The organism is Caballeronia arvi, from assembly GCF_001544695.2.
GTDB classification, from domain to species: Bacteria; Pseudomonadota; Gammaproteobacteria; order Burkholderiales; family Burkholderiaceae; genus Caballeronia; species Caballeronia arvi.
Window position 1 is genome coordinate 115,343 of the sequence record NZ_FCOM02000005.1, and the last position, 174,168, is coordinate 289,510.

Here is a 174,168-nt window from a genome sequence, read left to right on the forward strand (position 1 = left end):
CGGTGTCGGGCATTCAGGTCGCGGTCGGCGCGCGCAATCTGCAAGTGCCGCTCACGCGCGTTTTTCTGGTCGGAGAGTGACGATGCGAAAGCTCAGCCGGAACCGGAAGGAACGCGGCGTCGCGATCATCAGCGCGTTGCTGGTCGTGTCGCTCGCGGCGATTCTCGTGTCGGGCATGTTGTGGCGTCAGCAGGTGCAGATTCGCCGCATCGAGAATCAGCGGCTGCTCGCGCAGGCGCAGTGGATTTCGCGCAGCGCGCTCGACTGGACCCGTCTCATCCTGCGCTCGGAAGCCGACACATCGCCGACGGTCACCTATCTCGGCGGCGTGTGGGGCGTGCCGATCGCGAAGACGAAGCTCTCGGATTTTCTCGGGCAGATCGGTGAAGTGCGCGCGCAGCAGGGCGCATCGACGTATTTGTCCGGCTCGATCGAAGACGCGCAGGCGAAGTTCAACCTGCGCAATCTCGTATCGACGCCGACGCCCGGCGTGCTGACCATCAATGTCGGGCAGATTCAGGCGTTTCAGCGGCTGCTCGCGATGCTCGGCCTCAACGGCTCGCTCGCGAAAACGGTGGCGCTGCAGATGCGCGCGGGCCTCGCGCGCTCCGCGACGCGCTTCCAGATGCAGACCGGCACCGGCGGCACCACGGGCGCGACGGGCGCGGCCGGACAGCAGAGCTACGAAGCGACGATCGCGGCGCTCGCGCAGGGCGGCGCGGCGGGCGGCGGAAACTTCACGGACGATCCCGGCATGAAGGACACCGACAGCAACGCGCCCGTTGCGCCCTTGCAGATGATCAGCGTCGATTCGCTGCTCGACGTGCCGGGCTTTTCGGCGGAAGCGGTCGCGAAGCTCCGGCCGTTCGTCACCGTGCTGCCGACTTCGACCGCCGTGAACATGAACACCGCGCCCGCCGAAGTGATCGCGGCCGTGGTGGCGGGCATGAATCTGTCGCAGGCGCAGGCGTTCGTCGCGCGCCGCGAGACGGTGTTTTTTCACGACATCGGCAACGTGCAGCTCGCGCTGACCGGCGCGGGCGTCAAGACGATGTCGATGGACCCGAACGACATGGACGTCACGACGAGGTATTTCGTGATCCGCGGACGCGTCGAGCACGAACGCGCGCAACTGGAGCGCACGACGCTCGTGTATCGCGATCCGACGACGCATACGACGCGCATCGTCTACACGCGCGATAGCCTGTAAAGACGTGCCGCTGTCATTGATGAGAGGAAGTGGCCTTTGAGCACACTGATCGTTTTACTGCCGCCGCGCGATCCTGCGGTGCGCTCGGAAGAGTGGCATCTGCCGGATCTGCCGTTCCTGCTGCTCGACAAGCGCGGCGAGCCGCAACGCGCCGGCCGCGCGGCGCTCGGCCTTTTGCCGCGCGCGTCATCGACGGTGCTGATCGTCGCCGCACGCGACACGCTGCTGCTCGCCGCTTCCGTGCCGCCGTTGAAAGGGCCGCGCCTGCGGCAGGCGCTGCCGAACGTCGTCGAAGATCAGTTGATTCAGGACCCGCAGACGTGCCATATCGCCGTCGATCCGGTCGATCTCGCGGACGGCAAGCGCGTGGTCGCGGTCATCGATCGCGGCTGGTTCCGCTTCGTGCTCGGCGCGTTTTCGGGCGCGGGGCATCGCAACGTGAAGGCCGTGCCCGCGATGCGCTGCCTGCCCGTGCCGGTGTCCGCGGCGCCCGTCGAAGCGGACGACGAAGAAGAAAAAACAGCGCCGCCGACGCCGTTCATCGCGGGCCTGTTCGGTCAGGTCGTGTCGACCGCGCCCGCGCTGATCGGTGAGTTGGCTGCGCCCGCTGCCGCCGCGTCCGGCGCGCCGCGCATCGAGATCGCGATTGCGCGCGGCGAACGCGCGGCGCTCGGCGAAGGTCTCGCGCTGCCCGCCGATTCGATCGAAGCGACGCTCGCTGCGCTTGCGGGCGATCATCCCGTGACGCTGTATTCCCTCGTCGATCTGCCCGGCGATGAGCCGCGTCTTTCCGGCTCGCGCCATGCGGCGGCCGCCATCGCTGGCGCGCAACCGATCGCCTTCGAAGCGCTCGCGCGCAACGCAGTCGCGAGCCGCTTCGATCTGTGCCAGTTCGAATTCGCCGCGCAGCCGTGGCGCCTCGACCGCGCGACGGTGCGCCGCCTGCGCGTGCCGATCGCGCTCGTGGCGGCGTCGGTCATCGTGTCGGTCATCGGCATCAACGTGCAATGGCTTCAGCTCGCGCGTCAGCGCGACGCCATCAACGCGCAGATGACCGAGCTGCTGCTCAACGCATTTCCGAAGACGACCGTCGTGCTCGATGCGCCCGATCAGATGTCGCGCAATCTCGATCGCCTGCGCGTGGCGTCGGGCCAGTTGTCGCCGTCGGATTTCCTGTCGCTCGCGGACGGACTCGCGCGCTCGCTCGGTCCCGTGCCGGTGAACGGCGTCGCCGGGCTCGACTATCGTGACCGCCATCTGGAAGTGACCTTCAAGCCGGAAACGAAGGTCGATCCCGATCTCTCGAAGCGTCTCGCGGCCAATGGCCTGAACGGTTCGATCGATAGCAACACCGGCAAATGGACGATCAGGAGCGGCCAATGAAAGCGGAAATCGGACGTTCACTGTCGGAATTCTGGGAAGTGCGCACGCCGCGCGAGAAGACGCTTTTGATGTGGGGCGGCATCGTGCTCGGCATTGCGCTCGTGTATCTCGTGCTGTGGGCGCCGGCGTACGAAGGCCGCGCGCGGCTGCGTCAAACGTTGCCGGCGATGCAGCGCCAGCTCGCGACGATGAACGCGCAAGCGAATGAAGCGCGCTCGCTCGAGCCCGCCGCCGAGGGCGTGATGCCGACCGGCGGCGCGCTGCGCGACGCGCTCGCGAAGTCGCTCGCCGACAACGGCATGCAGCCGACGCAGATCCAGGTGATCGGCGCTGCGGTGCAGATCCAGTTGAAGAACGCGTCGTTCCCGAACTGGACGATGTGGCTCGACGACGCGCGCAAGCAGTTCAAGGTGCAGGTGTCGGAGGCGCGCGTCACGGCGCTCAAGCAGGACGGCCAGGTGGACCTGACGGCATCGCTGCAACCGGCCGGCACGAAATGAGTTACTGGACGCGACGTTTCCGGCTCGCATTGCCGGCGATCTTCGTGATGGTGATATCGATTGCCGGCACGCTGCTCGTGATGATGCCCGCCGCGTGGATCGTGCCGCAGTTTTCGAAGGCGACCGGCGGCCACGTGAATCTCGTCGATCCGTCCGGATCGCTCTGGCGCGGCTCGGCCACGCTGATGCTCGCCGCGGGCAGCGACGGCGCGGGCGCGACGCTCTTGCCGGGGCGCATCGAGTGGACGACGTCTTTTCTGCCGCTCTTCACCGGCCGCATCCACATGACGATGCTTCAGACGGACGCGATGCCCGATGCCGTGATCCTCGACGCCAGCACGCGCGGCGCGACGCTAACGGGCGGACAGATCGCGGTGCCCGCGACGCTGCTCGCGGGTCTGGGTGCGCCGTTCAACACGCTCGATTTCGATGGCGCCGTTCGGCTCTCGTGGACCGAATTCCGTTTGCTCAACCGCAACGCTTACGGACAAGTGGTCGTCACGCTCGACGACATGGCTTCGCGCGTCTCGCGCGTGAAACCGCTCGGCTCGTACCGTGTCGCGTTGCAGGCGCAGGGCGCATCCGCGACGATCGATCTGTCGACGAGCAAAGGCCCGCTGATGCTTACCGGCAACGGCTCGATCGCACCGGGATCGACATCCTTCCAGGGCACCGCGACCGCTGCGCCCGAGCAGCGCGAAAACCTCGCGGGCCTGTTGAACCTGCTCGGCCGTCACACCGACCCGGATACGGTCGCGCTGAGCTTCATGCGCTAACGGCTGGCACTCTGCGCCGCGCTCGCCGGGAGCGCAGGCGCCGGCGCTTCCACGCCGCCCGTCTCGCGATCCATCTGCGCGACGTCCCAGCCACCGCCGAGCGCCTTCACCAGTCCCACTGACGACACCATCCGCTGCCCCGCGATATTCGCGAGCTTCTGTTGCGCGGTGAATGCCGTGGTCTGCGCGGTCAGCACGCTGATGAAAGCGACCGTTCCCGCCTTGTACTGATTGTTGATGATCGCGAGCGCCTGCTGCGCGGATTCGACGGCTTGCTGCTGCACGACGATTTCCTTCTCCAGGATGCGCAGCGACGCGAGATTGTCTTCGACGTCCTGGAACGCGGTGAGCACCGTCTGCCGGTACGTCGCGACGTTCTGATCGTAGGCGGCGCGCGCGGCCTCGGTGCGTGCGGCGCGCAGGCCGCCGTCGAAGATGGTCGCGGCGATGTCCGGCCCGAGCGTCCAGAAGCGCGACGGCGCGCGCAGCAATTGCGACAGCACCGAGCTTTCGAAGCCGCCTTGCGCGGAGAGCGTGAGCGTCGGGAAATACGCGGCCATTTCGATGCCGATCTGCTCGTTCGCCGCCGCCGCCTTGCGCTCCGCCGACGCGATGTCGGGACGGCGCTCGAGAATCGCCGACGGCATTTGCACGGGCACGGTGGGCGGCGTGGCGTCGAGCGGAATCGGCGGAAGGGAGAACGTGGACGCCGGTTCGCCGACGAGCACCGCGATCGCGTGCTCGAACTGCGCGCGCGCGACGCCGTTTTCGATGGCCGACGCCTGCGCCGATTGCAGCTGCGTCTGTGCCTGAATCACGTCCGACCGCGCGACGATGCCCTGCGCATATTGATTCTGCGTGAGCTTGAGCGATTGCTGGTACGCCGCGACGGTCTCGTCGAGCAGCTTTTGCTGTGCATCGAGCGAGCGCAACTGGAAGTACGTTTGCGCGAGCGTGGCCTGCGCGGACAGGCGCGCGTTGGCGAGATCGGCGGCCGCGCCTTGCTGGCCTGCCTTCTGCCCGGCGACGGTGCGCGAGACGCTGCCCCACAGGTCCGGCTCCCAGCTCGCGTCGAGCGCGAGGCTGAACTGGTTGTTGACCGAACCTTGCTGGCCGAGGCTGGAACTGCTCGTCGACCGGTTGCCCGCGCCCGTTCCCGAACGCGATGCCGTTGCCGACGCGCCGATCGTCGGGAAATACGCAGCGCGCGCTTCACCGACGAGCGCGCGCGCCTGCCGATACGCGGCCGCGAATTGCGCGATGCTCTGGTTCGATTGATTCAGTTGCGCTTCGAGATCGTCGAGGCGCGTGTCGTTGTAGATGGTCCACCAGGCGCCGCGGTCGGTCTGATCGGCCGGCTGCGCGACCTTCCAGCCATCGGGCGCTTCCTTGTAGCTGGCCGGGACCGTCGTCGTGGGGCGCTGATAGTCGGGCCCGACGGCGCAACCCGCGATGAACATCGCGAGCGCGGCGGCGCTCAGGCAGCGCATGGCGGAGGGAAGGGCGAAGGCGGGGCGATACGGCATCTGCTTGTCGGAATTCCTGTCGGCGCCGATCCGTTCGATGCGACGGACGGCGAAGCCGAGATGGTAACGGAACGCGACGCGCGCCTGCTTCGAGGCCGCGCGTCAGGCAGACGTTAGGGTAACGGGTTCGCCGTAAGGCGGGTGTTACGCGACAGGCCGTATCGGTTACGCCGCGTTACGGCGCGCCGTCCGAGCATGGCGCGGAGAGCAGCGGCCGCGCGGATGCCTGCTTGGGCGCAGGCGTGGGGGCCGGTTTGCGCCGATACCGGTTCTCGAACCATCCCATGCCCAGCACCGCGAACGATCCGCCCGGCAGCAGGAACACGATCACATACAACGCGAGTTTCCACGAACTCAGCTTCGCCGGAACGAAGTGACGGGAAGTGTTGGCGATCGTGCTGCTGAGGGGGCCGAAGCGTCGGCGGGCGGTGCGGGCGAAGCGGGTCATTGGTTGGTCCTTCGGGTGTCGCGAACGACGCGGCAGGAGATCAGAACATGGTTGCGGGCGGCGCAATTGCGCGTGACTCGTTGTATGAAATAATATTGACTGAGCAACTATTTTTCAAGATACTGCTGATTGCTTTTCGGCGACTGTTGCCTTTCCGAAACGCGACGCAGTGTCGCAACCGCGCATCATCCGTTTGACCGAAGTCGCATGAACAGCGAACCGCTTTACGATCCCGCCACGATTCAACTCGAAACGAGCCTCGGCTACTATCTCGCCAAGGCGCGCAACGTGCTCGTCATGCGAACCGATCAGGCGCTCAAGCCGCTCGATCTGACGTCACAGCAAATCGGCGTGCTTTTGATGCTCGCGTCGGGAAGAGCGCGCACGCCGCTGGAGTTGTCGCGTGAAATGTCCTACGACAGCGGATCGATGACGCGTATGCTCGACAGGCTCGAAAGGAAGGGCTTCGTGAGCCGCGCGCGCAGCGACGTGGACCGCAGAATCGTCGAGCTCAGTCTGACGGAGCGCGGGCGCGATGCGGCCGGACGCCTGCCCGCGATCGGCGCCGCGATGCTCAACGAGCAACTGGACGGTTTCAGCCGCGCGGAACTGGACCTGCTGATCGCGATGCTCGCGCGCATCATCGGCAACACGCCGATGACCGATTGCGCGCCGTGCGGAGTCGGCGAAGAACCATCTGATTAATCCGTAGAACCGAGCAGTTCTTTGCGTCAGTTTCGCTGCCTGAGCAGAGAATGCCCCGACAAGAAAAAGCTTGCGCGTGATGCACGCTTCGAGCACCGGAGAAACGAAACATGTCCGCATCCACGACGAGCGCGCCGGCCTCGCCACCCGCGCCGATGCCGCTCAAAGGCGGCATCCTTGCCCTGCTGACGATGGGCCTCGCGCTCGGCACCTTCATGGAAGTGCTCGACACGTCCATCGCGAACGTCGCCGTGCCGACCATCTCCGGCAGCCTCGGCGTCGCGACGAGCGAAGGCACGTGGGTGATTTCGTCGTATTCGGTCGCGTCCGCGATCGCGGTGCCGCTGACCGGCTGGCTCGCGCGGCGCGTCGGCGAGGTGAAACTGTTCACGATCTCCGTGCTGCTGTTCTCGATCGCCTCCGCCTTGTGCGGGCTCGCGCACAACTTCGAATCGCTGATCGCGTTCCGCCTGCTGCAAGGTCTCGTCTCCGGCCCGATGGTCCCGCTGTCGCAGACCATCCTCATGCGCAGCTATCCGCCGGAGAAACGCGGGCTCGCGCTCGGCCTCTGGGCGATGACCGTGATCGTCGCGCCGATCTTCGGCCCGGTGATGGGCGGCTATATCACCGATAACTTCACCTGGCCGTGGATCTTCTACATCAACGTGCCGATCGGCGTGTTTTCGGCGGCGATCGCGTATTTTCTGCTGCGCGGCCATGAGACGAAAACGACGCAGCAGCGCATCGACGGCGTCGGTCTTGCGCTGCTCGTGATCGGCGTCGCGAGCCTGCAGATGATGCTCGACCTCGGCAAGGATCACGACTGGTTCAGCTCGAAGCTCATCGTGACGCTGGCGATCGTGTCGGCGGTATCGCTCGCGTTCATGTTCGCGTGGGAACTGACCGAAAAGGAACCGGTGATCGACCTGTCGCTCTTCCGCGACCGCAATTTCGCGATGGGCGTGCTCATCACGTCGCTCGGCTTTCTCGCGTTCTTCGGCTCGGTCGTGGTGCTGCCCTTGTGGCTGCAAACCGTGCTCGGTTACACACCCTGGCTCGCGGGCCTCGCGACCGCGCCGGTCGGTTTCCTCGCGCTGGTCCTGTCGCCGCTCATCGGGCAGAACATGCATCGCCTGAACCTGCGCGTGGTCGCGAGCTTCGCGTTCCTCACATTCGCGTTCGTGTCGCACTGGAACTCGACTTTCACGCTCGACACGCCGTTCCACGAGATCATCTATCCGCGGCTGATCCAGGGCATCGGCGTCGCATGCTTCTTCGTGCCGATGACGACGATCACGCTGTCCAGCGTCTCCGACGAGCGGCTCGCGGGCGCGGCGGGCTTGTCGAACTTTCTGCGGACCCTGTCGGGCGCAATCGGCACGGCGGTCAGCACGACCTTCTGGGAAAACGGCATGATCCGCCATCACGCGCGGCTCACCGAATCGGTCACGCCGTACTCGGCCGGGACGTCGGCTTATTCGGATCTGCTTTCGGGGCTCGGTTTGTCGGGACAGGCGCTGACGGCGCAGCTTGATCGCGTCGTATCGGCACAGGCGTACATGATGTCGACCAACGACTTCTTCCGCATCTCCTTCTATGCGTTTCTCGTGCTGGCCGTGATGGTCTGGCTGACGCGGCCGAAGAAGGGCGCGTCAGCCACGATGGGACATTGAAGCCGCGCTATTGCGGCGTGAGCGGCGTCGCCGATTGACCCGGCTGGCTTTCCAGATTGAGAGGCGCGGGTTGATCGAGCGGGCTGACCTGCACGCCGCCCGGTGCTGGCGCGGCTTGCGGCGTCGCCGTTTTGCGAAGACCCGGACCGTTGCGCACGAACTGCTTGAAGTCCGCGCCCGCCTGCCACGGATTCGGCTCGCAGCCGAGCGGGTTGTCGCAGTGCGCCGCGAAGCCGACGGTCGCCGTGCCTTCGTTGGTCGGCGTCTTCGTGATCTGATACGCGAGCGCGCGCTTGCCGCTCGACGGCCCCGCCGTCTGGATGATCGAATCCGTGATGGTCTGCAGCTTGTACTCCGAGTGGTTCGTCACCCAGACCTGAGCGCGCGCCCACCATGCGTCGCATTCCGCCTTGCTCATGCAGGTAAGCGGCGCAGTGGCCTGCTCCATCACGGTGCTGCTGACCTGGTCCTGCGCCGCGCAGCCAGCCAATAGTGCGAGCGACGCGGCCCCCAGCGCGGCCGCGCCGAAGAACTTCTTTTCCATTGCACCCCCGATCGTCGAAAACTCGCGACATTTTGACCTGTATGGCCGGGCGATGTTGCCGTGCGTTTCCCTCTGTTGCACAACCGGAAAACCTTGCCGCGCGCGATGACGCCGGCAAGGAAAAATCTGCTTCAGGCGCTCGCGGCGTTCAGCTTGAACACCTGATAGGCGGCAACGAACGCATCGAACGTTTCGGTGTCGCTGCTTTCGACCACCGTTTGCTCGACGATGGACTTCGCCGCCAGCTCGTTCATCGCGCGTTCTTCGTCGACGGAAAGCGGGCGCGCGCGGAAGTTTTCAGCATGGCGCGTGCTGAGTTCGAGCGCGAAGTCATCGAAAGACTGATGTTTGTCCTGCATGATCTGCAGCACGCGGGCCGACGGCGTGAGCGACGCATCCGCGATGCGCGGCCGCAGCGCTGCGAGCGTGCGCGTGTGGTCGTCGTTGCCGTTGAGCGCATCGAGCGTCTTCGCGACGGGCGCGATCGCATCGAAGAGTTCTTCGGCCCATTGCTGCATCGGCACGCTCGCGCCGTCGCGTTGCAGCGCGAGACCCGGCTTGCGGCCTTCCTTCGCCACCGCGCTGAAATTGCCGTTCGCTTCGATGCTCGCGTCGCGCGGCAAAAGCGGGCTGTCTTCGAGCGCGCAATACAGCAGATACGCATCAAGAAAGCGCGCCGTTTCGAGCGAGATGCCGGTCGGCTCGAACGGATCGATGTCGAGGCAACGTACCTCGATGTACTGCACGCCGCGCTCGGCCAGCGCGTGCAGCGGACGTTCGCCCGACTGCGTAATGCGCTTCGGGCGGATCGTCGAGTAGAACTCGTTTTCGATCTGCAGGACGTTGGTGTTGATCTGCACCCATTCGCCGTCGCGCTGTGTGCCGATCGCTTCGTAGGGCGCGTACGGCTGGCTCACCGCTTTGGCGAGCACGTCGACATAGGCGTCGAGATTGTCGTAGCTCGGCAGCAAGTCGGCTTGCGCGGGATTGTTCGTGTAGCCGAGATCGCTCATGCGCAGGCTCGTCGCGTGCGGCAGATAGAACGTGTCGGCATCGAACGATTCCAGATGATGCGACTTGCCGACGACAAAGCGCTTGTTCAGTGCCGGCGACGCCCCGAACAGATACATCAGCAGCCAGCTCGTGCGGCGGAAATTGCGGATGAGCGCGAAGTAACGTTCGGACTGGAAATCCTGAGCGGACAGCGTGCTCGTCTTGTCGAGCGCCTGCCACGCGCGCCATACCGCTTCGTTCAGCGAATAGTTGTAGTGGATGCCGGCGATGCACTGCATCGTGCGGCCATAACGCAGAGCCAGCCCGCGCCGGTAGACCGTCTTCAGCGTGCCGATGTTCGACGTGCCGTAATAACCGAACGGGATCTCGTTCTCGGGCGGCAGCGAATTGGGCATCGAGTTATTCCACAGCAACTCGTCGCCCATAATTGCGTAGGCGAAGCGATGCAGCATGTCGAGCGATTCGAGCGTGAGCGCGACATCCGGTTCGGCGGGCGTGATGAGCTCGACGAGCGCTTCGGAGTAATCGGTCGTGATGAGCGGATGCGTCAGCGCCGATCCGAACGCGCGCGGATGCGGCGTCATCGCCAGCGAGCCTCGCGGCGTCACGCGCAAGCTTTCTTTTTCGATGCCGCGCAAGCCTTGGCGCAACGCGCCGGCGTGCGGGCCGGACGCGAGCGCGGCAAGCCTGCGCTCGAAAGCGCCGGCCTTGGGGTGAGCGGGATTTTTGTTTGACATTGAAGCGTTCTGCGAGGAGCGCGAGCGGTGTGCGCGCGGCCGTATTTTTAGGGTAGCGGGCACTTTAACATTTCGGTGTCAGGTGCGCTTGAGCCCAGAATCCGCAAGGCTTTGCGGGTTTTTCGGAGGTCTTTACGGAGCCGAGGTGAACGGCTCGCGAGGTATTCGATGCGCCCGCGCGTCACGGGGACGGCGAGCGCTCAGGCGTTACGCAACCTTGTCGGATTCGCGATGCGCGCGCTCCGTTTCGAGCAGGACTTCCTTGCGCGGTGCGCCCCAGCGATAGCCCGCGATCGCACCGTCCTTGCCGATCACGCGATGACACGGAATCGCGAGCGCCACCGGATTCGATGCGCACGCATTCGCGACCGCCCGCACCGCGCGCGGCGAGCCGAGGGCTTCGGCGATCTCCGTATAACTGCGCGTCTGACCGTATGGGATACGCCGCAACGCGTCCCATACACGCCGCTGAAACGCGGTCGCGCCGATGTCGAGCGGCAAGTCGACGCGCTCGCGCGTGCCTTGCAGATACGCGCGAACCTGCGCGATGAACGGCTCCATCTTCGCGGCATCGTCGACGCGCTTCGCTTGGGCAAAATCGGCGGCGAGCTGTTCGACGAGCGCGCTGGCGTCATCGCCGAAGGCGATCTTGCACACGCCTTTGTCCGTTGCCGCGACGAGTACGGCGCCGAGCGGCGTATCGGCGGTGGCGTAGCGCACCGTCAGGCCCGCGCCCTGGCGTTTGTACTCGGAGGGCGTCATGCCGAGCTCGGCGGGCACGGCCTCGTACATGCGCGACGGCGAGCCGAAACCCGCGTCGTGCGTCGCGCGCGTGACATCGCGGCCGCGCTGCAACGCGTCGCGCAACACGCCCGCGCGCTGCGCCGCCTGATACTGCCGCGGCGAAATGCCGACGATCCGCGAGAACAGTCGCTGCAGATGAAACGGACTCACATGGACGGCTTCGCTCAGTTGCGCGAGCGTCAGGCGTTGCTGCGGATCGGCGTCGAGCACCTTGCATGCGCGCTCGACGATCGCCAGTTCGCGCGGCAGGCTCGTCGGCTGGCAGCGCTTGCACGGGCGGTATCCGGCTTGTTCGGCGGCGTCGGTCGTCGGAAAGAATTCGACGTTTTCCCGACGCGGCGCCCGCGACGCGCATGACGGCCGGCAGAACACGCCGGTCGTGCGCACGGCGAAGAAGAAGGCGCCGTCGGCGCGCTGATCGCGGTCGCAGACGGCCTGCCAGCGGTTCTCATCCGAAGAAAAAACAGGGTTCGATACGGTTTTCATGACGACCTCGATGGCTCTTGGGTACGGGACCACTGTAGAGCCGTGCAGACGAGGTTACGCGCCGATTCTTGCGGTGTCATCGGTAGGTCGAATCCGAAAACTGACGCGCAGATACCACAACTCGACGCTATAGGGGTTTTTACTAAAATTTCTATTGCGTCGCATCAAGTGCCTGTGTATAGTTGGAACTGTCTCCTCCATGTCTCCTCCTGATATGGATTCAGCCCGCCCCACAAGGCGGGCTTTTTTTCGTCTGTACGTTCTTACGCGCAAACAAAAAACCGGGCAACGCGGCCCGGTTTTTCTGTAAGCGACGCGCAGCCGTTACAGCACGTAGCGCGACAAATCCTCGTCCTGCGCGACTTCGCCGAGCGCGCGATCCACATATGCTGCATCGATCCGAACCGGCTGGCCCGCGTGATTGCCCGCCGCGAACGACACTTCCTCCAGCAGCTTCTCGATCACCGTATACAAGCGCCGCGCGCCGATGTTCTCGGTCTTCTCGTTCACCGAAAACGCAATTTCAGCCAGACGCCGGATGCCTTCTTGCGTGAAATCCAGCTCGACGTCTTCCGTCGCGAGCAGCGCCTTGTACTGCTTGACCAGGCTCGCGTCGGTCGCATTCAGGATCGCCTCGAAATCTTCGACGGACAGCGAATCCAGCTCCACGCGAATCGGGAAGCGCCCTTGCAACTCGGGAATCAGATCGCTCGGCTTGGCGAGATGAAACGCGCCGCTCGCGATGAACAGGATGTGATCGGTCTTGATCATCCCGTACTTCGTGTTGATGGTGGTACCTTCGACGAGCGGAAGCAGGTCGCGCTGCACGCCCGCGCGCGACACCTCGGCGCCGCCGGTTTCGCTGCGCGACGCGATCTTGTCGATCTCGTCGAGGAACACGATGCCGTTCTGCTCGACGTTCTGCACCGCGCGGCTCTTGACCTCTTCGTCGTTGAGCATCTTGCCGGCTTCTTCGTCGGTGAGCAGCTTGAGCGCTTCCTTGACCTTCACCTTGCGGCGCGTCTTCTTGCCGCCGCCGATGTTCGCGAACATCGAGCGAATCTGCTCGGTCATGTCTTCCATGCCCGGCGGCCCCATGATGTCCATGCCGGCTTGCGGCATTTCCACGTCGAGCTCGATTTCCTTGTCGTCGAGCGCGCCTTCGCGCAGACGCTTGCGGAAGGTTTGACGCGTCGCGTTGTCGCCTTCCGCCGCGCCTTCGGAAGAAGCGCCGAAGCCGACCGGCCGCGCCGTCGGCAGCAGAATATCGAGAATGCGGTCTTCGGCGCGATCTTCCGCCTTCGTGCGCACTTTCTTCATCTCGGATTCGCGCGTCTGCTTGACGGAAATCTCGATCAGATCGCGCACGATGCTGTCGACATCGCGGCCCACGTAGCCGACTTCCGTGAACTTCGTCGCTTCGATCTTGATGAACGGCGCATCCGCGAGCTTCGCGAGACGGCGCGCGATCTCGGTCTTGCCGACGCCCGTCGGCCCGATCATCAGAATGTTTTTCGGCGTGATTTCCTGGCGCAGCGGCTCCGCGACCTGCTGACGGCGCCAGCGGTTGCGCAGCGCGACGGCCACGGCCTTTTTGGCGCGGCCCTGGCCGATGATGTGCTTGTCCAGTTCGGAGACGATTTCGGAGGGAGTCATGGTGGTCATCGCTTGGGTCCTTTACTCGATCGTCTCGATGACGCGATTGTGGTTCGTGTAGATGCACATGTCGCCGGCGATGGTGAGCGCCTTTTCGACGATTTCGCGCGGGGAGAGATCCGTGTTCTCGATGAGCGCCTGCGCGGCGGCCTGCGCATACGCGCCGCCCGAGCCGATCGCGGCGATGCCGTGTTCGGGATCGAGCACGTCGCCGTTGCCGGTGATGACGAGCGTCGTGTCCTTGTCGGCGGTGATCAGCATGGCTTCGAGCCGGCGCAGCATGCGGTCGGTGCGCCAGTCTTTCGCCAGTTCGACCGCGGCGCGCGTCAGATTGCCCTGATGTTTCTCGAGCTTCGCTTCGAAGCGATCGAGCAGCGAGAACGCGTCGGCGGTGCCGCCCGCGAACCCGACCAGCACCTTGCCTCCATAGATGCGGCGCACTTTCTTCGCGCCCCCTTTCATGACGATGTTGCCGAGCGTCACCTGACCATCGCCGCCCAGCGCGACCTTGCCGTCGCGGCGCACGGAGACGATGGTCGTGCCGTGAAATTGTTCCATGTGCGTTCCTTGGATAAACAGACGAAGCGTGGCGATGAAAATCCGCCGCGCAGTCGAGAATTCGATGGAGTGCACGGCGCGGGGTTCCGCCCGCGCCTCAGGCCTCGGGCGGACGGCGCCGCGCTCGCGCCAGCCGCCATGATGCTTTTGCGGGGCGCGTCCGGTTCATTTTAGGGCGACGGAAGATTTATCAAGGCATACGGCGCCGATGCGCCGCTTCCGTCACGGAAAAAAACGCGGCCAAAAAGCAAAAGGCACCCGCTGATGGGTGCCTTTTCCTCGATGCGACTGCGTGTGCGCAACTTTTCAGCGGCGGCGTCTTCCCCGTGGCGGGCGAATCCCGCAACGACGCCTGCCCGCAGCGAGATCAGTCGCCGAAGAGTTTCTGACGCAGTTCGCGGCGTTCCTGAGCTTCGAGCGAGAGCGTGGCCGTCGGACGCGCGAGCAAACGCGGAATGCCGATGGGTTCGCCCGTTTCCTCGCACCAGCCGTAATCGCCCGATTCGATGCGCGCGAGAGACTGCTGCACCTTCTTCAGAAGCTTGCGCTCGCGGTCGCGCGTGCGCAGCTCCAGTGCATGCTCTTCCTCGATGGTCGCGCGATCCGCCGGGTCCGGCACGATCACCGTTTCCCGCAGATTTTCGGTCGTCTGGCCGGCATTCTTCAGAATGTCCGCTTGCAACTGCTCGAGCCGGTTCTTGAAGAAGGCGAGTTGAACCTCGTTCATGTAGTCCTTCTCGCTCATCTTCAGGATTTCGGCTTCGGTCAAGAGTTTCGTTGTCATCTGCTTGCTTCTTCAATGTAAGGCGATGTCTTCGCAACGCCCGCACTTGCGTTGCCCGCATGCAGCGCATCGGTACGCCTGGATTGCGCAATACGCCGATGCGGGGCCGAACTCCTCTGGAAACCGATATTGGATGATGCTCCGGAAAGGCCCAGGCGCATTTGCAATTTGCATGGTCCGAAAACTCCGGCCCCGGTGCTTTGTCTTGATTTGCCTTCCCCCGGCAAATCGAGGCATCGTCCCGACGGGACATCCCTTTACTGACGTCCGCTGGCCGGCGTTTGAACGCGCGCCCGGCGGAACTGCCCTTCTCCAGTGGGGCTGTATTGTAACTGAACCGCAATTTCCGACGAAACCCACGGAAAACCCTGTCAATTCGCGCCGGAATTTCAAAAATATAACGCCTGAACGTGCAAAAAGCGATGTCGGTTGGTGGTCACGGCTACATACCCGCATCGAAAGTCCGTTCGTGAAAAACGCCGCGCGCGAGCCTTTCGCGGCGGCGTTTTCTGCAAATGCACGACTTCACTCCGCGCGGGTCGTACATTCCAAGCGAGATGCGTGCCGGATTACTTCACGAGGCAGGCGTCGAGCCCGTCGGTGATCAGATCCTTCGGCAGCTCGATGCCGATGAACACCATCTTGCTGTTCTTCTTCTCGATCGGCATCCACTTGCCGGCGAGATCGCTGCCCATCATCTGATGCACGCCCTGGAACACGACCTTGCGATCGACGCCCTTCATATAGAGCACGCCCTTGTAGCGCAGCAGGCGCTCGCCATAGATCTGCAGAATGCCGCCGAGAAAGTCTTCGAGGCGGTTCGGATCGAACGGCTTGTCGCTGCGGTACACGAACGACTTGATCTTGTCGTCGTGATGCGCGTGATGGTGGTGATGATGGCCGTGCTCGTGATCGTGGCTATGATCGTGGCCGCAGGTCGAATGATCGTGGTCGTCATCGTGCGCATGGTCGTGATCGTCTTCCGCGAGGAAATCCGGATCGATTTCGAGCTTCGAGTTCAGATTGAAGCCGCGCAGATCGAAGATTTCCTTGATGTCCGCATCGCCGAAATTCACGACCTTGATCGCCGCGCGCGGGTTCATGTGCAGCAGGCGATGCTTGAGCGATTCGAGTTCGTCGGCGGAAACGAGATCCGATTTCGTGACAAACAGGCGGTCCGCGAAGCCGACCTGGCGCTGCACCACCTCATGCTGGTCGAGCTGCGAATTGGCGTGTTTCGCGTCGACGAGCGTGATGATCGCGTCGAGCAGGAATTCGTCGGCGACGGTGTTGTCCATGAAGAACGTCTGCGCGACCGGGCCCGGATTCGCGAGGCCGGTCGTTTCGATCACGACGCGGTCGAACGCGAGCGTGCCCGCCTTCTTGCGATTCGCGAGGTCTTCGAGCGCGCGCGCCAGATCGCCGCGGATCGTGCAGCAGATGCAGCCGTTGCTCATCTGGATGATCTGCTCGTTCGTTTCCTGCACGAGGATTTCGTTGTCGATGTTCTCTTCGCCGAACTCGTTCTCGATCACGGCGATCTTCATGCCGTGCGGCTCGTTCAGGATGCGCTTGAGCAGCGTGGTTTTGCCGCTGCCCAGAAAGCCGGTCAGGATGGTTACGGGAATCATGGTTCGCCTGTGTCCTTGTCTATGCGCTGAATCAATTATTGAAACATATTTGTCAAGCCGACGCTTCTGCGGCCCAAACCGCTGCGGATCGCGCGTAGATTGGGGCGCTCACGCGATTTGCAACAGCAGCCCTTTCAGGTATTCGCCTTCCGGAAACGCCGTCAGCAGCGGATGATCGACGCCCGCGCCCAGGCGCTTGAGGATGCGCGCATCGACGCGCGCGTCCGACGCCGCGCCCGCGACGATCTTCTGGAACAGCTCGGAATCGATCGCGCCCGAGCACGAATACGTGAAGAGCAGGCCGCCCGGACGCAGCAGTTTGAAACCGCTCAGGTTGATGTCCTTGTACGCGCGCGCGGCGCGATCGACGGTTTCCTTCGACGGCGCGAACTTCGGCGGATCGAGCACGATCAGGTCGAAGCGCTGGCCTTCGTCGTAGAGACGGCGCAGCGTCTTGAAGGCATCGGCGTCGAGCCATTCGGCTTTTTGCGCGTCGAAACCGTTCGCCGTCACGTTCGCGCGTGCGAGTGCGAGCGCTTCGCCGGACGAATCCACGGACACGACGCGCGTCGCACCGCCTTTCAGCGCGGCGAGCGAAAAACCGCCCGTATAGCAGAAGCAGTTGAGTACGTCGCGGCCGTGCGCGTTCTGCGCGACGAGCACGCGGTTATCGCGTTGATCGACGTAAAAACCCGTCTTGTGGCCGTTTCTGACATCGACGTGATAGCGCACGCCGCATTCATCGACGATCAACGTCTCGGGCGGCGCGTCGCCCGCGAGCACGCCGGTCGTCTGTTCGAGCCCTTCCTTCTGGCGGATCGATACGTCCGAGCGCTCGTAGACGTTCGGGCAGCCGGTAGCAGCAGACAACGCCTGCACGATGGCCTCTTTCCACGCTTCGACGCCCGTCGCCATGAACTGGCAGACGAGCTGCGCGTGCTTGCCGTCATCCGCGACGTAGTAATCGACGATCAGCCCCGGCAAGCCGTCCGCTTCGCCGAAGACGAGACGCGTGGCGCCGGTGTCCTTCACCATCGTCTGCCGATGCGCGACCGCGCGCTGCACGCGCCGCTTGAAGAACGCGTGATCGATGGGCTCGGCTTCGTCGAAAGTCCATACGCGCGCGCGAATCTGCGATTGCGGGCTGTACGACGCGCGCGCGAGAAAACGTCCGTCCGCCGCGCGCGCGATGACGGTCGCGCCCGGCGCGGGATCGCCGTCGATGCGCGCGATGGCGTTCGCGTAAATCCACGGATGGCGGCGAACGAGCGATCTGTCCTTCGACGGCTTGAGCGTGATGGTGTTCATTGCAATCCGGAGGCGGCGCCGATGGAGCGAGGCGCTCGCGGCGTTAATCGCGCTTCTTCGCGCGCGGGTGCGCCGCATCGTAGACGCGGGCGAGATGTTGAAAATCGAGTGACGTGTAAACCTGCGTGGCCGTGATGCTCGCGTGGCCGAGCAGCTCCTGCACCGCGCGCAGGTCGCCGCTCGATTGCAGGACGTGCGTCGCGAACGAATGGCGCAGCACGTGCGGATGCACGTTCGACGGAATGCCCGCCTGCAGCGCGAGCCGCTTCACGCGCTCGCGCACCACGCCGGGCGACATGCGGTTGCCGCGCACGGAGAGAAAAAGCGCGTGCGGATCGAGCTTCACGAACTCGTCGCGTACGCCGATCCATGCGCGCAATGCGTGGATCGCCTTGCTGCCGACCGGCACCTTGCGCTCGCGCTTTCCTTTGCCGCGGACGTGAACCTCGGCGCTGTCGAGATCGAGCCAGCTGACGGACGATTCGACGTGGCGAACGTCGAGGCTCACCAGTTCGGCGAGCCGCAAGCCCGACGAGTAGAAGAGCTCGAGCATCGCCTGATCGCGCAGCGCTTCGGTCGTATCGGCGTGCGGCGCGTCCATCAGTTGTTGCGCGTGATCGACGGAAAGCGCCTTCGGCAAGGTCTTTTCGCGTTTTGGCGCGCGCACCGTCGCAACAGGATTCGCGGACATTTCGATGCGCTCGGCGAGCCATCGATAAAACGCGCGCCACGCCGACAGGCGATGCGCGATCGAACGCGACGACAATCCCGCTGCGTGCGCGCGCACGACCGCGCCGCGAATATCGGCGGCGGTCAGCGATTCGAGCGGGCGGTCCTTCGCGAGCGCGCGCAGTTCGGAAAGCTCGTGCGTGTAGCCGCGCAGCGTGTGTTCGGAGAGATGCCGCTGATGCTCCAGCATCGCGAGATAGTCGGCGATCACATCCGCGGCGGCGTTCATGTTCAGTGTGGCAGCAAGCGAGAAAGCGCCGCGCTCGCCAGTGCGCCGATCTGCGTGAGGAAGTCGGTCGCCATGCCGTCGTGGAAGCGGCGTGGATCGGGCGAGCCCATCACGAGCAGTCCGAAGCTCGGCGCATCCGGGCCGGCTTGCGGATCGCGCAGCGCGATCAGCGAAACGGATTCGATCTTGCGGTCGATGTCGGACGGGCCGTCGCTCGGCGCGACCGTCGCCGATGCCGAGTTGGCGGCGCGGAGCCACTGCGCGGCCGCAAAGCCCGTGTCGACGCCGCAGTACGGCGTCGCGAGGCCGCTCGTGAAGAGGCGCACTTCCTCGCCGACCTGACGCGCGAAATCCGCCTGCCGATACGCTTCGTCGATATCCCACACCCGCAGCGCGGCATGCGGCACATCGAAAACTTCGCACAGGCCTTTGCTGATCGTCGCGGGGAGCGCGTACGGATCGCGCTGCGAAATCACGCGCACGGTCCAGCGGTTGAACTTGGTCGAGATGCTGTCGTTTTCGTGGCCGTAGCGCAGCAGTTCGGCGAGACGGCGTTCGAGCTGCTTGTTCTTGTCGCGCAGCATTTCCATCTGGCGCTCCTGCAGCGACACGGCGGCCTTGCCGTGCGGATTCGAGAGCCGGATGGTGCCGAGCAGTTCCGCGTGCTCGACGAAGAAATCGGGGTTGTCGAGCAGGTAGTCGGCGACTTCGCGTGGATTCATGATGACGTGGTTGCGTTTAGACGATGCGATCGAGCTCGATTTCGCCTTCGAAGACGGTCGCGGCGGGCCCTGCCATGAACAGCGCGGCGGATTCGTTATGCGCGCCGTCCCAGGTGATCGTGAGCGTGCCGCCGTGCGTGTCGACGCGCACGGGCGAATCGAGCAGACCGCGGCGGATGCCTGCCGCCACCGCCGCGCATGCGCCGGTGCCGCACGCGAGCGTTTCGCCCGCGCCGCGCTCGTAGACGCGCAGTTTCACCGAATGACGATCGACGATCTGCATGAAGCCCGCATTGACGCGCTTCGGAAAGCGCGCGTGCCGCTCGATCAGCGGGCCTTCGGTCAGGACCGGATAGGTTTCGACGTCGTCGACGGTTTGCACGGCGTGCGGATTGCCCATCGATACGGTCGAGATCCAGCGTGTTTCACCGTTCACGTCGAGCGGCCAGAGCGTGTCCTTGCCTTGCCGCATGCCTTGCAGCGTGTGGGCATCGAAGGGCACGAGAGGCGGATCGAACACCGGCGTGCTCATGTCGACGAGGACTTCGCCGTTGTCCTGCATCGTCAGCGTGATGACGCCGTTTTGCACCTGCACGCGCACGCGCGATGCGTCCGTCAGGCCGCGATCGCGCACGAACTTCACGAAGCAGCGCGCGCCGTTGCCGCAGTGCTCGACTTCGCCGCCATCGCAATTGAAGATGCGGTATTTGAAATCGACGCCTTCGATCGTCGGCTTTTCCACGAGGAGCAACTGATCCGCGCCCACGCCGAAATGACGGTTCGCGAGCGCGCGCACCTGGCTCGCGCTCAGATCGAGCGTTTGCGTGTAGCCGTCGAGCACGACGAAATCGTTGCCCGCGCCTTGCATCTTTGTAAATTTGAGTCTCATGGCCGCTATTGTATGTGAGCCGAAGCGCAGGGTTTCACGCCGATCGCGCGTGAATTCGACCTCAATAAAATCCCGGCTCGCCCGGCGGCCGCGTCTTGAAGCGCTTGTGAACCCAATAATATTGCTCCGGCATGTGCGGAATCTGCTCTTCGAGGAACGCGTTCATGCGGCGCGCGTCGGCTTCGTCGTCGCCGGTGGGGTAGTTGTCCCACGGCTTGAAAATCTTCAGCCGATAACCCTTGTAGTCCGGCAGCACCTCGCCGATGAACGGCACGACCTGCGCCTTGCCCGTCTTCGCGAGCCGGCCGACGGCCGTCAGCGTGCAGGTGGGAATGCCGAAGAACGGCACGAACGTGGAGTTGCGCATGCCGTAATCCATGTCCGCGCCGAGCATCACGGGCTTGCGGTCGCGCAGCCAGCGCAGCACGATGCGGGCGCTGTCGGCGCGGCTCGCCATGTCGGCGCCGAAGCGGGCGCGCTGGGTCTTCGCGAGTTCTTCGATCTGCGGATTCGAGAACGGCTGATACAGCGACCCGCATTGCCGATGCAGCGAATAATTGAGGAAGATCGAGCCCGCCTCGATGCCGACGAAATGCAGCCCGAGAAAGAGCGTGGGCGGCAGATCCGGATCGGTGAGATCGACGGCGCTGTCCAGTTCGATCAGCTTTTCCAGCTTCTTCGCCGAGCCGAACCATTGCACGCTGCGCTCCACGTAGCTGCGGATCGCGTGACGAAAGTGCTTCTGCGCGATGTCCTCGCGCTTTTCGTCGCTCCATTCGGGAAAGCACAGCTTCAGATTCGTGTGAACGATGCGTCTGCGGCGGCTCGGAATCTGATAGAGCAGCCAGCCGAGGGCATCGCCGAAACGGGCGGTGATGCCATAGGGAATGAGCGCCAGGAACTTGAGAAAGCCGATGGCGAGCGCCACACCGATGCGCCCTAGCATGAGGGGCTCCAGCGTGCGGATGAACGATGCGGGACCAAGGAAGCCAAAGGGGTCAATTCTGTGAAATTCAGGGAAGCCGGTATAATAGAACCTTCGCCGAGTTAATGGACAACTTGCGGGGCGAAGCCGGAACGCAGCGAACGCTGCTTTCCGGAGAAATGATCCGCTAAAGCGTCGCCGCTTCAGACTCCAAACGAAGTCGGCTACGTGAATAAAAACCGTAACCAACTTGGAGTCTGAAGCGTGAAAAACGACTACCTCTTTACTTCCGAATCTGTTTCCGAAGGCCACCCGGACAAGGTCGCCGATCAAATCTCCGACGCCATCCTCGACGCCATTTTGTCGCAGGACAAATATTCGCGCGTCGCGGCGGAAACGCTCTGCAACACCGGTCTCGTCGTCCTCGCGGGCGAAATCACGACCACAGCCAACGTCGACTACATCCAGATCGCGCGCGACACCATCAAGCGCATCGGTTACGACAACACCGATTTCGGCATCGACTACCGCGGCTGTGCTGTGCTCGTCGCTTACGACAAGCAATCGCCGGATATCGCGCAAGGCGTGAACAAGGCGCATGACGACAATCTCGATCAGGGCGCCGGCGACCAGGGCCTGATGTTCGGCTACGCGTGCGACGAAACGCCCGAACTCATGCCGCTGCCGATCCACCTGTCGCACCGCCTCGTCGAGCGTCAGGCGAACCTGCGCCGCGACGGCCGTTTGCCCTGGCTGCGCCCGGACGCGAAGTCGCAGGTCACCGTGCGTTACGTCGATGGCAAGGCGCACTCGATCGACACCGTCGTGCTGTCCACGCAGCATTCGCCGGACATCGATCTGCCGCAACTGCGCGAGGCGGTCATCGAAGAAGTCATCAAGCCGACGCTGCCGAAGGATCTCATCAAGGGCGACATCAAGTTCCTGGTGAACCCGACGGGCCGTTTCGTCATCGGCGGTCCGCAAGGCGACTGCGGTCTGACGGGCCGCAAGATCATCGTCGATACGTACGGCGGCGCGGCTCCGCACGGCGGCGGCGCATTCTCGGGCAAGGATCCGTCGAAGGTCGACCGCTCGGCCGCCTACGCGGGCCGTTATGTCGCGAAGAACATCGTCGCGGCGGGGCTTGCATCGCGCGCGCTGATTCAGGTTTCGTACGCCATCGGCGTGGCGCGCCCGACTTCCGTGATGGTCAACACGTTCGGCACGGGCCGCGTGTCGGATGCCGAGATCACGAAGCTCGTGCTCGAGCATTTTGATCTGCGTCCGAAGGGCATCATCCAGATGCTCGACCTGCTGCGTCCGATCTACGAAAAGACGGCGGCGTACGGCCACTTCGGCCGCGAAGAGCCGGAATTCTCGTGGGAAGCCACCGACAAGGCGCTCGTGCTGGCCGAAGCGGCGGGCACCGAACCGGTCGCGAGCGTCGCGTAAGCACGGCGTTCATCGCATATGAAAAACGGCAAGCCGCGCGCTTGCCGTTTTTTTTTGCGCTTTTCTTGCGGAAGCGCCCGCCGGCATAACCGACGTTCGATGAAACGAAACGCGACTAGCGCGCGGCGAAGGCGTACCAGCCGGCGCTGCTCGTCGACAGGCGGCGCGGACGGCGGCTCGTCAGCGCGGCGGCCTTGGGCTTGGGCGCGGGCGCGCGCAACTGCATCGGACGGCGCAGCAGCGCGCGCAGCGACACGCGGCGCGAGGCCGTGCGCACGCGCAGATTGAAAAAGAAACCGCGGAACCACGACCGGATGCCGTCGACCGGATGCACGTTCTTCAATTGCTCGGTGAGCGCCTGTGTGCGGGCGGAGTGATGGCGCAAAGCGCGGATCACGCCGCGCCGGGCAGGACGCGCCGCGTGCGAAGCAACGCGGGTAAGGCCGATAGCGATTCGGTGGTTCATGTCAGCGGGAGGTCGATTGCGTGGAAGCAAACTCGACGATAGTCGTCTCAAAAATAGCGATCAAGGTATTCGATTCGAAGTGATTCAGCAGGTTGCACCGAACCTTCGCGGCCAATTTACAGGACGCTCATTACCGGGGTAAGTCCGCGTTTTCCCTGCGATTTAATGTAGCGATTGCTGATAAATAACCGGCAAAGCGTTGCGGCGCGGGCCTTTGCGCCGCATCGGATTTACAATTCATGTATTCGCCCCAATTCCGGATATAGCGTCGTCGGCATGGGTTATTCGAAAGCTGCTGACGAGGAACTGAAATGTCAGATCAAAATCCGCTTCAATCGAAAAAAGATCAGGTGCGCGAGCTGCGCCAAAACGGCTACGTGATCGTGAAAGGGCTGATCCCGAAAGAACGGCGCGACGCGATGCGCGAAGTCGCGCGCCAGCAGCTCGCAGTGGCCGCCGCGCCGGTCGAGTTCGAAGCCGATCTGAAATATCCCGGCGCGCCGGATTCGAAGGATGCGCCCGGCGGTCACACGGTTCGCCGTCTGCTCGACGCGTATGCGCGGCATCCGCTTTTCGCCGAGTTCGCGGCCTCGCCCGAAGTGCGCGGCTGGATGGAGCTGTATTTCGGCGAAGCGCCGTATCTGTCGCGCGCGCATCACAACTGCATGATGACGAAGCACCCGGCGTACGGCAGCCTGACCGGATGGCATCGCGACGTGCGCTACTGGGCATTCGAGCGCGACGATCTTGTCTCCGCGTGGCTCGCACTCGGCGACGAAACGGTGAACAACGGCGCACTGTGGTTCGTACCGGCATCGCACAAGCTGCCGTTTACGTCTGATCGTTTCGACGACGCCAGATTCTTCCGCTCCGATCTGCCCGAGAACGCCGCGCTGATCCGCACGGCGGTATCGCCCGAACTGGAGGCGGGCGATGTCGTGTTCTTCCATTGCAATACGCTGCACTCCGCCGGCAAGAACCTCACCGATCAGGTGAAGTTCTCGCTCGTCTTCACGTATCGCGGCGCGAGCAACGCGGCGCTGCCGGGCACGCGCTCGGCGTCGAAGCCGGAAGTGCCGCTCGTCTGAACCTTCAGCGTTTCGATGGAATCGCGAGGCCGATCAGCCCCGCGAGCGTCGCGACGATGCCGCCCGCGATCAGCCAGATGGTCTTGTTCGTGGGCGAGCCGGTGAAGAAGCGCGCGACGTCGTTGGAGAGCGAATGAAACGACTGGCCGCCGAAATACAGCAGCACGACGCCGCCGACAAGCAGCGCAAGTGAAATCGCTCGGGTCATAACGTGTTCTCGTCGAAAAAGGGGCGTCAGATTATTCGGTCTGCGCCCGCGCGTCCAGTTACGCCGCTTTTGCCTGCTCGCGCGTGTACGGCTGAATCTTGCGCAGCAGATCGGCCATCACGTACTGATGATCGCTCCGGTTGGTCCACGCACCGAGGTTGTACTTGACGCCGGTGTCGGTGTAATCGGTGACCGCGACCCACGGTGCCGACGGCCCTTCCTGCACGATCCGCGCATCTTCGCTCATCAGCCTGCGCAATTCCCCGAGCACGTTTTCGACGCCCAGGCCATGCTGCGCCTGAAAATTGATGACGACGCGCCGGCGGTCGTTCGCACTGTAATTGGTGATCGCGTTCGCCCAGATGAGGCTGTTCGGCACGTACATGATGATGCCGTCGGCTTTCGTGAGACGCGTCGTGAAAAGGCCGATCTCGTTGACCGTGCCCGCCGTCGTGCCGACGCCTTCGATGTAATCGCCGACGCGAAACGGCCGCAGCAGCAGCAGCATCAGACCGGCGGCGATATTCTGCAGCGTGCCTTGCAGCGCGAGGCCGATGGCGAGACCGGCGGCGCCCAGCACGGTCAGGATGCTGGCCGCGGCGATGCCGAATTTGCCGAGCGCTGCGACGATCGCGACGACGCGGATCGCCCACAGCGCGAGACTGGCGAGCACCGGCGTGAGCGTCGCGTCGACGTTCGTGCGGGCGAGCGTGCGGCGCAGCGCGTTCGCGACGGCGTTCGAAATCCACCAGCCGACCGCGAGGATCAGTAACGCCAGCAAAATGTCGATGCCGTAGGTCACGGCGATCGCGGCAAAGGAATCGTAGGCGGGGCGCAGTCTGTCGATCGGGTCCATCGGTCAAGCTCCTTCAAGCGAAATCTGCATTGGTCCGAGTTTGGGCGCGATCGTTCCCTTGCTGGCCGATCGGCCGGTGCCGAATAGCGGGACGCCGCTGCGCGCCGTGCGCGCTCAGCCCCGATTGGCTTACCATTGACGCCCCCGGGCAGGGACGGGCGGCGCGTGTCCCAAGTCCGATCAGCACGTCCGATCAATTCGCAATCCGCAGAGGAAATACGTCATGGCCTACGAAGCAGCGTCCGAGCGTTACACGCAGATGCAATACCGCACATGCGGCAGGAGCGGGTTGAAGCTGCCCGCGTTGTCGCTGGGTTTGTGGCACAACTTCGGCGATACGACGCCGATCTCCACGCAACGCGACATTCTGCGCACCGCGTTCGATCTCGGCGTCACGCATTTCGATCTCGCGAACAACTACGGCCCGCCGTACGGCAGCGCCGAGACGAATTTCGGCCGCATCTTCAAAGACGATTTCCGTCCGTATCGCGATGAATTGCTGATCTCGTCGAAAGCCGGCTGGGACATGTGGCCCGGTCCCTACGGCCAGGGCGGCGGCTCGCGCAAATATGTGCTCGCGAGCCTCGATCAGAGCCTGAAGCGCATGGGTCTCGATTACGTCGACATTTTCTACTCGCATCGCTTCGATGCCGATACGCCGCTCGAGGAAACCGCCGGCGCGCTCGCGACTGCCGTGCATTCGGGCAAAGCGCTCTACGTGGGCATCTCGTCGTATTCAGCGGCGAAGACGCGCGAAATGGCGAAGCTGCTCGCTGAGCATAAGGTGCCGCTGCTGATCCATCAGCCGTCGTACAACATGCTGAACCGATGGATCGAGAGCGAGCTACTCGACACGCTCGACGATATCGGCGCGGGCAGCATCGCGTTCACGCCGCTCGCGCAAGGCCTGTTGACCAGCAAATACCTGAAAGGCGTGCCGCAGGACGCGCGCGTGAACAAGCCGGGCGGCGGTTCGCTCAAACAGGAGCACTTGAGCGACGCGAACCTCGCGCACGTGCGCAAACTCGACGAACTCGCGCAGAAGCGCGGTCAGAGCCTTGCGCAGATGGCGCTCGCGTGGGCCCTGCGCGGCGGCCGCGTGACTTCGGTGCTGATCGGCGCGAGCCGGGCGGAGCAGGTCGCGGAAAATGTTGCCGCGCTGAAGAACCTCGAATTCACACAGGAAGAACTCGCGGAAATCGACCAGCACGCGCAGGAAGGCGGCATCAACCTGTGGGAAAAGCCGTCAACGGATCAGCGGATCTGACGCACGCCGTCCTTGCGCCGGCAAGGGTATTTCGGGATGAGCGGCGCATCCATTGCTATCATGCGAATTCGGCAGCTTATCGGCAGCGGACGTGTCCGTGCCGATCCGGCTGCCGGCCTTTGCTGACAGCCTGAAACGCACTTCTTCAGCACGCGCGTTCGCCCACGAGGCTCACGTGCGCGCGTTTGCCGCCGTATCGACGTTCGGACCGCGAAAGGACTATCGGGTTAAAATAGCCGATTGCACCAGCCGGGCTGTCTCGTTTTCTACACGAGGCTCACGCGAGGCGCGATCTTCGCATCGAACGCGCGGTCATCATCAGTCGATCGTCCTCTTCGCGCAGTGCGGCGCTCCCAGAGCGCACGTTTCGGCGCTGGCCCTGCGTGGCGTTGGCCGCAAATCGGCCGCGAGCGTCGGAGCGTCACCGCTTTTGCACAGTTAAAGCACAGTTCAAGAAGCCATGAGCAACCTTAATTCTCAAACCGTTCTGAGCGTCCACCACTGGACCGACACGCTTTTCAGTTTCACCTGCACCCGCGACTCCGCGTTCCGCTTCGAGAACGGCCAGTTCACGATGGTGGGCCTGGAAGTCGATGGCAAGCCGCTCCTGCGCGCGTACAGCCTCGCGAGCGCGAACTACGAAGAGCATCTCGAATTTCTGAGCATCAAGGTTCCCGACGGCCCGCTGACCTCGCGCCTGCAACACCTGAAGGTGGGTGATTCCGTGCTGATCGGCAAGAAGCCGACGGGCACGCTCGTCGCCGACAACCTGCTGCCCGGCAAGACGCTGTGGCTCCTCTCGACCGGCACGGGCCTGGCTCCCTTCATGTCGATCATCAAGGACCCGGACGTTTACGACCGCTACGAAAAGATCGTGCTCACGCACACCTGCCGCTTCGTCGACGAACTCGCGTACAAGGACTTCATCACCGAGCACTTGCCGGCGCATGAGCACATTGGTGAAATCGTCTCCGAGAAGCTCGTGTATTACCCGACCGTCACGCGCGAGGAATTCGCGAACCGCGGCCGCATCACGGATCTCATCGAGACGAAGAAGCTGTTCGCGGATCTCGCCGTCGAGCCGTTCTCGGTCGAGAACGATCGCGTGATGCTTTGCGGCAGCCCGCACATGCTGCGCGACACGCGCGAACTGCTCGACTCGATGGGCTTCAAGGAAGGCAGCAACAACCATCCTGGCCATTACGTCGTGGAGAAAGCGTTCGTCGGCTGATCGGTTCGACGCCGCGTTCGCAAAAACCGGAGCTTCGTGCTCCGGTTTTTTTTCGCCTTGCGCAACTCAGGTGAGCAGTCCGCTGTTACAAATCAGGCGCCGTCGGTAGGTGTTTTTCCTACGCAATGTGTGCATCGAACTTGGCAAACGACATGAAGTTCGTCCGTTTCGCCCTTGCCGGACATGGATTCAACATATTTTTGAGATATGATTCATCCACGCTGAGACGGCGTAAACGCGACCGCGTGATCCGTCTTCGATGTTACAGAGTGTAAATTCAGTTACGCCGCTCGTGAGACGCCCGAGGACGTAGCTCCAGTTGCGCTCAAAGCGAGGAGTGTGAATGAATCCGTCGGCCACCATCGCGCTCGATGAGAGCACGCATCACAGCCTGAACCGCCGCGCGTCGCTGCGCGGGGTTCCATCACCGTCGCCGGACCATGCCGGCGCGTCGTTCGTCTCACCCTATTCCGCATTGATCGACGCCAAGCTCAAAGGCGATCGTCAGATTCAGCGACTTGCCGCGCGCGTACAGGAACTCGCCGCGCTGCTCGCCGCGACGGAAGAGCGCGCGCGCCAGTCGCTCGCGCAGGATCTCCACGACAACACCGGCACTGCGCTTACCGTTGCCAATCTCGCGCTCGCGCGCGCCGAACACTGGCTGCCGGCCGATGCCCCCGCCGCCATAGGCGATGCGCTGCATCAGGCGCGCGCGGCGCTCGCGGATGTCTGCGAGACGAGTCATCGCATCGTCGAAGGGCTGCAAACGCCGGCATTCGATGCGAACTTCGCCGCGACGCTCGCCGACTGGATCGCGAGTTTCGGCGCCCGCACGGCGATTGCCGTCGATTTTTCCTGCCCGCACGACGCGCGCCTCGATCGCCTGTCGCACGATATGTCGCTTGCGCTTTTTCGCGTGATGCAGGAAGCGCTCGGCAACGTCGCGCGCCACGCGCAGGCCGCGCGCGCGAGCGTGGCCGTGTCGGTCGACGCTCAAGCCGTGACGCTCATCGTCGAGGACGACGGCGTCGGCATCAGCGCGGCGGCGCGTCGCAAAAGCGGGCGCTTCGGCCTGGCCGGGATGCGCGCGCGCTGCGAGGCGCTCGGCGGCAACTTGCGCGTCGCCGGGGCGAAACCCGCTGGAACCGCCGTGCGCGCGCGTCTGCCGTGGACGGCGGCGCGTCCCGGCCTGTTCGCGTTCAGCGTCGTCAACGCCTGAGACCGCCCGCGATGCTCAAGGTCCTGCTCGCCGACGATCACGCCATCGTGCGCCGCGGTGTCGCGCAATTGCTGCTGGAACGCGGCGTCGCGTCGGCAGTGTCGGAAGCGGAAAACGGCGTGCAGGCCATCGCGCTGGCCGCGCGCCATTCGCACGACGTCGCGATGCTCGATATCTCGCTGCCGGACGTCAACGGCATCGATCTGCTGAAGCGCATCAAGCGCGAGACGCCGCGCCTGCCTGTTTTGATGTTCTCGATGTATCGCGAGGATCAATACGCCGTGCGTGCGCTGAAGGCAGGCGCGTCCGGATATCTGTCGAAGACGGCGGACCCGGCGCTGATGATCGGCGCGATTCAGCAAGTCGCGGCGGGTCGCAAATACGTGAGCCCGGAAATGGCCGAAGCGCTCGCGACCTACGTGTCGCTTGACAGCGACCGCATGCCGCACGAGAAGCTTTCGGACCGCGAATATCAGACCCTTTGCATGCTCGCTTCGGGAAAGCGGCTGACGGATATCGCGCTGGCTTTATCTCTTTCGGTTAAAACGGTGAGCGTTTATCGCGCGCGGTTGCTGGAGAAGATGAAGCTCGCCAACAACGCCGAGCTTACTTTCTACGTGATGAGCAACCGTCTCGTCGATATGAACCCCGCCATCGCCGGCTAAATTTTATCTTATGCAAGATAAAATCGGGTGGTTTGTCAAAAAACATCGCAAATCTGCGTTGCAAGTTCTGATCTTAGGCACTCTCTGAGTCTCCGATAAAATATCGGGTTTTCCCGCATCAAGGGGCGCCCGCGCGCGCCAGAAGGAGACTCATCGCAATGTCGTTGTTCCGCAAGAAAAACATCGAGCAGATGCTGGCCGGCGCGCACAGCACGTCGCTCAAAAAGACGCTCGGCGCCCTCGATCTCACGTTCCTCGGCATCGGCGCCATCATCGGCACGGGCATTTTCGTGCTGACTGGAACCGGCGCCGTGCAGGCCGGCCCGGCGCTCATGATTTCGTTCATCGTCGCGGCGATCGCGTGCTGCTTCGCCGCGCTCGCCTACGCCGAGTTTTCATCGACGATTCCCGTCGCCGGCTCTATCTACACCTATTCGTATGCGACGCTCGGCGAGCTCGCCGCGTGGATCATCGGCTGGGATTTGATGCTCGAATACGGGCTTGCGACCTCCGCCGTGTCGGTCGGCTGGTCGGGCTATCTGCAATCGCTGCTGGCCGGCTTCGGCATTTCGCTGCCGACCGCGCTCACCGCCGCGCCCGGCGCGCTGCCCGGCCACGTCACGTTTTTCAACCTGCCGGCCTTCCTCGTGATGATGGCGGTCACGTCGCTGCTCTCGGTCGGCGTGAAGGAATCGACGCGCGTGAACAATGTCATGGTTGCGATCAAGGTGACCGTCGTGGTGCTCGTGATCGCGGTGGGCGTATTCCACGTCCAGCCGGCCAATTGGCACCCGTTCATGCCGAATGGCTGGTCAGGCGTGTTCGGCGCGGCGGCGGTGATGTTCTTCGCGTTCATCGGCTTCGATTCGGTTTCGTCGGCGGCCGAAGAAGTGAAGAATCCGAAGCGCGATCTGCCCATCGGCATCATCTCGTCGCTCGCGGTGTGCGCGGTGCTGTACGTGGCAGTGGCGGCGGTCGTGACGGGCATCGTGCCGTCGGCGCAGTTCGCGAACAATCCGCATCCGGTGTCGTTCGCGCTGCAAGTTGCGGGACAGAACTGGGTCGCGGGCTTCATCGATCTCGGCGCGGTGCTCGGTATGCTCACCGTGATCCTCGTGATGAGCTACGGCCAGACGCGCATCATCTACGCGATGTCGCGTGACGGCCTCTTGCCCGCGCGGCTTTCGAAGGTGCATCCGCGCTTCTCGACGCCGTTCCTCACGACATGGCTCGTCGGCATTTTCTTCGGACTGATCGGCGCGCTCGTGCCGCTCAACGTGCTCGCCGAGCTGATCAACATCGGCACGCTCGCCGCGTTCTCGATGGTCTCCATCGCCGTGCTGATCCTGCGCCGCACGCATCCCGACCTGCCGCGCGCGTTCCGCTGCCCCGGCGTGCCCGTCGTGCCGATCCTGGCGGTGGCGTCGTGCCTGTTCCTGATGATCAATCTCCAGCCGATGACGTGGATCGCGTTCGCAGTGTGGCTCGTGATCGGCCTCGCAATCTACTTCATGTATTCGCGCCGCAACTCGGTGCTGGGGCGCGCGCCGCTCGAAGCGCCTCGCGCCGTCGCGAAGAAGCGTGAAACCGTGACGCACTGAGCGCCTTCGTCCTCACGCGATTCATGCGAAAGCGCCGCCCGGGAGGCGGCGCCTTGCTTTCCGGGGCGCGTCGCGCGACGCGGACGGCGTGAATTTGGGACGGGCGTTCGACGGATAGCGAGGCCTTCCGATTTGTGTTTTACTCGATGTCACAAACACATAACACCCAACCCAGCTGAACGCTCGCGCGGCAGTAAGGCAGGTGCATCGGCGTGAAGCTGGTTCGTCCTCACCAGGAGACAGTGAAATGGCGCTCAGCATCAGCCTGACGGTCAATGGGAAACCTGTGACCGCCACCGTCGAACCGCATCTACTGCTCGTCCAGTTTCTCCGGGATCAACTCAGGCTCACCGGCACGCATATCGGCTGCGACACCGCGCAGTGCGGCGCGTGCACCGTTCATCTGGAAGGCCGCGCGATCAAAGCGTGCAACATGCTCGCCGCGCAAGCCGACGGCATGCACGTGACGACCATCGAAGGCATGGCGAAGGACGGCCAGCTTCATCCGATGCAGGCGGCTTTCAAGGAATGTCACGGCCTGCAATGCGGCTTCTGCACACCGGGCATGGTGATGAGCGCAAGCGCGCTGGCCGCGCAATCGCCCGATCTCACTGAAGAAGAAGTGCGCGAGCAGCTCGACGGCAATCTGTGCCGCTGCACCGGCTATCACAACATCGTGAAAGCGGTCCTCCAGGGCGCGCAGGCCATGAAGGCTGGCGCCTGACACGACACCAAATTCCTTTCGAATCGAAAAGTCGCGCCTAAATGGGAGACCGCGATGAATGCCCCTGAGCAACAGAAATTGATCGGCGCCGGCGTCAAGCGCAAGGAAGACTATCGCTTCCTGACGGGCGCGGGCCAGTACACCGACGACGTCGTCCTGCCACAGCAAAGCTACGGCGTATTCCTGCGTTCGCCGCACGCGCACGCGAAGATCAAACGCATCGATACCGAAGCGGCGATGAAGTCGCCCGGCGTGATCGGCATCTTCACCGGCAAGGATCTCGCGGGCGAGAACGTCGGCGGCCTGCCGTGCGGCTGGCTGATCCACAGCATCGACGGCTCGCCGATGCACGAGCCGCCGCATCCCGTCATCGCGCACGACAAGGTGCTGCATGTGGGCGATCAGGTGGCGCTGGTCGTCGCCGAATCGGTGAAGGAAGCGAAAGACGCGGTCGAACTGATCGAGATCGATTACGACGAGCTGCCCGCAACGGTCGATACCGGCACCGCGTCGGACGCCGGCCGGCCGCTCGTGCACGACAGCGTGCCGAACAATGTCTGCTTCAACTGGGGCCACGGCGACAAGGCTGCGACCGACACCGCGTTCGCGCAGGCCGCACACGTGACGACGCTCGATATCGTCAATCAGCGCATGGTGCCGAACGCGATCGAGCCGCGCGCGGTGAATGCGAGCTTTTCGAAGCACGACGACAGCTACACGGTCTACGTGTCGAACCAGAACCCGCACGTCGAGCGCCTGCTGATGGCGGCGTTCGTGCTGTCGCTGCCGGAATCGAAGCTGCGCGTGATCGCGCCGGACGTGGGCGGCGGCTTCGGCTCGAAGATCTTTCTGTATGCCGAAGATGTCGCGCTGACATGGGCGTCGAAGAAAGTCGGGCGGCCGATCAAGTGGACGGCCGAGCGCTCCGAGGCGTTTCTCTCCGACGCGCACGGCCGCGATCACGTCACGAAAGCGGAACTCGCGCTCGACAAGGACGGCAAGTTCATCGGCATGCGCGTGCACACGACGGCCAACATGGGCGCGTATCTGTCGACGTTCGCATCGTCGATTCCGACCGTGCTCTACGCGACGCTGCTCGCGGGCCAGTACGCGACGCCCGCGATCTACGCCGAGGTAAAAGCCGTGTTCACGAACACGGTGCCCGTCGATGCCTATCGCGGCGCGGGACGGCCGGAAGCGACGTACGTGGTCGAACGTCTCGTGGAAACGGCGGCGCGCGAGATGAACATCGATCCGGTCGAGCTGAGGCGGCGCAACTTCATCCGCCAGTTTCCGTATGCCACGCCGGTCGGTCTCACCTACGACACCGGCGATTACGACACGATCCTGAATCGCGCTCTGGAGCTGGCTGACGTCGCGGGTTTCAAGCAGCGACGCGAAGAATCGAAGCAAAAAGGCAAGCTGCGCGGAATCGGCTATTCGTGCTACATCGAGGCGTGCGGGCTTGCGCCGTCGAATGTGGCGGGCGCGCTGGGCGCGCGTGCGGGCCTTTTCGAAGCGGGCGAAGTGCGCGTGCATCCGACCGGCTCCGTCACCGTGTTCACCGGCTCGCACAGCCACGGGCAAGGCCACGAGACGACGTTCGCGCAGGTGGTCGCGGACCGGCTGGGCGTTTCGATCGATAACGTCGAAATCATTCACGGCGATACCGGACGCATTCCGTTCGGCATGGGCACGTATGGATCGCGGTCGATATCGGTCGGCGGTTCCGCGATCATGAAGGCGCTCGACAAGGTCGAAGCGAAGGCGAAGAAAATCGCCGCGCATTTGCTCGAAGCGTCGGCGGAAGATATCGAGTTCACCAACGGCGTGTTTCGCGTGAAGGGCACGGACCGCACGAAGACTTTCGTCGATGTCTCGCTCGCCGCCTACGTGCCGCACAACTTCCCGCTGGATCAGATGGAGCCGGGCCTCAACGAAAACGCGTTCTACGATCCGGCCAACTTCACGTATCCATCGGGCGCGTATGTGTGCGAAGTCGAAGTCGATCAGGACACGGGCGAAACGCGCATCCAGAAGTTCACGGCGGTCGATGACTTCGGCAACGTGATCAATCCGATGATCGTCGAAGGGCAAGTGCACGGCGGCCTCGGGCAGGGCATCGGCCAGGCGATGCTCGAACGCTGCGTCTACGACGACAGCACCGGCCAGTTGCTCTCCGGCTCGTTCATGGATTACGCGATGCCGCATGCGATCGATCTGCCGAGCTTCACCGTGGAGACCGCGAAGGGCACGCCGTGTACGCACAATCCGCTCGGCGTGAAGGGCTGCGGCGAAGCGGGCGCGATCGGTTCGCCGCCCGCGGTCATCAACGCAATTCTCGACGCGCTGAGTCCTCTCGGCGTGAAGGACTTGCAGATGCCCGCGACGCCGCATCGCGTGTGGACCGCGATGCATAACGCCCAGCACGCCTGAGGAGACAACGCCATGTATTCATTCGATTTTCAGAAGGCCGACGAAGCGAAAGCGGCCGTCGCGGCGTTGAGCGCGAACGGCGACGCCAAATTCCTCGCCGGCGGCCAGAGCCTCTTGCCGACGATGCGTCTGCGCCTTGCGCAACCATCGGCGCTGATCGACGTGACGCGCATCGCCTCGATGAAAGGCATCGCGCTCGATGGGGGCAAGCTCACGATCGGCGGCGCGATGTGTCACGCGGAAGTCGCAGCGAACGCCGACGTGAAGAAAGCGCTGCCGGGCCTCGCGGACCTCGCGAGCCGCATCGGCGACCGGCAGGTGCGCGAGCGCGGCACGATCGGCGGTTCGCTCGCCAACGACGATCCCGCGGCGTGCTATCCCTCCGCCGTGCTCGCGCTGAACGCGACGGTCGTGACGGACCGAAGGCGCATCGCCGCGGACGATTTTTTCATCGACATGTATCAGACCGCGCTCGAGCCCGATGAGCTGATCACCGCCGTCGAGTTTCCGCTCGCCGAGCGCGCGGGCTACGAGAAGTTTCGCAATCCCGCGTCGCACTTCGCGCTGGTTGGCGTATTCGTCGCGAAGTTCAAGGACGGCGTGCGCGTCGCGGTGACGGGCGCGGCGTCGTCGGTGTTCCGTCCGGCGGAGCTGGAGGCGGCGTTGTCGAAGGACTTTTCGGTCGCATCGGCGCGCAGCGTGACGATCAAACCCGACGAGCTCAACGAGGACATGCACGCGAGCGCCGTGTATCGCGCGCATCTGATTCCGGTGCTCGCGGGCCGCGCGATCGAGCGCGCGATGTCGTTTCCGGCGTGATGCAGGGCGAGCCCGCTTCCATCGACGAGACGCTCGCGCGCTTGCGCGAGCATCAGTACTTCGCGAACCGCGAGCTCGCGACGGCGCTCTTTCTCGCGCTGAAGATGCAGCGGCCGCTCTTTCTCGAAGGCGAGCCGGGCGTCGGCAAGACCGAGCTCGCGAAGGCGGCGGCGGGCTTGTGCGGCACGACGCTCTTGCGCCTGCAATGCTACGAAGGGCTCGATACCGCGAGCGCGCTGTACGAGTGGGATTACCCGCGCCAGATCATGGCGCTGCGGCTTGCGGAAGCATCGGGCGAAACGCCGTCGAACGATTCGCTGTATCGCGGCGAGTTTCTCCTGAAGCGTCCGCTGCTTCAGGCGCTGCTGCCCGATCCCGCGAATCCCGATGCGCGCCGCGTCCTGCTGATCGACGAAATCGACCGCGCCGACGAGCCGTTCGAAGCGTTCCTGCTCGAACTGCTGTCCGACTTTCAGGTGTCGATTCCTGAGTACGGCACGGTGCGCGCGAAAACGCCGCCGCTCGTCGTGATGACGTCGAACCGCACGCGCGAAGTCCACGATGCGTTGAAGCGGCGGTGTCTCTATCAGTGGATCGGCTATCCGGAACGCGATGTCGAGCTGGCGATCGTCGCGGCGCGCGCGCCGGAAGCGGGCAGCGCGTTGCAGGCGAGGGCGGTCGCGTTCGTGCATCAACTGCGCACGCTGGATCTGTTCAAGGCGCCGGGCGTCGCGGAGACGATCGACTGGTGCCGCGCGCTCGCGGCGTTGTCGGTGTCGGAGCTCGATCCGCAATCGGTGCAGAACACGCTCGGCGTGCTTCTGAAGTATCAGGACGATCTCGCGCGCATGGACGCCGACACGCTCGCGCGATGCCTGTCAGCCACTTCATGACGATGGAACCGTTCGCCCGCAACGTCGTGCATTTCGTGAGGCTGCTGCGCGGCGCGGGGCTCGGCATGTCGCCGGCGCATGCGGTCGATGCGCTCGACGCGCTGCGTCACGTCGATCTGAATCGCCGCGACGATGTCCGCGCGACGCTCGCCTGTCTGCTCGTGCACGCCAGCGACGAGCGCGATATCTTCGACGCGGCCTTCGATCTTTTCTGGCGCGATCCCGACTGGGAAGGCAAGCTGCGCGCGCTGCTCCTGCCGAAGGTGACGAGCGGCATGCCGCCGCCAAAGCGCAACAACCGTCTAGCCGATGCGCTCGCCGCGCGTGCGGCGCAAGCGCAGACGTCGGCGCCCGAATCGAAGCCCGAAGAGGCCCACGCGCGCATCACGTTCAGCGCGCAGGAACGCTTGAGCCATCGCGACTTCGACACGCTTAGCGCCGACGAATGGCGCACGTTGCGGCATCAGATTCGCGCCCATCGGCTGCCGCTCGCCACCGAGCCGACGCGCAGGCTGAAGGCCGCATCGCGCGGCACGCACGCCGATCTCAAGGCGAGCGCCCGCCACGCGGTGCGCTCGGGCGGCGACTGGACCGTGTGGAAATATCGCGCGGCGGTCGAGCGCAGGCCGCCGCTCGTTCTGCTGCTCGACATTTCCGGATCGATGAGCGCGTACTCGCGCGCCGTTCTGTATTTCTGCCACGCGCTGTTGCAGTCGCGCGAACGCCTGCAGGTTTTCCTGTTCGGCACGCGCCTGACCAACGCGACGCGCGCGTTGCGCGAACGCGATCCCGATGTCGCGATCGCCACGCTCGGGCAAAACGTCGCCGACTGGTCGGGCGGCACGCGCATCGGTGCGGCGCTAGCGGAGTTCAATCGACGCTGGGCGCGCCGCGTGCTCGCTGGCCGGGCGACGGTGCTGCTCGTCACCGATGGTCTGGATCACGAAGCCATCGACGTGCTCGATGCCGAGATGCAACGGCTCAGGCGCTTCGCGCATCGGCTCGTGTGGCTCAATCCGCTGCTGCGCTTCGCCGATTTCACGCCGCGCGCGCGAGGCGTGCGTGCGATCCTGCCGCACGTCGATGCGATGCTCGCGGCGCATAACCTCGACAGCCTTTGCGCCGTCGGACCGGAACTGGCCGCGCTGTCACGGCACACTGGAGACACGAGATGGAACTGACCGAAACGCACACTTTGCCGGTGCCGCAGGCGCGCGCGTGGGAAGCGCTCAACGACACGTCGATCCTGAAGATCTGCATACCCGGCTGCGACAGCATCGACGCGGACGGCGAGAACGCGTACAACGTCGCGATGACGGCGGCGGTCGGACCGGTGAAGGCGCGCTTCAAGGGAAGAATGGAGCTCACGAACATCGACGCTCCGCATACTTATACGATCGTGTTTGAAGGGCAGGGCGGCGCGGCAGGTTTCAGCAAGGGCAGCGCAACCGTGAACCTCGAACCGGGCGACGACGCCGACACCACGACGCTCAGCTACACCGCGAACGCGCAGGTAGGCGGCAAGCTCGCGCAGATCGGTTCGCGGCTCGTCGACGGCGCAGCGCGTAAGATTGCGGGAGAGTTTTTCAAGCGGTTCAGCGCGCAGTTGCAAGGCGGTGAGGCCGCGCCGGAATCGCAGGACTCGTCCGCCGAAGGGGAAAACGGCGGCGAGAAAGAAGAGAAAGGAAAGAAATCATGGACAGCGTGGATCTCGAAGTCCTGAAGAACAGCGCGCGATGGCTCGATGAAGGGCATCGCGTTTTGCTCGTCACGGTGGTGAAGACGTGGGGTTCGTCGCCGAGGCCGGAGGGCGCGATGCTCGCCGTGCGCGGCGATGGGCATGTGGTCGGCTCGGTGTCGGGCGGTTGCATCGAAGACGATCTGATCGATCGCGTGCGGCAGCGGGGCATCGAGCAGACGAAGCCCGAGGCGGTGAAATACGGCATCAGCGCGGAAGAGGCGCATCGCTTCGGCTTGCCGTGCGGCGGCACGATTCAGCTCGTGCTGGAGCCGTTGACGCTTTCCAGCGGGATCGCCGATCTGTGCGCGGCGGTCGAAAGCGGCAGGCTCGTCGCGCGCACGCTCGACATGGCGACAGGCGCGGTGCGCCTCGAACCCGCGCAGGCCACCGACGGCGTGCTCTTCGACGACGACCGGCTTCTGACGATCCACGGCCCGCGCTATCGCATGCTGGTGATCGGCGCGGGGCAGTTGTCGCGCTATCTGTGCAGCATCGCGGTCGGGCTCGATTATCAGGTGACCGTCTGCGATCCGCGCGAGGAATACACGGACGAGTGGAACGTGCCGGGTACGACTATCGTTCGCACCATGCCCGACGACACCGTCATGGACATGAAGCTCGACGAGCGCTGTGCGGTGATCGCGCTCACGCACGACCCGAAGCTCGACGATCTCGCGTTGATGGAAGCGCTGAAGACGCCTGCGTTCTACGTCGGCGCGCTCGGTTCGCGGCGCAATAACGCGGCGCGCCGCGAGCGTCTGAAGGAGTTCGATCTCAACGAGGCGGAGCTCGCGCGGCTGCATGGACCGGTGGGGATTTATATCGGCAGCAGGACGCCGCCGGAAATCGCCGTGTCGATTCTGGCGGAAGTGACGGCGGCGAAGAACGGCGTGTCGCTGCCCGAACTGTTGCAAGTGGAGGGCGCGAAGGCGGCGCGCGAGATCGCGGGCAAGGGCGAGGTGTGCGGCGTTTGAGTGGAGGCTAAATATTACAAAAGCCTGACTAAACGCCGTCTGCACGCGACGGGCGACTATATAATAATCGTTCTCATTTGCGCAGCCGACGGTGGCTGATGCGAAGCCCGTTCCTTCTGCTCAACTCAACATCGAATGTCCGGCAAGTTTCTGACCGGCGATGGCCGGCGCGCCGCAACACGCGCCGATGCCTCGTCCGCCGCGCCGCGCGCCACGTGCGATCGCAACGAAAAGCGCCACATGAGCCAGCGCGCGCTGCGCGTGTGGGCGATCGTGCATCGCTGGACGAGTCTCGTCTGCACGGCTTTCATGCTGCTGCTTTGTCTGACTGGCCTGCCGCTGGTGTTCGGCCACGAACTCGACATCCTGACCGGCGATGCGATTGAAGCGCCCGCGCTGCCCGCATCGCAGGCCGATGCGCGCGCGAGCTACGACGCCGTGCTGCGGTCCGCGTTGAAGGAACATCCCGGCCATGTTCCGCAATACATGATCTGGGAGCCGGACGAGCCGCTTCTGCCGATCGTCGTGACCGCGGCACGCGCCGATACGCCGCCCGACGACACACTCAGCACCACCGTCGACGCCCGCACTGCGCAGCCGCTCGGCATGCCGCCGGGCAAGGGCTCACTCAAGTTCGTGCTGCTGAAACTGCACGTCGACATGTTCGCCGGGCTTTTCGGCAAGCTCTTTCTCGGCGCGATGGGCGTCGTGTTTCTCGCGGCGATCGTGTCGGGCATCGTCGTGTATTTGCCGTTCTGGCGCAAAGTCGGGCTCGGGCGCGTGCGGCTGAAGAAGAAGCGGCGCATCGTCTGGCTCGACTGGCATAACGCGATCGGCATGCTGACGCTCGCGTGGGCGCTGCTCGTCGGCGCGACGGGGTCGATCAACACGCTCGCGGATCTGATGCTCGAGGCCTGGCGCAACGATCAGCTCGCGCAGATGGTCGCGCCGTATCGCGGCCAGCCGCCGGTGACGGTGCGCGCATCCGTCGACGATGCCGTGAAGACGGCGCAAGACGTCGCGCCGGGCATGATTCCGTCGTTCGTCGCGTTTCCGGGGACGCGCTTCGCGAGTCCGCATCACTATGCCGTCTGGATGCGCGGCGACGGCATCCTCACGACGCGCATCATGCGTCCCGTCCTCGTCGATGCATCGACGGGTGCGCTGACGGACTCGCGCGAATTGCCGTGGTATCTGAAAGTGCTGCTCGGTTCGCAGCCGTTGCATTTCGGCGATTTCGGCGGGATGCCGCTCAAGATCTTCTGGGCGGCGTTCGATGTGCTGACGATCGTGGTGCTGGGAAGCGGGCTTTATCTTTGGCTCACGCGGCATAACCCGCGGAAGGGGATTCGTCAGTAGGCCATTCGGACGAGATGTCCGTGCTCTTGCAGGTCGATAGATTGATCAATCCGAAGAGCGCGCCAATGAGGCGCGTTCTGGATTTCAGTCACGTCAATGCAAGAGGCACAGATGTCGAACAATCTTTCCAGCAATGAATCGCATCACCTGACATTCGAAAGCATCAAGCAAAGCAGCGACGAAGGCGACTTCTGGCTTGCTCGCGACCTTGCGCCAGTGCTTTCGTATCAAGACTGGCGTAATTTTCTGCAGGTGATCGAAAAGGCCAGGATCGCCTGTGAGCGCTCTGGGTACGCGGCTGGTGACCATTTCGGTGAAGTCACCAAAATGGTCACGCTAGGTTCCGGCGCGAACCGCACGGTCACGGACTACCAGCTTTCCCGCTACGCCTGCTATCTGATCGTCCAGAACGGCGACCCGTCAAAGCCGGTGATCGCCAACGGGCAAACGTATTTCGCGATTCAGACGCGCCGTCAGGAACTACACGACAACCGAGCGTTCGGCGGCCTGTCCGAGGATCGGCAACGCCTGATGCTCCGTGGCGAACTCATGCGCCACAACAAGGCGCTCAGCGCGGCCGCACGCGTCGCGGGAGTGACGACCACCGTCGATTACGCGGTGTTCCAGGATCACGGTTACAAGGGGCTCTATGGAGGCTTGGGCAATCGCGACATCCACGCCAGAAAACGCTTGAAGAAGAGCCAAAAAATTCTCGATCACATGGGAAGCACTGAACTTGCCGCCAACCTGTTCCGCGCGACTCAGACGGAAGACAAGCTTCGGCGCGACGGCGTCAGCGGAAAGCAGATGGCCAACCAAACTCACTTCGATGTGGGAAGAAAGGTCCGCGACACCATCTGCGAACTTGGAGGCACGATGCCAGAAGCGCTGCCCACGCCGACGACGAGCATTCAGCAGATCGAGCGGGCTCAGAAGAAGTTGGCAAAGAAGGGGAACGCGAACGAAAACGCTGGTTAACGACGCGAGGACCATTTTGATGAAGCCATCAAAATGGTCACCCGCACGTCAGATCAACCCGCAAACAATCGCCGCAATCAACGACGCCGCCACGATCACCACGCCCGCCGTGCGCCGCTTGTTCAGCTCGGTCCACAGCAGCACGCCCGTCAGCGACAGCAGGATGATGCTGCCCGCGAAAGTATCGATGAGCAGCACCCAGCCCACGCTCAGGCCCACGCCCTTGTGCAGGTTGGTCATCATCGCGAGGAAGGTGTTTTCGGTGCGCTTCACCGAGACGAAATTGTTGCCGACCCAGTACTCAGCCTGCACGCTGCCGCCCGGCGATGCCACCATCACCGACCATTGCTCCGGCTGCATCGTGCTCTTGTCGCCCCAGCCAACCGGATGTGCCGGCTCGCGCCGCGTCCGGCCGAGATTGCCGTCGAGCTTGAGTTCTTTCTTGAGCCAGTTGCCCATGTCGCGCGGCGTCTTGAAGCCTTCGGCGGGCAGCGGCATCTGCAATTGCGCAACCTGCGGCTCGCCTGTCGAAATGCGCAGCGGCGGCGCGCGGTGATTCAGCAGAAAGCCCGTCGTGCCGAACAGCAGCCCAAGCAGCGCGCCCCACAAGCCGATCCAGCCGTGCACCTTGCGCAGCCACTTCAGGAAAGTCGAGCGGCGCGAGCGATTCTTGCGGACGTATTGTTCGGCATCCTCGACCAGACGGTGCGGACGGTAGCTTGTCGGGCCGCTCGCGACGGGCGGCTGCGGATTGAGGGTGTCAGGCGCGTTCACGCGTCTCTCCGAATTCGGGCGTTGGCAGGCAAAGCCGCGCCGCGATCGGCACAACGCGATTCAGACGCGGCGATCGACAATAGGCGGGCAAATGAGAATCGTTATCATTGCATGGCCCGACACGCTTTTCAACGTTTTGCGATTGCCTGACAGTCTGCGAATGTCACGAAAAATTTCAGACAGCCTTCAGACAGCCCACAGCGGACCTTCCTGCATCGCGCCGACTTGCTCGCGCAATTCGAGGATGCGGTCTTCCCAGTAGCGCTGCGTGTTGAACCACGGAAAAGCCGCGGGAAACGCGGGATCGTTCCAGCGGCGCGCAAGCCACGCCGAGTAGTGAATCAGGCGCAGCGTGCGCAACGCTTCGGTCAGATGCAGCTCGCGCGGATCGAATTCGCAGAAGTCTTCGTAACCGGCGAGCAAATCCGCCAGCGCGCGCGATGCGTCCGCGCGTCCGGCCGGCAGCAGCAGCCATAGATCCTGAATCGCCGGGCCCATGCGGCTGTCGTCGAAATCGACGAAATGCGGGCCCGCGTCCGTCCACAGCACATTGCTCGGATGGCAGTCGCCGTGCAGACGCAGATGCCGCACGTCGCCGGCGCGATCGAAGCATTGCGCGACGCCGTCGAGCGCCATCGACACGACGGCTTCCCACGCTTCACGCACATCGCGCGGGACGAAGCCGTGCGTCAGCAGAAACTCGCGCGGCTCGTGGCCGAACGTGGCGATATCGAGCGTCGGCCGTTCGCGATACGGCTCGATCGCGCCCACCGCGTGAATGCGCCCGATGAAGCGCCCGAGCCATTCGAGCGTGTCGCTGCGGTCGAGATCGGGCGCGCGGCCGCCGCGCCGCTCGAAGACGGAAAAGCGGAAGCCGTCGAACTCGTGCAGCGTGACGCCATCGAACGCGCGCGCCGGAACCGCCGGGATCTCGCGCGCGGTAAGGCTTGAGACGAACGCATGCTCTTCAAGAATCGCCTCGTTCGACCATCGTTTCGGACGATAAAACTTCGCGACGACCGGCGCGCCGTCTTCGACGCCCACCTGATAGACGCGGTTCTCGTAACTGTTGAGCGGCAGCAGGCGGCCATCGGTGCGTGCGCCCGCGGGCATCAATACGCGGTCGACTGCGTCGAGCACGCGCTCGGGCGTGAGGCCGGAGAAGGGCGGCGCTTCGCCGTCGTCGGGCAGGGGCGCGCCCTGCGAATCGGGATGGATCGAGTTCATCCCGGCATTGTGCCGCGCTCGGGCGCGGACGGCATCAGCGCATCGAGCGGTTTCTCAATGAACGACCGTATTCGACGGGCGCACGACGTCGCCCGTATCGATGAGATCTTCGAGAAAAAACGGCTCCGTATTGAGCAGCTTGGTGACGCCGGGCTCGCCCGCGTACCACGCGACCATCGCCATGTCGCCGAGAATGCGCATGACGATGCCGCGCGCGCCCTGAGGCACGGCAATATGCACGGAGCGGACAATCGAACCGATTTGCATGATGAATCCCCGTTTCAGCGCCGGCTGAGAATAAAGCGCCGGTCAAGTATTTTCACCAAGCACAGGCTTTTCACGGCTCGTGCACCAGACTGTTCGCCGCTTCTTTATTGCGGCAAGCGCGACATGCGCCGTTTTCATGAACGATTGTGCTTCCACTTTAACGCAACGCGGCGCGTCGGCGCGATGCCAATCGCCGCGTTATGTTGTCGATCGCAGACGGCTCGCAGTAAATATGGGTGATCGACGCCGGAAAGCGGCTGCCGTATCAGGCAAAACCCTAGGATCGGCGTATCGTTGAGGGTTTTTCAGCGGAGACTTCAGACGTGAACGCATCGCCGGCGCCGCAGCGCCCGAATTCCGGCGGCAACGCAGACCGCGCCGCCGACGCCGCGCCGTATCTCGAACGCGGATCGCGCGCCTACTGGCGTGCGTCGCTTGCGCTGCTGTTCGCCGGTTACGCGACGTTCTCGCTGCTGTATTGCGTGCAGCCGCTCCTGCCCGAGTTCACGAAAGCGTTCGGCGTGAGTCCGGCGGTGAGCGCGCTGTCGGTGTCGGTGAGCACGGCGGCGCTGGCGATCTCCATTTTCATCGCGGGATTCGTGTCGGAGAGCTGGAGCCGTCATCGGCTGATGACGCTGTCGCTGCTCGCATCGTCGGTGCTGACGGTCGTCGCCGCCGTGCTGCCCGACTGGCACGCGCTGCTCATCGTGCGTGCGCTCGAAGGTTTCGCGCTCGGCGGCGTGCCCGCGGTCGCGATGGCCTATCTCGCGGAGGAGGTGCATCCCGAAGGCCTCGGCCTCGCGATGGGTCTTTACGTTGGCGGCACGGCCATCGGCGGGATGGCGGGGCGCGTCATCAGCGGCATCCTCGCGGATTTGTTCGGCTGGCGCATCGCGATCGGCGGAATCGGCGTGCTCGGTCTGCTGGCAACGCTTGCCTTTCGCTCGCTGCTGCCGCCGTCGCGACGCTTCGAGCCGCGCCGCGGCGTCGGGTTCGCGCACCATCGGCGGTCGCTTGCGGGGCATTTGCGGCACGGCGGCCTGCCGTTTCTGTTTCTGATCGGCTTCGTGCTGATGGGCAGCTTCGTCACGCTCTACAACTATGTCGGCTACCGGCTGCTCGGCGCGCCGTTCCGGCTCAATCAGACACAGATCGGCGCGATCTTCACCGTCTATCTGACTGGCGTCGTCGCGTCGCCGTGGTCCGGCAAGATGGCCGATGCGTTCGGGCGCGGCCGCGTGCTGATCGCGAGTCTCGTCTTGATGATGCTCGGCATCGCGCTGACCGTGTCGAACTCCGTGCCGGTGATCATCGCCGGCATTGCCTGTCTGACGTTCGGTTTCTTCGCGGGGCATTCGGTCGCGAGCGGCTGGGTCGGGCGGCTCGCGGCGCACGCGAAAGGGCAGGCCGCCGCGCTTTATCTGCTCGCGTATTACCTCGGATCGAGCCTGATCGGATGGTACGGCGGGCACTTCTGGACCGCGTTCGGCTGGACGGGCGTCGCCGGATTGATCGGCGGGTTGCTGCTTGTCGGCCTGGCGGGCGCGGCTTACCTGAACCGACGCGAGCGCGCAGTCGTCGCGTGAAATCGAAAGGCGGTTGAAATACGCCGGATCTAAGGGTTTTCCGCGCTCACTTAAAAATGGGCGCGTGTAAGTCCTTGTCGCGCAAGGCATTCGGACACCAGCGTCCGTCTCTCATCGCACGAAGCCGCGCCGACGAGTCTCGCGGAGCGGCCTATACTCGAATCGTCGAGGCGGTCTCTTATCGCGCGACGATCAAAAAGCCAGAAGCAGGACGATGGGAGACGCACAATGACGTACTTCACGATCGGCGACTTCATTCTGATCATCCCGATGGCGCTCGCTGGCGCCCTGTTTCTCGGGGCCATTCCTTGCGCGACACATTTCAAGAACAACGTGCTGCGCGTCTTCGGCGCGCTACTCGGTGTGCTTGCCGCGTTCCTGCTCGTAGAAGGATTGCCCGCGCTGATATGACGAGCGCGCCGTTCAGGCGCGCCCGCTCAAGCAGTTTCTGTTACAGATGCTCGCCGAGGAAGCTCAGCGTGCGCCCGTGTGCGAGCGCCGATGCCTTCGCGTTGTACGATGCACGATCACCGCAGTTGAAGCCGTGATCGGCCTGCGGATACACGTAGAGTTCTGAATCCTTGCGGCCTGCGAACGTGTGGCGCACGGCATCGACTGCGTCGGCGGGAATGTGCGCGTCGAGCTCGCCGTAGTGGAACTGCATCGGCACCTTGACCTGATCGGCTTTGTCGAGCGCGTTCTGAATGCCGCCGCCGTAATAGGCCACGGCGAGATCCACCGAACCCTGCGCCGCCGCGAGATAGGCGAGACGTCCGCCGAAGCAATAGCCGATCGCCGCGACCTTGCCCGTCACTTCGGGCAGTGCGCGCAGCGCTTTCGCCGCCGCGCCGACATCCGCGACCGCGGCATTCGCATCGGTCTTTTGCAGCAGCTCCATCGCCTTTTGCCGATCCGCGCCTTCGTAGCCCAGCTCGACGCGCGGTTGGGTGCGCCAGAAGACATCCGGCGCGAGCGCGACATAGCCATCGGCGGCGTATTGATCGGCGACGCTGCGGATGTGGCCGTTCACCCCGAAGATCTCCTGCAGGATGATGACGGCGGGCCCGGCGCCCGTCTTGGGCAGCGCGAGATAGCCCTGGAAGCTGCCGCCATCGGCGGGAATGTCGATCCAGCGGGAAGTCACGGAAACGGTCACGTCGAACTCCTTGTACGTAAAAGATTGAGCCGGTGGAGTTTGCCAGCTTTCCCTTTCAGTCGCCCTGAAGCACGCGCGGCGTCGGGCACGCGGTTTGACGCGCGGAGCGATTATTAGAGCAGCAGATCTAAACACGCGCTAAAAGAGCGTTAAAAAAGCAGCTTAATGATGCGGGCGGGCAGAGATTATCGGCGCGCGCTCATCGAACTTGAATGACGCCCAAACCTTTGCGCGCCGATGTCGCGGAAACCCGCATGTACAGGGCCTCTTCGCGCGAACGCCACCACAAACGGCGGCGTATCACAACTGGCGGTTAATCGGTAGTGACACCAGTATCTTAAAAAACTTCCCTAAATTAATTTGACAACCCTACACTTGCGCGCAGTGCGGAAGGCGGCCGTCACAAACGACCTGCCGGAAGGACTTGCCAAGTGCATGACGATGCATCCGGCGTGGTCGTCCACGGGACTGAGCGATCGTGATGAAAGACGGGGCACAGGGCGATTACGTTGTTTTTGGGACCGAAACTGGAGACTTACATGAACACCAAGCTTCACAAACTGTTGCCGATCAGCGCCGCAGCCGTGCTGTTCGCTACGTTGGCAACGTCCGCAGCAGCCGACCAAACGGTCAAGATCGGTCACGTCGCTCCGCTGACCGGCGGCATTGCTCACCTGGGCAAGGATAACGAAAACGGCGCGCGGCTCGCAGTCGAAGAGATCAACGCGAAGGGCCTCACGATCGGCGGCGAGAAGATCACGCTGGTGCTCGACCCGCAAGACGATGCAGCCGACCCGCGTACCGCTACGCAAGTCGCGCAGAAGCTCGTCGACGACAAGGTCGTTGCGGTCGTCGGTCACCTGAACTCCGGCACGTCGATCCCGGCATCGAAGATCTACAGCGATGCGGGCATCGTGCAGATTTCGCCGTCGGCGACGAACCCGGCCTACACGCAGCAAGGCTTCAAGACGACGTACCGCGTCGTCGCGACCGATGCTCAGCAAGGCCCGGCACTCGCCAACTACGCCGCGAAGAATCTGAAGGTGAAGACGGTCGCCGTCGTCGATGACTCGACCGCTTACGGCCAGGGTCTCGCCAACGAGTTCGAAAAGACCGCCAAGTCGCTCGGCCTGAAGGTGATCTCGCACGACGCGACGAACGACAAGGCTGTCGACTTCCGCGCGATTCTGACGAAGATCAAGGGCGAAAACCCCGACGCCGTGATGTACGGCGGCATGGACGCGACCGGCGGCCCGTTCGCCAAGCAAGCCAAGCAGCTCGGCCTGCGCGCGAAGGTGCTGGCAGGCGACGGCGTCTGCACGGAAAAGCTGGCGGACCTCGCCGGCGATGCGACCGACAACATCGTGTGCTCGGAAGCGGGCATGGCGCTCGAGAAGATGGAAGGCGGCCAGGCTTTCGCGGCGAAGTTCCAGAAGCGCTTCGGCCAGCCGATCCAGATCTACGCGCCGTTCACGTATGACGCGGTGTACATCATCGTCGACGCGATGAAGCGTGCGAACTCGGTCGATCCGGCCAAGATCCTCGCCGCGATGCCGAACACGGACTACAAGGGCGTGATCGGCCAGACGAGCTTCGATTCGAAGGGCGATCTGAAGCACGGCGTGATCTCGCTGTACGACTACAAGAAGGGCAAGAAGACGCTGCTCGACGTCGTGAAGATGTAATTTCCCGTGGTTCGAAAAAGCGCGCGGCGCCGAAAGGCCCGCGCGCTTTTTTTTATATCTTCAGGCGCCTGAGAATGCGCGGCCCGATGACGGTGATGATCGCGCAGCACGCCGCGACGACGCACAGGCCGATCGGCAGATTGCTGATCTGCGCGACGCCGCCGATCAGCACGGGCCCGAACAGCAGACCGAAGTAGGCGAGGCCCGCGACCTGCGCGAGCCCTTCGGCCGCGGTCACGCCTTCGACGCGCGCCGCCGCCGCGAACAGCACCGGCATCATGTTCGCGAGACCCAAGCCCATCAGCGTGAAGCCTGTCATCGTGACGATGGCGTTGGGCAGGACGAGCGCCATCACCATGCCGATGAACGCGAGTCCCGCGCTGCCGAAAATCAGTTGCGGCGCGCCGAAACGTGCGCGAACCGCGTCGCCGCCGAAGCGCCCGGCGGCCATGCCGCCCGAGAATGCGGCGTAGGCCGCGCTCGACACCGAAGGCGTCGCTTCGACGACATCGCGCATATACACGGTGGCCCAGTCGTACATCGCGCCTTCCGCGATCAGCGCGACCAGCGCGAGTCCGCCGAGCGCCCACAGCGCGCCCGAGCGCCAGCGGTTCGACGACGACGCCTTCGCGTGCTCGTCGTGATGCGGCACATGCGGCAGCACCGCGCGCATCGACACGAGCAGGACCAGCAGGCTCACGCCCGACGCGAGCGCGAGATGGGCGGCGGGCGCAAGCCCGTGCGCGAGCAGCGCGCCGCCCGCGGCCGCGCCCGCCATGCCGCCGATGCTGAACATGCCGTGCAGAGACGACATGATCGGCCGGGCCAGTGCCTGTTCGACGGCGCTCGCTTCGGCGTTCATCGCGACGTCGAGCGTCGCCATGCCGAAGCCGAATATCGCGAGCACGACGAGCAGCATCCAGTAATGAGGCGTCACGAGGATCAGCGAGCCGCACAACATCATCGTGATGCCGCCCGCCATGCATGCGGTGCGCGTGCCGGCGCGGGCGATCCACGAACCGGTGGTCAGCATCGCGAAGATGGAGCCGCCCGCGACCGCGAGCAGCGCAAAGGACAGCATGCCTGGGCTCAACGCGAACTTGTCGCGCACGGTTGGCACGTGCACGCCCCACGACGCGTACATCATGCCCGCGATGAAGAACACGGCCATCGTCGCGTAGCGGGCGCGGGCGCGCGTGGCAGGGGGAAGGCTGCGATGCAGCGCGAGCGTCGGATTGGATTCGCAGGCAGCGGAGGCGGTGGTCGAGTCGGACACGGAAGAAACCGTCGTTGGAAAGATTGCGTGAAAAACAAGGGAAGCCGTCGATGATGCCATCGGACGCGAAGGCTTTCGATTCTATCGAACGGCCAGGAGACACGCTCGCGCGCGCTGCATTAACATCGTCCGACGATTGACGACCGCACGAGGCCTGGATGAAGATTTCGTCGCAAGCGCCGCTTCATTTGCTGCATCGCGTGTCCGAGGGGACGCTCGCCACGCACTGAGCCGCAGGGCTTTCCGTACCCGACGGCGCTGCCGTTCGCGCCCACGGCACGCCACGTGCCGATGCTGCTCATCAGCCGTCTTGCCGAACACACGCGCAATCTTCACGCGGATGCGCGCGCCGGCTTTCTGGTCGCGCATGCAGCGGATGGCGGCGTGCTGGAAGGGCAGCGTCTGACATTGCTCGGCAGCTTTGCGCCTGCCGCGCCGGAGGAGAGCGGCGAACTCGCGCGCCGCTATTTGCGCTATCACCCCGACGCGGAGCGCTATCTGCAACTCGGCGACTTCTCTTTCTGGGTGATGTCGGTTGAGCGCATGCGCTATATCGGCGGATTCGGCGCAATGGGCTGGCTGGCCGGTGATGAAGTCGATTCGCTGGAGCCGCTTTCGGCGGCGGAGGAAACTTCGCTTTGCGCAGAATTCGACGCTAATCCGGCGCGTCCAGCGGTTCTTCGATTATTGGGGATAGACCGATATGGCTGCGATTTGCTGCTTGCGGAGGCGCGCAATCGTTTTACATTCGATTACCCCAAAAGGACGAGCGGGGAATTGAACGCTGCGCTTATCGACCTTATCGAGCGTCAAAAGGGCCGTGCAGGCGCAATGAATTAAGCGTCGCAGCGGAATCAGCCCCATCCTGCCGCTGCCAGGAATGGATCGGCAACGAAGCTGTCATTCCATGACATGTTCCGACGCACGTTATTACCGGCGTTTCATCCGGTGCCATAAGCCTGCGCAAGGATGTGCGCATTGCTACCTTTTACAGCTCCGCACCGGCTCCTCCAAACTTCGCATTTTTCGGCAATTGTTACGAAGAAAGACACGAAAGTTTATTGGATGGCGATTTGCGCATGCAGCGATAATACGAACTGTGTTAATCTGCGTGCCAGTCCGAGGCTATACTGATATTTGAAAGCGAGCACACGATTCGCAAGTCAGCACACCACTTAGGGAATTGCCATGCCTTCATACAAGGAACTCCTCGCACAGCGCGAGTCTCTCGAACGTCAGATTGAAGAAGCGAAGTCGCGCGAATACGCCGAAGTGCTTAATGAGATCAAGCAGAAAATGGCGGATTATGGCATCACGCTTCAGGAACTGGCTGGCGGCCGGGGCGCAAAAGGCGTGAAGGTCGCACGCAGCAGCCGTGCAGGCGTAGCGCCGAAATACCGCGACCCGGAAAGCGGCAGCACCTGGTCCGGCCGCGGCAAGCCGCCGAAGTGGATTGCGGGGCAAGAGCGCGACAACTTCCTGATCAGCAAGTAAGTTTTGGATTGCATCATGTTTTAAAAGGCCGCGTTGCGTAACGCGGCCTTTTCGTTTTGGCAGAGGAATTTTCCGATCCGCAGCCGCGCAGATAACGGCACTGAACCCCTAAAGCGCTGCGGCATACCGGCTGATAAAATTCAGACACATACGGCTCGGGATAAATTACATGCCGCTTTCGACTACACGCACATCGGAAAAACAGGATGTGGCGCGTCGAACCACCTGGACGAGCATTGCGCTCAATAGCGGGCTCGCCACTGCGCAGCTCGTCGTAGGCTTTGTCGCGCATTCCCAAGCTTTGCTTGCAGACGGCGTTCATTCGCTGGCGGACATCGTGTCCGATTTTATCGTTCTCATTGCCAATCGACAGGCATCTGCCAAGCCCGACCTCGACCATAACTACGGACATAACCGTTATGAAACGGTCGCGTCCTTATTCCTCGGCGGATTGCTGATTGCGGTCGGGGTCGGAATGTTATGGCGCGGCGGTACCCGCATCGTCAACCTTCAGGATATTCCGCCGGTAAAGGCGGGCGCGCTTGCGGTTGCGATAATCGTGCTCATTTCGAAGGAAGCGCTTTTTCGCTATATGCTGCGCGCCGCCGAACGCATTCGCTCCGCTTTGCTGATCGCAAACGCATGGCATGCACGTTCGGACGCGGCTTCTTCTCTCGTCGTCGCGTTGGGGATTATCGGGAGTCTGGCAGGATTTCGAATTCTGGACCCGATCGCGGCCGCGGTTGTCGGGTTTTTGATCGGTAAAATGGGATGGACGTTCGCGTGGGACGCGTTACAAGACCTTTCCGACCGAGCCCTCGACCAAACGACGGCGGATGATTTGCGCGCGATTTTGTCTAGAACACCCGGCGTGCGCGAAGTCCACGAATTCCGTACCCGAAAAATGGGAGATCTGGCGATCGTCGACGCGCATGTTCTCGTCGATTCGCTCATTTCGGTTTCCGAGGGGCATTACATTGCCGAATCGGCGCGTGCGAACCTGCTGGCCGATTCTCGCGTCATCGACGCGCTCATTCATGTCGATCCGGAGAGCGACGCGCTGAATCCGCAGCCGGGCAATTTCCCGCAGCGTTCGACTGTGAGCGATGCCGTGTGCGCCGCATTCGCACAGCAAGGGTTGCCGGTCGTGTCGTTGAATCTGCATTACCTCGGCAGCGGCTTTAGCGTCGACGTCATGTTGCCGGCATCGAGCGCAGGAGATACGACCGCCCGACTGAGCGCGATCGACTTCGACGCGCTCAGGCGCCAGATCGGCGCACGCGAGCTTCACGTGGCGCAGGCGCTCGGCCTTGAGTCGGCCGCGACGCCCAAACGCGCAATCGATCTGCCGCGCTGAAGGTTTCCGTCAGAGCGGCAACTGCGTGTCGAATTTGATTTCGCGAAGCACGACGCTCGTTCGCACCTGCGCGACCGCGGGGATCTTGAAAATGCGATCGTGCAGGAATGCGTCGTACGCCTTGATATCCGGCGCGACGATCTTCAGGATGTAATCGGATTCGCCGGTCGTGCTGTAGCACTCGGTGACTTCCGGGCACGTGGCGATTTCGCGTTCGAACTGCTCGACGCCGCCTTCCGTGTGCCGTGTCAGATGGATGTGCGCAAGTGCGCAGACGTGAAGACCGAGCTTTTCGCGGTCGAGCAGCGCGGTGTAGCGCTGAATGACGCCCGACTGCTCCATGTCCTTGATGCGCCGCCAGCACGGCGTACTCGACAGGCCGACCTGGTCGGAGATTTCCTGAACGGAGCGGCGCGCGTCCAGTTGCAGAAGACGCAGGATTTTTTGTGAGAATGTATCGAGAGTCAACTGCGCCTCCGTTCGGTCGCGATTTGACTCTAATGGTAGAGGCGTCAGAAAAGAAACGCAATGTAAAACGCCTGCACTGAGGGAGTTTCCCTAACTCGCTGGCTTCAGAGCGCGGTTTTACCTTCAGCGTCGTCGTTCGGTTCTTCCGGTGACCGCGCCAACGCCGCCTGCGATGCCCGTAGCTCCGCAAGCATGTTGCAAAAGAGCGCGCCTTGCTCGATGGCGTCGTCGAGTGCGACGTGCGTGTGCGGCAGTTCGTCGAACCAATGCTTGGGCAAACGCGGCTTGATCGCCTTTCGATAGGGCAGGCCGGTCATCGCGAAGGCGAGCGTCTTGATATCGAGCGCCGACCACGAGAACGGGCAGCGTTCGGCGAAACGCATCATGTACCAGAACATATAGGTGAAGTCGAAACCCGCCGGATAAGCGACGAACACCGGCTTTCCGGGCAATGCCTCTACCCATTCGACATAGGCTGGCAGCGCGATCTCCGGCTTCTGCAATTCCTTGCGGCACGCGGCCCACGCGTCGGGCTGCGTTTTCCACCACGCGGCCTGCACCGGATGTGGCGCCGCGCCTTCGAGCGTTTCGAGATTCGCGGAGAACGTGCCGATGAGCTGCTTGTCGGCCGTGTAGGCTGCCGAGGCAAAGCTCAGCATCGAATGCGGGCCGGGAATCGGGCCATCGGCTTCGACGTCCGTGCTGACGTAGATTTCGGGAACCGCGGACGCATTGGCGTTCATGCGGCCACTCCGTCGCGCACGAAGGGATTGCTTTGCCGCTCTTCGCCGAATGTCGACGTCGGGCCGTGACCGGGAACGAACCTGACGTCGTCGCCGAGCGGCCAGAGCTTTTCGCGGATCGAGCGGATGAGTTCGCCGTGATTGCCGCGCGGAAAATCGGTGCGACCGATGGAGCCGGCGAACAGCACGTCGCCGACGAATGCGAGCCTGTGTTCGCGGCTGAAGAATACGACATGGCCCGGGGTGTGGCCGGGGCAGAAATAGACTTCCAGCGACTCATCGCCGAATTTCACGGTATCGCCATCAATGAGCCAACGCTCGGGCGTAAATGCCTCCGCGTTCGAAAATCCGAAGCGCTGCGTCTGAGTGGGCATCTGGTCGATCCAGAACGCGTCCTCGCGATGCGGTCCCTCTATTTGTATGCCGTAATGGTCCGCGAGCGCCTTCGCACCGCCGCAGTGATCAAGATGGCCATGTGTCAGAAGAATTTTGTCGACGGTCACGTCATGACGCTCGACTTCCGCGATGATCCGGTCGATGTCGCCGCCCGGGTCCACGACGGCGGCGCGCTTCGTCGTCTCGCAGATGACGATGGAACAGTTCTGCTGAAAGGGCGTCACGGGAACGAGAATGACTTTCATATGACTGTCGGCGGTACAAGCGGGGCTGTAAAAACGTTCATTGTACCGGTGCGACGAAAGACGCGACGCCTGCCGGAACGCGGCTCAAAAGCGGCCGAAAAGCGGCAATTCTTACGGCCATAGCGAAAATCAATGACGGTTTACGCAGTCCGGCGGGTCAAACCACCGTTTTTTTGTATAATGGCACCACTTGTGCATGGAGCTAACCATGCCGTCAATAGGCGACTGATGAAACGCTAGTGCGTTTTTACAATCGCCGTCAGTACGCTGTTGGGGGCCAAAAGCCTCGCAATTGCAACTCAAGCACCATCAGTAGGTGCACACGTCTTGTCCGGCCAGACGCCGCGCGTCTGTCAGATGGCCTTAGCTGCCGTCACGCCGGATGGGGCCTACGCCGCCGTTCCTGCGCTCACAGAGATTTTTCCAGCGCACGAACGTGATGCCACGTTCGATGGCGGCATGTGGGGTCTGGTCAGGCTGCCGGGGACAGGTTGCGCCAGACGTGAACAATAACCGGGCGTTTGCGGCACGAGTACGCCGCATCCGAGCAGAGTTCGCCGTTCGCTTGACCGAGCGGCGTATTGCTTTGCGCGGAAAGCCTCGAGCAGCCTTGCGCGCGCCGATCTGGTGCGGCGCGGCCGCTCTTTTATCGTTGAAACACGTCTATGAAAGCTCGATTTATTCGACATGTCGGGAGCCTGCTAGCAGTTGGCGTGCTGGCGGGTTGCGCCGCGCCGGGTTCGGGCGATGTCGCATCCAATCCTCAGACTACCAACTCCCTCAGCACGGCAGGTGCCCGCTCGACGGCCCCGCTCGCCTTCGATTCGCACCTGTCCTCGCTTCCCGCAGACAAGCCGAGCCAGGCGCAGTCGCTCTCGAACGCCGAGCCGATCACATCCGGTCCGGATGCCGGCAACTTCGAACAGAAGGGCAAGGCGTCGTGGTACGGCCGCATGTTCCACGGCCGCAAGACCGCGAGCGGTGAGAAGTTCAACATGAACGCGATGACCGCGGCGCACCGCACGCTGCCGCTGGCGTCGTGGGTACGCGTGACGAACGAGGCCAACCACAAGACGGTCGTCGTGAAGATCAACGACCGCGGTCCTTATGTGCACGGGCGCGTGATCGACTTGTCGTACGCTGCGGCGGCCGTGCTCGGCATGCGCGGCGCTGGCACGCAGAAGGTGAAGATCGAAGGCCTCACTCAGCAAGAGGCGCGTGCGGCGCGTGCAGAGCAGGCCCAGGCGCTCGCCGACGACAGCGTGAACTGAACCCCGCATCACGCAGCAGTTCCAATGACGGGCCGTCTCGCGACGGCCCGTTTTCTATTCTTCTTCCGACTCGTCGCGTTTCGCGAGCTTCAGCGCGCGTTCATAAAGCGCGTTGCGCGATGCGCCCGTCAATGTGGCGGCGATGCGCGCCGCGCTCTTCACCGACAGCTCCTCCAGTAGCGTCGCCAGCAGCGCATCGTGTGCGTCGTCGGCGTCCTGCGCCTCGGGCGCGCCTTCGACCACTAGAACGAATTCCCCGCGCTGACGATTCGCATCGGCTTCGAGCCACGCTGGCCCTTCGGCCAGGGTGCAGCGGTGCAGGCTCTCATGTAACTTCGTCAATTCGCGTGCGATCAGCAGTTGCCGTTCGCCGCCGAACGCCTCGGCGAGCGCGCGCGTCGTCTCGACGATACGATGCGGCGCCTCGTAGAACACCAGCGCCATCGGATGATTCACGAGCGAGCGCAGTTGCGTGGCGCGCTGCTTCGATTTGGACGGCAGAAAGCCGACGAACGAGAAGCCGCCGACCCACGCGCCCGCAGCGCTCAGTGCAGTGACGAGCGCGCTTGCGCCCGGCAGCGGAACGACGGGCAAGCCCGCGTCGCGCACGGCATCGACGAGACGCGCGCCGGGATCGGAGATGCCGGGCGTGCCCGCATCGGACACGCAGGCGATGCGCTCGCCGTTCTTCAAATGCCCGATCACGCGTTCGGCCGCGCTGCGTTCGTTGTGCTCGTGCACGGCGATCCACGGCTTCGAGATGCCATAGCGAGCGAGCAGCTGCGCCGTGTTGCGGGTGTCCTCGGCGGCGATGCGATCGACGAGCCCGAGCACATGCAGCGCGCGCACGGTGATGTCGGCCGCGTTGCCGATCGGCGTCGCGACGACATAGAGCGCGCCCGTCGGATAGTGCTGCCCGGTGGCGAGGTCGGAGATCTGAAGCATGAGCGCGACGTGGAAGGAAAGGTCGTCATTTTGCCACGCGCCTGCCGCGTGCAATTGCGGCCCCACGTCGACAACTTTTATGGAGGCGCCTTGTCCAAAACGCTCGGCGATGTTTTCGAGACGCATGCGCTCGAGTTCCTGCAGCGGCAGCGCATGCGCTGCGTCGCGCGCAACGTGACATGCCGCGGTGGCGAGATCGATCTCGTCATGCTCGATGAACGCGGTGCGCTCGTGTTCGTCGAAGTGCGGGCCAGAAAGCGCGGGCGCTTCGCCAATGCCGCCGCGAGTGTCGATGCGAGAAAGCGCGCGCGCCTCGTGCATGCCGCGCAGCATTTCCTCGCGACATGGCGCGGCGCGTTGCCTGCTTGCCGCTTCGATGTCGTTGCGTTCGATGCGGGCCGTATCGAGTGGATGCGCGATGCGTTTCGCGCTGACGAAGCATGAGCGCGGTTCGCTACATGATGCATGCGGTAAACTGCGCAACAACCGGCGCCTTGAGCGTTCAAGCCACATGCCGCAGCATATGCCGCGGCCGATGATCGAGAGTCGATGTCAGTCGAACGTATTCAACAGCAATTCCGCGACAGCGCGGCGCTCAAACTCGAAGCACTCGACACGCTGGCGGTTCCGATCGCGGCAGCCGTCGATACGCTTTTCGGCGTGCTCGCGAACGGCAACAAGATTCTCGTCTGCGGCAACGGCGGCTCGGCGGCCGATGCGCAACGCTTTGCCGCGCAACTGATCGGTCGCTTCGAGCGCGAGCGTCCGGGCTTGCCGGCGATCGCACTGACGACCGATACATCGATTCTCACGGCCATCGGCAACGACTATGCGTTCGAGCAGATCTTCTCGAACCAGGTCCGCGCGCTTGGCCAGGCGGGCGACGTGCTGCTTGCGATCAGCACGTCGGGCAACTCGGTCAACGTGCTCGCCGCGATTCAGGAAGCGCACGAGCGCGAGATGATCGTGATCGCGCTGTCGGGCAAAGGTGGCGGCGCGATGTCCGACGTGCTCGCCGAAACCGACATCCATATCTGCGTGCCGTCCGATCGCACGGCGCGTATCCAGGAAGTCCATCTGCTGATCATTCACTGTCTGTGCGACGGCATCGATGCGATGCTGCTCGGCGACGACTGAAACTGAAAAGGGGGAACGGAGTTGATGAACAAGACACGCGTCAAGGCGACGCTGGCCCAAGCCACGCTCGTGGCGAGCATGTTGTCCGGAGTCGCATTGACGTTGCAGGGCTGCGCTCTCGCGGTCGTCGGCGCGGCGGCAGGCGGCACGTTGATCGCCACGGATCGCCGCACGCTCGGCGCACAGACCGAAGACCGCGAGATCCAGATCAAGGCGACATCGCGGATCAACGAGAATCTGCCCGATACGGCGCATGTCAACGTGACCGTGTTCAACCGGCGCGTGCTGCTGACGGGCGAAGTCCCCGACGAAGCGTCGAAGCAGAAGGCCGAAGCGGTCGTGCGCGACATCAACAACGTGGGCAGCATCGTCAACGAACTGGCGATTCAGGGCGCGAGTTCGATTTCGTCGCGCGCGAACGACTCGTATCTCGAAGGCCGCGTAAAGACCGCGATGGTCGGCGAGAAGGACTTGCGCGCGAACTACTACAAGGTGGTGTGTGAGCGCGGCGTCATCTATCTGATGGGGCTCGTCACGCAGGATGAAGGTGCGCATGGCGCCGATGTCGCCGCGCGCGTGTCGGGCGTCGAACAGGTCGTGAAGGTCTTCCAGTACATCAAGCCGGAAGAAGCGCAGGCGCTGGAGGCGGCTGCCGCATCCGATGCGAGTGCGGTGTCGGCGGCGAGCGCGCCGGCTCCCGAAGCGACGGTCGGTACGGTGCCTGATTCGGGCGTGAGCTCGCGTCCGCTGGACACGCAGTCGCCGGCACCGGTGAAGAATTCGGACGTTCATCCGGGCAATCCGGCTCCGGCGGCGAAATGAAGGCGTTGCGTTTGATCTTCGGCGCGGTGTTCGTCGCCGCGTCGATCGGTGTGTGCGCGGCAGAGCAACCGGTGTCTTCCGCGAACGGGATGGCGGTTGCGCGCAGCAATGCGTGCATGGGCTGTCATGCGATCGATCGAAAGCTCGTGGGGCCGTCGTTTCAGCAGATCGCTGAGAAGTACAAGGGACAGCCGCAGGCGAGCGTGCAGCTCGAGAAGAAAGTGAAGAACGGCGGCGCGGGCGTTTGGGGTCCGATTCCGATGCCCTCGCATCCACGAATGAACGATGCGGATATCAAGACGGTCGTCGCGTGGGTTTTGGCGGGAGCGCCGGAGAAGTAAGTGTCGGGTGTATCGTCGGAAGGCTTGCCTGATGGCGTTTGCGCTGTGATATAATTTTAGCTCGTTGGGGGGGTAGCTCAGCTGGGAGAGCGTCGCGTTCGCAATGCGAAGGTCGGGAGTTCGATCCTCCTCCTCTCCACCACGAATTTGCTTTGGAAACAACGCACTACGTCTTGCGATGTAGTGCGTTGTTTTGCTTTCTATCGCACCTTTATGCACGCGCGATGTGGCAGATTTGTGGCGTCGAGTGGTAGCGCACGAGCCCACCGCTCACTGGTAGAAAACACTTCGCTTTTCTACCGAGACTTTAGAGTTGCTTAAAGTCAACCTTGCATACATCAGCCAACCAACGCCGCTGTGTGCACAAATGTGACATGGCGCAAAAAACAGCCATGTCCATGCAAGCGCTACTCACGGTCGATCAACTCGCCGAGCATTTACAAAAGTCTGTCGCCAGCATCCGTAGCGATGCGACGCGAAATCCCCAGTCTCTTCCGCCAATCTGCCGACTTCCCAATACGAAACGCCTTCTTTGGCGAGCGGAAGATGTAGAAAGGTGGATTGGCCAGCACGTCGCCGATGCAGTGTTTCTCGATGTGTCGGAACTGCCCCTTTCGGAAAAGCGACGACGAGGCCGTCCGACGAAAGCCGAATCGGTCGCGAAGCACACTCGTAGCAACGGCAAGCGGTGAGTCGTACCGACGATGGTCCGCGAGGCCGCATCCGCCCCGTCGTGCAGGGACGAAGACCAGCAGGGGTTGGCGGCGAGTCGTTACGCCACTCGGCTGATGCACTTGTCGCACGTGTTGCCGACATGGAGAAAAAGCATCGCGCGCGGATCGGTGGTCAAAAGCGCGATGAGGCGGCTCCCGCACCGCCTCTGCAGGCACTCGTTCACTTGCCGCATTGGCCGGACTTCGTGCGAGGCGTGCCAAACGGGTTCCTGCGATCAGCACTTTTTGGCGCTATTGCGAAGGGGCACCGCCGCTATTTAGCGGGCGAGCTGATACCCACGCTTGACGGTCTCACAATTATCTACACTGGCGAACGCCTTGATCAGGGCGACCTTGACGTGTGGGAAAGCGTCCTCCACGTTGTGCGCCTTCAGGCGCTAGGACTACCGTGCCGCATGACGTCATATTCGCTGCTCAAGTTAATGGGCAACACCGATACGGGCAAAAACCGCAAGGTGCTGCACACACGCATCACTCGTTTGATAGCTAATGCAGTAGAGATCAAGCAAGAGGGCTGGTCGTACATCGGCAGCCTGATTGATAAGGCGTTCAAAGACGATAAAACCCAAGAATGGGTGATCGTCGTCAGTCCCAGGTTGCACACCTTGTTCGCAGCGGACCAGTTCACGCAGATCGACTGGAATGTGCGTCGCACGCTGGTCGGAAAGTCACTTGCTCAATGGCTGCACGGATTCTACGCAAGTCACGCGAGGCCATACCCCATGCGCATGGAAACACTGCTAAGGCTCGCCGGTAGCGAGGACGAGAGCATGAGCAGCGCGCGACAGACGCTACGCAAGGCTCTCGATGCCTTGGCTGAAGCGAGCAAGGCCCATGGGCAGGCGTTCAGCTACGACATCCAAGGCGACCTGGTGCATATCGACAAGAAGCCTAGCGAGTCGCAACGCCGACACTTGGCCAAGCGGCTCAATGGCCAAAAAGTACTTCTTTGATACCGTTCTAGCGCCTACGGAACTGCCGTTCCTGCACCTACGAGACACCGTTCCTTCGCCTACGCTTTGCCGTTCCGACGCCTAGCGCGTACCGTTCCAGCGCCTAAGCTATCCACAGGCTCAGAGCCTCGCAAACCAAGATTGGTAGGGAGTTCCGGCATTTCACTTGCCACGCCTAATCTTGTTTTAATCTTTTACTAATCGTACTGTGGCTTTCGGCTCCGAGTTATCTTGATTGCCGTTGCGTCGCGTGCTACGTGGATCAAACCTGGCGTTGATTTCCCTCCTGCGGTCCGAAATCTGATCTGCAAGGCTCTGTGGAGGTCGCCGTTCCGATGGAGCCCAATCCAAATCAAGCGCGTCCCAGCGATCTGCATCGGTGATCCACGAGAGAGAAGCGTTAGCGTACAACGGCGCCTCGTGCTTCGTGAGACCAATCGACGCTCGATACGAGCCATCTAAATCCAACCGCTTCTTCTCCATGTTTTCCAACTCATCGCGCACCAGAAAGAAGCCGTCATAGCTATTTAATTCGTGAAAAATCCCCGTGGCGTTGAGACAGTGTTGAACGCAGCGGTAGGCCCCTATTCCATCGACATCGGAGACTGCTAGCGAGTTGATTATTTGATGCAGACGATATAACGCGACCGCTTCCGTAAGGTGATTTAGGGTAAGCGGTTCTCTGTGAGCCAAAGCGATGAGTATCTCGCCCTCAAACTCTCGAATGGTTTCGTAAAAGGTGCGCTCTTTGAAAGAAGTGGTCTCAACTTTTCTCCACGCTGCATCATCGAGCCAAGGTCCTTCGCTACTAAAGCGTGTCCGACACAATGGCCAAAGGACCGACGGATCGAATGCATTGCCCCAAAGGGCGCGCCATAAGTTTGCGGGCCCGTTTTCGAAGATAAGTTCCGCGTCATCAAATAGCTGGCCGAGCATTTCAATCGGGCCGGCAGGGTGAAATATGAAATCACCGTTGTCGAGTTTGTACCACTTGTTCGAAGTCTGTGTGTCCGTCCACCCCAGTTTTTCGGATTCTGTGTTAATCCATGCAGCGAGTTGGTTTATTTTCACGAAGCCTTTCCTGTGCATCAACGATCTCATCATCGTTCTGGCTTTTAGCTTCATGATTTCAACTTCTTTTGAGTTCTTGGGGCGCATATGGCGGCGACGTACGGAAGAGAATAACGGGCTCAGCACGAGAGCTGAACGAATATTGATCAAGATTTATCGAAAATATAACGTGTTTCTACCGTGAAGTGTTCGGTCAGAGACCCGAAAATTCCGTATTGCTTGCAACTGAGCGCATAACGGGGGAAGTCTGATGAAAGAATTGAGTTTGTCGCAAAGAATAGCCGCGCAGGTTTTGGCAGAAGCAACGGGCCCGTCCGGGGCCGTGAATCGAGCTACTTTCCTTGGAGTACAAACCGAGGTCCAGCGTGCGATTGAAGAGGGATGGTCTGTCTTAGCAATCCACCGCACTCTTCAAGAAGCGGGTGTAATCACGTTTGGGTATCAGGCTTTTCGGCGATATGTCAAAACACTCATCCTTGAGAGGAAACCGATCGACATCAAGACAAGTCAGCGATGAAACCGATCAATGGGCGGACGATGTCGGTTCAACCAAGATGGAAGCGGTCAAAAAGCGAACTGTGCGTGTTTGCGTTACCTTTGATCGCTTATGTTCCGCAGATTCTCGATGAGCGTCGCTGAAACGTATCGATTACGTAGCGGGCAAGATAGGTGAAGTAGGCCCACCCGCAAGCGGGCGTACCTTCTTCACTCTCCCTTATTCGCGCTCCGCGCTCAATGGGAATCTTGCTAAGGAAGTCGTCATCTTATGGCGACTACGGCTCGAGCCGAGGGCGCATACCGGATGAACGCCAGAAGGAATAACGAAATGAAGAGCACCCGAAAAGGTTCCACGCCAATCAAAGTGTGGTGCTTGCCGGAGGAGAAGGCGAGCATCGAAGAGAACGCGCGTAAGGCAGGAATGAGCCTTTCAATGTATCTGCGTAACGTCGGGATGGGCTACCGCATCAAGGGTGTTATTGACGCAGAACTGGTGTTAAAACTCGCCAAAATTAATGGCGATCAAGGACGGCTTGGCGGCTTATTGAAGCTGTGGCTGACGAATAGTGAAAAACTGAATGCACAAGATCCTGAGCAATTGCGCCGAGTTATCCATGGAGTCCTTGAGCGCATTGTTTCGATGCAAATTGCAATGCTGGACCTCGTGAAAACCAAAAGCCGATAGCGCCCGTTCAATGGCCGGTTGTTGTTCTATGCGAACATGTGTTGATATTTCCGCCTCTCCTGATCAAAGCGAGCAGAGCTGGTCAACTCACACTGCCCAAAGTTGATGTCATTCGGAAGGCACACCACTGCTTCTTTGTCATCCACGACATGTGTTTCGGCGTCCGTCGAGATTTAGCGGCTAAATTTTTCGACCGATGTTTCGGATCGCTCACCGCTGACGGTCGGTCAGTGTTCCATAGACGCCGTCGCCGTCGCCGTTACCGGAACGAGGCCGGCGAGTTCGGCGAGTTCGGCGAATTTAGCGGCTAAACTTCAATTTTCAGTTCCGGAGTTTGATCAGAAATGAAAAACGACCAGCTCAAGAGTCTGCCCGACGATACAGACGAGTGGATTCGCCTCTTGCAAACCGATGATGGACGCGCCGCACGAGAACATCTAGCGGCAGGAATGCCGATCTACTATCGTGAGACGGACACTCCGGCTGGGGTTTGTATTAAAAAATTTCCGGACGGACACAGGGAATGGGTCACCTTCGATCGAAGAACCGGGCTCGAATCGGTCATTCGCACGCTAAACGAGAACGATCCGACGCCCCCACTCGCCGCCGCATTGGCGCAGCAAGGTGACGATGTTGGTCTCGACTTTGGCGCTGCAAGCGTGCAGCTCGACGACTTGACGGAGGGAGGCCTAGTGGAAGACGCTGTTGACGAGACCGATCTTGATCAGCGACTCGATGAGGTTGCGGCGTCTACTCAGAAGGCTAATGAAGCCCTGGACGATGCGCTGTCGTTCATCGCCGCTTCCAATTTGCGTATCGACAAGGTGAGGGGCAAGCCCGACGAGGGCTGAATCGATGGCGATTGGGACCGCCCCCGTACTGTCAACGTCGCAGCGGCTGCATGATTACCGCGCGGCAAGATTCGGGCGCCATTGAGGCGTGGTTCTTCCCGTGATCTAGGGCTGGGCCCCATTTCATAAGGCTTCGGGGCCATACCTCGTGGCTTGAGATTGAGCAAAGGGGCTTCTATCTGTCGGCGGTGTCAGCAAAAGCAAAGGCGCGTTTGGTCGCGAGCTTGCATTCGTTGACAGTACGGGGGCGCTCGGTTTTCGCAACCGGAGGACATGGACGGTGAGTTCGTGCTTGGGACGTGATAGACACGACTAGTCATTGACCGCGGGAAGCGAGGCCGGAAGTGAACCCAGAACTAGCTGCCGAACTAGCAGATGAGGCGCAACTGAAGGCAGCAATACGCGAGTTGCGGAAGCTGAGAAAGGACAGCGAACACCTTAACCGGGCATGGTCGGAAACGTGGGCGGCTCGTCAGAAGTATGAGCGAGAGTACTCTTTCATGGTCAAGCACCTCAAGGAACGAGAGGACCGCATCATGGATGAGCTAAGGCCCTATCTTGCCAACATTGAAGAGCTTGAGAAACGAGTAAAGAAGTTGGATCGAAAAATTCGAAAACGGGGCAAAAGCCGTCCTGGAGAACCATAGGGTCATCAGGTATTACGCGACCCGCTTTGTCGACGCAGAACCCCGTTGGTGCTTGGCCAGTTCAGATCATGGCGACGTTCAACAACCCGCAAAATCGAGGAACGGCACCTAATGTCAGACGTGTCCAATAAACGATGAATTCGCAAAAAGGTGAAAATCTGGTTTCGGAGGGCGCGTTTTGCCAAATTTTGTGTCAACCCGTCAAGCTTCCAACGGTGCGCAACTGTTCATCAATCAATTAGTCGAGTGCAGGCGCTCAGTCTGACAATCCGGAACAGAACGAAGCGCGGCGACGCTTTTTTTTCGCCGTGTGCGCTCGCCGGCAACGTACGCCAGGTGCACAACAGAACTATTTAGTGACCGTTGTAACGAAGAGTCCCGAAGAGTCTGCTTTTGTAGCCGTATCAACAGGCTATTTAACGGCCGAGCCGCGCTCGACGGTCTATTCAGAGCCTTTGCCGTAGAACGCCGAGAACTCGCCGGTGCCGCTTTCAATCTCACGCCGGATCGCTCGGGTTTGAGATTCGATGAAACTTGTTTCGGTGTCGCGCTCAACAAACGCCCGCTTGAATTGCTCAAACGTTGCGCTGTGCCGCAAACTGACGGCCAGAGCTGACAGAATCCGGTTCTGGCCGTGCATGAAGCCGAGCTGATAGGTTTCCGACTTCGCCAGTTTTTTGGCAAGCGCTGGGTGGGCCACTTCCCCCCACTCCCTTTCGGTACGCGCATCTCGCTCGATGTCGTTGGTGGCGTAGTCGACGGCATAGGTTTCATCGACTCGCAACCAAGCTGGACGTTCAAGCCGTCTTGCAGCCTCGCCCTTTAGATGTTCCTGGTCGGACGGCGACAGACTGGCGACATGCTCCCGAAGTGCGATGATTGCCCATTCCGGGCACGGCCGGCTGCTGACCCGGTGACTTTCGATCAGCCAGCTCTGCACGGTACGCTCAGTAATCGGATCGCGTCCACTTGCGCGGTTAATCGCCGAAACGGCGAGGCTGTTGCTCTGGCCCAGGTACTGATTGATCAACGCACGTAACTCGCCACGACGGTCTTCATTAAGCAACGTCTGTTGCAAGTCGCGCCTCAACGCATCGATCTCTTCTGACGACATGCGTTGCGCAACCGCTCCAGCCACTGCGAAGGTCCGAAGGCCGTCGGGACCAATCGCGACTTCGATCTGAAGACCGGTCTCTTGATGGGTCGCGGTGCTACTTTGAAAGCGGTTGTATTGCCAGCCCATTTGGGTTCCTGTTGTTTGGAGATCGGCGTATTGTGCGCACGTAGTGCGCACAAGTCAAATGCTTTCGATAGGCGGTGCAGTTATAGGTGATAATGTCCTTTATCAAACATAGGATCGATGTTGAGATCCGGAACAACCGAGCGAGGGCATATGGGCACGACACGAACACTGGATAACTGTGAGTCGGCAGACGGCAAGACATCGTGGCGGCTTTATGAAGAGCTTTTCGAGTCGGGCACGGTCTATCTCGAACTGACTGGCGTCGGGGTCGAACTGGAAACCACCGGACAGGCGCGGACCCATCTCGTGGCGCGCTTGCCGCTCGACCTGGCCAGGCGCCTCGCGACCGCGAACGTCACGCCCGCCCAATGGGACGAGATCGCGAAGGATCGCAACTTCGGAGTGCGGGGTGCGCACGGTGAATGATCTTCAGGCTCCGCTGACCGGTGACGCCGAACGCCATTACCTGCACTCCGTGCTGCGCGAACGGATCGTTGAGCATGCGTTCGTCGGCGACGCCCTGCGTCGGCTGTGGCAGCGCGGCGTCACCGACGTCGAGGTGTTGCGCTCCGAGTTCGATGCCGGCGGCCATGACCTCGTGATGAGTTACGGTCCTATCGTCCGCCACGTCCAGTTCAAGGCGATGGTGGCCGGTGGCAAGCGGGCCAGCGTCACCGCGAGCCTCAGGCTGATGGACAAGCCGAGCGGTTGCATCCTCTGGATCGTGGTCACCGAGGGTCTGGATTTTCACTCCTTCCTGTGGTTCGGCAACCCGCCTGGCGAGCCGCTGCCGGACATCCGGGGATTGAAGGCCGCGACCCATACGAAGGCCAATGCAGCGGGCGTGAAGCTGGAGCGGCCCGGCCAGCGAACCGTTCCGCGCAGCGTCTTCACGCCGCTCGCGTCGCTGGATGCGGTGCTGGAGCAGCTTTTTGGCCCCCTGCCATGAATCATGCTCCAGCACTGACGGCGCCGGCTGTTTTTGCGCTCGTGACCGCGGCCGGCGAACGGGCCGGGGTGCGCTTCCTCGAATTCTTCGCCTCGGCGATCCGCAATCCGCACACGCGCCGCGCGTATGCGCGCGCAGCCAGCGACTTCCTCGGGTGGTGCGCCGGCGCCGGCGTGCCGTCGATCAAGGCCGTGCAGCCACTGCATGTCGCCGCCTGGATCGAGTTGCAGACCACCACGCACTCGGCACCGACCGTCAAGCAGCGCCTAGCGGCGATCCGCCACCTGTTCGACTGGCTGGTGACCGGCCAGATCGTGCTGCACAACCCGGCCGCGTCGGTGCGCGGTCCCAGCCACACCACGAAGCAGGGCAAAACCCCGGTGCTCGACGCCACCGAGGCGCGGCAGCTGCTCGACAGCATCGATGTGACCACGCCGATCGGGCTGCGCGACCGCGCGCTGATTGCGCTGATGGTGTTTTCGTTCGCACGGATCGGTGCTGCGCTGGCGATGCGCGTTGACGATGTCTATGTGCAGCAGCGGCGCCTGTGGGTGCGTCTGCGCGAAAAAGGCGGCAAGGCGCACGCGATGCCGTGCCATCACACACTGGAAGCCTACCTGCACGCGTACCTCGATGGCACCGGCCTCGCCAGTGAACCGAAGGGGCCGCTGTTCCGCACGGTTGCGCGCGGCACCGGCCAGCTGAGCAGTACGCCGTTGCCGCAGGCCAACGCGTATGCGATGGTGCGCCGGCGCGCGCTGGCCGCGGGTATCGCTACGAGGATCGGCAACCACACGTTCCGTGCGACTGGCATCACCGCTTACCTGAAAAACGGCGGCACGCTCGAGAACGCCGCGGCGATGGCCAATCACGCATCGACGCGCACCACGCAGCTCTATGACCGGCGGCGCGACGACATCAGCCTGGATGAGGTCGAGCGGATCCGTCTCTGAAAGCCAGTTCGCTATCTCCACGGCGGGCGGCCATGGGTTATCTGTTCACGCGGCTGCAGCTGTATGAGCTCGTCTGGGCCGAGCCGATCAGCACACTGGCAAAATCACTGGTCATTTCCGATGTCGGGCTCGCGAAGGCGTGCCGGCGGGGAGACATCCCGTTGCCCCCGCGCGGCTACTGGGCAAAGCTCAACGCAGGCCAGCGTGTTGACCGCACGCCGCTACCGCTCCGCGCGCCTGGTGCATCGGACCGTGTCGAGGTCGGCGTCGGCGTCGGGCGCCCTCGGGTGTTCCGACAGGATGTTGCGGACACATCAGTCCCGGACGCCGCACCACCTGAGCCGCTGGTCTATGGCGAGACGCTCGACGCTGTCGAGGCGCGGATCCGGCTGGCGTTACCCGCGAAATTCCGCTTCGTGCATAAGCTGGATAACGCGCACCCATTGATCGGACGGCTGCTGCGTGAGGACGACGCACGCCGCGAAGCGATGGCGAAGAACCGGTATGCATGGGACAAACCCCGCTTCGAAAGCCCTTTTGAGCAGCGCCGGCTAGTGTTTCTTAGCAACCTGTTCACGCTGCTTGCGGCGCTTGATGTTCGTGCGTGGATGAGGGGACGGGAGGCGCGTGAGCTAGGCCTGCACATCGGCGACCAGCATGTCGAGCTGAAAATTGACACGCTTGCGTCGCTGCGCCCGCGCAAGGGACCACCCAAGAAAGCACGCGGTGAGCCGATGGCAGTAGAAGTCAGAGTCGCACGCTGGAAGCACGACGAGCGCGAAGAGCGGCTGTTCTGGAGTGACGGCGACGCGAACCGGCTGGAAAACCAGCTCCGCGAGATTGCCGTCGCGCTCGTGCTGACCGCTGAAAGGCAATATCGGAAGGCTCTGCAGTTTTCCTACGATTGGGCGTGACACGACTTCGAGGTGGGGGGCGACAATGATTGTGTCCGGTGTAGCGACATTCATCTTGGCCGGTAGTGAGGAGTCGGAGGCGGCGTAGCCGCCGCAGACGACGAACTACCGGCGGCGCTGGATCGGCGAGGCCTAGGATGGCTGACTGAACCTAAAAAGAGGCGGTCAGCCCATGTCTGGAAGCCGCATCACCGACCAGCAGGTCCGCCTCTATATGAACCATCGCAAACACCATTCGCAGAAGCTCGCTGCGGCGAAGTCAGGCATGAGCGAGCGCACGGCGCGGCGTGTCGAACACGAAGCCGGGCTACCGTCTCAGCAGCCTCGACGCTACTGGCGCTCGCGCCCAGATCCATTCGCCGATGTCTGGGAGAGCGAAGTGGTCCCATTGCTACGCGCTGGGCCAAAGCTAAAGGCGATCACCCTGCTGCGCAAATTGCAGGAGGACCATCCCGAGCGCTTTCCGGACAGCATGCGGCGCACGTTTGAGCGACATGTCAGCCAGTGGCGCGCGCTCGAAGGGCCGAACCAGGAAGTGTTCTTCCCTCAAACGTATCAACCGGGCGCGCGAGGCCTGTCGGACTTCACGCACATGGACAAGTTGTGCGTAACGATTGGTGGCATCCCGTTCAACCATCTGCTGTATCACTTCGTGCTGGCGTTCTCGCGCTGGGAATACGCCAGCGTGGTCGATGGTGGCGAGAGCTTCCAGGCGCTCGCGACGGGACTACAGAACGCGCTTTGGCAGGCCGGCGGCTGCCCACGCGAACACCGTTCCGATAGTCTGTCGGCGGCGTTCAGAAACCTGCAGGAAGAGGAAGACTTCACAGCTCGCTATGCGGCGCTACTCGAGCACTACGGGATGGAAGGCACACGCAACAACCGTGGCATGGGTCATGAGAATGGCAGTGTCGAATCCTCGCATCGTTATTTGAAGGATCAGATCGATCAGGCAATGGAGTTGCGCGGTCACCGCGACTTCGCTGACCGCGCCGCGTACGACGAGTTCGTGCGCGGGGTGGTAATGCGCCGCAACCGGCGCAATGCTGCAGCGTTCCAGATAGAGCGCGAACACTTGCTGGATCTGCCTGAGCACCGTACCACCGACTTCGACGAGGAAGAAGCGCGCGTGACACGCTGCGGCACATTCACCGTGCGTTGTGTCCTGTACAGCGCCCCGTCGCGGCTGATCGGTCATCGCCTGAAGGTACGCCTCTGCGGTGACCGGCTCGATTGCTATCTGTCCGGCGCGCTCGTGCACAGCACGGCGAGAGCCACACATACGAGCAAACGGCGGGGTCGCGGCATCGACTACCGACACTTCATCGAGTCGCTCAAACGCAAGCCGCAGGCCTTCAGGGGCCTCGCGTTCCGTGACGATCTGTTTCCGCGTGAAGCCTACCGTCGGACCTGGGAGCGACTGGAGCAGGCGCTGACGCCGCGCAGCGCATGCAAGACCATGGTGGGTCTGCTTGAGCTGGCAGGAAACCACGGCGTCGAGGCGCAACTGGCCGAGAGGCTCGATGCATTGCTCGAACTCGGTGAACTGCCCGATCTGAAGGCGCTGTTCGATGAGTTCGCCCCGCGCCAGGCCGAGTGTCCGGTGGTTGTCGTCGAAATGCCGTCCGCCGCGCTCTACGACACACTGCTCGATGAGGAGGTGCTCGCATGAACGCCGCCTACGATGCGGGCCGTATCGCGCTGATGCTCAACGAATTGCGGCTGCCTACGATCGGCCGGTTGTGGCCGGACTTCGCTGAACGCTCGGACAAGGAAAGCTGGCAGGCGTGCCGCTTACTCGGCGCATTGCTTGAACACGAACTCGCCGAACGGGCCAAACGGAGAATCGAGCGTCATCGCACCGAATCACATCTGGATCCGACCAAGACGCTCGCCACCTTCGACTTCGGCGTTGTACCGATGGTCTCGAAGGCGCATGTGATGGCACTGGCAACCGGTGATTCGTGGCTTGAGAAAGGCGCCACGATCCTCCTGTTCGGACCACCTGGCGGGGGAAAAAGTCATCTGGGGAGTGCGATCGGCCATGCGCTCATCGACGCCGGCTATCGCGTATTGTTCACGCGCACCGGCGAAATCGTGCAGAAGCTCCAGGTCGCGCGCCAGAGTTTGCAACTGCCTTCGGCGCTCGCGAAGCTTGACCGCTTCGATCTGATCATCCTCGATGACCTGTCATATGTGAGAAAGGATCAGGCCGAAACCAGCGTGCTGTTTGAGTTGATCGCCGAGAGGTATGAGCGGAAAAGTCTTCTAATAACGGCCAATCAGCCGTTCTCAGGCTGGAATGATGTATTCCCTGACCCCGGCATGACGGTGGCCGCCATCGACCGGCTCGTCCATCACTCGACGATCTTCGAACTGAACGTTGAAAGCTATCGGCGCCGCAAAGCCAGCGACAAACAGAAAGAGCGACGCCGTCAATTACCCGGAGACCACCCGACCGGAGCGACAACCATGCCCAACTAAACAGCGACAATCACCTCGACCGACCGGCCAAGATGATTGTCGGTAAACCGGACGTCCTGCTTGACGCTATCCATCGAGGGGCGTCTTGAAATGGCCAGCAAAGCGCGCGAAGCCGCAGAAGCACGTGAGCGCGACGCGCGCGAGCAGGCCGAGCAGGACCGTGTCAGTCGCCTGCTTGCTCAAGTTAGCGCTTGCCAGCAGGCGCAGCAGATTCAGGAGTACGTGGGCAAAGTCGAGTCCACACCAAATGCAATTGAGTGGCGCGCGTTCGATGGCGATCGCGACGCTTGGGCTCGCTGGGCCTTGGCAATTGCTGATCGTCTCGACCCGTTGATGTAATCCGAAAATCCTGCAGTAACGCGAGGTTAGATCGCCCAACTGATTATGCGGTTTCGTTTAAAAAACCGTCGTTTTTGTCGACATGCTTGCCTAGCGCGTGTTCGTGCGGCCAGTCGGGCACGTTTCTGTCTAAACTCCGATCAATTTTTCAAAGCGCGGCAAACGTCAGTGAATCCACGCATAGGCTACGCGCGAGCTTCGGCGGGCGATCGGGGTCTTGGGCAACAGCGACATGCCCTCACGCAGTCTGGTTGCACAACCATTTTAGAGGAGACCGCTGGCGAATATGCGGCGCGGAGCCCTCGATTTGAGCAATGCTGGAAAATCCTGGCGCCTGGTGCCCCCCAAGTGGCGTGGCGGTTGGATCGTCGTCCTTCGTTCTATCTCTGGAAAAAGCTCTGGAAGTCCCCGTATCAGCTAGCCTCGGCCAATCGGACATAGCTCTTGATAACGCGTACGTAAGACTACTCCACCAGTGCCTTGAAGGCGGCTTGGGACGGTTCGCTGTAGAACTCGATGCGGAGCTTGTCCAACACTTCGGCCGGAAGTGCAGCGAAGTCACGGCTGTTCTCGGTCGGGATCAATACGCGGCGCGCGCCGGCGTCCATCGCAACTCGAAGTTTGTCGCCAAGCCCCTCGACCCTGGACAGCACGCCATGTAGGCTCATCTGCCCGAGCACGACCAACTGTGCGCCGATCGTACGGCCGAGCGTCGCGGAAAGTAGGGCGATGTAAAAGGCCATCCCGAGATCGTCCGCGTCGTTTCCGGGGGTCAACCTCATGACCTGAAGGCTGACGTCGTACTGGCCGAGATCGCGATCGAGACCGATCTTCTTGCCGTTCGCACGCAGGTAGTCGTACGACATGCGTGCGGACTCTCGGATGCCCTTCGACGTCATCCCAACGACGGCGAAACGTCCCCCGCCGGGCGCTACAGAGCACTGAATCCGGAAGAGCGAGTAGCGACCCTCCGCGGGGTCGTGCCCCACGGTAAAGACGTCGCCTGGCGGAAGGGGGCTGTCAGGCAAGATCTGCGTCGAACCGAGCTCTTTGCACGTCACGAATGTTTCGTGGCGATTTTCCTTATCGATGTAGGACAGGTTCACCCGCGCATACTCGATACCGCCCATTCGGCGGAGTTGCTCCTTTACGCGCCGTCGAAGCTCAATCGAGAACTGAAGGTACTCCTCGATTTCGGCCTTCGTGCACTCTCCGTCCGGGTGCAGAAGCTTTATCAGGCCGGAGGTCGACCTAGCAATAGCCTTTCGGTCGCGCTCCTCGACGTGGCTGCCGAGGTGGAAATGGCGGTCATAATGGTCCGCATAGCTGCGCGGCCTGAGCTCGTTGTGGAAGATCTCGGCGATGTAATCAGCAATGAAGCCCATATGGGCGGTAAAGTACCCAGGCTGCATCTTTGGCAGTTCCCACCCCGGAAGGTAGGCGTGCCAGCGGTCGTGGAATGCCATGTCGTTGCGGATCGTGTCCGGGAACGGCAGGAATAAGTGTGAAGTGCGCGCGATCGTCTCTACCTCGCCGTCCAAATTGCCATTGAAGACAAATCCCGCCTCACCCTGAATGGTTCCCTTCGCGCTGCCACGCGAGAACGACCCGAGCTCCATATAGTCTTTGTAGAGCTGCTTGTCCTCGGGCTTCTTGAAGTGCGATCCGGCGACCTCGTCGAATGCGACCAAGTCCCAGCGCGTAACGAGGCCCGGTTCGTAGGGTGGTGCGTTTGACGCGAAAAGCTTCGGGATCGTGACCTGGCCGCCTGAGAGCAAGATCGAGTAGGGCGACAGCTCGCGAAAGACGTACGATTTGCCTGTCCCGCGCGGGCCAAGCTCGACGAGGTTAAAGTTCTTTTCGACGAGTGGGACGAGACGCAAGAGGTAGAGCCACTTGCGGCGGGGTGTGAAGTCTGGATGAGCGGGCTCATATCCCATCGTCCGCAGAAGCACGTCCGTCCACTCGTCACGCGTGAACTGCCGCCGGCCCTCTACGAACTCGTCGTAGCGGGCACTCGCGATCTGGATCGGTGCGAGTCGCTGCAGAACAAATGGCCGGGTGACGCCGCGGTGGAGGATGGTTTCATCGTAGGACAGCTCGATGTTGGCCCAGATGCCGCCCGTAAAAAGCCGCTCGTGCTTGTGCACAAGATCAGGCTCCACATGGATAAAGTCCAGCCCGCTAGCGGCGAGTCTTGCCCAATATTTCCCGCCCTGGTCCTTCTCGTCAAACGTGACCGTACAGAGATCGATGATCTTCATCGAGCGCTGTTTTTGGAGGCGCGCTTTGACTAGCTCGCCCTGGTCTGCGCGTACGATGCGCTCGGTGATGGTGTCCTTGACCTGCCGAAGACCAGCCTCGATCTCATCTCGATTTGTGGTCGAACAGAACTTCCCCAACAGATACTCGAGGACGTATACGGGGACGTTGAACCCGACCTTGAGCCTCTTGACAAGGTCCTTGCGCACCACCCGACCGGCGAAAGTCTCCAGAAGTTTTCGGTCGAGGTCGTCGACAGGCACCTCATCCACCGACGGCAAGTCTATGTTCTGATCGTGGCTATTCATGTTCAGTCCCACTCTTCGAGGTCGACCTTAAGCTCGGCGTTGCAGCGATCGAGGAGCTCGTCATTGTCCGCGTCGCGCACCTGGACTTCGAGGTGTGCGCCGCGCGAGCAGGACTCGTTCGGCTCGCGCTCGAGCACAATGGTGAGCGGCTGCCCCTCGGGCTCGACCTTGTGGCTCTGCGACTTGAACAGCCGACGCCCGCTTCCAGATTCCACAACCTTTACGACGATTTGACGGCTCGTTAGAGATGCGTCCATGCCGAACATCGTGGTCTGGCCTGCCCCTAGCCTTACCTCGACCCGCGGTTTCAGGGAGGTGATCTCTGAGATAGGTGTCAGCACGGCGGCCACCTTCTCGGCCTTCTTTGGCCAGCGGAAAACGACTACGGGGGTAATCAGCTCCTGTAGCGTTGCACCACCATGGAAAAAGCCAATGCCGCCATATGTTCGGAATGCGTTCACGCTACGAGGCACGCGGCACTGCAGCTCACTTCCCCGGATATCTGCGGCGATCGCCGTTGAGTGCTTGAGGCCACGACCCGCGACTGCGCGACGGGACCTCCACAAGATCTCGCCGGTCGGCAGGTTCTCGACCTCGTCCTGATCGGGCTCCCAGTGGATGAAGCCATGGTCCGTGACAATAGCGACTGTGGAATACCCAGCGTCCCGCAGCCGACGGACCACGCGAACGTAGCGCTCGACGTGATCGTCCGCGCCGGTGAATTTAAGCTCGCCCTCGTGCCCCAAAACGTCGAACTCGTCGCCGAATACGAAGAGTAACCGACCGCTCTCCTTCGGGCTCGGGGGATCTGCATCCAGCACACTCTTTACGTCTGTCGTCGCGGCCGGCTTCAGCTTGAACCGCTGGCGCAACCATTCACGCCTCGCCTCGGCAACGGTGAGGTCCTGGCGGCCGTCGCTTGCGGTGACACGCCAACGCACTGGCGCATCATTCGTCAGCTCGACGGTGAGCTCACCGGCATCATCGGCAAGAGCGAACGGCATCCCGAGCGCCGTAATCGAAGGAAGTGGGGCTTGTGCCGGCTGAATCTGCGAGCGGCGCACTGGCTCGCCCTTGTCAAGCTGCTCGGCGATGCGGGCGCCCAGGTCGTAACGGCATGCGTCGAGCACGAGCACGGCCATTGGGTCCTTCGTCGGGCGAACACTAGCCAGCACCTCGCCGGCGAACGGCAGGCCAAGGGCGGCCACCCCATGGTGGTGCAGCAGTTCGGAGAACGCTGCGTTGGATTTATCGAGGTGGCGAAGGTACGCGCGGCGTAGGCGGGCACGAACTCCATGGAGGCCGCCGGGCAATTCTGCGTCGTCGCGAAAGAGCTGCTCCCCCTGGCGATCGATCTCCCAGCCGGACGTCGTGAACCAAGCCACCGCGTCATACGGCGCCTTCCATCCCTTTTCGACTTCGCTCTGCTGGCGGATCAGCGCTGCAGCGCGTGCGAGCGAGACGAGGCTTTGCCAGGCCACCTTCTGCTCCGCACGGCTGCCCCAAAACGCGCGGGCATGCTCGGCGTAAGCCGGCTCATGTTCCTCCAGATGCCGCGCTAACGGATCGAACTCTTCAAGCTGCGCGAGCCGATCGACCTCCCTCTGAAAGAGAGCGTCTTCGGCGGCCCGAGAAGCCAACGCGGGAACGTGCCCGGAAAGATTCCTCGCCCAGTGCACGAGCGAGGTGGAAGCATCCGCCCTACGCGAAAGGTCCTCGAACGCGCCCATTAGCTCGATGTTCTTTTGCCACCGGTCAAGGAGCTTGAGTGCGCGATCGCGCGCTACGCGAAGTGGGATGACCTTGTCCCCTTCCCCCGGCGGCTCGGCCGGGATTCGCGTGGCAGCATCCGTCACCAGCAGGTGTGCCATTGCCGCTATGCGCCACTCGTCGTCCTTCCCGAAAACGGGCGCCGGAAGCCCGAAGTCCTCTGTGACCCGCCGCTTGAAGATGCCAAGGCGGTCCTCGCCGATGACATCTGCGATCCGCGCGTTCGTCCGGGCGAGCGAAGCAAGGATGTGATCGTCGTCGACCAGTGTGGCCTTCGCGTTCCCGGGCGTCAGCTCACGCCACGACGACAGCGGCTGATCGACGTGCTCGATGGCGTAGGCTCGAAGCATGTCCCGCAGCCCAGCTTCGTGGTCACGTGCGATCTCGACTCCGAACCGAGCGAGCGCGGAGACAAGCGACTCGGTCCAGACGAACTCTGCTTGTAGCTCGAAGACCTTCAGGTAGCTGATCTCGTCGCTTGCGACGGGGAGCCAGACGACCCGGGGCGTCGGGGACGTCTTCATTAGCAGGTCGCGTAAGACCAGCTCGTGGTCGCCGTCGGACCATAGCTCGAACGTGCCCCCGTCTGCAGCATGCTTGAGGATGTCACGCCACGAGCCGTCCGGGTCGCACCATAGCACTAGCGGCGGCGGAACACCCTTGCGATTGAGGACGGCCCTGACCTCATTGCGCAGCCAAGTACGGAATGTGTTCGATTCGGTCATGACGCACCCTTCTCGGCGGACCACCAACCCGGCTGCGGGAGCTTGCCCTCCCGGCACCAACGCCGCTCAACCGCGCGCCACTCCGCGCGATCGGCGATGGCCTTCTCGACGTCCTTCGGTGCGAGTACGTCGGCGGCAAGCAAGCCGGCCAGCTGCAATGGCGCGACGTTTGCCCGCACACCGTCGTTAAGGTCTGGGTTGTATCTACTCTCCTGCGCTAGCAGAGCGTCACTCGTCCCGGGTGCCGGGACCCGACCATCCCGGGACGTCCACTTGTCGAGCGGTTCCTTCGCGGCGATTTTACTGAGGACCGGTGACGCAAAGCCCTCGACGACTACTTGCTCAAGCCGTGCGTCGAACACTTTCAGCTCCTCGAGCTTCTCTTCCAGCTCGAAGCGCCTTTCATCTTGCTCAACGGTTCGATCGTTGAGCTGTTCCAGCCGGACGAGTTCCGTCTGCAAACTGGTGCGCAGCGGTCCGACATATTGAGTCCTCAGCTTCGGCAGTAAATCCGCACTCAAGCTGTGGTAGTAGACGAAGCACGAAAAAGCGGGCGTACTTCGGCCTGCTGCTCGCCTGCGGCGTCGCCCGTTATTGCCCCCCGAGCTCACAATCTGCAAGGTGATGGGCCGCTTCCGGAACTGGGACCCGTGATGCTTAAAGAAATCTGAACCAAGCCAAGTCGCGAGGGGCGTACCAATAATCTCCTCAAACTCCCGTTCAACCGCCGACACTTGCGTTGCTCCAAAGTCAGCGGCTAGCCGCTCACGCATTCGGGCGATCAACGCCAAGTGGCCCACATCTCCGGTAATCGGAATGATACCGCCCTGGTCGGCCCAATCCGGCAAGGGTTGGTCTGCTTCCAGCTGTACCGGCCAGCGGTGACCGAGAAGCTGCAGGACGAGCCGGCTCGCATAGTCTTTGACAAATCGCACCAACTCGGGCTTGCAAACGACTCCCTCACTCTCGCGCAGCTCGTGCAGGAGCCAGTAGACAGAGATAGGGTGGACCTCCACCTTCTGCGAGAGATTATCGATCAAAGTTTCGGGAGGGATGGGGATCACTCTGCCAACTGCATTCTCATCGTCTTCTTCGTCGTCGCCCGTTTTTAGTGGGGAATCCGGCTCCGGCTTGCTCGTGTCCTCACGGCCACCCGCCTCGTAGAGGACCTGCAGGCGCCTCTTAAGAGTGGCGAGCTCATCAGGCATGATGCGCCTCGACGTAATGCGTTTATGGGCGCCCGCCAGTTCGGCCTCTTCCGCTAGCTCGTCGGGGTCCGCCGGTATCGAATCGAGACCATGAAGTGTCGGATACCAGCCGGGCGGCACCCCAATGCCCGCAAGCAATGCCGACGCGTTCTCTCTTGGGGCGATGCCGTACGCGATAAAAGCGACTTCATCGAGTATTGCTTCGGCACTGTGCTGCCGACAGGCGGTACGCTCTTCGAGCTCTTGTGCCCGTCTCCACGCGTTAGTCAAGTTGCTCTGTGATTCGATGGATCGACGAACTCGCATTGGGTCATAGGCGCGATCTGTCGGATCATGTTGCGCCCGAATGTAGACCATCCTGTGACAATGACGGCCAAGAGCATCCAGCGACACATTGCCTTTGATGCTTGCGGGAACGGGTATCACAGCCACATCGCCGGTCTGATAATGCATGGACGGATTGATCACGGAGGCGACGTATTCGACGGCGCGGCTACCGAGAAATCCGAGCAGTCCCCAGACCGAGCCGGACCATTCCAAAACACCAGGGCCTTCGCATCCGATCAAGGTATCCGAGGGCAGAAGCCGCGCGTTCAACCCGGTACCCGAGCTGCGTGAGAACGTTACACCTTCACGAAAATACAGGTGCCGATTGGGGATAATGGAGTTGTCCGTAAGCTCGACCCGGTTTGGACCGTCGCTGTCCCATCGTACGACGAAGTGACTGTTGCCATACCACTTTCGAGTGTCTCCTCCCTTGCAATACGGTACCCAGCCACGATTGCGCGCAGGCACCTCCCAGTGCGAACGAACGAATAGAGGGACGGCGCCGGTATCGAGGCCTCGACGAACCACGGTCCCATCAACGGAATTTTCGAGCGGCCGCAGATCTTCGAAGAGACGCGTCACGGCAGGCGGAAGCGTGTAGAGCATTCGAGCACCGGGGAGACGCAAGAAGGCGTGTTGTGCACGGCGAATGGCAGTCGGCCTCCAGCGGAGGACGGGCTGCTTTTCGCGCTCTCTCGTAAGATCGAAAAAGATAACGTCGTGCTCCGCTTGAGGTGGGCTATTCCTCACGCAGATCAAAGCCGCCGGAGCGTGATCTCCGAGTTCGTCGAACGCGTGCGGCCCGAGATGTGCGATCACTTCGAGCGTTGTCTTCTCGACAATGAATTTCCTAACCGGCTCAAGTGAAGACAGAAACAGATATCCGTGCATCGTCACAAGAGCCGCGCGACCGTTTTCGGCGAGAAGCTCGCAAGTGCGGCGGAGGAAGGCGGCATAAAGATCGCGAGAACAGCCCCGATAGTGGTCCTTCAAGTAACCGAGGAGCCGCGAGCCCATCTTGTGCGACCCCATGTATGGCGGGTTTGCGACTACGACGTCGTAGCGCCGCGCAAGCAGTTCCACAAGTGAGAGGCCCCTGCTTGCGGCCTCGCCGAAGATCGACGCTGAGAGGTCCATCTCCTGCGCTTCCGCGCTGAAGTGTCGGCACAGACGTTCGATAACTTCGTGCTTCCACGAGGACCACTCCTCGTCGTTGCTAGGTCCGAACAGCGCGCCGGCGCTAGCTTTGCGCTCGCGCGCGAGTTGCTGATCGCGCAAGTGCAGCAGCTCTCTGTCGACTGGCTCCTCAATCTGCAAGAGTGAGCCGAGCTCGTCAGCATGAGCGAGTCCCTGAAAAATTGTTAGGAGGGCTGGTTTGAGCAGGGCGTCCTCCGGGTGTTTCGCGAGGAACGTCTCAAGGTGCTCCTTGTTGGCCGGAAGGCGGATGTTCGTGGCGACGAGGTTTACGCGGCGCGGCACGAAATTGGGCGCTTTTTCCTTCGCCTTCAAGACTAATGCAAGCGCTGCGATCTGAACGGCGCGTTCGTCGATGTCTATCCCGTAGAGATTCCGCTCAAGGATCGCCGCGCAGATCTGCGCTGGTTCGGTGATCGAACCCTCCTCGAGATACATCGAGTAAAACAGTTCGAAGGCCTCGATGAGGAAGTGTCCGCTGCCGCAGGCTGGGTCAATTAATGCGACTTCGGTGACTGCCTTTTTCGCCTCTTCCACGCGTTCGATATCGCGGACGAAGTACTCCCAGCTCTCCGATAGCCGTGAGCTTGGATGCATGCCCATCCAGATCGCGCCGAGCGAGTTCTGGACGAGGAATTTCACCATATAGGGCTCCGTGTAGATGCAGGTCGCCGGAACGATCTCGGCGCCTTCAATCTTGAAGCCCTTCTGCGTCCGGACTTTCTCGAAGACACGCTCCTTCTCCTCGGTGTTCCAGTACTGGTAAGTCCAGCCGAGCGCGTCTGGTGCGGTGAAGACGTTGTCCGTTGCCGCGTCCTGTCCCCTTACAGTGAAAGTCCCAGAGAGGAGCGAAATGCAGTGCTTCATAGTCGCAACTGAAGGGCGGAGTGCCACTTCGCGTGCCCGCGGATCGAATAGCAGCGGGAGTTCCTCCGCGCGCCGCGCGAACTCGTCGAAAAGCACGGCGAAGAGTCCCTCGTCCTCGTCAGTGCAGCGCTCCGGCTGCTTCTTCGCGAGCCGGTTGTGCTGGAGCGAGCGGCCACCGTAGACGTCCTTCTGAAGGATGATCTCATCGATCAGCCCGCGGGCCTCCATACAACGGAGGGCCAGCAGGCGATTGGCCCACGTATAGGCCGCATCACGGACGAATTCGGCGATTGCGGCTTCGCGTCCTCGTCCGGCTTCTGCCCGGTTCTGGACGAAGGCGTCGATCACGCGGCGCGCTTCGCGATCCTCGGGCACAAGATGAGGGAGCTCATCCGCCGGGACCGGGCCGCGATCCCTCCGTACGCCGATAGCGGCAAGGCGCCGCTCCAGATCCCCTGGCTGCCAGGTTCCTTGGGCGTCGTACCGGCCCTCGAGCTCCCGGCGGAGTTCAAGTGCGATCGACTTGAGGGTGGTCTTCACGTCCATCAGTCGAGCTCCACTTCGAACTGCTTGAGTAGCGCGCGCACTCGTTCATCGAGCTTCTTCAGGAGCTCGTCCCACTCCGCGTCAGTTCGAATGCGCCGGACCATGGCCACGTCAGAGAACCGCAGGCGCCGTATCTCGCGACGCGGCGATGGCTGCGGCTGATTGTTCTCGGGCATCGGGGCGCGCTTCTCGACCTCTTGCTGGATGGCAGCGCCCAGATCGTCGATGAGCCGGCGAGCGCGGTCCGGCAGCGCGGCAACGCGTGCCGGGTCGGTCTCTAAGTCGAGTGCCGAGACGAACGCGTCAAGTGGTACGGCCATCTCCTTGGCCAACTCCTCTTCTAGGAGTTGCTGCTTGAGCTCTGCCGGTAGCCGATCGAGTGCATCATGTACGATCTGCCGCGCTTCATCGCGCCAGACGGACAGCAACGATTGGAGTTCGAGGTCCGCGCTTGCTTTTGCGCCCTGAATCTGCTTCCAAACGTCGGTCTCGCTGAAGCGCGCCCCAGTACGCGCCGTGTCGTACTCGCGCAAAAAGGTCTTGGCTGCGCCGCCTCGGAGCAGCAGGTGTTCGATGGCCCGAAGCTGCTCGGCGAAGGTCTTCAGCTGCGTGAAGGCCATCCCCCACTTGTCCCTGAACGCGGAGGCCTGGTCGATTGCGTCCACACCCCGCTTCAGGTCGTCCGCCCGAGCGTGGATCTCCTTGACGCGATGCACGGGGTTTGCGAGAGCTAGCACATCCTCGATGGCGTCCTTCCCCTCATCGAAAGCTGCAGGGCGCGGGAAGTTGGCCGGCTCGGCCCAGTCGATGACTTTCTCTGCGCGCGCGAGCTTCTCGCGCCCGAGCTCCTCCATCACCTCATGAAGAGCTGCCGGCGTCTCGTCGATCTTGCGCTTACCGGTGAGCTTCATGAGCAGGGCGCGCGCTTCCTCTAACGCGTCGGCAGGAACGTCCGAGTCTTCGACTACCAGCTCTACCCTCTCGAACTCGCGGCTGTCGCGGAGCGCCTTCTGAAGAGTGGGATCGGCAGGATTCGTGTGAGGCATCTTACCGATGAGCACTTTGATGGTGCCGGCGCGCGCATATGCTGCGACTCCGACGCGTACGGCGTTGCGGTCCCAGCCATAAGGAGGCGCGCTGAACTCGTCGAGAAGGTCCTTGCCCAGCGTCCGCTCTTTCTTGTTCTGACGGGTCGCCAGGAAAATCCGTATTGCATCCAGCAAGGGCGAGTGGGGATCGAGGGCGCCGGACTTGTCGAAAAGGCGAAGCGCCTTGACATCGGATGCGAGGTTCTTTTCACCGCTGAGCACATCAAGGATCGCCTTCTGCTCCTGCGCAATGCGGACAGGGACCTTCTCGAATTTCGGGTACAGCGTGGGCCAAAAAGTTGCAAGCTCGGCACGTAGAGTCTCACCCGGCGTCTGCCCGGATCGCGGGGTGAGCGCTCGACTTGAGCCCCGGAAAATGACATGCCCTTGCCGGATGCTCGCCTTGATGCCGTCCCGGACCTTGCGCTCGAGCTTGTCGAGGTCGTTGGCTTCACGTTCGGCGGCGAGCCTATGAGCTTCCTCCGATTTGTGCGGGTCACCCTTCCACGCGTTCACGACCTCGCGCATCGCGAGGAACCGGTTCAAGTCCTGGTCAAACCCTGGGATGCGGTCGCAGAGCGCGAAGACCGTCCGCTGTTCGTCAGCGCGAAGGCTTTGGTCCTCAAGGTCGGGCACCTTCAGTCCACCGAGTGCGGCAAGCGGCGAGAACATCCGCAACTCAATACAGCCGTTCTTGAGGGCAAGCGTTCCGTCCATGCTGACCCGTACCTCGAATTCGGCGTCCTTGAACGGGACGGTCTCAAAGCCGAGCAACGCGTGCAGATGGTTCTTCTTCTTCTCCGGGTCATAGATGAAGTGCTTCGCGAGTCCGGCCTCGCGATCCTGCTGCTTGAGCCCGGTCGCGACGGTCGCGACCTCGTCCTCGAAGGTGCGCCGCTCCCCGGTCAGGAACTCGTACTCTTCGCCGATCCGAGCGACCATTTTCGCAGCAATCAGCTTGTCGAGCTCCGGCTGAAGACGTGCTGTTAGACCAGGTAGATCGTCGCTCGTCGACTCGACCAAGAGCCTTGCGAGATTGTCGATCGTTCTCGGCACATAGGTAATCTCGCGGATAAGGTAGAGCACCTCGGCGGTCCGGCGTGTGAGCGGCGTCGCGCTGTGCACGACTTCCTCGATCCGCGAGAGCTCGCGCCGGACGTCAGGACTTACTTCACCTTCGCCGGAGAGGTTCTCATACACTTCATCGAACGGAACCGTCTCGCCCACCTCAAGTCTCAGGTAGGGGCGGCGGCCGGCACGGAGGATGTCCTGCGTGATCGCGAGAAGGGTTCGTGTTGAGCCGGATAGCTGCTCGCCACGCCCGCCCTTGGAACGAAGGCACTTCACGATCTCCGGGATCAAGTGCACTTGGTACGGGAAGAATGGATAGAGACTGACAAAGCGATGGCGCTCGCAATTCGGCAGTCTCTGACTCGTATTCGCAAGCTCGCCCAATCCCCGTATGACACCCGGTGCGGCATCATACGTCTCTTCAACGGCATCCCGGCCGGCAAGATTTTTCTTGAAGATGCGATCCTCGAGGACCAGCTCAATGTTTTCCGTTGTCAGAGACCATTTGAACCGGAAGCGATCTTCGATTTTCTTCATATCTGCTTGCAGGGCCCGGGCGTTCTGGAAAATGGCGCCCATGTCTTCGTGTGTCGTGACGAAGATCCAAATCTTGCCCTGTCCCTTGATGGCCGCTTCTTCGACTAACGCCTGGAGTTGGGCGAGCCGGCCAGCGTCGTCCTCGATCCACTGACCCGACTCGTCGAGCACAAGCAGCATGCGGGCGGGCTTTTTGACTTCCTGCTCGCGTGACGCGAGATCGTCCAGCATCGTCTGGACGAGGAATTGCGCGTTGTAGAGGTCCCCATGCCCTGCATTCTTGAGCGCTTGCGCGACCTCTTCCGGATTCGCGAACACGTCCGGAGCAACCTGGCATGCCGCGTGATATAGGTGCTTCGAGTAGAAGCCCGGGTTTTTCTGAATGTCGGACCATGGGCGATCTGCAAGAGCCGCGATCTGATTGTGGAGGGCATCGAGCTTGCCGCGCCGATCAATCTCTTGCTCGATCACCCGAGCGTAGAGGAGGTTCGAGCTGTAACCGCGCGACTGATAGTACTGCGAGAGCAGAAGCCGCGGCAGCGGCGTGGTCTTGCTGTCGACTAGTGTGTTGAGGTTGAAAGCGAGGACTCGCGTGTCGGACTGGTCGACACGACCGAGGTTGCGCAGGATCGAAGCACGTCGCGGAGCGGCCGGCGGTACCCGCGCCTCGAAGCGCTTCGTCGCTGTGTGTCCTTGCATCGACCGGTTTTCGGCGAGCAGAGCGAGGATCTTGGCGAGATGGGATTTCCCTGAGCCGAAGTAGCCCGAGATCCAAGAGCCGATCTCCGTCGTCTGGAGGCGGAACGTGTCTGTGTAGTGCTCAAGGAATTCGTCGATGTATTTTTCGATCGTCGGCGTGACGACATAGGCGCTGATCTCCGAGGCGAGCTTCGCCTCGTCCTGAACCTCGCCGACCTTGATGACCGGATCAATCTTCTCAGCGATCCGTGTGTCGAAGATCTCTGCAAGCTTCATTGTTCTTCCCCCATCGTGCGGTCCGTGACACTCTTCATATAATGTCCCCGCGGTACATAAACTCCTCGACCTGCCCGACAAATCGGTACACTCGAGCCTCGACAAGGACGCCGGGGATGAGCAGGATGACTGGCCCCTCGAGCGCGACATTATTGCTGTCCCAAAGAGTCTGCATCACGGCACGCGGCCCCGACGCGGGGTAAAGCGCTGCCAGTCGCTCGATGACAGCGATCGGACGGCCCGGTCCCGTCGGTACCGCTGCGTCGCGCACGACGGTGGCAACGGCGTTGGTCCACATCGAGCCGAGCTCGGAGGTCGGATCGGAGCCTGGCATCGGATCGCTCATGGAATCGACCAGAGTGCGGGCACCAAACTGGTCTACCACCCGCGAGGTCACTTCGAGGACGTCGACGGTGCGGACTGAATATTCCGGCTGAAGTGTCGAAGCCAGAGTGCGCCACTCGCGAAGCACCGAGCGCTCAGCATCCGGCGGGTAGACGATAGCGAGGAAAGGCGCACCTGTCTTGCGCCCGATGTGATCGTAGCGCGCGCGCACACGTTCCGCAGCCTCGCGGAGCTTCCACTCCCAGTCGGTGGTGCCGCTCATAGATTTCCTCCTGCTGGGTCCTTTGGAACCTCGATGATCACGGTGCGGCCTGACCGTTCGAATCGAATGTCGCCGCGCTGGGCCAACTGAGCCAGTGCTTGCGATGTGTCTTGGATATCGCAGAGAAACAACCGCCAGTCGCGCGCCTCAAGAAAGGCACGTCCGCGAAGGCCCTCAAGATCCAGTAGCCGACAGAGATGAAGCACGACCTCCGGGGCGACCACGGGACGCTGAAGGGTCTTCCGCTGGACGCCGGTGAGAACCCCGAAATCGCGCAGCGCGGACAACACGTTTCCGGCGAGCTTGATCCGCGTGCTCTCGCGCCACTTGGCGGGCTGACCGTTCCCGCTGTTGGCTAGGTAGTCAGTGACATCAGCTCGCCGCACCTCGCGGCCGCCACTCTTCCACGAAGGCCATAGCCTGTCGGCCACGAAATCAAGCGTCAGGCGATCGCGGCGCGCGTAATGGACATACACGAGGCCAACGAATGACGGAGAGGTGACGTCGTTGCGCGCGGCGGAAGCCAAGTCCGCAAGCACCCAAGATGGCGGGTTCCAGGCAAAGAACCTCCAGTGCAAGGACTCCCAAATGCGGCGACGCGTCTCGCGCGCTGCCTGTCGTAGAAGCTTGCCAGCGAGGCAAGCATCGCGGACTTCCGAGACCGACTTTCCAGACGCGAGGGCGCGAAAAATAATATGCGACTCGGTAATGAGTGAGCCTTTGGAACTGTTGCGAGTGCTATACGGTCCAGGATCTCGCCCGAAGCGATCGTTAGTGTCCGGTCTGCTGGGCAATGTAAGAACTCCTTCCTCGCCTGGCGAATATGCAGCGGCAAATCCCGTGTTCCACAAGGTCACTGGTGCCTCCTCTGTGTCTTTGCCCTCTTCATAGCGCTCGGTGCGCCCTCACTGGATGTCGAGGACGCATCCGGCTTGTCGCTGCCTTGCGGGGTGCGGTTGTGGCTATCAATCCAGGCCTGGATTGCGCTTCGACTGAAACGCCACTGCCCCCCGACCTTGAACGCTGGGATCTCCCCACGCTGCGCTAGGGTATAGACCGTCTTCTCTGCCACGCGCAGGAGCGCCGCAACTTCGGGGATTGTCAAAATTTCGTCGTTCAATGGCGGGCCCGCAAATTGTTCGAAAAGTTGGGTAGCCGTTACCAAAAAACGGTAAATTACAGCAGTAAACTCAGAGCCGTCAACCGGTTTCCCGTGTGGTGTAGGCGTACCCAGCGGAAGGCACGCTAACGACCACTGTAGGTCTGGACTACGTCGTCTGCCCAGTTTGAGCGCGACGAATGGAAACGCGCGACTGAACCTGCACCGGAAGGCTTGGTGGTCCCGCTCGGCCGAGTGTTTTGGCTGGTCGTGCGGCCTGCCGGCCGTTGTACGAACCCTTACTGTCGCTACTCAGTAGGCTCGTCAACAGGTTTCGCCGGCACATACCCTAATGGGCTCCTTGGCGAAGCGCACCCTGCCAGTCTCATGCGGCAAGCGTGTTGTCAAGCTATCGGAGGACGCACGACTGCGCCGAAGCGCTGCAGAATGAGCAGACTATGTTGGACTTCGAGGGACGCTGGAAGGTGGCTACGTCTTTGAGAACAAATGGCAGAGCCTCTGTACATATCAACGTCGCGGCCTTGAGCTGACCGGCACAGCACACGTACGGCCAGCTTGCTACCACATTGAGATTGACCCGCTCGGACGGACGGATTTGCAGTCAGAGATTCGTCGTGGTCTGGCCTCCGTTAAGCGTTGAATCGCGGGTTGTCCACGGACGGGCAGCGGGTCGCTTCTCACGACCACGACGCTGCCCGGCGGTGGACAACCCGCAGAGCGACACGGTTCTTGTCTTCGCGCTGAGGTTTTCGAATTCGAGCGGAGAACAATAGCCGATGCTGCTATGCAGGCGGCGCACGTTGTACCAACCTTCCATGAACGAGAAGATGCGCCGCCGTGCATGTTCATGGGTCGCGAAGTGTTCGCGCGACAGCAACTCAGCTTCGAGTGTGCCGAAGAATGACTCGCACATCGCATTGTCGTACGCGTCGCCTGCTGTACCCATCGACGGCTGCACGCCGGCTTCGCGGCAGCGTCGCCCAAAGGCAATGGATGTGTATTGGGCCCCCTGGTCGGAATGTAAAATCACGCCCTCATGACGTCGCTGCTGGAGGGCCATGTCCAGGGCGCGCAACATGAGCTCGGTATAAAGATGGTTCGACATCGCCCGACCGACGATGCGCCGGCTGAACACATCAAGCACCACGGCCAGATATAAGAACCCTTCGCCGCTCGGGATATAGGTGGCATCTGCCACCCACAGTATGTTCGGGCCCTCCGCGCTGAAGTGTCGGCGTACGAGGTCCGGCGCACGCCGAGCTCCCGCACGTGGCCGCGTCGTGTGTGGCCATCGCCGTCGGCTTGCCCCGCATAGGCCCGCGATGCGCATCAAGCGCGCTACCCGCTTACGTCCAACGTGCACGCCTTCGCGCGCGAGCTGCGCATGGATGCGCGGCGCCCCATATGTACCGCGCGAACTCGCATGCAGCGTACGAATGCGTGCAAGCAACTGGGCATCGCTACGCGACTGCTTTGATGGCTCGCGCACTAGCCACGCATAGTAACCGCTGGTCGAGACTCCCAGCAGCCGTGCCATCGTGGCGATGGGCCAACGAGCCCGGTTCGCTCTCACGAATCCGTATCCTTCGAGGATACGGCTCCTGTCTCGCGGGCGAACCAGGCCGCCGCGTGTGAGAGTATGTCGCGCTCCATTTTTAGCTGCCGATTTTCGCGGCGCAGACGTGTGAGTTCTTGGCGCTCAGCCGTGGTCAAGCCATCGTGACGCACGCCGGCATCAATGTCAGCTTGTGCTACCCAGTTGACTATTGTCTGCACGCTAGGCTCGAACTCCCGCGCTAACTCCTCAGGCGTTCGCCCCGCCTTCACCAAGTCCACTATGCGAGCCCGGAATTCCGCCGGGTACGGTACTCGATGCTTGCCCATTTTGACACCCCCTTATCCAAAGGATAGGTGTCCGTTTCGGCGGGTCAATTTCACATCGTTGCGGTGAAAGCGATTGACATCGTTCGCAAAGATACGATGGCGCTCGCGCCGGTGAACGTAGGGTGACGAACTGCCCACGGGCGCAAGGTCAAGTGATCAATGGACGAACGCCTCACATGAGGCGTTTGGCTAGGTCTTCGGCTCGTGGATGGTAGTAGCGCATCAGCATGCGAGGGTCTTTGTGGCCCGTGATCTTCGTTAGTTCGTGCATTGGGAAGATCGACGCCAGACGCGACGTCGCTTCGTGCCTAAGGTCATGAAAGCGAAGGTCTGTCAGAAACTTGCCATCGGGGCGTCGGCTGGCTTCTGTGCACTCTTCGAGGTAGCTTTTACGCGCACGCGCTACAGCACGCTCAAAAGCCCTCGTTACTGCATCGCTGCGAATATCGAATACTCTCCGTTTTTCGTCGCCTACGCCGTCACTTGTGGGGGCAACTTTGGGGGCATCCTCGGTTTCGGCGCGATTGTCCTTCAGGGTTTGAAGGACCGCGATAGCTCGGGGCGACAACGGCACGTCGCGGGCGTCTCCATTTTTCGTGGCTGGCAGATGCGCGACTCGGCGCTTGAGATCCACGTGTTCCCATCGCAGCGAAACAATTTCTCCCCGGCGCATGGCCGTTTCAACGGCCAGCCAGATGATAGCGGGCAGTAGCGCAGAGTTGCTGGCCGTGACAACCCGCTCGAGCTCGCCATCCTGGGCGCCCCGCTCCGACTCGGGATCGTCGGCGTCTGGAATTCCTGCAGCTGGCTCGCCGAGGGCAATGCGTCGTGTCCGCGCGTTATTTGGCTGCGGTTTCCGAATTAGCTCGACAGGATTTGACAGGCTTTCCATGGCCCATTCCTTGCGGGCAACGTTGAACACATGCGAAAGAACAGCCAAGCGGCGCAGTACCGTGGCAGGTTTGTAGTCCTCCAGCCATTCATCCCGAAGTTTTGCAATGTCGGCGCTCCGGATTGTGGCTAACGGCCGCTTCGCCAAGTCAGCGGCTTGGCAGATCTTTAAGACGGAAGCTTCTTGTGCCGCCCCCTTCTTTGAGAGCGAGATTTCTTCCTCATAGCGTTTCAGCGCTTCATAGAGCGTTGTTGCCTCGGCCTCATTGCGGCTGACCCACACCCCGCGCGACATTTCTGATTCGATCATGCTGGCCCAAGCTTCCGCCTCGGCCTTGGTAGTAAAGGTCTTGCTTTGCGCGGGGTAGCCGCGCCGGCGTACCTGCGCCTCCCATTGGTACTGGCCACGCTTTCGGATGGTCGGCATTCGACGCTCGCTTGAATGGAGTGTGGGGATATTGTGGCAAATAATCGAGAAAGGCGCTACAATCCTTGTGTTTATTGAGGTGATTTTTACATTCGCAATGCGAAGGTCGGGAGTTCGATCCTCCTCCTCACCACGAATTCTTTATCTCATTGATGAGCAAGGCAATCTTGTTCAAATCGTTGCCGGTGATGGCTTGGGTGTCCCAAATGGATGTCCCAAATGAACCCGGCAAATGGCCTTTAAACTTCCCGCACACCTGCACCGCAATCGTTTCGGCACGCTGTATTTCAGGCTGACCGTTCCTGTAGACTTGCGCGCAATCATTGGACAGGCGGAAATCTACCGCAGTCTAGGCACAGCCAGCGTCCGGCATGCCGCCGATAGCGCCCAAACCCTCAGAATCGCGCTACGGCGGCTTTTCGAGGAGTTGAAGAGTATGAGTGGGGAAGGGATGGACGAAGCCGCCAAAGCGGCGCTGCGCGTATTGATCGACAACCGGAGGCGCAATGCTCGCGACATGGAGGCGCGGGAGGAGCTGGAGCACCGGATCTCCCGGATGAAGTCCGAGCAGTTCCGCGTGGAGTCCGAGCACCGTCGCGTGTTGGAGGCGGCGCAAGCTGCACATGCAAGCGCCGTCGCGCAGGCTTTTGAGTCGGTCGCCGGGTCCGCAGAATCGAAGCAGCGAGTGCAGCCTCGCATGACAAACGCTCAAAAATCGCAACTCCAACAGGATCGTCCCTCTACATAGCAAGCTGATCGAAATGGGGCTGTTGCGACATGTTGAAAAGGCGAAGCTTGAGGGCCGAACTCGGCTATTTCCTGAGATTGATCTCAGCATCAGCACTTCCCACGTGGCTTCCAAATGGTTTGGACGTTATCGCGCCCGCTGCAAAGTCACAGGAGTTGAGGCGCCATTCCACTCGTTTCGCCATACCTTCATCACTCGCATCATGGATGCGGGCGGAAACTTGAGTCAGGTCGCTCCAATTGTCGATCATGGTGAAAAGCTCATCACCGGACATACGTATTGGAACAAGCGAGACGCGCGTGCCCGTCGGGAAGTCGTTCAAATGTTCGCTGTGCCCGAACATATTGCCGCGTTGCTCCCTGACGTCGAGCAAGTGTCAGTAACCCAATCTCTAGTTAGATCGGGGTAGAAGATGGGAGCCGCGCAATAACGCGTTGTAGCTGCCCCAGGGTCCACCGGCCGCCACGCGTCGCGGTAACGCCGGTTCTGTTCAGTTCCTCAACAATCTGACGCTGCGTCAGACCGGCGGCGCGGTAGCTCTTTATGGTGCGGGCGAGGTTCGCCGCGAAGGAATCCGCCGTGCGTTGGCGGTCTTCTATGTTTCGTTTCAGGTTGGCAGGGCCGGTCGCGCCGAGCACCACGCCGCGTGCCTTAGCTGCGGCCAACGCGTCCCGTGTGCGCTCGCTAATGCGTTTCGCTTCGTGCTCTGCGAAGGCTGCCATGATGTGGATGGTCAGTTCATTGGCTTCCGGCATATCACACGCGACGAACCCTACCTTGCTTTCCATCATCCCCGCGATGAAGGCCACGTTTCGCGCAAGTCGATCGAGCTTGGCAATCAACAGCCGCGCACCCGTCTTTCGGCATAGCTCGATGGCTGCGCGCAACTGGGGCCGTTTCGTCAGAGCGTCCGCACCCTTCCCGGTCTCTGTTTCCATGAACTCTCCAACGGACTCCCATGCCCCACCGTTCAGATACCGTGTGACCGCTTCGCGCTGTGCATCCAATCCCAGACCGCTCATCCCTTGGCGTGCTGTCGAAACCCGGTAATACGCTACGAACTTTCAGTTTGCCATTCGCTGACCTCGTTGAAGGACGATCGTCCAATGCGTAGTCAGTTTCCCTGCAAAGCGCTAAAAGGTCAATAAAAATCCGTGTTGACTAGAAAATGACTAATTGATAAAGTCTCGGCTTCATCTCGTTAGTGACACAAAAAATGACACAAGAACTTCTTAGCACACAGGCGGCGGCCGAGTTGGTAGCCGCTGAGATTGACGAATCCGGGGGGGTAACCTATTGGTCGCGTTACCTGACGAATAACCGGCGCGAGGACCGCAGCCCGCCGCACCGCATTCCTTTCCAGCGCATCGGCGGCGGCGCGTTCTACCTGCGTCCAGACGTAGCGGCTTTCATCGCGTTCGAGAAGTCGCGCCGCCTTGGTGTTCTCAAGCTATCTGGGCGCGCTGCAGAGGCGTTGCGCGCCTTCGGCATTGGCGAAGCTGGCGGCGGCACAACCGGCCGTAACCTCGATTGCACGCTCACGGCGCAGCTCGACTCGACAACCGGCACACCATACGCGCAGCTCGTCATTCAGGACCCGCTGCTTGTCTTCCGAGTCGAACCCGATCAGCTTCGGGAGCTTCATTCCGAGATCGCAGCCACGCTCAAGGCGTTCGAGAGGTGGGCAAAATGAAGCTGACTGTGAAAGCCGTCAGATCAAGTGAGGCGGCTCACATCCTTCGTCGCGCGCTTGGCCCGGTGAGAGCGTGGGAGAAAGCACTGGACGAAATGCGCCGGGACGAGGAGGCACATTACCTCGGTCTGCGGATCGAACCCTACGGTCGACAGCGCGATCAGACAGGATGCGCGCGTCCTGTCTATCTACTCGACAACGTGCTGGAGTTTGTTCGCCAAGCCCGTGAGGCCGCTCTGCACCCCACCAATCCTGGTCACGTCCAGATTTTCGAGGTCGAGATCGACACGGCGATCGTGTGTCCGTGGCGATTCATCACATTGAAAACCAAGCGTCCCCATGCCGTTCATTGAGGCACGGACGGTGGACTACAGTGCGTTCAAGTTCGGTGCCGTGGTGGACTGGCTCGCCTTCGAGATAGAAACGGCCAGCCCCACACATGGCGGCACCATTTTCAAGTGTCCATTCGAGATTCAGGCGACAGGCAAGACGTTCCGTCTTTCGAACTACGTGACCCCATTGAACAAAGCATCAGGCGGCGTAGCCACGCGGTTCCGAGTTCGCTTTCAAGACGTGGCAAGCTGGGAAGTATTTCAGTTTCCGGAAGCAGCAGGACGGAATGGAACCGTTGCCCGCGCTGATCCACGGCCGCCACGCTCAGGTCGGCACGCGCAGGGAACGGCGGGATGAAAACCGTAGCAGGCGATTCTATGATCCGAACACCCGGGCCGACGTCGAGCTCAATGAGCGCGCGAGAAAGGCTCTTAGTCGGCTCACCGGGACCATGCGCAAGAAATAACATCTTGACGCGGTGGACGGAAATTCTGACTTTTTCTTAAGGGTGTATGTAGGTGCGACACGTGTTCGCGGTGATTTTCTAAAGACTCTACTGCTACTTTTCTAGCGTCACGCGCCTTTCAATGCCTCTTGCTCCAGCAGCCTTAACGCTGAGCACAGGCTCCAGTTCGCGCCCACGCGTGCGTGCCTACATTTGATGTGAATAGTTACTCAGACAAAAGGCGATTTCGTTGATATTACGTATTTTTTTCGGTGTTGAGCGACCTTAGCACCCTTAGAAGAAGACAGTCCCAACAAGGGGCATCGTTAGAAATTTTTCTCCACTCTAGAAAAAAAACTTAGATGGCGCATCGACGTAGAAACGTGGCTGGGGGTAAGGTCCGCGACGTGCCGGTGCGGGCGGTTTGTCCACCGAGATTGGTTCAAGAGACTGTCTCCTGCGCTCGCTACCTGCACGGTGAGCGCGTCGCAACTGTCAAGAACCTAGGAGCTATGATGCAGCACTCGCGGCCGAGCCAGCATTGCCGGCGATTTACGGGCGAAACAGGTGCGAGCACATTGAGAAGCGCCGGGCTGCCGGTTTGTTGAGGTTTGTCGACGAACGCTGACGCAGGACTTAGAATTCACCTGAGCAAGCTATGCAGCCTTGATGACTCTATGAGTCTGCGCAGGGTCGCAACTTTGCGAAAGATCCCCGCCTCGCTGCAGCCGAGGCAGCTACGCATCTGAAACACATCGACACATGACGAAGCGAACAAATAGCGTTCGAAATTTACGACAAACCTTGCGATTCAAGGAGTCCGCACTCGCCTTCGGGAACGCCAACGACTTCTACGAAACGTGGCAGGCGCCGACGGTGATAGTTTCAGATGGGCCCTACGGCTTAGGGAAATATCCGGGCGAACCGGTCAGTGTGAAGGCGTTGGCTGAATGGTATGCGCCCCACGTAGCAGCGTGGGCCAAGGCAGCAAGACCAGACACTACCTTGTGGTTCTGGAATTCAGAGCTCGGCTGGGCAAACGTTCACCCAATCTTGGAAGCGCACGGCTGGGATTATCAAGAGTGCTGTGTTTGGGACAAGGGAATCGCGCATGTGGCAGGTAACTGCAACTCTAAAACGATACGAGGCACTCCGGTCGTCACTGAGGTGGCGGTTCGTTACACCCGCAAAGTTCAGTTGGCGAAAGTCGATGGTAGTCTGGTAGGCATTAAAGAATGGGTGCGCGCTGAATGGCAACGAAGCGGTCTACCGATGAACCGCGCCAATGAAGCGTGTGGTGTCGCCAACGCTGCGACGCGTAAATACCTTACTCAATGCCATTTGTGGTATTTCCCGCCTGCTGACGCCATGGCGAAGATGGCCGCTTACTGTGCAAAACACGGCCTGCCCACGACGCGACCTTACTTTTCCCTTGACGGGAAGAGTCCGCTCGACGCTCAACTATGGGAGCGTATGCGAGCTAAATGGAATCATTCGCACGGCGTGACCAATGTCTGGACCTCGCCTGCAGTTCACGGTGCTGAGCGATTCAAGGCGTCGAGCGGCTACCTTCATGCGAATCAGAAACCTCTGGCGCTGATGGACTTCCAAATCTGTGCGTCATCGGACATCGGAGATAACGTTTGGGAGCCATTCGGCGGCCTTTGCTCTGCCTCGGTCGCGGCGCTCCGGTCGAACCGCTCTTTTTTTGCTGCCGAGGTAAATCCTGAGTATTTCGACGCCGCATCACAGCGGTTGCATCAAATCGCGCAAAATTTGGAAGTAAGACATGTCGACGCCGCCTGAGGACTCCAAGCTCGAGGAGCCTAACTTGCCCGATCCTCCCGTGCGCTCAGGATGCCCTACGGAAGAATGGCGGAAGCGCCATCCAGATCTCTATGAGAACGTCAGGAAGGCGTTAGAGGCGCTTCCGAATCATTTCACGTCTCACATCTCGATCGGCGGCATCGGTGCGACTGATTTGTTTAGCTTCAACAGTGCGTTGGGGACGGGGATCGAGCAAAGCGTTGTCGAGTCATTGAACGCGATGCGAGCTGTTTGGGACCCCACGGATAAGTATCAAACCTATCGCTTCGTTCGGCATGCACAGAGCTTCCCGGACGTTCGACTCGAAGATTCCGGTTCTGATTCGAAGGAACCAATACTGTTGGGCATTGAATTGAAAGGCTGGTTTGCTCTATCGAAAGAAATGGAACCGTCTTTTCGCTTTACGGTTACGCCAAAAGCTTGCGCGGAGCAAGATCTGCTGGTCGTGGTGCCTTGGGTTTTCAGCAACGTAATCTCTGGCGTTCCCAAGCTACTGCCGCCGTTCATCGAGGAGGCTCGATGGGCCGCCCAAAAGAGAAACTATCACTGGCTCTACGAGCGCCGTAACCAGTCGAAATCGAAAGCCGAAATTCGGCCTGCTTCGCATCGACAGCCTTACCCACCCAAATCCGCTAATTCCTCAGACGCGGCGTTGAATGACAGCGGCGGCAATTTCGGTCGTGCCGCTCGTTCCGGTGTCATGCCAAAATTTGTTGGCGACACGTTGCGATTAGACGCGGCGGGAATTCCAATCGTTTATTGGATCAAGTTTCTTCGAGCCTTTACAGAAGGATCGTCTGAAAAAGCAATTGAGGCAGCGATCAAAGGTTTTTCCGAGGAAGCAAAACGATTGGCACCACTCTCGGAAGTAGATCGTTTAAGTGTTATTGCATATTTGGAAGCGCTGCTGAAAGTAGCAAAAGAGTGGTCGTCAGAGGACGATGCAGCAACAGAACAATAACGAGGTTACGAGGCGCTATGAAACGAGTAGATGAGTTAAGCTTTGGATTTGCTGACGCAGAAAATTATCGTAGGCGGGAAAACAAGAATACACTCAATCAGCTGTTCATTCGAAACGATGCGCTCGATAATTTGTGTAAGCCGGAAATATCTTTTTTGATGGGCGAAAAGGGCACAGGTAAGACTGCCTATTCGGTTTATCTTTCAAATAACGAATACAAAAATACTCGTTCATCAATCAACTATGTTCGAGAGACAGAGTATCAGAAATTCATTGCGCTGAAAAAAGACAAGCAACTACAACTGTCCGACTATAGCGCTATTTGGAAAATTATTATAATGTTGCTGCTTTCGCAGCAAATTAAAGATGTTGAAGGCACTGGCTTCTTAGCGAAGGTCAGTGCCAAGTTCAGTGCGCTCGATAAGGCGGTCGATGACTATTACAATCGAGCTTTTTCTCCCGAAATCGCCTACGCGATTAGCTTTGCGTCGGAAAACAAGTTCTCGGCGGAACTTGTGCACAAATATTTCAAGCTAGCTGGCGAGGACAAGGAGTCGATTCAATTCTCAGAATCGCGGTTCCAGATGAATCTGTTGTATGTTCAACGTCGGTTTCAAGACGCTCTTAGTGCACTGAAGTTGAACAAAAACCATTTGATTTTTATCGATGGCATCGATGTGCGACCAAGTTTCGTCCCTTTCCATGACTACCTTGAATGCATTAAGGGCTTGGCCAATGCAATCTGGGAGTTGAATAACGATTTTTTCCCAAAAATACGCGATTCTAAAGGGCGTCTGCGAGCCGTGCTGCTAATACGACCGGACATATTCGACTCAATTGGTCTGCAAAACCAAAATACCAAACTTCGCGAAAATTCTGTCTTCCTTGATTGGCGAACGACTTATGACGCGCACCGCACCTCCGAGCTTTTCAAGGTGACGGAGCATATGCTCGAGTCACAACAAGTGAAAACTCGCGAAGGCACTGCTGCTTGGGATCACTACTTTCCTTGGAATTCTTCAAGTGCGAAAGATTCGTATTCCTTTAATCTGCCCACTACTTCGTTTGTCGAATTCTTGCGCTGGTCATACTATCGTCCACGCGATATCTTAACGATGCTGAATTTGTTGAAAGATATGCAGTTGAGGTCCGACCCGCGAGCTCCGGTGTTTTCCGAAAAAATCTTTGATGGACCGGATTTTCAAACCGCATACTCCAATTACCTTCTTGGCGAGGTCAAGGATCATCTTTCTTTCTACTACAGTCCTGATGAATACGGGTTGTTTATTAAGTTCTTTGAGTTTCTCGATGGAAAAAACAAGTTTGATTACGAATTTTATGTAGCGGCATTTAAACTTTTAGAAGAGCACATTGCATCGACTTCGGCGGATAAGCCGGCTTTCATGGCCACTGCCAACGACTTTCTGCAGTTCCTATACGATCTAAATGTCGTTTGCTATTTCGAGAAAACGGATCGAGACGAAACTCTGCTCCGTTGGTGTTTCCGTGAGCGCGAATATTCCAACATTTCGCCTAAGGTAAAGGTCGGATTGGAATATCAGGTGTTCTACGGATTAGCTAAGGCGCTTAATGTCGGTAAGCCTCTGCGCAAGTCGAGTCGTGCCAGAGCGAACGGGGCAAAGTGACCATCGAGGCGCTCGAGATTCGAAGCATCGACATGACGAGTATCGAGCGACTTGCTAAACTTCCCCGATGTAGTGTCCCGAGCAATACGGAACTCTTGGCAAGCCAACGCCCGGACGACAAGCAACGATAGGGGATGTCGTGGGGAGTAGGAGGAGGGTTCGATCCTCCTACTCCCACGAATTCAAAGGGCCTGGCTTAAACGTCAGGCCCTTTTTGATTTCGGCACTCGCCGTCGCTGTCCACCATCGAGGTAAACTGAGCCACACATCGAACGTGAGGTCGACAATGCACTTCAACATCCGCGAAATCGATCACGTCGTGATTCGCTGCGCCGATCTCGACACCATGGTGCACTTCTATCGCACCGTGCTGGGCTGTCCGGTCGAGAAAGAGCAGCGCGATCTCGGGCTCGTACAGATGCGCGCCGGCCGCTCGCTTATCGACCTGCTGGCCGTCGGAGCAAAGATCGATCGCCCTGAAAGCGGCGCGCCGGGCGCGGGCCGCAACATGGATCATCTGTGCGTTCGCGTCGAACCATTCGATGCCGATGCGTTGCGCGCGCATCTCGAACAGCATGGCGCGCGCATCGGCGAAGAAGCGCGGCGGTACGGGGCCGAAGGCTTCGGCCCGTCGCTTTATCTGTTCGATCCCGAGGGCAACATGATCGAGCTCAAAGGACCACCCGAAGCCTGAACGTCACGCCGCGCCGGCCTTGAGCACGTTCCAGCGAATCGCGACGGGATCGACGCGCTCGCTGCTCAGCGACGCATCGCCGTCCTGCATCATCAACTGCAAACGCATCGTCCGTTCAGCGAGTTTGCCGAGCGCTTCGGCGACGCCATCTTCCAGCGACCAGACCGTCACGTTCTGCAAGCGCTCGACTTTGCCCTTTACGCCCTGCCACCAGATGTCCGCCGTTCTGCCGGCGTAAGCGATCACGATCACGCGGTCCGAGCGGCCGCTCGCCTTCGAGATGCGCCGCTCGTCGGGCTGGCCGACTTCGATCCATGTCTGAATCTGTCCGGTGAGATCCTTTTGCCAGAGGTCGGGCTCGTCGGTATCGGAAAGGCCCTTGCAGAATTCGAGACGCTCGTCCGCGAAGAGGCCGAATGCGGCAACGCGCACCATCATCCGTTCGTCGGTCTCCGATGGATGACGCGCGATGGTCAGGGAATGATCGCCATAGTAGTGGCGATCCATATCGGCAACCTGGAGGTCTGCCTTGTATATCGTGGATTTGAGAGCCATTCAGCATCGGACGCCGGTTTTTTGGCCGGCGGGAAGGATTGTCGATACGCACGACGACGTCGCGCGAAAGCGACATTGTGCGTTGAATCGATGCTGATTTGGAAGACGGCAAGGCGAACTTATCCCGCGGGCGCGTATTTCGCCGACGATAAATTCGGGCCTAAATCAAATCACCGGCACGATTCGGATCGCGCCGATCACTGTTTTATCGGAATTGCAGAAAACCGCTTACTGATCGATGAAACGATCGGTGGTCCACATGCCTTGCGTATCGTTATTGGAGGCATTGACGAATTCGACGTCATGCCCAACTACACGAATCACGCGAAAATGCGATTCAACCGGAGTCGAAATGCATTCGAAACCCTCGAAAAACTGCTGCATCTTCTGATGCTCGCCAGCTCTCGCGTGCTGGTCGGCCGAATCGAACTTGTCCTTGGACAAGCAGCCATACGAGTTTGGCCGGAAGGTGAACGTCTGCTGCGGCTGAATGACGTTGTCTTGGGCTTGCGCCGCGGAGACGGCTGTGAACAAACCCATCATCGCGAAGAGAGCACTGGCGCGTTTCTTCATGTATAGCCTCCAAACGGAACCGTTTCGAAATTAGCTATGTAATTAAAAGCGGATGACCGCAAGACTCATGCTAATTGAGGGCGTTGAACTTGCAAGCATATGTTGTGTGCGATCGCAACACGTCAGAATGTCGCAGCCTCATTCAAATATGGGAGCGAGCGTCGCGGTGAATGAAATACTTCGAAAAGGCGCCGAGATAGAAATGAAAGCTTACGCTTTGAGCGGTAAGCGTGCGGCAATTTGCCTCTCGACGTCGTTTGGTGCACTGCATTAATCACGCGTGCGCGAAGTCCAACGTATCCAGGAGCCGGGCGCGTGACGTCAAGCTGGCTGAACGGCCTATTGCCATGCTCGCGGGTTCATGGATAAATCGACGCATCGAACCAAGGAGATCCAGCATGACCCTCGCTCAATGGCTGCCGTTCGCGATCGCGTCGGCGATTCTCGTCGCGATTCCCGGCCCCACCGTGTTGCTCGTCGTGTCCTACGCCCTCGGCCACGGCCGCAAATACGCCTATGCGACGACAGTCGGCGTCGCGCTCGGCGATCTCACCGCAATGACCGCATCGATGCTCGGCCTCGGCGTGCTGCTCGCGGCATCCGCCGAACTGTTCATGGTCGTGAAATGGATCGGCGCGGCTTATCTCGTGTATCTCGGCCTCAAACTGTGGCGCGCGCCGGTCATCGATACGGACGCCGTGCAGCCCACCGGCGAATTGCGGACGGGCCGGATCATGGCGCACGCCTATGCCGTCACGACGCTGAACCCTAAGAGCATCATCTTCTTCGTCGCGTTCGTGCCGCAATTCGTCGATCCGCACGCGGCGAGCGTGTCGCAGATCGCGATCCTGGAAGCGACCTTCGTCGGGCTCGCGACCGCCAATGCGTTCGCGTACGCGCTGCTCGCGTCCGGCGCGCGCAAGGCGATCCGCAAACCTTCGGTGCAGCGTGCGGTCAACCGCACGGGCGGCGCGCTCCTGATGGGCGCGGGCGTCGTCGCGGCAGCATGGAAGAAGGCGGCATGAGCACGCCCGATGATTGGACCGCGAGCGCGCGGCGCGTCTACTTCGGCTTGCTGGAGGACTGGAACAGGCAGGACGCAGCAGCGATGGCGGCGCGTTTCACGGATCGCGGCAGCCTCGTTGGTTTCGACGGCAGCGTCATCGACGGGCGCACGTGCATCGAGGCGCACCTTCGGCCGATCTTCGCCGGGCATCCGACGCCGCGTTTCGTGGCAAAGGTCCGCGAAGTGAGGCGCATGGCGAACGGGCAGACGCTGTTGTTGCGCGCCGTCGCGGGCATGTGGCCGCGCGGCGCGACCGCGCTGGAACCGAGTTTGAACGCGATTCAGACGATCGTGCTGTCGCTCTGCGATGGCGCGTATCGGATCGAGATGTTTCAGAACACGCCAGCGGCGTTTCACGGTCGACCTGACGAAATCGAGAAGCTCAGCGCGGAGTTGCGCGACGTCGGCAAGCCCGCAGGCGCGTAGCCTATTTTCCGATGCAGAAGCGGCTGAAGATCACGCCCAACAGATCATCGGACGTGAACTCGCCTGTGATCGCGTTGAGATTGTCCTGCGCGAGCCGCAACTCTTCGGCGAAAAGATCGAGCGCCTGCGAGTGCTGATCCGCGTGTTCTGCAGCGAGTGCGAGGTGCTCGCGTGCTTCGCGCAACGCAATCAGATGCCGTTCGCGCGCCAGATATACGCTTTCCGCGCCTGCCTGCCAGCCGGCGATCTTCAGAAGCTCGCTGCGCAATAGCGAGATTCCGTCGCCGGTCTTGGCTGACAGATTCACTTCACGCGCGTGACTCGCGCCGTCGCGCACGACGGCCGGCGCGCCTGCGAGATCCGTCTTGTTCATCACCCGCACGACGGGCACGCCCGCCGGGAAGCGCGCGGCAATGACGTGATCTTCCGGCGTTGCGCCTTCGCGCGCATCGAGAAGATGGAGAACGACGTCGGCGCGCTCGATCTCACCCCACGTGCGCTCGATGCCGATGCGCTCCACTTCGTCCTGTGTATCGCGCAGCCCTGCCGTATCGATGATGTGCAGCGGAATGCCTTCGACCTGGATCGTCTGTGCGACCTTGTCACGCGTCGTGCCGGCAATCGGCGTGACGATCGCGAGTTCCGCGCCCGCGAGCGCGTTGAGTAGCGACGATTTACCCACGTTCGGCTGGCCCGCGAGCACCACGGACAAACCTTCGCGCAACAGCGCGCCTTGACGCGCATCGGCGAGAACGGTGTCGAGCCGCTCGCGGATGCGCGCGAGTTTGCCGCGCGCGTCAGCTGCTTCGAGAAAGTCGATTTCTTCCTCGGGAAAATCGAGCGTTGCTTCAACGAGCATGCGCAGATTGATCACATCCTCGACGAGCGCGTGAATCTCGCGCGAAAACGCGCCTTCCAGCGAGCGGCCGGCCGAGCGCGCTGCCGCTTCCGTGCTCGCTTCGATCAGATCGGCGACAGCTTCTGCCTGTGCGAGATCGAGCTTGTCGTTGAGGAAAGCGCGCCGCGTGAATTCGCCAGGTTCAGCGAGGCGCAGACCGAATTCTCGACCGGTTTCGATGGCACGCTGCAGAACCAGTTGCAGCACGATCGGGCCGCCATGTCCCTGTAGTTCCAGCACGTGCTCGCCCGTGTAGGAATGGGGCGCGGGGAAGTAAAGGGCGATACCGCGATCGAGCGCTTCGCCATTGCCGTCGACAAACGGAACATAGCTCGCATGCCGCGGCGCAAGCGTCTGACCGCACAACGCTTGCATGGCTTTCTGCGCGGCGCCTTCTCCCGAACGGCCGAACGACAGACGCACGACGCCGATGCCGCCGCGTCCCGGCGCGGTAGCGATTGCGACGATCGGATCGGTGTCGTTGCTCAGCATGACGGAAGTGGGAGTGGATGGGTCAAGAGTGCCGGCATTGTATCGCGGAGCAGGATGCGCGCCGGTATGCCACTGGTACAAAGCGAGCGCGTACGTTATCTTTTTTGAGATACTGTCGTAGGTCGGCGTCGAGAGAAGAATTTTGTGGCAATGCCCAGCAAACACTTGCCGGGTGGTACGTTGCGGTGAGAACTAGCTGCTGTTAGGCAGCTAGATAGAGCACTTAATCAAGATAAACGAACGCAGCTTCACGTAAAAAGTAGCCCGTGTAGTTGACTCGTAATCAGCGATTGCCTTGCACAATCCAGCCCATGCCTACACCGCAAGAAAAAGCCGATTTCTCCGAGCGGCTCAAATTCTCGATGTCCCGCGCACCCGAACGCATGCGCGGCGCGACGGATCTCGCATTGCATTTCAATCTGCGCTACCAGGGGGAGCCGGTTTCGCCTCAGACCGCGCATAAATGGCTCACCGCGCGCTCGATTCCGACCGTCGACAAACTGAAGACCCTCGCGGAATGGTTCAAGGTCGATCAGCACTGGCTGCATTACGGGCCGCCGCCGAGCGGTAGTCCGCAAGTGACGCCGAAACCGCTCGCCCGTGACGAACAGTATCCGGCGTCGGAGGAGACGCTCGAACTGGCGACGAAAATCGAAGCGCTGTCGCCGCATCATCGCTATTTGCTCGAGGAACTCGTCGAGCAATTTTATGGATCGATGACGCGGTGAGCAGTCGTTACGCGCGTTCGGGCAACTTCTCGTGCATTTGGGATAAATCGTAGGCCGTTGGCGAAAGTACGCTAACGCACTGATTCGCCGATTTTCTGCCACTCGCCTTTGCTTCGATGAGACGATTTCGGACACCACCGCTGAAAACCGGTTGGGCGCCCGCTATTTGCCTAACCCGGCAAACATGCGTCGGCTGGCCCAGCTAACGGGCAAGTCTGTTGAATGGCTCGTCGGGCAAAGCGCCGATCGAGAGCATCATGCCTATCCGGAGGAGGCTTAAGTACCCGCTTCGTACGAGGCGGACACCTTCGCGGACAGAGAGAGACAGCGAAAAGCCGCGGTAAAGGAACTGCTCCTCCGCGCGCTGAGAGAACTGGGCGATTGAAGAAAAGAGATCGCACCGCCTGAAAACAAAACGCCCGGCAAGCCGGGCGTTTCCACATGCAGATCAAATCAGACGCAGCGCTCAGGCCGCCTTCGTCTTTCCTTTACCCATCATGCGCGTGATGTAGTACTGCTGGGCGATCGACAGCACGTTGTTCACCACGTAATACAGCACGAGACCAGCGGGGAAGAAGAAGAACATGACCGAGAACGCGATCGGCATGAACATCATCATCTTTGCCTGAACGGGATCGGGCGGCGTCGGGTTCAGCTTGGTCTGCACGAACATCGACACGGCCATCAGCACCGGCAGGATGAAGTACGGGTCCTGCTGCGACAGATCGTGAATCCAGAGAATCCACGGCGCGCCGCGCATTTCCACCGACGACAGCAGCACCCAGTACAGCGAGATGAACACCGGAATTTGCACGACCACCGGCAGGCAGCCGCCGAACGGATTGACCTTTTCGGTCTTGTACAACTCCATCAGCGCGGCGTTCATCTTCTGCGGGTCGCTCTTCAGGCGCTCGCGGATCTGCTGCATGCGCGGCGTGATTTCCTTCATGCGCGCCATCGACTTGTAGCTCGCCGCGGACAGCGGGAAGAACACAGCCTTGATCAGCACTGTGAGCAGCACGATCGCCCAGCCCCAGTTGCCCACATAACCGTGGATCTTTTCGAGCAGCCAGAAGAGCGGCTTGGCGATGATCGTCACCATGCCGTAGTCCTTCACAAGCTCCAGACCCGGCGCGATGCCTTCGAGCATGCGCTCTTCTTCCGGGCCGGCGAAGAGACGCGCATCGACATTCACGCTTTGTCCCGGCGCGATGGTCTGCGCCGGCAGCGTGACGCCCACGCGATACAGCTCGGGGTCGATCTTCTGCACGTAGATGTCGCGCTTCACGCCCTGCTGCGGAATCCACGCCGACGCGAAGTAGTGCTGCACCATCGCGATCCAGCCGTTGTCGGAGGAGGGCTCGAACGATGCCTTGTTCTTGTCGATGTCGGAGAAGTCGATCTTCTGGAAGTGCTTCTGTTCCGTATAGACCGCCGGCCCGATGAACGTATGCGAGAAGCGCGGCGTCTCGACCGGCGTGTTGTCGCGCACGAGCTCCATGTAGAGCTTCGGCGAGACCGGCGCGGTGCCGACGTTCTCGATCTTCGTGTCGACGTTGATCACATAGCTGCCGCGCGTGAACGTGTAAGTCTTGATGACCTTCACGCCACCCTTCACCGGCGATTCGAACGCGATCTTCAGCGTCTTTTCATCGCCCGTCATCGACGTCTGGCCGGGCACCGGCGTGAACACGTCGTTGTGGTTCGGGAAGTCGCCGCCGAGCAGGCCCGTGCGCGCGAGGTACGTATGGTTCGCGGTGTGATCGAACAGCGTGACGTAGAGGTTCGGCTGCTTGCCGTCGCCTTCCTTCATCAGCGTGAGCTTCGAGAGCGTGCCGCCGCGCGTGTCGATCTCACCGGAGTACACGTCCGTCGTGAACTTGACGAGTTGAGCCTGGGCCGTGGCGGGCGGCGTCGTCGAACCGGGAGCGGCGGCGCCGGCCGGCGCGTTAGGCAGCTCGGAAGGCTGCGCGCCGGATGCGGCCGAACCCGGTGCGGGGTTGCTGGCGGTCTTGGCCGGCTGCGTCGCGCTCGGGAAGAACATCGACGGGCGCCCGTGGTCGCGTTGCCAGTTGTCGAACAGCAGGACAACTGACACGAAGAAGATGACCCATAGGACGGTGCGTTTGATATCCATGCGTTGTCTCAGTGTCGATCGGAAAGCGCTTCAGCGCCGTTTAGTGTTGAAAGCTTGTCTTGCGCGGAGGCTTCGGCGTCCGTGCGCGATTCGTGCGCGTTGGGAGGCGGCACGAGATCGACGCCGCCCGCCGAAAAAGGATGGCAGCGGCAGAGCCGCTTCACGGCGAGATACGTGCCATGCGCGGCGCCATGATACTGGATTGCCTCGCGCGCGTAGTCGGAACAGGAAGGATAAAAGCGGCACCGGTTGCCGAGCAGGGGGCTCACAGCAAGCTTGTAGAAGCGTAACAACGCGATGAGTGCCGTTTGCATAAGCTTCGCGCCGCGCGCTGAAATCGCCATCGATGGGAGGCAAATCCGGCGCAATCCGCGCTTCATGACCCTGACGGGCCGGGTGTTTCGTCGACGGCGGGCGCATGAGGCGGCGCCGCCACGGATTCGGCCGCGCGGCGCGCAGCTTCGCGCACGGCACGGTCGAACAATGTTTCCAGCTCGCTGCTGATCAACGCCCGAAGCGGCGGCGAGCTCGCGCTCGGCATCGCCTTGCGGTCGATCTTCGCATGCAGCCGAACGAGAATGTCGAATCCGTTCAACTGCGTGCGGCGCAGCCGGAACGCCTCGCGCGCAAGCCGTTTGACCAGATTGCGCGTGACGGCGCGCGGCGCCTGCTTCTTGCCGATCACCAGCCCGAGCCGCGCTTCCTTTCCGGACGGCTTGCCGTACAGAACGAAGTGCGGCGAACGGCGCCAGGGGCGCAAACGAAAAACGGATGAGAACTCATCCGTTTTCAGTAGCCTTGCGGCCTTGGGGAACGCGGCCTGCGCCGGCAACTGAACGATGTCCTGTTTCAAGACTTCTGTGCGGCGCGTGGGCGGCTCGCTGACATATGAACCTGACTGCGAGCTGCCATTGGCAAACTTAGATTGCCAGGCGCTTGCGGCCCTTCGCGCGGCGAGCGTTGATGACCTTGCGGCCGCCAGCGGTCTTCATGCGAACGCGGAAACCGTGGGTGCGCTTACGGCGCGTGACGGAAGGCTGGTAAGTACGTTTCATGGTGCTCTCACTTGAGTGTTGATTGACCGCGCGGGCTAGGCTCCAGTGGGGTCACTGCAAGCGCGATGTCCGGAGGTTCAGGAATTCTGTTTTCGCGGAACCCGCTATTTAAACCGTTTTCCTATTGACCGTCAATAGTTTAGCGCTTGTGAACACGGATTCAGGCACAAATCCGGCACGTCCGGCGCATTGATTTGACCCTGTGGATAACTCGCGCGATGCCCTGGTTTGGCGTTAGAATCTCGCCTTACTCCCAAATATCCGCCCGCTGCTTCGGCCCGCCGTCCGCCCGCAAACCCTTGCGGCGTAAGCCTCCGAAGCATGCCTGCTCGGCTGTGCCGGGACTTGCCGAACGTTCGGCAAGCACGGCCCGCAGGTGCGGAGCAACCATAACGACCGCATTCGATGAACGATTTCTGGGAACACTGTTCCGCACTGCTGGCGCGTGAACTCACGCCGCAGCAGTACGTCACGTGGATCAAGCCGCTGACCCCGGTGGACTTCGATGCCGACGCGAACACCCTGCGCATCGCCGCTCCCAACCGCTTCAAGCTCGACTGGGTGAAAAGCCAGTTCTCGGGCCGCATCGCCGATGTTGCGCGCGACTTTTTCAGCGCGCCCATCGACGTGCAATTCGTCCTCGATCCGAAGGCCACCGCGCGCAACGCGATCGGCGGCGGCCCCGCCGCGGCCCCGCGTCCGAGCGCGCCGGTTGCACCGCGCGCACCCGCGCCTTCGGCGGCCGCACCGCAGCCGCCGACCGTCGTCGCGCACGCAAACGCCACCGCGCACATCAACGCGCTCGCGGCCGAAGCGGCTCAGCAGGCCGCGCAAGCCACGCAGGAAGATCAGGCCGATCTCGACCTCCCGAGCCTCGACGCCAACGAAGCCGCCGCGGGCCGGCGCACGTGGCGCCCGGGAGGCGCTCCGTCGGCGGGCGGTGAAACCGATTCCGCCTACGAGCGTTCGAAACTGAACCCGGTGCTGACCTTCGACAACTTCGTCACCGGCAAGGCGAATCAGCTCGCACGCGCGGCCGCGATCCAGGTCGCGGACAACCCGGGCATTTCCTACAACCCGCTCTTTCTGTATGGCGGCGTGGGCCTCGGCAAGACACACCTGATTCACGCGATCGGCAATCAGTTGCTGATGGACAAGGCGGGCGCGCGCATTCGCTACATTCACGCGGAGCAGTACGTGTCCGATGTCGTGAAGGCGTACCAGCGCAAGGCGTTCGACGACTTCAAGCGTTACTACCACTCGCTCGATCTGCTGCTCATCGACGATATTCAGTTCTTCTCCGGCAAGTCGCGCACGCAGGAAGAGTTCTTCTATGCATTCGAAGCGCTTGTCGCGAACAAGGCGCAGGTCATCATCACGAGCGATACGTATCCGAAGGAAATCTCCGGTATCGACGATCGTCTGATCTCGCGCTTCGATTCCGGCCTGACGGTTGCGATCGAGCCGCCCGAGCTGGAAATGCGCGTCGCGATTCTCATGCGCAAGGCGCTTTCCGAAGGCGTGAGTCTCTCCGAAGACGTCGCGTTCTTCGTCGCGAAGCATCTGCGCTCGAACGTGCGCGAACTCGAAGGCGCGCTGCGCAAGATCCTCGCGTACTCGAAGTTTCATGGCCGCGACATCACCATCGAGCTGACCAAGGAAGCGCTGAAGGATCTGCTGACGGTGCAGAACCGCCAGATCTCCGTCGAGAACATTCAAAAGACGGTGGCGGACTTCTACAACATCAAGGTCGCCGACATGTATTCGAAAAAGAGGCCGGCTAACATTGCGCGCCCGCGCCAGATCGCGATGTATCTGGCGAAGGAGCTGACGCAAAAGAGCCTGCCCGAGATCGGTGAGCTCTTCGGCGGACGCGATCACACGACCGTGCTGCACGCGGTGCGCAAGATCGGTGCGGAGCGCGGCAACGACGCGCAACTGAACCACGAACTGCACGTGCTCGAGCAGACGCTGAAGGGCTGACGACCGGGCGAAGCGGCGCGAGGAACGCTCACGTCATTTATTGCGCTCGAGAGGCTGTTTTTTGACGTAAATGCCCCCATTTCTAGGGAGCGGTTCCGTTTTGAGGCACAATATAGGTTTAGCCGTCCGTGGCCTGGGCGGCTTTCGAGCGCAGTTTTTCGCGAGTGACCGGCGGGGGCCGGCAACGCGTGTTACGAGGTTGTCCGTCGGGCAATTCTGGTGGCGAAACCGGCAGACAGGCCGTCATATCAACGAAGGAACTCTATGCAACTGGTCAAGACCGAACGAGATAATCTTCTAAGGCCGCTGCAAACCGTGAGCGGTATCGTAGAACGCCGCCATACGTTGCCGATCCTCGCAAATCTGCTCATTACCAAGAACGGCGCCGACGTGTCGTTCCTCTCGACCGACCTCGAACTCCAGATCACGACCCGCGCCGATTTCGGCGTCGGCAGCGACCAGGTCGCCACCACGGTCGCCGCGCGCAAGCTGCTGGACATTCTCCGCGCAATGCCTTCGGGCGAAGTCGTGCTCGACCTCTCCGACAAGCGCCTGACCGTGCGTTCCGGCAAGAGCCGTTTCGCGCTGCAGACGCTCGCCGCGGACGAATTTCCCACGGTCAACCAGGCTACTGACTTCGGCGCGAGCCTTTCGGTTCCGCAGAAAACGTTCCGCCAGCTGCTCGGCATGGTGTATTTCGCCATGGCGCAGCAGGACATCCGCTACTACCTCAACGGCATGCTGCTCGTCGTGGACGGCGACCAGCTGATGGCGGTCGCGACCGACGGCCATCGTCTCGCGTTCTCGTCGATGAAAATCGAAGGCTCGTTCGCGCGTCAGGAAGTCATCATCCCGCGCAAGACGATTCTGGAGCTTCAACGCCTGCTCGAAGATATCGACGACGAACTGAAGATCGATATCGCCGCGACGCAGGTGAAGTTCAGCTTCGGTCAGGTGGAACTGGTGTCGAAGCTCGTCGAAGGCAAGTTCCCCGACTTCCAGCGCGTGATTCCGAAGTCGCACAAGAACACGTTCGAGATCGGCCGCGAGGAACTGCAGCGCTCGCTGCAGCGCGCGGCCATTCTGACGTCCGACAAGTTCAAGGGCGTGCGCTGCCTCGTCGAGCCGGGCCAGCTCAAGATCATGTCCACGAACGCGGACCAGGAAGAGGCGCAGGAAGAACTCGAGATCGCGTATCAGGGCGATTCCGTCGATATCGGATTCAACGTCACGTATCTGCTCGATGTGCTCGCGAATCTGAAGGTCGACACGCTCAACGTGAGCCTCGGCGACGCCAATTCCAGCGCGCTCATCACGATTCCCGAGAACGAGGAATTCAAATACGTGGTGATGCCGATGCGCATTTAAAGCGCGCAAAACCGAAAACACACCAAGGGGCGGCTCGCCCCTTTGGTGTTTTTAAGGTGTTTTGAAAAGTTAGAGCAGTAATTGAAGCGTTATCGAAGCAGTGTCGAAGCAGTGACGCAGAACCGGAAAAATTCCATGACTGAAAACACAAATTCGCAACCCGACAACAAGCCTGACAACAGCTACGGCGCCTCGTCCATCCAGATCCTCGAAGGTCTGGAGGCCGTGCGCAAGCGGCCGGGCATGTATATCGGCGATACGTCGGATGGCACCGGTCTGCATCACCTCGTTTTCGAAGTGCTGGACAACTCCATCGACGAAGCGCTCGCGGGCTATTGCGACGACATTCACGTCGTGATTCACGCGGACAATTCGATTTCCGTCACCGACAATGGCCGCGGCGTGCCGACCGGCCTGAAGCGCGACGACAAGCACGATCCGAAGCGCAGCGCCGCCGAAATCGTCATGACCGAGCTGCACGCGGGCGGCAAGTTCGACCAGAACAGCTACAAGGTGTCGGGCGGCCTGCACGGCGTGGGCGTGTCGTGCGTGAACGCGCTGTCCGAATGGCTGCGCCTCACGGTGCGCCGCGACGGCAAGAAACACTTCATGGAGTTTGCGCGCGGCGTCGCGCAGAACCGCGAGATCGTCGAAGAAGACGGTGTGCAGTATTCGCCGATGCCCGTCGTCGGCGATACGGAAAATCGCGGCACCGAAGTGCACTTCCTGGCGGACGCGACGATCTTCGGCAATGTCGAATTCCATTACGACATTCTCGCGAAGCGCATGCGCGAGCTTTCGTTCCTGAACAACGGCGTGCGTATCCGTTTGACGGATCAGCGCACCGGCAAGGAAGACGATTTCGCGTTCGCGGGCGGCGTGAAGGGCTTCGTCGAGTACATCAACAAGGCGAAGCAGGTGCTGCATCCGAACGTGTTCCACGCGGTCGGCGAGCGCGAGAACGTGACCGTCGAAGTGGCGATGCAGTGGAACGACAGCTTCAACGAAAGCGTGCTGTGCTTCACGAACAACATTCCGCAGCGCGACGGCGGCACGCACTTGACCGGCCTGCGCGCGGCGATGACGCGCGTCATCAACAAGTACATCATCGATAACGAAATCGCGAAGAAGGCGAAGGTCGAAACGACCGGCGACGACATGCGCGAGGGGTTGTCGTGCGTGCTGTCGGTGAAGGTGCCGGAGCCGAAGTTCAGCTCGCAGACGAAGGACAAGCTGGTGTCGTCGGAAGTGCGTGCGCCGGTCGAGGAGGTCGTCGCGAAGGCGCTCGAAGACTATCTGCAGGAGACGCCGAACGACGCGAAGATCATCACGGGCAAGATCGTCGATGCGGCGCGTGCGCGCGATGCCGCGCGTAAGGCGCGGGAAATGACGCGGCGCAAGGGCGTGCTCGACGGCATCGGCTTGCCGGGCAAGCTCGCGGATTGCCAGGAGAAAGATCCTGCGAAGTCGGAGATTTATATCGTCGAGGGCGACTCGGCGGGCGGTTCGGCGAAGCAGGGGCGCGATCGCAAGTTCCAGGCTATTTTGCCGTTGCGCGGCAAGGTGCTGAACGTCGAGAAGGCGCGCTTCGACAAGCTGATTTCGTCCGAGCAGATCGTCACGCTCGTGACGGCGCTCGGGTGCGGCATTGGCAAGGACGACTACAACCTCGACAAGCTGCGCTATCACCGCATCATCATCATGACCGATGCGGACGTCGACGGCGCGCACATCCGCACGCTGCTGCTGACGTTCTTCTATCGGCAGATGCCGGAGATCGTCGAGCGTGGGTTTATCTATATCGCGCAGCCGCCGCTCTACAAGATCAAGGCGGGCAAGGACGAGCGGTATATGAAGGATGCGCACGAACTCAATCAGCATATGTTGAAGCTGGCGCTGCAAGGGTCGGAGCTGATCGCGAGCGAGGGCGCCGATCCTATTTCCGGCGATGCTCTGGGCGAGTTGGCGCGCGCTTACTTGCTGGCGCAGGCGGTGGTCGACCGTTTGAGCCGTATCTACGACGCAGCCGCTCTGGAATCCGTGATGGACGGCGTCGTCATCGATCTTTCATCGCAGGAAGCGGCGGAGGCTTCGGCGAAGCGGTTGGAAGAACGCTTGCGTGCCGATCCGTTGAAGCCCGAGGTTTCGGTTGAAGCGGCTTACGATCAGGTGCGTGAACTGCGTTCGCTGCATATCAAGCGACGTCATCATGGCAACGTGAAGGTTTCCGTGCTGGATGAAGACCTTCAACTCACCGCTGATTACAAGCAGCTCGTTTCGACGGCGGATACGTTCAAGGGGTTGATCGGTGAAGGCGCGCTGATCAAACGCGGCGAGCGTTCGATGGCCGTGAACGACTTCAAGAACGCGATGAAGTGGCTAATCGCGGATGCCGAGCGCAATGTTTCGAAGCAGCGATATAAGGGCTTGGGCGAGATGAATCCCGAGCAGCTCTGGGAAACGACGATGGATCCCAATGTGCGGCGCCTGCTGCGTGTGCAGATCGAGGACGCGATTGCGGCGGATGGCATCTTTACTACGCTCATGGGCGATGATGTCGAGCCGCGCAGGGCGTTTATCGAGAGTAATGCGTTGCGGGCGGGGAATATTGACGTTTGATGGGTAAGCAAAAGCAATGAATCCGTAATCGCCGTGTTTCGACCCGGCGATTACGGGGCGCATCAAAAACAACAAGAAGCCGCAGCAATGGACGCCGCGACATCCGCAGAGATTCTTCACCGTTTCGAGAAGCTCAACGTCTGGCGACGCGGCGACGTGCGCGCGCCTCATAAACCGTTGCTCGTGCTTCTCGCACTCGGGTTGTTCGTTCGGAATATCCGAATCGTTCCGTTCGCGGAATATGGCGAAACGCTGAGCGACTTGCTGCGCGAGTTTGGCCCGCAGCGTCAAACGTACTATCCCGAGCTTCCTTTCCTTCATCTTCGCAGCGATCGCGTCTGGCAAGTCGCCATTCACGATGAACTCGTACTCCACTTCGATCTCACGAAGAAGCAACTACGCGAACTGAACGCGGCGGGACGATTCATCGACGACGTCCAGCGTCTCTTCGACGACGATCCCCGCGCTATTGCAACGGTCGCGCGCCTGCTCCTCGACCGCCATTTTCCCGAGAGCGTCCATCGCGACATACTCGACGCGGTCGGACTTTCGCTCGATATTTCCACGCCCGCCGCGCAAAAGCGCGATCCGTTGTTCCGCGGCGCGGTGCTGACCGCATATGAATATCGATGTGCGTTGTGCAATCTCGATGTGCGCATCGGCAATATGTCGGTGGGTCTCGAGGCCGCGCATATCAAATGGCATCAGGCGCACGGCCCCGATGTCGTTGCAAACGGCATCGCGCTCTGCTGCATGCATCACAAGCTCTTCGATCTCGGCGCGTTTACGCTGGGGGAAGCACGCCGGGTTCTGGTGTCGGACGCAGCGTATGGATCAGCCCGGCAGTTCGATGAAATCCTGCTGCGGCATCACGGTCATCAGTTGAATGCGCCGGTTCACGCGGAAGATCATCCATCGGCCGATTTCATCGACTGGCATCGCGCGCAGGTGTTCAAGGGGCGCGCGAGGCCAGTCTAGGCATCAGCCTTCAACGGCAACCAAATCTCAGTCACCAGATCCGCCGGCGCCGTCTCCCTCGGATCGCTGACATAAACCTCGAACACCGGCGCCTCTCCCGTCTCGCGTCCCGACTTCGGCAGCCATTCGCCATACAGCCACTGATACGCGAAGCAAAGCTGCGCATACGGCCCGACGTGCGTGAGCACCGCAAACTCCCCGCCCGCGACCTCCGCGCGCGACACCGGCGCTTCGAACTTCACGTCACCGGGAGAAAACAACTCGCAGCACGCCATCGACCTCAAATCGTCTTCGGCGACGGCGGAAGGATCATCGAAATAAATCCCTAGCGAGCGCGCACGCGGATCGACCAACCCGCGCACGGCGAGCCAGTGAAACAGCATCTCGAACGCTCGCCCGATATTCATATACGAGCCGCGATGCTCCATCGCCGCTGCGGTGAAGCCACTCTGAGTGCGAATATCAACCTGATGCATGGTCGTATCTCCTGATCGAACTTCATCGAAAGAATCGAATATCGCAGCGCCGCCTTCGCTACGAAACTGCCCGGGCGGCATCCGATAACTCGCCTGAAACGCCCGCGAAAAGGCCTGCACGCTGCCATATCCGGCCCGCTCGGCAATCGAATCGATCGGCGCCGCGCCCTGCACGAGCTCATTCGCCGCCCGATGCAGCCGCAATCTGCGCACGGTCGCCGCCGCCGTCTCGCCGTAAAACGCGTGATAAATCCGATGCCAGTGATACGGCGACAAACACGCTACTTCCGCGAGCCGATTGAGGTCGAGCGCGTCGTCGAGATGATCGTGGATATACGCGACCACGCGCGCGAGCCGCGTTTCATAAGGCTTTTCGGTCATCGCCGACTCCCAGGGATCGTTGCAAGCAAAGTAGCACGACCCGCTTTAGCTTTTCTTGCGGACTTTGCGAAGCACGGCGCACGCGCCCTCAAATGCCGGCTTCGCCCGCAACGAACCGCTCGCTGGCGAATTGCTCCGCCGGCAGATCCGATGCGACGGCAAGCTGCTCGGCCGCCCGGATCAACGCGGCTGGGCCGCAGACGTAAATATCCGGCGGAACGCTCGCGTTTGCCAAGGCACCACGCAACGCATCGACGGGCGTACCGCGAAAGCCGTCCCACGCGCTCGCCGGCCTCCAGACGCACAGCTCGACCGCCAGTTGCGGCAGCCGCGTCTTGAGTTCCGCCAGTTCTTCGTCGAGAAACAGTTCGCTCTCCTCGTTCACGCCGAAGAAAAGCCGCGCATCCTGCATCTCCTGAAAGTCGGCCATGCGCCGTAGCATCGAAAGCATCGGCGCGACGCCCGTACCACCGGCGACGAACCAGCGCGGGCGAAGGCTGCCCTCGCGGATGCCGAAGCCGCCCATCGGACCGCGCACGACGATTTGCTCGCCCACGCGCGCGCGCTCACGCAGAAAAGTCGAGAAGCGGCCGTTCGGCTGCAACCTGATCAGAAATTCGAGCCGTCCTTCCCAGTTGCTCGTATTCGCGAGCGAATAAGGGCGACGTTCTTCGCTGTCCGGTATCTCCAGTTCCATGAACTGTCCGGGTTCGAATTCGGCTGCACAGCCACCCTCTACAGTGGGCGGAATGTCGAGCGTGAGGCGCACGGTGTTGCGCGCGATCGTGTCGAGGCCCACGATCGTGGCGACCCGACGCGGGACCGGCTGACGCAGCACTTTCGTGTGGTCGTAGGGAAGGCTGACATGCAGATCGCTGCACGGCGTCGTTCTGCACATGAGCATCGCGCCCGCCTGATCGCGCGAGAGCGCCTCGGCGCTGTGATCGCCCATGCGGAAATCCCCGTGCGTGACGGTGGCATGGCACGCACCGCAACTGCCTTTCCTGCACTGCGAGGGCAGCACGATATCGGCCGCCGCCGCGGCCGTGAGCAAGTCTTGATCGGACGCGCAGTCGAAACTCAATCGCTGCGCGTCACGTGTCGTCAAGTCGATACGAAAGGTCATAGCAACACGATGGTGATGGCCGGATGCGCTCCCGCATCCGGCAAATGGACTCACGCGGCCTTACGCGAAAGTGCGGCGGCGAGGTCGGAACGCGCATCGCCGATCGGCTGAATCGCGAATTTATCGACGAGAATTGCGAGGATGTTCGGCGTCAGGAACGCCGGCAACGTCGGCCCGAGCCGAATGTTCCTGATTCCGAGTGCCAGCAGCGTCAGCAGGACGGCGGCCGCCTTCTGCTCGAACCACGAAACGATGAGCGACAGCGGCAAGTCGTTGACACCGCATTCGAACGCGTCGGCGAGCGCCGTCGCGATGCGGATCGCGGAATACGAGTCGTTGCACTGCCCGAGATCGAGCAGCCGCGGAATGCCGCCGATATCGCCGAATGCATGCTGGTTGAAGCGATATTTATTGCAGCCGAGTGTCATCACGACGGTGTCGTCCGGCGCCTGTTCTGCGAACTCGGTGTAGTAGTTGCGGCCCGGCGCGGCGCCGTCGCATCCGCCGATCAGGAAGAAATGCCTGATTGCGCCGGCTTTCACGGCGTCGATCACCTTGTCGGCGACGCCAAGGACCGCATGACGTCCGAAGCCAACCGTGATGGTTTTTTCCTCCGCGGTCTCGATGAATCCCGGCAACGCTTTCGCAGCGTGTATCAGCACCGAGAAATCGTGGTTTTCCAGATGCCGCACGCCGGGCCAGCCCACAGGTCCGGTCGTGAAGATGCGCTGGCGATACTGCGGCCGCGGCTCGATGATGCAGTTGGAGGTCATCAGGACCGGACCAGGGAAATTCGCGAAGTCCGACTGCTGGTCCTGCCACGCGCCGCCATAGTTGCCTGCGAGATGCGCGTACGACTTGAGCTTCGGATAAGCATGAGCCGGAAGCATTTCGCCATGCGTATAGATCCGGATGCCCGTGCCTTGCGTCTGCTCCAGCAGCGCTTCGAGATCGCCGAGATCATGGCCCGAGACGAGAATCGCCTTGCCCGCCACCGGTGTAATGCGAACCGCACCCGGCTCCTGAGCTCCGAAGCGGCCGGTGTTGGCGTCGTCGAGCAACGCCATCACGTCGAGATTCAGGCTGCCGAGTTGCAGCGCTTGCGCGAGGAGCGAATCGGTATCGGCGGGATCGGCGGCGAGGAAGCAGAGCGCTGCCTCGACACCCGCATAGATCCCGTCGTTTTCCTTGCCGAGCACCTGCGCGTGATGCGCATAGGCGCAAACGCCTTTGAGCCCGTAAAGCACCAGCGCGCGAAGACCGACGACGTCCGCGCCTACCGTCTCGATGCCCGCATCGATGCCCACGGTCTGCGCCTGCGCGAGCAAACCCATGAGATCGTCGGCGGGCTGCCATGCTGCGGGACCGGCCGGGCGCTGAGCCGGTTTGCCTGCGGCCGCAGCGATGGCTTCATACGATGACCGCACGCGGTCGCGGTGATGCCCCGCGTCGCGAAGCAGCGCAACGAAGCGGCCCGCGTTGAAGTTCACGTTGGTGAGCGTCGTGAACATCGCATAGAGCATGAACCGGTCGGCTTCGCGGTCCGCATGACCCATCGCGCGGGCGAGGCTGTTGTACTGCGCAAGTCCCTTCACCGCATGCACCAGCAGGTCCTGCAGATCGGCCGTCGTCGCATCCTTGCCGCAATTCCCTTTCGCGGATGCACAACCCTGCTGCGCGCCCGTGCGGTCGGTCTGCTCACATTGATAACAAAACACGGTGACTCCCTTTTCGATTCAGTCGTTGATCGGACAACGGTTCACGTCGCACTGAAGAGGTATCGTATGTGCATCTTTAAAGCGGCGAGTCGCGTGATGACGATTCAATGACCGACATCATCGAAAGCTACAAAAACCTGTGTCACAACGGCGCGGTGCGGAAACCATGCTCCGGACGCGTCGACTGCCAAGCGCGCGTACACTCTCGCCTTTGAACCGATCAAACGCGTCACGCATGGAAGAGATCCAACACATGTTTACCTGTCGAAACCAGTCCTGCGGCGCGGAATGGGAACCTTCGGACGTCGTCATCAAGAACGAGGGCCAAGGCCTGCTGTTCCGCTGTCCGATGTGCGGCGCGCGCAATTACGTCGAGCGCCATCAAGCCGACGACGGCACGGCCACGTACGAGCAGATCGCCGACATTCCGCCGCGCGGAACACGCTGAAATCATGACCACCGATACTTCATTCAGCAGCCTGCCGCTTTCAACCGCGATGCAGTCGAACCTGCAGCAACTCGGCTATCTGTCGATGACGCCGATCCAGGCCGCGAGCCTGCCGCCGGCGCTCGCGGGTCACGATCTCATCGCGCAGGCGAAAACCGGCAGCGGCAAAACGGCGGCGTTCACGCTGCCGCTGCTTTCGAAACTCGATGCAGGCCGATTCGCCGTGCAGGCACTCGTGCTCTGCCCGACGCGCGAGCTCGCCGATCAGGTCACGCAGGAAATCCGCCGCCTCGCGCGCGCCGAAGAGAACGTGAAAGTGCTGACGCTGTGCGGCGGAACGCCGATGCGTCCGCAGATCGCGAGTCTCGAGCACGGCGCGCATATCGTCGTCGGCACGCCGGGCCGCATCATGGATCACCTGCAGCGTGAAACCCTCTCGCTCGACGCCGTGCGCACGCTCGTTCTCGACGAAGCGGACCGCATGCTCGACATGGGTTTCTTCGATGACATTGCGTCCGTCGCGCGCCAGTGCCCGAAGGAGCGTCAGACGCTGTTGTTCTCGGCGACGTATCCGGAAGGCATCGCGAAACTGAGCCAGCAATTCTTGCGCAATCCGCGCGAGATCAAGCTCACCGAACAGCACAGCAACGCGAAGATCAAGCAGCGCTTCTATCAGGTCGAAGACCATGAGCGCCTGCATTCGGTCGGGCTGTTGCTGGATCACTATCGGCCGGTGAGCACGCTCGCGTTTTGCAACACGAAGCAGCAATGCCGCGATCTGCTCGACGTGCTGCGCGCGCAAGGCTTCGAAGCGCTGACCTTGCACGGTGAGCTGGAGCAACGCGAGCGCGATCAGGTTTTGGTGCAGTTCGCCAATCGCAGTTGCTCGGTGCTCGTCGCGACCGATGTCGCCGCGCGCGGGCTCGACATCGCGCAACTGGAAGCGGTGATCAACGTCGATGTGACGCCCGATCCGGAAGTGCACGTGCATCGCATCGGCCGGACGGGGCGCGCGGGCGAGGAGGGCTGGGCGCTGTCGCTCGCGAGCATGGACGAGATGGGGCGCGTCGGCGCGATCGAAGAGGCGCAGCGCAAGGAAGTGGAATGGCATCCGCTCGACGAGCTGACATCGGCGGAACCGGGTCACCTCAAGCCGCCGATGGCGACGCTGCAAATCCTGGGCGGCCGCAAGGACAAGATTCGTCCCGGCGACGTGCTCGGCGCGCTCACCGGCGAAGCGGGCTTCGATGGCAAGCAGATCGGCAAGATCAACGTGATGGACATGGTCACGTACGTGGCCGTCGAACGGACCAGCGCCGACGACGCCGTGCGCAAGCTGAGCGCCGGAAAGCTGAAGGGCCGCAAGGTGAAAGTGCGGCGGATGTGAGCGTCAGGCTTTTTGCGAAGGCTCCGCCGCGATGCCGTCCGATGCCGCCTTCGACGGCTTGCGCGAGACGAGCCGCAAGCCGCTCGCGACGCTGCCCGCGCCCGCGAACGCTGCACCGAGCGACAGCGCGAGCGCGGGACCGTGCTTGCCGGCGATGCTGAAACACAGCGCGACGAGCGCCGCGCCCGTCGCCTGACCGATGAGGCGCGAAGTCGCGATCGTGCCGCTCGCGCCGCCGCTGCGTTCACGCGGCGCGCTCGACATGAACGCTTTCAGGTTCGGCGACTGAAAGAAGCCGAAGCCCGCGCCGCAGATCGCCATGCGGATGCAGATTTCCAGCGCGTGCGGCTCTGCCGGCAGCATGGCGAGCGACACCATTCCCACACACAGGATCGCGAGTCCGACGCCGCCCAGCAGACCGGGCGCGTGCCGATCGGACAGGCGTCCCGCGAGCGGCGCCATCAGCGCGACGAGCGCGGACCATGGCGTCATCAGAAATCCGGTTTCGACCTGACTGCGGCCCAGCACACTCTCGAAGAAAAACGGAAGCGACACGAACGCGAGACCCTGCGCGGCGAACGAGCAGATGGCGGTCATCGTCGAGAGCGCGAACATCGGGCGGCGAAAGAGATCGACGGGGAGCATCGGCGCGGGATGGCCGCGTTCGCGTCGCAACAGCAGAATGCCGGCGACGAGCGCGATGCCGAACGACGCGAGCACGATCCGCGCGGGCGCGCGCTGGGCCGCTTCGCCGAGCGCGAAGATCAGCGACGCAAACGTGACGACGTTCAGCAATGCCGCGACTCGATCGAAGCCGTGTTCGGCGCGTTTGGTCTGCGGCAGCGACGGCCACGCGATCATCAGTGCGAACACGCCGACTGGCAGATTGACCGCGAAGAGCCACGGCCACGTGCCGAGCGAGAGCACGATCGACGCGACCGTCGGCCCGACCGCGAACGCAATCCCGACGACGAGCGCGTTCAGCCCGACGCCGCGCCCGAGCCGATGCGGCGGAAAGATCGCGCTGATGAGCGCCGCGTTGACGCTCATGATTGCGGCAGCGCCGATGCCTTGCAACAGCCGCGCGGCGACGAGCGTCGGCAGCGACCACGAGAACGCGCACACGGCGGATGCCACGAGGAACACGATGAGCCCCGCGAGATACACGCGCCGATGGCCGAGAATGCCGCCGAGCGCGGCGAAGGGCAGCAGCGTCGCGACCATCGCGAGCTGATACGCGTTGATGATCCAGACGGAGGCGGCGGGCGTCGTGTGCAGATCGGCGGCTATCGCGGGCAGCGCGGTGTTGGCGATGGCGGTGTCGAGCGTCGCGAGTGCGACCGAGAGCAGGATCGCGGCCATGCCGCGGCGCTCGAGCGGGGTCATCGGCGCGTCGGGATTGCGGGCGGAGGTTGGGAGTCGTTCTTCGGTGGGCACGGCGGCGGTTCGGATGTAAGCGGAAGAAGAATAATCCGAAACGATACGGGAAGATCGCGCGGTCCGCTGAGCGTGCGCGCGGGAGCTTTCAAAGCGATGTCAGCGGGTATGCTTTGCGGGCCGTATTTATCGAAGGAGACCAATGATGACGATACGAATCGTGCGGCTCGGGTCACCGCGCGCAGAGGGCGAGGGATTGCGCATCGGCACGGTGCGTCGGCCGCCGCGCGGTGTGCCAAAGGCCGAGTTCGCGAAGCGCGATTTTTATGACGTGTGGTATCCGGTGCTGTCGCCGACGCAGGAACTCGTGACGGAAGCGCTTCACGCCGAGAACGACAAGGACTGGCGCGCGTTCGTGAAGAAATTCAAGGCGGAAATGGCGGAATCGGATGCGAGCAAGACGCTGGATTTATTGGCGGCGTTGTCGCATCAGACTAATTTTGCTGTTGGATGCTATTGCGAGGATGAAGCGCGGTGTCATCGGTCGGTGTTGCGGGAGTTGTTGTTGGCGCGGAGAGCTGATGTCGTTTGAGAATTCGGGGCAGCGGCAAATCAAAACCGAAAGCCTATAATTCTGCTTCGAAAGCGACCGCTTTCAGTTGATCGAAGGCATCCATGTGCCGATTTTGCGAGTTCGGCTGAAAAGCACGTTTGCATGGCCACGTCATTAGTAGTGCATCCGAGTTAAAAACATAGATTGTTTCAATAATGTCAACTCAACGTTATTCCGTTACTCCCCACCCGATCGAGACATTACTGACATGGGTCAAGTCCGGTGAAATCGCTATCCCGGAGATTCAGCGACCTTTCGTCTGGGAGGCGACTCGGGTCCGGAACCTGCTCGATTCCCTATATCAGGGATATCTAGTCGGCTACCTCATTGCGTGGAAGAATCCGAATGTAAAGCTCAAGGATGGTTCGACGTCGATGGGCAAGCGGATCTTGATCGACGGTCAGCAGCGCGTCACTGCGCTGATGGCCTCGTTGCTCGGCGTAGAAGTGCTCAACGACGACTATGAAACCGTTCAGATTCGCATCGCGTTCAATCCCCAAGAGGAGACGTTCGAAGTATCGAATCCGGCGATTCGCAAGAACAGCGCCTGGTTGCCGGACATTGCCGCCGTGTTCGACTCACAGACCAGCGTTTTTCAAATGGTCAGCGACTACTGCACAGCCAACAGCGGATGTACACAGGACAAAATCTTTAACGTTATCGAGAAACTGCGCGGCATCGTTCACAACCATGTGGGCGTAATTGAGCTGGCCGAGGATCTGGACATAGAAACGGTCACGGAGATTTTTATACGGGTCAACTCTGCAGGTGCCTCGCTGTCGCAAGCCGACTTCGCCATGTCGAAGATTGCGGTGAATGAGACATATGGCGGAAATATGCTCCGCAAGGCGATCGACTATTTCTGCCATTTGGCCGTCGCACCCGACTTCAAAGCAAAGATCGAGGCCTCCGACAAGCGGTTCGTTTCGTCCGGGTTCTATGAGAAGATGAAGTGGATTTGCAATGTCAACGACGACATTTACGATCCCACATACACCGACATGTTGCGCGTTGCTTTCACGTCAGAATTCGGCCGCGGCAAGCTTCAGGATCTTGTTGCTCTCCTGTCCGGACGGAACTTCGAAACAAAACAGTTTGAAGAAGTTATTGCGGAGCAATCGTTCAGCCAACTGAAAAGCGGCGTGCTCTCGTTTATCAACGAGACGCACTTCAATCGATTTACGATGATCCTGCGTTCTGCCGGATTTGTCTCCAGTTCGCTTATCAGCAGTCAGAACGCGGTGAATTTTGCCTACGTTCTTTATCTGCGAGGCCGGAAGAATGGGATTCCCGCGCCTGAACTCGAACGGATCGTACGGCGCTGGTACACCATGTCGACGCTCCGGGGGCGCTATAGCGGATCTCCCGAGTCCCAGTTTGATTTCGACATCAGGCAGGTTGAATCGCAAGGCGTTCAGCAATATGTCGATGCGGTAATCGCGAACGAACTGCCAGACAGTTTCTGGACTGGAATGCTGCCGCAGTTCATGACTACGTCGTCGATCAAAAGTCCATATTTTTTATGCTATATGGCTGCGCAGGCGAAACTGGGAGACAAGGGATTTCTCTCGCGGGATATCACGGTAATGGACCTTCTGCTCAATCAGGCGGACGTGCATCATCTTTATCCCAAGAAGCATCTTTCCAATCAGCAATTCAAAGCGGCCGCGTATAACCAAATCGCGAATTATGTCGTGGCGCAGAGCGAAATCAACATTGCTATCGGTGCGAAGGATCCGAGGGTCTACTTCGAGGAATTATTGATGCAATGTACGGGTGGAGAAAAGAAGTACGGTGGAATCGACAAACGAGAAGAACTGATAGCAAATCTCGAGGCTAACTGTGTCCCCGTTTCCATGCTTTATGGAAACGTTGGTGCATACGATGTTTTCCTGGAAGAACGGAGAAAGTTGATGGCCCTCAAAATCAAGGCGTGGTTCGCGGTGCTTTGAGACGAGCAAGTTCGACGCGGTTGAGGGCGATAAAACGAAATATCGTCACTCAACCTGCTATCTGGCTCACGTGCCATGTACAGCTAAGGCTAAGCCACTGATCGAGTTGGGTGGTGCGGTCAGTGAACAGAGCCGTGACCACAGCGCGCGAGCGCGGACAGAAACGAAAAAGCCCGGTCAGCTTTCGCTAACCGGGCTTCGTAATGCTTGGTGGGGCGTGAGTGACTCGAACACTCGACCTACGGATTAAGAGTCCGCTGCTCTACCAACTGAGCTAACGCCCCAACAGAAACGAAATTATAGCGTCACTTTTTACAGAAGCGCAATACCCCCGCGAAGAAAATTCTTAACTTTCTGACGAAACCCTCCAAATCCCCGCAGCATCGACGCCCCATGGTCCCGGTATCATGGCGCATCCAAACCAGGCCAACAAAAATGGACGATACCGCCATTCGCGCTCTGCTCGACAGCATCCTGGCCCCGTGGGTCAAGGAGTTACGACTTGCGCCCGAATCCATCGCCGACGATGCGGTCACGCTGCGCCTGCCGTACTCCGACCACCTCCGCCACGCGGGCGGCGTCATCTGCGGTCAGGTGTTCATGGCCGCCGCCGATACCGCGATGGTCGTCGTCATCTCGCACGCACTGGGCGGTTTCCAGCCGATGACCACCGTCTCCCTCAACACGACCTTCATGCGCCCCGTAAAAACCGGCGACGTCGTCGTCACCGCGCGCATCCAGCGCCGCGGCCGCAATCTCGTCTTCGGCGATATCGAACTGCGCGACGCGCAAGGCGAACTTGCCGCGCATGCCACGACAACCTACGCGCTCATCACCAAGTAAATGTTCGATCAGGTCGTATTCGCCGGCGGCGGAAACCGCTGCTGGTGGCAAGCCGGATTCTGGGACGTCATCCAGCCGGAACTGAATCTCAGGCCGCGCGTCATCGCGGGGATATCGGCGGGAGCGGCCACGGCGTGCATGCTCTATACGAACGAGTCGCGCTGGGTCATGCGCTACTACGCCGAAGCGCTGCGCGAGAACAGGAAAAACGCCTATTGGGGCAACCTGCTGCGCGGACAATCGGTGTTTCCGCACTACCGCATCTATCGTCAGGCGCTGCTCGATATCTTCGCGGACCGCTTTCGCGACCTCGCGAAAGCGCCCGAGATCCGTATCGGCGTGTCGCATCTGCCGCGCTGGCTCGGTGCGCGCAGCGCGGTCGCGGCGGGTCTGATCGCGTACAACATCGAGAAATACGTGCGCAAGACGCTGCATCCGACGCTCGGTCAGACGCTCGGCTTCCATCCCGAATTCGTGAAAGCGCAGGAATGCGCGACGATCGACGATCTCGCTGATCTCATCCTCCAGTCGTCGAGCACCCCGCCGTTCACGCCGATCCTGCGACGCAACGGCCGTCCCGTCCTCGATGGCGGCATGGTCGACAACGTGCCCGTCGCCGCGCTCGATGCAACGCCCGGTCTTGTGCTCGTGATGGTCACGCGGCTCTATCCGCGCGAGCGCATGTTCGTCGTGCCGCACGGCGAGCAGAAACGCATCTACATCCAGCCATCGCGCAAGGTGCCGATTTCGAGCTGGGACTATACGAGTCCGTCGCAAATGCAACATGCTTACGATCTGGGCCGCGCGGACGGCGAGGATTTTCTCGATCGCGCGCCGAGTCTTCTTAAAGCAGCCGAACATCTCTCCTGACAAGGAGCACGCCGTGGCGAAGCAGCACACATATCAACTGACCGTCGACTGGACGGGCAATCTCGGTTCCGGCACATCGGCCTACGGCGCCTACTCGCGCGAGCATCTCGTGCGCGTCGGCGCCAAGACGGCGATCGAAGCGTCGAGCGATCCGGCGTTTCGCGGCGATCCCGCGCGCCACAATCCGGAGGAGTTGTTCGTGGCGTCGCTGTCGTCGTGTCACATGCTCTGGTATCTGCACCTGTGCGCGACGAACAAGATCGTCGTGACGGCATATGTCGATGAAGCCATCGGCACGATGCAAGAGGAGAAGAACGGGAGCGGACGTTTCGTCGATGTGACGCTGCGCCCGCGCGTGACGATCGGCGCTGGTGGCGACTCCGGTCTCGCGACGCGCCTTCACGACGACGCGCACCGCTTCTGTTTCATCGCCAATTCGGTGAATTTTCCGGTGCGCTGCGAGCCGTCGATCGAGATCTCGACGCTCTAGCCACGCCAATCGCGCTCAGCGGCGGCGCGCGTGCTGGAGCGCTTCCTTGTTGAAGACGCTCGATGTGTCGCCCGCATCGAACGCGAGGATGTTCCGGAACGCGGCGCCGAAGTACAGCTCGTAGCTTTCGCGCTCCACATAGCCGATGTGCGGCGTGCAGATCACGTTCTCCAGCCGCAGCAGGCCGTAGCCCTGCAGAATCGGCTCGCTTTCGAAGACATCAACCGCGACCATGCCCGGACGGTTGTGATGCACCGCATTGAGCAGCGCGTTCTCTTCGAGCAGTTCGGCGCGGCTCGTGTTGACGAAGAGCGCGGTCGGCTTCATGCGCATCAGATCGTCTTGCTTGACGATGCCCGTCGTCTCGTCGGTCAAACGCAGATGCAGCGTCAGGACATCGCTTTGTTCGAAGAATGCCTCGCGGGTCTCGGCAACGGCGAAGCCGTCTTCGCGCGCCGCGCTTTGGGAATGCTCGCGTCCGTAGACGAGCACGTTCATTCCGAAGGCCTTGCCGTAGCCCGCGACCAGTTTGCCGATCTTCCCGTAGCCCCAGATGCCGAGCGTCTGCCCGCGCAGCACTTGTCCGAGCCCGAAGTTCGGCGGCAGCGCCGATGTCTTCAGCCCCGACTGCTGCCACGCGCCTTGCTTGAGGTTCGCGACGTACTGCGGGATGCGCCGCTGCGCCGACATGATGAGCGCCCACGTCAGTTCGGCGGGCGCGACGGGCGAGCCCGTGCCTTCCAGCACCGCGATGCCGCGTTCCGTACACGCATCGATATCGATGTGACCGCCGCCCGCCCGCCCCGTCTGACTGATCATGCGCAGTTTCGGGCATTTGTCGAGCAGTTGAGAGCTGATGCGGGTGCGTTCGCGGATCAGGACGAGCGCGTCGACTTCCGAAAGTCTGCTGGCCAACTGTCCGAGACCACGCACCGTGTTATTGAAGACTTTCACCTCATGGTCATCGAGCAAATGGAAGCAATCGAGCTTCCGGACGGCGTCCTGGTAGTCGTCGAGAATGGCGATTTTCATGGGCATGGATTGGCTTTTGTTAGGCATCGAACGTGCTGCATTTTTATCGAGGGAGAGAATGGAGCGCTTAAATTCGGGTAAATACCGATAAATTGCGCTCTATTGTGTCTTATTGCGCTGCATCACAATGTTCGCGCGATGCGGTGTTATGCTTGACTCCCCATTTTTCAGGAGGCTCGTGCGTCCCCGCCAAAATAGAGAAATTCCGCGCAACTAGCGGAAATCACGGAATTTCGCGAGGAGGCAGGCCACTTAGTATCTCTTTTTAACAGTTTGTTCCTTTGCCACGCAAGCCGCGAAAGGTACGGTTTGCTTGTAAAGGATTCATGCCCGTGACGCCGCATTGGCTCCCGAACCGCATTTCGTGCGATGAAACCATCTGTCGGAGTTGCACGAAAGCGCCCGGCGGTTCGAGTCGCAAACGCCTCTCGCATGCAGCGTCGTATGGGCAAATCGGTTTTCATTGCAGAAGAACGGAGACAGCTCGATGAACCAGCCCGCAGTAGTCGAAGACAACAATAAAAGCGCCGTCGAAATCAAAGCGCCGGCTCATGTCCGTCACCGACGACTCATCGAATGGGTGCAGCAAGTCGCGGCCCTGACCAAGCCGGATCGCATCGAATGGTGCGACGGGTCGCAGGAAGAATACGACCGGCTCTGCCAGCAGATGGTCGATGCCGGCACCATGAAGAAGCTTGACCCCGAAAAACGCCCGAATTCCTTTCTTGCGTGCTCGGACCCCTCGGATGTGGCGCGCGTCGAAGACCGCACGTTCATCTGTTCACAGCGTCGCGAAGATGCCGGCCCTACGAACAACTGGATCGATCCGCAGGAAATGCGCGTGACGCTCGACGGCCTGTTCGACGGCGCAATGCGCGGCCGCACGATGTACGTCGTGCCGTTCTCGATGGGCCCGCTCGGCTCGCCGATCGCGCATATCGGCGTGGAATTGTCGGACAGCCCGTACGTTGTGACGAACATGCGCATCATGACGCGCATGGGCCGCGCCGTGTACGACGTGCTCGGCGAGAGCGGCGGGTTCGTGCCGTGCGTGCATTCGGTCGGCGCACCGCTCGTCGATGGCCGCAAGGACGTGCCGTGGCCGTGCAACGACACGAAGTACATCGTCCATTTCCCCGAAAAGCGCGAAATCTGGAGCTTCGGCTCGGGTTACGGCGGCAACGCGCTGCTCGGGAAGAAGTGCTTCGCGCTGCGCATCGCCTCGACAATGGGCCGCGACGAAGGCTGGCTCGCCGAACACATGCTGATTCTCGGCGTGACGTCGCCGCAAGGGCGCAAATATCACGTTGCGGCTGCGTTCCCGTCGGCGTGCGGCAAGACCAACTTCGCGATGCTGATTCCGCCGAGCGATCTCAACGGCTGGAAGGTGACGACCATCGGCGACGACATCGCCTGGATCAAGCCGGGCCGCGACGGCCGCCTCTACGCGATCAACCCGGAAGCGGGCTATTTCGGCGTCGCGCCGGGCACGAGCGAAAAGACCAACTTCAACGCAATGGCCACGTTGAAGGAAAACGTCATCTTCACGAACGTCGCGCTGACCGACGACGGCGACGTATGGTGGGAAGGCATGACCGACACGCCGCCGGCGCATCTCATCGACTGGCAGGGCCGCGACTGGACGCCCGAAATCGCGAAAGAAACGGGCGCGAAGGCCGCGCATCCGAATGCGCGCTTCACGGCGCCGGCGTCGCAATGTCCGTCGATCGATGCGGATTGGGAGAACCCGGCCGGCGTGCCGATCGACGCGTTCATCTTCGGCGGACGTCGCTCCAACACGGTGCCGCTCGTGACCGAAGCGCGCGACTGGAAGGAAGGCGTCTACATGGCCGCGACGATGGGCTCCGAAACCACCGCCGCCGCTGCCGGCCAACAGGGCGTCGTGCGCCGCGATCCGTTCGCGATGCTGCCGTTCTGCGGCTACAACATGGCGGATTATTTCGGCCACTGGCTGAAGGTGGGCGAGCGCGTCGAATCGATGAACGCGAAGGCGCCGAAGTTCTTCTGCGTGAACTGGTTCCGCAAGGGCGACGACGGCAAGTTCGTGTGGCCGGGCTTCGGCGAGAACATGCGCGTGCTGAACTGGATGATCGGCCGCATCGAAGGTTCGGCGAAGGGCGAGGAGCACGCGTTCGGCATTTCGCCCCGTTACGAAGATATCGACTGGGGCGCGCTCGGCTTCACGCGCGAGCAGTTCGAGCAGGTCATCTCTGTCAACGATACGGCCTGGCGCGACGAACTCGCGCTGCATGACGAGTTGTTCGCGAAACTGAAACACGGCTTGCCGGAAGCCTTGCCGCAAGCAAAAGCCGGGATGGAGAAACGTCTCGCGGCGTAATGCCACGCAGGATTGATGTCAAAAACTGAATCAATCCCCAAAAGAACGGGTCGGCGCAAGCCGGCCCGTTTTTTCTTGCCTACACCGTCAAAATAGACGCGGCCAGTCTTTTAAAAAATTTCGTCTATCAGCGAATACCCGGGCGAGTGTTGTGTGAAGCGCAACAATCGGTGATCTTTCATCGGCATAACGCGGCTAACTACCAGATTTTTTTCGACTTTTTCGTGCTTCCCGGCAACTTCTGCACGAAAGTGCCGGTCCTAGGATAATCCTGAATTGCTTTGCAGCAGAATTCGAGCCGTGTAGCGGCAGGAGTTGTCTTATGGATCATTTGCAGTCGATGAGAGTGTTCGTGCGTGTCGCGGATCTCGGAAGTTTCGCCCGGGCCGCGAGCGCGATGGATATCTCCAATGCGGTGGCGACGCGCCACGTCGCGGACCTCGAAGGCCGCCTCGGCACGCGTCTGCTCAACCGCACGACGCGCAGCCTTTCGCTCACCGAGTCCGGCCAGGTCTATCTGGAAAGGGCGCGGCAGATTCTCGACGAACTGGAAGACGTCGAACAAATGGTGGTGGCGCGCAATCACGAGCCGCTCGGGTCGCTCAGGATCGTCGCGCCCGTCGTGTTCGGTCTGCACAATCTCGCGCCCGTGTTGCAGACGTATGCGCAGCGTTATCCGAAGGTCGTGCCCGATGTGACGCTGGTCGATCGTCAGGTCGATCTGGTCGAGGAAGGTTTCGATGTCGGCATCGTCATCGCCCGGCAGGTGAAGAGTGCGAGCATCGTCACGCGGCGCCTGACGACGGGTTGCATGACGGTCTGCGCGACGCCTGCGTATCTGGAAAAGCACGGCACGCCGACGCGCCCGGAGCATCTGCTCGAACATCCGTGCCTGAGCCTGCCCTCCGAATATTGGGGCGACGAGCGCGTGTTCACCGGTCCGGAAGGCGAGGTGCGCGTGCGCCCGCAGAACGTGATCATCGCGAACAACACGGAAATGCTGCGGCAGTTCGCGCTGCTCGGCATGGGCATCGCGATTTTGCCGAGCTATCTGATCGGCAACGACACGACGCGCGGCCAACTTGTGCGCCTGCTCGGGGACTATCAGTTGCCGCAGGTCGAGATCAATGTTGCGTATCCGAGCCGGCGTCACTTGCCGGCGAAGGTGCGCACGTTCATCGATCACCTGGTCGAGCATTTCAGCCAGACGCCGAATCATCAGCTTGGCGAGCAGTGGATTCGCGATGGTCGCGGCAGGCCCGTGTCGGCGGCGCCCGCCCGCTACGAGCATGCTGATGAACACGCGACGCCCGCGCCACGCTCACGTCCGATCGACGGCGAAATGGCGCCGAAGTTGTCGAAACCTTCGCGAACGCGAGGGCGCGTGCCAGCGGCATCGCCGTTCTGAAGTTATCGCGCGAAAGCCGCGCGCAATGGAAAAAACCCCCGCGAATCGCTTCGCGGGGGTTTTGCTTTTTGTCGCTGAGAGGAACGTCAGCTCGCCTTGCGCGCCACAGTCTTTTTGACGGCGGCCTTCTTCGCCGGCGCTTTCTTCGCGACGGGCTTCGCACGCGTCGTTTTCGCGGCGACGGCGACATCGCTATCGGCGCTTTCGTCGCCGCTCTCGCCCTGTGCTTCCGTCGCAGCGCCGCGCTTGGCCGCAGCCGTCTTCGCCCCCGGCTTGGCTTCCTTCTTCTCGAACTCGAAGCCGATCTTGCCATCCGGCTGCTTCACGAGAAACGCCTTGAAGTTGCGTCCGGTACGCGACGACTTGAAGTTCGTCAGCAGATCGGTGCGGCCTTCGCCGAGCAGTTTTTCCATCTGCTCGCGGGCGATTTCTTGTTGAAGAATCACCTTGCCCGAGCGGAAGTCACAAGTCTTCGGATTCGATACCGAATTCTCGCAGACGTAGCTCATGCCGTGCTCGAACACGCGTGACTGACACTTCGGACAGGCGCCGACCGGCGTCTGTTCGGAGAAATCGGGCGGTTCGCCGTCCTCGCCGCCGCTGTCCTGACCGAAATCGAATTCGAGCTTGTAATTCTTGATCTCGTCATCGAGCGAAAGCTTGAGAATCGCAGAGAACGGACGACCCATCTTGCTGCGGAATCCCGACAGCGGTCCGATGGTTTTCTCGCGCAGCAATTCCTCGACTTCCGGAATTTCGAACTGACGCCCGCCCGGAATCTTCGAAATCGAAAACTCGCACTTCGTGCACGCGAAGCGGCGATAGTTCTCCTTCACCTGCGAGCCGCAGTTCGGACACGGCGTTTCGAGCGTCGCGTAGTCGCCGGGAATCGTGTCCGAGTCGTATTCCTTCGCGCGCTTGACGATGGTCTGCGTCATCCGCGCGATTTCCTGCATGAACTGATCGCGATGCAGGCTGCCGCGCTCCATCTGCGACAGCTTGTGCTCCCATTGGCCGGTCAGTTCGGGCGCGGTGAGTTCTTCGACGCCGAGGCCGCGCAGAAGCGTCATCAACTGGAATGCCTTGGCGGTCGGAATCAGCTCGCGGCCTTCGCGCACCATGTACTTCTCGCCGAGTAGACCTTCGATGATCGCCGCGCGCGTGGCCGGCGTCCCGAGGCCCTTCGCGGCCATCGCGTCGCGCAGTTCTTCGTCTTCGACGAGCTTGCCCGCGCCTTCCATCGCCGAGAGCAGGGACGCTTCGTTGTAGCGCGCGGGCGGCTTGGTCACGAGACCTTGCGCGGCGATCTTCTCGACGTCGACCTGTTCGCCCTTCTGCACCGGCACGAGATTGCCGTCTTCGCCCGCGGCTTCGCGACCGTAGACCTGCAGCCAGCCCGGCTCGACGAGCACCTTGCCTTCCGTCTTGAAGTGATGCCCCGAGACTTCGGTGATGCGCGTCGTGACGAGGTATTCCGCCGCCGGGAAGAACACGGAGAGGAAACGCTTCACGACGAGGTCATACAGCTTCTGCTCCGGCTCCGACAGCGACTTCGGCGCCTGCAACGTCGGGATGATGGCGAAGTGATCGCTGATCTTCGAGTTGTCGAAGATGCGCTTGTTCGGCTTCACCCAGCCCTTGTCGAGCACCTGCTTCGCGAACGGCAGATAGTTGTTGCTCTCCTTGAGCATGGTCATCGTGTCCTTGACCGTGCTCAAGTAGTCCTCGGGCAGCGCGCGCGAATCGGTACGCGGATACGTCAGGACCTTGTGCTTTTCATACAGCGCCTGCGCGAGACCGAGCGTGTTCTTCGCCGAGAAGCCGAAGCGGCCGTTGGCTTCACGCTGCAAGCTGGTCAGATCGAAAAGCAGCGGCGACATCTGCGTCGACGGTTTCGATTCTTCCGTGACCGTGCCGGTCTTGTCGCGACACGCCGCTACCACTGATTCCGCCGCCGCGAGACTCCACAGGCGCGAATCGCGCTGTTCAGGATCGTTTTCGACACGCTTGAACTTCGGATCGAACCAGCGGCCTTCGTAGATGCCCTTCGCGGCGATGAACTCGGCGCGCACTTCCCAATAGTCGCGCGGCACGAAACGGCGGATTTTCTCCTCACGTTCGACGACGATCGACAGCGTTGGCGTCTGAACGCGGCCGACGGTCGTCAGGAAGAAACCGCCGCCCTTGCTGTTGAACGCGGTCATCGCGCGCGTGCCGTTGATGCCGACGAGCCAGTCGGCTTCGGAACGGCAGCGGGCGGCGTCGGCGAGCGGCTGCATGTCGGCGTCGCTGCGTAGATTCGCGAAGCCTTCGCGGATCGCGGCGGGTGTCATCGATTGCAGCCAGAGGCGCTGGACCGGCTGCTTCGCTTTCGCGTGCTGCGCGATCAGGCGGAAGATCAACTCGCCCTCGCGCCCCGCGTCGCATGCGTTGATGAGGCGGTCGATGTCCTTGCGCTTCAACAGCTTCGTCAGCACCTTCAGGCGCGATTCGCTTTTCGCGATGGGATTCAGGTCGAAATGCGGCGGAATGACCGGCAGGTTCGTGAAGCTCCATTTGCCGCGCTTGACGTCGTATTCCTCGGGCGCCGCGATTTCGAGCAGATGGCCGACCGCGGACGAGAGCACGTAATCGTCGCTCTCGAAATACTCGTCATGCTTGGTGAAGCCGCCCAGCGCACGCGCGATGTCGTTCGCGACGGAGGGCTTCTCAGCGATGATCAGGGCTTTGGACATGACTCAATAAGTTGGTAACTGGCAGCGGCCCGGTTTGGGCTGCTTTAACGACCGCTTTATAGCACACGGTTTGTGCAGTGGTAGTCGAAGCGCGTATCCGGGCGCTTCAATATGTGGCTCGCGAAGCGCATTTCCCGCGCAAAAAAACGATCAGGCCGTAGCGAGCGCCGGACGCAATTTCGGCGCACCGACCATGCCCGGCAGCGCGGTCAGGTCGGTCAGCATCCGATCGACGATCGACGCCCGCGGCAGCACCGTGCCGAAAAATCGCGTCGTGACCGAATCCTCGATCAGGATGGTCGGAAAATTTTCCACATCGAGGTCATCGAAGCGGTCGGCGTGATTTTCGATATCGATCCACGCGAAGCAGATATCCGGATGCGCGGCCGCCAGCTTGTCGAATCCTTCGCGATATTCGCGGCACGTGCCGCACCATTCGGCGCACAGACAGGCGACGAACAGCGTGCCGGGCACGGCGATGCGCTCCGCGATGCGATCGGCATCGGTATCGAGATTCAGCGCGGACATGGCGGGTGCGGCATCCTTTATTCGAGTGGACTGCGGGGACGGCTCATTTTTCCGCGAATGTAGCACGGCACGGCGTTACGAGCGCTCCACCGCCGTGTAGCGGCCGCCCGCGAGCGCCGCCACATGGCCCGCCAGTTCGAGTTGCAGTAAGGCGGCCTGAAGCGCCGCGCCATCGAGATCGGTGCGCGCCGCGAGAATTTCAAGCGTCGCGGGCGCGTGGCCGAGCGCGTCGAGCACGCGGCCGGCGTGATCGCCGATGTCGGAATCGGCTATTCGCGCCGATGCCCACGACGCGCTGACCGGACGCGGCTTCGCGCGCTTCGCCGCCGCACGCACGATGCTCGCCGACGAAAAACCGAACTCTTCGAGCACTTCCTCCGGCGTTTCGACCAGCTTCGCGCCCTGCTTGATCAGCCGATGACAACCCTGCGAAAGCGGCGCGTGGATCGATCCGGGAAGCGCGAAGACATCGCGCCCCATTTCGTTGGCGAGCCGCGCGGTGATGAGCGATCCGGAGCGCATTGCCGCTTCGACGATCAGCACGGCGCCCGACAGGCCCGCGATCAACCGGTTTCGCTGTGGAAAATTCGCCGACCGGGCGGGCGTGCCGAGCGGCCATTCGGACAGAATCGCGCCATCGCGGGCGATTTCGTGTGCGAGCGTGTGATGCGCCGCCGGATAGACGAGATCGGCGCCCGTGCCGATCACCGCGACGGTGCCGGTGCCGCCTTCCAGCGCGCCGCGATGCGCGGACGCGTCGATGCCGAGCGCAAGTCCCGACGCCACAGCGAGTCCCGCATCCGACATCGCGCGCGCAAAGCGCCGTGCGTCTTCGAGTCCTTGCGGCGAGGCGTGCCGGCTGCCGACGATCGCGATCGCGCGGGTCTGCAGCAAATCGAGCCGGCCTTTCGCGTAGAGCAGCGGCGGCGGATCGGGCATGGTGAGCAGCGCCTGCGGATAGGCGGCATCGGCGAACGTCAGGATGTGGTTACCCGGTTCCGACGCCCACGCCAGAACCGCTTCAATATAGTGGTCGAACGGAACGCCTTCGATATCGGACGGCGGCGCGAGCACGGCTTCGGCGGCGCGGGCGTCGGCGGTTTCGGCGAGCGATGCGAAGCTCTCCGACAGCACGTCGAGCGGCCCGCCAAACGCACCGAGCAGCAGACGCAGCGCGAGCGGCTTCAGACCCTTCGCATGCGCGAGCCGCAGCCAGGCGCGCAGTTCATTGGCATCGAATGTCGAGGCGGCTTCCTCGGTCGGCAGGGCAACGGTCGTCATGTTAAGATTTTTGATCCGGAACAGATAAAGAAAGGTCGCTCAGGCTCGATCCACGGCCCGAAGCGACGCCGATTGGCCGCTTGCCGGCGGCGTTGAATCGACGCGATTCACCCGCATATCTTCGGCATGTCGCCCCATTACCCGCAACCTGGCCGAATGGCCGATTTACACGCGTCGCGGCGCGCGTAGACAATCCGAATCATGGCTCTGCTCAAGATACTCAACTACCCGGACAAGCGGCTGAACAAGGTGGCGAAGCCCGTCGCCGTGGTCGATGACCGCATCCGCAAACTCGTCGCCGACATGGCCGAGACGATGTACGCCGCGCCCGGCGTCGGCCTCGCCGCGACGCAGGTGGACGTGCACGAGCGCGTGATCGTGATCGACGTCTCGGACGCGCACGACCAGCTGATGGTTTTCATCAACCCGGAAATCGTCTGGTCGAGCGATCAAAAGAAGGAATGGGAAGAAGGCTGCCTTTCCGTGCCGGGCATTTATGATTTCGTCGAGCGGCCCGACAAGGTCCGCGTGAAGGCGCTGAATCAGAAGGGCGAGACTTTCGAGCTCGATTGCGATGGCCTGCTCGCCGTCTGCATCCAGCACGAGATGGATCACCTGGCTGGACACGTGTTCGTCGAATATCTGTCGCAGCTCAAGCAGACCCGCATTCGCGGCAAGATGAAGAAGCTGGAAAAGGCGCTGTAACCGATGACTCAATCGCTGCGAGTGGTTTTTGCCGGTACGCCGGAATTCGCTGCCGCCGCGCTCGCGGCCATCCACGCGGCGGGCTTTTCCGTGCCGCTGGTTTTGACGCAGCCCGACCGGCCCGCCGGACGCGGCATGAAACTCACCGCGAGCCCGGTTAAGCGTTTCGCGATCGAGCACGGCCTGAAAGTCGCGCAGCCCACATCGCTGCGTCGCGCGGGCAAGTATCCGCAGGAAGCGGCCGAGGCCATCGGCTTGTTGCGCGACACGCCGCACGACGTCATGGTCGTCGCTGCTTACGGGCTGATCCTGCCGCAGGAAGTGCTCGATATTCCGCCGCGTGGAGCGGTCAATATTCATGCGTCGCTGTTGCCGCGCTGGCGTGGCGCGGCGCCGATCCATCGCGCGATCGAAGCGGGTGATGTCGAGACCGGCATCACGCTGATGCAGATGGACGCCGGCCTCGACACCGGCGCGATGATTCGCGAGACGCGCACGCCGATCCTCACCGACGACACTACCGGAACGCTGCACGACCGGCTCGCGCACATGGGCGCGGAACTGATCGTTGCGGCGCTGCGCGACCTCGAACGGGATGGCGCATTGCCTTCCACGCCGCAGCCGGAAGAAGGCACGACTTACGCCGAAAAGATCGCGAAGCACGAGGCAGCGCTCGACTGGCGTCGTCCGGCGCAGGAGCTTGCGCGCCAGGTTCGCGCGTTCGATCCGTTTCCGGGCGCGTTCGGCACGGTGGATAACGCCGCGATCAAGATCTGGGCCGCGCAGCCGGTCGATGGTTCCGGCGAGCCTGGAATCATCGCCGAGGTTTCATCGGATGGAATCGTGGTGATTTGTGGCGAAGGCGCGCTGAAGCTCACACAGTTGCAGAAACCCGGCGGCAAACGCCTGCCCGTGCGCGAATTTCTCGCGGGCGCGGCGCTCGAAAAAGGCCAGCATTTCGCGCTCGGCGAATAAGTCCGCGGCGAGGGCGCGGCGCTAAAATGAGGCATCTCGAAATAGCGCCCGTCTGGAGTTTCCGATGCTCGGCATTACCGGTTTCACGTTCTTCCTCATCGCCGTTTTTCTTCTGAATGTCACGCCCGGTCCCGACACAGCGTATATCGTCGGGCGCAGCGTCGCGCAGGGGCGCGGCGCGGGCATCGTGTCGTCGCTGGGCATTTCCGCGGGCTGCATTGTTCATACGCTCGCGTGCGCGTTCGGCCTGACGGCGATTCTCGCGGCATCGGCGACGGCGTTCACCGTCATTAAGATGGCGGGCGCGATTTATCTGATTTATCTCGGCGTGCGGTTGATCTTCGCCAAGCACGACGATGCACAACCTGCCCAGGAAAAACAAAGCGAAAAAGCGATGCCGAAATCGCTCGGCCAGCTTTTCGCGCAAGGTTTCGTCACGAACGTGCTGAACCCGAAGGTCGTGCTGTTCTTCGTGTCGTTCTTCCCGCAATTCGTCGCCGCCGACAGCCAGCACAAGACGCTCGCGTTCCTCACGCTCGGCATTGTGTTCATCGCGATGAGCACCGTCTGGAACAGCTTCGTCGCGTGGATCGCGGGCAGCGTCACCGAGCGCTTCGCCGGCAAATCCGGCGTCAAGAAGTGGCTGGACCGCGGCGTCGGCACGGCGTTCGTCGGACTCGGCATCAAGCTCGCGACGGCGCATCGATGAATTGCTTCAAATTGCATCGGCGCGGATTGAATTATTGACGGATGCCCCTATCTAACATTTTGCTTACAATCGTAGTCCCGGTCATGTCGGCCGGGCAACCGCGCACTTCGCGCACTGCATTCAGGGAGAGGAGCTCCGGACATGTTCAACTGGGTCAAAACCGCGATGCTGATGGCTGCGATCACGGCCCTCTTTGTCGTGATCGGCGGAATGATCGGCGGTAAGAGCGGCATGATGCTCGCGCTGCTCATCGCGCTCGGCATGAATTTCTTTTCGTACTGGTTTTCCGACAAGATGGTCCTGCGCATGTACAACGCGCAGGAAGTCGACGAAACCACCGCGCCGCAGTTCTATCGCATGGTGCGCGAGCTGGCCACGCGTGCTCAGTTGCCGATGCCGCGCGTTTATCTGATCAACGAAGACGCGCCGAACGCGTTCGCGACGGGCCGCAACCCGGAGCACGCGGCGGTCGCTGCGACCACGGGCATTCTGCGCGTGCTGTCCGAGCGCGAAATGCGCGGCGTGATGGCGCACGAGCTGGCGCACGTGAAGCATCGCGACATTCTGATCTCGACGGTCTCCGCGACGATGGCCGGTGCGGTCTCCGCGCTAGCGAACTTCGCGATGTTCTTCGGCGGGCGCGACGACGAAGGCCGCCCGATGAATCCGATCGCGAGCATTCTCCTGGCGATTCTCGCGCCGATCGCGGGCGCGATGATCCAGATGGCGATTTCCCGCGCGCGCGAATTCGAAGCCGATCGCGGCGGCGCGGAGATTTCGGGCGATCCGCAAGCGCTCGCGAGCGCGCTCGAAAAGATTCACGCGTACGCGTCGGGCGTGCCGTTCCCGACCGCCGAGCAGCATCCGGCGACCGCGCAGATGATGATCATGAATCCGCTCTCGGGCGGCGGCATCGCGAATCTGTTTTCGACGCACCCGGCAACGGAGGAGCGCGTCGCGCGTCTGATGGAGATGGCGCGCACCGGCCGCTTCTAAGGATCGAATGTCTCAGTGAAGGCCGTTCCGGTTGCGCCGGGACGGCCTTTTTTCTGGCCAGCCGCCACCGGCCCGGCCGCGCAATCCCCGCAAGTTACAATTCCCCGTTCGCGCGAATCTGCGCGTCGCCGTTGACCGTTCCCGTTTTCCATGACCGACAAGCCTTCCCGGCGGCCCACCGCCGCGCATTCCCGCCTGAGCGCGCTGCATCTCGCGCCCGATTCGCTCGCGGTCGCGCTCGACTGCGCGGCGCAAGCCGTGGGCGCGGTGCGCGCGGGCTCGGCGCTGCCCGCGGCATTGCAGACGGTCGTCGGGTCCGGCAAGCACGCGACGGCGCGCGGCGCGGTTCAGGACATCGCGTATCGCGCGATGCGGCGTCTCGCGCTCGCCGATGCGCTGCTGCACAAGCTCGTCAAGAAAGCGCCGCCGCCGCACGTGGGCAACGTGCTCGTCTGCGCTTTCGCGCTGTTGACGGACGACGACGCGCACGCGGCCTACGCGCCGTTCACCGTCGTCGATCAGGCCGTGACTGCGATTGCCGCGCGCCGCGAGTTTGCCTTCGCGAAGGGGCTCGTGAACGCGGTGCTGCGCAGTTTCCTGCGCGAGCGCGCAACGCTGATCGACGAAGCGCGCACGAACGAAGTCGCGCGCTGGAATTATCCGCAATGGTGGATCGACGCGGTCAGACGCGGCCAGCCCGACGCCTGGGAGCGCATCCTCGAAGCGGGCAACGCGCAGGGGCCGCTCACGCTGCGCGTGAATGCGCGGCATGCAAGTGTCGATGACTATCTGTCGCGTCTGCGCGATGCGCACATCGAAGCCGAAGCGGCGGGCCTGCACGCGGTGCGCCTGAAAACGGCGATGCCCGTCGATCGCATTCCCGGTTTCGACGAAGGCGTTGTGTCGGTACAGGACGCGGGCGCGCAACTCGCCGCGCAGTGGCTCGACGCGAAGGACGGCATGCGCGTGCTCGACGCGTGCGCCGCGCCAGGTGGAAAGACGGGACACGTCCTCGAACTCGCGAACGTCGATCTGATCGCCCTCGAGAGCGACGCGGAGCGCTCCGGCCGTATCGGACAAAATCTGACGCGCCTCAAGCTCGATGCGCGCATCGAAGTGGGCGACGCGGGCGATCCGGCGCAATGGTTCGACGGCGTGCCGTTCGATCGCATTCTCGCGGACGTGCCGTGCTCGGCGTCGGGCATCGTTCGGCGTCATCCGGACATTCGCTGGCTGCGGCGCGCGTCGGACATCGATGCGCTCGTCGCCGAGCAGCGCCGCATTCTGACCGCGCTGTGGCCTCTCGTCGCGAAGGGCGGCGAGTTGCTTTACGTGACGTGTTCCATCTTTCCCGAGGAGGGCGAAGCTCAGGCCCACTGGTTTGGAACCGCGCATGAAGATGCGGTACGATTGGACGCGCCGGGCCAGTTGTTGCCGACAGCGGCGCGCACGAGCGCGGACGCGGTGCAGGGTTCACCGGACGGTACAAATTTCGCGTCTCTGAGCCGTGGCGCGGAAACCTTCGCGGACCACGACGGATTCTTCTACGCGCGCTTTCAGAAACGGTGACGATCAAACGCTTTTTTCCGCTTCGGCTCGCGGCCGTCATCTGGACTGCGCTGACGCTCTGGCTGACCGTCGTCGCAGCCTCACCGGCGTTTGCGGAGACCATCGCCGTGCAGCGCGCGTCGCTGCAGGCCGACAATGCCGGCTGGAGTCTCGACGCGCACTTCGACTTCGATCTCAACAGCAGCCTCGAAGAAGCCGTGAACCGCAGCGTGCCGCTCTATTTCACGATCGACTTCGCGCTGTCGCGGCCCCGCTGGTACTGGTTCGACGAAGAGCCGGTCAACGTGTCGCAGAGCATCCGTCTTTCCTATCAGCCGCTCACGAACGAATATCGCGTTTCGACGGGCGGTTTGCAGTTGCGTTTCGCATCGCTCAACGAAGCGCTCGCGGTCATCCGGCACGTGACTTCGTGGCACGTCATCGACCGGAATCAGGTGCGTGGCGGCGAAACCTATACCGCATCGGTGCGCATGCAGCTCGACATCGCATTGATGCCCAAGCCGTTCCAGATCGACGCAGTGAACAACCGCGACTGGAACCTCTCTTCTGACTGGAAGCGTTTCACTTTTACGGCGGCAGAACGTGCGAAATAGATTTCGACGCGGCCGCACGGACATGAAAAGTTTCGTTGTCCGGCTGCTGGTCTCCACGGTTGCGCTCACGGCGGTTCTGCTGCTCGTGATGCTCGCGCTCGCGAGCGCGAACACCGAGTTCTTCGACCGCTACTACGGCTGGCTCTACGCGGCGAACGTCGCCGTGGCGATCGTGTTCATGCTGATCGTCATCAGCCTGTTCATCATCATCGTGTCGCGGGTAAGGCAAGGGCGCTTCGGCACGCGACTGCTGGCGAAGCTCGCGTTCATCTTCGCGCTCGTCGGCGTGGTGCCGGGCGCGATCATCTATGTGGTTTCGTATCAGTTCGTGTCGCGCAGTATCGAATCGTGGTTCGACGTGAACGTCGAAACCGCACTCACGTCGGGCCTGACGCTTGGCCGCGGCATGCTCGAAACCTCGCTCGCCGATTTCAAGAACCGTGGCCGGCAAATGAGCGATCAGCTCGCGAGCGCCGATCCGTCGAGCCTCACGCTCTCGCTGCTGCGTTTGCGCGATCAATACGGCGTGCAGGACGCGGTCGTGTTCGAACGCCCGCGCGATCAGTACAACCGTGAGGATCTGACGTCGAACAACGGCCTGCAGCGTGTCGCGGGACTGCGCACGGTCGCGCAGGCATCGGGCAATTACTACGCGCTCTTGCCGGCCAACGAGCCGACCAGCACGATGCTCAAGGAGGCGCAGGATCATCCGTATGGCGCGATAGAAGGCGAGATCGACGGCGATCCGAAATCGAACGGGCCGAAGGGCGCGCTGCGATTACGCGTGGTCACCAAGATCCCCGATCCGACGACGACCACGGAGTTTCAGCACGTCGACCGCTTTCTGCAGATCGAGCAGCCGGTGAGTCAGGAACTCGCGCGCAACGCCGATGCCGTGCAGCGCGCCTATCGCGAGTATCAGGAGAAGCGGCTCGGGCGCACGGGTTTGCGCAAGATGTATATCGGCACGCTGACGCTCGCGTTGTTTCTCGCGACCTTCATCGCGATGATGATGGCGCTCGCGCTCGGCAATCAGCTCGCGCGCCCGTTGTTCCTGCTCGCGCAGGGCACGAAGGAAGTGGCCGAAGGCGACTACACGCCCAAACGCGAGATCAATTCGCGCGACGAACTCGGCTTCCTCACTCAGTCCTTCAATGCGATGACGCGCCAGCTTTCGGAGGCGCGCGCGGCTGTCGAGAACAATCGCATCGCGCTGGAGCATTCGAAGGCGTATCTCGAAAGTATTCTCGCGAACCTCACGGCGGGCGTGTTCGTGTTCGACCGGCAGTTCCGCCTCGCCACCGCGAATCGCGGCGCGGAGCGCATCTTCCGCCAGCCGTTCGGTACGCTGATCAATCAGCCGCTCGACCGGATCGACGTCCTCGCGGAATTCGGCACGATGGTAAAAAAGGCGTTCGCCGAGCGCGATGCCGCCGCGATCGGCAGCGGGCATCCCGTTGGCGATCGCGGACACTGGCAACAGCAGGTTGCGGTGACGGTGCCGGGCGAGAATGATCCGCTCACGCTGCTCGTGCGCGGCACGCAGTTGCTGAGCGTGACCGAGAGCGACTCCGACGATGCGGAAACGACCGGCTATGTCGTCGTGTTCGACGACATCTCCGACGTCATCTCCGCGCAGCGTTCGGTCGCGTGGGGCGAAGTCGCGCGGCGTCTCGCGCACGAGATCAAGAATCCGCTTACGCCCATTCAACTCTCGGCGGAGCGCCTGCAGATGAAGCTCGCCGACAAGCTCGCGCCGCCCGATGCTGAAGTGCTCAAGCGTGCGTCGACGACCATCGTGAATCAGGTGCAGGCAATGAAGCAGATGGTCGACGATTTCCGCGAGTACGCGCGCACGCCGCCCGCGGTGCTCGGCAATCTGCAACTGAACGATCTCGTCGCGGAAGTGCTGACGCTTTACGGCATCGAAGACGGCAAGACGCCGATCAAGATCGATCTCACGAAGCTGCCGGTGATTCGCGGCGACGCGACGCAGATCCGCCAGGTCATCCACAACCTGCTGCAGAACGCGCAGGACGCGGTGGCGGACGTCGCGGAGCCGCGCGTTCTGCTCGAAACGAGGACAGTAGAATATGGCGAACCCGATGCATCGGGTCATGCGCGCGTCGCGGTTCGCCTGACGGTCTCCGACAACGGCACGGGCTTTCCGGCGCGTATTCTTTCCCGCGCTTTCGAGCCTTACGTGACGACGAAAGCGAAGGGTACGGGCCTGGGACTTGCAACCGTGAAGAAGATCGTCGACGAGCATGGTGCGCGCATCGACATACGCAATCGCTCGAAGACCGCGGATGTGATCGAAGGGGCGCAGATATCGATTCTGTTTCTGCAACTCGCGGACGATACCGCAGCGCCCGGCGCGACGCCGCCGGGGACCGGTGCCGTAGCGAATCAGGGAACGACAAAAGCAACAGTGCAGACAAGGGCAGCTTAAATGGCAACCATCCTGGTGGTAGACGATGAAATGGGGATCCGGGAACTGCTCTCCGAGATCCTGAGCGACGAAGGCCACGTTGTGGAGGTGGCGGAAAACGCGCAGGTCGCGCGCGAGTACCGTCTTGAGCAAACGCCCGATCTCGTATTGCTCGATATCTGGATGCCCGACACCGACGGCGTGACCTTGCTCAAAGAGTGGGCCGCGCAGGGCAAGCTCACGATGCCGGTGATCATGATGTCCGGTCACGCGACCATCGACACGGCCGTCGAAGCGACCAAGATCGGCGCGCTCAACTTTCTTGAAAAGCCGATCGCGCTGCAGAAGCTGCTGAAGGCCGTCGAGCAGGGGCTCGCGCATGGCACTGCCGCTGCGCCCGTGGCGGCGGTCGCGAAGCCGCCGGCAAGCGCGAACGCAGCGGGTGTGCCCGTGGCGGCCGCGCTGCCGACGGCGTCTTCGCTGAACGCATCGGGCGATGCGGCGGCGGGCGCGTCGCAGAATCAGGCAGGGCAGACGGCATCCATCTCCTTCGATATCCCGTTGCGCGATGCACGCGACGCGTTCGAGCGTGCGTACTTCGAATATCATCTCGCGCGCGAGAATGGCAGCATGACGCGTGTCGCGGAGAAGACGGGGCTCGAGCGTACGCATCTGTATCGCAAGCTCAAGCAGTTGGGCGTCGATCTCGGAAAGAACAAGAACGAGGTCTGAGCGCCGTCTTCAAACATTCTTCAGAAAGATGCGCGAAGGGGCTTGAGGGCCGCGATTGTCTCTGCTATAGTTTCACCTCTTCGTTGGCCCGGTAGCTCAGTTGGTAGAGCAGCGGATTGAAAATCCGCGTGTCGGTGGTTCGATTCCGCCCCAGGCCACCAGAATGCAAGAAGCCCGAGAGTGTTTATCGCTCTCGGGCTTTTTCTTTTTCCGCGCGTGTCGTTCGAAGGCGGGTGGCATGCGCCAAAGACAAACGGGCCGTTCGCGCAGACGAACGGCCCGTTCCTGTTTTCAGCGATCCAATCTTTACTTCGGGTTCGACGCCACGAAGCTCCTGAACGCCGTGTACGCAGCTTTTTGCGTCTTGCCGTCGTTTTTCAAAAGGCCATAGCTGCCTTCGCCACCGGACGGATCATCGTAGAGTTGATAAACCTGGATGGCCTGCACGTTATACTGCGACGCCACCGATACGAACTGCGCCATCATCCTGTTGCCGACCATGTACGACGCGATTTGCTGATCGCTGCCGTGCCACGGGCGCACTCCGAACTCCGTCAGCCAGATGGGCTTGCCGAATTGCTTCAGGGTGGCGAGCACGTTGTGACAACCGGTGCCGCCGCAAGCGTTCGTGATGTCGCCTTGTTCCGAATACCAGTGCCATGCAGTGATGTCCCACGTCACGACCGGATGACCGCCCGAACCATCGGGCTGCGTGCCTGCCGCGAGCATCTGATCGAAGCCGTAGTGCAGCCAGGTTTCACCGCCGAGGATGATCTTGCCCGACGTGTCTACCGACTTGATGCCGGCGATCAACCCGCGGATCGCGCCGCGCGCCTTCTGAAAGATGGCATTGTTGTAGTGCTCCGGATAGACGCCGTCCACGTTGCCGACCAGTGCGCCGCCGCTGGAACCGAGTTCGTTAGAAACTTCGTAGTAGGGGTAGCGGTATGACTGCGCCGTTTGACGACCGAGCGTGTAGCCGGCGTTATAGGCGTCGGTTTCGCTGTTCAAGTTGTTGCCGATCAGCAGAACCGGAAACACGGTCACGCCGCCGGCGGCCATTGCCTTTGCGATACCCGCAAGCTTGTTCACCGATGCCTGGTTGTACACCTCGTTGCGATAGAGCTTGACGCCCAGATTCTGCAATTGCGAAAGCTGAAGCGCCGGGCTCGATATGTCGTATGCGCCGCCTCCGTTGTTGTGGCCGTTTGCGCCGTAGAAGATCTTCGCTGCGGTCGATGCCTTATCGATCGATGTGGGCGCGCTGCTGCTGGCAGCGACGGCGCCGCTCGCGGCGACGGAGTTGTTGGCGGCCGTATCGGTCATCCCGGTGCTGCTGGCGGCGGGCGCATCGCTGGCCGCGACGGGGTTGCTCGGAGCGCTTGTGCTCGCGTTAGCGCTTGCATTGGTAGCGTCGGCGCCTTCTCCGCCACCGCAAGCAGCGAGCAGAACGCTGGCCGCGATTGCGCTGGCGATTAGCTTGGCCTTGGGCGCGGTAAATAAATTGCCAGCGACCGATTTGGCGGCGTGAACGTTGCGGGCGAAAGAGTCGATCAGATTCATCATACTATTAGTTAGCGATACTAATGGATGCGCGTGTGTCAGCGAATGGGCTCGCCAGAGCGTCCGGTCAACGAGCGGAAGAGTGCGCAGTTCGGTTCATTCGGACTCCGAACGGTGCTTTCTCTCTATGAACGGAATGTCACAGCGTGTCGCCGGACCCACATCGGCCGTCCCGACGTGCGGTCGAACGGTCATCCGTAAGACGTTACGGAAATGGAATCGAGGTGCGGAACGGAAACGAAAGGGTCGACGCGTTCCTAAAACAAATTACCGATTCATTTCCCTGATTAAAGCAATCTTTGCCGAAATCATCGAAGGCGCGCGTAAGGTTACTATAATTCGGAAGAAATCGTAAAAATGTATCCGCGAAATTTGCCGATTTCGCCGACGAAACGATGCTTCGACACCGGGCGATCGGCATAATTTCCCGCGATCGGACCATCTCGAAATACGATCAGAAATGCGACGCAGACGCCTGTTGCGGCGCGAAAGCGCCGAACCCGCGGCAATAACGAGAGTGGCTGCATACGAAAGCGCCCGCCCCGCCGGCAAAGATGTCGTCGAATGTAAGAGTTGTTTCGATGAAACCGCACTCGGAATGCGGCGCTTTCCAACGCTGCGCACGCGCGCACGTAGTTCAACCCCGCCCGCAGCTCGGCGAACAACCGTGCCACGTGTTAAAATTCGCGCCGAATTAAGGACTTGCCTCGTCCGCGGACCCGCAAGTCCTTTTCTTTTCGACGCTCCGAAACGCATGCGCGAAGCGCCGGAATGCATCACGGCGCCCGGCATTTCCGCCCAACGTCCGCTATCGGCGGCATAAAAGGCGTGCGCGTCCGGGCGACGGTCCCCGGCCTATACTGGACGCGCGGGCATACCGTCCGCGCCGCCGCTCGTTGCGAAGTCCGGTCATTCCGGTTGCCTGTGCTGCGTGCGACGCCATCTCATTCACGGAGTACGGAGCTTTCACGGTGACTCGGATAGACGCTAAAGACAGCGCGCTCGTGCTGTTCTCCGGCGGCCAGGACTCGGCCACATGCCTCGCCTGGGCGCTCGAACGCTACACGACGGTCGAGACGCTCGGCTTCGATTACGGACAGCGGCATCGCGTGGAACTCGAGTGCCGCGACGGCTTTCGCGCCGCGATTGCACGCGAGTTTCCGCAGTGGGCCGAGCGTCTCGGCGAAGATCACATGATCGATCTTTCCGTGCTCGGCGCGATCAGCGATACCGCGATGACCCGCGAGATCGAAATCCAGGCAACGGCGAGCGGTCTGCCCAACACGTTCGTGCCGGGCCGCAACCTGCTGTTCATGACGATTGCTGCTGCGGTGGCCTATCGGCGTGGTTTGAAGGTGCTGGTCGGTGGCATGTGCGAGACGGATTTTTCCGGCTATCCCGATTGCCGCGACGACACCATGAAAGCGCTGCAAGTCGCGCTCAACCTCGGCATGGAAACGCGCTATGCGCTGGAAACGCCGCTCATGTGGCTCGACAAGGCAGATACATGGCGGCTTGCAGAAACGCTCGGCGGCGACGCACTCGTCGAACTGATCCGCATCGAAACGCACACATGTTATGTCGGCGAGCGCGCCGAACTGCATGACTGGGGTTTCGGCTGCGGCCAATGCCCGGCATGCAAACTGCGCAAACGAGGCTACGAGGCGTATCGCGCGGGCGAACAGGTCGACGTCGCGCCAGTTTAATTTTTGAGGTCCACAGAGCAGTCATGACGTACGCGGTAAAGGAAATTTTCTATACATTGCAGGGCGAAGGCGCCAATGCCGGTCGTCCGGCCGTGTTTTGCCGTTTCGCGGGCTGCAATCTGTGGTCGGGCCGCGAGGAAGATCGCGCCGACGCCGTCTGCCAGTTCTGCGACACCGACTTCGTCGGCACCGACGGTGAGAACGGCGGCAAGTACAAGACGCCGGCGGAACTCGTCGCGAAAATCGCGTCGTTGTGGCCGGAAGGCGCCGCGCACCGATTCGTCGTCTGTACGGGCGGAGAGCCGATGCTGCAGATCGATCAGCCCTTCGTCGACGCGCTGCACGAAGCCGGTTTCGAAATGGCCATCGAAACGAATGGTTCACTGCCGGTGCTCGAAAGCATCGACTGGATTTGCGTGAGCCCGAAGGCCGACGCGCCGCTCGTCGTGACGAAAGGCAACGAGCTGAAGGTCGTGGTGCCGCAGGACAACCAGCGCCTTGCCGAATACGAGAAGCTCGATTTCGACTACTTCCTCGTCCAGCCGATGGACGGCCCGTCGCGCGACATCAACACGAAGCTCGCGATCGACTGGTGCAAGCGGCATCCGAAGTGGCGCCTGTCGATGCAGACGCATAAATACCTGAACATCCCCTGAACCGCCGTGCAGACGATTACCCGAAAACTCGAATTCGACGCGGGCCACCGCATCCCCGATCACCGCAGCCAGTGCCGGAATCTGCACGGGCATCGCTATGTGCTCGAAATCACGCTGCAGGGCGATCTCGTCGATGTGGAAGGCGCACCCGACCGCGGCATGGTCATGGACTTCGCCGACGTGAAAGCGCTCGCGATGGAGCATCTCGTCAACAAATGGGATCACGCGTTCATCGTCTACGAGGGCGATGTCAAAGTGCGTGAATTCCTCCAGACGCTGTCGGATCACAAGACCGTCGTGCTGGACCGCATCCCGACCGTCGAGAATCTGGCGGCGGTCGCGTTCAACATTCTGGCCGAAGTCTACGACGCTCATTACGGCGTCAATCTGAAGCTGAAGCGCGTGCGTCTGTACGAGACGCCGAACTGCTGGGCGGACGTCGAACGCGGCTGATTTCTCCTCGAAGCGCGGCAAACGTCCGCGCTTTTGTCACGGTATGATCGTCCGATGAGTCGCCCGCTTCCGGGCGGCTACACTCGGAGCGCGGACATGCCGTTATCCTTGTCTCTTCTTCATCGCATTGGCCTCCGGACAGGAACCGCGCGATGAGCACGTTCACCAATCCTCTCAAGCAGCGCTTTTCCGAAGCGGGCACGCTGTTCGGCCTGTGGCTGTCGCTCGGCAGCGCCGACGCCGCCGAAGCGCTCGCGCATGCGGGCTTCGACTGGCTGTGCATCGACATGGAGCACTCGCCGAACGATAGCGCCGACGTCGTCGCTCAATTGCGAGCGATAGCGGCCGCGCATCTGCCGAGCGAGCCGATCGTGCGCGTGCCGACCAACGAAGCCTGGCTCGTCAAGCGCGCGCTCGACGCGGGCGCACGCACGCTGATGTTCCCGAACGTGCAATCGGCGCAAGAGGCGGCGCGCATCGTCCGGCTCACGCAATATCCGACCGAGGCTGCGCTGCACGGACTGCGCGGCGTCGCGGGCGCCGTGCGGGCGGCGGCATACGGAATGCGTCGCGACTACATGGCGAGCGCGAACGCGCAAATCGCGACGATCGTGCAGATCGAATCGGTGGCGGCGCTCGAAGCGGTCGACGAGATCGCCGCGACGCCGGGCATCGATTGCCTGTTCATCGGGCCCGCGGATCTGGCGGCGAGCCTCGGCCATCTCGGCGACGCGAAACATCCCGACGTGCAGGCGGCGATCGACAGGATCGTCAATGCGGCGAATCGCGCGGGCATCGCGAGCGGCATTTTCGCGCTGGATGCCGCGAGCGCGAAACAGTACGCGCAGGCGGGCGTCAAGCTCGTCGCGATCGGTGCGGATGTGATGTGGCTCTTGAAGGCGACGCGTCAGGCGTTGCAGGAGGCGAGATCATGAAAACCGCCGTTGCGTCGGTGGTCGCAGCGATGATGGCGTTCGCGCTCGCCGGCGCGGCCCACGCCGACAACGCCCCGAAGCCAACCGACATCGCCACGCAAAACGCCGTCGCCGATTACAACGCGGGCAATCTCGTCGCGGCGCGCTCGGAGTTTCGTCGCGCGGCGCAACGGGGCAGCCGGCTCGCCGAATTCAATTACGCGATGATGCTGCTGAACGGCGAAGGCGGCCCCGCCGATGTCGACGAAGGCAAGAAATGGCTGCGCCGCGCCGCCGACGCCAACATGACTCACGCGCAATACGTGTACGGCAAGATGTACGACGACGGCCAGTTCGTCGAGAAAGATCCGGCGGAGGCGCATCGGTGGTTCTTGCGCGCGGCGAATCAGGGACATGTTCAAGCGGAGCTGGCGCTCGCGAACCAGTTTCTCGACGGACGCGGCACCGCGCGCGACAACACGCAGGCGTTCGCCTGGTACAAGAAAGCGGCGGAAGGCGGCGACATGACGGCGCAATACGTCGCGGGTTCGTTCTATGAGCGGGGCGGCGATGGCGTCGAGCGCAATCTGAATGTCGCGCGCGCCTATTATGCGGCGGCGGCCGCACAGGGCGATCCGGCGGCCAAGCTCAAGTATCTGCAACTGAGCGCTGAATTGGAGCAGCAGAAGCCGCAGTGACATCGCGCTACGGAAACGAAAAAGCCGTGGAATCCACGGCTTTTCGCTTGAAAGGTGAAAGGGCCGCTAACTCTGCATCAACCGCTTCTGTCGCGCGACGCTCATGATGAGCCCCACCGCGATACCGAGCGTCGTCAGCGCCGTGCCGCCATAGCTCATAAAGGGCAGCGGCACGCCCACCACTGGCAGAATCCCGCTCACCATGCCGATGTTCACGAACGCGTAAGTAAAGAACGCTAGCGTGAGCGATCCGGCCAATAATCGCCCGAAGAGACTCGCGCCGTTTGCCGCGATGTAGAGTCCGCGCGCGATCAGCGCCATATAGAGGAACAGCAGCACGAGTCCGCCCGCGAGCCCGAATTCCTCGGAGAACACGGCGAAGATGAAGTCCGTGTGCTTCTCGGGGATGAATTCGAGATGCGCCTGTGTGCCTTGCAGCCAGCCTTTGCCAAACGTGCCGCCGGAGCCGATCGCGATCACGGCCTGAATCGTGTGGAAGCCTTTGCCGAGCGGGTCCGATGTCGGATCGAGCAGCGTGCAGATGCGATGCTTCTGATAGTCGTGCATCATCGGCCAGACGACATCCGGCTGGCAGATCTTGTCCTGAAAGATCGCGATACCCGCCACCGCGATGACCGCCGCAATCAGCACCGGCAAGATCAGCTTGAAACTCAATCCCGCGAAATAGATGACGAACATGCCAGCGGCGAACACGAGCACCGCCGTGCCCAAGTCCGGCTGCTTCGCGATCAGGCCGACGGGCAACAGCAGGATCACGAAGCCGACGATGTAATCCCACCAGCGGATATTGCTTTCGCGCTTCTGGTAGTACCACGCGAGCATCAGCGGCATCGCGATCTTCATCAGTTCGGACGGCTGAATCACCACGCCGACATTGAGCCAGCGTTTCGCGCCCTTGCGCGTCAGCCCGAAGGCGGCGACCGCGATCAGCAACGCGACGCCGACCGTATAGAGCGGCACCGCAAAGCGCATCAGCATTTGTGGCGGGACATTGGCGAGCGCCCACATCAGGCCGAAGGTGAGCAAGATGTTGCGCAACTGGTCCTCGACGCGCCCGGGCATGTCCAGGCTCGCGCTGTACAGCGTCACGATGCCGACGCCGAGCAGTAGAAAGACGATGAGCGCAAGCGGTTTGTCGAAGCCCGCGAACATGCGCTTGGCGCGGTCGATGACCTCGCGCTTGTCGAATTGCATGTGCAGTTGCATGGCGGTTTTCCTTTACTCGTCGATGCCGCCGGACGGCGCGAGAACGCGCACGGCGTCGCTTTCGTTGCCGCGGACCATCGTGGGCGACGGCTCGGCGGGGCGCTTTTTCGGCGCCGGTGCGCGGCCGGGCGTGGAGGCGGGCAGCGCGGCCGAGGGCGTCGACGCGGCGCGAGGCTTCGAACCCTTCGGCGCGGACGCCGGAATCGCCGGAGCCGAAGCGGCTTTCGCGACTTCGGGATTCGACGCGGCCTGAGGCGAAAACGCCGGCGACGAATTCGCGACCGACGCGGGCAGCGCGACGGCGGCGGGCGGCTGCGCGCCGCCGATCACGGGCAGGCCGGTGTCTTCCGTCGCCGATGCGGCCGCGGCCACCGCGGCGGCTTGCGCGCCAGGCTTCATGCGGTCGATCAGATAGTAGTCGAGCACCTTGCGCGCGATCGGGCCTGCGGATTCCGCGCCCCAGCCGCCGTTTTCGACGATCAGCGCGAGCGCGATCTTCGGCTGCTCGGCGGGCGCGAACGCAATGAACAGCGCGTGGTCGCGCAGATGCTCGGCCGTGCCGCCGTGGCCCCGATAGTTCGAGCCCTGCAGTGAATAGACCTGCGCCGTGCCGGTCTTGCCCGCCGCGGCATACTGCGCGCCGGCGAAAACCTTGGCCGCCGTGCCGTTCGTCACGACGCCTTCCATCGCGCGCTTGATGAAATCGATGTCCTTCTGCGCCACCGGAATCTTGCTGCTCGGATCGCGCACGGTGACGCGAATGTCTTTCGTGATCGGATTTTCGATGTCACGCACGAGGTGCGGCTTCATCACGAGGCCATTGTTCGCGAGCGTCGCCGTCGCGTGCGCGAGTTGCAGAATCGTGAACGAGTTGTAGCCCTGGCCGATGCCGAGGCTGATCGTTTCGCCTTCGTACCAGCGCTGTTGCTCGGGCTTGCGATACGCCTTGCGTTTCCATTCTGTCGAAGGAAGAATGCCGCGCGCCTCGCCCGCGATATCGATGCCCGTGATCTGGCCGAAGCCCCACGGCTTCATGAAGCCGGCCATCGCGTTCACGCCGAGATCGTGCGCGAGCATGTAGAAGTACGTGTCGTTCGACACGACGATCGCGCGGTTCATGTCGATCCAGCCCTGACCAGAGCGCACGTCGTTGCGGAACGTGTGGCCGCCGAAGGTGTACGAGCCCGGATCCTGGAATCCCCAGCCCGGCGTGCGCTTGTGCAGCGCCAGCGCGGCGAGCGCCATGAACGGCTTGTACGTGGAGCCGGGCGGATAGGTGCCGTGTAACGGCCGGTTCAGGAGCGGGTGATCCGGCGAATTGTTGAGCGCGTCCCAGTTTTGCTGATCGATGCCGTCGACGAAGGCATTCGGATCGAAGCTCGGCGCCGACACGAACGCCAGCACGTCGCCGGTGGACGGCTCGATCGCGACGAGCGCACCGCGCTTGCCCGCGAATGCCTGCTCAGCGACCTGCTGCAAGCCGATATCGAGCGACAGCACGAGATTGTTGCCGGGCGTCGCCTGCGTGCGCGACATCGTGCGAACCGGCCGGCCGCCCGCCGTCACTTCCACTTCCTCGAAACCGGTCAACCCGTGCAATTCGGTCTCGTAACTCTGCTCGACGCCGATCTTGCCGACGTAATCCGTGCCCTTGTAGTTGTTGGCGTCGAGACGCGGATCGTAGTGGTCGGAGCTTTCGTCGTTGGCGTCGCTCGCATCGTCGATGCGTTCCTGATCGCGCTGCGAAATGCGCCCGATATAGCCGATCACGTGCGCGGCGGTCGTGCCGAGCGGATATTGCCGGAACAGGCGCGCGCGCACTTCCACGCCGGGAAAGCGATAACGCTGCGCGGTGAATTTCGCGACTTCCTCGTCGGTTAAGCGCGTGCGGATCGGCAGGCTTTCGAAATTCTTGGAGTCTTCGAGCAGCTTCTTGAAACGGCGACGGTCGCGCGCGTCGATCGGAATGACCTGCGAGAGTTCGTCGATGGTTTCGTCGAGCGTGCCGTTGATCTTCGAACGCGTGATTTCGAGCGTGTACGCCGAATAGTTCTTCGCGAGTACGATGCCGTTGCGGTCGGTGATGATGCCGCGGTTCGGCACGATCGGCGCAACGGAAATGCGGTTCTCGTTCGCCTGCAACGAGTATTTGCTGAAATGCCAGACCTGCAGATAAAGAAACCGCAGCCCGATCAGCCCGAAGCAGACGAACACGAACAGTCCCGCCGCCGCGACGCGCAGGCGGAACTTCGACAACTGTTGCTCGGTGTTCTTTATTTCGGTCATGCAGCTTTCGCGGTTTATCGCGATGTTTCGCGATTCAAGTGTAGTTCGCGCGCGCGTGTTTATCCGGCGATGGACCGCGCGCTGTCATGCTCAGATTGGGCGCGTGTCGTCCGGGTCGGCGGCGCGGCGCTGCGGCATGAGCAACAGGAAGCTCGCGACCGGCCAGAGCAGCGCTTCCACGAATCCGTTGGTCAGATAGCTCCAGCCGGGGAACGCGGCGCCCGTCATCAGGCGAATGATGAACGGCACGAGATGCGCGCCCACGAGCAGCGGCGCGACGACGAACGTCTGCACGGGCAGCGTCATCCACAGCACGCGGCGGTGGATCGTGATCGCGCCGTACGAAAGAAGCGTGTAAGCCAGTGCATGCTCGCCGAGCAGATTCGCGTTGTGCACGTCCATCAGGATGCCGAGCATGAACGCGATGCCCATGCCGACCTTGCGCGGCTGGTGCACGTTCCAGAACAGCAGCACGAGCGCGACGAAATCCGGCACGCCGATGAGCCGTCCCCATGGCATCAGATTCAGTAGAAACGCTGCCGCCAGGCTGAACGTGATGAAGTACGGATTGACAGGCTGCAGGATGTATTGCGGACGATTCATTGCGCGGCTCCCGAGGATGCGGGTTTCGGCGCTTGCGCCTTCTTCGATGGTTTCGCCGCCGCGCCCGATGCCGCTTTGGGCGTCGCAGCCTTGGGCGTGGACGCTTGCGCGGGCTTCGCAGCCGGTGCGGGCGCCGCCGCGGCCGCGGGCGTGGACCCCGGGGCCGGCGCGGATGCACCCGCCACCGCCGATGCACCGCTCGCACCCGCCGCGGCCGCCGCCTTCGGCGCGGCCTTCTTCTTGCCCTTGTTTTCCTTCGCTTCCTTGGCGGCCGCGGCCGCTTCGACTTCGATGGGATTCGGCGGGACGTTCAGGTTGTAATGCAGCACGAGCAACTGACGCGTGCCGCGCACGGCGGCGATCGGCAGGCAGACGACGCGCGCGAACGCCGTGTCCGCCTGCTTGTCGACACGCAGGACTTTTGCGACCGGCAGTCCCGGCGGATAGATGCCGTCGAGGCCGCTCGTCACGAGTTCGTCGCCGGCCTGGACGTCGGCGCTGATCGGCACGAAGCGCAGATCGAGCGTATCGCCCTTCGGCGTGCCGTAGATCACGCTGCGCAATCCGGTGCGCGCGATCTGTACGGGCACGGCCTGATCCTTGTCGGTGAGGAGCGTGACTTCCGATTGCAACGGAAATACGCGCGTGACCTGACCGATGACACCGTCTTCGGTGACGACCGGCGCGCCGTCCTGGATGTTCTGCTGCGAACCCTTGCCGATCACCACTTTCTGTGTGAACGGATCGCGCGTGTCGTACTGGATTTCGGCGGGCGTTTCTTCGGTGCTCGCGCGCGATTGCAGATTCAGCAGCGCGCGCAGATGCGCGTTCTCGATGGCGAGTTGCGCCGCATCGCCGGCCTTCACGGACAGTTCGAGATTTTTGTCAGCGAGCTTTGCGTTTTCGCTGCGCAACGTCGCGCTCGTCACGGCGAGGTCTGCCGCGCCCATGAAGATGTCGCGCGGCACGAGCGCCGCGCGCTGTAGCGGGTAGAGCCCCGCACCGAGCATGCCACGCACGATTTCGAGCGTGCTGAAGCGGGCGTCCGAAATGAGCAGCGCGATGGCCAGCACCACGAAGAAAATCAGACGCGCGAGCGCGGAAGGGCCTTGCTTGAAAAGTGGCGGCGGACTGTATTCCATGGTCGGCGCCGAGGGCGTGAACGGATGGACGATGCTGCAGGTTCTTTCGCCGGCGGCGAAACCTGCCCTACGCTGTTCCGACAACGGCCCGGACAGATGCCGGGCCGTGCGCGCGTCGCGTCACGCGGATGCTTTTGCTGGTCGCGTCGAAGACTAATACGCCCAAAGGACGAAGAGCGAAAGTCTTCGGCAGGGCGATCACTCGTACGAGAAGATGCTGCCGAGCTTGTCCATGCGCTCGAGCGCCATGCCCGAGCCGCGCACCACGCAGGTCAGCGGGTCTTCGGCGACGAGCACCGGCAGACCGGTTTCTTCCGCGAGCAGGCGGTCGAGGTCGCGCAGGAGCGCGCCGCCGCCCGTCAGCATCATGCCGCGCTCGGCGATGTCCGCGCCGAGTTCCGGCGGCGTCTGTTCCAGCGCGATCTTCACCGACGAGACGATCTGGTTCAGCGGGTCCGTCAATGCTTCGAGAATTTCGTTGCTCGAAATGGTGAAGCTGCGCGGAATGCCCTCGGACAGGTTGCGGCCCTTGACTTCCATCTCCTTGACTTCGGAGCCGGGGAATGCCGAACCGATTTCCTTCTTGATGGCTTCGGCGGTCTGCTCGCCGATCAACATGCCGTAGTTGCGGCGAATGTAGTTGACGATGGCTTCGTCGAACTTGTCGCCGCCCACGCGCACGGAGCCCTTGTACACGATGCCGCCGAGCGAGATGACGCCGACTTCCGTGGTGCCGCCGCCGATGTCGACGACCATTGAGCCCGTTGCTTCCGACACCGGCAGGCCCGCGCCGATTGCGGCGGCCATCGGCTCTTCGATCAGATAGACCTGCGAAGCGCCCGCGCCGTGCGCCGCTTCCTTGATCGCGCGGCGCTCGACTTGCGTCGAACCGCACGGCACGCAAATGATGATGCGCGGCGACGGCGAGAACATGCGGGATTCGTGAGCGGTCTTGATGAACTGCTTGATCATCTGCTCGGTGACGGTGAAGTCGGCGATCACGCCGTCCTTCATCGGCCGGATGGCCTCGATGTTGCCCGGCACTTTACCGAGCATCTGTTTGGCTTCCTTGCCTACCGCCTGAATGGTCTTCTTGCCGTTGGGGCCGCCTTCCTGGCGAATCGAAACGACCGAGGGTTCGTCCAGGACGATGCCCTTGCCGCGCATGTAGATCAGCGTGTTGGCGGTGCCAAGGTCAATCGCCAGGTCGTTGGAGAAATAGCTGCGCAAAAAACCGAACATTCAAAAATCCTGTGTCGCTGGGTGGCCGTTCGTCGCAAGCAGCGCCGGTGACGGCAGCGGAAAAAATAACGGTTTGCCGGAGCGGCGAAGGCTCGCCGCGAGGTGCAAATCCGGGAAGAAATCTACAGCAGAACGGAACGCCGTACGCAAACGTTTCTCACAATTCAATGATTCGCGGAGAAAGCCGCTGGCCGGGCGTTCGAGGGGTGAGTCGAACGTGTAATGATACCTTATAATTTGCGGGCATCTATAGGAAAAGGATGGCACTTTCTGCCATCGCCAAACCTGTTTCCGAGGGCTCCTTTCAAGATCGTAACTGGCTGTCGCAGCGAAAGTTTTCGAATCTGGGGCTGTCCACGCTTTCTCCGGTGATTCCATGTCTTTGACCCTGACCGACGTAAAACGCATCGCGCACCTCGCGCGGCTCGAATTGCCCGAGCATGAAGCCGAACCGACGCTTGCGCGGCTCAACGATTTTTTCGGTCTCGTCGAGCAGATGCAGGCCGTCGACACGGCCGGCATCGAACCGCTCGCGCACCCGATCGACGCGATCGAGGAAGTCGCGCTGCGTCTGCGTGACGACGCTGTCTCAGAGCGCGTCGAGCGCGAAGAGTTCCAGCGTTCGGCGCCTGCCGTGCAGGACGGGCTGTATCTCGTGCCGAAAGTCATCGAGTAACCGTCGAATATTCAGCAGAAGCGCGTGGCACGCGGTGCCGCGCTCATCAGGGAACTGCAATGCATCAAAAAAGCTTGACCGAACTGCGCGCCGCGCTCGACTCGAAGGAAGTCTCCGCCGTCGAGCTGGCGCAGTCGTATCTGCAACGCATCGAGGCTGCGAAGGCGCTGAACGCGTTCATCGGCATCGATAGCAACATCACGCTCGAACAGGCGAAAGCCGCTGACGCGCTCATCGCTCAAGGCCGTGCGGGCGCGCTGACCGGCCTGCCGATCGCGCATAAAGACGTCTTCGTCACGCGCGGCTTTGCGTCGACGGCCGGCTCGCACATGCTCGAAAACTACGCGAGCCCGTTCGATGCGACCGTCGTCGATCGTCTTAAGGCGGCCGGCATGGTCACGCTCGGCAAGACCAACATGGACGAATTCGCGATGGGCTCGTCCAACGAGAATTCGTACTTCGGCGCGGTGAAGAATCCGTGGGATCTGAAGGCGGTGCCGGGCGGCTCGTCGGGCGGTTCGGCCGCTGCCGTCGCCGCGCGTCTCGCGCCCGCCGCGACGGGCACGGACACCGGAGGCTCGATTCGCCAGCCCGCGTCGTTCACCGGCATCACCGGGATCAAGCCGACTTACGGCCGCGTTTCGCGTTATGGAATGATCGCGTTCGCATCGTCGCTGGATCAGGCGGGCCCGATGGCGCAGACCGCCGCCGACTGCGGACTGCTGCTCAACGCGATGGGCGGCTTCGACGAGCGCGACTCGACGAGCCTGCAACGCGACAACGAAGACTACACGCGCTACATCGGCAAGAACTGGAGCGACGACGCATCGAAGCCGCTCGCCGGTTTGCGCATCGGCATGCCGAAGGAGTACTTCGGCGCCGGACTCGCGGATGACGTGCGCGCCGCCATCGACGCCGCGTTGAAGCAATACGAAGCGCTCGGCGCGACGCTCGTCGAAGTGTCGCTGCCGAAGACCGAGCTTTCGATTCCCGTCTACTACATCATCGCGCCGGCGGAGGCATCGTCGAATCTGTCGCGCTTCGACGGCGTGCGCTACGGGCACCGCGCGGCGCAGTACAAGGACCTGCTCGACATGTACAAGAAGTCGCGCGCGGAAGGCTTCGGGCCGGAAGTGAAGCGGCGGATTCTCGTCGGCACCTACGTGCTGTCGCACGGCTACTACGACGCGTACTACCTGCAGGCGCAGAAGATCCGCCGCATCATCGCGCGCGATTTCCAGGAAGCGTTCAGGCAGTGCGACGTCATCATGGGACCGGTCGCGCCGTCCGTCGCATGGAATCTCGGCGAGAAGACCGACGATCCCGTCCAGATGTATCTCGCCGATATCTACACGCTGTCCGTGAGCCTCGCCGGTTTGCCGGGTATGAGCGTGCCGTGCGGATTCGGCGCGGGCGCGAATGCGAATCGCCCGGTCGGTATGCAGATCATCGGCAATTATTTCAACGAAGCCCGGATGCTCCAGGTCGCCGACGCGTTCCAGCGCGCGACCGATTGGCACCGCAAGGCGCCAACTGCCTCGATGTCGGGAGAATGAACATGCAGTGGGAAGTCGTCATCGGACTGGAAACGCACGCGCAGCTTTCCACCGTCTCCAAGATTTTCTCGGGCGCGCCCACGCAGTTCGGCGCGAGCCCGAACTCGCAGGCGAGCCCCGTCGATCTCGCGCTGCCCGGCGTGCTGCCCGTGATGAACCGCGGCGCCGTCGAGCGCGCGATCCGCTTCGGTCTCGCGATCGACGCGCATATCGCGCCGCGCAGCATCTTCGCGCGCAAGAACTACTTCTATCCGGATCTTCCGAAGGGCTATCAGATCAGCCAGTACGAGATTCCGGTCGTGCAGGGCGGCACGATTACGATCCAGGTGCCGGCCAATGAAAAGGCGGGCAAGGAAGCCTATTCGAAGACCATCAATCTGACGCGCGCGCATCTGGAAGAAGATGCGGGGAAGTCGCTGCACGAAGACTTCGCAGGCATGACGGGCATCGACCTGAACCGCGCCGGCACGCCGCTGCTGGAAATCGTCACCGAGCCGGAAATGCGCAGCGCGGCGGAAGCGGTCGCGTATGCGAAGGCGCTGCATGGTCTTGTCGTGTGGCTCGGCATCTGCGACGGCAACATGCAGGAAGGCTCGTTCCGCTGCGACGCGAACGTTTCGGTGCGTCCGGTCGGCCAGAAGGAATTCGGCACGCGCGCCGAGATCAAGAACCTGAACTCGTTCCGCTTTCTCGAAGAGGCGATTCAGTACGAAGTGCGCCGTCAGATCGAGTTGATCGAAGACGGCGGCACGGTGGTTCAGGAAACGCGTCTCTACGATCCGGACAAGCGCGAAACACGCTCGATGCGCAGCAAGGAAGACGCGCACGATTATCGCTATTTCCCGGACCCGGACCTGATGCCGCTCGTGATCGATTCGTCGTGGGTCGAGCGCGTGAAGGGCGGCATGCCCGAGTTGCCGGCGGACATGCAAAAGCGGTTCGTCGATACCTACGGTCTGACGCCGTATGACGCGGGCGTGCTGACCTCATCGAAGGCGATGGCGTCGTACTTCGAAGCGCTCGTGCAGAAAGCGGGCGGGGCCCAGGCGAAGATTGCCGCAAACTGGATGATGGGCGACGTCTCCGCGCAACTGAATCGCGAATCGCTCGATATCAGCGAGTCGCCGGTGTCGAGCGCGCAACTGGCGCTGATCGTGCAACGCATCGCCGACGGCACCATCTCCAACAAGATCGCGAAGGACATCTTCCAGACGATCTGGGAAGAGAAGGCGACGGACGACGCGGCGGCGGACCGCATCATCGACGCGAAAGGTTTGAAGCAGATTTCGGACAGCGGCGCGCTCGAGGCGATCATCGACGAGGTGCTCGCGGCGAACCAGAAATCGGTCGATGAATTCCGCGCGGGCAAGGAGAAGGCGTTCAATGCGCTGATCGGCCAGGCGATGAAGGCGACGAAAGGCAAGGCGAATCCGCAGCAAGTCAACGAGCTGCTGAAGAAGAAGCTATCCTCCTGATTGCTTGAAATCTTTTGGAACGGGCTGCTGCCGGTTGAGCTCGGCGGCAGCCCGTTTTTTATTGGCGAACCAAGAACAAGAGAAATGGCAAAGAAATCCGATCTCGATGATTTTCGCGTTCCCTTCTTCGATGCCGGCAAGAAGCTGAAGCCCTTCGATCTCACGTCGGTGGATCCCGCCGCGAAGCCATTCTCCAGTGGCACGAAGGACGGCGATCGCGCGCAGCTCGCGGCTATCGGCGTGCAGCTCGACGAGCTTCAGGAGAAGCTGCACGCGCAACGTCGTCAGCGCGTGTTGCTGTTGCTGCAAGGTATGGACACGAGCGGCAAGGACGGCACCGTGCGCGCGGTGTTCCAGAATGTCGATCCGCTCGGCCTGCGCATCGTGCCGTTTCGCGCGCCGTCCGAGCGCGAGGCCGCGCATGATTTCCTCTGGCGCGTGCACGCGCAGGCGCCAATGGCCGGCGAGCTCGCGATCTTCAACCGCAGCCATTACGAAGACGTGCTCGTGCCGCGCGTGCTCGGGACGATCGACAAGGATGAATGCGAGCGCCGTTATCGGCACATTCGCGATTTCGAATCGCTGCTCGCGGACACCGGCACGACCATCGTCAAATGCATGCTGCACATTTCGAAGGACGCGCAGCGCGAGCGCCTGCAGGCGCGCATCGACGATCCGACGAAGCACTGGAAGTTCGATGTCTCCGATCTCGACGCGCGCAAGCAGTGGGACGACTATCAGTCGGCGTACGCGGACGCGCTCGCCGCGACGTCGACCGACTACGCGCCGTGGTACGTCATCCCGGCCGATTCGAAGACGCATCGAAACGTGATGGTCGCCGAACTGTTGCTGCGCACGATGCAAGGCATGAATCTGGAATATCCGCCGGCCAAGGAAGCGCTGAAAGGCGTGAAGGTCGAATAACCGTTATTAAAACAAAAGGAAGCGTATGTTTCGCGTGATTACCGCCAATCTGAACGGCATTCGATCGGCCGCCAAGAAAGGCTTTTTCGACTGGTTCGGCGAGCAGAAATCCGATGTCGTGTGCGTCCAGGAAATCAAATGCTCGCAGGACGATCTGACGCCCGAGTTTCTCGCGCCGCACGGTTTTCAGGGCTATTTCCAGCACGCGGTGAAGAAGGGCTACAGCGGCGCGGGTCTCTATACGCGTCATGAGCCGGATGACGTGATCATCGGCTTCGGCTCGGAAGAGTTCGATCCCGAAGGGCGCTATGTGGAAGCGCGCTTCGGCAAGCTGTCGGTGGTGTCGGTGTATGTGCCATCCGGGTCCAGCGGCGACGAGCGCCAGCAGGCCAAATATCGCTTCATGGACGAGTTCATGCCGCATCTCGCGGAGCTTTCCAATGAGCGCGAAGTCATTCTGTGCGGCGACGTGAACATCGTGCACAAGGAAATCGACATCAAGAACTGGAAGAGCAATCAGAAGAATTCGGGCTGCCTTCCGGAAGAGCGCGAGTGGCTAACGAAGCTTTTCGACGACGTCGGTTATGTCGATGTATTCCGCACGCTCGATCAGCGCCCCGAGCAGTACACGTGGTGGAGCAATCGCGGTCAGGCGTATGCGAAGAACGTCGGGTGGCGTATCGATTATCAGATCGCGACGCAGGAAGTTGCCGCGACTGCGAAGAAGACGTCGATTTTCAGGGATATCAAGTTCAGCGATCATGCGCCGCTGACGATTGATTACGACTGGAAGGTTGGGAAGAAGAAGTAAGAGATATGCGCGCGATGCCTTCCTGCTCAGGGAGATTCGACGCATGCTGCACGCCCGCCTCGCGCGGGCAGTCAACCAAACGTCAATTATTGACATATTCGCCGATGCGCAGTCGGCGGACAATCGCGTCTCTCCAGTTTTTGCGTATTCTTGAGCGCTATATCTTTCAATAACTGAAACGCATTTAGTTCGTGTTGCGAATCTAGTGCGGTGCGCGCTTGAGGAGAATGCTTTTTATGCGCAGGGCAGCGGCTCGAGACGGCGATTCAACGACTACAGCAGGGCGGGTTTTCGCATCCGGCTCTCGGATTAGCGACAAGGGACGAAGGATCGTACTTGATGGTAACGACGCGACGTGCGGTCAATGCGCCGGCCTTTTCAAGATTCGGGGAAGCGGGCGCAGTATCTTCAATGCAGCCCGAAATGTCGTCGTCGATCAGGACGAAGTGTTATGTCCTTGTGGCAATAATCGAGTGATCGTCGGAGTCAATCCAGGCATTTGGCTGAAATCCGAGCAAGGTGCTCCCCGGACCGGCGCCGCGAGTCTCTTCCAGGAAACCGAGAAATCCGCTGACGCTGGTGATGGCAAGAAGTGCGTGAGGTGGTTTCTCGTACGAGACAGTGAAAGCCGCGAACCGCTGTCCAATCAGCGCTTCATAGCGTATGCGAGCGGTGTGCGGCAGTCAGGCTTAACGGATGCGCAAGGTTACGCGCGAGTCGAGACCGACGGAGTGGAAACGGTGCGACTACATGTCGTCTTCTCGTCACCTAGGCGGGACTTGCATCCCGTGGAAGGAGCGTAACGGCTGTGAACTACAACATCGAGCATTGGACGTCGGCCTGTACGACCTTCGGCAGCACTAAAGACGATGTCATTCCCGTTTCTGTCAATAATCGCGCCGCGACACGGCGCGCGATCATTGATGAGCTTGCACGTCAAGGCTGCCCGCTAATTGAGCGATCGACGTGGCACGCCAAGCCGCCAAGAGGGGCGATGAGGCAAAGTCATTGGGATTATCACGACATCGTGCTGCATCACGCGGGTCGCAGCTATTCCTGTGGTGCCTCTTCCATCGAAGAAATGCGACGTATGCAAGAAGAGGATATGGGCAGAAGTGCACCGTTTGACGATGCAGGATATCACTACGCCATTTCGTGCCAAGGCGAAATATACGAGGCTCGGGACATTCGATACATCGGTGAGCACGTCGCTGGTGATAATACGGGAAAGATCGGAATTGTTCTTCTTGCAGATCTCGTGCAGGCAGGCGAGGCGTACGAGCAGGAATATGGTCACCTTTCGCTCTTCGATAAAATCAGAAACATCCGCGGAATCTTGACCGATCAGGTCGTTTTTCGGCACGACACTCCGACAGCCTTTCAGCGAAAGGCACTGAAGACTTTATGTAGCATCCTGAGGGAGTTCTTCAATATTGGTCGGCTGGGTGGACATAGGGAGTATCAGCAACTAGCTACGCATAAAGGGCGAGCATGTCCCGGTAATCTTGGAATGGATATCGTGAGGTTGCTGCGTTCAGAGTTATCGCTGGCTGCGCCGGGATCGCGGTCGTCATGACGAGAAGAGGACCTTTACTCGCTCTCACCGTTATTGCTGCGTGCACACTGCTCATTTTTTACTCAACGGTGGGTTACTATTTTTCCTATATCGATCATGAGGCGCACGTCGTCTATTTCTTCAAGAAAGGCGTGACTTTCAGAAGGGAGTTCGTGAATCCGTTCGCCAATGAGGGTGATGCGCTGCCCGTCAGTAAGTTACCGTCCGACGCGCGACGCGAGTTGTCCGACTATTGTGAGTTTGCCTACGGCATAACCCGTAACGACGACGAAGCACTCGAAGGTTGTAGGGCAAGGATCATTCAGGAAGTTCAGTAATCGATGAGCTGCGCACCCCGCCTTCAGGACGCCGCTTCTCATAGCTACCGCCCCGGCTTCTTGAACCGCCCCATCCCCGCATAATTCGGCAACGCATCGATGCTCTTGCCAAGCGCCTTCGCATACAGCGGCATCATGTCCGACATGCGCTTGAGCAAGTCCTGCTTGCGATCCGGCCCGTACGGATGCAGCCAGATGAAGCCGTCATCGGCGCGGCGCGTGGCCGTATCGATCTTGTTCCACAACGTGACGGCCGCGCGCGGATCGTAGCCCGCGCGCGAGGCGATCTCGCTGCCGATCACATCGGCTTCAGTTTCGTCGGCGGGGGAATAGCGCATGGAAAGCAGTTCGTCGCCGATATCGGGCTGCTGCGACGCGTAGTTCGAAAACCCGAAAAGCTGCGGCATGCCGCCCGACGAAAGCTGCGCCGCCTGCTGGCGGCCGAGCCGTTCGCGCGCGTGCTCACGCAGCGCATGCGCGATCTCGTGGCCGATCATCATGCCGATTTCGTTGTCGTTCAGACGCAGCTTGTCGATGAGCCCGCTATACACGACGATCTTCCCGCCCGGCAGGCACACCATGCGTGCATCGGGCGACTTGATGACGTTGATCTCCCACTTCCAGCTCTTCGCGCGATCGTTCCACTTGAGCGCGAACGGAATCTCGTGATTCGCGATATCGCGCACGCGTTTGACCAGCGGGTTGCTGTCGGGAAGAAGCGTCTTGTTGCGCTCGGCGTCGTGGATGACCTGCGCGTATTCCTCGGCGGACTGCGCTTCGAGCGTCGCGGGCGCGATCAGATTGCGAAAGAGCGCCGTATTACCGAAGCGGATCTGGTTGTTCGGTGCGGAGTACGGCGGCGGCGTCTTCTGTTCGTCCTGAGCCTGCGCGGACAAAGGCGCGAGCGACGCCCATGTCACGGCGCAAACCAAGGCGCGAAACTTGAAAGAAACCGTCATCGTTGAGTTCTCCAGGGCGCAATTTTCGGCAACAGTAACATGCCCGGAAAGGACAGCGCGACGCAGATCAGGAAGTACGGAAACCAGCCCGTTTCAGCGACGATATAGCCGCTGCCCGCCGCCGCGAACGTGCGCGGCACGGCGGCGAGACTCGTGAAGAGCGCGAATTGCGTCGCGGTGTAGCGCGGGTCCGTCGTGCTGGCGATGTACGCGGTGAAGGTGGCGAGCGTGAGACCCGTCGCGAAGGTTTCGAAGCCGTACAACACACCGAGCGCCACCGGCGACGGCCCGATCTTGGCGAGCCACGCAAAGCCGAGCGTCGCGATGATCTGCAAAAAGCCGAAGATCCACAGCCCGCGCGCGATCCCGATCTTCACCAGCGCGATGCCGCCGAGCAATCCGCCCGCGATGCTCGCCCAGAACGCGACCGCCTTCGCGATCACGCCGATCTGCGCGAGCGAAAAGCCCACGTCGATGAAGAACTTCGTCGCGAGCGCGGTCGCCATCGTATCGCCGAGCTTGTACAGGAAGATGAAGCCGAGCACGACGAGCGCCGCGCGCCAGCCGTCGCGCGTGACGAATTCGTGAAACGGCTCGACGATCGCCTCGCGCAGATTCTTCGGCGGCGCGCCGTGAATCTGCGGCTCTTTCACGACGAGCGTCATGATGATGCCCGGAATCATGAACGCGGCCGTGATGATGAAGACCGTCTTCCACGGCAGGAACGTCGCGAGAATCAGCGACAGCGATCCGGGCACGAGACCCGCGACCTTGTACGCATTGACGTGCACCGCGTTGCCTAGCCCTTGCTCGGTATCGGCGAGGAGTTCGCGTCGATACGCATCGATGACGATGTCCTGACTCGCGCCGAAGAACGCGACGAGCGTGGCGATCGCGGCGACGGTCCACAGGCTCTGCTCGGGCGAGAAGAACCCGAACGAGCCGATGGCGATCATCACGAGCACTTGTGTCGCGAACATCCAGCCGCGCCGCCTGCCGGGACGCCAGCCCGGAAAACGCGGAATGTAGCGGTCCATCAGCGGCGACCAGACGAACTTCCACGTGTACGGCAGGCCGATCAGCGCGAACAGGCCGATGTCCTTGACGTTGATGTGCGCAGTCGTGAGCCACGCCTGCAACAGGCTGTAGAGCGTGAAGAGCGGCAATCCGGACGTGAAGCCGAGAAAGACGCAAATGAGGATGCGCTTGTTGAGAAATGCGCGCCAGCCAGGGTGATCTTCGTGAGCAGTTAAAGCGGGCGCCTCGTGTGGCGTATCGGGCATGTCGTGTAAACCGGCGGTTGTCGATGCGTGACGACGCCGGTCATGGTTACCGGCGCTTCACGCGATAGACCGCAAGACTACCACGCCAGTTCGCGCCCCAACGGACCGGCTGCCCGTCGTGCAGCACCACGCGATCCAGAATCTCGATGCCGACTTCCGGCGCGAGCGCCTCGAAATCCTTGATCGTCAGCACGCGCACGTTCGGCGTGTTGTGCCACTGATACGGCAGCGATTTCGATACCGGCATGCGCCCCTGAATCACCGACAGCCGATGCTGCCAGTAACCGAAGTTCGGAAACGACACGATGCACTGCCGTCCGACGCGCACGGTCTCGCGCAGGATCGCGGCGGTCTGGTGAATCGTCTGCAGCGTCTGCGAGAGGATCGCGAAGTCGAAGCTGTCGTCTTCGAAGAGTCGCAGGCCGTCTTCGAGATTCTGCTGGATCACATTCACGCCTTTTTGCGCGCACGCGAGCACGCCGGCATCGTTGATCTCGATGCCATAGCCCTTCACTTCGAGCTCCTCGCCGAGCAGCGAGAGCAGCGAGCCGTCGGCGCAACCGAGATCGAGCACGGTCGAGCGCGGCTCGACCCAGCGGGCGATCGCGCGAAAGTCCGAGCGCAACGCGAGCGAATCGAGGGTGTTCTGGTTCATGCGCCGACCTCCGTGGCGATGCGGTCGTAGTAAGCGCGCATCAGGTTGTGATAGCGCGCGTCGTCGAGCAGGAACGCGTCGTGGCCGTGCGGCGCGTCGATTTCGGCGTAGCTCACCGTGCGCTTGTTGTCGAGCAGCGCCTTCACGATTTCGCGCGAGCGCGCGGGCGCGAAACGCCAGTCCGTCGTGAAGCTCGTGACGAGGTATTTCGCCGATGTATTGGCGAGCGCTTTCGTGAGATCGCCGTCGAAGGCCTTCGCGGGATCGAAATAATCGAGCGCGCGCGTGATGAGCAGATACGTGTTGGCGTCGAAGTATTCGGCGAACTTGTCGGCCTGATAGCGCAGATACGATTCCACTTCGAACTCGACGTCGAAGTTGAAGTTGTACGCATCGAGCGCGCCTTCGGCACGGCGCAGCGCGCGGCCGAATTTCGAGGCCATGTCGTCGTCCGACAGATACGTGATGTGGCCGATCATGCGCGCCACGCGCAAGCCGCGGCGCGGCTTTACTCCGTGCGCGTAGTAATCGCCGCCGTGGAAGTCGGGATCGGAGAGAATCGCGGAGCGCGCCGTTTCGTTGAACGCGATGTTCTGCGCGGAGAGCTTCGGCGTCGATGCCACCACGATGCAGTGCGCGAGCCGCTCCGGATACATCATGCTCCACGCGAGCGCCTGCATGCCGCCGAGGCTGCCGCCCATCACCGCGGCGAAGCGCTCGATGCCGAAGCGGTCCGCGAGTCGCGCCTGCGCGTTCACCCAGTCTTCCACCGTGACCACGGGAAAGCTCGCGCCATACGGCTTGCCGGTGGAGGCATCGATGCTCATCGGCCCCGTCGAACCGAAACACGAGCCGAGATTGTTGACGCCGATGACGAAGAAGCGGTTCGTGTCGAGCGGTTTGCCGGGGCCGACCATGTTGTCCCACCAGCCGACGTCCTTCGGATTATCGGCGTGAATGCCGGCGACGTGATGCGAAGCATTGAGCGCATGGCACACGAGCACCGCGTTCGAGCGCGCGGCATTGAGCTCGCCATACGTTTCGACGACGAGCTCATAGTCGCTGAGGGACGAGCCGTTCTGCATTGCGAGCGGTTCGGTGAAGCGCAGTGTTTGGGGCGTGACGATGCCGATCGATTCCATTCATTCCGCCTTTTACCAGGCGGCTAAACGGGTGTCGGCTGAGCGCGGGAGTAGAGCGGAGTGGCGCGGCTGACGACCTCTTTAGCCGCATTTATAGTGAGCCTCGCGCAATGAGCACTGAGGTTCGCGCGCCCGCAATCGAGTCAGCAAATCGGCGCGTTGTTGAGTAACGGGAAATTCTCGTTAGCGATGAAGTATAGCGGAAATCGTCATAAAGCCGCCATTTGCGGCGGCCTTGGGTGCGCTCCGGTTTAGCGCCTATATTGACTAATCGTCTCGTCTTGCCAGGGAACGGGGATGAAACCGAGCCGCGTCAGACCGCTGAGTCATCTGAAGGGCCGCGCGGCCGAGATGATCCGCAATATCGTCGAGAGCCGCGAGCCGATGCTCATCACGCAGAACGGCGAAGGCCGCGTGGTCGTGCAGGACGTGCAGTCATACGAGGATCTGCATCAGACGCTCGCGCTCCTGAAGATTCTGGCGATGGGACAGAAGACCATCGAAGCCGGCCAGTGCACGAGCGCCGGCGACGTGTTCGCCGAGATCGAGCGCATGGACCGCGAGGAAGGCGTCAAGTGAAGACCGTCTTTCTCGATCCCGTCCGGCAGGATTTGAAGGACTTCCGGCGCTACGTCATCAACAAGTTCGGCGGCACGGCCTGGGCCGCCACGCGCAACAAGTTCGCGGACAGCATCGCGCAGATCGAAGCCGCGCCGCGCGACGGCACGACGCCGCCCGAGCTCGTCGACTTTCGCATGTCGGGCTACTACGAAGTCCTGAGCGGCACGAACCGCATCATCTACAAGGTCGATGGCGACATCATCTACGTGCATCTCGTCGTCGATGCGCGCTCGGACCTCGAAGACCTGCTCGCGCGCCGGCTGTTTCGGATGTAGAAGCAATCGGCGCGATGGACGCCATCGCGTCAGAGCACGCTGCCGCGCATCCCGAGCGTCAGTGCGCGCAGCGATCGCACGGTGCGATCCACATAATGCGGCCGCCCCGCGCCCGGCTTGCGCGCCGACATCCCGCCGCCCGACGTGCGCCCGACCGGCAAGTGACCGACGATCCACACCGTGCGAATCCCGAGCCGCCGATAGCGCTTCAGATGCCCGTGCGTATCTTCGACGAGGATCGCGTCTTCCATACGCACATGCGCACGGCGCATCGCGTGACGCAGCATTGGCGCGTCGGGCTTGGCGCGCCATCGGTCGCCATGCCGCATGTCTTCGATCGCGATCACGCGCTCGATCAGCTTCGCGATGCCCAGCTCCGCGAGCACCGAGCGCGCATAGAGCGTCGGGGCGTTGGTCAGTACGATCTTGCGGCCGGGCAGCGCGCGCACCATGCGGCCGAGGCCGCGCTCGGCGCGCACCATCGACGGAAGGTCGGGGAAGGTATGGACTTCGCGCAGGAAGTCCGCGGCGTCGATGCCGTGATGCTTCACGAGCCCGAGCAGCGCCGCGCCGTAGCGCAACGTATAGCCGACGCGCAGCCGGTTCGCCTCGTCGATGTCGACGTTCAGACGGCTCATGATGTACTGCGTCATGCCGCGGTTGATCGCCGGGAAAATCGCGTGCGACGCGTGATGCAGCGTGTTGTCGAGATCGAAGAGCCAGACGGGGCCGTGTGTCTTGACGCGGCGTTGGCGGGACGGGCGATGCGTGGTCATATGTGAAAACGCCCGCGCAGGGGCGGGCGTTCGAGGAGCGAGGGAATGCTCAATGCGAGCGGATCATCGTGCCGAACGGCTGTTCGGTCAGAATTTCGAGCAGCACCGAATGCTCGATGCGCCCGTCGATGATATGCACCGAGCGCACGCCGCTCTTCGCTGCATCCAGCGCCGAGGAGATCTTCGGCAGCATGCCGCCGGAGATGGTGCCGTCGGCGAAGAGCGCGTCGATTTCGCGCGCGGACAAGTCCGTCAGCAGATTGCCTTCCTTGTCCATCACGCCGGGGATGTTCGTCATCATGACGAGCTTCTCCGCGTTCAGCACGACGGCGAGCTTGCCCGCGACGAGGTCCGCGTTGATGTTGTACGAGAGACCGTCTTCGCCGAAGCCGATCGGCGAAATGACCGGAATGAACGCGTCGTCCTGCAGCGCCTTGACCACGGCCGGATTGATCGCCTCGACTTCGCCGACCTGGCCGATATCGATGAACTGGCCCGGATTATCGCGATCCGGCATGAGCAGCTTGCGCGCGTGGATGAGGCCGCCGTCCTTGCCCGTCAGACCGACCGCCTGACCGCCGAAATGATTGATGAGCGTGACGATGTCCTGCTGCACCTCGCCGCCGAGCACCCACTCGACGACTTCCATCGTTTCTTCGTCGGTGACGCGCATGCCCTGGATGAAGGTGCCCTGCTTGCCGATCTTCTTCAGCGCCTGGTCGATCTGCGGGCCGCCGCCGTGCACGATCACCGGATTGATGCCGACGAGCTTCAGCAAGATGACGTCGCGCGCGAAGCCCTGCTTCAGCCGCTCTTCGGTCATGGCGTTGCCGCCGTATTTGATCACGACCGTCTTGCCGTGATACTGACGGATGTAGGGCAGCGCCTCGGCCAGGATTTCAGCCTTCAGGGTAGGCGCGATTTGCGTGAGGTCAGGTAGCTCGGACATGGCGGCAAATGGGGCGAGGGCGTTTAAACACGCCGAATTGTACAGGACTGCCGCAGCGCAGCAGGTCGAAATACTATGCTTGGTTTCTGGTTCCGGCGCGATGGCCGGCATGCGATCATCGTTCGATCGGACCGGTGACAAAATGATGAACGTACACAGCGAAAAGAGCGATCGCGACGCGCCCGGCGCTCAGGTCTGCGAGCGCTGCGGCGCGGCGTTTCGCTGCGGCAAGCTCGCGGGCGACGCGACATGCTGGTGCGCGACGCTGCCCGCGCTTCCCGCCGATGCGCTGCGTCCGGGCATCGGCTGCCTGTGTCCCGCGTGTCTCGCGGCGCAGGTCGCGCGCGTCGCATCTGCGGATTAGCAGACCGCGTGCCGCCGTGCCCGCCCGGCGAGGTGCGACAAATCGCGCCAGATGCCGCAGCAAGCCAGGTGCAAGCGGGATAATGTCGCATGAAGCGCGAACGCGCTACGGCACCATCGGGCACTCGACTCAATGCATCGCATAACCAACACCGGACGGGTCAATCTCGGTCATCTCTTCTGGCTTCGCTCGCTCGCGATCATCGGCCAGTTGACGACCATCGCCGTCGTGCAGATTTTTTTCGGCGCGAAACTCCCTCTGCCCGCGATGCTGCTCGTGATCGCGCTGGAAATGATCTTCAACGGTCTCACGTGGCTGCGCGTCGCGCGGGCGCGGCCGGAGACCAATTCCGAGCTGTTCGGCCAGATGCTGGTCGACCTCGGCGCGCTCTCGGCGCTCCTGTTTCTGTCGGGCGGCGCGACCAATCCGTTCGTCACGCTGTATTTGCCGTCGCTCGCGATCGCCGCCGCCGTGCTGCCGTGGACGATGATGGCCTGCCTCGCGCTATTCGCCGTCGCCTGCTACGCGCTGCTTTCGTATAACTACGTGCCGCTCAATATCGAGAATCCGGCGAATCTCTTCGATTATTTCCGTACCGGCCTGTGGGTCAACTTCATGGTGAGCGTCGGGCTGATCGGCTGGTTCGTCGCGCGCATGTCTCGGGCGCTGCGCGTGCGCGACGCCGCGCTCGCCGACGCTCAGCAGCGGCATCTGCGCGACGAGCGTGCAGTCGCGCTCGGCGTGCAGGCGGCGACCGTCGCGCATGAAATGGGCACGCCGCTTTCGACCATCGCGATGCTGTCCGAGGAATTGCGCGATGCCGCCGCGCACGACCGCAATCTCGCGCCCTACGCGGCGGATTTCGAGCTGCTCGAGCAGCAGATGGCGCTCTGCACGTCCGCGCTCGCGCGCCTGCGCAGCCGCGCGACGGGACCGTCGAGCCGGCAGCCGCTCGGCGAATGGCTGTCGAGTTTCATCGAACAATGGCGTCTGCGGCATCCGCAGGTGAAGTTCGCGAAGCTCGGTGAGACACCAGCGGACGCGTCCATCGACGATCCCGTGGCCGTCGGCCAAATCTTGACGATTCTGCTCGACAACGCCGCGCGCGCGAGCAGCGAATCGGTGACGCTGCAGGCGTCGGCGGAAGACATCGACGACATGGATTACGTGCGCTTCGACGTGTGCGACAGCGGCCCGGGCATTCCGGCTGCGCTACGCGCCACGCTCGGCGCGGGTCCGGTCGACAGCACGCAAGGCGGGCACGGCGTCGGGCTCTATCTGGCGTTCGCGGCGGCGGCGCGGCTGTCCGGATCGATCGAACTGATCGACGGCAAGCCGCGCGGCACCTGCGCAGTGCTGCGTCTGCCGAACCGCGGCGCGGTGGCTGTCGCGGCGTCGGCGGATGCGGCTGGAACTGAACGAAGCGGTGCGGCCTGAACTCGAAGCAAGGCGCGCCTGAAGGCACGATAGGCACTACGGAGAAAAAATGAGCGATACCAACTTTCTGATCATCGACGACGACGAAGTCTTCGCCGGCATTCTCGCGCGCGGCCTCACGCGCCGCGGTTACACCCCGCATCAGGCGCACGACGGCGACGAAGCGCTGAAGCTCGCCAACCAGCACAAGTTCGGCCAGATCACGGTCGATCTTCACCTCGGCAACGATTCCGGCCTGCGCCTCGTCGCGCCGCTGCGCGACCTTCAGCCCGATGCGCGCATTCTCGTTCTGACCGGCTACGCGAGCATCGCCACCGCCGTGCAGGCGGTGAAGGACGGCGCGGACAACTATCTGGCCAAGCCCGCGAACGTCGAAACGATTCTCGCCGCGCTGCACGAGCAAGCCAGCGAGCAGACGGCCGAAGAAGCGATCGAGAATCCGACGCTGCTCTCCGTCGCGCGGCTCGAATGGGAACATATCCAGCGAGCGCTCGCCGAGAACAACGGCAATATTTCGGCGACGGCGCGCGCGCTCAACATGCATCGGCGCACGCTTCAGCGCAAGCTGGCGAAGAAGCCGGTGCGGCAGTAACGCGGCTTCGCGCGAGTGTCAAAGCGCTCGCGCGGGCGTTTGTTCATCGATACGGGGAAGGGCGACAAGCGGCAGGCTTGCCGGACGCGCATCGGCGCGAAAAGCGATCGCCCAAAAAGAACCGCCCAAGCCGGGTGCCAAGGGCGGTAATCGGAGAGTTGCAACGACTACATGCGTACACATGGAACACGCACACAGACAGCATACGTTGCAACGTTGCGCGCCCATATAAGAAAACTCCCAATTAAGAATTTGCCTACTTTGTCTGCTATTTGGCAGCAATTAGTGGAATTCTTTCACCACTCCTTTCACGGCTCTTTCTCGGGCTTGTCAGCGCTCATTCGCACGGCGTTATCTCCCGCATAGGTCGCTCAAGAAAGTCGAAACGCAGGCCGTAAAGCCACTTTGTGCGCGAACCGAGGTTCGCGTAGCGCTGGCCGCGGGCGTCGTCTGCGGGGCGCTGGCTTTGGCGTGGAACCGGGACGCGGCGGGGCAGTGTCCGCTCGGTTCGACGAGAGGAGATTTCGATGAAATGGTTTGACCGGCTGTCCGTGCGCAGCAAGCTGCTGCTGTCCTTCGTGGTGGTGATTCTGTTCACCGCGTGCGTGGGCGCCACCGGCGTGATTTCGCTCGCGAAGATGAACGGGCTGATCGAGGAAATCGGCGATCGCCACATGGACGGCCTCTACTGGGTCGAGGAAGTCAACAAGCACAAGCTCAACACGGACCTCGCCGCCGCGAACCTCACCTTTGCCGACGATGCCGGCAAGGAAAAGCTGAAGGCAGGCATGGCCGGCTCGCTCGACGGCATGCACCGTGCATTCGAGCGTCTGCGCGCGACCGTGCGCTCCGCGGACGGCATCGCGGCCTACGATGCGGCGAGCGAGTCGGTCGCGGCGTGGGAAGACATCGTGCTGATGCAAATGGGCAAGAAGCCGATGCCGATCGACGTCGATCAAATGGGCATCGTCTCGCGTGCGATCGCCGCGAGCGAGACCGCACGCGATTCGCTCGAACGCCTCGCCGAATTCAAGCGCAAGCGCGCGACCGAAGCGCGCAACAACGCGGCATCGGAATACGAAACGATGCGCATCGTCATGCTCGCATTCGTCTTCGGCGCGATGCTGGCGGGCGCGCTGCTCGCGGTGCTGATCGGCCGGCGGCTTTCGGCGCAGCTCGGCGGCGAGCCGGCGTACGCAGCGGATATCGCCGACCGCATCGCGCGCGGCGATCTGGCTACGCGCGTCGACACGCGTCCTGGCGACGACAGCAGCATGCTCGCGAGCCTTGGCAACATGAGCGCGAAGCTCGCGGATATCGTCGGTGGGATTCGTCATTCGAGCGATTCGATCCTGTTCGCATCGCGCGAAATCGCGCAAGGCAACACGGATCTGTCGCAGCGCACGGAAGAGCAGGCGGCGTCGCTGGAGGAAACCGCGTCGAGCATGGAGCAGCTCACGCAGACCGTGCGCCAGAACGCGAGCAATGCCGACGAAGCGAGCGGCCTCGCGCGCGGCGCATCCGATGTGTCGGCGCGCGGCAGCGAGCTCGTCGGCGAAGTCGTGGAGAACATGCGCGAACTGGCGTCGGGCAGCAAGCGCATGACGGACATCATCGCCGTGATCGAGGGCATCGCGTTTCAGACAAACATTCTCGCGCTGAACGCCGCCGTGGAAGCGGCGCGCGCCGGCGAGGAAGGCCGCGGATTCGCAGTGGTCGCGGGCGAAGTGCGTTCCCTCGCGCAGAGGAGCGCGACGTCGGCGAAGGAGATCAAGGAACTGATCGAAGCATCGACGGCGCGCGTGGACAGCGGCGCGGCGCTCGCCGAGCGCGCGGGTTCGACGATGGCCGAGGTCACGCACGCCGTGCAGCGCGTGACGGACATCATGGCGCAGATTTCGTCGGCTTCGCACGAGCAGAGCGCGGGGATCGAGCAGGTGAATCGCGCCGTCGCGCAGATGGATCAGGTGACGCAGCAGAACGCGGCGCTCGTCGAGCAGGCCGCTGCCGCCGCGGGCGCGATGGCCGATCAGGCCGAGCATCTGAAGAGCGCGGTCGCCGTGTTCGAACTGGCGCGCTGAAGCGGGCGTGACACGGCGCGCGCGGCGGCGGCTCAAACGGTCGTAATATCGGCTCGCTTGCCACCCGACGGCACGCTCCGTACACTCGCGCCAGTTTTTTCATCACGCGCGCCGCTTCGACGGCGCTTCACCGCCGCGAAGGAGGCCCGCCCCATGTCCGATTCCTATTTCCCGCGCTGGCCGGTCCAGCCGGATGCCGGCGAGGGCCGCGTCGTCGCGCCTGACGAGCGCCTCGCCTGGCCGCAGATGATCGCGATGGGTATTCAGCACGTCGTCGCGATGTTCGGCTCGACCGTCCTCGCGCCGCTCCTGATGGGCTTCGATCCCAATTTGTGCATTTTCATGTCGGGCATCGGCACGTTGTTGTTCTTCGTGCTGGTCGGCGGGCGCGTGCCGAGTTACCTCGGATCGAGCTTCGCATTCATTGGACTCGTGATCGCGGTGACGGGCTACGGCGGCCACGGCCCGAACATGAACATCGCCGTGGCGCTTGGCGGGATCATCGCGTGCGGCGTGGCATACGCGATCATCGGCGTGATCGTTGCGGCGGTCGGCACGAAGTGGATCGAAGCGCTGATGCCGCCGGTCGTGACGGGCGCGATCGTCTGCGTGATCGGGCTGAATCTCGCGCCGATCGCCGTGAAGGGCGTGATGGGCAGCAGCTTCGAATCGTGGATGGCGCTCGTCACCGTGCTGTGCGTGGGCGGCGTCGCGGTGTTTGCGCGCGGCATGGCGCAGCGCCTGCTGATTCTGATCGGCCTTGCGATTGCTTACGCGATCTATGCGGTGCTGACCAACGGCATGGGGATGGGCAAGCCGATTGACTTTTCGATCGTCGCGAAGGCGGCGTGGTTCGGCATGCCGCACTTCACCGCGCCGGTGTTCGAAGCCCCCGCAATGACGCTGATCGCACCTGTCGCGATCATTCTCGTCGCGGAGAATCTCGGGCATATCAAGGCGGTTGGCGCGATGACCGGCAAGAGCCTCGACAAGTACATCGGGCGTGCGTTCATCGGCGATGGATTGGCGACGATCGCTTCCGGTTTCGCGGGCGGTACGGGGGTGACGACTTATGCCGAGAACATCGGTGTGATGGCCGTCACCAAGATTTATTCGACGCTCGTGTTTGTGATTGCTGCGTTGTTCGCAATCGTGCTCGGGTTTTCGCCGAAGTTCGGCGCGGTGATTCAGACGATTCCTGGGCCTGTTTTGGGCGGTGTTTCGATCGTCGTGTTCGGGTTGATCGCCGTCACTGGGGCGCGGATTTGGGTCGTCAATAAGGTGGATTTTTCGGATAACCGGAATCTCATCGTGGCTGCCGTGACACTCGTGCTTGGGACCGGGGATTTCACGCTCAAACTCGGTGGGTTCGCGCTTGGGGGCATCGGGACCGCTACGTTTGGCGCGATTATTTTTTATGCGCTGTTGCGGCGGCGGGGGGCTGGGGTTGTTTGAGGTTTTTTTGACGTCGCCGGATCCCGCATTCGTGTTGGTTTATTAGCACTGCCCCTCCCCGGGGCGGGGGTAACTTTCTTTGCTGCTGCAAAGAAAGCAACTGTATTGAGAGTCAAGGTTTGAAGCGCAAAAGATCATGGTTTGGAGGGGTTCCAGTGTTTGGCGTCACGCATCATGGCGTTGAGTTGAGTGAGCAACTTACGCATGCCGGCGACGAAGGCGACCTTGGTTTTCTTGCCTCTGGCACGTAGCTGATCGCAAAA

162 protein-coding genes, 3 tRNA genes and 4 pseudogenes (1 of these 169 running past the window's edge) are annotated in these 174,168 nt (G+C 61.8%); 101 read left to right on the forward strand and 68 right to left on the reverse strand.

Annotation, left to right across the window (positions count from 1 at the left end):
* The 5 genes in view from AWB74_RS08200 to AWB74_RS08220 are tightly spaced (at most 36 nt apart) and all read left to right on the forward strand, a layout consistent with a single transcriptional unit that may run on beyond the window.
* On the forward strand, positions 1-80 hold the final stretch of the coding sequence (locus tag AWB74_RS08200; RefSeq protein ID WP_087038896.1) for a PulJ/GspJ family protein. It extends 604 nt beyond the left edge of the window; the window shows 80 of its 684 coding nt (coding positions 605-684); the start codon falls outside the window, past its left edge; its stop codon occupies positions 78-80.
* A 2-nt stretch (positions 81-82) separates the two neighbouring features.
* A complete protein-coding gene (gene gspK, locus AWB74_RS08205) occupies positions 83-1,210 on the forward strand; it encodes a type II secretion system minor pseudopilin GspK (RefSeq protein WP_061146279.1) in 1,128 nt (375 codons plus the stop codon).
* A 36-nt stretch (positions 1,211-1,246) separates the two neighbouring features.
* Entirely contained in the window at positions 1,247-2,593 is a 1,347-nt protein-coding gene (gene gspL, locus AWB74_RS08210; RefSeq protein WP_061146280.1) for a type II secretion system protein GspL, read from the forward strand.
* Positions 2,590-3,093: a type II secretion system protein GspM gene (gene gspM / locus AWB74_RS08215; protein WP_061146426.1), complete on the forward strand. Its 504-nt coding sequence runs from the start codon at positions 2,590-2,592 to the stop codon at positions 3,091-3,093. The genes gspL and gspM overlap by 4 nt, the downstream gene beginning before the upstream one ends.
* The gene (locus AWB74_RS08220; protein ID WP_061146281.1) at positions 3,090-3,869 is read left to right on the forward strand and encodes a type II secretion system protein N; all 780 of its coding nucleotides are present in this window, start codon (positions 3,090-3,092) and stop codon (positions 3,867-3,869) included. Before gspM ends, AWB74_RS08220 begins: the two co-directional genes overlap by 4 nt.
* Here the strand turns inward: AWB74_RS08220 and AWB74_RS08225 are convergent.
* Positions 3,866-5,395: an efflux transporter outer membrane subunit gene (locus AWB74_RS08225; protein WP_061146282.1), complete on the reverse strand. Its 1,530-nt coding sequence runs from the start codon at positions 5,393-5,395 to the stop codon at positions 3,866-3,868. The genes AWB74_RS08220 and AWB74_RS08225 overlap by 4 nt on opposite strands.
* A gap of 175 nt (positions 5,396-5,570) precedes the next feature.
* Positions 5,571-5,843: a hypothetical protein gene (locus AWB74_RS08230; protein ID WP_061146283.1), complete on the reverse strand. Its 273-nt coding sequence runs from the start codon at positions 5,841-5,843 to the stop codon at positions 5,571-5,573.
* 207 nt (positions 5,844-6,050) lie between these two features.
* Between AWB74_RS08230 and AWB74_RS08235 the strand changes: the two genes are divergently transcribed.
* Both AWB74_RS08235 and AWB74_RS08240 read left to right on the forward strand, forming a co-directional pair.
* Positions 6,051-6,548: a MarR family winged helix-turn-helix transcriptional regulator gene (locus tag AWB74_RS08235; RefSeq protein ID WP_061146284.1), complete on the forward strand. Its 498-nt coding sequence runs from the start codon at positions 6,051-6,053 to the stop codon at positions 6,546-6,548.
* 110 nt (positions 6,549-6,658) lie between these two features.
* Entirely contained in the window at positions 6,659-8,221 is a 1,563-nt protein-coding gene (locus AWB74_RS08240; RefSeq protein ID WP_061146285.1) for a DHA2 family efflux MFS transporter permease subunit, read from the forward strand.
* 7 nt (positions 8,222-8,228) lie between these two features.
* Here AWB74_RS08240 and AWB74_RS08245 read toward each other — a convergent pair whose 3' ends face one another.
* From AWB74_RS08245 to AWB74_RS08300, 12 genes are all read right to left on the reverse strand, one after another.
* Positions 8,229-8,765 (reverse strand): hypothetical protein, encoded by a 537-nt coding sequence (locus tag AWB74_RS08245; protein ID WP_061146286.1) that lies wholly within the window; start codon positions 8,763-8,765, stop codon positions 8,229-8,231.
* 131 nt (positions 8,766-8,896) lie between these two features.
* On the reverse strand, positions 8,897-10,516 hold the full coding sequence (gene gshA, locus AWB74_RS08250) for a glutamate--cysteine ligase (protein ID WP_061146287.1): 1,620 nt from the start codon (positions 10,514-10,516) through the stop codon (positions 8,897-8,899).
* Positions 10,517-10,723: 207 nt separating this feature from the next.
* A complete protein-coding gene (gene ada, locus AWB74_RS08255) occupies positions 10,724-11,806 on the reverse strand; it encodes a bifunctional DNA-binding transcriptional regulator/O6-methylguanine-DNA methyltransferase Ada (protein ID WP_061146288.1) in 1,083 nt (360 codons plus the stop codon).
* A gap of 324 nt (positions 11,807-12,130) precedes the next feature.
* On the reverse strand, positions 12,131-13,471 hold the full coding sequence (gene hslU, locus AWB74_RS08260) for an ATP-dependent protease ATPase subunit HslU (RefSeq protein WP_061146289.1): 1,341 nt from the start codon (positions 13,469-13,471) through the stop codon (positions 12,131-12,133).
* A gap of 12 nt (positions 13,472-13,483) precedes the next feature.
* Positions 13,484-14,020, reverse strand: a complete 537-nt coding sequence (hslV, locus tag AWB74_RS08265; RefSeq protein ID WP_061122422.1) for an ATP-dependent protease subunit HslV — start codon at positions 14,018-14,020, stop codon at positions 13,484-13,486.
* Positions 14,021-14,387: 367 nt separating this feature from the next.
* Complete coding sequence (gene dksA / locus AWB74_RS08270) at positions 14,388-14,804, reverse strand: RNA polymerase-binding protein DksA (RefSeq protein WP_061146290.1); 417 nt, start codon at positions 14,802-14,804, stop codon at positions 14,388-14,390.
* Positions 14,805-15,373: 569 nt separating this feature from the next.
* Complete coding sequence (locus AWB74_RS08275; RefSeq protein WP_061146291.1) at positions 15,374-16,435, reverse strand: CobW family GTP-binding protein; 1,062 nt, start codon at positions 16,433-16,435, stop codon at positions 15,374-15,376.
* Positions 16,436-16,543: 108 nt separating this feature from the next.
* Positions 16,544-17,743, reverse strand: a complete 1,200-nt coding sequence (locus tag AWB74_RS08280) for a class I SAM-dependent rRNA methyltransferase (RefSeq protein WP_061146292.1) — start codon at positions 17,741-17,743, stop codon at positions 16,544-16,546.
* A 43-nt stretch (positions 17,744-17,786) separates the two neighbouring features.
* Positions 17,787-18,701 (reverse strand): tyrosine recombinase XerC, encoded by a 915-nt coding sequence (gene xerC, locus AWB74_RS08285; RefSeq protein ID WP_061146293.1) that lies wholly within the window; start codon positions 18,699-18,701, stop codon positions 17,787-17,789.
* Positions 18,702-18,703: 2 nt separating this feature from the next.
* Positions 18,704-19,423 carry a DUF484 family protein gene (locus AWB74_RS08290; RefSeq protein ID WP_061146294.1) on the reverse strand — a complete coding sequence of 240 codons (720 nt, stop codon included), beginning with the start codon at positions 19,421-19,423 and terminating at the stop codon, positions 18,704-18,706.
* 16 nt (positions 19,424-19,439) lie between these two features.
* The gene (gene dapF, locus AWB74_RS08295) at positions 19,440-20,312 is read right to left on the reverse strand and encodes a diaminopimelate epimerase (RefSeq protein ID WP_061146295.1); all 873 of its coding nucleotides are present in this window, start codon (positions 20,310-20,312) and stop codon (positions 19,440-19,442) included.
* A 61-nt stretch (positions 20,313-20,373) separates the two neighbouring features.
* On the reverse strand, positions 20,374-21,258 hold the full coding sequence (locus tag AWB74_RS08300) for a lipid A biosynthesis lauroyl acyltransferase (protein WP_061146296.1): 885 nt from the start codon (positions 21,256-21,258) through the stop codon (positions 20,374-20,376).
* 243 nt (positions 21,259-21,501) lie between these two features.
* Here AWB74_RS08300 and metK point away from each other — a divergent pair, with 243 nt between their 5' ends.
* Positions 21,502-22,689: a methionine adenosyltransferase gene (gene metK / locus AWB74_RS08305; RefSeq protein ID WP_061146297.1), complete on the forward strand. Its 1,188-nt coding sequence runs from the start codon at positions 21,502-21,504 to the stop codon at positions 22,687-22,689.
* 115 nt (positions 22,690-22,804) lie between these two features.
* On the opposite strand, the gene AWB74_RS08310 is transcribed toward metK, so the two are convergent.
* Complete coding sequence (locus AWB74_RS08310) at positions 22,805-23,155, reverse strand: hypothetical protein (protein WP_200821945.1); 351 nt, start codon at positions 23,153-23,155, stop codon at positions 22,805-22,807.
* A 311-nt stretch (positions 23,156-23,466) separates the two neighbouring features.
* Between AWB74_RS08310 and AWB74_RS08315 the strand changes: the two genes are divergently transcribed.
* The gene (locus tag AWB74_RS08315; protein WP_061146299.1) at positions 23,467-24,243 is read left to right on the forward strand and encodes a phytanoyl-CoA dioxygenase family protein; all 777 of its coding nucleotides are present in this window, start codon (positions 23,467-23,469) and stop codon (positions 24,241-24,243) included.
* Positions 24,244-24,247: 4 nt separating this feature from the next.
* Here the strand turns inward: AWB74_RS08315 and AWB74_RS08320 are convergent, their stop codons facing one another.
* Together AWB74_RS08320 and AWB74_RS08325 are read right to left on the reverse strand one after the other, a co-directional pair.
* A complete protein-coding gene (locus AWB74_RS08320; RefSeq protein WP_061146300.1) occupies positions 24,248-24,451 on the reverse strand; it encodes a DUF3185 family protein in 204 nt (67 codons plus the stop codon).
* Positions 24,452-24,509: 58 nt separating this feature from the next.
* Positions 24,510-25,307 (reverse strand): mechanosensitive ion channel family protein, encoded by a 798-nt coding sequence (locus tag AWB74_RS08325; RefSeq protein WP_061146301.1) that lies wholly within the window; start codon positions 25,305-25,307, stop codon positions 24,510-24,512.
* A gap of 223 nt (positions 25,308-25,530) precedes the next feature.
* On the opposite strand from AWB74_RS08325, the gene mgrA reads away from it, so the two are divergent.
* From mgrA to dinD, 14 genes are all read left to right on the forward strand, one after another.
* Positions 25,531-26,574, forward strand: coding sequence for an L-glyceraldehyde 3-phosphate reductase (mgrA, locus tag AWB74_RS08330; protein WP_061146302.1), 1,044 nt, complete (start codon positions 25,531-25,533; stop codon positions 26,572-26,574).
* Between the two features lie 460 nt (positions 26,575-27,034).
* Positions 27,035-27,805: a ferredoxin--NADP reductase gene (locus AWB74_RS08335; protein WP_061146303.1), complete on the forward strand. Its 771-nt coding sequence runs from the start codon at positions 27,035-27,037 to the stop codon at positions 27,803-27,805.
* A gap of 343 nt (positions 27,806-28,148) precedes the next feature.
* Entirely contained in the window at positions 28,149-29,024 is an 876-nt protein-coding gene (locus AWB74_RS08340) for a sensor histidine kinase (RefSeq protein WP_061146304.1), read from the forward strand.
* 11 nt (positions 29,025-29,035) lie between these two features.
* Positions 29,036-29,689: a response regulator transcription factor RqpR gene (rqpR, locus tag AWB74_RS08345; protein ID WP_061146305.1), complete on the forward strand. Its 654-nt coding sequence runs from the start codon at positions 29,036-29,038 to the stop codon at positions 29,687-29,689.
* 158 nt (positions 29,690-29,847) lie between these two features.
* Complete coding sequence (locus tag AWB74_RS08350; RefSeq protein ID WP_061146306.1) at positions 29,848-31,290, forward strand: amino acid permease; 1,443 nt, start codon at positions 29,848-29,850, stop codon at positions 31,288-31,290.
* Positions 31,291-31,537: 247 nt separating this feature from the next.
* Positions 31,538-32,014, forward strand: coding sequence for a (2Fe-2S)-binding protein (locus AWB74_RS08355; protein WP_061146307.1), 477 nt, complete (start codon positions 31,538-31,540; stop codon positions 32,012-32,014).
* A 54-nt stretch (positions 32,015-32,068) separates the two neighbouring features.
* Complete coding sequence (locus AWB74_RS08360; protein ID WP_061146308.1) at positions 32,069-34,450, forward strand: xanthine dehydrogenase family protein molybdopterin-binding subunit; 2,382 nt, start codon at positions 32,069-32,071, stop codon at positions 34,448-34,450.
* 12 nt (positions 34,451-34,462) lie between these two features.
* Positions 34,463-35,269, forward strand: coding sequence for an FAD binding domain-containing protein (locus AWB74_RS08365; RefSeq protein ID WP_061146309.1), 807 nt, complete (start codon positions 34,463-34,465; stop codon positions 35,267-35,269).
* Entirely contained in the window at positions 35,269-36,162 is an 894-nt protein-coding gene (locus tag AWB74_RS08370) for an AAA family ATPase (RefSeq protein WP_061146310.1), read from the forward strand. The genes AWB74_RS08365 and AWB74_RS08370 overlap by 1 nt, the downstream gene beginning before the upstream one ends.
* Positions 36,141-37,343: a vWA domain-containing protein gene (locus tag AWB74_RS08375; RefSeq protein ID WP_061146311.1), complete on the forward strand. Its 1,203-nt coding sequence runs from the start codon at positions 36,141-36,143 to the stop codon at positions 37,341-37,343. The genes AWB74_RS08370 and AWB74_RS08375 overlap by 22 nt, the downstream gene beginning before the upstream one ends.
* Positions 37,334-37,885: a CoxG family protein gene (locus AWB74_RS08380; RefSeq protein ID WP_061146312.1), complete on the forward strand. Its 552-nt coding sequence runs from the start codon at positions 37,334-37,336 to the stop codon at positions 37,883-37,885. The genes AWB74_RS08375 and AWB74_RS08380 overlap by 10 nt, the downstream gene beginning before the upstream one ends.
* Entirely contained in the window at positions 37,858-38,877 is a 1,020-nt protein-coding gene (locus tag AWB74_RS08385; RefSeq protein WP_061146313.1) for an XdhC family protein, read from the forward strand. Before AWB74_RS08380 ends, AWB74_RS08385 begins: the two co-directional genes overlap by 28 nt.
* 135 nt (positions 38,878-39,012) lie before the next feature.
* Positions 39,013-40,236 (forward strand): PepSY-associated TM helix domain-containing protein, encoded by a 1,224-nt coding sequence (locus tag AWB74_RS08390; RefSeq protein ID WP_235024518.1) that lies wholly within the window; start codon positions 39,013-39,015, stop codon positions 40,234-40,236.
* Between the two features lie 111 nt (positions 40,237-40,347).
* On the forward strand, positions 40,348-41,214 hold the full coding sequence (dinD, locus tag AWB74_RS08395) for a DNA damage-inducible protein D (protein WP_061146314.1): 867 nt from the start codon (positions 40,348-40,350) through the stop codon (positions 41,212-41,214).
* Between the two features lie 48 nt (positions 41,215-41,262).
* Here the strand turns inward: dinD and AWB74_RS08400 are convergent, their stop codons facing one another.
* The 3 genes from AWB74_RS08400 to AWB74_RS08410 all read right to left on the reverse strand — a co-directional run bounded on the left by AWB74_RS08400 (position 41,263) and on the right by AWB74_RS08410 (position 43,482).
* Positions 41,263-41,988: a PepSY-associated TM helix domain-containing protein gene (locus tag AWB74_RS08400; protein WP_061146315.1), complete on the reverse strand. Its 726-nt coding sequence runs from the start codon at positions 41,986-41,988 to the stop codon at positions 41,263-41,265.
* Between the two features lie 186 nt (positions 41,989-42,174).
* Positions 42,175-43,215, reverse strand: coding sequence for a serine/threonine protein kinase (locus AWB74_RS08405; protein WP_061146316.1), 1,041 nt, complete (start codon positions 43,213-43,215; stop codon positions 42,175-42,177).
* A 54-nt stretch (positions 43,216-43,269) separates the two neighbouring features.
* Positions 43,270-43,482: a hypothetical protein gene (locus AWB74_RS08410; protein WP_008352308.1), complete on the reverse strand. Its 213-nt coding sequence runs from the start codon at positions 43,480-43,482 to the stop codon at positions 43,270-43,272.
* A gap of 323 nt (positions 43,483-43,805) precedes the next feature.
* On the opposite strand from AWB74_RS08410, the gene AWB74_RS08415 reads away from it, so the two are divergent.
* Both AWB74_RS08415 and AWB74_RS08420 read left to right on the forward strand, forming a co-directional pair.
* The gene (locus tag AWB74_RS08415) at positions 43,806-45,068 is read left to right on the forward strand and encodes an MFS transporter (protein ID WP_061146317.1); all 1,263 of its coding nucleotides are present in this window, start codon (positions 43,806-43,808) and stop codon (positions 45,066-45,068) included.
* Between the two features lie 228 nt (positions 45,069-45,296).
* On the forward strand, positions 45,297-45,479 hold the full coding sequence (locus tag AWB74_RS08420; protein WP_041730863.1) for a hypothetical protein: 183 nt from the start codon (positions 45,297-45,299) through the stop codon (positions 45,477-45,479).
* A 40-nt stretch (positions 45,480-45,519) separates the two neighbouring features.
* Here AWB74_RS08420 and AWB74_RS08425 read toward each other — a convergent pair whose 3' ends face one another.
* The gene (locus AWB74_RS08425) at positions 45,520-46,224 is read right to left on the reverse strand and encodes a dienelactone hydrolase family protein (RefSeq protein ID WP_061146318.1); all 705 of its coding nucleotides are present in this window, start codon (positions 46,222-46,224) and stop codon (positions 45,520-45,522) included.
* Positions 46,225-46,763: 539 nt separating this feature from the next.
* Here AWB74_RS08425 and AWB74_RS08430 point away from each other — a divergent pair.
* On the forward strand, positions 46,764-47,909 hold the full coding sequence (locus tag AWB74_RS08430; RefSeq protein ID WP_061146319.1) for a branched-chain amino acid ABC transporter substrate-binding protein: 1,146 nt from the start codon (positions 46,764-46,766) through the stop codon (positions 47,907-47,909).
* A 52-nt stretch (positions 47,910-47,961) separates the two neighbouring features.
* Here AWB74_RS08430 and AWB74_RS08435 read toward each other — a convergent pair whose 3' ends face one another.
* On the reverse strand, positions 47,962-49,185 hold the full coding sequence (locus AWB74_RS08435; protein ID WP_061146320.1) for an MFS transporter: 1,224 nt from the start codon (positions 49,183-49,185) through the stop codon (positions 47,962-47,964).
* 158 nt (positions 49,186-49,343) lie between these two features.
* Between AWB74_RS08435 and AWB74_RS08440 the strand changes: the two are divergent.
* From AWB74_RS08440 to AWB74_RS08450, 3 genes and pseudogenes are all read left to right on the forward strand, one after another.
* Positions 49,344-50,025, forward strand: a pseudogene (locus AWB74_RS08440) (HugZ family pyridoxamine 5'-phosphate oxidase).
* Between the two features lie 348 nt (positions 50,026-50,373).
* Positions 50,374-50,679: an H-NS histone family protein gene (locus tag AWB74_RS08445; RefSeq protein ID WP_061146321.1), complete on the forward strand. Its 306-nt coding sequence runs from the start codon at positions 50,374-50,376 to the stop codon at positions 50,677-50,679.
* A 169-nt stretch (positions 50,680-50,848) separates the two neighbouring features.
* Positions 50,849-52,036: a cation diffusion facilitator family transporter gene (locus tag AWB74_RS08450; RefSeq protein ID WP_061146322.1), complete on the forward strand. Its 1,188-nt coding sequence runs from the start codon at positions 50,849-50,851 to the stop codon at positions 52,034-52,036.
* 9 nt (positions 52,037-52,045) lie between these two features.
* Here AWB74_RS08450 and AWB74_RS08455 read toward each other — a convergent pair whose 3' ends face one another.
* The 3 genes from AWB74_RS08455 to AWB74_RS08465 all read right to left on the reverse strand — a co-directional run bounded on the left by AWB74_RS08455 (position 52,046) and on the right by AWB74_RS08465 (position 53,888).
* On the reverse strand, positions 52,046-52,504 hold the full coding sequence (locus tag AWB74_RS08455; RefSeq protein WP_008352298.1) for an Lrp/AsnC family transcriptional regulator: 459 nt from the start codon (positions 52,502-52,504) through the stop codon (positions 52,046-52,048).
* A 104-nt stretch (positions 52,505-52,608) separates the two neighbouring features.
* Complete coding sequence (locus AWB74_RS08460) at positions 52,609-53,247, reverse strand: 3'-5' exonuclease family protein (RefSeq protein WP_061146323.1); 639 nt, start codon at positions 53,245-53,247, stop codon at positions 52,609-52,611.
* Positions 53,244-53,888 (reverse strand): MBL fold metallo-hydrolase, encoded by a 645-nt coding sequence (locus AWB74_RS08465; RefSeq protein WP_061146324.1) that lies wholly within the window; start codon positions 53,886-53,888, stop codon positions 53,244-53,246. The genes AWB74_RS08460 and AWB74_RS08465 overlap by 4 nt, the downstream gene beginning before the upstream one ends.
* A gap of 665 nt (positions 53,889-54,553) precedes the next feature.
* Here AWB74_RS08465 and AWB74_RS08475 point away from each other — a divergent pair.
* On the forward strand, positions 54,554-55,159 hold the full coding sequence (locus tag AWB74_RS08475) for a septal ring lytic transglycosylase RlpA family protein (protein ID WP_061146325.1): 606 nt from the start codon (positions 54,554-54,556) through the stop codon (positions 55,157-55,159).
* A 54-nt stretch (positions 55,160-55,213) separates the two neighbouring features.
* Here AWB74_RS08475 and rsmI read toward each other — a convergent pair whose 3' ends face one another.
* Positions 55,214-56,104, reverse strand: a complete 891-nt coding sequence (gene rsmI, locus AWB74_RS08480) for a 16S rRNA (cytidine(1402)-2'-O)-methyltransferase (RefSeq protein WP_061146326.1) — start codon at positions 56,102-56,104, stop codon at positions 55,214-55,216.
* 9 nt (positions 56,105-56,113) lie between these two features.
* On the opposite strand from rsmI, the gene AWB74_RS46875 reads away from it, so the two are divergent.
* The 7 genes from AWB74_RS46875 (at position 56,114) to trfA (ending at position 60,091) form a co-directional block, all read left to right on the forward strand.
* Positions 56,114-56,548, forward strand: coding sequence for a YraN family protein (locus tag AWB74_RS46875; RefSeq protein ID WP_407642412.1), 435 nt, complete (start codon positions 56,114-56,116; stop codon positions 56,546-56,548).
* A gap of 105 nt (positions 56,549-56,653) precedes the next feature.
* A complete protein-coding gene (locus AWB74_RS08490) occupies positions 56,654-57,241 on the forward strand; it encodes a phosphoheptose isomerase (protein WP_061146327.1) in 588 nt (195 codons plus the stop codon).
* A 24-nt stretch (positions 57,242-57,265) separates the two neighbouring features.
* Positions 57,266-58,063 carry a BON domain-containing protein gene (locus AWB74_RS08495; protein ID WP_061146328.1) on the forward strand — a complete coding sequence of 266 codons (798 nt, stop codon included), beginning with the start codon at positions 57,266-57,268 and terminating at the stop codon, positions 58,061-58,063.
* A complete protein-coding gene (locus tag AWB74_RS08500; protein WP_061146329.1) occupies positions 58,060-58,404 on the forward strand; it encodes a c-type cytochrome in 345 nt (114 codons plus the stop codon). Before AWB74_RS08495 ends, AWB74_RS08500 begins: the two co-directional genes overlap by 4 nt.
* Positions 58,405-58,470: 66 nt before the next feature.
* A tRNA-Ala gene (locus AWB74_RS08505) sits at positions 58,471-58,546 on the forward strand.
* A 232-nt stretch (positions 58,547-58,778) separates the two neighbouring features.
* Positions 58,779-59,096, forward strand: a complete 318-nt coding sequence (locus AWB74_RS08510; protein WP_235024519.1) for a DNA-binding protein — start codon at positions 58,779-58,781, stop codon at positions 59,094-59,096.
* A gap of 122 nt (positions 59,097-59,218) precedes the next feature.
* Positions 59,219-60,091 carry a plasmid replication initiator TrfA gene (trfA, locus tag AWB74_RS08515; RefSeq protein ID WP_087038898.1) on the forward strand — a complete coding sequence of 291 codons (873 nt, stop codon included), beginning with the start codon at positions 59,219-59,221 and terminating at the stop codon, positions 60,089-60,091.
* A 186-nt stretch (positions 60,092-60,277) separates the two neighbouring features.
* On the opposite strand, the gene AWB74_RS08520 is transcribed toward trfA, so the two are convergent.
* Positions 60,278-61,312 (reverse strand): hypothetical protein, encoded by a 1,035-nt coding sequence (locus AWB74_RS08520; RefSeq protein WP_143749160.1) that lies wholly within the window; start codon positions 61,310-61,312, stop codon positions 60,278-60,280.
* Between the two features lie 100 nt (positions 61,313-61,412).
* Here AWB74_RS08520 and AWB74_RS46370 point away from each other — a divergent pair, with 100 nt between their 5' ends.
* The 4 genes from AWB74_RS46370 (at position 61,413) to AWB74_RS08540 (ending at position 63,843) form a co-directional block, all read left to right on the forward strand.
* Positions 61,413-61,679 (forward strand): TraK family protein, encoded by a 267-nt coding sequence (locus AWB74_RS46370; RefSeq protein WP_061146331.1) that lies wholly within the window; start codon positions 61,413-61,415, stop codon positions 61,677-61,679.
* 309 nt (positions 61,680-61,988) lie between these two features.
* Complete coding sequence (traJ, locus tag AWB74_RS08530) at positions 61,989-62,345, forward strand: conjugal transfer transcriptional regulator TraJ (RefSeq protein ID WP_235024520.1); 357 nt, start codon at positions 61,989-61,991, stop codon at positions 62,343-62,345.
* 344 nt (positions 62,346-62,689) lie between these two features.
* Positions 62,690-63,196: a hypothetical protein gene (locus AWB74_RS46880; RefSeq protein WP_200821947.1), complete on the forward strand. Its 507-nt coding sequence runs from the start codon at positions 62,690-62,692 to the stop codon at positions 63,194-63,196.
* Between the two features lie 344 nt (positions 63,197-63,540).
* On the forward strand, positions 63,541-63,843 hold the full coding sequence (locus AWB74_RS08540; RefSeq protein ID WP_061146332.1) for a hypothetical protein: 303 nt from the start codon (positions 63,541-63,543) through the stop codon (positions 63,841-63,843).
* 442 nt (positions 63,844-64,285) lie between these two features.
* Here the strand turns inward: AWB74_RS08540 and AWB74_RS08545 are convergent, their stop codons facing one another.
* Positions 64,286-65,086 carry a hypothetical protein gene (locus tag AWB74_RS08545; protein ID WP_061146333.1) on the reverse strand — a complete coding sequence of 267 codons (801 nt, stop codon included), beginning with the start codon at positions 65,084-65,086 and terminating at the stop codon, positions 64,286-64,288.
* 150 nt (positions 65,087-65,236) lie between these two features.
* Between AWB74_RS08545 and AWB74_RS08550 the strand changes: the two genes are divergently transcribed.
* From AWB74_RS08550 to AWB74_RS08580, 7 genes are all read left to right on the forward strand, one after another.
* Positions 65,237-65,512, forward strand: a complete 276-nt coding sequence (locus AWB74_RS08550) for a hypothetical protein (RefSeq protein WP_061146334.1) — start codon at positions 65,237-65,239, stop codon at positions 65,510-65,512.
* Positions 65,496-66,035, forward strand: coding sequence for a hypothetical protein (locus AWB74_RS08555; RefSeq protein WP_235024521.1), 540 nt, complete (start codon positions 65,496-65,498; stop codon positions 66,033-66,035). The genes AWB74_RS08550 and AWB74_RS08555 overlap by 17 nt, the downstream gene beginning before the upstream one ends.
* The gene (locus AWB74_RS08560; RefSeq protein WP_061146335.1) at positions 66,032-66,988 is read left to right on the forward strand and encodes a tyrosine-type recombinase/integrase; all 957 of its coding nucleotides are present in this window, start codon (positions 66,032-66,034) and stop codon (positions 66,986-66,988) included. Before AWB74_RS08555 ends, AWB74_RS08560 begins: the two co-directional genes overlap by 4 nt.
* 32 nt (positions 66,989-67,020) lie before the next feature.
* Positions 67,021-67,902: a hypothetical protein gene (locus AWB74_RS08565; protein WP_061146336.1), complete on the forward strand. Its 882-nt coding sequence runs from the start codon at positions 67,021-67,023 to the stop codon at positions 67,900-67,902.
* A 172-nt stretch (positions 67,903-68,074) separates the two neighbouring features.
* Positions 68,075-69,574 carry an IS21 family transposase gene (istA, locus tag AWB74_RS08570; protein ID WP_061146337.1) on the forward strand — a complete coding sequence of 500 codons (1,500 nt, stop codon included), beginning with the start codon at positions 68,075-68,077 and terminating at the stop codon, positions 69,572-69,574.
* Positions 69,571-70,386 (forward strand): IS21-like element helper ATPase IstB, encoded by an 816-nt coding sequence (gene istB / locus AWB74_RS08575; RefSeq protein ID WP_061146338.1) that lies wholly within the window; start codon positions 69,571-69,573, stop codon positions 70,384-70,386. Before istA ends, istB begins: the two co-directional genes overlap by 4 nt.
* A 60-nt stretch (positions 70,387-70,446) precedes the next feature.
* Positions 70,447-70,725: a hypothetical protein gene (locus AWB74_RS08580; RefSeq protein WP_143749162.1), complete on the forward strand. Its 279-nt coding sequence runs from the start codon at positions 70,447-70,449 to the stop codon at positions 70,723-70,725.
* Positions 70,726-71,189: 464 nt separating this feature from the next.
* Here AWB74_RS08580 and brxL read toward each other — a convergent pair whose 3' ends face one another.
* From brxL to AWB74_RS08625, 9 genes and pseudogenes are all read right to left on the reverse strand, one after another.
* Positions 71,190-73,295, reverse strand: a complete 2,106-nt coding sequence (brxL, locus tag AWB74_RS08585; RefSeq protein WP_087038911.1) for a protease Lon-related BREX system protein BrxL — start codon at positions 73,293-73,295, stop codon at positions 71,190-71,192.
* Positions 73,296-73,297: 2 nt separating this feature from the next.
* Positions 73,298-75,790 (reverse strand): PglZ domain-containing protein, encoded by a 2,493-nt coding sequence (locus AWB74_RS08590; RefSeq protein WP_143749164.1) that lies wholly within the window; start codon positions 75,788-75,790, stop codon positions 73,298-73,300.
* Positions 75,787-79,932, reverse strand: coding sequence for a BREX-1 system adenine-specific DNA-methyltransferase PglX (pglX, locus tag AWB74_RS08595; protein WP_061146342.1), 4,146 nt, complete (start codon positions 79,930-79,932; stop codon positions 75,787-75,789). Before pglX ends, AWB74_RS08590 begins: the two co-directional genes overlap by 4 nt.
* A complete protein-coding gene (gene brxC / locus AWB74_RS08600; protein ID WP_061146343.1) occupies positions 79,932-83,603 on the reverse strand; it encodes a BREX system P-loop protein BrxC in 3,672 nt (1,223 codons plus the stop codon). The genes pglX and brxC overlap by 1 nt, the downstream gene beginning before the upstream one ends.
* A 34-nt stretch (positions 83,604-83,637) precedes the next feature.
* Positions 83,638-84,210: a hypothetical protein gene (locus tag AWB74_RS08605; protein WP_061146344.1), complete on the reverse strand. Its 573-nt coding sequence runs from the start codon at positions 84,208-84,210 to the stop codon at positions 83,638-83,640.
* Complete coding sequence (locus AWB74_RS08610; RefSeq protein ID WP_087038900.1) at positions 84,207-85,067, reverse strand: BrxA family protein; 861 nt, start codon at positions 85,065-85,067, stop codon at positions 84,207-84,209. The genes AWB74_RS08605 and AWB74_RS08610 overlap by 4 nt, the downstream gene beginning before the upstream one ends.
* Positions 85,064-85,375: a helix-turn-helix domain-containing protein gene (locus AWB74_RS48570; protein ID WP_407642413.1), complete on the reverse strand. Its 312-nt coding sequence runs from the start codon at positions 85,373-85,375 to the stop codon at positions 85,064-85,066. The genes AWB74_RS08610 and AWB74_RS48570 overlap by 4 nt, the downstream gene beginning before the upstream one ends.
* 703 nt (positions 85,376-86,078) lie before the next feature.
* Positions 86,079-87,214, reverse strand: a pseudogene (locus tag AWB74_RS08620) (IS3 family transposase); the annotation flags it as partial.
* A 172-nt stretch (positions 87,215-87,386) separates the two neighbouring features.
* Positions 87,387-88,532 (reverse strand): site-specific integrase, encoded by a 1,146-nt coding sequence (locus tag AWB74_RS08625; RefSeq protein WP_061146347.1) that lies wholly within the window; start codon positions 88,530-88,532, stop codon positions 87,387-87,389.
* Positions 88,533-88,764: 232 nt separating this feature from the next.
* Here AWB74_RS08625 and AWB74_RS08630 point away from each other — a divergent pair, with 232 nt between their 5' ends.
* Together AWB74_RS08630 and AWB74_RS48575 are read left to right on the forward strand one after the other, a co-directional pair.
* The gene (locus AWB74_RS08630) at positions 88,765-89,280 is read left to right on the forward strand and encodes a DUF6538 domain-containing protein (RefSeq protein ID WP_061146348.1); all 516 of its coding nucleotides are present in this window, start codon (positions 88,765-88,767) and stop codon (positions 89,278-89,280) included.
* A 13-nt stretch (positions 89,281-89,293) separates the two neighbouring features.
* Positions 89,294-89,689 carry a site-specific integrase gene (locus AWB74_RS48575; protein WP_087038902.1) on the forward strand — a complete coding sequence of 132 codons (396 nt, stop codon included), beginning with the start codon at positions 89,294-89,296 and terminating at the stop codon, positions 89,687-89,689.
* On the opposite strand, the gene AWB74_RS48365 is transcribed toward AWB74_RS48575, so the two are convergent.
* Together AWB74_RS48365 and AWB74_RS48370 are read right to left on the reverse strand one after the other, a co-directional pair.
* Positions 89,676-89,921 carry a recombinase-like helix-turn-helix domain-containing protein gene (locus AWB74_RS48365; protein ID WP_327361545.1) on the reverse strand — a complete coding sequence of 82 codons (246 nt, stop codon included), beginning with the start codon at positions 89,919-89,921 and terminating at the stop codon, positions 89,676-89,678. The genes AWB74_RS48575 and AWB74_RS48365 overlap by 14 nt on opposite strands.
* Positions 89,922-89,930: 9 nt before the next feature.
* A pseudogene (locus AWB74_RS48370) lies at positions 89,931-90,326 on the reverse strand (recombinase family protein); the annotation flags it as partial.
* Between the two features lie 170 nt (positions 90,327-90,496).
* Between AWB74_RS48370 and AWB74_RS08645 the strand changes: the two are divergent.
* The 7 genes from AWB74_RS08645 to AWB74_RS08675 all read left to right on the forward strand — a co-directional run bounded on the left by AWB74_RS08645 (position 90,497) and on the right by AWB74_RS08675 (position 96,879).
* Complete coding sequence (locus AWB74_RS08645; RefSeq protein ID WP_061146351.1) at positions 90,497-90,973, forward strand: hypothetical protein; 477 nt, start codon at positions 90,497-90,499, stop codon at positions 90,971-90,973.
* Positions 90,970-91,326, forward strand: a complete 357-nt coding sequence (locus AWB74_RS08650) for a hypothetical protein (protein ID WP_061146352.1) — start codon at positions 90,970-90,972, stop codon at positions 91,324-91,326. Before AWB74_RS08645 ends, AWB74_RS08650 begins: the two co-directional genes overlap by 4 nt.
* On the forward strand, positions 91,313-91,663 hold the full coding sequence (locus tag AWB74_RS45550; protein ID WP_143749168.1) for a hypothetical protein: 351 nt from the start codon (positions 91,313-91,315) through the stop codon (positions 91,661-91,663). Before AWB74_RS08650 ends, AWB74_RS45550 begins: the two co-directional genes overlap by 14 nt.
* A gap of 850 nt (positions 91,664-92,513) precedes the next feature.
* A complete protein-coding gene (locus tag AWB74_RS08660) occupies positions 92,514-93,557 on the forward strand; it encodes a DNA methyltransferase (RefSeq protein ID WP_087038903.1) in 1,044 nt (347 codons plus the stop codon).
* On the forward strand, positions 93,541-94,539 hold the full coding sequence (locus AWB74_RS08665) for a hypothetical protein (RefSeq protein WP_061146355.1): 999 nt from the start codon (positions 93,541-93,543) through the stop codon (positions 94,537-94,539). The genes AWB74_RS08660 and AWB74_RS08665 overlap by 17 nt, the downstream gene beginning before the upstream one ends.
* A 17-nt stretch (positions 94,540-94,556) precedes the next feature.
* Positions 94,557-96,185, forward strand: a complete 1,629-nt coding sequence (locus AWB74_RS08670; RefSeq protein WP_061146356.1) for a P-loop ATPase, Sll1717 family — start codon at positions 94,557-94,559, stop codon at positions 96,183-96,185.
* Positions 96,186-96,471: 286 nt separating this feature from the next.
* A complete protein-coding gene (locus AWB74_RS08675; protein ID WP_061146357.1) occupies positions 96,472-96,879 on the forward strand; it encodes a VOC family protein in 408 nt (135 codons plus the stop codon).
* A gap of 3 nt (positions 96,880-96,882) precedes the next feature.
* Here the strand turns inward: AWB74_RS08675 and AWB74_RS08680 are convergent, their stop codons facing one another.
* Both AWB74_RS08680 and sap1 read right to left on the reverse strand, forming a co-directional pair.
* Complete coding sequence (locus AWB74_RS08680; protein WP_061146358.1) at positions 96,883-97,434, reverse strand: YaeQ family protein; 552 nt, start codon at positions 97,432-97,434, stop codon at positions 96,883-96,885.
* Between the two features lie 228 nt (positions 97,435-97,662).
* Positions 97,663-98,007 carry a surface attachment protein Sap1 gene (gene sap1 / locus AWB74_RS08685; protein WP_061146359.1) on the reverse strand — a complete coding sequence of 115 codons (345 nt, stop codon included), beginning with the start codon at positions 98,005-98,007 and terminating at the stop codon, positions 97,663-97,665.
* A gap of 398 nt (positions 98,008-98,405) precedes the next feature.
* Here sap1 and AWB74_RS08690 point away from each other — a divergent pair, with 398 nt between their 5' ends.
* Both AWB74_RS08690 and AWB74_RS08695 read left to right on the forward strand, forming a co-directional pair.
* The gene (locus AWB74_RS08690) at positions 98,406-99,032 is read left to right on the forward strand and encodes a LysE family translocator (RefSeq protein WP_061146360.1); all 627 of its coding nucleotides are present in this window, start codon (positions 98,406-98,408) and stop codon (positions 99,030-99,032) included.
* A complete protein-coding gene (locus tag AWB74_RS08695; protein ID WP_061146433.1) occupies positions 99,029-99,499 on the forward strand; it encodes an SgcJ/EcaC family oxidoreductase in 471 nt (156 codons plus the stop codon). The genes AWB74_RS08690 and AWB74_RS08695 overlap by 4 nt, the downstream gene beginning before the upstream one ends.
* A gap of 1 nt (position 99,500) precedes the next feature.
* Here the strand turns inward: AWB74_RS08695 and mnmE are convergent, their stop codons facing one another.
* A complete protein-coding gene (gene mnmE, locus AWB74_RS08700) occupies positions 99,501-100,889 on the reverse strand; it encodes a tRNA uridine-5-carboxymethylaminomethyl(34) synthesis GTPase MnmE (RefSeq protein ID WP_061146361.1) in 1,389 nt (462 codons plus the stop codon).
* Between the two features lie 311 nt (positions 100,890-101,200).
* Between mnmE and AWB74_RS08705 the strand changes: the two genes are divergently transcribed.
* Positions 101,201-101,617: a hypothetical protein gene (locus AWB74_RS08705; RefSeq protein WP_061146362.1), complete on the forward strand. Its 417-nt coding sequence runs from the start codon at positions 101,201-101,203 to the stop codon at positions 101,615-101,617.
* Positions 101,618-102,083: 466 nt separating this feature from the next.
* Here AWB74_RS08705 and yidC read toward each other — a convergent pair whose 3' ends face one another.
* The 4 genes from yidC to rpmH form a co-directional block, all read right to left on the reverse strand.
* Positions 102,084-103,754, reverse strand: a complete 1,671-nt coding sequence (yidC, locus tag AWB74_RS08710) for a membrane protein insertase YidC (RefSeq protein ID WP_061146363.1) — start codon at positions 103,752-103,754, stop codon at positions 102,084-102,086.
* Positions 103,755-103,762: 8 nt separating this feature from the next.
* Positions 103,763-104,068: a membrane protein insertion efficiency factor YidD gene (gene yidD, locus AWB74_RS08715; RefSeq protein ID WP_061146434.1), complete on the reverse strand. Its 306-nt coding sequence runs from the start codon at positions 104,066-104,068 to the stop codon at positions 103,763-103,765.
* A 62-nt stretch (positions 104,069-104,130) separates the two neighbouring features.
* Positions 104,131-104,607, reverse strand: coding sequence for a ribonuclease P protein component (gene rnpA / locus AWB74_RS08720; protein WP_061146364.1), 477 nt, complete (start codon positions 104,605-104,607; stop codon positions 104,131-104,133).
* A 67-nt stretch (positions 104,608-104,674) separates the two neighbouring features.
* Positions 104,675-104,809: a 50S ribosomal protein L34 gene (rpmH, locus tag AWB74_RS08725; protein ID WP_004198824.1), complete on the reverse strand. Its 135-nt coding sequence runs from the start codon at positions 104,807-104,809 to the stop codon at positions 104,675-104,677.
* A 405-nt stretch (positions 104,810-105,214) separates the two neighbouring features.
* Here rpmH and dnaA point away from each other — a divergent pair, with 405 nt between their 5' ends.
* The 4 genes from dnaA (at position 105,215) to AWB74_RS08745 (ending at position 111,757) form a co-directional block, all read left to right on the forward strand.
* Positions 105,215-106,792 carry a chromosomal replication initiator protein DnaA gene (dnaA, locus tag AWB74_RS08730; RefSeq protein WP_061146365.1) on the forward strand — a complete coding sequence of 526 codons (1,578 nt, stop codon included), beginning with the start codon at positions 105,215-105,217 and terminating at the stop codon, positions 106,790-106,792.
* Positions 106,793-107,056: 264 nt separating this feature from the next.
* Positions 107,057-108,160 carry a DNA polymerase III subunit beta gene (gene dnaN, locus AWB74_RS08735; RefSeq protein WP_061146366.1) on the forward strand — a complete coding sequence of 368 codons (1,104 nt, stop codon included), beginning with the start codon at positions 107,057-107,059 and terminating at the stop codon, positions 108,158-108,160.
* Positions 108,161-108,295: 135 nt separating this feature from the next.
* Complete coding sequence (gene gyrB, locus AWB74_RS08740) at positions 108,296-110,779, forward strand: DNA topoisomerase (ATP-hydrolyzing) subunit B (RefSeq protein ID WP_061146367.1); 2,484 nt, start codon at positions 108,296-108,298, stop codon at positions 110,777-110,779.
* Positions 110,780-110,866: 87 nt separating this feature from the next.
* The gene (locus tag AWB74_RS08745) at positions 110,867-111,757 is read left to right on the forward strand and encodes a phosphorothioated DNA-binding restriction endonuclease (RefSeq protein ID WP_061146368.1); all 891 of its coding nucleotides are present in this window, start codon (positions 110,867-110,869) and stop codon (positions 111,755-111,757) included.
* On the opposite strand, the gene AWB74_RS08750 is transcribed toward AWB74_RS08745, so the two are convergent.
* The 3 genes from AWB74_RS08750 to hcp all read right to left on the reverse strand — a co-directional run bounded on the left by AWB74_RS08750 (position 111,754) and on the right by hcp (position 115,458).
* A complete protein-coding gene (locus AWB74_RS08750) occupies positions 111,754-112,614 on the reverse strand; it encodes an AraC family transcriptional regulator (protein ID WP_061146369.1) in 861 nt (286 codons plus the stop codon). The two genes, AWB74_RS08745 and AWB74_RS08750, sit on opposite strands and share 4 nt — an antisense overlap.
* A gap of 88 nt (positions 112,615-112,702) precedes the next feature.
* On the reverse strand, positions 112,703-113,740 hold the full coding sequence (locus AWB74_RS08755) for an FAD-binding oxidoreductase (protein ID WP_061146370.1): 1,038 nt from the start codon (positions 113,738-113,740) through the stop codon (positions 112,703-112,705).
* 50 nt (positions 113,741-113,790) lie between these two features.
* Entirely contained in the window at positions 113,791-115,458 is a 1,668-nt protein-coding gene (gene hcp, locus AWB74_RS08760; RefSeq protein ID WP_061146371.1) for a hydroxylamine reductase, read from the reverse strand.
* A gap of 253 nt (positions 115,459-115,711) precedes the next feature.
* Here hcp and AWB74_RS08765 point away from each other — a divergent pair, with 253 nt between their 5' ends.
* Complete coding sequence (locus AWB74_RS08765) at positions 115,712-115,906, forward strand: hypothetical protein (RefSeq protein ID WP_061146435.1); 195 nt, start codon at positions 115,712-115,714, stop codon at positions 115,904-115,906.
* Positions 115,907-115,910: 4 nt separating this feature from the next.
* The gene (gene dbpA, locus AWB74_RS08770; protein WP_061146372.1) at positions 115,911-117,293 is read left to right on the forward strand and encodes an ATP-dependent RNA helicase DbpA; all 1,383 of its coding nucleotides are present in this window, start codon (positions 115,911-115,913) and stop codon (positions 117,291-117,293) included.
* 3 nt (positions 117,294-117,296) lie between these two features.
* Here dbpA and AWB74_RS08775 read toward each other — a convergent pair whose 3' ends face one another.
* A complete protein-coding gene (locus tag AWB74_RS08775) occupies positions 117,297-118,679 on the reverse strand; it encodes an MFS transporter (RefSeq protein ID WP_061146373.1) in 1,383 nt (460 codons plus the stop codon).
* 196 nt (positions 118,680-118,875) lie between these two features.
* On the opposite strand from AWB74_RS08775, the gene AWB74_RS08780 reads away from it, so the two are divergent.
* Together AWB74_RS08780 and AWB74_RS08785 are read left to right on the forward strand one after the other, a co-directional pair.
* Positions 118,876-119,262 carry a DUF488 domain-containing protein gene (locus AWB74_RS08780; RefSeq protein ID WP_061146436.1) on the forward strand — a complete coding sequence of 129 codons (387 nt, stop codon included), beginning with the start codon at positions 118,876-118,878 and terminating at the stop codon, positions 119,260-119,262.
* Positions 119,263-119,438: 176 nt separating this feature from the next.
* Entirely contained in the window at positions 119,439-121,235 is a 1,797-nt protein-coding gene (locus AWB74_RS08785) for a GmrSD restriction endonuclease domain-containing protein (protein ID WP_061146374.1), read from the forward strand.
* A 208-nt stretch (positions 121,236-121,443) separates the two neighbouring features.
* On the opposite strand, the gene AWB74_RS08790 is transcribed toward AWB74_RS08785, so the two are convergent.
* Positions 121,444-121,519 (reverse strand) — tRNA-Lys (locus tag AWB74_RS08790).
* 151 nt (positions 121,520-121,670) lie between these two features.
* On the opposite strand from AWB74_RS08790, the gene AWB74_RS08795 reads away from it, so the two are divergent.
* Genes AWB74_RS08795 through AWB74_RS08805 form a run of 3 tightly spaced genes read left to right on the forward strand, consistent with a single transcriptional unit; the run spans position 121,671 to position 123,438 of the window.
* Positions 121,671-122,078, forward strand: coding sequence for a PaaI family thioesterase (locus AWB74_RS08795; RefSeq protein ID WP_061146375.1), 408 nt, complete (start codon positions 121,671-121,673; stop codon positions 122,076-122,078).
* A complete protein-coding gene (locus AWB74_RS08800) occupies positions 122,079-122,948 on the forward strand; it encodes a patatin-like phospholipase family protein (RefSeq protein ID WP_061146376.1) in 870 nt (289 codons plus the stop codon).
* A 13-nt stretch (positions 122,949-122,961) separates the two neighbouring features.
* Complete coding sequence (locus AWB74_RS08805; RefSeq protein ID WP_061146377.1) at positions 122,962-123,438, forward strand: OsmC family protein; 477 nt, start codon at positions 122,962-122,964, stop codon at positions 123,436-123,438.
* A 15-nt stretch (positions 123,439-123,453) separates the two neighbouring features.
* On the opposite strand, the gene AWB74_RS08810 is transcribed toward AWB74_RS08805, so the two are convergent.
* Positions 123,454-124,470 (reverse strand): D-2-hydroxyacid dehydrogenase family protein, encoded by a 1,017-nt coding sequence (locus AWB74_RS08810; protein ID WP_061146378.1) that lies wholly within the window; start codon positions 124,468-124,470, stop codon positions 123,454-123,456.
* Positions 124,471-124,957: 487 nt separating this feature from the next.
* On the opposite strand from AWB74_RS08810, the gene AWB74_RS08815 reads away from it, so the two are divergent.
* Both AWB74_RS08815 and AWB74_RS08820 read left to right on the forward strand, forming a co-directional pair.
* Positions 124,958-126,829: a phosphoenolpyruvate carboxykinase (GTP) gene (locus AWB74_RS08815; RefSeq protein WP_061146379.1), complete on the forward strand. Its 1,872-nt coding sequence runs from the start codon at positions 124,958-124,960 to the stop codon at positions 126,827-126,829.
* Between the two features lie 322 nt (positions 126,830-127,151).
* Positions 127,152-128,237 (forward strand): LysR family transcriptional regulator, encoded by a 1,086-nt coding sequence (locus tag AWB74_RS08820; protein ID WP_061146380.1) that lies wholly within the window; start codon positions 127,152-127,154, stop codon positions 128,235-128,237.
* An 86-nt stretch (positions 128,238-128,323) separates the two neighbouring features.
* Here the strand turns inward: AWB74_RS08820 and AWB74_RS08825 are convergent, their stop codons facing one another.
* From AWB74_RS08825 to dprA, 3 genes are all read right to left on the reverse strand, one after another.
* Positions 128,324-130,972, reverse strand: coding sequence for a DNA topoisomerase III (locus tag AWB74_RS08825; RefSeq protein WP_061146381.1), 2,649 nt, complete (start codon positions 130,970-130,972; stop codon positions 128,324-128,326).
* Positions 130,973-131,122: 150 nt separating this feature from the next.
* On the reverse strand, positions 131,123-131,500 hold the full coding sequence (locus AWB74_RS08830; protein ID WP_061146382.1) for a thioredoxin family protein: 378 nt from the start codon (positions 131,498-131,500) through the stop codon (positions 131,123-131,125).
* A 75-nt stretch (positions 131,501-131,575) separates the two neighbouring features.
* A complete protein-coding gene (gene dprA, locus AWB74_RS08835) occupies positions 131,576-132,781 on the reverse strand; it encodes a DNA-processing protein DprA (protein ID WP_061146383.1) in 1,206 nt (401 codons plus the stop codon).
* Between the two features lie 201 nt (positions 132,782-132,982).
* On the opposite strand from dprA, the gene def reads away from it, so the two are divergent.
* From def to AWB74_RS08880, 9 genes are all read left to right on the forward strand, one after another.
* A complete protein-coding gene (gene def, locus AWB74_RS08840; RefSeq protein ID WP_061146384.1) occupies positions 132,983-133,486 on the forward strand; it encodes a peptide deformylase in 504 nt (167 codons plus the stop codon).
* Positions 133,487-133,489: 3 nt separating this feature from the next.
* The gene (fmt, locus tag AWB74_RS08845) at positions 133,490-134,461 is read left to right on the forward strand and encodes a methionyl-tRNA formyltransferase (protein ID WP_061146385.1); all 972 of its coding nucleotides are present in this window, start codon (positions 133,490-133,492) and stop codon (positions 134,459-134,461) included.
* A 64-nt stretch (positions 134,462-134,525) separates the two neighbouring features.
* A complete protein-coding gene (locus tag AWB74_RS08850; RefSeq protein ID WP_061146386.1) occupies positions 134,526-135,170 on the forward strand; it encodes a LysE family translocator in 645 nt (214 codons plus the stop codon).
* 141 nt (positions 135,171-135,311) lie between these two features.
* Entirely contained in the window at positions 135,312-136,166 is an 855-nt protein-coding gene (gene htpX / locus AWB74_RS08855; protein WP_061146387.1) for a zinc metalloprotease HtpX, read from the forward strand.
* Between the two features lie 150 nt (positions 136,167-136,316).
* Positions 136,317-137,735, forward strand: a complete 1,419-nt coding sequence (gene rsmB / locus AWB74_RS08860; protein ID WP_061146388.1) for a 16S rRNA (cytosine(967)-C(5))-methyltransferase RsmB — start codon at positions 136,317-136,319, stop codon at positions 137,733-137,735.
* The gene (locus AWB74_RS08865) at positions 137,732-138,328 is read left to right on the forward strand and encodes a DUF4390 domain-containing protein (protein WP_061146389.1); all 597 of its coding nucleotides are present in this window, start codon (positions 137,732-137,734) and stop codon (positions 138,326-138,328) included. The genes rsmB and AWB74_RS08865 overlap by 4 nt, the downstream gene beginning before the upstream one ends.
* 22 nt (positions 138,329-138,350) lie before the next feature.
* Positions 138,351-140,780 carry a sensor histidine kinase gene (locus tag AWB74_RS08870; RefSeq protein WP_061146390.1) on the forward strand — a complete coding sequence of 810 codons (2,430 nt, stop codon included), beginning with the start codon at positions 138,351-138,353 and terminating at the stop codon, positions 140,778-140,780.
* Complete coding sequence (gene esaR, locus AWB74_RS08875; protein ID WP_061146391.1) at positions 140,781-141,491, forward strand: response regulator transcription factor EsaR; 711 nt, start codon at positions 140,781-140,783, stop codon at positions 141,489-141,491.
* An 85-nt stretch (positions 141,492-141,576) separates the two neighbouring features.
* Positions 141,577-141,652 (forward strand) — tRNA-Phe (locus AWB74_RS08880).
* Between the two features lie 145 nt (positions 141,653-141,797).
* Here AWB74_RS08880 and AWB74_RS08885 read toward each other — a convergent pair.
* Positions 141,798-142,817 carry a glycosyl hydrolase gene (locus AWB74_RS08885; protein WP_143749171.1) on the reverse strand — a complete coding sequence of 340 codons (1,020 nt, stop codon included), beginning with the start codon at positions 142,815-142,817 and terminating at the stop codon, positions 141,798-141,800.
* 1,208 nt (positions 142,818-144,025) lie between these two features.
* On the opposite strand from AWB74_RS08885, the gene queC reads away from it, so the two are divergent.
* The 5 genes from queC (at position 144,026) to AWB74_RS08915 (ending at position 147,481) form a co-directional block, all read left to right on the forward strand.
* The gene (queC, locus tag AWB74_RS08895) at positions 144,026-144,760 is read left to right on the forward strand and encodes a 7-cyano-7-deazaguanine synthase QueC (RefSeq protein ID WP_061146393.1); all 735 of its coding nucleotides are present in this window, start codon (positions 144,026-144,028) and stop codon (positions 144,758-144,760) included.
* A gap of 23 nt (positions 144,761-144,783) precedes the next feature.
* Entirely contained in the window at positions 144,784-145,416 is a 633-nt protein-coding gene (gene queE, locus AWB74_RS08900) for a 7-carboxy-7-deazaguanine synthase (protein ID WP_061146394.1), read from the forward strand.
* Positions 145,417-145,422: 6 nt separating this feature from the next.
* Complete coding sequence (queD, locus tag AWB74_RS08905; RefSeq protein WP_061146395.1) at positions 145,423-145,869, forward strand: 6-carboxytetrahydropterin synthase QueD; 447 nt, start codon at positions 145,423-145,425, stop codon at positions 145,867-145,869.
* A gap of 152 nt (positions 145,870-146,021) precedes the next feature.
* Positions 146,022-146,804 (forward strand): HpcH/HpaI aldolase family protein, encoded by a 783-nt coding sequence (locus tag AWB74_RS08910; RefSeq protein ID WP_061146396.1) that lies wholly within the window; start codon positions 146,022-146,024, stop codon positions 146,802-146,804.
* Complete coding sequence (locus AWB74_RS08915; RefSeq protein ID WP_061146397.1) at positions 146,801-147,481, forward strand: tetratricopeptide repeat protein; 681 nt, start codon at positions 146,801-146,803, stop codon at positions 147,479-147,481. Before AWB74_RS08910 ends, AWB74_RS08915 begins: the two co-directional genes overlap by 4 nt.
* 66 nt (positions 147,482-147,547) lie before the next feature.
* Here AWB74_RS08915 and rodA read toward each other — a convergent pair whose 3' ends face one another.
* The 5 genes from rodA to AWB74_RS08940 form a co-directional block, all read right to left on the reverse strand.
* Complete coding sequence (gene rodA, locus AWB74_RS08920) at positions 147,548-148,696, reverse strand: rod shape-determining protein RodA (RefSeq protein WP_061146438.1); 1,149 nt, start codon at positions 148,694-148,696, stop codon at positions 147,548-147,550.
* A 24-nt stretch (positions 148,697-148,720) separates the two neighbouring features.
* Entirely contained in the window at positions 148,721-150,994 is a 2,274-nt protein-coding gene (gene mrdA / locus AWB74_RS08925) for a penicillin-binding protein 2 (protein ID WP_061146398.1), read from the reverse strand.
* A gap of 90 nt (positions 150,995-151,084) precedes the next feature.
* Positions 151,085-151,597 (reverse strand): rod shape-determining protein MreD, encoded by a 513-nt coding sequence (mreD, locus tag AWB74_RS08930; protein ID WP_061122222.1) that lies wholly within the window; start codon positions 151,595-151,597, stop codon positions 151,085-151,087.
* Positions 151,594-152,739 (reverse strand): rod shape-determining protein MreC, encoded by a 1,146-nt coding sequence (mreC, locus tag AWB74_RS08935; RefSeq protein ID WP_061146399.1) that lies wholly within the window; start codon positions 152,737-152,739, stop codon positions 151,594-151,596. The genes mreD and mreC overlap by 4 nt, the downstream gene beginning before the upstream one ends.
* A gap of 198 nt (positions 152,740-152,937) precedes the next feature.
* Positions 152,938-153,981, reverse strand: coding sequence for a rod shape-determining protein (locus AWB74_RS08940; protein ID WP_004189550.1), 1,044 nt, complete (start codon positions 153,979-153,981; stop codon positions 152,938-152,940).
* A 376-nt stretch (positions 153,982-154,357) separates the two neighbouring features.
* On the opposite strand from AWB74_RS08940, the gene gatC reads away from it, so the two are divergent.
* The 7 genes from gatC (at position 154,358) to AWB74_RS08980 (ending at position 161,316) form a co-directional block, all read left to right on the forward strand.
* Positions 154,358-154,657: an Asp-tRNA(Asn)/Glu-tRNA(Gln) amidotransferase subunit GatC gene (gene gatC, locus AWB74_RS08945; RefSeq protein WP_061146400.1), complete on the forward strand. Its 300-nt coding sequence runs from the start codon at positions 154,358-154,360 to the stop codon at positions 154,655-154,657.
* 59 nt (positions 154,658-154,716) lie between these two features.
* Positions 154,717-156,213, forward strand: coding sequence for an Asp-tRNA(Asn)/Glu-tRNA(Gln) amidotransferase subunit GatA (gatA, locus tag AWB74_RS08950; RefSeq protein WP_061146401.1), 1,497 nt, complete (start codon positions 154,717-154,719; stop codon positions 156,211-156,213).
* Complete coding sequence (gene gatB, locus AWB74_RS08955; protein ID WP_061146402.1) at positions 156,210-157,688, forward strand: Asp-tRNA(Asn)/Glu-tRNA(Gln) amidotransferase subunit GatB; 1,479 nt, start codon at positions 156,210-156,212, stop codon at positions 157,686-157,688. The genes gatA and gatB overlap by 4 nt, the downstream gene beginning before the upstream one ends.
* Positions 157,689-157,772: 84 nt before the next feature.
* Positions 157,773-158,612: a polyphosphate kinase 2 family protein gene (locus tag AWB74_RS08960; protein ID WP_061146403.1), complete on the forward strand. Its 840-nt coding sequence runs from the start codon at positions 157,773-157,775 to the stop codon at positions 158,610-158,612.
* Positions 158,613-158,637: 25 nt separating this feature from the next.
* Positions 158,638-159,423, forward strand: a complete 786-nt coding sequence (locus tag AWB74_RS08965; RefSeq protein WP_061146404.1) for an exodeoxyribonuclease III — start codon at positions 158,638-158,640, stop codon at positions 159,421-159,423.
* A gap of 808 nt (positions 159,424-160,231) precedes the next feature.
* Positions 160,232-160,999, forward strand: coding sequence for a peptidoglycan recognition protein family protein (locus AWB74_RS08975; RefSeq protein WP_087038904.1), 768 nt, complete (start codon positions 160,232-160,234; stop codon positions 160,997-160,999).
* Positions 160,996-161,316 carry a hypothetical protein gene (locus AWB74_RS08980; RefSeq protein ID WP_061146407.1) on the forward strand — a complete coding sequence of 107 codons (321 nt, stop codon included), beginning with the start codon at positions 160,996-160,998 and terminating at the stop codon, positions 161,314-161,316. Before AWB74_RS08975 ends, AWB74_RS08980 begins: the two co-directional genes overlap by 4 nt.
* A gap of 44 nt (positions 161,317-161,360) precedes the next feature.
* Here AWB74_RS08980 and AWB74_RS08985 read toward each other — a convergent pair whose 3' ends face one another.
* From AWB74_RS08985 to metX, 4 genes are read right to left on the reverse strand one after another with little or no spacing between them, the layout of a single operon-like run.
* Positions 161,361-162,275: a M48 family metallopeptidase gene (locus AWB74_RS08985; protein ID WP_061146408.1), complete on the reverse strand. Its 915-nt coding sequence runs from the start codon at positions 162,273-162,275 to the stop codon at positions 161,361-161,363.
* On the reverse strand, positions 162,272-163,558 hold the full coding sequence (locus AWB74_RS08990) for an AmpG family muropeptide MFS transporter (protein ID WP_061146409.1): 1,287 nt from the start codon (positions 163,556-163,558) through the stop codon (positions 162,272-162,274). Before AWB74_RS08990 ends, AWB74_RS08985 begins: the two co-directional genes overlap by 4 nt.
* A gap of 46 nt (positions 163,559-163,604) precedes the next feature.
* Positions 163,605-164,213, reverse strand: coding sequence for a methionine biosynthesis protein MetW (gene metW, locus AWB74_RS08995; protein ID WP_014190125.1), 609 nt, complete (start codon positions 164,211-164,213; stop codon positions 163,605-163,607).
* Positions 164,210-165,355, reverse strand: coding sequence for a homoserine O-succinyltransferase MetX (gene metX, locus AWB74_RS09000; protein ID WP_061146410.1), 1,146 nt, complete (start codon positions 165,353-165,355; stop codon positions 164,210-164,212). Before metX ends, metW begins: the two co-directional genes overlap by 4 nt.
* A 297-nt stretch (positions 165,356-165,652) precedes the next feature.
* On the opposite strand from metX, the gene AWB74_RS09005 reads away from it, so the two are divergent.
* Together AWB74_RS09005 and AWB74_RS09010 are read left to right on the forward strand one after the other, a co-directional pair.
* Positions 165,653-165,934: a type II toxin-antitoxin system Phd/YefM family antitoxin gene (locus AWB74_RS09005; RefSeq protein WP_061146411.1), complete on the forward strand. Its 282-nt coding sequence runs from the start codon at positions 165,653-165,655 to the stop codon at positions 165,932-165,934.
* Positions 165,931-166,251 carry a type II toxin-antitoxin system RelE/ParE family toxin gene (locus tag AWB74_RS09010; RefSeq protein WP_061146412.1) on the forward strand — a complete coding sequence of 107 codons (321 nt, stop codon included), beginning with the start codon at positions 165,931-165,933 and terminating at the stop codon, positions 166,249-166,251. Before AWB74_RS09005 ends, AWB74_RS09010 begins: the two co-directional genes overlap by 4 nt.
* 29 nt (positions 166,252-166,280) lie before the next feature.
* Here AWB74_RS09010 and AWB74_RS09015 read toward each other — a convergent pair whose 3' ends face one another.
* Entirely contained in the window at positions 166,281-167,027 is a 747-nt protein-coding gene (locus tag AWB74_RS09015; RefSeq protein ID WP_061146413.1) for a pyrimidine 5'-nucleotidase, read from the reverse strand.
* A 49-nt stretch (positions 167,028-167,076) separates the two neighbouring features.
* Positions 167,077-167,976, reverse strand: a complete 900-nt coding sequence (argB, locus tag AWB74_RS09020; RefSeq protein WP_016343979.1) for an acetylglutamate kinase — start codon at positions 167,974-167,976, stop codon at positions 167,077-167,079.
* Positions 167,977-168,118: 142 nt separating this feature from the next.
* On the opposite strand from argB, the gene AWB74_RS09025 reads away from it, so the two are divergent.
* The 5 genes from AWB74_RS09025 (at position 168,119) to AWB74_RS09045 (ending at position 173,905) form a co-directional block, all read left to right on the forward strand.
* The gene (locus AWB74_RS09025; protein ID WP_061146439.1) at positions 168,119-168,340 is read left to right on the forward strand and encodes a cysteine-rich CWC family protein; all 222 of its coding nucleotides are present in this window, start codon (positions 168,119-168,121) and stop codon (positions 168,338-168,340) included.
* 132 nt (positions 168,341-168,472) lie between these two features.
* Entirely contained in the window at positions 168,473-169,777 is a 1,305-nt protein-coding gene (locus tag AWB74_RS09030; RefSeq protein ID WP_061146414.1) for an ATP-binding protein, read from the forward strand.
* A gap of 49 nt (positions 169,778-169,826) precedes the next feature.
* A complete protein-coding gene (locus AWB74_RS09035) occupies positions 169,827-170,369 on the forward strand; it encodes a response regulator transcription factor (RefSeq protein ID WP_061146415.1) in 543 nt (180 codons plus the stop codon).
* A gap of 527 nt (positions 170,370-170,896) precedes the next feature.
* Positions 170,897-172,450 carry a methyl-accepting chemotaxis protein gene (locus tag AWB74_RS09040; protein WP_061146416.1) on the forward strand — a complete coding sequence of 518 codons (1,554 nt, stop codon included), beginning with the start codon at positions 170,897-170,899 and terminating at the stop codon, positions 172,448-172,450.
* Between the two features lie 153 nt (positions 172,451-172,603).
* Positions 172,604-173,905 carry a solute carrier family 23 protein gene (locus AWB74_RS09045; RefSeq protein WP_061146417.1) on the forward strand — a complete coding sequence of 434 codons (1,302 nt, stop codon included), beginning with the start codon at positions 172,604-172,606 and terminating at the stop codon, positions 173,903-173,905.
* A 134-nt stretch (positions 173,906-174,039) separates the two neighbouring features.
* On the opposite strand, the pseudogene AWB74_RS49010 reads toward AWB74_RS09045, so the two are convergent.
* Positions 174,040-174,168 (reverse strand): annotated as a pseudogene (locus AWB74_RS49010) (IS110 family transposase); the annotation flags it as partial.

Bases quoted from the DNA above. Each gene is read 5' to 3' on its own strand.
- gspK (WP_061146279.1), top strand. From the start codon at position 83: ATGCGAAAGCTCAGCCGGAACCGGAAGGAACGCGGCGTCGCGATCATC.
- gspM (WP_061146426.1), top strand. From the start codon at position 2,590: ATGAAAGCGGAAATCGGACGTTCACTGTCGGAATTCTGGGAAGTGCGC.
- AWB74_RS08220 (WP_061146281.1), top strand. From the start codon at position 3,090: ATGAGTTACTGGACGCGACGTTTCCGGCTCGCATTGCCGGCGATCTTC.
- AWB74_RS08225 (WP_061146282.1), bottom strand. From the start codon at position 5,395: ATGCCGTATCGCCCCGCCTTCGCCCTTCCCTCCGCCATGCGCTGCCTG.
- AWB74_RS08230 (WP_061146283.1), bottom strand. From the start codon at position 5,843: ATGACCCGCTTCGCCCGCACCGCCCGCCGACGCTTCGGCCCCCTCAGC.
- AWB74_RS08235 (WP_061146284.1), top strand. From the start codon at position 6,051: ATGAACAGCGAACCGCTTTACGATCCCGCCACGATTCAACTCGAAACG.
- AWB74_RS08240 (WP_061146285.1), top strand. From the start codon at position 6,659: ATGTCCGCATCCACGACGAGCGCGCCGGCCTCGCCACCCGCGCCGATG.
- AWB74_RS08245 (WP_061146286.1), bottom strand. From the start codon at position 8,765: ATGGAAAAGAAGTTCTTCGGCGCGGCCGCGCTGGGGGCCGCGTCGCTC.
- gshA (WP_061146287.1), bottom strand. From the start codon at position 10,516: ATGTCAAACAAAAATCCCGCTCACCCCAAGGCCGGCGCTTTCGAGCGC.
- ada (WP_061146288.1), bottom strand. From the start codon at position 11,806: ATGAAAACCGTATCGAACCCTGTTTTTTCTTCGGATGAGAACCGCTGG.
- hslU (WP_061146289.1), bottom strand. From the start codon at position 13,471: ATGACCACCATGACTCCCTCCGAAATCGTCTCCGAACTGGACAAGCAC.
- hslV (WP_061122422.1), bottom strand. From the start codon at position 14,020: ATGGAACAATTTCACGGCACGACCATCGTCTCCGTGCGCCGCGACGGC.
- dksA (WP_061146290.1), bottom strand. From the start codon at position 14,804: ATGACAACGAAACTCTTGACCGAAGCCGAAATCCTGAAGATGAGCGAG.
- AWB74_RS08275 (WP_061146291.1), bottom strand. From the start codon at position 16,435: ATGATTCCCGTAACCATCCTGACCGGCTTTCTGGGCAGCGGCAAAACC.
- AWB74_RS08280 (WP_061146292.1), bottom strand. From the start codon at position 17,743: ATGAACACCATCACGCTCAAGCCGTCGAAGGACAGATCGCTCGTTCGC.
- xerC (WP_061146293.1), bottom strand. From the start codon at position 18,701: ATGAACGCCGCCGCGGATGTGATCGCCGACTATCTCGCGATGCTGGAG.
- AWB74_RS08290 (WP_061146294.1), bottom strand. From the start codon at position 19,423: ATGAATCCACGCGAAGTCGCCGACTACCTGCTCGACAACCCCGATTTC.
- dapF (WP_061146295.1), bottom strand. From the start codon at position 20,312: ATGAGACTCAAATTTACAAAGATGCAAGGCGCGGGCAACGATTTCGTC.
- AWB74_RS08300 (WP_061146296.1), bottom strand. From the start codon at position 21,258: ATGCTAGGGCGCATCGGTGTGGCGCTCGCCATCGGCTTTCTCAAGTTC.
- AWB74_RS08310 (WP_200821945.1), bottom strand. From the start codon at position 23,155: ATGAACCACCGAATCGCTATCGGCCTTACCCGCGTTGCTTCGCACGCG.
- AWB74_RS08315 (WP_061146299.1), top strand. From the start codon at position 23,467: ATGTCAGATCAAAATCCGCTTCAATCGAAAAAAGATCAGGTGCGCGAG.
- AWB74_RS08320 (WP_061146300.1), bottom strand. From the start codon at position 24,451: ATGACCCGAGCGATTTCACTTGCGCTGCTTGTCGGCGGCGTCGTGCTG.
- AWB74_RS08325 (WP_061146301.1), bottom strand. From the start codon at position 25,307: ATGGACCCGATCGACAGACTGCGCCCCGCCTACGATTCCTTTGCCGCG.
- mgrA (WP_061146302.1), top strand. From the start codon at position 25,531: ATGGCCTACGAAGCAGCGTCCGAGCGTTACACGCAGATGCAATACCGC.
- AWB74_RS08335 (WP_061146303.1), top strand. From the start codon at position 27,035: ATGAGCAACCTTAATTCTCAAACCGTTCTGAGCGTCCACCACTGGACC.
- AWB74_RS08340 (WP_061146304.1), top strand. From the start codon at position 28,149: ATGAATCCGTCGGCCACCATCGCGCTCGATGAGAGCACGCATCACAGC.
- rqpR (WP_061146305.1), top strand. From the start codon at position 29,036: ATGCTCAAGGTCCTGCTCGCCGACGATCACGCCATCGTGCGCCGCGGT.
- AWB74_RS08350 (WP_061146306.1), top strand. From the start codon at position 29,848: ATGTCGTTGTTCCGCAAGAAAAACATCGAGCAGATGCTGGCCGGCGCG.
- AWB74_RS08355 (WP_061146307.1), top strand. From the start codon at position 31,538: ATGGCGCTCAGCATCAGCCTGACGGTCAATGGGAAACCTGTGACCGCC.
- AWB74_RS08360 (WP_061146308.1), top strand. From the start codon at position 32,069: ATGAATGCCCCTGAGCAACAGAAATTGATCGGCGCCGGCGTCAAGCGC.
- AWB74_RS08365 (WP_061146309.1), top strand. From the start codon at position 34,463: ATGTATTCATTCGATTTTCAGAAGGCCGACGAAGCGAAAGCGGCCGTC.
- AWB74_RS08370 (WP_061146310.1), top strand. From the start codon at position 35,269: ATGCAGGGCGAGCCCGCTTCCATCGACGAGACGCTCGCGCGCTTGCGC.
- AWB74_RS08375 (WP_061146311.1), top strand. From the start codon at position 36,141: ATGCCTGTCAGCCACTTCATGACGATGGAACCGTTCGCCCGCAACGTC.
- AWB74_RS08380 (WP_061146312.1), top strand. From the start codon at position 37,334: ATGGAACTGACCGAAACGCACACTTTGCCGGTGCCGCAGGCGCGCGCG.
- AWB74_RS08385 (WP_061146313.1), top strand. From the start codon at position 37,858: ATGGACAGCGTGGATCTCGAAGTCCTGAAGAACAGCGCGCGATGGCTC.
- AWB74_RS08390 (WP_235024518.1), top strand. From the start codon at position 39,013: ATGTCCGGCAAGTTTCTGACCGGCGATGGCCGGCGCGCCGCAACACGC.
- dinD (WP_061146314.1), top strand. From the start codon at position 40,348: ATGTCGAACAATCTTTCCAGCAATGAATCGCATCACCTGACATTCGAA.
- AWB74_RS08405 (WP_061146316.1), bottom strand. From the start codon at position 43,215: ATGAACTCGATCCATCCCGATTCGCAGGGCGCGCCCCTGCCCGACGAC.
- AWB74_RS08410 (WP_008352308.1), bottom strand. From the start codon at position 43,482: ATGCAAATCGGTTCGATTGTCCGCTCCGTGCATATTGCCGTGCCTCAG.
- AWB74_RS08420 (WP_041730863.1), top strand. From the start codon at position 45,297: ATGACGTACTTCACGATCGGCGACTTCATTCTGATCATCCCGATGGCG.
- AWB74_RS08430 (WP_061146319.1), top strand. From the start codon at position 46,764: ATGAACACCAAGCTTCACAAACTGTTGCCGATCAGCGCCGCAGCCGTG.
- AWB74_RS08445 (WP_061146321.1), top strand. From the start codon at position 50,374: ATGCCTTCATACAAGGAACTCCTCGCACAGCGCGAGTCTCTCGAACGT.
- AWB74_RS08450 (WP_061146322.1), top strand. From the start codon at position 50,849: ATGCCGCTTTCGACTACACGCACATCGGAAAAACAGGATGTGGCGCGT.
- AWB74_RS08460 (WP_061146323.1), bottom strand. From the start codon at position 53,247: ATGAACGCCAATGCGTCCGCGGTTCCCGAAATCTACGTCAGCACGGAC.
- AWB74_RS08465 (WP_061146324.1), bottom strand. From the start codon at position 53,888: ATGAAAGTCATTCTCGTTCCCGTGACGCCCTTTCAGCAGAACTGTTCC.
- AWB74_RS08475 (WP_061146325.1), top strand. From the start codon at position 54,554: ATGAAAGCTCGATTTATTCGACATGTCGGGAGCCTGCTAGCAGTTGGC.
- rsmI (WP_061146326.1), bottom strand. From the start codon at position 56,104: ATGCTTCAGATCTCCGACCTCGCCACCGGGCAGCACTATCCGACGGGC.
- AWB74_RS08490 (WP_061146327.1), top strand. From the start codon at position 56,654: ATGTCAGTCGAACGTATTCAACAGCAATTCCGCGACAGCGCGGCGCTC.
- AWB74_RS08495 (WP_061146328.1), top strand. From the start codon at position 57,266: ATGAACAAGACACGCGTCAAGGCGACGCTGGCCCAAGCCACGCTCGTG.
- AWB74_RS08500 (WP_061146329.1), top strand. From the start codon at position 58,060: ATGAAGGCGTTGCGTTTGATCTTCGGCGCGGTGTTCGTCGCCGCGTCG.
- AWB74_RS08510 (WP_235024519.1), top strand. From the start codon at position 58,779: ATGGCGCAAAAAACAGCCATGTCCATGCAAGCGCTACTCACGGTCGAT.
- trfA (WP_087038898.1), top strand. From the start codon at position 59,219: ATGGAGAAAAAGCATCGCGCGCGGATCGGTGGTCAAAAGCGCGATGAG.
- AWB74_RS46370 (WP_061146331.1), top strand. From the start codon at position 61,413: ATGAAAGAATTGAGTTTGTCGCAAAGAATAGCCGCGCAGGTTTTGGCA.
- traJ (WP_235024520.1), top strand. From the start codon at position 61,989: ATGAAGAGCACCCGAAAAGGTTCCACGCCAATCAAAGTGTGGTGCTTG.
- AWB74_RS46880 (WP_200821947.1), top strand. From the start codon at position 62,690: ATGAAAAACGACCAGCTCAAGAGTCTGCCCGACGATACAGACGAGTGG.
- AWB74_RS08545 (WP_061146333.1), bottom strand. From the start codon at position 65,086: ATGGGCTGGCAATACAACCGCTTTCAAAGTAGCACCGCGACCCATCAA.
- AWB74_RS08550 (WP_061146334.1), top strand. From the start codon at position 65,237: ATGGGCACGACACGAACACTGGATAACTGTGAGTCGGCAGACGGCAAG.
- AWB74_RS08560 (WP_061146335.1), top strand. From the start codon at position 66,032: ATGAATCATGCTCCAGCACTGACGGCGCCGGCTGTTTTTGCGCTCGTG.
- AWB74_RS08565 (WP_061146336.1), top strand. From the start codon at position 67,021: ATGGGTTATCTGTTCACGCGGCTGCAGCTGTATGAGCTCGTCTGGGCC.
- istA (WP_061146337.1), top strand. From the start codon at position 68,075: ATGTCTGGAAGCCGCATCACCGACCAGCAGGTCCGCCTCTATATGAAC.
- istB (WP_061146338.1), top strand. From the start codon at position 69,571: ATGAACGCCGCCTACGATGCGGGCCGTATCGCGCTGATGCTCAACGAA.
- brxL (WP_087038911.1), bottom strand. From the start codon at position 73,295: ATGAATAGCCACGATCAGAACATAGACTTGCCGTCGGTGGATGAGGTG.
- AWB74_RS08590 (WP_143749164.1), bottom strand. From the start codon at position 75,790: ATGACCGAATCGAACACATTCCGTACTTGGCTGCGCAATGAGGTCAGG.
- pglX (WP_061146342.1), bottom strand. From the start codon at position 79,932: ATGGACGTGAAGACCACCCTCAAGTCGATCGCACTTGAACTCCGCCGG.
- brxC (WP_061146343.1), bottom strand. From the start codon at position 83,603: ATGAAGCTTGCAGAGATCTTCGACACACGGATCGCTGAGAAGATTGAT.
- AWB74_RS08605 (WP_061146344.1), bottom strand. From the start codon at position 84,210: ATGAGCGGCACCACCGACTGGGAGTGGAAGCTCCGCGAGGCTGCGGAA.
- AWB74_RS08625 (WP_061146347.1), bottom strand. From the start codon at position 88,532: ATGCCGACCATCCGAAAGCGTGGCCAGTACCAATGGGAGGCGCAGGTA.
- AWB74_RS08630 (WP_061146348.1), top strand. From the start codon at position 88,765: ATGGCCTTTAAACTTCCCGCACACCTGCACCGCAATCGTTTCGGCACG.
- AWB74_RS48575 (WP_087038902.1), top strand. From the start codon at position 89,294: ATGGGGCTGTTGCGACATGTTGAAAAGGCGAAGCTTGAGGGCCGAACT.
- AWB74_RS08645 (WP_061146351.1), top strand. From the start codon at position 90,497: ATGACACAAGAACTTCTTAGCACACAGGCGGCGGCCGAGTTGGTAGCC.
- AWB74_RS08650 (WP_061146352.1), top strand. From the start codon at position 90,970: ATGAAGCTGACTGTGAAAGCCGTCAGATCAAGTGAGGCGGCTCACATC.
- AWB74_RS45550 (WP_143749168.1), top strand. From the start codon at position 91,313: ATGCCGTTCATTGAGGCACGGACGGTGGACTACAGTGCGTTCAAGTTC.
- AWB74_RS08660 (WP_087038903.1), top strand. From the start codon at position 92,514: ATGACGAAGCGAACAAATAGCGTTCGAAATTTACGACAAACCTTGCGA.
- AWB74_RS08665 (WP_061146355.1), top strand. From the start codon at position 93,541: ATGTCGACGCCGCCTGAGGACTCCAAGCTCGAGGAGCCTAACTTGCCC.
- AWB74_RS08670 (WP_061146356.1), top strand. From the start codon at position 94,557: ATGAAACGAGTAGATGAGTTAAGCTTTGGATTTGCTGACGCAGAAAAT.
- AWB74_RS08675 (WP_061146357.1), top strand. From the start codon at position 96,472: ATGCACTTCAACATCCGCGAAATCGATCACGTCGTGATTCGCTGCGCC.
- AWB74_RS08680 (WP_061146358.1), bottom strand. From the start codon at position 97,434: ATGGCTCTCAAATCCACGATATACAAGGCAGACCTCCAGGTTGCCGAT.
- sap1 (WP_061146359.1), bottom strand. From the start codon at position 98,007: ATGAAGAAACGCGCCAGTGCTCTCTTCGCGATGATGGGTTTGTTCACA.
- AWB74_RS08690 (WP_061146360.1), top strand. From the start codon at position 98,406: ATGACCCTCGCTCAATGGCTGCCGTTCGCGATCGCGTCGGCGATTCTC.
- AWB74_RS08695 (WP_061146433.1), top strand. From the start codon at position 99,029: ATGAGCACGCCCGATGATTGGACCGCGAGCGCGCGGCGCGTCTACTTC.
- mnmE (WP_061146361.1), bottom strand. From the start codon at position 100,889: ATGCTGAGCAACGACACCGATCCGATCGTCGCAATCGCTACCGCGCCG.
- AWB74_RS08705 (WP_061146362.1), top strand. From the start codon at position 101,201: ATGCCTACACCGCAAGAAAAAGCCGATTTCTCCGAGCGGCTCAAATTC.
- yidC (WP_061146363.1), bottom strand. From the start codon at position 103,754: ATGGATATCAAACGCACCGTCCTATGGGTCATCTTCTTCGTGTCAGTT.
- yidD (WP_061146434.1), bottom strand. From the start codon at position 104,068: ATGCAAACGGCACTCATCGCGTTGTTACGCTTCTACAAGCTTGCTGTG.
- rpmH (WP_004198824.1), bottom strand. From the start codon at position 104,809: ATGAAACGTACTTACCAGCCTTCCGTCACGCGCCGTAAGCGCACCCAC.
- dnaA (WP_061146365.1), top strand. From the start codon at position 105,215: ATGAACGATTTCTGGGAACACTGTTCCGCACTGCTGGCGCGTGAACTC.
- dnaN (WP_061146366.1), top strand. From the start codon at position 107,057: ATGCAACTGGTCAAGACCGAACGAGATAATCTTCTAAGGCCGCTGCAA.
- gyrB (WP_061146367.1), top strand. From the start codon at position 108,296: ATGACTGAAAACACAAATTCGCAACCCGACAACAAGCCTGACAACAGC.
- AWB74_RS08745 (WP_061146368.1), top strand. From the start codon at position 110,867: ATGGACGCCGCGACATCCGCAGAGATTCTTCACCGTTTCGAGAAGCTC.
- AWB74_RS08750 (WP_061146369.1), bottom strand. From the start codon at position 112,614: ATGACCGAAAAGCCTTATGAAACGCGGCTCGCGCGCGTGGTCGCGTAT.
- AWB74_RS08755 (WP_061146370.1), bottom strand. From the start codon at position 113,740: ATGACCTTTCGTATCGACTTGACGACACGTGACGCGCAGCGATTGAGT.
- AWB74_RS08765 (WP_061146435.1), top strand. From the start codon at position 115,712: ATGTTTACCTGTCGAAACCAGTCCTGCGGCGCGGAATGGGAACCTTCG.
- dbpA (WP_061146372.1), top strand. From the start codon at position 115,911: ATGACCACCGATACTTCATTCAGCAGCCTGCCGCTTTCAACCGCGATG.
- AWB74_RS08775 (WP_061146373.1), bottom strand. From the start codon at position 118,679: ATGACCCCGCTCGAGCGCCGCGGCATGGCCGCGATCCTGCTCTCGGTC.
- AWB74_RS08780 (WP_061146436.1), top strand. From the start codon at position 118,876: ATGACGATACGAATCGTGCGGCTCGGGTCACCGCGCGCAGAGGGCGAG.
- AWB74_RS08785 (WP_061146374.1), top strand. From the start codon at position 119,439: ATGTCAACTCAACGTTATTCCGTTACTCCCCACCCGATCGAGACATTA.
- AWB74_RS08795 (WP_061146375.1), top strand. From the start codon at position 121,671: ATGGACGATACCGCCATTCGCGCTCTGCTCGACAGCATCCTGGCCCCG.
- AWB74_RS08800 (WP_061146376.1), top strand. From the start codon at position 122,079: ATGTTCGATCAGGTCGTATTCGCCGGCGGCGGAAACCGCTGCTGGTGG.
- AWB74_RS08810 (WP_061146378.1), bottom strand. From the start codon at position 124,470: ATGAAAATCGCCATTCTCGACGACTACCAGGACGCCGTCCGGAAGCTC.
- AWB74_RS08815 (WP_061146379.1), top strand. From the start codon at position 124,958: ATGAACCAGCCCGCAGTAGTCGAAGACAACAATAAAAGCGCCGTCGAA.
- AWB74_RS08820 (WP_061146380.1), top strand. From the start codon at position 127,152: ATGGATCATTTGCAGTCGATGAGAGTGTTCGTGCGTGTCGCGGATCTC.
- AWB74_RS08825 (WP_061146381.1), bottom strand. From the start codon at position 130,972: ATGTCCAAAGCCCTGATCATCGCTGAGAAGCCCTCCGTCGCGAACGAC.
- AWB74_RS08830 (WP_061146382.1), bottom strand. From the start codon at position 131,500: ATGTCCGCGCTGAATCTCGATACCGATGCCGATCGCATCGCGGAGCGC.
- dprA (WP_061146383.1), bottom strand. From the start codon at position 132,781: ATGACGACCGTTGCCCTGCCGACCGAGGAAGCCGCCTCGACATTCGAT.
- def (WP_061146384.1), top strand. From the start codon at position 132,983: ATGGCTCTGCTCAAGATACTCAACTACCCGGACAAGCGGCTGAACAAG.
- fmt (WP_061146385.1), top strand. From the start codon at position 133,490: ATGACTCAATCGCTGCGAGTGGTTTTTGCCGGTACGCCGGAATTCGCT.
- AWB74_RS08850 (WP_061146386.1), top strand. From the start codon at position 134,526: ATGCTCGGCATTACCGGTTTCACGTTCTTCCTCATCGCCGTTTTTCTT.
- htpX (WP_061146387.1), top strand. From the start codon at position 135,312: ATGTTCAACTGGGTCAAAACCGCGATGCTGATGGCTGCGATCACGGCC.
- rsmB (WP_061146388.1), top strand. From the start codon at position 136,317: ATGACCGACAAGCCTTCCCGGCGGCCCACCGCCGCGCATTCCCGCCTG.
- AWB74_RS08870 (WP_061146390.1), top strand. From the start codon at position 138,351: ATGAAAAGTTTCGTTGTCCGGCTGCTGGTCTCCACGGTTGCGCTCACG.
- esaR (WP_061146391.1), top strand. From the start codon at position 140,781: ATGGCAACCATCCTGGTGGTAGACGATGAAATGGGGATCCGGGAACTG.
- AWB74_RS08885 (WP_143749171.1), bottom strand. From the start codon at position 142,817: ATGACCGATACGGCCGCCAACAACTCCGTCGCCGCGAGCGGCGCCGTC.
- queE (WP_061146394.1), top strand. From the start codon at position 144,784: ATGACGTACGCGGTAAAGGAAATTTTCTATACATTGCAGGGCGAAGGC.
- AWB74_RS08910 (WP_061146396.1), top strand. From the start codon at position 146,022: ATGAGCACGTTCACCAATCCTCTCAAGCAGCGCTTTTCCGAAGCGGGC.
- AWB74_RS08915 (WP_061146397.1), top strand. From the start codon at position 146,801: ATGAAAACCGCCGTTGCGTCGGTGGTCGCAGCGATGATGGCGTTCGCG.
- rodA (WP_061146438.1), bottom strand. From the start codon at position 148,696: ATGCAATTCGACAAGCGCGAGGTCATCGACCGCGCCAAGCGCATGTTC.
- mrdA (WP_061146398.1), bottom strand. From the start codon at position 150,994: ATGACCGAAATAAAGAACACCGAGCAACAGTTGTCGAAGTTCCGCCTG.
- mreD (WP_061122222.1), bottom strand. From the start codon at position 151,597: ATGAATCGTCCGCAATACATCCTGCAGCCTGTCAATCCGTACTTCATC.
- mreC (WP_061146399.1), bottom strand. From the start codon at position 152,739: ATGGAATACAGTCCGCCGCCACTTTTCAAGCAAGGCCCTTCCGCGCTC.
- AWB74_RS08940 (WP_004189550.1), bottom strand. From the start codon at position 153,981: ATGTTCGGTTTTTTGCGCAGCTATTTCTCCAACGACCTGGCGATTGAC.
- gatC (WP_061146400.1), top strand. From the start codon at position 154,358: ATGTCTTTGACCCTGACCGACGTAAAACGCATCGCGCACCTCGCGCGG.
- gatA (WP_061146401.1), top strand. From the start codon at position 154,717: ATGCATCAAAAAAGCTTGACCGAACTGCGCGCCGCGCTCGACTCGAAG.
- gatB (WP_061146402.1), top strand. From the start codon at position 156,210: ATGAACATGCAGTGGGAAGTCGTCATCGGACTGGAAACGCACGCGCAG.
- AWB74_RS08960 (WP_061146403.1), top strand. From the start codon at position 157,773: ATGGCAAAGAAATCCGATCTCGATGATTTTCGCGTTCCCTTCTTCGAT.
- AWB74_RS08965 (WP_061146404.1), top strand. From the start codon at position 158,638: ATGTTTCGCGTGATTACCGCCAATCTGAACGGCATTCGATCGGCCGCC.
- AWB74_RS08980 (WP_061146407.1), top strand. From the start codon at position 160,996: ATGACGAGAAGAGGACCTTTACTCGCTCTCACCGTTATTGCTGCGTGC.
- AWB74_RS08985 (WP_061146408.1), bottom strand. From the start codon at position 162,275: ATGACGGTTTCTTTCAAGTTTCGCGCCTTGGTTTGCGCCGTGACATGG.
- AWB74_RS08990 (WP_061146409.1), bottom strand. From the start codon at position 163,558: ATGCCCGATACGCCACACGAGGCGCCCGCTTTAACTGCTCACGAAGAT.
- metW (WP_014190125.1), bottom strand. From the start codon at position 164,213: ATGAACCAGAACACCCTCGATTCGCTCGCGTTGCGCTCGGACTTTCGC.
- metX (WP_061146410.1), bottom strand. From the start codon at position 165,355: ATGGAATCGATCGGCATCGTCACGCCCCAAACACTGCGCTTCACCGAA.
- AWB74_RS09005 (WP_061146411.1), top strand. From the start codon at position 165,653: ATGAAACCGAGCCGCGTCAGACCGCTGAGTCATCTGAAGGGCCGCGCG.
- AWB74_RS09015 (WP_061146413.1), bottom strand. From the start codon at position 167,027: ATGACCACGCATCGCCCGTCCCGCCAACGCCGCGTCAAGACACACGGC.
- argB (WP_016343979.1), bottom strand. From the start codon at position 167,976: ATGTCCGAGCTACCTGACCTCACGCAAATCGCGCCTACCCTGAAGGCT.
- AWB74_RS09025 (WP_061146439.1), top strand. From the start codon at position 168,119: ATGATGAACGTACACAGCGAAAAGAGCGATCGCGACGCGCCCGGCGCT.
- AWB74_RS09030 (WP_061146414.1), top strand. From the start codon at position 168,473: ATGCATCGCATAACCAACACCGGACGGGTCAATCTCGGTCATCTCTTC.
- AWB74_RS09035 (WP_061146415.1), top strand. From the start codon at position 169,827: ATGAGCGATACCAACTTTCTGATCATCGACGACGACGAAGTCTTCGCC.
- AWB74_RS09040 (WP_061146416.1), top strand. From the start codon at position 170,897: ATGAAATGGTTTGACCGGCTGTCCGTGCGCAGCAAGCTGCTGCTGTCC.
- AWB74_RS09045 (WP_061146417.1), top strand. From the start codon at position 172,604: ATGTCCGATTCCTATTTCCCGCGCTGGCCGGTCCAGCCGGATGCCGGC.